Source organism: Bradyrhizobium sp. USDA 3240, from assembly GCF_054063295.1.
Genome location: NZ_JBSSGD010000002.1, coordinates 5,267,828 through 5,492,086 on the forward strand (window position 1 = coordinate 5,267,828; position 224,259 = coordinate 5,492,086).

At 64.7% G+C, this 224,259-nt stretch carries 214 protein-coding genes, 5 pseudogenes and 1 riboswitch (2 of these 220 only partly in view); of the genes and pseudogenes, 121 read left to right on the forward strand and 98 right to left on the reverse strand.

The window, feature by feature from the left end; translation table 11 throughout:
• Positions 1 to 85, forward strand: partial view of a hypothetical protein gene (locus tag ACVIGA_RS25490; protein ID WP_166202962.1) — the 3' end only. 353 nt of this gene lie to the left of the window's left edge; only the last 85 of its 438 coding nucleotides appear in the window; its start codon lies off the left edge, out of view; it ends in the stop codon at positions 83 to 85.
• Here ACVIGA_RS25490 and tnpC read toward each other — a convergent pair whose 3' ends face one another.
• The 4 genes from tnpC to ACVIGA_RS25510 all read right to left on the reverse strand — a co-directional run bounded on the left by tnpC (position 86) and on the right by ACVIGA_RS25510 (position 4,598).
• Entirely contained in the window at positions 86 to 1,669 is a 1,584-nt protein-coding gene (gene tnpC, locus ACVIGA_RS25495) for an IS66 family transposase (protein WP_456670885.1), read from the reverse strand.
• A gap of 99 nt (positions 1,670 to 1,768) precedes the next feature.
• Positions 1,769 to 2,119 carry an IS66 family insertion sequence element accessory protein TnpB gene (tnpB, locus tag ACVIGA_RS25500; protein WP_166202960.1) on the reverse strand — a complete coding sequence of 117 codons (351 nt, stop codon included), beginning with the start codon at positions 2,117 to 2,119 and terminating at the stop codon, positions 1,769 to 1,771.
• A complete protein-coding gene (gene tnpA, locus ACVIGA_RS25505) occupies positions 2,116 to 2,517 on the reverse strand; it encodes an IS66-like element accessory protein TnpA (protein ID WP_414643311.1) in 402 nt (133 codons plus the stop codon). The genes tnpB and tnpA overlap by 4 nt, the downstream gene beginning before the upstream one ends.
• A gap of 1,283 nt (positions 2,518 to 3,800) precedes the next feature.
• Positions 3,801 to 4,598, reverse strand: coding sequence for a hypothetical protein (locus ACVIGA_RS25510; protein ID WP_456668442.1), 798 nt, complete (start codon positions 4,596 to 4,598; stop codon positions 3,801 to 3,803).
• A 404-nt stretch (positions 4,599 to 5,002) separates the two neighbouring features.
• Between ACVIGA_RS25510 and ACVIGA_RS25515 the strand changes: the two genes are divergently transcribed.
• Positions 5,003 to 5,254 (forward strand): DUF3551 domain-containing protein, encoded by a 252-nt coding sequence (locus tag ACVIGA_RS25515; RefSeq protein WP_456668443.1) that lies wholly within the window; start codon positions 5,003 to 5,005, stop codon positions 5,252 to 5,254.
• A 291-nt stretch (positions 5,255 to 5,545) separates the two neighbouring features.
• Here the strand turns inward: ACVIGA_RS25515 and ACVIGA_RS25520 are convergent, their stop codons facing one another.
• A complete protein-coding gene (locus ACVIGA_RS25520; protein ID WP_456668444.1) occupies positions 5,546 to 6,565 on the reverse strand; it encodes an LLM class flavin-dependent oxidoreductase in 1,020 nt (339 codons plus the stop codon).
• Positions 6,566 to 6,811: 246 nt separating this feature from the next.
• Here ACVIGA_RS25520 and ACVIGA_RS25525 point away from each other — a divergent pair, with 246 nt between their 5' ends.
• The 4 genes from ACVIGA_RS25525 to ACVIGA_RS25540 all read left to right on the forward strand — a co-directional run bounded on the left by ACVIGA_RS25525 (position 6,812) and on the right by ACVIGA_RS25540 (position 10,380).
• On the forward strand, positions 6,812 to 7,978 hold the full coding sequence (locus ACVIGA_RS25525; protein WP_456668445.1) for an NADH:flavin oxidoreductase/NADH oxidase: 1,167 nt from the start codon (positions 6,812 to 6,814) through the stop codon (positions 7,976 to 7,978).
• A 39-nt stretch (positions 7,979 to 8,017) separates the two neighbouring features.
• Positions 8,018 to 8,947: a dihydrodipicolinate synthase family protein gene (locus ACVIGA_RS25530; protein WP_456668446.1), complete on the forward strand. Its 930-nt coding sequence runs from the start codon at positions 8,018 to 8,020 to the stop codon at positions 8,945 to 8,947.
• Positions 8,948 to 9,076: 129 nt separating this feature from the next.
• Positions 9,077 to 10,180: a hypothetical protein gene (locus ACVIGA_RS25535; RefSeq protein ID WP_456668447.1), complete on the forward strand. Its 1,104-nt coding sequence runs from the start codon at positions 9,077 to 9,079 to the stop codon at positions 10,178 to 10,180.
• A gap of 5 nt (positions 10,181 to 10,185) precedes the next feature.
• Positions 10,186 to 10,380, forward strand: coding sequence for a hypothetical protein (locus ACVIGA_RS25540; RefSeq protein ID WP_456668448.1), 195 nt, complete (start codon positions 10,186 to 10,188; stop codon positions 10,378 to 10,380).
• Between the two features lie 16 nt (positions 10,381 to 10,396).
• Here the strand turns inward: ACVIGA_RS25540 and ACVIGA_RS25545 are convergent, their stop codons facing one another.
• The 12 genes and pseudogenes from ACVIGA_RS25545 to ACVIGA_RS25600 all read right to left on the reverse strand — a co-directional run bounded on the left by ACVIGA_RS25545 (position 10,397) and on the right by ACVIGA_RS25600 (position 21,406).
• Positions 10,397 to 11,629: a DUF445 domain-containing protein gene (locus ACVIGA_RS25545; protein ID WP_456668449.1), complete on the reverse strand. Its 1,233-nt coding sequence runs from the start codon at positions 11,627 to 11,629 to the stop codon at positions 10,397 to 10,399.
• 30 nt (positions 11,630 to 11,659) lie between these two features.
• On the reverse strand, positions 11,660 to 12,499 hold the full coding sequence (locus ACVIGA_RS25550; RefSeq protein WP_456668450.1) for an EcsC family protein: 840 nt from the start codon (positions 12,497 to 12,499) through the stop codon (positions 11,660 to 11,662).
• Positions 12,496 to 14,613, reverse strand: a complete 2,118-nt coding sequence (locus tag ACVIGA_RS25555) for a heavy metal translocating P-type ATPase (RefSeq protein WP_456668451.1) — start codon at positions 14,611 to 14,613, stop codon at positions 12,496 to 12,498. The genes ACVIGA_RS25550 and ACVIGA_RS25555 overlap by 4 nt, the downstream gene beginning before the upstream one ends.
• Before the next feature lie 26 nt (positions 14,614 to 14,639).
• A complete protein-coding gene (locus ACVIGA_RS25560) occupies positions 14,640 to 15,197 on the reverse strand; it encodes an HMA2 domain-containing protein (RefSeq protein ID WP_456668452.1) in 558 nt (185 codons plus the stop codon).
• 140 nt (positions 15,198 to 15,337) lie between these two features.
• A complete protein-coding gene (locus ACVIGA_RS25565; protein ID WP_456668453.1) occupies positions 15,338 to 15,733 on the reverse strand; it encodes a DUF5132 domain-containing protein in 396 nt (131 codons plus the stop codon).
• Between the two features lie 229 nt (positions 15,734 to 15,962).
• Positions 15,963 to 17,132 carry a cytochrome P450 gene (locus ACVIGA_RS25570; protein WP_456668454.1) on the reverse strand — a complete coding sequence of 390 codons (1,170 nt, stop codon included), beginning with the start codon at positions 17,130 to 17,132 and terminating at the stop codon, positions 15,963 to 15,965.
• Positions 17,133 to 17,239: 107 nt separating this feature from the next.
• Positions 17,240 to 18,037: a helix-turn-helix transcriptional regulator gene (locus ACVIGA_RS25575; RefSeq protein ID WP_456668455.1), complete on the reverse strand. Its 798-nt coding sequence runs from the start codon at positions 18,035 to 18,037 to the stop codon at positions 17,240 to 17,242.
• Between the two features lie 261 nt (positions 18,038 to 18,298).
• On the reverse strand, positions 18,299 to 18,661 hold the full coding sequence (locus ACVIGA_RS25580) for a nuclear transport factor 2 family protein (protein WP_456668456.1): 363 nt from the start codon (positions 18,659 to 18,661) through the stop codon (positions 18,299 to 18,301).
• Between the two features lie 94 nt (positions 18,662 to 18,755).
• Entirely contained in the window at positions 18,756 to 19,076 is a 321-nt protein-coding gene (locus ACVIGA_RS25585; RefSeq protein WP_456668457.1) for a cupredoxin domain-containing protein, read from the reverse strand.
• Between the two features lie 11 nt (positions 19,077 to 19,087).
• Complete coding sequence (locus ACVIGA_RS25590) at positions 19,088 to 19,609, reverse strand: DUF4142 domain-containing protein (RefSeq protein WP_456668458.1); 522 nt, start codon at positions 19,607 to 19,609, stop codon at positions 19,088 to 19,090.
• 94 nt (positions 19,610 to 19,703) lie between these two features.
• Positions 19,704 to 20,394: pseudogene (locus tag ACVIGA_RS25595) on the reverse strand (RNA polymerase sigma factor).
• Positions 20,395 to 20,497: 103 nt separating this feature from the next.
• Positions 20,498 to 21,406, reverse strand: coding sequence for a LysR family transcriptional regulator (locus tag ACVIGA_RS25600; RefSeq protein ID WP_456668459.1), 909 nt, complete (start codon positions 21,404 to 21,406; stop codon positions 20,498 to 20,500).
• 106 nt (positions 21,407 to 21,512) lie between these two features.
• Between ACVIGA_RS25600 and ACVIGA_RS25605 the strand changes: the two genes are divergently transcribed.
• Both ACVIGA_RS25605 and ACVIGA_RS25610 read left to right on the forward strand, forming a co-directional pair.
• Complete coding sequence (locus ACVIGA_RS25605) at positions 21,513 to 22,577, forward strand: aromatic ring-hydroxylating dioxygenase subunit alpha (protein ID WP_456668460.1); 1,065 nt, start codon at positions 21,513 to 21,515, stop codon at positions 22,575 to 22,577.
• A 348-nt stretch (positions 22,578 to 22,925) separates the two neighbouring features.
• The gene (locus tag ACVIGA_RS25610) at positions 22,926 to 23,921 is read left to right on the forward strand and encodes an alpha/beta fold hydrolase (RefSeq protein ID WP_456670886.1); all 996 of its coding nucleotides are present in this window, start codon (positions 22,926 to 22,928) and stop codon (positions 23,919 to 23,921) included.
• Positions 23,922 to 23,999: 78 nt separating this feature from the next.
• Here ACVIGA_RS25610 and ACVIGA_RS25615 read toward each other — a convergent pair whose 3' ends face one another.
• The 3 genes from ACVIGA_RS25615 to ACVIGA_RS25625 all read right to left on the reverse strand — a co-directional run bounded on the left by ACVIGA_RS25615 (position 24,000) and on the right by ACVIGA_RS25625 (position 26,988).
• Complete coding sequence (locus tag ACVIGA_RS25615; protein ID WP_028339041.1) at positions 24,000 to 24,350, reverse strand: RidA family protein; 351 nt, start codon at positions 24,348 to 24,350, stop codon at positions 24,000 to 24,002.
• Between the two features lie 177 nt (positions 24,351 to 24,527).
• Positions 24,528 to 25,451 (reverse strand): alpha/beta hydrolase family esterase, encoded by a 924-nt coding sequence (locus ACVIGA_RS25620; RefSeq protein WP_456668461.1) that lies wholly within the window; start codon positions 25,449 to 25,451, stop codon positions 24,528 to 24,530.
• Between the two features lie 79 nt (positions 25,452 to 25,530).
• Entirely contained in the window at positions 25,531 to 26,988 is a 1,458-nt protein-coding gene (locus ACVIGA_RS25625) for a CDGSH iron-sulfur domain-containing protein (RefSeq protein WP_456668462.1), read from the reverse strand.
• A gap of 105 nt (positions 26,989 to 27,093) precedes the next feature.
• Between ACVIGA_RS25625 and ACVIGA_RS25630 the strand changes: the two genes are divergently transcribed.
• The 5 genes from ACVIGA_RS25630 (at position 27,094) to ACVIGA_RS25650 (ending at position 32,174) form a co-directional block, all read left to right on the forward strand.
• Positions 27,094 to 27,441, forward strand: coding sequence for a winged helix-turn-helix transcriptional regulator (locus ACVIGA_RS25630; RefSeq protein WP_456668463.1), 348 nt, complete (start codon positions 27,094 to 27,096; stop codon positions 27,439 to 27,441).
• A gap of 45 nt (positions 27,442 to 27,486) precedes the next feature.
• A complete protein-coding gene (locus ACVIGA_RS25635; RefSeq protein WP_456668464.1) occupies positions 27,487 to 28,248 on the forward strand; it encodes a hypothetical protein in 762 nt (253 codons plus the stop codon).
• Between the two features lie 1,295 nt (positions 28,249 to 29,543).
• Positions 29,544 to 30,335, forward strand: a complete 792-nt coding sequence (locus tag ACVIGA_RS25640; protein WP_456668465.1) for an alpha/beta fold hydrolase — start codon at positions 29,544 to 29,546, stop codon at positions 30,333 to 30,335.
• 48 nt (positions 30,336 to 30,383) lie between these two features.
• Positions 30,384 to 31,454, forward strand: coding sequence for an ATP-binding protein (locus tag ACVIGA_RS25645; protein WP_456670887.1), 1,071 nt, complete (start codon positions 30,384 to 30,386; stop codon positions 31,452 to 31,454).
• A gap of 360 nt (positions 31,455 to 31,814) precedes the next feature.
• Positions 31,815 to 32,174 (forward strand): hypothetical protein, encoded by a 360-nt coding sequence (locus ACVIGA_RS25650; protein ID WP_456668466.1) that lies wholly within the window; start codon positions 31,815 to 31,817, stop codon positions 32,172 to 32,174.
• Positions 32,175 to 32,285: 111 nt separating this feature from the next.
• On the opposite strand, the gene ACVIGA_RS25655 is transcribed toward ACVIGA_RS25650, so the two are convergent.
• Together ACVIGA_RS25655 and ACVIGA_RS25660 are read right to left on the reverse strand one after the other, a co-directional pair.
• Positions 32,286 to 33,944 carry an FAD-binding dehydrogenase gene (locus tag ACVIGA_RS25655; protein ID WP_456668467.1) on the reverse strand — a complete coding sequence of 553 codons (1,659 nt, stop codon included), beginning with the start codon at positions 33,942 to 33,944 and terminating at the stop codon, positions 32,286 to 32,288.
• Between the two features lie 56 nt (positions 33,945 to 34,000).
• Positions 34,001 to 34,168, reverse strand: a complete 168-nt coding sequence (locus tag ACVIGA_RS25660) for a hypothetical protein (RefSeq protein WP_223966064.1) — start codon at positions 34,166 to 34,168, stop codon at positions 34,001 to 34,003.
• A 52-nt stretch (positions 34,169 to 34,220) separates the two neighbouring features.
• On the opposite strand from ACVIGA_RS25660, the gene ACVIGA_RS25665 reads away from it, so the two are divergent.
• The 6 genes and pseudogenes from ACVIGA_RS25665 to ACVIGA_RS25690 all read left to right on the forward strand — a co-directional run bounded on the left by ACVIGA_RS25665 (position 34,221) and on the right by ACVIGA_RS25690 (position 39,640).
• Positions 34,221 to 34,697 (forward strand): hypothetical protein, encoded by a 477-nt coding sequence (locus ACVIGA_RS25665; protein WP_456668468.1) that lies wholly within the window; start codon positions 34,221 to 34,223, stop codon positions 34,695 to 34,697.
• 121 nt (positions 34,698 to 34,818) lie between these two features.
• Positions 34,819 to 35,007, forward strand: coding sequence for a hypothetical protein (locus ACVIGA_RS25670; RefSeq protein ID WP_092126258.1), 189 nt, complete (start codon positions 34,819 to 34,821; stop codon positions 35,005 to 35,007).
• 18 nt (positions 35,008 to 35,025) lie between these two features.
• A complete protein-coding gene (locus ACVIGA_RS25675; RefSeq protein WP_050406287.1) occupies positions 35,026 to 35,616 on the forward strand; it encodes an SCO family protein in 591 nt (196 codons plus the stop codon).
• A 90-nt stretch (positions 35,617 to 35,706) separates the two neighbouring features.
• On the forward strand, positions 35,707 to 36,756 hold the full coding sequence (locus ACVIGA_RS25680; protein WP_456668469.1) for a transporter substrate-binding domain-containing protein: 1,050 nt from the start codon (positions 35,707 to 35,709) through the stop codon (positions 36,754 to 36,756).
• Between the two features lie 183 nt (positions 36,757 to 36,939).
• A complete protein-coding gene (locus ACVIGA_RS25685; RefSeq protein ID WP_456668470.1) occupies positions 36,940 to 38,580 on the forward strand; it encodes a lysine--tRNA ligase in 1,641 nt (546 codons plus the stop codon).
• 274 nt (positions 38,581 to 38,854) lie between these two features.
• Positions 38,855 to 39,640: pseudogene (locus ACVIGA_RS25690) on the forward strand (class II aldolase/adducin family protein).
• A gap of 178 nt (positions 39,641 to 39,818) precedes the next feature.
• Here ACVIGA_RS25690 and ACVIGA_RS25695 read toward each other — a convergent pair.
• Positions 39,819 to 40,472: a S24 family peptidase gene (locus tag ACVIGA_RS25695; RefSeq protein ID WP_456668471.1), complete on the reverse strand. Its 654-nt coding sequence runs from the start codon at positions 40,470 to 40,472 to the stop codon at positions 39,819 to 39,821.
• A gap of 200 nt (positions 40,473 to 40,672) precedes the next feature.
• Between ACVIGA_RS25695 and ACVIGA_RS25700 the strand changes: the two genes are divergently transcribed.
• Together ACVIGA_RS25700 and ACVIGA_RS25705 are read left to right on the forward strand one after the other, a co-directional pair.
• Positions 40,673 to 41,017, forward strand: a complete 345-nt coding sequence (locus ACVIGA_RS25700) for a DUF952 domain-containing protein (RefSeq protein WP_163153508.1) — start codon at positions 40,673 to 40,675, stop codon at positions 41,015 to 41,017.
• Entirely contained in the window at positions 41,014 to 42,111 is a 1,098-nt protein-coding gene (locus ACVIGA_RS25705; protein ID WP_456668472.1) for a quinone-dependent dihydroorotate dehydrogenase, read from the forward strand. Before ACVIGA_RS25700 ends, ACVIGA_RS25705 begins: the two co-directional genes overlap by 4 nt.
• 227 nt (positions 42,112 to 42,338) lie before the next feature.
• Here ACVIGA_RS25705 and ACVIGA_RS25710 read toward each other — a convergent pair whose 3' ends face one another.
• From ACVIGA_RS25710 to ACVIGA_RS25730, 5 genes and pseudogenes are all read right to left on the reverse strand, one after another.
• Positions 42,339 to 43,661, reverse strand: coding sequence for an MATE family efflux transporter (locus ACVIGA_RS25710; protein WP_456668473.1), 1,323 nt, complete (start codon positions 43,659 to 43,661; stop codon positions 42,339 to 42,341).
• Between the two features lie 119 nt (positions 43,662 to 43,780).
• A pseudogene (locus ACVIGA_RS25715) lies at positions 43,781 to 44,514 on the reverse strand (MBL fold metallo-hydrolase).
• Between the two features lie 22 nt (positions 44,515 to 44,536).
• Entirely contained in the window at positions 44,537 to 44,848 is a 312-nt protein-coding gene (locus tag ACVIGA_RS25720; RefSeq protein WP_456668474.1) for a DUF6460 domain-containing protein, read from the reverse strand.
• Between the two features lie 96 nt (positions 44,849 to 44,944).
• A complete protein-coding gene (locus ACVIGA_RS25725) occupies positions 44,945 to 46,597 on the reverse strand; it encodes a cisplatin damage response ATP-dependent DNA ligase (RefSeq protein WP_456668475.1) in 1,653 nt (550 codons plus the stop codon).
• Positions 46,594 to 47,673 carry a ligase-associated DNA damage response exonuclease gene (locus ACVIGA_RS25730; RefSeq protein ID WP_456670888.1) on the reverse strand — a complete coding sequence of 360 codons (1,080 nt, stop codon included), beginning with the start codon at positions 47,671 to 47,673 and terminating at the stop codon, positions 46,594 to 46,596. The genes ACVIGA_RS25725 and ACVIGA_RS25730 overlap by 4 nt, the downstream gene beginning before the upstream one ends.
• A gap of 132 nt (positions 47,674 to 47,805) precedes the next feature.
• Here ACVIGA_RS25730 and ACVIGA_RS25735 point away from each other — a divergent pair, with 132 nt between their 5' ends.
• From ACVIGA_RS25735 to pdeM, 4 genes are all read left to right on the forward strand, one after another.
• A complete protein-coding gene (locus ACVIGA_RS25735; RefSeq protein ID WP_456668476.1) occupies positions 47,806 to 48,732 on the forward strand; it encodes a methyltransferase domain-containing protein in 927 nt (308 codons plus the stop codon).
• Between the two features lie 326 nt (positions 48,733 to 49,058).
• Positions 49,059 to 50,285 (forward strand): ABC transporter substrate-binding protein, encoded by a 1,227-nt coding sequence (locus tag ACVIGA_RS25740; protein WP_456668477.1) that lies wholly within the window; start codon positions 49,059 to 49,061, stop codon positions 50,283 to 50,285.
• 223 nt (positions 50,286 to 50,508) lie between these two features.
• The gene (locus tag ACVIGA_RS25745; RefSeq protein WP_456670889.1) at positions 50,509 to 53,124 is read left to right on the forward strand and encodes a ligase-associated DNA damage response DEXH box helicase; all 2,616 of its coding nucleotides are present in this window, start codon (positions 50,509 to 50,511) and stop codon (positions 53,122 to 53,124) included.
• Positions 53,125 to 53,178: 54 nt separating this feature from the next.
• The gene (pdeM, locus tag ACVIGA_RS25750; protein WP_456668478.1) at positions 53,179 to 53,850 is read left to right on the forward strand and encodes a ligase-associated DNA damage response endonuclease PdeM; all 672 of its coding nucleotides are present in this window, start codon (positions 53,179 to 53,181) and stop codon (positions 53,848 to 53,850) included.
• Between the two features lie 122 nt (positions 53,851 to 53,972).
• Here the strand turns inward: pdeM and ACVIGA_RS25755 are convergent, their stop codons facing one another.
• Complete coding sequence (locus ACVIGA_RS25755) at positions 53,973 to 54,836, reverse strand: LysR family transcriptional regulator (RefSeq protein ID WP_456668479.1); 864 nt, start codon at positions 54,834 to 54,836, stop codon at positions 53,973 to 53,975.
• A 96-nt stretch (positions 54,837 to 54,932) separates the two neighbouring features.
• Between ACVIGA_RS25755 and ACVIGA_RS25760 the strand changes: the two genes are divergently transcribed.
• Genes ACVIGA_RS25760 through ACVIGA_RS25770 form a run of 3 tightly spaced genes read left to right on the forward strand, consistent with a single transcriptional unit; the run spans position 54,933 to position 58,010 of the window.
• Positions 54,933 to 55,859 carry a DMT family transporter gene (locus tag ACVIGA_RS25760; protein ID WP_456668480.1) on the forward strand — a complete coding sequence of 309 codons (927 nt, stop codon included), beginning with the start codon at positions 54,933 to 54,935 and terminating at the stop codon, positions 55,857 to 55,859.
• Positions 55,856 to 56,620, forward strand: coding sequence for an MBL fold metallo-hydrolase (locus ACVIGA_RS25765; protein ID WP_456668481.1), 765 nt, complete (start codon positions 55,856 to 55,858; stop codon positions 56,618 to 56,620). The genes ACVIGA_RS25760 and ACVIGA_RS25765 overlap by 4 nt, the downstream gene beginning before the upstream one ends.
• Positions 56,621 to 56,678: 58 nt before the next feature.
• Positions 56,679 to 58,010, forward strand: coding sequence for an NRAMP family divalent metal transporter (locus ACVIGA_RS25770; protein ID WP_456668482.1), 1,332 nt, complete (start codon positions 56,679 to 56,681; stop codon positions 58,008 to 58,010).
• A 9-nt stretch (positions 58,011 to 58,019) separates the two neighbouring features.
• Here the strand turns inward: ACVIGA_RS25770 and ACVIGA_RS25775 are convergent, their stop codons facing one another.
• Complete coding sequence (locus ACVIGA_RS25775; protein WP_456668483.1) at positions 58,020 to 58,502, reverse strand: Lrp/AsnC family transcriptional regulator; 483 nt, start codon at positions 58,500 to 58,502, stop codon at positions 58,020 to 58,022.
• A 147-nt stretch (positions 58,503 to 58,649) separates the two neighbouring features.
• Here ACVIGA_RS25775 and ACVIGA_RS25780 point away from each other — a divergent pair, with 147 nt between their 5' ends.
• The gene (locus ACVIGA_RS25780) at positions 58,650 to 59,960 is read left to right on the forward strand and encodes an aspartate aminotransferase family protein (RefSeq protein WP_456668484.1); all 1,311 of its coding nucleotides are present in this window, start codon (positions 58,650 to 58,652) and stop codon (positions 59,958 to 59,960) included.
• On the opposite strand, the gene ACVIGA_RS25785 is transcribed toward ACVIGA_RS25780, so the two are convergent.
• From ACVIGA_RS25785 to ACVIGA_RS25805, 5 genes are all read right to left on the reverse strand, one after another.
• Positions 59,961 to 60,743 carry a TIGR02186 family protein gene (locus ACVIGA_RS25785; RefSeq protein WP_456668485.1) on the reverse strand — a complete coding sequence of 261 codons (783 nt, stop codon included), beginning with the start codon at positions 60,741 to 60,743 and terminating at the stop codon, positions 59,961 to 59,963.
• The gene (locus ACVIGA_RS25790; RefSeq protein ID WP_176528822.1) at positions 60,740 to 61,669 is read right to left on the reverse strand and encodes a sulfite exporter TauE/SafE family protein; all 930 of its coding nucleotides are present in this window, start codon (positions 61,667 to 61,669) and stop codon (positions 60,740 to 60,742) included. Before ACVIGA_RS25790 ends, ACVIGA_RS25785 begins: the two co-directional genes overlap by 4 nt.
• Positions 61,670 to 61,936: 267 nt before the next feature.
• Positions 61,937 to 62,788 (reverse strand): hypothetical protein, encoded by an 852-nt coding sequence (locus tag ACVIGA_RS25795; protein ID WP_456668486.1) that lies wholly within the window; start codon positions 62,786 to 62,788, stop codon positions 61,937 to 61,939.
• A 123-nt stretch (positions 62,789 to 62,911) separates the two neighbouring features.
• Positions 62,912 to 66,472, reverse strand: a complete 3,561-nt coding sequence (locus tag ACVIGA_RS25800; RefSeq protein ID WP_456668487.1) for a hypothetical protein — start codon at positions 66,470 to 66,472, stop codon at positions 62,912 to 62,914.
• Positions 66,473 to 66,750: 278 nt separating this feature from the next.
• Positions 66,751 to 67,338 (reverse strand): PadR family transcriptional regulator, encoded by a 588-nt coding sequence (locus tag ACVIGA_RS25805; protein ID WP_456668488.1) that lies wholly within the window; start codon positions 67,336 to 67,338, stop codon positions 66,751 to 66,753.
• Positions 67,339 to 67,501: 163 nt separating this feature from the next.
• Here ACVIGA_RS25805 and ACVIGA_RS25810 point away from each other — a divergent pair, with 163 nt between their 5' ends.
• The 4 genes from ACVIGA_RS25810 (at position 67,502) to ACVIGA_RS25825 (ending at position 73,393) form a co-directional block, all read left to right on the forward strand.
• Entirely contained in the window at positions 67,502 to 67,918 is a 417-nt protein-coding gene (locus tag ACVIGA_RS25810; protein WP_456668489.1) for a nuclear transport factor 2 family protein, read from the forward strand.
• Positions 67,919 to 68,026: 108 nt separating this feature from the next.
• Entirely contained in the window at positions 68,027 to 69,814 is a 1,788-nt protein-coding gene (locus ACVIGA_RS25815; RefSeq protein ID WP_456668490.1) for an acyl-CoA dehydrogenase C-terminal domain-containing protein, read from the forward strand.
• A 137-nt stretch (positions 69,815 to 69,951) separates the two neighbouring features.
• Positions 69,952 to 71,160 carry an acetyl-CoA C-acetyltransferase gene (locus ACVIGA_RS25820; RefSeq protein ID WP_456668491.1) on the forward strand — a complete coding sequence of 403 codons (1,209 nt, stop codon included), beginning with the start codon at positions 69,952 to 69,954 and terminating at the stop codon, positions 71,158 to 71,160.
• Between the two features lie 19 nt (positions 71,161 to 71,179).
• Entirely contained in the window at positions 71,180 to 73,393 is a 2,214-nt protein-coding gene (locus ACVIGA_RS25825) for an FAD-dependent oxidoreductase (protein WP_456668492.1), read from the forward strand.
• Between the two features lie 401 nt (positions 73,394 to 73,794).
• On the opposite strand, the gene ACVIGA_RS25830 is transcribed toward ACVIGA_RS25825, so the two are convergent.
• A complete protein-coding gene (locus ACVIGA_RS25830) occupies positions 73,795 to 74,046 on the reverse strand; it encodes a hypothetical protein (RefSeq protein WP_456668493.1) in 252 nt (83 codons plus the stop codon).
• A 558-nt stretch (positions 74,047 to 74,604) separates the two neighbouring features.
• Positions 74,605 to 75,222, reverse strand: coding sequence for a glutathione transferase GstA (gene gstA / locus ACVIGA_RS25835; protein ID WP_456668494.1), 618 nt, complete (start codon positions 75,220 to 75,222; stop codon positions 74,605 to 74,607).
• A 130-nt stretch (positions 75,223 to 75,352) separates the two neighbouring features.
• Here gstA and ACVIGA_RS25840 point away from each other — a divergent pair, with 130 nt between their 5' ends.
• From ACVIGA_RS25840 to ACVIGA_RS25850, 3 genes are all read left to right on the forward strand, one after another.
• A complete protein-coding gene (locus ACVIGA_RS25840; protein ID WP_223966111.1) occupies positions 75,353 to 75,877 on the forward strand; it encodes a MarR family winged helix-turn-helix transcriptional regulator in 525 nt (174 codons plus the stop codon).
• A gap of 93 nt (positions 75,878 to 75,970) precedes the next feature.
• The gene (locus ACVIGA_RS25845; RefSeq protein WP_375777324.1) at positions 75,971 to 77,341 is read left to right on the forward strand and encodes a glutamate--cysteine ligase; all 1,371 of its coding nucleotides are present in this window, start codon (positions 75,971 to 75,973) and stop codon (positions 77,339 to 77,341) included.
• Positions 77,342 to 77,484: 143 nt separating this feature from the next.
• Complete coding sequence (locus ACVIGA_RS25850; protein WP_456668495.1) at positions 77,485 to 78,039, forward strand: PAN domain-containing protein; 555 nt, start codon at positions 77,485 to 77,487, stop codon at positions 78,037 to 78,039.
• A 68-nt stretch (positions 78,040 to 78,107) separates the two neighbouring features.
• Here ACVIGA_RS25850 and ACVIGA_RS25855 read toward each other — a convergent pair whose 3' ends face one another.
• Together ACVIGA_RS25855 and ACVIGA_RS25860 are read right to left on the reverse strand one after the other, a co-directional pair.
• On the reverse strand, positions 78,108 to 79,475 hold the full coding sequence (locus ACVIGA_RS25855; protein ID WP_456668496.1) for a sensor histidine kinase: 1,368 nt from the start codon (positions 79,473 to 79,475) through the stop codon (positions 78,108 to 78,110).
• Positions 79,472 to 80,152, reverse strand: coding sequence for a response regulator transcription factor (locus ACVIGA_RS25860; RefSeq protein ID WP_456668497.1), 681 nt, complete (start codon positions 80,150 to 80,152; stop codon positions 79,472 to 79,474). Before ACVIGA_RS25860 ends, ACVIGA_RS25855 begins: the two co-directional genes overlap by 4 nt.
• A 431-nt stretch (positions 80,153 to 80,583) precedes the next feature.
• On the opposite strand from ACVIGA_RS25860, the gene ACVIGA_RS25865 reads away from it, so the two are divergent.
• Together ACVIGA_RS25865 and ACVIGA_RS25870 are read left to right on the forward strand one after the other, a co-directional pair.
• On the forward strand, positions 80,584 to 81,285 hold the full coding sequence (locus ACVIGA_RS25865) for a MipA/OmpV family protein (protein WP_456668498.1): 702 nt from the start codon (positions 80,584 to 80,586) through the stop codon (positions 81,283 to 81,285).
• A gap of 36 nt (positions 81,286 to 81,321) precedes the next feature.
• Complete coding sequence (locus ACVIGA_RS25870; protein WP_456668499.1) at positions 81,322 to 82,050, forward strand: hypothetical protein; 729 nt, start codon at positions 81,322 to 81,324, stop codon at positions 82,048 to 82,050.
• Positions 82,051 to 82,237: 187 nt separating this feature from the next.
• On the opposite strand, the gene ACVIGA_RS25875 is transcribed toward ACVIGA_RS25870, so the two are convergent.
• From ACVIGA_RS25875 to ACVIGA_RS25895, 5 genes and pseudogenes are all read right to left on the reverse strand, one after another.
• Positions 82,238 to 82,804 carry a nucleotidyltransferase family protein gene (locus ACVIGA_RS25875; RefSeq protein ID WP_456668500.1) on the reverse strand — a complete coding sequence of 189 codons (567 nt, stop codon included), beginning with the start codon at positions 82,802 to 82,804 and terminating at the stop codon, positions 82,238 to 82,240.
• Positions 82,805 to 82,940: 136 nt separating this feature from the next.
• Positions 82,941 to 83,286, reverse strand: a pseudogene (locus ACVIGA_RS25880) (MmcQ/YjbR family DNA-binding protein).
• A gap of 10 nt (positions 83,287 to 83,296) precedes the next feature.
• A complete protein-coding gene (lepB, locus tag ACVIGA_RS25885; protein ID WP_207834863.1) occupies positions 83,297 to 84,067 on the reverse strand; it encodes a signal peptidase I in 771 nt (256 codons plus the stop codon).
• Positions 84,067 to 85,491 (reverse strand): metalloprotease TldD, encoded by a 1,425-nt coding sequence (gene tldD / locus ACVIGA_RS25890; protein ID WP_456668501.1) that lies wholly within the window; start codon positions 85,489 to 85,491, stop codon positions 84,067 to 84,069. The genes lepB and tldD overlap by 1 nt, the downstream gene beginning before the upstream one ends.
• Positions 85,492 to 85,761: 270 nt before the next feature.
• Positions 85,762 to 86,220, reverse strand: coding sequence for a winged helix-turn-helix transcriptional regulator (locus tag ACVIGA_RS25895; RefSeq protein WP_456668502.1), 459 nt, complete (start codon positions 86,218 to 86,220; stop codon positions 85,762 to 85,764).
• A gap of 134 nt (positions 86,221 to 86,354) precedes the next feature.
• Between ACVIGA_RS25895 and ACVIGA_RS25900 the strand changes: the two genes are divergently transcribed.
• The 3 genes from ACVIGA_RS25900 to ACVIGA_RS25910 are packed head-to-tail and all read left to right on the forward strand — an operon-like array spanning position 86,355 to position 87,899.
• Entirely contained in the window at positions 86,355 to 86,747 is a 393-nt protein-coding gene (locus tag ACVIGA_RS25900) for a DoxX family protein (protein WP_456668503.1), read from the forward strand.
• 10 nt (positions 86,748 to 86,757) lie between these two features.
• Positions 86,758 to 87,261 (forward strand): DsrE family protein, encoded by a 504-nt coding sequence (locus ACVIGA_RS25905; protein ID WP_456668504.1) that lies wholly within the window; start codon positions 86,758 to 86,760, stop codon positions 87,259 to 87,261.
• Positions 87,262 to 87,293: 32 nt separating this feature from the next.
• Positions 87,294 to 87,899, forward strand: a complete 606-nt coding sequence (locus tag ACVIGA_RS25910) for a TlpA family protein disulfide reductase (RefSeq protein ID WP_456668505.1) — start codon at positions 87,294 to 87,296, stop codon at positions 87,897 to 87,899.
• A gap of 18 nt (positions 87,900 to 87,917) precedes the next feature.
• Here the strand turns inward: ACVIGA_RS25910 and ACVIGA_RS25915 are convergent, their stop codons facing one another.
• The gene (locus ACVIGA_RS25915; protein WP_456668506.1) at positions 87,918 to 88,445 is read right to left on the reverse strand and encodes an invasion associated locus B family protein; all 528 of its coding nucleotides are present in this window, start codon (positions 88,443 to 88,445) and stop codon (positions 87,918 to 87,920) included.
• Between the two features lie 487 nt (positions 88,446 to 88,932).
• On the opposite strand from ACVIGA_RS25915, the gene coxB reads away from it, so the two are divergent.
• From coxB to ACVIGA_RS25955, 8 genes are all read left to right on the forward strand, one after another.
• Entirely contained in the window at positions 88,933 to 89,772 is an 840-nt protein-coding gene (gene coxB, locus ACVIGA_RS25920) for a cytochrome c oxidase subunit II (RefSeq protein WP_097676655.1), read from the forward strand.
• 82 nt (positions 89,773 to 89,854) lie between these two features.
• A complete protein-coding gene (gene ctaD / locus ACVIGA_RS25925) occupies positions 89,855 to 91,471 on the forward strand; it encodes a cytochrome c oxidase subunit I (protein ID WP_223966133.1) in 1,617 nt (538 codons plus the stop codon).
• Positions 91,472 to 91,532: 61 nt separating this feature from the next.
• On the forward strand, positions 91,533 to 92,471 hold the full coding sequence (locus ACVIGA_RS25930) for a heme o synthase (protein ID WP_456668507.1): 939 nt from the start codon (positions 91,533 to 91,535) through the stop codon (positions 92,469 to 92,471).
• A 38-nt stretch (positions 92,472 to 92,509) separates the two neighbouring features.
• Complete coding sequence (locus ACVIGA_RS25935; protein ID WP_176528844.1) at positions 92,510 to 92,674, forward strand: CoxF protein; 165 nt, start codon at positions 92,510 to 92,512, stop codon at positions 92,672 to 92,674.
• A 5-nt stretch (positions 92,675 to 92,679) separates the two neighbouring features.
• Positions 92,680 to 93,318 carry a cytochrome c oxidase assembly protein gene (locus tag ACVIGA_RS25940; protein ID WP_456670890.1) on the forward strand — a complete coding sequence of 213 codons (639 nt, stop codon included), beginning with the start codon at positions 92,680 to 92,682 and terminating at the stop codon, positions 93,316 to 93,318.
• A gap of 54 nt (positions 93,319 to 93,372) precedes the next feature.
• The gene (locus tag ACVIGA_RS25945) at positions 93,373 to 94,269 is read left to right on the forward strand and encodes a cytochrome c oxidase subunit 3 (protein WP_212319921.1); all 897 of its coding nucleotides are present in this window, start codon (positions 93,373 to 93,375) and stop codon (positions 94,267 to 94,269) included.
• Positions 94,270 to 94,332: 63 nt separating this feature from the next.
• On the forward strand, positions 94,333 to 94,719 hold the full coding sequence (locus ACVIGA_RS25950) for a DUF983 domain-containing protein (RefSeq protein ID WP_092119130.1): 387 nt from the start codon (positions 94,333 to 94,335) through the stop codon (positions 94,717 to 94,719).
• On the forward strand, positions 94,716 to 95,537 hold the full coding sequence (locus ACVIGA_RS25955) for an SURF1 family protein (RefSeq protein WP_456668508.1): 822 nt from the start codon (positions 94,716 to 94,718) through the stop codon (positions 95,535 to 95,537). Before ACVIGA_RS25950 ends, ACVIGA_RS25955 begins: the two co-directional genes overlap by 4 nt.
• A 21-nt stretch (positions 95,538 to 95,558) precedes the next feature.
• Here ACVIGA_RS25955 and ACVIGA_RS25960 read toward each other — a convergent pair whose 3' ends face one another.
• From ACVIGA_RS25960 to ACVIGA_RS25970, 3 genes are read right to left on the reverse strand one after another with little or no spacing between them, the layout of a single operon-like run.
• On the reverse strand, positions 95,559 to 98,678 hold the full coding sequence (locus ACVIGA_RS25960) for an efflux RND transporter permease subunit (protein WP_456668509.1): 3,120 nt from the start codon (positions 98,676 to 98,678) through the stop codon (positions 95,559 to 95,561).
• Entirely contained in the window at positions 98,675 to 99,871 is a 1,197-nt protein-coding gene (locus tag ACVIGA_RS25965) for an efflux RND transporter periplasmic adaptor subunit (protein ID WP_456668510.1), read from the reverse strand. The genes ACVIGA_RS25960 and ACVIGA_RS25965 overlap by 4 nt, the downstream gene beginning before the upstream one ends.
• Positions 99,868 to 100,464, reverse strand: a complete 597-nt coding sequence (locus ACVIGA_RS25970) for a hypothetical protein (protein ID WP_456668511.1) — start codon at positions 100,462 to 100,464, stop codon at positions 99,868 to 99,870. Before ACVIGA_RS25970 ends, ACVIGA_RS25965 begins: the two co-directional genes overlap by 4 nt.
• A gap of 80 nt (positions 100,465 to 100,544) precedes the next feature.
• On the opposite strand from ACVIGA_RS25970, the gene ACVIGA_RS25975 reads away from it, so the two are divergent.
• Entirely contained in the window at positions 100,545 to 101,444 is a 900-nt protein-coding gene (locus ACVIGA_RS25975) for a LysR family transcriptional regulator (protein ID WP_456668512.1), read from the forward strand.
• Positions 101,445 to 101,524: 80 nt separating this feature from the next.
• Here ACVIGA_RS25975 and ACVIGA_RS25980 read toward each other — a convergent pair whose 3' ends face one another.
• Entirely contained in the window at positions 101,525 to 103,129 is a 1,605-nt protein-coding gene (locus tag ACVIGA_RS25980) for a DHA2 family efflux MFS transporter permease subunit (RefSeq protein WP_456668513.1), read from the reverse strand.
• A 15-nt stretch (positions 103,130 to 103,144) separates the two neighbouring features.
• Positions 103,145 to 104,407, reverse strand: a complete 1,263-nt coding sequence (locus tag ACVIGA_RS25985; protein ID WP_456668514.1) for an HlyD family efflux transporter periplasmic adaptor subunit — start codon at positions 104,405 to 104,407, stop codon at positions 103,145 to 103,147.
• Between the two features lie 204 nt (positions 104,408 to 104,611).
• On the opposite strand from ACVIGA_RS25985, the gene ACVIGA_RS25990 reads away from it, so the two are divergent.
• Together ACVIGA_RS25990 and ACVIGA_RS25995 are read left to right on the forward strand one after the other, a co-directional pair.
• On the forward strand, positions 104,612 to 105,337 hold the full coding sequence (locus tag ACVIGA_RS25990) for a TetR/AcrR family transcriptional regulator (protein ID WP_456668515.1): 726 nt from the start codon (positions 104,612 to 104,614) through the stop codon (positions 105,335 to 105,337).
• A gap of 161 nt (positions 105,338 to 105,498) precedes the next feature.
• Positions 105,499 to 106,359 carry an outer membrane protein gene (locus ACVIGA_RS25995; RefSeq protein ID WP_456668516.1) on the forward strand — a complete coding sequence of 287 codons (861 nt, stop codon included), beginning with the start codon at positions 105,499 to 105,501 and terminating at the stop codon, positions 106,357 to 106,359.
• A gap of 70 nt (positions 106,360 to 106,429) precedes the next feature.
• Here the strand turns inward: ACVIGA_RS25995 and ACVIGA_RS26000 are convergent, their stop codons facing one another.
• From ACVIGA_RS26000 to ACVIGA_RS26025, 6 genes are all read right to left on the reverse strand, one after another.
• Positions 106,430 to 107,146 (reverse strand): dihydrofolate reductase family protein, encoded by a 717-nt coding sequence (locus ACVIGA_RS26000; protein ID WP_456668517.1) that lies wholly within the window; start codon positions 107,144 to 107,146, stop codon positions 106,430 to 106,432.
• Between the two features lie 174 nt (positions 107,147 to 107,320).
• On the reverse strand, positions 107,321 to 108,499 hold the full coding sequence (gene chrA, locus ACVIGA_RS26005; RefSeq protein ID WP_456668518.1) for a chromate efflux transporter: 1,179 nt from the start codon (positions 108,497 to 108,499) through the stop codon (positions 107,321 to 107,323).
• 42 nt (positions 108,500 to 108,541) lie between these two features.
• Positions 108,542 to 109,138: a superoxide dismutase gene (locus ACVIGA_RS26010; protein ID WP_456670891.1), complete on the reverse strand. Its 597-nt coding sequence runs from the start codon at positions 109,136 to 109,138 to the stop codon at positions 108,542 to 108,544.
• 167 nt (positions 109,139 to 109,305) lie between these two features.
• A complete protein-coding gene (locus tag ACVIGA_RS26015; protein WP_456668519.1) occupies positions 109,306 to 109,650 on the reverse strand; it encodes a hypothetical protein in 345 nt (114 codons plus the stop codon).
• 102 nt (positions 109,651 to 109,752) lie between these two features.
• Positions 109,753 to 110,571: a chromate resistance protein ChrB domain-containing protein gene (locus ACVIGA_RS26020; RefSeq protein WP_456668520.1), complete on the reverse strand. Its 819-nt coding sequence runs from the start codon at positions 110,569 to 110,571 to the stop codon at positions 109,753 to 109,755.
• A gap of 236 nt (positions 110,572 to 110,807) precedes the next feature.
• Positions 110,808 to 111,164, reverse strand: a complete 357-nt coding sequence (locus tag ACVIGA_RS26025) for a hypothetical protein (protein WP_456668521.1) — start codon at positions 111,162 to 111,164, stop codon at positions 110,808 to 110,810.
• A gap of 180 nt (positions 111,165 to 111,344) precedes the next feature.
• Between ACVIGA_RS26025 and ACVIGA_RS26030 the strand changes: the two genes are divergently transcribed.
• The 3 genes from ACVIGA_RS26030 to ACVIGA_RS26040 all read left to right on the forward strand — a co-directional run bounded on the left by ACVIGA_RS26030 (position 111,345) and on the right by ACVIGA_RS26040 (position 113,932).
• On the forward strand, positions 111,345 to 111,623 hold the full coding sequence (locus tag ACVIGA_RS26030; protein WP_050406339.1) for a metal/formaldehyde-sensitive transcriptional repressor: 279 nt from the start codon (positions 111,345 to 111,347) through the stop codon (positions 111,621 to 111,623).
• Positions 111,624 to 111,628: 5 nt separating this feature from the next.
• A complete protein-coding gene (locus tag ACVIGA_RS26035; RefSeq protein ID WP_456668522.1) occupies positions 111,629 to 112,714 on the forward strand; it encodes a nickel/cobalt efflux transporter in 1,086 nt (361 codons plus the stop codon).
• 138 nt (positions 112,715 to 112,852) lie between these two features.
• The gene (locus ACVIGA_RS26040) at positions 112,853 to 113,932 is read left to right on the forward strand and encodes a Cj0069 family protein (RefSeq protein WP_456668523.1); all 1,080 of its coding nucleotides are present in this window, start codon (positions 112,853 to 112,855) and stop codon (positions 113,930 to 113,932) included.
• A 588-nt stretch (positions 113,933 to 114,520) separates the two neighbouring features.
• On the opposite strand, the gene maiA is transcribed toward ACVIGA_RS26040, so the two are convergent.
• The 3 genes from maiA to metF form a co-directional block, all read right to left on the reverse strand.
• On the reverse strand, positions 114,521 to 115,186 hold the full coding sequence (gene maiA, locus ACVIGA_RS26045) for a maleylacetoacetate isomerase (RefSeq protein WP_456668524.1): 666 nt from the start codon (positions 115,184 to 115,186) through the stop codon (positions 114,521 to 114,523).
• A 309-nt stretch (positions 115,187 to 115,495) separates the two neighbouring features.
• Positions 115,496 to 119,350, reverse strand: coding sequence for a methionine synthase (gene metH / locus ACVIGA_RS26050; RefSeq protein WP_456668525.1), 3,855 nt, complete (start codon positions 119,348 to 119,350; stop codon positions 115,496 to 115,498).
• A 14-nt stretch (positions 119,351 to 119,364) separates the two neighbouring features.
• Positions 119,365 to 120,279 (reverse strand): methylenetetrahydrofolate reductase [NAD(P)H], encoded by a 915-nt coding sequence (gene metF / locus ACVIGA_RS26055; protein WP_456668526.1) that lies wholly within the window; start codon positions 120,277 to 120,279, stop codon positions 119,365 to 119,367.
• 391 nt (positions 120,280 to 120,670) lie between these two features.
• Here metF and ACVIGA_RS26060 point away from each other — a divergent pair, with 391 nt between their 5' ends.
• Positions 120,671 to 121,690, forward strand: coding sequence for an LLM class flavin-dependent oxidoreductase (locus ACVIGA_RS26060; RefSeq protein WP_456668527.1), 1,020 nt, complete (start codon positions 120,671 to 120,673; stop codon positions 121,688 to 121,690).
• Between the two features lie 93 nt (positions 121,691 to 121,783).
• Here the strand turns inward: ACVIGA_RS26060 and ACVIGA_RS26065 are convergent, their stop codons facing one another.
• Together ACVIGA_RS26065 and ACVIGA_RS26070 are read right to left on the reverse strand one after the other, a co-directional pair.
• A complete protein-coding gene (locus ACVIGA_RS26065) occupies positions 121,784 to 122,644 on the reverse strand; it encodes a prephenate dehydratase (protein ID WP_456668528.1) in 861 nt (286 codons plus the stop codon).
• A gap of 33 nt (positions 122,645 to 122,677) precedes the next feature.
• The gene (locus tag ACVIGA_RS26070; protein ID WP_456668529.1) at positions 122,678 to 123,418 is read right to left on the reverse strand and encodes a 3-deoxy-manno-octulosonate cytidylyltransferase; all 741 of its coding nucleotides are present in this window, start codon (positions 123,416 to 123,418) and stop codon (positions 122,678 to 122,680) included.
• A gap of 198 nt (positions 123,419 to 123,616) precedes the next feature.
• On the opposite strand from ACVIGA_RS26070, the gene ACVIGA_RS26075 reads away from it, so the two are divergent.
• The 6 genes from ACVIGA_RS26075 to ACVIGA_RS26100 all read left to right on the forward strand — a co-directional run bounded on the left by ACVIGA_RS26075 (position 123,617) and on the right by ACVIGA_RS26100 (position 132,099).
• On the forward strand, positions 123,617 to 124,165 hold the full coding sequence (locus tag ACVIGA_RS26075) for a c-type cytochrome (RefSeq protein WP_456668530.1): 549 nt from the start codon (positions 123,617 to 123,619) through the stop codon (positions 124,163 to 124,165).
• 215 nt (positions 124,166 to 124,380) lie between these two features.
• Complete coding sequence (locus ACVIGA_RS26080; protein ID WP_456668531.1) at positions 124,381 to 126,285, forward strand: extracellular solute-binding protein; 1,905 nt, start codon at positions 124,381 to 124,383, stop codon at positions 126,283 to 126,285.
• Between the two features lie 16 nt (positions 126,286 to 126,301).
• Entirely contained in the window at positions 126,302 to 128,173 is a 1,872-nt protein-coding gene (locus ACVIGA_RS26085; protein ID WP_456668532.1) for an extracellular solute-binding protein, read from the forward strand.
• A 3-nt stretch (positions 128,174 to 128,176) separates the two neighbouring features.
• Positions 128,177 to 129,286, forward strand: a complete 1,110-nt coding sequence (locus ACVIGA_RS26090; RefSeq protein ID WP_456668533.1) for a microcin C ABC transporter permease YejB — start codon at positions 128,177 to 128,179, stop codon at positions 129,284 to 129,286.
• Entirely contained in the window at positions 129,286 to 130,470 is a 1,185-nt protein-coding gene (locus ACVIGA_RS26095; RefSeq protein ID WP_223966523.1) for an ABC transporter permease, read from the forward strand. Before ACVIGA_RS26090 ends, ACVIGA_RS26095 begins: the two co-directional genes overlap by 1 nt.
• A 3-nt stretch (positions 130,471 to 130,473) precedes the next feature.
• Complete coding sequence (locus ACVIGA_RS26100; RefSeq protein WP_456668534.1) at positions 130,474 to 132,099, forward strand: ABC transporter ATP-binding protein; 1,626 nt, start codon at positions 130,474 to 130,476, stop codon at positions 132,097 to 132,099.
• Between the two features lie 135 nt (positions 132,100 to 132,234).
• Here ACVIGA_RS26100 and ACVIGA_RS26105 read toward each other — a convergent pair whose 3' ends face one another.
• Complete coding sequence (locus ACVIGA_RS26105; protein WP_456668535.1) at positions 132,235 to 133,077, reverse strand: C40 family peptidase; 843 nt, start codon at positions 133,075 to 133,077, stop codon at positions 132,235 to 132,237.
• Positions 133,070 to 134,449, reverse strand: coding sequence for a leucyl aminopeptidase family protein (locus tag ACVIGA_RS26110; protein ID WP_456668536.1), 1,380 nt, complete (start codon positions 134,447 to 134,449; stop codon positions 133,070 to 133,072). The genes ACVIGA_RS26105 and ACVIGA_RS26110 overlap by 8 nt, the downstream gene beginning before the upstream one ends.
• A gap of 207 nt (positions 134,450 to 134,656) precedes the next feature.
• Here ACVIGA_RS26110 and ACVIGA_RS26115 point away from each other — a divergent pair, with 207 nt between their 5' ends.
• Complete coding sequence (locus ACVIGA_RS26115; RefSeq protein ID WP_456668537.1) at positions 134,657 to 135,454, forward strand: tetratricopeptide repeat protein; 798 nt, start codon at positions 134,657 to 134,659, stop codon at positions 135,452 to 135,454.
• 121 nt (positions 135,455 to 135,575) lie between these two features.
• Here ACVIGA_RS26115 and ACVIGA_RS26120 read toward each other — a convergent pair whose 3' ends face one another.
• The 9 genes from ACVIGA_RS26120 to ACVIGA_RS26160 form a co-directional block, all read right to left on the reverse strand.
• The gene (locus ACVIGA_RS26120) at positions 135,576 to 136,550 is read right to left on the reverse strand and encodes a type II secretion system F family protein (RefSeq protein ID WP_223966528.1); all 975 of its coding nucleotides are present in this window, start codon (positions 136,548 to 136,550) and stop codon (positions 135,576 to 135,578) included.
• Positions 136,551 to 136,559: 9 nt separating this feature from the next.
• On the reverse strand, positions 136,560 to 137,537 hold the full coding sequence (locus tag ACVIGA_RS26125) for a type II secretion system F family protein (RefSeq protein WP_223966529.1): 978 nt from the start codon (positions 137,535 to 137,537) through the stop codon (positions 136,560 to 136,562).
• A gap of 11 nt (positions 137,538 to 137,548) precedes the next feature.
• A complete protein-coding gene (locus tag ACVIGA_RS26130) occupies positions 137,549 to 139,012 on the reverse strand; it encodes a CpaF family protein (RefSeq protein ID WP_223966530.1) in 1,464 nt (487 codons plus the stop codon).
• 24 nt (positions 139,013 to 139,036) lie between these two features.
• Positions 139,037 to 140,305 carry an AAA family ATPase gene (locus ACVIGA_RS26135; RefSeq protein ID WP_456668538.1) on the reverse strand — a complete coding sequence of 423 codons (1,269 nt, stop codon included), beginning with the start codon at positions 140,303 to 140,305 and terminating at the stop codon, positions 139,037 to 139,039.
• A complete protein-coding gene (locus ACVIGA_RS26140; RefSeq protein WP_456668539.1) occupies positions 140,302 to 141,054 on the reverse strand; it encodes a CpaD family pilus assembly protein in 753 nt (250 codons plus the stop codon). Before ACVIGA_RS26140 ends, ACVIGA_RS26135 begins: the two co-directional genes overlap by 4 nt.
• An 8-nt stretch (positions 141,055 to 141,062) precedes the next feature.
• Entirely contained in the window at positions 141,063 to 142,547 is a 1,485-nt protein-coding gene (locus tag ACVIGA_RS26145) for a type II and III secretion system protein family protein (RefSeq protein WP_374707946.1), read from the reverse strand.
• 2 nt (positions 142,548 to 142,549) lie between these two features.
• The gene (cpaB, locus tag ACVIGA_RS26150; RefSeq protein WP_223966533.1) at positions 142,550 to 143,344 is read right to left on the reverse strand and encodes a Flp pilus assembly protein CpaB; all 795 of its coding nucleotides are present in this window, start codon (positions 143,342 to 143,344) and stop codon (positions 142,550 to 142,552) included.
• Positions 143,345 to 143,471: 127 nt separating this feature from the next.
• A complete protein-coding gene (locus ACVIGA_RS26155) occupies positions 143,472 to 143,996 on the reverse strand; it encodes an A24 family peptidase (protein WP_456668540.1) in 525 nt (174 codons plus the stop codon).
• A gap of 170 nt (positions 143,997 to 144,166) precedes the next feature.
• A complete protein-coding gene (locus ACVIGA_RS26160; protein WP_173643703.1) occupies positions 144,167 to 144,331 on the reverse strand; it encodes a Flp family type IVb pilin in 165 nt (54 codons plus the stop codon).
• A 279-nt stretch (positions 144,332 to 144,610) separates the two neighbouring features.
• Between ACVIGA_RS26160 and ACVIGA_RS26165 the strand changes: the two genes are divergently transcribed.
• The 5 genes from ACVIGA_RS26165 (at position 144,611) to ACVIGA_RS26185 (ending at position 148,938) form a co-directional block, all read left to right on the forward strand.
• Positions 144,611 to 145,441, forward strand: coding sequence for a sterol desaturase family protein (locus ACVIGA_RS26165; protein ID WP_223966535.1), 831 nt, complete (start codon positions 144,611 to 144,613; stop codon positions 145,439 to 145,441).
• Between the two features lie 24 nt (positions 145,442 to 145,465).
• Complete coding sequence (locus tag ACVIGA_RS26170) at positions 145,466 to 146,911, forward strand: hypothetical protein (protein ID WP_456668541.1); 1,446 nt, start codon at positions 145,466 to 145,468, stop codon at positions 146,909 to 146,911.
• Between the two features lie 213 nt (positions 146,912 to 147,124).
• Entirely contained in the window at positions 147,125 to 147,577 is a 453-nt protein-coding gene (locus ACVIGA_RS26175) for a pilus assembly protein N-terminal domain-containing protein (RefSeq protein ID WP_223966538.1), read from the forward strand.
• Between the two features lie 171 nt (positions 147,578 to 147,748).
• The gene (locus tag ACVIGA_RS26180) at positions 147,749 to 148,300 is read left to right on the forward strand and encodes a TadE/TadG family type IV pilus assembly protein (RefSeq protein ID WP_223966540.1); all 552 of its coding nucleotides are present in this window, start codon (positions 147,749 to 147,751) and stop codon (positions 148,298 to 148,300) included.
• An 8-nt stretch (positions 148,301 to 148,308) separates the two neighbouring features.
• Positions 148,309 to 148,938: a TadE/TadG family type IV pilus assembly protein gene (locus ACVIGA_RS26185; RefSeq protein WP_456668542.1), complete on the forward strand. Its 630-nt coding sequence runs from the start codon at positions 148,309 to 148,311 to the stop codon at positions 148,936 to 148,938.
• Positions 148,939 to 149,074: 136 nt separating this feature from the next.
• Here the strand turns inward: ACVIGA_RS26185 and ACVIGA_RS26190 are convergent, their stop codons facing one another.
• The 3 genes from ACVIGA_RS26190 to ACVIGA_RS26200 all read right to left on the reverse strand — a co-directional run bounded on the left by ACVIGA_RS26190 (position 149,075) and on the right by ACVIGA_RS26200 (position 151,303).
• The gene (locus ACVIGA_RS26190; protein ID WP_016842648.1) at positions 149,075 to 149,287 is read right to left on the reverse strand and encodes a cold-shock protein; all 213 of its coding nucleotides are present in this window, start codon (positions 149,285 to 149,287) and stop codon (positions 149,075 to 149,077) included.
• 267 nt (positions 149,288 to 149,554) lie between these two features.
• Positions 149,555 to 149,848: a translation initiation factor IF-1 gene (infA, locus tag ACVIGA_RS26195; protein ID WP_016842649.1), complete on the reverse strand. Its 294-nt coding sequence runs from the start codon at positions 149,846 to 149,848 to the stop codon at positions 149,555 to 149,557.
• Positions 149,849 to 149,872: 24 nt separating this feature from the next.
• Positions 149,873 to 151,303: a DEAD/DEAH box helicase gene (locus ACVIGA_RS26200; RefSeq protein ID WP_375777270.1), complete on the reverse strand. Its 1,431-nt coding sequence runs from the start codon at positions 151,301 to 151,303 to the stop codon at positions 149,873 to 149,875.
• A gap of 532 nt (positions 151,304 to 151,835) precedes the next feature.
• On the opposite strand from ACVIGA_RS26200, the gene urtA reads away from it, so the two are divergent.
• From urtA to ACVIGA_RS26285, 17 genes are all read left to right on the forward strand, one after another.
• Positions 151,836 to 153,164, forward strand: a complete 1,329-nt coding sequence (gene urtA / locus ACVIGA_RS26205) for an urea ABC transporter substrate-binding protein (protein WP_223966545.1) — start codon at positions 151,836 to 151,838, stop codon at positions 153,162 to 153,164.
• Between the two features lie 117 nt (positions 153,165 to 153,281).
• Positions 153,282 to 154,877 (forward strand): urea ABC transporter permease subunit UrtB, encoded by a 1,596-nt coding sequence (gene urtB, locus ACVIGA_RS26210; protein WP_456670892.1) that lies wholly within the window; start codon positions 153,282 to 153,284, stop codon positions 154,875 to 154,877.
• Positions 154,874 to 156,043, forward strand: coding sequence for an urea ABC transporter permease subunit UrtC (gene urtC / locus ACVIGA_RS26215; protein WP_223966547.1), 1,170 nt, complete (start codon positions 154,874 to 154,876; stop codon positions 156,041 to 156,043). Before urtB ends, urtC begins: the two co-directional genes overlap by 4 nt.
• A 4-nt stretch (positions 156,044 to 156,047) precedes the next feature.
• The gene (gene urtD, locus ACVIGA_RS26220; protein WP_050405363.1) at positions 156,048 to 156,809 is read left to right on the forward strand and encodes an urea ABC transporter ATP-binding protein UrtD; all 762 of its coding nucleotides are present in this window, start codon (positions 156,048 to 156,050) and stop codon (positions 156,807 to 156,809) included.
• Positions 156,810 to 156,812: 3 nt separating this feature from the next.
• The gene (urtE, locus tag ACVIGA_RS26225) at positions 156,813 to 157,508 is read left to right on the forward strand and encodes an urea ABC transporter ATP-binding subunit UrtE (protein ID WP_092119000.1); all 696 of its coding nucleotides are present in this window, start codon (positions 156,813 to 156,815) and stop codon (positions 157,506 to 157,508) included.
• A 51-nt stretch (positions 157,509 to 157,559) separates the two neighbouring features.
• Complete coding sequence (locus ACVIGA_RS26230) at positions 157,560 to 158,396, forward strand: urease accessory protein UreD (RefSeq protein WP_456668543.1); 837 nt, start codon at positions 157,560 to 157,562, stop codon at positions 158,394 to 158,396.
• A gap of 46 nt (positions 158,397 to 158,442) precedes the next feature.
• Entirely contained in the window at positions 158,443 to 158,745 is a 303-nt protein-coding gene (locus ACVIGA_RS26235) for an urease subunit gamma (protein WP_050387204.1), read from the forward strand.
• A gap of 108 nt (positions 158,746 to 158,853) precedes the next feature.
• Entirely contained in the window at positions 158,854 to 159,159 is a 306-nt protein-coding gene (locus ACVIGA_RS26240; RefSeq protein WP_038387566.1) for an urease subunit beta, read from the forward strand.
• A gap of 5 nt (positions 159,160 to 159,164) precedes the next feature.
• A complete protein-coding gene (locus tag ACVIGA_RS26245) occupies positions 159,165 to 159,719 on the forward strand; it encodes an HD domain-containing protein (protein WP_223966555.1) in 555 nt (184 codons plus the stop codon).
• A 1-nt stretch (position 159,720) separates the two neighbouring features.
• Positions 159,721 to 161,436: an urease subunit alpha gene (gene ureC / locus ACVIGA_RS26250; protein ID WP_375777265.1), complete on the forward strand. Its 1,716-nt coding sequence runs from the start codon at positions 159,721 to 159,723 to the stop codon at positions 161,434 to 161,436.
• A 111-nt stretch (positions 161,437 to 161,547) separates the two neighbouring features.
• A complete protein-coding gene (locus ACVIGA_RS26255) occupies positions 161,548 to 161,847 on the forward strand; it encodes a putative quinol monooxygenase (RefSeq protein WP_024581875.1) in 300 nt (99 codons plus the stop codon).
• A gap of 113 nt (positions 161,848 to 161,960) precedes the next feature.
• Positions 161,961 to 162,260 carry a putative quinol monooxygenase gene (locus ACVIGA_RS26260; protein WP_097673792.1) on the forward strand — a complete coding sequence of 100 codons (300 nt, stop codon included), beginning with the start codon at positions 161,961 to 161,963 and terminating at the stop codon, positions 162,258 to 162,260.
• Positions 162,261 to 162,268: 8 nt separating this feature from the next.
• Positions 162,269 to 162,895, forward strand: a complete 627-nt coding sequence (locus tag ACVIGA_RS26265; protein ID WP_456668544.1) for an urease accessory protein UreE — start codon at positions 162,269 to 162,271, stop codon at positions 162,893 to 162,895.
• A complete protein-coding gene (locus ACVIGA_RS26270; RefSeq protein WP_456670893.1) occupies positions 162,876 to 163,613 on the forward strand; it encodes an urease accessory protein UreF in 738 nt (245 codons plus the stop codon). Before ACVIGA_RS26265 ends, ACVIGA_RS26270 begins: the two co-directional genes overlap by 20 nt.
• 156 nt (positions 163,614 to 163,769) lie before the next feature.
• The gene (gene ureG / locus ACVIGA_RS26275) at positions 163,770 to 164,420 is read left to right on the forward strand and encodes an urease accessory protein UreG (protein ID WP_456668545.1); all 651 of its coding nucleotides are present in this window, start codon (positions 163,770 to 163,772) and stop codon (positions 164,418 to 164,420) included.
• A 408-nt stretch (positions 164,421 to 164,828) separates the two neighbouring features.
• Positions 164,829 to 166,490 carry a CHASE domain-containing protein gene (locus tag ACVIGA_RS26280; RefSeq protein WP_223966563.1) on the forward strand — a complete coding sequence of 554 codons (1,662 nt, stop codon included), beginning with the start codon at positions 164,829 to 164,831 and terminating at the stop codon, positions 166,488 to 166,490.
• Positions 166,491 to 166,680: 190 nt separating this feature from the next.
• Positions 166,681 to 167,709, forward strand: a complete 1,029-nt coding sequence (locus tag ACVIGA_RS26285; RefSeq protein WP_456668546.1) for a cytochrome-c peroxidase — start codon at positions 166,681 to 166,683, stop codon at positions 167,707 to 167,709.
• A 30-nt stretch (positions 167,710 to 167,739) separates the two neighbouring features.
• Here the strand turns inward: ACVIGA_RS26285 and ACVIGA_RS26290 are convergent, their stop codons facing one another.
• Positions 167,740 to 167,868: a hypothetical protein gene (locus ACVIGA_RS26290; RefSeq protein ID WP_263009967.1), complete on the reverse strand. Its 129-nt coding sequence runs from the start codon at positions 167,866 to 167,868 to the stop codon at positions 167,740 to 167,742.
• Between the two features lie 352 nt (positions 167,869 to 168,220).
• Here ACVIGA_RS26290 and ACVIGA_RS26295 point away from each other — a divergent pair, with 352 nt between their 5' ends.
• On the forward strand, positions 168,221 to 169,204 hold the full coding sequence (locus ACVIGA_RS26295; RefSeq protein ID WP_456668547.1) for a hypothetical protein: 984 nt from the start codon (positions 168,221 to 168,223) through the stop codon (positions 169,202 to 169,204).
• 19 nt (positions 169,205 to 169,223) lie between these two features.
• Here ACVIGA_RS26295 and ACVIGA_RS26300 read toward each other — a convergent pair whose 3' ends face one another.
• The gene (locus ACVIGA_RS26300) at positions 169,224 to 169,589 is read right to left on the reverse strand and encodes a methylamine utilization protein (RefSeq protein WP_456668548.1); all 366 of its coding nucleotides are present in this window, start codon (positions 169,587 to 169,589) and stop codon (positions 169,224 to 169,226) included.
• A 214-nt stretch (positions 169,590 to 169,803) separates the two neighbouring features.
• On the opposite strand from ACVIGA_RS26300, the gene ACVIGA_RS26305 reads away from it, so the two are divergent.
• A complete protein-coding gene (locus ACVIGA_RS26305) occupies positions 169,804 to 172,713 on the forward strand; it encodes an EAL domain-containing protein (protein ID WP_456668549.1) in 2,910 nt (969 codons plus the stop codon).
• Positions 172,714 to 172,774: 61 nt separating this feature from the next.
• Here the strand turns inward: ACVIGA_RS26305 and ACVIGA_RS26310 are convergent, their stop codons facing one another.
• The 3 genes from ACVIGA_RS26310 to ACVIGA_RS26320 form a co-directional block, all read right to left on the reverse strand.
• The gene (locus ACVIGA_RS26310) at positions 172,775 to 173,221 is read right to left on the reverse strand and encodes a YdeI/OmpD-associated family protein (protein ID WP_456668550.1); all 447 of its coding nucleotides are present in this window, start codon (positions 173,219 to 173,221) and stop codon (positions 172,775 to 172,777) included.
• A gap of 80 nt (positions 173,222 to 173,301) precedes the next feature.
• The gene (locus ACVIGA_RS26315; RefSeq protein WP_016847265.1) at positions 173,302 to 173,850 is read right to left on the reverse strand and encodes a sigma-70 family RNA polymerase sigma factor; all 549 of its coding nucleotides are present in this window, start codon (positions 173,848 to 173,850) and stop codon (positions 173,302 to 173,304) included.
• The gene (locus ACVIGA_RS26320; RefSeq protein ID WP_021076337.1) at positions 173,850 to 174,053 is read right to left on the reverse strand and encodes a NepR family anti-sigma factor; all 204 of its coding nucleotides are present in this window, start codon (positions 174,051 to 174,053) and stop codon (positions 173,850 to 173,852) included. The genes ACVIGA_RS26315 and ACVIGA_RS26320 overlap by 1 nt, the downstream gene beginning before the upstream one ends.
• Positions 174,054 to 174,318: 265 nt before the next feature.
• Between ACVIGA_RS26320 and ACVIGA_RS26325 the strand changes: the two genes are divergently transcribed.
• The gene (locus ACVIGA_RS26325) at positions 174,319 to 175,131 is read left to right on the forward strand and encodes a response regulator (RefSeq protein WP_050405410.1); all 813 of its coding nucleotides are present in this window, start codon (positions 174,319 to 174,321) and stop codon (positions 175,129 to 175,131) included.
• Positions 175,132 to 175,232: 101 nt separating this feature from the next.
• Here the strand turns inward: ACVIGA_RS26325 and ACVIGA_RS26330 are convergent, their stop codons facing one another.
• Complete coding sequence (locus ACVIGA_RS26330) at positions 175,233 to 176,444, reverse strand: cytochrome P450 (RefSeq protein WP_456668551.1); 1,212 nt, start codon at positions 176,442 to 176,444, stop codon at positions 175,233 to 175,235.
• A gap of 113 nt (positions 176,445 to 176,557) precedes the next feature.
• On the opposite strand from ACVIGA_RS26330, the gene ACVIGA_RS26335 reads away from it, so the two are divergent.
• The 3 genes from ACVIGA_RS26335 (at position 176,558) to ACVIGA_RS26345 (ending at position 178,450) form a co-directional block, all read left to right on the forward strand.
• Entirely contained in the window at positions 176,558 to 177,283 is a 726-nt protein-coding gene (locus ACVIGA_RS26335) for a TetR/AcrR family transcriptional regulator (protein ID WP_456668552.1), read from the forward strand.
• Positions 177,284 to 177,367: 84 nt separating this feature from the next.
• On the forward strand, positions 177,368 to 178,249 hold the full coding sequence (locus ACVIGA_RS26340; protein ID WP_456668553.1) for a DMT family transporter: 882 nt from the start codon (positions 177,368 to 177,370) through the stop codon (positions 178,247 to 178,249).
• 60 nt (positions 178,250 to 178,309) lie between these two features.
• The gene (locus tag ACVIGA_RS26345) at positions 178,310 to 178,450 is read left to right on the forward strand and encodes a hypothetical protein (RefSeq protein WP_223966584.1); all 141 of its coding nucleotides are present in this window, start codon (positions 178,310 to 178,312) and stop codon (positions 178,448 to 178,450) included.
• A gap of 26 nt (positions 178,451 to 178,476) precedes the next feature.
• Here ACVIGA_RS26345 and ACVIGA_RS26350 read toward each other — a convergent pair whose 3' ends face one another.
• On the reverse strand, positions 178,477 to 178,719 hold the full coding sequence (locus ACVIGA_RS26350) for a hypothetical protein (RefSeq protein WP_456668554.1): 243 nt from the start codon (positions 178,717 to 178,719) through the stop codon (positions 178,477 to 178,479).
• A gap of 178 nt (positions 178,720 to 178,897) precedes the next feature.
• Between ACVIGA_RS26350 and ACVIGA_RS26355 the strand changes: the two genes are divergently transcribed.
• Both ACVIGA_RS26355 and ACVIGA_RS26360 read left to right on the forward strand, forming a co-directional pair.
• Positions 178,898 to 179,074 (forward strand): hypothetical protein, encoded by a 177-nt coding sequence (locus ACVIGA_RS26355; protein ID WP_456668555.1) that lies wholly within the window; start codon positions 178,898 to 178,900, stop codon positions 179,072 to 179,074.
• A gap of 37 nt (positions 179,075 to 179,111) precedes the next feature.
• A complete protein-coding gene (locus ACVIGA_RS26360; RefSeq protein WP_456668556.1) occupies positions 179,112 to 179,234 on the forward strand; it encodes a hypothetical protein in 123 nt (40 codons plus the stop codon).
• A gap of 57 nt (positions 179,235 to 179,291) precedes the next feature.
• On the opposite strand, the gene ACVIGA_RS26365 is transcribed toward ACVIGA_RS26360, so the two are convergent.
• Positions 179,292 to 180,074: an energy transducer TonB family protein gene (locus ACVIGA_RS26365; protein ID WP_456668557.1), complete on the reverse strand. Its 783-nt coding sequence runs from the start codon at positions 180,072 to 180,074 to the stop codon at positions 179,292 to 179,294.
• A 147-nt stretch (positions 180,075 to 180,221) separates the two neighbouring features.
• Positions 180,222 to 180,282: riboswitch (Fluoride riboswitch) on the forward strand.
• 240 nt (positions 180,283 to 180,522) lie between these two features.
• On the opposite strand from ACVIGA_RS26365, the gene crcB reads away from it, so the two are divergent.
• The 6 genes from crcB to ACVIGA_RS26395 all read left to right on the forward strand — a co-directional run bounded on the left by crcB (position 180,523) and on the right by ACVIGA_RS26395 (position 184,421).
• The gene (gene crcB, locus ACVIGA_RS26370) at positions 180,523 to 180,909 is read left to right on the forward strand and encodes a fluoride efflux transporter CrcB (RefSeq protein ID WP_456668558.1); all 387 of its coding nucleotides are present in this window, start codon (positions 180,523 to 180,525) and stop codon (positions 180,907 to 180,909) included.
• A gap of 169 nt (positions 180,910 to 181,078) precedes the next feature.
• Positions 181,079 to 181,303: a hypothetical protein gene (locus ACVIGA_RS26375; protein WP_375777256.1), complete on the forward strand. Its 225-nt coding sequence runs from the start codon at positions 181,079 to 181,081 to the stop codon at positions 181,301 to 181,303.
• A gap of 134 nt (positions 181,304 to 181,437) precedes the next feature.
• Positions 181,438 to 182,118, forward strand: a complete 681-nt coding sequence (locus ACVIGA_RS26380; protein WP_456668559.1) for a transglutaminase-like domain-containing protein — start codon at positions 181,438 to 181,440, stop codon at positions 182,116 to 182,118.
• Positions 182,119 to 182,195: 77 nt separating this feature from the next.
• Entirely contained in the window at positions 182,196 to 183,122 is a 927-nt protein-coding gene (locus tag ACVIGA_RS26385) for a DMT family transporter (protein ID WP_456668560.1), read from the forward strand.
• An 80-nt stretch (positions 183,123 to 183,202) separates the two neighbouring features.
• On the forward strand, positions 183,203 to 183,382 hold the full coding sequence (locus ACVIGA_RS26390) for a hypothetical protein (protein ID WP_456668561.1): 180 nt from the start codon (positions 183,203 to 183,205) through the stop codon (positions 183,380 to 183,382).
• Between the two features lie 646 nt (positions 183,383 to 184,028).
• Positions 184,029 to 184,421: a hypothetical protein gene (locus tag ACVIGA_RS26395; protein WP_456668562.1), complete on the forward strand. Its 393-nt coding sequence runs from the start codon at positions 184,029 to 184,031 to the stop codon at positions 184,419 to 184,421.
• 159 nt (positions 184,422 to 184,580) lie between these two features.
• Here ACVIGA_RS26395 and ACVIGA_RS26400 read toward each other — a convergent pair whose 3' ends face one another.
• The 3 genes from ACVIGA_RS26400 to ACVIGA_RS26410 form a co-directional block, all read right to left on the reverse strand.
• The gene (locus ACVIGA_RS26400) at positions 184,581 to 185,030 is read right to left on the reverse strand and encodes a hypothetical protein (protein WP_456668563.1); all 450 of its coding nucleotides are present in this window, start codon (positions 185,028 to 185,030) and stop codon (positions 184,581 to 184,583) included.
• 118 nt (positions 185,031 to 185,148) lie between these two features.
• On the reverse strand, positions 185,149 to 185,520 hold the full coding sequence (locus tag ACVIGA_RS26405) for a DUF883 family protein (RefSeq protein WP_456668564.1): 372 nt from the start codon (positions 185,518 to 185,520) through the stop codon (positions 185,149 to 185,151).
• Positions 185,521 to 185,655: 135 nt separating this feature from the next.
• The gene (locus ACVIGA_RS26410) at positions 185,656 to 186,768 is read right to left on the reverse strand and encodes an AI-2E family transporter (RefSeq protein ID WP_456668565.1); all 1,113 of its coding nucleotides are present in this window, start codon (positions 186,766 to 186,768) and stop codon (positions 185,656 to 185,658) included.
• 210 nt (positions 186,769 to 186,978) lie between these two features.
• Here ACVIGA_RS26410 and ACVIGA_RS26415 point away from each other — a divergent pair, with 210 nt between their 5' ends.
• The 3 genes from ACVIGA_RS26415 (at position 186,979) to ACVIGA_RS26425 (ending at position 188,721) form a co-directional block, all read left to right on the forward strand.
• On the forward strand, positions 186,979 to 187,797 hold the full coding sequence (locus ACVIGA_RS26415) for a L,D-transpeptidase (protein ID WP_456668566.1): 819 nt from the start codon (positions 186,979 to 186,981) through the stop codon (positions 187,795 to 187,797).
• Positions 187,798 to 187,822: 25 nt separating this feature from the next.
• Positions 187,823 to 188,452 (forward strand): DUF2865 domain-containing protein, encoded by a 630-nt coding sequence (locus ACVIGA_RS26420; RefSeq protein WP_456668567.1) that lies wholly within the window; start codon positions 187,823 to 187,825, stop codon positions 188,450 to 188,452.
• A gap of 113 nt (positions 188,453 to 188,565) precedes the next feature.
• Positions 188,566 to 188,721, forward strand: a complete 156-nt coding sequence (locus ACVIGA_RS26425) for a Thivi_2564 family membrane protein (RefSeq protein WP_061880958.1) — start codon at positions 188,566 to 188,568, stop codon at positions 188,719 to 188,721.
• 530 nt (positions 188,722 to 189,251) lie between these two features.
• On the opposite strand, the gene ACVIGA_RS26430 is transcribed toward ACVIGA_RS26425, so the two are convergent.
• A complete protein-coding gene (locus tag ACVIGA_RS26430) occupies positions 189,252 to 191,414 on the reverse strand; it encodes a malate synthase G (RefSeq protein WP_456668568.1) in 2,163 nt (720 codons plus the stop codon).
• A gap of 157 nt (positions 191,415 to 191,571) precedes the next feature.
• Positions 191,572 to 192,819 (reverse strand): MFS transporter, encoded by a 1,248-nt coding sequence (locus tag ACVIGA_RS26435; protein ID WP_456668569.1) that lies wholly within the window; start codon positions 192,817 to 192,819, stop codon positions 191,572 to 191,574.
• 80 nt (positions 192,820 to 192,899) lie between these two features.
• Between ACVIGA_RS26435 and ACVIGA_RS26440 the strand changes: the two genes are divergently transcribed.
• Positions 192,900 to 193,901 carry an AraC family transcriptional regulator gene (locus ACVIGA_RS26440; RefSeq protein ID WP_456668570.1) on the forward strand — a complete coding sequence of 334 codons (1,002 nt, stop codon included), beginning with the start codon at positions 192,900 to 192,902 and terminating at the stop codon, positions 193,899 to 193,901.
• A gap of 129 nt (positions 193,902 to 194,030) precedes the next feature.
• Here ACVIGA_RS26440 and cysC read toward each other — a convergent pair whose 3' ends face one another.
• Positions 194,031 to 195,950 carry an adenylyl-sulfate kinase gene (gene cysC, locus ACVIGA_RS26445; RefSeq protein ID WP_375777243.1) on the reverse strand — a complete coding sequence of 640 codons (1,920 nt, stop codon included), beginning with the start codon at positions 195,948 to 195,950 and terminating at the stop codon, positions 194,031 to 194,033.
• Positions 195,951 to 195,974: 24 nt separating this feature from the next.
• Positions 195,975 to 196,769 (reverse strand): sulfate adenylyltransferase subunit CysD, encoded by a 795-nt coding sequence (cysD, locus tag ACVIGA_RS26450; protein WP_223966613.1) that lies wholly within the window; start codon positions 196,767 to 196,769, stop codon positions 195,975 to 195,977.
• A gap of 247 nt (positions 196,770 to 197,016) precedes the next feature.
• Between cysD and cysG the strand changes: the two genes are divergently transcribed.
• The 12 genes from cysG to ACVIGA_RS26510 all read left to right on the forward strand — a co-directional run bounded on the left by cysG (position 197,017) and on the right by ACVIGA_RS26510 (position 208,529).
• Positions 197,017 to 198,468, forward strand: a complete 1,452-nt coding sequence (cysG, locus tag ACVIGA_RS26455; RefSeq protein WP_456668571.1) for a siroheme synthase CysG — start codon at positions 197,017 to 197,019, stop codon at positions 198,466 to 198,468.
• Positions 198,465 to 198,782 carry a DUF2849 domain-containing protein gene (locus ACVIGA_RS26460; RefSeq protein ID WP_375777241.1) on the forward strand — a complete coding sequence of 106 codons (318 nt, stop codon included), beginning with the start codon at positions 198,465 to 198,467 and terminating at the stop codon, positions 198,780 to 198,782. The genes cysG and ACVIGA_RS26460 overlap by 4 nt, the downstream gene beginning before the upstream one ends.
• 27 nt (positions 198,783 to 198,809) lie before the next feature.
• On the forward strand, positions 198,810 to 200,465 hold the full coding sequence (locus tag ACVIGA_RS26465) for a nitrite/sulfite reductase (RefSeq protein ID WP_375777240.1): 1,656 nt from the start codon (positions 198,810 to 198,812) through the stop codon (positions 200,463 to 200,465).
• Positions 200,452 to 200,967, forward strand: a complete 516-nt coding sequence (locus ACVIGA_RS26470; protein ID WP_229172086.1) for a DUF934 domain-containing protein — start codon at positions 200,452 to 200,454, stop codon at positions 200,965 to 200,967. Before ACVIGA_RS26465 ends, ACVIGA_RS26470 begins: the two co-directional genes overlap by 14 nt.
• The gene (locus tag ACVIGA_RS26475) at positions 200,964 to 201,692 is read left to right on the forward strand and encodes a phosphoadenylyl-sulfate reductase (protein WP_456668572.1); all 729 of its coding nucleotides are present in this window, start codon (positions 200,964 to 200,966) and stop codon (positions 201,690 to 201,692) included. Before ACVIGA_RS26470 ends, ACVIGA_RS26475 begins: the two co-directional genes overlap by 4 nt.
• A 195-nt stretch (positions 201,693 to 201,887) precedes the next feature.
• Positions 201,888 to 202,877 (forward strand): sulfate ABC transporter substrate-binding protein, encoded by a 990-nt coding sequence (locus tag ACVIGA_RS26480; RefSeq protein ID WP_456668573.1) that lies wholly within the window; start codon positions 201,888 to 201,890, stop codon positions 202,875 to 202,877.
• A gap of 62 nt (positions 202,878 to 202,939) precedes the next feature.
• A complete protein-coding gene (cysT, locus tag ACVIGA_RS26485) occupies positions 202,940 to 203,746 on the forward strand; it encodes a sulfate ABC transporter permease subunit CysT (RefSeq protein WP_456670894.1) in 807 nt (268 codons plus the stop codon).
• Between the two features lie 8 nt (positions 203,747 to 203,754).
• Positions 203,755 to 204,717 (forward strand): sulfate ABC transporter permease subunit CysW, encoded by a 963-nt coding sequence (gene cysW, locus ACVIGA_RS26490; protein ID WP_456668574.1) that lies wholly within the window; start codon positions 203,755 to 203,757, stop codon positions 204,715 to 204,717.
• Complete coding sequence (locus ACVIGA_RS26495) at positions 204,707 to 205,756, forward strand: sulfate/molybdate ABC transporter ATP-binding protein (RefSeq protein ID WP_456668575.1); 1,050 nt, start codon at positions 204,707 to 204,709, stop codon at positions 205,754 to 205,756. Before cysW ends, ACVIGA_RS26495 begins: the two co-directional genes overlap by 11 nt.
• Positions 205,757 to 205,954: 198 nt before the next feature.
• Positions 205,955 to 206,452 carry a CAP domain-containing protein gene (locus tag ACVIGA_RS26500; RefSeq protein ID WP_076860877.1) on the forward strand — a complete coding sequence of 166 codons (498 nt, stop codon included), beginning with the start codon at positions 205,955 to 205,957 and terminating at the stop codon, positions 206,450 to 206,452.
• A 106-nt stretch (positions 206,453 to 206,558) separates the two neighbouring features.
• Positions 206,559 to 207,728, forward strand: coding sequence for a DUF3734 domain-containing protein (locus ACVIGA_RS26505; protein WP_456668576.1), 1,170 nt, complete (start codon positions 206,559 to 206,561; stop codon positions 207,726 to 207,728).
• A gap of 12 nt (positions 207,729 to 207,740) precedes the next feature.
• Positions 207,741 to 208,529 (forward strand): 3-hydroxybutyrate dehydrogenase, encoded by a 789-nt coding sequence (locus ACVIGA_RS26510; protein WP_092118875.1) that lies wholly within the window; start codon positions 207,741 to 207,743, stop codon positions 208,527 to 208,529.
• 115 nt (positions 208,530 to 208,644) lie between these two features.
• Here ACVIGA_RS26510 and ACVIGA_RS26515 read toward each other — a convergent pair whose 3' ends face one another.
• Together ACVIGA_RS26515 and ACVIGA_RS26520 are read right to left on the reverse strand one after the other, a co-directional pair.
• Complete coding sequence (locus ACVIGA_RS26515; RefSeq protein WP_456668577.1) at positions 208,645 to 210,036, reverse strand: oligosaccharide flippase family protein; 1,392 nt, start codon at positions 210,034 to 210,036, stop codon at positions 208,645 to 208,647.
• Between the two features lie 157 nt (positions 210,037 to 210,193).
• The gene (locus ACVIGA_RS26520) at positions 210,194 to 211,030 is read right to left on the reverse strand and encodes a protein-disulfide reductase DsbD domain-containing protein (RefSeq protein WP_456668578.1); all 837 of its coding nucleotides are present in this window, start codon (positions 211,028 to 211,030) and stop codon (positions 210,194 to 210,196) included.
• Between the two features lie 136 nt (positions 211,031 to 211,166).
• Between ACVIGA_RS26520 and ACVIGA_RS26525 the strand changes: the two genes are divergently transcribed.
• Complete coding sequence (locus ACVIGA_RS26525; protein ID WP_375781266.1) at positions 211,167 to 211,826, forward strand: YqgE/AlgH family protein; 660 nt, start codon at positions 211,167 to 211,169, stop codon at positions 211,824 to 211,826.
• 207 nt (positions 211,827 to 212,033) lie between these two features.
• On the opposite strand, the gene ACVIGA_RS26530 is transcribed toward ACVIGA_RS26525, so the two are convergent.
• Positions 212,034 to 212,921: a TauD/TfdA dioxygenase family protein gene (locus ACVIGA_RS26530; protein WP_456668579.1), complete on the reverse strand. Its 888-nt coding sequence runs from the start codon at positions 212,919 to 212,921 to the stop codon at positions 212,034 to 212,036.
• A 107-nt stretch (positions 212,922 to 213,028) separates the two neighbouring features.
• On the reverse strand, positions 213,029 to 213,808 hold the full coding sequence (locus ACVIGA_RS26535) for an SDR family NAD(P)-dependent oxidoreductase (RefSeq protein WP_223966639.1): 780 nt from the start codon (positions 213,806 to 213,808) through the stop codon (positions 213,029 to 213,031).
• A 189-nt stretch (positions 213,809 to 213,997) separates the two neighbouring features.
• On the opposite strand from ACVIGA_RS26535, the gene ACVIGA_RS26540 reads away from it, so the two are divergent.
• A complete protein-coding gene (locus tag ACVIGA_RS26540) occupies positions 213,998 to 214,732 on the forward strand; it encodes an SDR family NAD(P)-dependent oxidoreductase (protein ID WP_456668580.1) in 735 nt (244 codons plus the stop codon).
• A gap of 60 nt (positions 214,733 to 214,792) precedes the next feature.
• Positions 214,793 to 215,173, forward strand: a complete 381-nt coding sequence (locus tag ACVIGA_RS26545; RefSeq protein WP_456668581.1) for a CsbD family protein — start codon at positions 214,793 to 214,795, stop codon at positions 215,171 to 215,173.
• A gap of 183 nt (positions 215,174 to 215,356) precedes the next feature.
• Here ACVIGA_RS26545 and ACVIGA_RS26550 read toward each other — a convergent pair whose 3' ends face one another.
• The 3 genes from ACVIGA_RS26550 to ACVIGA_RS26560 all read right to left on the reverse strand — a co-directional run bounded on the left by ACVIGA_RS26550 (position 215,357) and on the right by ACVIGA_RS26560 (position 219,196).
• A complete protein-coding gene (locus ACVIGA_RS26550; protein WP_456670895.1) occupies positions 215,357 to 217,099 on the reverse strand; it encodes an SGNH/GDSL hydrolase family protein in 1,743 nt (580 codons plus the stop codon).
• Between the two features lie 167 nt (positions 217,100 to 217,266).
• Entirely contained in the window at positions 217,267 to 218,646 is a 1,380-nt protein-coding gene (locus ACVIGA_RS26555) for a lytic murein transglycosylase (RefSeq protein ID WP_456668582.1), read from the reverse strand.
• A 133-nt stretch (positions 218,647 to 218,779) separates the two neighbouring features.
• A complete protein-coding gene (locus tag ACVIGA_RS26560; protein ID WP_456668583.1) occupies positions 218,780 to 219,196 on the reverse strand; it encodes a MerR family transcriptional regulator in 417 nt (138 codons plus the stop codon).
• Positions 219,197 to 219,287: 91 nt separating this feature from the next.
• Here ACVIGA_RS26560 and ACVIGA_RS26565 point away from each other — a divergent pair.
• Positions 219,288 to 220,588, forward strand: a pseudogene (locus ACVIGA_RS26565) (NADH:flavin oxidoreductase/NADH oxidase family protein).
• A gap of 150 nt (positions 220,589 to 220,738) precedes the next feature.
• On the forward strand, positions 220,739 to 221,614 hold the full coding sequence (galU, locus tag ACVIGA_RS26570; RefSeq protein ID WP_223966652.1) for a UTP--glucose-1-phosphate uridylyltransferase GalU: 876 nt from the start codon (positions 220,739 to 220,741) through the stop codon (positions 221,612 to 221,614).
• Positions 221,615 to 221,947: 333 nt separating this feature from the next.
• Here the strand turns inward: galU and ACVIGA_RS26575 are convergent, their stop codons facing one another.
• Complete coding sequence (locus tag ACVIGA_RS26575) at positions 221,948 to 222,904, reverse strand: LysR substrate-binding domain-containing protein (protein WP_223966654.1); 957 nt, start codon at positions 222,902 to 222,904, stop codon at positions 221,948 to 221,950.
• Between the two features lie 118 nt (positions 222,905 to 223,022).
• On the opposite strand from ACVIGA_RS26575, the gene katG reads away from it, so the two are divergent.
• On the forward strand, positions 223,023 to 224,259 hold the 5' portion of the coding sequence (gene katG / locus ACVIGA_RS26580; protein WP_456668584.1) for a catalase/peroxidase HPI. It continues 929 nt past the right edge of the window; 1,237 of the gene's 2,166 nt are visible here — the first part of the coding sequence; it begins with the start codon at positions 223,023 to 223,025; its stop codon lies beyond the right edge, outside the window.

Sequence of the window (224,259 nt, forward strand, 5' to 3'; positions counted from 1 at the left end):
GGTAACGCTGCGCGTGATCCGCGAAGAGATCTACGACGACGCCAGCGATGCGCAGGAAGTTCCCGACGCCGTGCCGTCGAACTGATCAAGCGGCGAGCTTTGGCTCCGAACCATCGCGCTCGGCTTTCCAATTCCACGGCAGCAGCGTGTTCAGCTGATTGATCTTGGTACGTCCGGAGACGATGCGCTCGAGAACATCAGTAAAATAGTGCCGTGGGTCGATGTCGTGAAGCTTTGCGGAGTTGATGAGTGATGCGAGAGTGGCCCAGGTTTCGGCGCCGCCCTCACTGCCTGCGAACAGATAGTTTTTCTTTCCCAGCCCGATCGGCTTGATGCTGCGTTCGACCGTATTGCTGTCGATCTCGATGCGCCCATCATCGATGAATCGCGTCAGGCCGTCCCAATGGTTGAGGGTGTAGCGGATCGCCTTGCCAAGGCCGGATTTCTTCGAGACTTCCAGCAGTCGCGCCTCGAGCCAGGGCTTGAAGTCCTCGATCAGCGGTCTGGTGTCGGATTGTCGCACCGCAGCTCGCTGCGTCGCCGGCAAACCGCGAATGCGATCCTCAATGGCGTAGAACATCGCGATCCGCTGCAGCGCTTCCGCGGCAATCGGCGATTTCGTCGCGATGTGGACGTCCCAGAACTTCCGCCGCGCATGCGCGAAGCAGAACGCCAGTTGTACCAGACGGCCGCCGTTTTTAATCAGCCCCTTGTACCCGGCGTAGCCGTCGACCTGCAGGATGCCGTCGTAGTCTTCAAACAGCTGCCTGGCGCGGATTGCCTTGCGATCCTCGGCGAACACGTAGACTACTGCCGGCGGCGCCGGGCCGCCCCACGGGCGGTCGTCGGTGGCGATCGCCCAGAACTGGCAGACTTTGGTTCTGCCACGGCCGGGATCGAGAACTGGCAGCGGCGTCTCGTCGGCAAACAGCCGCGGGTAGGACATCACTGCGCGGCGCAACAGCGCGTGAAGCGGCTTCAGCCACCAGGCGACGCGGCCCATCCACGAGGCCAGCGTTTGCCGGTCGAGCGTGATGCCTTGGGCGGCAAACATCTGTTCCTGGCGATACAGCGGCAGCTGGTAGCCGTATTTCATCACCGCGACGTGGGCCAGCAAGGCTTCCGTCACCATTCCACCGTCGATCGCCTGGGCCGGCGCGGGTGCCTGCAGAACACCCTGGCGGCATCCCCGGCAGCCGTACCGTGGACGCATGATGCGCTTGACCCGGTACTGCATCGGAATGACGTCGAAGGCTTCCTTGACGGTCTCCCCGATCTTGTGCAGCTGCTCGCCGCAGCAAGGGCAGATGTGGCTCTCGATATCGATCACGACATCGATGCGCGGCAAATGCTCCGGAAGCTTCCCCCGGTTGCGTCGCGCCGGTCGCTTTCCACGGCCCTCCGCTCCGTCAGGCAGCCTGCCTCCGGTCACGTCGTCGTTGGCGGCGGCACGAACCGCCTGTGCCCTGATGGTGAAGAGAGACAGCTGTCCGATATCCAGTGTCTCGGAGCGCGGACCGAAGATCGTGCGCTTGTACTGGGACAGGATCATCAGGAGCTTGTCGTTCTCCTGGATCGCAGCGTCGCGTTGGGCGATCGCTGCATCACGCTCGGTCGCCAGCGTGCTGCATTCCTCCGACAACGCCGCAAGCCGTGACGATAGCGTCATCACGGCTTGTCGGAGCAATGCTGGATCGGAAGGCAAATCACTCATGCAGAGCGATTCTACAACAACTCCGCATGAGTGACGAACGACTCTTGATAATGATCAACCAGCTCGCATCGGCTGATCCACAACTCGCATCGGCACACGCTTCCAGTCCGAGCCATCGAGCAGCACCGAGAGCTGAGCATGAGATAGCGACATGACGCCTTCCTTGATCGGCGGCCAGGTGAACTGCCCCTCGATTCTTTTGTAGTAAAGGACAAGGCCGCTTCCATCCCAAGTCAGGATCTTCACGCGATCTCGGCGCTTGGAGCGGAAGACATAAAGTCCGCCGTCGAACGGATCGGCTCCAAAGGCCTCGCTCACCAGCATCGCCAGCGAGTCCATGCCGCGGCGGAAATCGACCGGCTGCGTCGCAATCCAGATCGACAACCCAGCTCGAAGCCCGATCATCGACCAACCGTCCCGACCGCCGCCAGCACCTCGCACAGTGCCTCCCGGTCGACTGTCCCCCTGACACGGATGCGAATCGCGCCGACCTCGATCTCGATCGCCGCCTGCTCCTCACTCGGGCGCCCACAGCCGGTGATCGCGATCGGCACAAAGCCAGGTGGCATGCCTCTGTCCCCGCGCTCCGCGACCTGCGCCCGCGTAGCCTGGCGACGCCAGAGAAACAACAGGCTTGGACTGATGTCGTGTCGCCGCGCCACTGCGGACACGCTTGCACCCGGCGCAAAACTCTCCGCAACAATCGCCGCCTTCGCATCGGTCGACCAGCGCCGACGTCGGCCCGTCCCGGTGATGATCTCGACACGCTGCAGCGTGTCGGCGCCGTGTTCGAGGATAGGCATATGCCTATCCTTATCGCTATCCTTACGACTATCCTTTGACATTGTGACCTCGCGACAAACCATTCCGCGAGATCTTCCTAGCCGACCAGATCAACCCTCAGCGCGTGGTCTCCGCATGACGCTCACGGACATGCTCAGGCGCATCGCTCACTTTGGGATGAGCGGCGTTGCGGGCGCGGACGCACCTACAAACAGGGGCTTTGTGTTCTTTACGGGATAGAAGCTCGATTGGCGTTGGTGTTTACGAAATCTTACGTCGACGCTGTCGACCCATCATTGCAATCCACGTGGAAGTAGTTCCGGATATGGCCGCGGCCTCTTTGATGCACACCCTCCATCCCGGCCGAAGCGTTTCGGCAGCATGACCGGTTCGAGCACCTTCCAATTTGCTCTCCCCAATCCAACCGGTGACCCCAAATCGCGCGGAGCCGAAATCCTCCTTTTTCCGGGAATCAGCACTAATGCTCGCGATCGTCGTGTTCGGCGGCAGAGCCTCGCAGCTCTTCGAACGCCTAGCCTCCGCAGGCAGAAAAGCAGCGTCTCTCCCTCTAGCGAGAGCACCTCAGCCGCAGCAGAGGAGCAAATCTTTTTCTAGATTCTCTCCCTCCCTCGAGTCTATGCGTATCACGCGGCACATGTTCTCAATCATCGATCGAGCCCAACTGTCGCACGCTATCCAGCACAGGTGGTTCATAGTAGTGGTCCGCGGTCCGAGGCTGTCTGACGTCTAGGCGAGACTGATTTAGAACGAGCCCTGAAAACAAATGCTCGCTTTTGGCGGGACGCCTAGCACGTCGTCTTTTGGTAATCGGTAAGCATTTGAGATTTATCAGCGTTTTTTTGGGCTTGTTGGCAAGCTTTGGTCGCTCGGACCGAAACTATGACTGCATCGAAAAAAAATCCCTGAGTGAGAGTGAGGCCGGTCCGCGAGGTGGAAGGCGATGAGGAATTTACCACCCCCCACCGCGTCAGCCGGAGCCATGTGTCGTCGCGCCTCCCCAATGGCTTTTTGTTATTTAGCTCCACGATTTTTACCCGAGTCTGGGAAGCCGGTCGCCGACAGTCGAACCCAGACTTTTGACCACCTCAGCGCGCTTTACTGACAGGGACTTCAACACATCAATCCAAGCCACGATCCGAGGGAAATCTGACTACGAGAATTGTTGGCAAAAGGATGAGGGAGAGGCCTCAGACTTTGACGTTCAGGGCTTACACCCGGTTGTTGTGATCGCCCGTCAACGGAATCTGGTAGCGAGGCTCGACGAATCGATTGTCGTCGATCGTTAGCTCGTCGCATTTTTAGCTTTCCCCAATGCTGACACCGGTAACACGCATAAGGGCAGACCCTCTAGGTGAGCTGCTCCAGCAATTTTCGCGCAAAGCTTCTTTCTTGTATCTGTGTTCTTCGTGGGGCTCACCATTTTCACCGCTTTGGACCCTATCAGACCAGCTGCGGGTAATTCGCAGGAGGGCGGTCGGTGGGCCGTAGGTCCGCGTTTGATCCATGTCGTCCATTCAGTGGACGTGATGCGAATCAGGTTCGTGAGATTCTTCCTACTCCGTTGTGGTCGCTCGATGATGTGAATGAAGCCTAGCCGGCGGGCTTCATGCATGGCAGTTTGGACGGTCGTCCGACATACTCCCGCGATGGCCGCGATCTTGTCGTAAGGCAGATCACAGACGCCGTGATGTTTGACCTCGCCGGCAACGATCGCGAGCACGGCGCGTTGCCCTTCAGTGAACATCGCTCTCATTGCAGGCGGCATGGATGACGAACTGCCCAGCGTGCGCCGCCGATCTCGCGAGGCTTGACGATCCGGTGAACGGGGCCGTTGCCGCGTCCTAAAGCGTGACGATAAGCGCGCGTGAAGTTTGACGATGGGCGATTGCGCGATGAGTCCGCGCTCCGGTTTCCGATTCTGAATGGCCTCAGCGAGAAACTGAGCCTCATCATCGCTGATTGCCCCCATGGGCCAGTGGCGACGCCAGATGGCATCTAACAGAGTGTTGAGCTCTTCAGGCGAGGTTGCGGAATTGACGGATTTATAGAGCGCCGCCGCCGCGGTCGAAAGGTCGTTCATCGCTCGACCCCGGAAGCCGCCCGGCTGACGGCCGACCAAGCGTCGCGGCGCTTGCCAAAGAGCCCCAGAGGCCGGTCTAACGTATCGTAGGCGGCATACCGCTTTGGAGAGATGCGAAGGTAATGACCTAATCTCTTCCGCCCCTCATAGATAGAGTGATAAAGCGGTTCGAAATTTGCGTTTTGCTTTTCCGCACTAACCCTTTGACGCGACTTGGTCCGATTTGTCCCGGTTTTGTAATTAACCTTTTGTTTTTGCGTGAGAAGAGTTAGCTTCCCAAGCTGCATACGAGGGTTCGATTCCCTTCGCCCGCTCCAGCCCCAAGGCCAAACCCAAGGCTAAATTGCACGGGACAGTGTTGTCGGCGAGACAATGTATTTTGCTGCCATAGCGGGAGACTTGACGTGAGGTTGCTTGGAGCGCTGCTGCTCGCGCTGGGCGTGCTTTGCATGACGAAGCCGGCATCGGCACAAATGTATGATCCCCGCTATCCGGTCTGCTTGCATGTTTACGGTGAACTGGTCGGCGACCGGATGGATTGCATCTTCACGTCGATGAAGGAGTGCCAGGCGAGCGCCGTGGGGGCTCCGGCAACCTGCCTGGTCAATCCCTTTTATGCGCCAGGACCGGCGCGCCCTGGCGGGCCTGAGCGATGACCGTTTCCGCTCGCATCTGCCCGCGTTCATTTGAGACGACGCGCGCTTTGCGATTGTTTTGATCGGGTGCGCATTTATCGTTCGCGCGTCGCGGCACGAGCCTCGCGCGATGATCCCGGGATATTACGGCGGTCTGTTCACGCAACGTGCGCGCCTAACGAACTGTACTCGACCTGTTCTTCTCACAACACGCATTTATGTTTCCGTAGTTCTCCGCGTTTGAGAACGGAGTTCCGCCGGAACGTGACAGCGGCCGGCAGTGGTCGAGGCTGCATCATCCTTCGGTGGTGATCAGCGCCATCCCATAGCGGGTGCGACGTGAGCCAAGATGCTCTCGATCACATGCGCGTTGTAGGCGACGCCGAGTTGATTGGGGACCGTCAGCAGCAGGGTGTCGGCCTCCGCGATCGCCTCGTCTGTCTTGAGCTGCTCGATCAGCTTGTCCGGCTCGGCGGCGTAGCCGCGGCCGAAGATCGCGCGCGTCCGCTCGTCGATGAAGCCGATCTGGTCTTCCTCCTGCCCATTGCCGAAATAGGCGCGGTCGCGATCGTCGACCAGCGCGAAGATGCTGCGGCTGACCGAGACCCGCGGCTCGCGGGTGTGGCCGGCCTCCTTCCATGCGGCGCGGTAGGCCCGGATCTGCGCGGCCTGTTGGATATGGAAGGCTTCGCCGGTCTCGTCGCTCTTCAGCGTCGAGCTCTGCAGGCTCATCCCGAGCTTCGCCGCCCAGACCGCGGTGGCGTTCGAACCGGCGCCCCACCAGATGCGCTCGCGCAGGCCTTCCGAGAGCGGTTCGAGCCGCAGCATGCCGGGCGGATTGGGAAACATCGGCCGCGGATTCGGCTGCGCAAAACCTTGTCCGCGCAGCATATCGAGGAAGATCTCGGCATGACGGCGGCCCATGTCGGCGTCGGTCTCGCCTTCGCCCGGCTGATAGCCGAAATAGCGCCAGCCATCGATCACCTGTTCGGGCGAGCCGCGGCTGATGCCGAGTTGCAAACGTCCCCTCGCGATCAGGTCGGCCGCGCCGGCGTCCTCGATCATGTAGAGCGGATTTTCGTAGCGCATGTCGATCACGGCGGTGCCGATTTCGATCCGGCTGGTCTTCGCGCCGACCGCTGCCAGCAGCGGGAAGGGCGAGGCCAACTGGCGGGCGAAGTGGTGGACGCGAAAATACGCGCCATCCGCGCCGAGCTCTTCGGCGGCGACCGCGAGGTCGATCGATTGCAGCAGCACATCCGCGGCCGAGCGGGCCTGGGATTGCGGGGAGGGCGTCCAGTGCCCGAACGAGAGGAATCCGATTTTTTTCATGCCGGCAATGTAGGCATATCAGGTACGAATTGCGAATGGTGGCGTGACCCGCCGATGACGGAAAATGTTTACCAACCGGGGAAAATATCTGCGGCACGCGTTGCGGGTTTTGCGGATCGCGCCGCCGTGGACGCGCTGCATGCGCGCTGGTCTTGCCGCCCGCGCTACAGTGCGGCTTGCGATCAGCTCGCGCGCCGCCTAGTTTTCCGCCGCCGTTCTCCCGCCACCACGTTTCCGCAGGACCCGATGTCGCAGCCGTTTCTGTTTCAGCCGATCACGCTTCGCGGCGTGACCTCCCGAAACCGCATCCTGATTTCGCCGATGTGCCAGTATTCGGCGACCGACGGCCTCGCCAATGACTGGCATCTTGTTCATCTTGGTAAATTCGCCCAGGGCGGCGCCGGGCTCGTGATGGTCGAGGCCGCGGCGGTCACCGCGGAGGGCCGCATTACCCATGGCGATGTCGGCATCTGGAACGACGAGCAGATCGCGCCGCTCGAGCGCATCGCCGCGTTCCTGAAGGACAACGGCGCGGTGCCCTCGATCCAGCTCGCGCATGCCGGCCGCAAGGCCAGCATGCAGCGCCCCTGGTACGGCAATGCCGCACTCGACGAAGCCGACCGCGCCCGTGGCGATCTGCCGTGGCGGACCGTTGCGCCGAGCGCGGTCCCGATGGAGCAAGGCTGGCTGATGCCGCACGCGCTCGATGTGGCCGAGCTCGCCACGTTGCGCGAGCAATGGCGCCGCGCCACCCTGCGTGCGGTGGAGGCCGGCTTCGAATTCGTCGAGGTGCATTGCGCGCATGGCTATCTCCTGCACGAATTCCTCTCGCCACTGTCGAACCGCCGCAGCGACGCCTATGGCGCCGACCGCGCCGGACGGATGCGCTATCCGCTCGAGATCATCGAGACCGTGCGCGCCGCTTGGCCCGCCGAGCGGCCGCTGGCGGTGCGCATCTCCTCGGTCGACGGTGTCGATGGCGGCCTGACGCTTGAAGATCAGATCGCATTCGCGCGCGAAGCCAAGGCGCGCGGCGCCGATCTGATCGACTGCTCGTCGGGCGGCCTGCTCGGCTCGGCAACCGCGGCGCGGATTCCGCGCGGCTATGGCTTCCAGGTGCCGTATGCGGAGGAAATCCGGCGCGCCGCCGAGGTCGCCACCATCGCGGTCGGCCTGATCCTGCATCCGCAGCAGGCGGAAGATATCCTCGCGGGCGGCCAGGCCGATCTGGTCGCGATCGGCCGCGAGGCGCTGTTCGATCCGAACTGGCCGCTGCATGCCGAGCTTGCGCTTGGCGGTGGAGGCGGCGAGGTGTTCGCGTCCTGGCCGAAGCAGTATGGTTGGTGGCTGGAGCGGCGCGAGCCGGGCCTGCGCAGGCTGGAAGGTCCGCCGCTGCCGTTCCGCAAGGTGTGACAAGATCAAGCTGCGACAGATCATCAGGGAGGATTTGACATGACGATTTCGGCACAGCGTCCCTATCGCGGCGTGTTCCCGGTGGCGCCGACCATCTTCGATGCCGGCGGCAACCTCGACCTCGACGGACAGCGGCGCTGCATCGACTTCATGATCGATGCCGGCTCGCACGGCATCTGCATCCTCGCCAACTTCTCCGAGCAGTTCGTGCTGACCGATGCCGAGCGCGAGACCGTGATGCATGCGGTGCTCGAGCACGTCGCAGGCCGCATTCCCGTGATCGTCACCACCACGCATTTCTCCTCGGCGGTGTGCGCCGCGCGCAGCCGCGAGGCGGAAGCCGCGGGTGCTGCGATGGTGATGATCATGCCGCCCTATCACGGCGCGACCTTCCGCGTCGGTGAGCCGGGCATCTACGAGTTCTATCGGGTGGTGTCGGATGCCATCAACATCCCGATCATGATCCAGGACGCGCCGGTCGCGGGCACGCCGCTCTCGGTGGACTTCCTGGCGCGGATGGCGAAGGAGCTCGCCAATGTCAGGTATTTCAAGATCGAGGTGCCGATGGCCGCGAACAAGCTGCGCGGCCTGATCGAGAAGGGCGGCAGCGTGATCGAGGGACCGTGGGACGGCGAGGAGGCGATCACGCTGATGGCCGATCTCGATGCCGGCGCCACCGGTGCGATGACCGGCGGCGGCTATCCCGACGGCATCCGTCAGATCATGGATCCGTTCTTCGCCGGCCGCCGCGACGAGGCCGTGCAGGCCTATGCGCGCTGGCTGCCGCTGATCAACTATGAGAACCGCCAATGCGGGCTGCAGGCCTGCAAGGTGCTGATGCGCGAGGGCGGCGTCATCAAGTCGGACACGGTGCGGCACCCGTTGCAACCGCTGCATCCGGCGACGCGCGCAGGCCTGATCGAGATCGCGCGCTCGCTCGATCCGGTCGTGCTGCGCTGGGGGCGCTGAGCGCGCCACCCGGCCGTTATGTTCACATAACCGTCAACAAGGCCATCTACCGTTCCGTCGGTTAAGGGAAGCGGGGACGTGCGCCCCGCGTGCACTCTGGATTGGTCGGAGCGGTCGGGCGGCAGCGGGATGATCGAAACCTTCCGGGTTGGTCGTTTTGCGATGCGCTACGGCCATTTCGTTCCGCGGCTCTACAACTATTGCCGGTCGCTCGGCTTTGAGCGGCAGCAGATGCTGCCGTCACGCGCCTTCTGCTCCGACGAGAGCCAGGGCTATCCGGTCATGCTGCTGGCCCAGCACTTCGGAACCTTTCCGTTCGACCATGGGCGGGTCGGCGGCAAGGTCGCGATCAACCGCCACGGACCCTTTGCCCATCACGGCGAGGACCTGGTGCTGATCCAGGCCAGCCATGTCGGCTACAATCCCGATGATGGCCGCTTCGGCGTCTATCAGCGCCACCGCACCGACGACTGCAGGTTTGGGGATTGCTGCGGCAAGCTCTGCGGCGTGCTGCGCTGGTATGAGGACGAGTACGCGCATGCCTGTAAGCAAGTGCAATGCGGCCGGTTCAATGGCGAGCCGGTGTTCCGGATCGACAATCACTATCTCGACGACAGCCGCAGCGAAGGGGTCTTTCTGCGGCTCGACCGCATGGTCGAGACGCCGGGTCAGCCGCTGAGCGTGCTGAGCACGTCAAAGGTTTTTCGCGCAAGTGCAGCGATTCGCGAACGGCTCGGTGAAGCCTGCTTTGGCGAGACAATCGCGCCGATCGGCACGGCGCTGTCACCCGATCTGTTTCACTTCCGCCGTGCGCTCGCCGAAGGTCCCGAGGGCCATGACATTCTCGAGGCGGCGCTCGCGCCTGTCATGCCGGCGCTGGTGACCTCGCGGCATCCTGCATTGGATGCCGCCCGCTTCGTCACCCAGGCCGAGTTCGATCGCACCTACCGGAGCATTCTGCGTGAGCCGGCGTTTCAGACCAAGAACGTGCTGTTCGTCTCCGGTCTGAATATCGACGTATCGCCGCGCGAGGGATTTTCGTTTCCGTTCACCAAATTCGTTCCCTGGGCGGCCTATGCCCGCCTGCGCGACGGCCGCTCGTTCCTGCTCGAGCAGGAGGAGTTCGCCGAGACGCTGCGCCGGATGCCGGGTGAGAACCCGGATTGCCTGTCGTTCGACAACACGATCGAGCAGATGACCACGGCGCCGGAAATCCGCATTCCGATCGGCTGATGCCTATGACGACGCTTCCCGCCCTGCGTGTGCACACTGCTCCCGAACCGCGTCTCCAGCGCCTGGAATTCGCGGATCGCGCGCGCGGCTTGACCCGCCGCCATTTCATGCTCGGCTGCCTCAGCCTGGCTGCAGGCCAGATGGTGCGCCTGCTCGACAGGCTGCAGCAATTGCCGCTGCTGCGCATTCGTTTTCCTTGACCTGCATCGGACCGCGCTACAGCCAGCGCGAGACGGAGAAGATCAGCAGGCCGACCAGCCCTCCGACGACAGTTCCGTTGATCCGGATGAATTGCAGATCGCGCCCGACCTGCAACTCGATCCGCATGATCAGCGTTTCGGTGTCCCAGTTCTCGACCACCTTGCGGATGAAGGCCGCGATCTCCTGGCGTCGCGATGCAACCGCCCGCAACGCGGCCACGCGAAGCCAGCGGTTGATGCGATCGCGCATCTCGGCATCGTCACGGACCCGTGCGGCAACCGAGATCAGGGCGGTTTCGATGGCGTCAGCGATCGCGGCCGAGGTCGCAGCCGAGTTCAGCCGCGCCTCGATGGCCTGCCACATTGCGTCGATCTGCCGGATCACCGCGGGATTGTCGAGCATCTGCTGCTTCAGCTCCTCGCCTTTGGCGAGGTAGTCGGGATCGGTGGCGAGCCGGTCGATCAGACGCTCGATCTCGGCCTTGAGTTCGATCCGCCAGGGATGGTCCGGCTCGCGCATCTCGTCGAGCGTCTGGCCGATGCCGGAGATGACGCGGTCGGCCACCATGCCGTCGACCCATTTCGGCACGAACCGATAGGAGCGCTGCGAGACCTTCTTGCGGATGGTTTCCTTGTTGTTGGCGAGCGCCACGCTTGCCGATGTGATCATGCGCTCGACGAGGGCCTGCGCGTCACCATGCGCCCACAACAGCGCCAGCACGCGGGAGGCGAGCGGAGCCACCGGAACCGCTGCGATCCCCTGCCGGGTGCGTCGGGTCAGAAAGGCATTGAGGTCGGCGCTCGGCGTGGCCTGCAGGGCCTGATGGGCTGCCGAGACCGTGCGTTGCGCGGCGCTGCGGGCGTGCGACGGCCGCTCGATCCATTGCGCCGCCCAACCGGCGATATCGACGTCGCGGATGCGGTCGCCGATCACGCGCGGCGACAGGAAGTTGTTGGCGATGAAGCGGCCCAGCGCCACCGCGATGCGCTGCTTGCTCTGCGGAACGATCGCGGTGTGCGGAATCGGGATGCCGAGCGGATGCCGAAACAGCGCGACGACCGCGAACCAGTCGGCGCAGGCGCCGATCATGCCGGCTTCGGCGAAGGCGCGCGGATAGGCCAGCCACGGCCAGTGCGGTTGCGCCATCGAGGTCGCCAGAAAAACCAGCAGCATGAGCACCAGCAGGCCCGTGGCGAGGGCCCGCATGCGACGAAGGTCGCGCAGCCTGGTGTCCTCAGGGGGAAGCACGGCGCCGATGTCCAATTGCTGCCAAACGCCTCATGCCGTCGCAACGCCGCGCCGCGGCGCGAGCCTCGCCGCGATCGCCGCATAATGTTGGCGAACGTCGGCGCTGCCATGGAGCCGCTCCAGCCGGCGCACGGTGAAGTGCCCCTTCGCGATCTTCTGGAAATGGTCCATGAAGATGACGTTGACGGTGGCGCCGAACGCTGCGCCGATGATCGGTACCGCGCCGGCTGCGGCCTTGTCCGAGACCACCAGCCCGAACCGGGAGACGATTTCGCTGACCAGATTGGAGATCACGGGGGCGGATGCATCCACCGCGCCGCGCTCCAGGATATAGGCGGCCGCGTCGCTGGTGTATTTGCTGATCAGCGCGCGGGCGGCGTAGTAGCCGATGTCTACATTCTCGTCGGTTCGCTTGGTGCCGTAGGCGAAGACTTCGAGACAGGCGAGCCGTGCCTCGATCTTTGAGAGATCCTCGCCCTGGTGCCGCGCGATCTCGGCAATCGCGCGCAGCATCAATGTCGTCGTCAAGGGAAGCTCGACCGCGAGCGCACCGAAGCCGAACAGGCCGCTGACGCCTCCGGTCACCCCGGCGAGAAACGACGAGAAGGTCACCGCCGGTGAAGGCGGCGGCTTCTCGTCGAGCGTGTCGACGGCAACTTCCAGCCCCTTCATGACCGCCGTGCGCACCAGCCCGCTGAGCTGGCGGCTGGCGGCCTTCGGCAGCAGGTTGAGGACGCGATTGACCGGGACGCCGGCATAGTCGGCGATCCTTGCCGCGAGGTTGGAGCTCTCCAGCGTCTTGACGGCGGCTTGTAGCGCGGCGTGATCGCCGGGAGGAAGTGCAAGGAGTTGGGTGAGATCCTGGCTCATTGATAGCGGAGGATTGGCCGTATGCCGTTGAAGCTCGCAAGGATCGCCGAGCCGTTGCTGATCAGCGCGGTCACCTCGGGCGTGATCAGGCCGCCCGGCAGGGCAAGGCCAAGCGCCAGCGTGTTGAGCGCGGCGACGATGGCGTAGTTCTGCTTGATGAGGCTGACGGCGCCTTGCGAGATCTCGACCGCCTTGACGAGCTTCCAGAGCGAATCTTCCATCAGGATGACATCGGCGGATTCGTGCGTGACCTCGGCGCCGTGCTTCATCGCGATGCCGACGTCGGCGAAGCTGAGCGCGGGAGAATCGTTGATGCCGTCGCCGACCATCGCGACCCTGCGCCCCTGCCGTTGCAGCTGCTGGATGACATCGGCCTTGTCGGCCGGCAGCATGTCCGCGAAGTGCTCGGTGAGTCCGAGATTCTCGCAGACGGCGCGCGCCACCACCGCATTGTCGCCGGTCAGCATGATGCTGTTCTTGACGCCCAGCGCATGCAGCCGCTGGATCACCGAACGGCTCTCCTCGCGGATCTCGTCGGAGTAAGGCACGAGGCCCGCGAGCTTGCCGTCCACGGCGATATAGAGGCTCGAGTAGCCGCGCTCGTCGAGCGCTGCGCGATCGAGCGCCGAGGCGTCGACGGCGATCTGGCTCTGGCGCATGAAGCGCTGGTTGCCGACATGGACGTAATAGCCGTTGACCTGGCCCTCGACGCCGAGGCCGAGGCGGTAGGTGGTCTCGTTGCAGGGCGGGATGTTCACCGCGAGCTGCCGGGCCCGCGTCCGCAACGCTTCCGCGACCGGATGTTGCAGCTTGGTCTCGGCAGCGGCGGCGAGCCCGAGCAGGTGGTTCGGCGTGATCGAGTTCTGGTAGGAGATCACGTCGATGACGGCGGGTGTGCCGTGGGTCAGCGTGCCGGTCTTGTCGAACACCATGGTGTCGATCCCGGCGAGCTTCTCCATGTGGCCGCCGCTTTTGATGATCATGCCGGTGCGGGCGGCCAGCGTCATCGAGGACAGCACCGAGGTGGGTGCAGCAACGCGGATGCCGGTGCCGTAGTCGACGATGACCAGCGAGAGGAAGCGATTGAAATCGCCCGAGACCATGGCGGTGCCGGTGGCGAGCGCCAAGGTCGGGGCCACGAGCCGGTCGGCGAAGCGCTCGGCATGGTTCTGCATGCGGGTGTCGCCGATCGGCGCGGATTCGATCAGTCGCACGATCTGGCCGGCCGTGGTCGCGGCTCCGACGCGCAGGGCACGCAACGTGATCTGGCCCTCGCGGATCACCGTGGCGGCGAAGGCGGCTTCGCCCTTGCCGCGATGCACCGGCAGGCCCTCGCCGGTGATCGTCTTCTGGTCGATGGTGGCGGAGCCGTCGATGATCTCGCCGTCGACCGGGATCATCTCGCCGGGATACACCACGACGATGTCGCCGTTCTGCAGCTCGGCAGCGAGGATCGACACCACCTCGCCGTCGCGCAGCAACCAGGCCGTCTTCGACTGGAATTCGAGCAGCTCATCGATCGCCCGCCGCGAGCCCGCAGCGGTGAGGTCACGGATCCAGTCGCCGAGCTTGATCAGCCAGGTGACGATGCAGCCGGCCAGCGGGTTGCCCTGCAGCACCGAGGCTGTGATCGCGAGCGTATCGAGCACGTCGATGTTGAGCCGGCTCTCGTTCGCCCAGACCTTCCAGGCGCGCTTGGCGATTGGGATCGCATTCCACAGCATCAGCGGTATGTTGACCGCCGCGATCACGGGATTGGCGCTGAAGGCCATGAACAGCGACAGCGTCGGCAGCGCCAGCGGTGAGCGCTTGGAGACCTCCGGCACGCCGGCGCGTGGCGTGCCTGTGTCCTGCGCGGCGCCGGCGCAGAGCGCCTTGACGTCGGCCAGGCTCATGCTCTTGAAGCCGTTCAGCAGGGCGAGCAGTCTTGGCTCGTGGGCCGGATCGTATTCCAGCACGAGGCTGGCGCAGTCGTAGTTGATCCGCGCGGTCCTGATGCCGTCCTGTGCCCGCAGCCACCCGAGGCAGATCTCGCCCAGCTTGCGGTTTTGCCCGAGCGCGGGGATGCTCAGACGAATGCGCCCCGGCATGGAGTGGCAGAAACTGAAATCCATGAATTTGCGCTCTCGCCCCTGACGGGTCAGGCCGTCGCGCCTGCCGGCTCCGCCTGCTCCGCGGCAGCCATGTTGGCCTGGATCATGTGGTTGAGGGCAAAGATCGCCAGCGTGACCCAAACCGGCGTCGCCGCATTGGCGCCGACCTCGAAGATGGTGAAGCCGGCGATGCCCGCGGCGAGCAGGATCTTCAGATCGACCACGTTTCCGGTGGCGACCTTGATCCCGCTGTCGAGATCCTTGAAGAAATCGACGACGACCCTCGCCGTATGCGAATGCTCGGCGAGGTACTCGGCTTCCTGCTCGATCTTTGTCGCCAGCGCGTCGATTTCATTGGCCGGCGGCTTGTAGTGGCCGCCGGTGTGATGCTCCAGCCGGCCGTGAAATTCGTCGTGCCGGTCGGTGTCGTAGTGCAGCACGATGCTGCCGGTCGCCGGGTTGACGATGACGTCCTCGATGCCGGGAATGACGCTGAAGGTCTGCTTGATCTGTTCGAGAAGCTCGGGATTTTCCTTGGCCGACGGCACCTTCATGCGAATCCGGCCCGGAACCTGATGCGCGATCTGCAGCTTCATCTTGGTCATCGCATTCCTCTCACAGCGTTCCAGCGCCGGCGCGGGGACGCGAATGATACCGTCGTCGAACACGATTGTGCGCCGTGGCGGCGTCGCAAGGTCGGTCGTCGCCGCGCTTCACCGCCTTGCAGCTACCGGTCGGACCCGGTTCAGGCCGCCGACGAAGCCCGGCCCTCAGCCGTCGCCTTGCCTTCCTGCGCCTGGTTTTCGGCCTTCACTTCCGCAACGATGTCGTTCACCTGCTCGTGGGCTTCGGCAAACATCTCGCGCGACTTCTGTGCGAACTTGTAGGTGCCGCGAACGGTGGACTTGAATAGCGGATTGAGGGCGCCGGCGAGCTTCGGCAGGTATTTCGGCGCCGCGACTGCGGCAACGCCAAGCGCAAGTCCCGGGAGCAAGGCAGCTTCGAACACGGCAGCACCGACAGCCACCGCCGCGACGACCGCGACCGTCTTGTTGATGCCGCCGCCTTCCTCGGAATCCTGTTCGGGGGCGTCATGGTGGAAGGCGGTATCGTGACTGCTACCGTTGGTGTTCGGGTTCATCTGAAATCCCTTGTGACCGCTCAACTGACTGCAGTTTCATCAATAACGGCGGATTGAAATGGATTCGTGACAGTTTGATTACAGGCGTCCGACCGGTTGCGGCGGCACGGTGTCGCAACGCAACAGGCGCGTATTTGGCGATCGGGGTAGCGCCCGAATGGGGTGGCAGGCCTCAGCGGGCCCTTTTCATGTCTCGATGTGTCTGTGCAAGGGCAGACGGCGACGCGTTCTACCGGTCCCAGGTCACCGGCAAATCCAGCAGGCCGCGGAACGCCCAGCCGCCGATCCGGGGCGGTTTGTCCGCGATCAGGCGCAGATTCGTCAGCCTCTCGAAGATCGCTGGCAGCGCGACGTCGGCGACCATGGCGCGCGAGGCCCAGGCGCCGGCGCAGAAATGCGGACCGGCGCCGAACGCGATGCTCTTGCTGGCGTCGCGGCGCACGTCGAATGCATCAGGCTTGGCGAAATGCCTTTCGTCGCGATTGGCCGAGCCGAACATCAGGAACACGCGCTCGTTGGTCTCGAATGCAACGTCCCTGATCGTCCAGGGCTTTGCGATCCGCCGCGGCGACATCCCGATCGGCGAGATCCAGCGCGCATACTCCTCGAACACCTGCAGCCACGGGATCGCGCCGCTCACAGCCAGCGCAAGCTGGTCCGGGTGGGTCAGGAGCGCCCACACTGTGCCGGCGATCGCGTCGCGCGGTTCGTTCTGGCCGCCCGAGATCGCCAGTTTGATGTTGGCGCGCACGCTCTCCATCGGCATGTCGGTCTGCAGCAGCACGCCGAGCAGGCTGAGGTCGGGCGTCTTGCGCAGCCTGGGGACCATGTTGTCGATCGCGGCATCGATGCCCGAGGTAGCCGCATGGCAGCGCGCCTCGATCGCGGGATCGCCGGTGTAGTTGGCGATGCCGTCGATCATGCCCTGCGACCAGGCGTTCATGTCCTGGAAGCGCATGTTGGTGAGACCGGTGATCGATTTCAGGCATTCGGCCGAGAAAGGCAGCGCGAAGGCCTGCACGAAATCGACCATGCCGTCCGGCGTCAACTCGTCGAGGATGCGGCTCGCGTGTCCGGCGAACAGTGCGGTCCAGTGCGATCGCACCGTCTTCGGCGAGACCGCCGGGAAGATCGCCTTGCGCTCGTTCATGTGCGCATCGCCGTCCTTGCGCATCATGTTGTGGCCCATCAGCTTGTTCATCAGCCCCTCGGGCTGGTGCGATGAGAACACGTCGATCTGCTTCTCGGAGACGAAGATGTCGTCGCGGTTGCACAGCAACGTGCTGCCGAGCTGCGGCACGAAGGCGATCGGCGCCTCCTTGCGCATGCGCGCCAGCGTCGGATAGGGATCCTGCCAGAAGGCGGGGACATCGATGTCGAAATGGGGAGCGGTGCTCACGACGTGATCTCAGGTTGGCTTCAGGTTTCGAACCAAGCATAGGCCGGCAGGCGCGACCGGTCTGTCCCCACCGTTGGGGACAGCGGGAGATGGCCGCTTAAGGTTCCTCAGTTCAGCCGGCGTGCCGATGCCATCAGGCGCAGGGCGATCGCGAACAGCTCGTTCTGCGAGGAGATGCCGAGCTTGTCATAGGCGCGCTTGCGATAGGTGAGGGCGGAGTGCAGCCCGATGCCGAGCTCGGCGGCGATCGCTTCCGAGCTGAGGCCCGAGAGGATGCCCAGGCACACCTCTTTCTCGCGGCCGGTCAGTCTGGCGAGCGGCTCGACGGTTGCAAACAGGGTCTTCAGCCGCGCGATCGGATCGGCATCCGCTGCCGGGTCGCGCTGGAAGTGCCGCGCCACCGCTGCGGTCAACGCGGGCGCGACCGCGGCGAGGCGCGCGATCTGCTCGCGGCTGAAGCGGCCTTGTGAGGTGATCTGGTAGAAATTGACATAGAAGCAGGTGTCGCCGGTCCAGATCGCAGAGGCGAACTTGTCGACGATGTCGGAATCGTCGAAGAAAATCTTGCGGTAGCCGTCGCTGTACATCCGCCGGGCAAAGTTCGGCAGCATGATCGGCACGGCCTGCGCCTGCCCCTCGAACACCGCATCGCGGTTCGGGTCGGCCTGATGGAAATGCTCGGAATAGGCGATCCCGAGGTCGCGCCCGGTCGGGATGTTGCCGACGTCGAGCAGGCACGCAGCGGACCGCGGGCCCGTGAACGAAAACACCATGCAGTGACCGACACCGGCGACGCGGCGCAGCGCGCCGATCAGGGCTTGCGGAAAGCCGTCGCGGCCGATCGCCAGCAGCGCCGGCGTGATGTCGCTGACGACCGAAGTCTTGAAGGCGAAATCTGCCTTCATTGGCGTCCTCCCTGTGTTTCGGGAAGACTAGCAGCGAGGTGGCCGGCGTGGAAGCGTCGCGGTTCTGGCTATTGGGGTATCCAGCAGCGCGGCTCTATCCTTTCGTCATTCCGGGGCGACGCGCAGCGTCGAGCCCGGAATCCATCCCACCATAGAGTTCGTAGCCCGATGGATTCCGGGCTCTCGCTGCGCGAGCCCCGGAATGACGTGGTTAGAGGTACGTTCCGCGCCGCGAAGGACGCGCGACGGGGAACTGCCGCCTCAGGCGCCCGGCACCTGGTCGAGGAAGCCGGTGATGCTCCTGATCCGGCCGTCCTTCAACGTGGCGAAATCAGTGCCCTTGATCGGGCTGTCGACGCCGTCGGGCCCGAGGCCCCAGGAGAAGCGGACATGGTCGCCGAAGCCGTTCGGTTCGCCGATCAGCTTGAAGGTGAAATCCGGAAACTTCTGCTGCACGCCCGCGATCAGCGCGTCGACGCCGTCATGGCCGTCGCCGCTCATCATCGGATCGACATAGCGCGCATCGGCGGTCCAGTTCTCGCTCAGCATCTCGCGCCGCCGGCTCGGCATCCGCTCGTTCCAGAGCTCGATATAACGGCGGGCGATGGTGGTGTGGTCGGTCATGGTGCTCTCCTTCTGATGTGCCGGACGGTGCGGCTGTCCGGACTATCGAGGGTTCGCGTGCGCCGATCGATTACCTCGCAGGTCATCGTGCGAGCTATGGCGCGATGGTCAGCACCGCCTTCATGTTGGGGTGGAAGCGGCAGTAATAGTCGACGGTACCGGCTTTGGTCAGAACCGACCTGACCGTCTTCTTCGGTGCAATCGTCACGTCGAAGTCGCCGTTCTTCGCCGTGGCGGTGTGCGCCAATACGTCCTTGTTGACCCATTCGATGGTGTCGCCGACCTTGGCCGATACCTCGGCCGGCGAGATCACCATATTCTCCATCACGATCTGGATGGTGGCTGCATGCGCCGGGACAGCCATCGCGCCGAGCGCGAATAAAGCGAGCGTTGCGAGATAGCGTCCGGGCGACATCGCGCGTCTCCCTACTTCATGCCCGCCGCAACATGTTCGGCATGCTGCTCGTGGCCCTGGAAGATCTTCAGGCCGGTCTGCAGCAGGCTCTTCAGCTCGGGATTGCTGGCCGACGGGATCAACTGCGTCTCCAGCGCGGTGTTGACGGTCTTGTGGTAGGCGACCTCGTTGTCGATATAGGCCTTGTCGTAGGCGGTGCTCTTCAGCTTGCCGAGTTCGGCGAGCTTGTCGGCCGCCTGCTTCGACAGCGCCTTGCTGGTGTCGTTGTCCTCCGGCGTCACCTTCAGCTTCTTGACGAGGTCGAGCGCCTGCTTGTTCACCGCCTCATGGTCGCGCGCCATGTCCTTGGCGAACGCCTTGACGTCCTTGTTGGATGCTTTGCTCTCCGCCTGCTTGGCTGCATTGATGTCGATCACGCCCGCCGTATAGGCGATGTGCGCGATCTGTGGATCGGTCAGCTTTGCGCCCTGGGCCAGCGCAGCGCCGGTGAGAACGCCGAGCGCGGCGACCGCGATGCTCAATCGAACGAACATGGTTTGACACTCCTGTTGAGCCGGGCGTAGCGCACGGCACGTCGTTGCTTGCACAGGAGTTGGATGGTGCTGATAGCCAGAGGTTCCCAAAAATCTATGCTGTGACGCCGAGCCGTTTCAGGACCGCCTCGGTCAATCGCTCGCAGCGCCGGCCTGCGAACGGAAACGCCTCCATCACGATGGGGCCGATCTTCCGCTCGACATTGTCGCGCAGCATGGTCCGGGCGCGGTGCAGGCGGGTCTTCACGGTCTCCGGCTTGAGGCCGAGGATATCAGCGGTCTCCTCGACATTCATGCCCTCGATCACACGGGTGATGAACACGAGGCGGAACGCCTCGGGCAGCTCGTCGATTGCGTGCTCGACGACATGCTGGATTTCGCGCTGGGCCATGGATTTTTCCGGATCGTCCGCTGACGACAGCGGGAACGGGATGATTTGGGCTTCAACGGCGCCTTTCGGCAGCTCGGACCATTCCACGCTTGCGCGCTTGCTGCGCAGGCGGCCGAGCGCCTCGTTCATCGCGATCCGCGACAGCCAGGTCGAGAGGCTGGAGTCGCCCCGGAACTGGTCCAGATGGGTGAAGGCGCGCACATAGGCGTCCCTGAACCACATCCTCGGCCTCGTTGTCGTTGCGGAGGATGCCGCGCGCCAGCCGGAACAGCCGGCGATTGTTCGCCTGCATGATGGCGCGGATCGCAGCCTCGTCGCGGGCGAGCGCGCGCTGCACGAGCTCGGCATCGCCTGAGCGGATCGGTGGCAGGGATGTTACATGGGCCTGGCGCATGGCGGGCTCGCCCTCACTGTTGGCGGTATATTACCATTGGATGCCGGCGGGCCGGACAGGTTCCCGAGAAAATGGCGATCAGCCAAAAAGACCCGGCCGGCGGCTACGGCCTGATATAGGCCTCGGGATCACCGCGCGCGTGCGCTTCCATCGCATCGAGGAAGCAGCGCACCTTGGCCGGGACAAATTGCCGCGCCGGCAGCAGCGCATGCACGTTGAGCGGCTCGCAGGCATGGTCCGGCAGCAGCCGCTTCAACTCGCCGGCCGCGACCGCGGCGCGGGTGTAGCTCGCGGTGACCCGCAGCACGCCATGGCCGGCGAGTGCTGCCTGCAGCCGGACATGGGCGTTCGAGCTGGTGAGGCGCGCGCGATCCACTGCGAGATGCTCGACGGCACCGCCGGGCGCGGTGATCGCCCATGGCGGATCGCCGGGGCCGGTCAACAGCGGCAGCTTTCTCAATTCGTCCAGCGTGCGCGGCTCGCCGAACTTCTCCAGCAGTGCCGGTGCCGCGAACAGGCCGCGCTCGAGGGTGAAGACGCGGCGGATCACGATGCCGGCCGACGGCAGCGGCGCCTCCAGCATCGCGAACACGATGTCGTAATTTTCGGCGATCGGGTTGACGATGTCGTGCTCGACGTCGATCCGGATCGCGAGCTCCGGATAGCGGCCCATCACGGCGCAGGCGACCGGCCCGGCGTGGTGTGCGCCGAATTCGTAGGGCGCCTTGATGCGCAGGGTGCCCGCGACCGCGCTGGACATCGCCAGCGCCTCGCTGTGGGTGTCGTGCAGCGCGGCGAACAGCGGGCGCACCTTGCGATAGATGGTCTCGCCGGAATCGGTCAGCCGCAGGTGTCGCGTAGTCCGCTCGATCAGCCGCAGCCCGAGATTGGCCTCGAGACGCTGCACCGCAGCACTGAGGCTCGATTTGGGATGTCCGAGCACGCGCGCGGCCGCGGTGAAGCCGCCATGCTCGACAACCTCGCAAAACAGCTCCCAGTCGCGCCATTCCATGGCCGATTGTCCATCCAGCGGTACAGTGTGTCCAGCCAAATCGGATTATCCCGATGACCGGGATAACCTAACCTGATTGCAAGCAACATTGCATTGGGAGGCTGACATGGCCGATGACGGAATTTTCCTGCGCAACGCCTGGTATGTGGCGGCGATGAATCACGAGCTGATCGACGGCAAGAAGCTGGCGCGCACCATTCTGGAGCGGCCGATCGTGATCTATCGCGGCGCCAGCGGGAAGGTGGTCGCGCTCGACGACCGCTGCTGCCATCGCGCCGCGCCGCTCTCGATGGGGCGCGTCGAGGGTGACGACATCAGGTGCATGTATCACGGCATGAAGTTCGCGGCCGACGGCAAGTGCATCCAGATTCCCGGCCAGGACGCGATCCCCGCCAAGCTCGGCGTGCGCAGCTATCCGGTGGTCGAGCGCTACAACATGATCTTCATCTGGACCGGCGATGCCGAGAAGGCCGATCCGAAGCTGATCCTCGACTATCCTCCGCTCGAGGATCCCAAATGGCGCGGCCTGCCGGGCTACATGCACTACAAGGCCAATTGGCTCTTGATCGTCGATAACCTCAGCGACTTCGCGCATCTCGCCTTCGTGCACACCAACACGCTCGGCGGCTCCGAGGAATACGCCTACAAGACCAAGCCGGTCGCGATCGAGAAGCTGGACGACGGCTTCCGCGTCGAGCGCTGGCACATGGGCGCCGATGCGCCGCCCTACCACAAGAAAGTGATTTCCAACCGCGACGACCAGGTCGATCGTCGCAATATCGGCCGCATGATCGTGCCGGGCATCTTTACGCTCGACACCACGTTTGCGCCGGCGGGGCAGGGCGCGGAGAAGGGCGTTCAGGTTCCGGGCACGCGGTCATATCGCAACGCGCAGTTCATGACGCCGGAGACGCGTTCCTCGACGCATTTCTTCTGGAATTATCTGCACGATTTCGACACCGACAATCCGAACATTGCGCTGTCGCTGCGGCATTCGCTCGAGGAGGCCTTCAACGAGGACAAGGATTTCATCGAAGCGCAGCAGAAGGTGCTCGACGTCGATCCGGATTATCAGCTGCTGGCGATCGGCGCCGATGCGCCGCTGACCTATTTCCGCTGGCTGTTCGCGCGCAAGCTCGATGCGGAGAAAGGCGCGGCGCGCGCCGCATAGTCGGTGGCGCGATGGTGTCACCGCCTGGGCGCAAGCACGCCGGGATCGCGAGATCGTGACGTCCTGGCGTGGCTGCCGTCCAAGCGGGTTTGGCGTAAAGTGATCAGCGTGAATTTCGTCGGTTCTTGATCCGGGTCAAGGTTTTTGCCCGCACCAGCCAGACTATCTCGGTGGCGATCAAATCGGTGAACGAGCTTGCCCGACAAGACGGATCCATCGGATCGAAGTGCGAGCACCTGGGCGCAGGACGCTTGGCTATGGCCGTTCGAAGCCGCGCGATTGGCACTGGATCTCTACTCGCAGTGGTACCCCAACCGTGCGTCCGAGCCTACAGATTCGTCGGGCGAAGTGGGAGCGCTGCCCTGGACGACGGCCAATTCGGAGGCGCTGCAACTGCCGTCGATGCGTCTGCTGGACTTCTCGAGAGCTGGCGAAGGCCAGCCGCTGCTGGTCTGCGCACCCTATGCGCTGCACCGCGCGAAGATAGCGGATCTTGCGCCCGGCCACAGCCTGATGGAGGCGTTACAGGGCGCGGGTATTGCACGTCTCTATCTCACGGATTGGCTCTCGGCGGCACCGGAGATGCGATATTTCTCGATCGACACCTATCTGTCCGATCTCAACGTGGCCGTCGACACGATTGGGCCGCCCGTCGACCTTGCCGGTCTCTGTCAGGGCGGCTGGCTGTCGCTGCTCTATGCCGCGCGCTTTCCCGGCAAGGTGCGGCGGCTGGTGCTGGCGGGTAGCCCGGTCGACGTCTCTGTGCCGTCGGAGCTTTCCAGGATGGTCGCATCGCTTCCGCAGCAAGGCTTTGAGGCACTGGTCCGTCAGGGGAATGGGGTCGTCAGCGGCAAGCACATGCTGCAGGCCTGGAGCATCCCCTTCACCATGCGTGACGCGGAAGCGGCGCTGCAGCGGCGGCTCGACGACAAGTCGGAGGATGCACGGGCGCTGCTCGATTGCTTCACGCGCTGGAACAGCGAGACGCTTGATTTGCCGGGCACCTACTACCTCGAAGTGACCGACTGGATCTTTCGCCAGAACCGGATCGCGGCCGGAGACTTTGTCGCGCTTGGCAGCAAGGTTGATCTTGCTACGGTGAAGCTGCCCGTCTTCCTGCTCGCTGCGGAGAACGACATCGTTGTTCCGGCCGATCAGGCATTTGCGACATTGCGGCTCCTAGGTACGCCGCCCGCGTGGCTGCAATGCGACACCGAGCCGTGCAGTCACCTCGGGCTGTTCATGGGTTGCAGGACTCTGGCCGGTCCGTGGCGCCGGATTGCCCGCTGGCTTCAGTCCGATCTCGGTGAGGCTGCGGGCGAGCGATCGCGGATCAGCGCGTGAGTGCAAAATGAAAATGCCCCGAACTGCGGTTACGCAATCCGGGGCATTGGTCCTTTGTCGCGATGATCTGCGTCGTGCTTACTTCGCCGCGACAACCATGATCTCGACATTGTACTGCGGCGCCGCGAGCTTGGCCTCGACGGTGGCGCGGGCCGGGGTGTTACCCTCCGAGACCCAACCGTCCCACACCGCGTTCATCTCCGGGAAGGTCTTCATGTCGGTGATGTAGATGGTCGCGCTGAGCAGCTTCGACTTGTCGGTGCCGGCCTTGGCGAGATGGCCGTCGATGATCGACAGGATGTCCTTGGTCTGGTCGGTGACGCTGCCGCCCGCGGCCTTGCCGGCGACGACGCCGGCGAGATAGACGGTGTTGCCGTGCACGACGGCCTGGCTCATGCGCGGGCCGGTTTCGAAACGCTGAATGCTCATTTGGGTCTCCACTTGAATGGCGGGCATCTCTATAGCGTTTTCAAGCGAAGTGGCTACCGGTTCGCGTGAAGAAAACGCGTCAAGACAAGAGATCGAGAGGTTTGGTTCTGATTTGATCAGAACCAACCCTCTAGCCTGTCGCGGCGACCACCGCCACTGCACAATTTGCAGCACCGCTCACGGAAATCGCGCGAAGAACGCCCAAATCGTGTCGGCGCCGTCGATGTCGCCGTTCTGGGGCCCGAGCAGCGACGCCGCCAGTTTCGTAAAATGCGCGTCCGGGAAGTGGCCGGGCATGCGGTGACCGCCGCCATTCACGCGGTAAAGCACCACGTCACGTCCCTGCGGGCAGGTCGAGTCGATCCGCGTGACGGTCGATTGATCGGACGGGTTGCGGTCGGGCAGATCGGTGGTTGCGGCGTCTTTGGCCTCGCAGCCGTCGATGCGTCGCCAGAATTCCAGGGTGCGCTCGGTCGACCAGAACCCGTCGGCTGCAAAATAGCTGCTGCCGCGGCCGCCTTGATAGGGGATCAGCGGGTCGACGGTGCCGTTCATCAGGAGCATCGGTACCGGACGCGCGGGCCGGCAAGCCCCGGCTGACTCATCGGTCAGGTTCATGACGACGCTGGCCGCCGCGGCGAACAGGTCGGCGCGTTCGCAGGTCAGCGTCATGGCCATCGCGCCGCCGTTGGAGATGCCGGTGACATAGATGCGTTTCGGATCGGCGGTGCCGTCGTCCACCAGCTTTGCGATCAACTGGGTGATGAAGGCGACGTCGTCGGTGCCTTCCGGCGGCGGATTGCCGGCGCGGCGTGTGTCCGGCCGGGAGTCGGCCCAGGCGCGGTTCAACCCGTCGGGATAGACCGCTGCAAAGCCGTCGCGCCTGGCGATCAACGGCCACGACGTCCGCGTGATCATGTCGGCACTGCTTTGGGTCTTGCCGTGCAGCACGATGACGAGCGACGCCGGCTTGGCGGCCGGAGGCTGCAGCGTGAAGGTTCGCGTCGTGCCGTTGACGACGAGCGAATCCGCAGCCGCCGGCCCACTGCTCAACGCAAGTGCGCCGGCCAGTACCAGCAAGCCGATTGGATATTGTCGCATCGCCAAAGAAACCCGCTCTATTGCGGCGATTGCAGCACGCCGGCGAGGCGGGTTCAACCAGTCTGTCCGGAGCGTGGCTTCACGATCCGGTCGGTGCGGCCCGCGCATCGGCCCAGCGGGCGAACAGCGCCACCTGTTCGGCCGGCCAGGCGCCGTCGCACGGCATGGTGCCGGCCTCGAGACGGGCCAGGATCTGCCGGCAGTGTTGGGCGACGTCCGCCTCCTTCCAGAGATCGAAGGCGAACAGCATCGAGTTGCGATCCATCGGCCGGAACAGCGGCCGGATGTGCGGCTCGAACTGCACGACATCGCCGGGACCGGGCAGCGCGACGCTGACCTCGTTCTCAGCCTGTGCGTCGCCTGCGCTCGCCGGCGGCCGCGCGGCGGGCGTTGCGTTGCAGACCCACCACCAGCGCGGCACCGGCATGTTCGGCGGCGGTTTGGCGTCGGCGCCGGAATTCTCGACCGCGATCCGCGAGCCCCATTCGATATAGGCGACGAACGCGGCGCGGAATTCCGGATCGGACGGCAGCCCGGCATCGTCGGCGCTCTGCACCATGTAGGTGGCCCACAGCGCGCGCTGCTCCGGCCTGATCTCCTTGCCGATGTGCTGCGACACCATCCGCCGATAACCGCCATAGCGTTCGGTGTAAAAGCGAGGTCCGCCGAACACCTCGCTGAGCCACGCCGCCACCCGTTCGGGATGGTCCGGCGACATCTCGGCGAACAGCGGGGAGAGCAACGGATCTTCCGGCACGTAGCGGCTGTAGAAGATGCGCGTCATGTCGAGCAGCGCGGGGTAGCCGCCGGCCCATTCGAACAGCGTCGGCTCGCGCATCGGATCCGGAACCGGATCGTGAAATGCGACGTTCCAATGCATGCCGCTGCAGAACGGCTTGTTCAGCGATGAGCCGCAGCGGCACAGGCTGACATGCTCCTGTGATGCACCCGCGTTCTGCGCGATCGGCGCGCCGTCCTCGTCGACCAGTTCGACCTGGCCGGTGATGCGATAGGGGCCGTCCTTCGACACTTCGATCTGCGGCGGCCGGTCGACGTCGGACAGGCTGGCGTCCCGCGCGGGGCCAATGCCGATGCCGAGCGCGCCCGAGGGGCACCGGCGCACCGCATTGATGAGGTCGTCGAGGCGCGCGCCGCTCGGCGCAACGAAAGGCTCCTCGCCGAGACGGAACACCGCGTTGAGCCGGTCGGTGCAGAAGCCGGAATGCGCGCAAGTGCCGCGATTGTCGAACACGTAGGCCTGCTGCCCGGCATAGGCGTCGAGCTTGTCGGGCACCCGCCGCGGATCCCTGGCATCGGTGAAGCCGCGCGCGATGTGGCTGTCGTCGCAGAACGGTTTTGCCTGCGATTGTCCGCAGCGGCAGAGCCGCACCGGCGCCTCGGCGGTAACAGGCACGCCGAGGTGATCGACAATTGGAATGCCGGGTTCGGGTTCGTAGGGCCCGTTGCGTCTGACGATGATGCGCTTGCGCGGATGTTGCTGGTCGCTCGGACCTTGGGCGGAACTGTCCTCTGTCATGCCTTGCAATGATCCCTGAACTCGCCCAACCCGTGCAAAGCGTGCTTAAATGCATCGACGGCGGCTCTCAACGAACCAGATGGAAAGTGCCGCAGGAGAGTTGCGATGATCCGCAAGACCAAGCGCAAATACGGTTGCCCGGTCGAGTTCTCGATCGATCAGCTCAGCGGCAAATGGAAGACCGTGATCCTGAGCCGGCTGAAGCTCCGGCCGATGCGCTACGGCGAATTGCGCCACGACATCCCGCAGCTCAGCGACAAGGTGTTGACCGAGCGCCTGCGCGATCTCTGCAATTCAGGCTTCGTCAGGCAGGAGCGCGGCGGCGGCTCCTCACGCTATTGCCTGACCAAGCGCGGCGAGATGCTGAAGCCGATGCTGCAAGCGCTCTACGATTGGGGCGAGGCGAACGCCGACACGTTCGGCGTCCGATTCCTCAGTGCGGAGGTGAACTAAGGCGCGCGGCCCGCCGCTGCGTGTTCCTTTTTGCAAGGGATGCACATGAGACGGCTTCTCTTATCGATTGCTACATTGCTGGGGCTGTCCGGCGCGGTATTCGGGCAGACATCCCTCGTCTCGGAGATCGCGCCCGCTGGAAAGCTGCGGGTTGGCATGATTGCCATTGCCGTACTCGGAGGCGTGGCCGAACCCGTCGCGGATTTTGTCGAACAGAAGTTGGGTGCTGCCGTTGAACCAGTGATGTACCCGAACCCGGAAGCCTATCTACAAAGCTTCGGCAAGGCTGAATGGGACATCGCCATAGGGCCACGCGTCCTTGCCCCGACCGACAAGGCGGATTCAACGGCGAACCTTTGGGCCATAAGTCTCGTCTACGTCGCCGCGCCGGGAACAGAATTTCCCGATATCGCCTCCGTGGACAAGGCAGGTGTAAGGATTGGCACCATCCGTGGCGCTCCCTCCGACCGCGTGTTGATGCGGGAGATCAAAGCCGCTGAGATCGTCCGTATCCCTCTGAGCCCGACCATCGCGGCTGACGCAGCCGACTTACTGCGCTCCGGCAAAGCGGACGTCTTTGGCGCAGACTCCGGCGTCGGGTATCCTGCCGTCGAGGCCCTGACCGGCGCCAGGATCGTGCCGGGCGCCTTTGGGACGGTTCTCGTGGCGGCCGCATTGCCGAAAGGCCGCTCTCCCGCGGCGCAGGCTCTGCTCGCGACACTTGTCGAAGAAGCAAGACAGACCGGCGTGGTGCAGAAAGCGATCGACGCGAGGGGCCTCAAAGGAGTGGACGTCGTCTCGAAATAGCCGGACACGACGAAAACCCAGGTCAAGCTCGCTATTGGCCCGTCCGAGACATGCCAGCTGCACCGAGAGATGTCCACATTTGGGGGTATCCCGGAAGGCATGTGCTCATGCTGAGTTCTTCTCAGTGTGACCCGACGCGGACGTTGGGCACCGTGGTTTTGCTTTCCCAAACCGTTCATCAGTATTAAATTTCACGAAAACCGTTCCGCCAACGGCGGTCGAAGGAAACTATCGCTGGATTGTCGGTTGAAGTTCCGGGAACAACGGAGGCTTCGGAAATGCACAAAGCAGCATTGGCGTTAGTGACCGCTGCCACCATCGGTGTCTCTGCCTTGGTGGCCCCATCACCGGCCCAGGCGTGGCGTGGTGGTGGCTGGGGTGCTGGACTGGCGGCCGGACTAATCGGAGCGGCGGTGGTTGGTGGCATAGTCTCCAGCGCCTACGCCTATGGCCCAGGTTACGGCTACTACGGCGGACCGGGTTATGGCTATTATGGGGGTTACGCCCCTGCGTATTACGGCGGCTATGCACCGGCATACTACAACTACGGCTACGCTCCCGCATACTACGGCGGATACCGCTCTTACTATGCTCGTCCCGCGTATCGGCGCGTTATTCGCCCCGCATACGCCTACGGCCCTAGGTACTACTATCGCGGGTATGGCTATCGCTGGTGATCGCCAGCCGCGCCGTCGAGGTCCCGGCAACGAGCGGTCGCGAGGCCGCCGCGTGACATGTTTCGTACCTGCAAGTGCTCGAATGTTCATTGCGAGCGGCGAGACGCTTGAGTGGCGATATGGCCCTCCGAAGAAATCTCAAAGCGACTACGTTCCAAAGAAAGATGAAAATATTCAGCTGGCTTTCCTGGGCCCAACATCCGAGACTGGAGCATCACCGCTCGGCCCCTAAGCTTTTAATCGGTGACTAGTGTGAGAACGCCGGTTGCGCTCCCGCCCCACTCAAACAGGGAGCAGCGCATGAAGCGGCAGCGGCGCGGTTTCAAGCAGACACTTGTCCTTGAAGAGCGCCTAGCCCGTGAGACTGGGCAACTGCGGAGCCGGGCTCAGGGAATGCCGCTCAGCCGTGAGCGCGAGCGGCTCATCCGCAAAGCCGCCGCGTCCCATATGTCGGACTGGCTACGGGCTGCCGAACTGCGCGAGCCGAAATAATGCCCGATCTAGAGCCGTGGTATCGCGTCTACTTCATCGGAAGTGACGGCTACATCGTCAGGCGCTGTGACGTTGAGTGCAGAGATGATGCCGAGGCTTGCGCTGAGGTGTTAAGCGGATGAAACGATGGCCGGCATAGTAGATCGTAATCACGTCAATGTCCGTGGAGCGGGCGAGCGGACGATGATGTTCGCCCATGGCTTCGGCTGCGACCAGAACATGTGGCGGTTCGTGGAACCTGCTTTCGAGGGAGAGTTTAAAACCATTCTGTTTGACCACGTCGGTGCTGGCAAGTCCGACCTTAGGGCCTACGACAGCACCAAATATTCGACATTGGCCGGCTACGCCGATGACGTGGTCGAGATCGGTCGCGAACTTGGCTTGAAGGATACCATTTTTGTCGGCCATTCAGTCAGTTGCATGATTGGCGCGTTGGCGGCACAAAAAGCGCCCGGTATGTTTGGAAAGCTGGTCATGGTCGGGCCGTCCGCTCGGTACATCGATGACGGCGACTATGTCGGCGGCTTCAGCGCAAAGCAGATCGAAGAGCTATTGCAGTTTCTTGAATCCAATCACATGGGCTGGTCTGCGCAGATGGCGCCGGCAATCATGGGTAATCCAGACCGTCCCGAGCTCGGCGAGGAATTGACCAACAGTTTTTGCCGAACCGATCCCGAAATCGCCAAGGCATTTGCCCGGGTCACATTTACCTCCGACAACCGGGACGACCTGGCCAGGATTGACGTTCCGACGCTGATCCTCCAGTGCAGCGAAGACATCATTGCCTCCAAGGAAGTCGGAGAGTTTGTTCACCGCGGCATACCCAAAAGCAAAATGATAATTTTGGATGCAACCGGCCATTGTCCCAATCTGAGTGCGCCTGACGAAGTAATCGCTGCCATGCGAACATTCGTCTGAGGCCGTCCCGTGCACGACCCCGGCAGCCGGATCGACGACTTCCAGGACATGTTCGAAAACTCGCCCTGCGGCTACATTACGCTGCGGGCGAACGGTCGTGTAGCGCACGTGAACAAGACGCTGCTGGCGTGGACCGGCTACGCCGCAGACGACATGGTCGGCAAGCGGTTCACCGATTTCGTCACCATGGCGGGACGCATCTACTACGAAACCCACATCGCGCCGCTTTTGCGATTGCAGGGCTCTTTCAATGAGTTCGCCATCGAAATGACATCGGAAGCCGGCGAACCGATGCAGATGATCGGCAACGCACTGGAAGGCAGAGACGAGAACGGCAAGCCGCTATTTACCCGGCTGGCGCTGCTAAAGGCTACCGATCGACGCCGCTACGAACAGCAGCTTCTGGCGGCCCGCGAAGCTGCGGCGACGAGTTTGGCAAGTGAACGCGAGACGTCGGAATTGCGCGAGCAGTTCATTGCTGTACTTGGCCATGATCTTCGCAACCCTCTCGCCTCCATCAGCGCGGGAGCACGCATCCTTGGGCGAGGCGCGAAGACAGACAAGGAGCATCAGGTCGTCGCGATGTTGGAGACGACTGTTACTCGCATGGCGGGACTCATTGACAACGTCCTCGATTTTGCTCGCGGACGGTTGGGTGGAGGAATTGCGCTGGACCGTAACGCCCGAAAGCCGCTTGAGCCCGTGCTGCACCAGGTCATCGATGAACTGCGCTTGTCCTCACCCGGGCGCCAGATCGAAGTGGAATATGCGCTAGACAGTCCCGTAGATTGCGACAGGACGAGGATCGGGCAGCTTGTTTCCAATCTCGTCGGTAATGCCCTTAGTCATGGATCTTCCAATCAGCCCGTGCGCGTTCGGGCGGAGACGGAAGACGGGTTGTTTAAATTGTCTGTTTCGAATAGCGGTGAGCCTATACCCGAAGCTGCAATCGAAAAGCTGTTCGAACCCTTCTTCCGAGGCGAAGTGCGCGCCAGCCGGCAGGGCTTAAGGCTCGGATTGCATATTGCCTCGCAGATCGCAAAAGCTCACGACGGTGTGCTGACCGTGACCTCGACGGCTGAGGAAACCAAGTTCACTTTCGTGATGCCGCTTCGATAGACATTGATCCAGACTTTCGCCGTTAGCTTATCGCGACCTATTGCGTTGCGGTGCGAACCCGGTCGCTATGAGAGCAAAGCGGACGTGTCACATGCCGGGCTTATGGGCGCACGGCCTAGCGCAAGATGAGATCAAGCCGTGGCGGGACATTGCGCAATTTCGGAATATTAGAAGTTTACCTCTGAGTTGCCCGACGTGTCAACTCTCCTGGTCGCTCGCCGGACACCGCCGGCTACTGTGCATGGGGTTGTTTTCGATATTTTGGCAACGCCCTGCGACGAATGGATTTCCGGCCGGAACCTTAAGCAAGCAAAGGTCGTTGTCGCGGGATGTTGGGGGCAATCAACACAAGGAATGCTCATGCGCATCCGCATCCCTACGGCGTCCGTCATCGTTGCGGCGCTCTCGCTTGGAACACCAGCTTGGGCGCAAGTGCAGGGAACGCAACCGAACACGTCGTCGCAGGCCCAGTCTGAACAACCTGCCACGATCAAGACCATACAGGTCGTGGACGTCAAGGAACTGAAACCCGAAGTCCGGTCGAGGGTCGAGGCTGTCATAGCAAAGGCAAGCGAAGAAGACCTGAAAAACCTGCGGGGTTCCATCGACGCGTCCACGGAAGCGACATCCGCGTTGAAGGCAAAGGGACTGAGCTCGGCACAGGTTGTCGCGGTCAATCTCAGTAACGGCATTCTCACGCTCTTCACCAAGGTGGCGTGAGCGCCAACATCGCTCAAGAAATTCGGATTCACTGATGAGAGCCCGCCGGTTCAAACCCGGCGGGCTATTTCATTTTCCTTTCGCCGTCTCTTTCGTGATGAGGGGCGTGCCCTAACCCACTGCCTTCGCCGCCGCGCGCCCGGCGTTGCGGCCCGAGAACAGGCAGCCGCCGAGGAACGTGCCCTCCAGCGAGCGATAGCCGTGCACGCCGCCGCCACCGAAGCCGGCGGCTTCGCCGGCCGCATAGAGTCCGCGGATGATCTGGTGGTCGTTGCCGAACACGCGCGAATCGAGGTCGGTCTCGAAGCCGCCGAGCGTCTTGCGGGTGAGGATGTTGAGCTTCACCGCGATCAGCGGGCCGTGTTCGGGATCGAGGATGCGGTGCGGCTTGGCGGTGCGGATCAGCCTGTCGCCGATATAGCGCCGCGCATTGTGCAGGTTCATCACCTGCGCATCCTTGACATAGGAGTTGGTGATCTCGCGGTCGCGCGCCTCGATCTGTGTCTTGATGGCCTCAAGCCTCAAGAGTTCGTTGCCGGCGAGCTTGTTCATGGCGCCGACGAGTTCAGTGAGATTGTCGCGCACGATGAAGTCGGCGCCGTGCTGCTTGAAGGCCTCGACCGGCGCCGGCGCGCCCTTGTTGGTGGCGCGCTTGATGGTCATGCGCCAGCTTTTTCCGGTGAGGTCGGGGTTCTGCTCCGAGCCCGACAGTGCGAACTCCTTCTTGATGATGCTCTGGGTCAGGATGAACCACGAATAATCGTAGCCGGTGCCCATGATGTAATGCAGCTGCCCGAGCGTGTCGGAGCCCGGGAACAGCGGCGCCGGCAGCCGCTTGCCTGTCGCGTCGAACCACATTGAGGACGGTCCCGGCAGAATCCGGATGCCATGACGTGGCCAGATCGGGTTCCAGTTCTGGATGCCCTCGACATAGTGCCACATGCGGTCGCGGTTGATCAGCCGGCCGCCTGCTTGCTCGGTGATGCCGATCATGCGGCCGTCGACATGTTCGGGCACGCCGGAGATCATGAACTTCGGCGGCTCGCCGAGCCGTTTCGGCCAGTTCTGCCGCACCAGGTCATGATTGCCGCCGATGCCGCCGGAGGCGACGATCACCGCCTGTGCGCGCAGCGAAAAATCACCGACGACATTGCGCGAGGAGCTCTTGCCGCGTTCGACGTCTGACGGTTCCAGGATCGCGCCACTCACGCCATCGACCGTGCCGTTGCCGATGCTGAGTGCATCGACGCGATGGCGGAACTTGAACACCAGCTGTCCGTTCCTGGCGGCCTCGCGCGCGCGGCGCTCGAACGGCTCGACGATGCCGGGGCCGGTGCCCCAGGTGACATGGAAGCGCGGCACCGAATTGCCGTGGCCCATGGCGTCGTACCCGCCGCGCTCGGCCCAGCCGACCACCGGGAAGATGCGATGGCCCATCGCGCGCAGCCAGTCACGCTTCTCGCCGGCTGCGAAGGCAACGTAGGCTTCGGCCCATTTGCGCGGCCAGTGATCCTCCTCGCGATCGAAACCCGCGGTGCCCATCCAGTCCTGCAGCGCGAGGTCGGCGGAATCCTTGATGCCGAGTCGGCGCTGTTCCGGCGAATCGACCAGGAATAATCCGCCGAACGACCAGAAGGCCTGGCCGCCGATGCTCTGTTCCCCTTCCTGGTCGAGCACGATGACGCGCTTGCCGGCGTCGGCGATCTCGGTTGCGGCGACCAGACCGGCAAGTCCGGCGCCGATCACGATCACATCTGCATCGTCAGCCATTTTGATTTCCCCCGTCCCGCCGGGATTCAAGACCGCGTCGTTGTGCGCGGTCAACGTCAAATGGACCTTGCCTGTGGCGGCGAGGCATCAAACAGTTGCGGCAAGTTGTTCCAGTTTGGGACCTTTTCCACACGCCACTGCAGCGCCCGCGCAACACCCAATTTGAATTTGTTTTGACCGGCTTCGCTCGTCTGGACAAAAATCGGCGGCGGCAACACGCTCACGATTGTCTTGCATCACAGACCAACAGATTCGGTTTCGACTGGGGCTGGCCAAATGAAGTTGATGACGGGGTTGCTCGCTGCGGTTCTCCTGCTGGCGGGAATGGGGGCGTCTCAGGCAGTGGTCAGGATCGCCGACGATCGCGGCGGCAAGATCGGCATCTATGTCGACAAATATCAGGACCTGCGCACATCCGGTGAGACCGTGATCATCGACGGGCTATGCGCCTCGGCCTGCACCATCGTGCTCGGCAAGGTCCCGCATGACCGGATCTGTGTGACCTCACACGCCAGCCTCGGCTTCCATGCCGCTTGGGATTACGGCGACAACGGCCGCCCGGTCCCCAATCCCGAAGCCACTCATATGCTGTACCTGATGTACCCGCCGGCGGTGCGCAAATGGATCATGGACCGCGGTGGCCTGACCCGGCACATGATCTTCCTGCGCGGCAAGCAACTGCAGGCGCTGTACAAGCCGTGCTACCTGAACGCCCAGGCTTCGGCGCCCAAACCCGCCGAGCCCGCGCGCTGAGCTGCTGACATCGGCGAGCGGCATGACGAGGTTAGCGCCCGGACATCGCCTCGCTATCATTTGACGGCCCGCGACGGCCATTGCGCTTGCTGCCTGCCGGAACCCGGCTTATCTCAACCGCATGGTTCAGCCGATCTCCACCCGATCCGAGCTCGTGACGGCTCCGCAGGGCCGGGTGGCGTCTGCAATCCTGTGGGGCGCTGCCGGAATCGGTGGATTGGCCTTGCTCGCCGCTGCCGCGCTCTGGTTCCACTACGGGACCGCGGTGTTTTTCGAAATGATCACGGCCGGCATCGCCGCCTGCTTCTGACAAGGACGTCCTCGCATCATGCCCCGGACCACGCGCCCATTGGTGATCTTCGCTGCCTTCGCGGGCAGCCTGGCGGTCGGCCTGTTCCTTATGTTGTGGGCGGTCGGTGGCCTGCGCACCGTCGCCGCGCCGGCCGCGATCGGCGGGCCGTTCCAGCTTACCGACCAGGCCGGCCAGACCGTCACCGACAAGAACCTCCAGGGCAAGCCGACGCTGATCTTCTTCGGCTTCACCCATTGCCCGGACATCTGCCCGACCTCGCTGTTCGAGATATCCGAGGTCCTGAAGGCGATGGGCAAGGACGCCGACCGCGTGAACGCCTATTTCGTCTCGGTCGACCCGGAACGCGACACCGCCACGGCGATGAAGGATTACCTGTCGAGCTTCGATCCGCACCTCAAGGGCCTGACCGGCGATCCCGCCGCCATCGCCAAGGTGCTGTCGAGCTACCGGGTCTACGCCAAGAAGGTGCCGCTGAAGGATGGCGACTACACGATGGATCACACCGCGCTGATCTATTTGATGGACCGCGACGGCCATTTCGTTGCGCCGTTCAATCTGAAACGGACGCCTGAAGAGGCGGCGACCGATCTCAAACGGTATCTCTGACCCTTTTTCCGGTTCAGAATTAACCCATTCGGCGCTCGATTCGGGCGCCGAATGGTCTATAAGCCGTTCAATTCCCTGATATTGCCGGTTATGCCAAATCCGTCTGCCCAGCCTTTTGCCGTCCGCTCGCGCCAGCTTCGCCTGGCCGCGGGAATGATGGCGGCCGTCGTGCTGGTGATCGCGGGATCAGCGGTCGCACAGACGCCCCCGGTACCGGCGCCGCAGGCACCGGCGGCCAAGCCGGCTCCTGCGCCAGCCCAGCCCGCCAGGCCTGTCCCCGCACAAGCGGCACCAGCGACGCCCCTGGTAGCAACACCCCCGGCTGCTGCCGCCCCGTCGGCTCCGAACCAGCCTCCGAAGGCCGCCGAGGCCGCGCCGCAGGCGGTGCCGGGCTTCTGGGACCCGCGGCGACGGCCGGATCGGCCGGACCTGTCGCGCCTCACCGTGATCCGCTTCCTGACCGAGACCGACTATCCGCCGTTCAACTTCACCGGGCCCGACGGCAATCCGGCCGGCTTCAATGTCGACCTGGCGCGTGCGCTCTGCGACGAGATCAAGGTTACTTGCACCATCCAGATGCGCCGCTTCGAGACCCTGATCGATGCGCTGGCGACCAACCGGGGCGATGCCATCATCGCGTCGATGGCGGTGACGCCGCAGCTGCGCGCCAAGGTCGATTTCACCGATCCCTATTATCGCGCGCCGGCGCGCTTCGCGTCGCGCCGCGACAACGTGATGCCGGAGATCCGCCCGGAATATCTCGAGGGCAAGAAGGTCGGCGTGATCGGCGGCACCTCGCACGAGGCCTATCTCAAGGCGATGTTCACCGACGCCGAGATCCATTCCTATCCGGATAGCGACGCGCTGCGCGCGGGGCTGCGCCGTGGCGAGGTCGACTTCATCTTTGGCGATGCGATCTCGCTCGCGTTCTGGATCAACGGCACCGATTCGGCTGAATGCTGTGCCTTCTCCGGCGGCCCCTTTGTCGAAAGCCGCTATTTCGGCGAGGGTGTCGGCATCGCCGTGCGCAAGGGCAACGATCTGCTCCGGCAGGCGCTGAACTGGGCGCTGTTCCGGATCTGGGAAAAAGGCCGCTTCACCGATCTGTGGCTGCGCTATTTCTCGATCAGCCCGTTCTGAGGCTGTCATTCCGGGGCGATGCGTAGCATCGAACCGCAGGTGCGCAATTGCGCACCGGGGAATCTCGAGATTCCGGGTCTGGTGCTAAGGCACCATCCCGGAATGACAGCAAGCCTCCCGTCGTTTTGCATTTTGCCGCGAAAGCGTTAGTTTTCGCGGCCATTTTGGAGAAAGCCTGAAGAAATGTCCGTGATTGATCTTGCTGCCAGCCCGAGCGACCTGCGGGCGCTCGCCGAACAATCCAACGCCTGGCCGTTCGAGCAGGCGAAAGCGATTGTGGCGCGGCTGAAGAAAAATCCAAAGGACGAGGTGCTGTTCGAGACCGGCTACGGCCCCTCGGGCCTGCCGCATATCGGCACGTTCGGCGAAGTCGCGCGCACCACCATGGTGCGCCACGCCTTCCGCGTGCTCACCGAGGACAAGATCAAGACGCGCCTGCTCGCCTTCTCCGACGACATGGATGGCTTGCGCAAGGTGCCGGACAACGTGCCGAACAAGGAGATGCTGGCGCAGTATCTCGGCAAGCCGCTGACCAAGGTGCCCGATCCGTTCGGCACCCATCCGAGCTTCGGCCAGCACAACAATGCGCGGCTGCGCGCCTTCCTCGATCAGTTCGGCTTCGACTACGAATTCGCGAGCTCGACCGAGTATTACACCTCCGGCCGGTTCGATGCCGCGCTGCTGCGCATGCTGGAGCGGATCGAGAAGGTGATGGCGATCATGCTGCCGTCGCTGCGCGAGGAGCGGGCGGCGAGCTACTCGCCGTTCCTGCCGATCTGTCCGCGCACCGGTCTCGTGCTCTACGTCCCGGTGACGGCGCACGACGCCAAGGCCGGCACGATCTCCTATGAAGATCCCGAGACCAAGGAGAGCGTCACCGTTCCCGTCACCGGCGGCCGCTGCAAGCTGCAATGGAAGCCGGATTGGGCGATGCGCTGGTACGCGCTCGGCGTCGACTATGAAATGGCCGGCAAGGACCTGATCGATTCGGTGAAGCTGTCCGCCAAGATCTGCGCGGCGCTCGGCGGCACGCCGCCCGAAGGCTTCAACTACGAGCTGTTCCTCGACGAGAAGGGCCAGAAGATCTCGAAGTCGAAGGGCAACGGGCTCACGATCGACGAATGGCTGCGCTACGCCTCGCCGGAATCGCTGTCGCTGTTCATGTATCGCGAGCCCAAGGCGGCGAAGCGGCTCTATTTCGACGTCATCCCGCGCAATGTCGACGACTACCAGCAGTTCCTCGACGGCTTCACGCGGCAGGAGCCACGGCAGCAGCTGCAGAACCCGGTCTGGCACGTCCATTCCGGCAAGCCGCCGCAGGCCGACATGCCCGTCACCTTCCAGCTCTTGCTGACGCTGGTGTCGTCGTCGAATGCAGAGAATGCCGAGACATTATGGGGTTTCATCGGTCGCTATCGTCCGGGCGTGACGCCCGAGAGCCATCCGAAGCTCGATGCGATGGTCGGCTATGCCATCAACTACTATCGCGACTTCGTGGCGCCGACGAAACAATTCCGCGAGCCCACCGACGGCGAACGGGCCGCGTTGCAGGATCTACGCGATGCGCTTGCCAACATGCCGGCGGATGCGACCGCCGAAGACATCCAGAACGTGGTCTACGAGATCGGCCGCCGCGAGCCGTTCCTCGACATGGTCAAGAAGGGCAAGGATGGCCGTCCCGGCGTCTCGCTCGACTGGTTCAACATGCTCTACCAGGTGCTGCTCGGCCAGGAGAAGGGCCCGCGCTTCGGTTCCTTCGTCGCGGTCTACGGCGTGCAGAACGCGGTCAACATGATCGACGGCGCGCTGGCGCGGTCGTCGTAGGCTTGTTCCTTCTCCCCCTGTGGGAGAAGGTGGCGCGGATGAAATCCGCGCCGGATGAGGGGTCTCTCTCCGCGGAGACAGACCCCTCACCCGTCCGCGATGCTTCGCATCGCGTCCACCCTCTCCCACAGGGGGAGAGGGACAAAAGGCCGCAAAATGCGGATGGCTGATCCCCGGCAATGTCAGCCGAGGCGCGGCCGGATTGCGCTACACTCCGTCCCATAAAATCAGCACGGCCTCCGTCGAGCGGCCGGCAAAAAATGGGAGCATGCGCATGCAGTTCAGGGTTTCGCCGACATCGCTGCAGGATAGTACGAGCGCCGAGGAATGGCAGGCGCGGGTCGATCTCGCGGCCGCGCATCGGCTCGCCTACATCCATGGCTTTTCGGAAGGCATCTTCAACCATCTCACCTTCGTGGTGCCCGGCCGCACCGATCGCTACTACCAGATCCCGTTCGGCATGCACTGGTCGGAGGTCACCGCGTCGTCCTTCATGGAAGTCGGCATCGACGATGCCGAGGTGAAGCGCGGCGAGGGCGAGGTCGAGCGATCCTGCTTTTGCATCCATGCGCCGATCCACAAGGCGCTGCCGCAGGCCAAGGCGGTGTTCCACACCCATATGCCGTAGGCGAGCGCGCTGACGCGGCTCGAGGATCCGCGCATCAAGGAGATCGGTCAGACCGAGGTCGGGCTGTCGGAAGCGATCGCCTATGACGATCTCTACACCGGCCCTGCGCTGGATCCCGAGGAGGGCGCGCGGCTCGCCAAGGTGATCGGCAACAAGACCATCCTGTTCATGGCCAACCATGGCATCTCGACCGTCGGCGAGACCGTCGCCGATGCCTATGACCGGCTCTATTACATCGAGCGCGCCGCGCAGGTGCAGATCTACGCGATGTGGACCCAGCAGCCGCTCAAGCAATTGCCGCAGCATGTGGTGGAGAAGACCAAGCGCGATTTCCGCGACGACCATCTCTACAACGGCCCAAGCCCGTCGCAGCGGCATTTCGATGCGCTGAAGCGGATGCTGGACCGCAAGGAGCCGGATTACGCGACGTAGGCGGAGGCCCGCGCCGCAAATTTCACCGTCGTCCCGGCGAAGGCCGGGACCCATTACCACAGGGTCATGTTGTCGAAGCGAGCTGTAGCCCCAGCTCGCTACAATTCAAACGGCGGTGGTTATGGATCCCGGCCTTCGCCGGGACGACACCGGTTTTGTGGCGACTGAATCGCCGCAGCTACTGGCTCGCCCATACCACGCGCGCGATCCACGTGACTTCCTCGGCATCGAGCATGCGGTCGGGATGTTCCGGATTGAGCGATGCGAGTTCCAGCACCTTGCCTGTGCGTCGCTTCAGCTCCTTCACCATCACCTCGCCGCCGGTCGTGCGTACGACGACGCGGTCGCCGCGGCGGATCGCGGTCGCGGGTGACACCACGATGATGTCACCTTCGCGATAGGCCGGCTTCATCGAGTCGCCCTCGATCTCCAGCGCGTAGGCGTGCTCGTCTGATGTCGCCGGCAGCGCCACTTCATCCCAGCCCTTGCCGGCGGGAAAGCCAGAGTCGTCGAAATAGCCGCCGGCGCCGGCCTGCGCGAAGCCGATCAACGGCACCGACTGGCCGCCGCGCGCACCATCGCCGAGCAACTGCACGAAGGTCTCCATGCTGGCATTGCTCGCGGCCAGCGCCTTGGAGAGCGATTCGGTCGACGGCCAGCGCTCGCGCCCGTCGCCAGTCACGCGCTTGGACTTGTTGAAGGTGGTCGGGTCGAGACCGGATTGCTTGGCAAGGCCTGATGGCGACAGGCCGGCGCGTTCGGCGAGCCGGTCGAGCGCGGCCCAGACCTGCGCGTGGGTCAGCGGTCGGGCGGCTTTGGGCTGTTTGGCCATCGAGGATACCCTGGATGGTAGGAATTATTACCTGAAACCGGGCGTTTCCGCAAATCTGCCGTCGGATGTGCCCTGGCACCGCTTGAGTTGCGACGCCGCCGCCGATACGGTCCCTCGCTCGCCGAATGGCGTGCGGGGCATTTCCCCTCAAATCCGGATAAAACCCCAAGAGACTCAAGGACAAAAGGGAAGGCCGGGCCGTGCCCATGATCTACAAAATCACTCCCGCTTCGGCCTGGCGCGAGGCCGAGCGGCAGGGCGTCTACCGGGGCAGTGCGGACGACAATCGCGACGGCTTCATCCATTTTTCGACCGCCGCCCAGGTGGCCGAGACCGCGCGCAAGCACTACCACGGGCAAACCGGCCTGTTCTTGGTCGCGGTCGATGCCGATGCGCTCGGCGACGCCTTGCGCTGGGAACGCTCGCGCAATGACGAATTGTTCCCGCATCTCTATGGCGAACTCGACCTCGGCGCGGTCACCGAAATCCTCAGCCTGCGCGCGCGCTCCGACGGCGGCCACGACGTTCCGGAGCTCAAGCCGTGATCCGCGCCTTCGACGCCTTCTCGCTGCCGCTGCTGCGCTGGTTCGATCCGGAAGATGCCCATCGCATGGCGATCCAGGGTTTGAAGCTGCTGCCGCCGATCCGGCAGCGACCGGATGATCCCAAGCTCGCGGTGCGCGCTTTCGGGCTGAACTTTCCGAATCCGATCGGCATGGCGGCGGGTTTCGACAAGAGCGCGGAGGTGCCCGACGCGTTGCTGCGGCTTGGTTTCGGCTTTGTCGAGATAGGCTCGGTGACGCCGAAGCCGCAAGCCGGCAACCCGCGGCCGCGGCTGTTTCGCCTCGAGCGCGACGAGGCCGTCATCAACCGCATGGGCTTCAACAATGACGGCGAGGAAGCCGTGCTGCGCCGGCTCGCCGCGCGCGCCAGCGGCGGCGGCATCATCGGGGTCAATGTCGGGGCCAACAAGGATTCGACCGACCGCGTCGTCGATTATGTGAAGCTGATCGAGACGTTCGCCTCGGTCGCGAGCTATTTCACCGTCAACGTCTCCTCGCCGAATACGCCGGGCCTGCGCAATCTGCAGCAATCAGCGGCGCTCGACGATCTGCTGGCGCGGGTGATCGACACCCGCGAGCGCGTCCGCAAGAACGCCGGCGACTCGCCGGTGCTGCTGAAGATCGCGCCGGATCTCAGCCTCGCCGAGCTCGACGATGTCGTGCACATCGCCCGCTCGCGGCGCGTCGACGGCATGATCGTCGCCAACACCACGCTGGCGCGGCCCACGACCTTGCGCGAGGAGAACCGCGCCAGGGAGCAGGGCGGCCTGTCGGGCCGTCCGCTGTTCCGGCTGTCGACGCGGATGGTCGCCGAGACCTATGTCCGCGTTGAAGGCGCATTTCCGTTGATCGGGGTCGGCGGCATCGATAGCGGCGGCGCCGCGCTGACCAAGATCCGCGCCGGTGCCAGCCTGATCCAGCTCTATTCCTCGCTGGTCTACAAGGGCATCGGCCTGGTCGACGACATCAAGCGCGATCTGTCCTCGACCCTGCTGCGCACCGGCCGCGACTCGCTGTCGGAAATCGTCGGGGCCGATGCCGCGACGATTACGGCAGAGGATTGGCCGGTGCGGTAGTGTTCTTACCTCGCCCCGCTTGCGGGGAGAGGCGTAGGCCGCCTTCGGCGGCCGTTTAGAACGCCGAAGCAGAGCTTCGGCTGCGTCGCATCGCAGATGCGATCCGGGTGAGGGGAGCTTCCGCGTATCGGCTCTTACCATTGCGCGGGAGACAGCCCCTCACCCCAACCCTCTCCCCGCAAGAGCGGGGCGAGGGAGCAGAGCATCGCTCCATCCGGGCTACGCAGCTACGATTTGAACGTCTTCCTCAGCAGCGCCGGATAGCGCAGGCCTTGCAGGCCGCCGCGCGCGACGTAGAAGCCGAGCAGCGCGATCCACAGCCCGGTGTTGCCGAATCCGCTGAGCGCCCACCAGGCGGCGAGGAAGATCGCGAGTGAGGCCAGCATCAAATTGCGCATCTCGCGCGCCCAGGTCGCGCCGACATAGATGCCGTCGAAGCCGAACGCGAACACGCCGGGCAGAGGTGCCAGGATCACGAACACCAGGAACTCGCGCGCTGAGCTGCGCACGTCCTCGCTGGTCGTCATCAAATTGATCAGCGCCGGCCCGAACAGCGCGAACAGCACCGAGACGACCAGCGCAAAGCCGACACCCCACAGCAGCACCAGCCGGGTCGAATCGGCAAAGCCGCGCGCGTCGCGGGCGCCGAAGGCGCGACCGCAGAGCTGTTGCGCGGCGTTGGCGAGGCCATCGAGGAAGAACGCGCTCACCAGCAGGAAATTGTTCAGCACCGAATTCGCCGCCAGTGTGACGTCGCCCTCGTGCGCGCCTTTGGCGGTGAAGAACAGGAACACGACGATCAGCGCCGCGGTGCGGACCATGATGTCGCGGTTGACGGCCAGCATGCGCATCAGCTCGGCGCGGTCGAACAGCGTCGCCGCGGGAACCACAAAGCCGCCTTGCGAGATCCGCCACGCCACGACGATACCGGCAATGAAACCGGCGGTCTCGGCGAGCACGGCGGCGATCGCGGCACCTGCGATGCCGGCGCCATAGACCTGCACCAGCAGCACGGTTGCGGCCATGTTGATCAAATTGATCACGATCTGCAGGATAAGCGCCAGATTGGCGCGCGCCTGGCCGACCAGCCAGCCCAGGATGACATAATTGGCGAGCGCCAGCGGCGCCGACCAGATCCGGATCATGAAATAGCTCTTGGCGGCGCGCGTGACGCCTTCGCTGCCGCCCATCAGCTGGAACGTGATTGCGGCCAGCGGCACCTGCAGCGCGATCAGTGCAATGCCGATCAGGCCGGCGACGATGAAGCCGCGCACCAGGATTGCGGCATATTCCTGCGGCTCGCCCGCGCCCTGCGCCTGCGCGGTGAAGGCCAGCGTGCTCATGCGCAGGAAGGCGAACAGCCAGAACAGGCAGTCGAAGATCACCGAGGCCATCGCCACCCCGCCGAGCAGCGCGGCATCGTCGAGGCGGCCGATCGCGGTGGTCGAGACGATGCCGATCAGCGGCGTGGTCAGGTTGGCGACCATCGCGGGACCGGCGATGGCGAACACCTGGCGGGTCGTGATCTTCGGGTGAATGGGTGCGTGCATGGCTACAGTTGCAAGGAATATGCGCTTCTATCGCGACATCCGTCGCGCGACCATGCCGGAATTGTACTCAGAGCAATGCGGTGGCGGAGGGGCGGAGTAACTTGCAGGCAATTGCGTGGTCAGAACACCACGACCATGCCGTCGCTCGCCGCCGTGTAGGGCAGGTCGTCGACGCGGCCGAGCATGTCGTCGCTCATATGGGTCAGCACCACGCGCCTGGCGTTGATGGCCGGCAAATGCGGCTCCAGCGTCTTCAGGCTGAGATGGTTCCTGACCATTCTGTCGTAGGTATAGGCCTCGGCAATGAAGAGGTCGGCGTTTTGCGCGGCCGGGATCAACGCATCGGTCCACTCGGTGTCGGCGCTGTAGGTGACGACGCGGCCTTCGGCCTCGACGCGATAGGCCAGAAACGGCCCGCCCGATTCGCCATGCACGACAGGATAGGGCGTCACGGTCACCTCGCCGAAGCTGCGCCGCTCCTGCGGTGCGAGCGTGATGACGGCAGATCGAAGCGCTGTTTGGTCTTGGAGGAATGCTCGAACATCACCTCCATCACCGCAGGCAATTTCGTTTCGATGCTTTCGGGCCCGGCGATCACGAGCGGCCGGGTGCGACGGGAGAATTGCGCGTCGAGCAGGAAGAACGGCAGGCCGGCGAAATGATCGCCATGGAAATGTGTGATCAGGATCAGGTCGATCGCGTTGCGGTCGATCTCGAGCCGCTTCAGCGCCGGCAGCGAGGACGCGCCGCAGTCGATCAGGAAATTGACGCACGCGCCGCTGACATGGAAGCAGGTGTTGAAGCGGCCTCCGGAGCCGAACGCATCGCCGCAGCCGACAAATTGCAATTGCATCGGCTGCGGGCTTTCCCTGGGATCAGCGGCCGCGCGGCGCGCCGAACAGCCGCGACAACAGCCAGATCGGGACCACGATCACGGCGCCGAGCAGGAAGTAGCGCCACGCCCAGTTGATCGCATCGAAGCCGAAATCCCAGAGGCTCTGGAACAGCCGGCGGACGCTGTAGAGGATGTTCCATGGGTCGAGGCCGATCGCGGCGAGCACCACGCCGACCAGGATCGAGAGCAGGATCAGCCGGAACGCCACCGAGAGCGGCGATCCGCCGAGAAAGCGGTACAGGCCGTCACTCTGGCTCTCGCCGGCCGGCAAGTCCCGGATGTTGTCTGGCATTGCTGTCTCCCGCGGAATCGCCCGCATTATAGGTCACGGCGCAGCACATGGGAAACCCGTGAGCCGCGATCAATGGCTGCGATGTGGCTTGCGGGTTTAACTTCCTGTCATGGAGATTAACATCCGTTCAAGTGTCTCCAGCCGGTCGGCCTCGCGCGGCGGCTTGTCCCAGCGCAGGCGGCTGATCCGGGGAAAGCGCATCGCGACGCCGGATTTGTGACGCGGCGAGCGCTGCAAGCCCTCGAAGGCGACTTCCAGCACCAGCCCCTGATCCGGCTCGTGCACGACATGTCGGACGGGACCGAACTTCTCGGTGGTGTTGCGGCGGACGAAGCGATCGATCTGCAAGAGCTCCTCGTCGGTGAAGCCGAAATAGGCTTTGCCGACCGGCACCAGCTCGTCGCCGGCCTCGCCGCGGGTCCAGACCCCGAACGTGTAGTCGGAGTAATAGGACGAGCGCTTGCCGTGACCGCGCTGGGCATACATCAGCACCGCGTCGATGATGTGCGGATCGCGCTTCCACTTCCACCATGGGCCCTTCGGCCGTCCGGGCAGATAGGGCGCGTCGCGCCGCTTCAGCATCACGCCTTCGACCGCGTCGGCATCGTCGCCGGCGCCCGCGCTCTTCGGATCGGCGCGCGCCGCGGCCAGCTCTTGCCAGCTTGCGAACGGGACCGTCGGCGACAGATCGATGCGCGGATCGTTCAGCTTGGCGACGAAGGCTTCGAGATGCGCGCGGCGTTCGGTGAAGGGCTGCTCGCGCAGATCGTTCTCGCCGTCGCCGAGCAGATCGTAGGCGCGCAGATGGATCGGGAATTCCTTGATCAGCTTCGGCGAAACGACTTTGCGATTCAGCCGCTGCTGCAACACGTTGAAGGTCTGCACGCGGCCGTCGCGGAGCACCAGCAATTCGCCATCGATCGCGCCGGGAAGATGCAGCGACGGCACGAGGTCGGGGAAGCTGCCGGTGATGTCCTCGCCGGTGCGCGAATAGAGCCGCGCCTGGATGTGGCCGCGCGTGTCGTGGCCGGCCACAGCCTGCACGCGGATGCCGTCCCACTTCCATTCCGCGCTGAAATCGGCAGCGTCGAGATTGGCGAAATCGCCATCCTCGATCGCATGCGCCAGCATTACCGGGCGGAACGGCGTCGGGTCGCTATTGACCGGCTTGTCGCCGCGCCCTTCGAGCCAGGCGAACAATTCGAGATAGGGCGGCGACAGGCCCGGCCACATCAGCTCGATCTCGTGCGGGTCCTTGTCGCCGAGCGCCGCCGCTGCGGTCTTCGCCAGCCGCGCCGAGATCCCGATCCGCATCGCGCCGGTGACGAGCTTCAGCAGCGCCCAGCGCCCGGTCTCGTCGAGCTCGTCCAGCCAGCGCGCCAGCTGCGCCGGCAGTTCGGCCTTGCCGAGCGTGCGCAGCGTGGTGACGACGTCGGTGAGGGTGGGAGGCGGCGGGTTGTTGTGGCCCGGCAGCTCCGCCTTCGGCCACATCAGCGCGACGGTCTCAGAGAGGTCGCCGACGTAATCATAGGCGTAGCCGAACAGCACCGGGTCGGTGCGTTCGGTGATCAGGTCTCGGATCAAGCCCGGCTTGGCGTGCTTGAACGACAGCGCGCCGGTCAGCGCCGCCAGCGCGTAGCCGCGGTCGGGGTCCTCGGTCTCGCGGAAATAGCCAACCAGCTGCTTGATCTTGTTGTTACGGCCGGGCTCATAGGCGAGGCGGTCGAGCAGCTCGGCAAAGCGATTCATGGCTTCTTGGTCTCGCCGGCGGGCTGGCCTTCGCCGGTGGGCTCCGCCTCGCCAGTGACCGCCGTCGTCTCGCTTTCGTCCTCGTCGCCATAGCCGACCAGATCGAGCGGCCGTGCGGCAAGACCCTTGCTCTTGCACCAATGCACCAGCGCGTCTTCCTGGCCATGGGTGACCCAGATCTCGCCGGCACCGGTGGCTGCGATCGTCGCCGTCAGCCCGTCCCAGTCGGCATGATCCGAGATCACCAGCGGCAGCTCGATGCCGCCCTGCCGCGCCCGGGCGCGCACGCGCATCCAGCCCGACGCAAACGCCGTGACCGGATCGGGGAAGCGCCGCGTCCAGACGTCGGAGGTCGCGCTCGGCGGCGCCAGCGTGATGGTGCCGGCGAGTTCGGCCTTCTTCATGCCGCGCGCGGGCCTGAGCTCGCCGAGCGGAATGCCGCGTTCCTGATAATAATAGGTGATCTTCTCCATCGCGCCGTGCAGATAGATCGGCGCGTCGTAGCCGGCCTCGCGCAGCAGCGCGATCACGCGCTGCGCCTTGCCGAGCGAATAAGCGCCGACCAGATGCGCGCGCTCCGGAAACAGTTTTGCGGAGGCCAGCAGTTTCTTCACCTCATCGGCGGCATCGCCATGGCGAAACACCGGCAGACCGAAGGTTGCCTCGGTGATGAAGACATCGCAGGGCACCAGCTCGAACGGCGCGCAGGTCGGGTCGCGCGCGTCCTTGTAGTCGCCGGAGGCGACGATGCGGGTGTCCTTGCAGGTGACCGATATCTGGGCGGAGCCCAACACGTGCCCGGCAGGATGAAACGTCACCGTGACGTCGCCGAGCTTGATCTCCTCGCCGTAAGCGACCGCCTGCACTGAGCCGGCGAAATTCTCGCCGTAGCGCAGCCTCATCATGTCGAGCGTTTCCTGGGTCGCAAGCACCGCGCCGTGGCCCGGCCTGGCATGGTCGGAATGGCCGTGCGTGATCAGTGCCCGCTCGACCGGCCTGACAGGATCGATGTGGAAGCCACCAGGCTTGCAGCAAAGCCCGGCCGGGACGGGCATCAGGATGTCTTGCGGGAGCATTGTCACAATATAGGTGCTCCCTCGGCGATGTTTAGCCGTCGCGAGTGGGCTTGACCGGCGCTTCCATCTCCGGAAAAAGTCCATGCTTTGATGGATGGCCGGACCTGGCCAAGATTGGTTCCCTAAGAGAAAATGGCCCCCCGCCTGTTTCTGTCCTCCGGCGACCTCGTTGCCGACCGCCGCTACGAGTTCGCGCGCGACCTGCAATTGAAGGGCGATCTGCCGGCTGCCGCCGGGCTGCTCGAACAGGCGATCGAGCTGGTGCCGAAATTCCCGTCGGCCTGGTACACGCTGGGCAAGATCCGCCTCGAGCTCGGCCTGCGTGAAGCCGCGATCGCAGCCTTCCGCGCCGCGCGCGACGCCGATCCGGAGGACCGCCATGGCGCCGGCCTGCATTTGATGCAGCTCGGCGTCGAGGCCGTCAGCGCGATGCCGCCGGGCTATGTGCAGACGTTGTTCGATCAATATGCGCCGCGCTTCGAGGCCGCGCTGGTCGGCGATCTCGGCTATCGCGGCCCGGCGCTGCTGTTCAAGGCGGTGCTGTCGGTGCGCGCGTCGGCGAGGAAGCCGGCGTTCTTCAAGCGCGCGATCGATCTCGGCTGCGGCACCGGCCTCGCGGCGGCTGCGTTCGCTGATCACGTCGATCGATTCATCGGTATCGACCTGTCGCCGCGCATGATCGACAAGTCGCGCGCGACCGGGCTCTATGCTGAGCTCAAGGTCGGCGATATGCTGAAGGGCATTTCAGGCAAGCCGGACGCCAGCGCCGAATTGATCCTCGCGGCCGATGCGATGGTCTATGTCGCCGATCTCGCACCCCTGCTCGTCGAAGCCGCGCGCGTGCTGGTGGCGGGCGGCGTGCTCGCTTTCACCACGGAGACCCATGACGGCGAGGGCGTCATCCTCGGCGAAGGGCTGCGCTACGCCCACAGTGCGCCGTACGTGCGGGCCTCCGTCGCTGCCGCCGGGCTGACGCTGGCTCTGCTCGACGATCTCTCGGCGCGCAATGAAGACAACATCCCGGCGCCCGGGCTTGTCGCCGTCGCGACCAAGGCGTGATGCTCTTACCCTCCCCTGGAGGGGGAGGGTCGGTTCGCATGAAGCGTAGCGAAATACGAAGCGGGGTGGGGTGATCTCTCAACACGGGCAGCGTTGTTCGCGGAAGGACCGTCACCCCACCCCGCCTCACATCTCGCTACGCTCAATGTGAGTCGACCCTCCCCCTCCAGGGGAGGGTGAAGCCGCGATCCCATACATCGCTCTCTCAACTTGAGTCTACACGCTACGCATTTGCCGTGACGCGGCATTGCGCCGCAAAGCGGTGACTTCGCGCTTGCCCGGCGCAGGGCGGAATGCGAGAGCTTTTCGCCTCAGGGAGAGAAGCAATGAAAAAACATACGCGGCGCGAGTTCGGCGCCACCGCATTGTCCGTGATCGCAGCGTCCGTGCTGTCTGCGCCGTCCGTCCGGGCCGCCGACAAGAAGTACGATCCGGGTTCGAGCGACACCGAGATCAAGCTCGGCCAGACCGTGCCGCATTCCGGCCCGGGCTCGCTCTATGGCGTGCTGGGTCGGGTCGGCGAAGCCTATTTCCAGATGCTGAACGACAAGGGCGGCATCAACGGCCGCAAGGTGAAATTCCTCACCATGGACGACGCCTACAGCGCGCCGAAATGCGTCGAGGCGACGCGCCGTCTGGTCGAGCAGGAGGAGGTGCTGGCGCTCTATGGCTCGCTCGGCACTGCGCCGCAGACCGCCGTGCACAAATATCTCAATTCCAAGGGGGTGCCGCAGCTGTTGCTCAACACCGGCGCCTCGAAATGGAACGATCCGAAGAACAATAAGTGGACCATGGCGGGCCTGCCGCTCTATCCGACCGAAGCCCGCATCCTTGCAAAACACGTCGTCAGCGTGAAGCCGAACGCCAAGATCGGCATCCTCTATCAGAACGACGATTTCGGCCGCGACTTCCTCGGCCCCTTCAAGAAGGTGCTGGCCGATGCAGGCGGCAAGGCACAGGTGATCATGGAGCAGACCTACGATCTCACCGATCCGACGGTCGATTCCCAGCTCATCAATCTCTCGAAGTCGGGCGCCGACGTGTTCTACAACATCAGCACCGGCAAGGCGACGTCGCAGTCGATCCGCAAGGTGGCCGAGCTCGGCTGGAAGCCGCTGCAGCTGTTGTCGGCAGGCTCGACCGGTCGTTCGATCCTGAGCGCTGCGGGCCTCGAGAACGCCAAGGACATCGTCGCGATCCGCTACAACAAGGAAGTCGGCGTGCCACGCTATGAGAAGGATGCCGATGTGGTCGCGTTCGAGGAGTTGCGCAAAAAGTACCTGCCGAACATCGACCCTGATAACACCATCGCCTTTGCCGGCTACGGCCAGGCGGCGACGATGGGCGAAATCCTGCGCCGCTGCGGCGACGACCTGACCCGCGCCAACGTGCTGAAGCACGCCACCACGCTGGCCGGTTTCCACTCGCCCTATTTCCTCGACGGCATCAATTACAGCTATACGCCCGACGACTACACGCCCATGAAGACGCTCTACGTCTCGATCTTCAACGGCAAGGACTGGGATCTCTTCGGCGAGCCGATGACGGAGTAGGGGGGCGCTGCGGCCGCCTTCTGCGGATCTCTATCCCCGTCATTGCGAGCGAAGCGAAGCAGTCCATCTGTCCCCGCGGGGAAAGATGGATTGCTTCGTCGCTGTGCTCCTCGCAATGGCGGCGGAGAGAGGGTCCACAGGCGCGGGGCGCGGCTGCTCTGTGCCACCTGCTGCCATTCTTGCGCCCCTCGACGAAGCCCGCTGAACCACCTACCTCTTGGGCGTGTCGACGCTCGATCTCTTTTCCGTACCGCCGTCGGAAACGGCCGATCTCTTGCCGCGCCGCTTTCGCGACTGGTTCGCCTCACGCGGCTGGTCGCCGCGCGAGCATCAGCTCGCGCTGCTGGCGAAGGCGCGCGAGGAGCGTTCCGCGCTGCTGATCGCGCCGACCGGCGCCGGCAAGACGCTGGCAGGGTTCCTGCCGACGCTGGTGGAGTTGGCGGGCGAACCGGGTGGCAGCAAACCGCTCCGGCTAGCGAGTGAGGCGGCTGTCGCAGCCGATCCGAGGCCAAAAGTCGTCTCCACCGGCCGCGGCGTTCGCCGCTCAAGCGGGCTGCATACGCTCTACATCTCGCCGCTGAAAGCGCTCGCGGTCGACATCGCGCGCAATCTGGAGACGCCGGTGGCCGAAATGGGGCTGCCGATCAGGATCGAGACCCGCACCGGCGACACGCCGGTGTCACGGCGGCAGCGGCAGCGGCGCTATCCGCCGGATATTCTGCTCACCACGCCGGAGCAACTGGCGCTGCTGTTGGCGTCCGACGACGCGCCGTTTCTGTTCTCCTCGCTGAAGCGCATCGTGCTCGACGAGCTGCATGCGCTGGTCACCTCCAAGCGTGGTGATCTGCTGTCGCTCGGGCTTGCGCGGCTCTGGACCATTGCACCGCAGGCGCGCGCCATCGGTCTTTCGGCTACGGTGGCCGAGCCGGAACAACTGGCGCGTTTCCTGGTGCCGCAGCCGGGCGTTGAGAGCGTATCCGCCGACGTCGTGATCGCCGGCGGCGCCGCGCCGCCGGTGGTCGAGATGCTCGACACGCGGGAGCGGCTGCCATGGTCCGGCCACAGCGCGCGCCACGCACTGCCCGAGGTCTATGAGCTGATCAAGCGCAACAAGACCACGCTGGTGTTCGTGAACACCCGCAGCCAGGCCGAGATGCTGTTCCAGGATCTCTGGCGCATGAACGACGACGGGCTCGCAATCGCGCTGCATCACGGCTCGCTCGATGTCGCGCAGCGCCGCAAGGTCGAGGACGCGATGGCCGCCGGCCGGCTGCGCGGTGTGGTCTGCACCTCCTCGCTCGACCTCGGCGTCGACTGGGGCGATGTCGACCTCGTCATCAATATCGGCGCCCCAAAAGGCTCATCGCGGCTGATGCAGCGGATCGGCCGCGCCAACCACCGTTTCGACGAGGCCTCGCGCGCCGTGCTGGTGCCGGCCAACCGGTTCGAGGTGCTGGAATGCGCCGTCGCGATCGACGCCATCGCGGAGAATGCGCAGGACACGCCGCCCTTGCGCACGGGCGCGCTCGACGTGCTGGCCCAGCACGTGCTCGGCTGCGCCTGCGGCAAGCCGTTCCTGTCCGATGAACTCTACGATGAGGTCAGGACCGCCGCGCCCTATGCGTCGCTGACGCGAACCGATTTCGATGACGTCGTCGATTTCGTCGCGACCGGCGGCTACGCGCTGAAAACCTATGAGCGCTTCGCGCGCATCAAGCAGGACAAGCAGGGCCGCTGGCGCGTCACCAATCCCAAGGTGCGGCAGAGCTACCGTCTCAATGTCGGCACCATCGTCGAGGAGACCATGCTGAAGGTGCGGCTGGTGCGCTCGCGCGCCGGCGGGAGCGGATCGACCGGCGCGATCGCCCGTGGCGGCCGGATGCTCGGCGAGATCGAGGAGGTCTTCATCGAGGGTCTCGTGCCGGCCGACACTTTTGTCTTTGGCGGCGAGGTGGTGCGCTACGAGGCCTTGGTTGAAGACCAGGTCTATGTCTCCCGCGCCAATGACAAAGATGCAAAAGTGCCGTCCTATATGGGCGGCAAGTTCCCGCTGTCGACCTATCTCGCCGAACGCGTCCGGAAACTGCTCGACAACAGCAGGGCCTGGAATGGATTGCCGGACCAGGTGCACGACTGGCTGTCGCTGCAGCGAAAGTTCTCGCGGGTGCCTGCGGTGCGCGAGCTGCTGGTGGAAACCTTTCCGCGCGGCGGCAGCCATTATCTGGTCTGCTATCCCTTCGAGGGCCGGCTCGCGCACCAGACGCTCGGCATGCTGCTGACGCGCCGGCTGGAGCGCGGCCGCGCCCGCCCGCTCGGCTTCGTCGCCAATGAATATGCGCTCGCGGTCTGGGGCGTCGGCGATCTCTCCTTCATGATCCGGAACGGCAAGCTCGATCTCAACGCGCTGTTCGATCCCGACATGCTGGGCGACGATCTCGAGGCATGGCTCGCGGAATCTGCGCTGATGAAGCGCACGTTCCGCAACTGCGCCATCATCTCGGGGCTGATCGCGCGCCGCTTCACCGACGAGGAGAAGTCCCGCCGCCAGGTGCTGTTCTCGACCGATTTGATCTACGACGTGCTGCGCAAGCATCAGGCCGACCACGTGTTGCTGCGCGCCGCGCGCGGCGATGCCGCCACGGGATTGCTCGATCTTCGCCGCCTCAGCGACATGCTTTCGCGCATCCACGGCCGAATCACCCACAAGGACCTCGACCACGTTTCTCCGCTTGCCGTGCCCGCACTGCTGGAAATCGGCCGCGAGTCAGTTTATGGCGAAGCATCCGACGAGCTTCTGGCCGAGGCGGCCGAGGAACTCGTGCGGGAGGCGACGACATAACTCTGGGGACAGGACGTGACGGCAGGCGCGCTAGCTTTGCGAGACGGTGACGAGATGCGCGTTTCGATGGTCACGGTGGCGGATGTCGGCTTCGTGGCGGATTGCTCCGGCGCGCTGTTCTGGGAAGAGCGGAGCCTGCTCGTCGTATCCGACCTGCATCTGGAAAAAGGCTCGAGCTTTGCTGCCCGCGGCGTGCTGCTGCCGCCTTACGACACGGTGGCGACGTTGAGCCGGCTTGCCGCGGTGATCGCGCGGCACGATCCGCGGCAGGTGATCGCGCTCGGCGACAGCTTTCACGACCGCGATGCGCATGCGCGCCTGTCGGAGCCGGATCGCGAGGCGCTCGCGGCACTGCAAGTGCGCCGCAACTGGATCTGGATCTCGGGCAATCATGATCCTGCGCTGCCGCCCAGTCTCGGCGGCGTGGTCGCGACCGAGGTTGCGATCGGCCCGATCGTGTTCCGCCATGAGCCGACCGGTGCTGCCGGCGAGATCGCCGGCCACCTTCACCCCAAGGCGCGGGTGCCGACCCGCGGCCGCTCGATCGAGCGGCGTTGTTTCGCGTCCGACGGCGAACGCGCGGTGATGCCGGCTTTCGGTGCCTACACCGGGGGGCTCAGCATCCGCAACGCCGCGTTCGCGCGGATCTTCGGATCACCGGGTTTTGTGGCCCACGTGCTCGGCGACAACCGCGTCCATGCGTTTGCGGCGACGCGGTGTTATTGAGCCTTTTCCGTCATTCCGGGGCTCGCGAAGCGAGAGCCCGGAATCCATTAGGCCGCATCATCCGTGGATGAATGGATTCCGGGCTCGTGCTTCGCACGCCCCGGAATGACGGATGGATAATCTCACGCCGCCTTCGCCTGCACGCTCTCGCAATACTCCGCGAGCCGATCCGCCAGCCGTAGCGTTGCGGGGCTGGCTTCGGGGGCGGCGATGAGGGCGACTTCGGTGCGCTCGATCGGCGCAAAGCCGTCCTTTGCCGTCAGCACGCGATGCTCGGCCTGGATCGACATTTCGGACAGGATGCTTAAGCCCAGGCCTGCGGCGACCGCGGCCTGGATGCCGGCGAGGCTCGAGGAGGTGTAGGCCATGTGCCAGTTGCGCCCCGCGCGCTCCAGCGCATGGACGGCATGGGCGCGATAGAGGCAGCCCGAGCCGAAGCCGATCAGCGGCACCGAGCCGGTCGCCGTGTCGCGCGGATGGCTCTTGCTGGTGACCCAGTGCACCCGTTCCGGCCACACCGCGATGCCGCCCTTCTCGCTGGCGGCGCGCTTGATCAGCGCGAGGTCGAGATCGCCGCGCTCGAGGTCGCGGTAGAGGAACAGGCTCTGGCCCGAGCGCACGTCGAGCCGCAAATTCGGGTGGCTGCGCGCGAAGGTCGCGAGCAATCTCGTCAGCCGGTAGGCGGCAAAATCCTCGGTGATGCCGATCCGGATCGCGCCTTCGCTGCCGGGGCGCGAGAGCACGTCGCGGGCCTCTTCCGCGAGTGACAGCAGACGCCGCGCATAGGTCAGCAGCCGCTCGCCGGCCTCCGTCGGGGTGACGTCCTTGCCGCTGCGGATCAACAGCGGCTGGCCGACATCCTCCTCCAAGCGCTTGATCTGCTGGCTCACCGTCGATTGCGTGCGGTGGACGCGCTCTCCGGCGCGGGTGAAGCCGCCGGCATCGACCACCGAGACGAAACTGCGCAGGAGCTCCAGGTCGAGCATCGCAGCCTCCATTTATAAATCCACTGGAGGCCAGTCTATCATTTAATTTCCTAATATCAAGGTGCGGGCCTAGATCAGGGGCAGAGGAGAACCCCCATGTCTGTTGCCCCCGCTGTCGCGATGCCCCGCACCCGCTTCAACACGTTGCCATTGTTGATCACCTTGTTCTGCCTGCTCTGGAGCTACGCCTTCGTCGCCGGCAAGATCGGCGTCACCGATTGCCCGCCGCTGATCCTGCTCGCCGCGCGTTTCTCGCTCGCCGGAGTCCTGATCCTCGGCATCTCCATGCTGCGCCGGGATCAATGGGACCTCACCTGGCGCGACGCGGCGGTGTTCGCCGTGATCGGCGTCGCCAACAACGCCCTCTACCTCGGCCTCGGCTATACCGGCCTGAAGACGGTCTCGGCCGGCCTCGGCGCGCTGATCGTCTCGGCCAACCCGGTCTTCACCGCCATGCTGGCGGCGATGTTCCTCGGCGAGAGCATGACCCTGCGCAAGGTGATTGGTCTCCTGCTCGGCATCGCCGGCGTCGCCTTCATCGTCTGGCATCGCCTCAAGATCGGCACCGACAGCCCGCACGGCATCCTCTTCACATTGGCCTCGCTCGCCTCGATCGTCGCCGGCACCATGTTGTTCAAGCTGCTGGCGCCGAAGGGAAGCCTGTGGATCGGCAACGGCATCCAGAATATCGCCGGCGGCCTTGCGGTGATGCCGTTCGCCTTCACACTCTCCAGCGTCGGCGACATCGTACCCAGCATGCGGCTCGCCGGCGCCTTCGCCTTCCTCGTGCTCGGCGGTTCGATCCTGGCCTATCTGCTCTGGTTTCATCTCCTGAAAGTGTGTGGCGCGACCGCCGCAAGCGCCTATCACTTCCTGATGCCGCCGCTCGGCATGCTGTTCGCCTATCTCGTGCTCGGCGAGCATGTCGAATTTCGCGATCTGCTCGGGATCGTTCCGGTCGCGCTCGGCATTTACCTGGTGACCCGCCCCGCCGCGGCTTCGCCCAAGAGGAGTGTCACGTGAGCATCACCATCACCCTGATCGGAGGCCCGACCGCCCTGATCGAGATCGACGGGTTCCGCCTGCTCACCGATCCGACCTTCGATGCACCCGGCGACTATCAATTGCCGCACGTGAAACTGGAGAAGCTGACGGGACCCGCGCTCAGCGCGGGTGACGTCGGCGAGATCGACGCGGTGCTGCTGAGCCATGACCAGCATTCCGACAATCTCGACCATTCCGGCCGGGATTTCCTTAAAAGTTCGAAGCGCGTGCTGACGACGGAGGCCGGCGCCAAACGGCTCGGCGGCAATGCCGAGGGTTTTGCGCCCTGGGCCTCGACCACACTGACGAAAGGCGGCCGGACGCTCACCGTCACCGCGACGCCGGCGCGGCACGGGCCCGCGGGCATCGAGCCGTTGTCCGGCGATGTCATCGGCTTCGTCCTGGAGCCTGCCAAGCCCGGCCGTCCGGTCTATGTCAGCGGCGACACCACCTGGTTCGACGGCGTCGCCGAGGTCGCGCGGCGCTTTGCCTGCGGCGTGGTGCTGCCGTTCGCGGGCGCAGCGCAGACCCGCGGCCCGTTCCATCTCACCATGGACACTAACGATACGATCGAGACCGCGCGCGCCTTTGCGGACGCGGTCATCGTGCCCGTCCATACCGACGGCTGGGCGCATTTCCGGCAGGACGCGAACGACCTGCGCGCGAGTTTCGACACGCTCGGCTTCGGCCGCCGTCTGCGCATCCTCGAACCCGGCATCGCCACGGTCATCGAGGGTTAGGTTTCATCCCAGGAACCTTGGCGGTATCCGGTCCGTTGTCAGGCGGCTGGAACCGGACATGACGCCGCAAGAGACGATCTCGCGACACGACAAGGACGGAGATGGGTCGGCGGGGAAGCCGCGGCGCGAGCCGTTCAGCTTCAACCGCGTCGTGAAGTCGCTCGGCCCCGGCCTGATCACCGGCGCCTCCGATGACGATCCCTCGGGCATCGGCACCTACAGCCAGGCTGGCGCGCAACTCGGCTACGGCATCGGCTGGACCATGCTGCTGACCTTCCCGCTGATGACCGCGATCCAGGAGATCTCCGCGCGGGTCGGGCGTGTCACCGGGCACGGCATCGCGGGCAACGTCTGCAAGCATTATCCGGGCTGGCTGCTGATCATCGTGGTGACGCTGCTGTTCATCGCCAACACCGTCAACATCGCCGCTGACCTCTCGGCCATGGCGGACGCGACCAAGCTCCTGATCGGCGGTCCGGCCATCCTCTATGTCGTGCTGTTCGGCGTGACCTCGGTCGCCGCCCAGATCTTCATGAACTATCGGCGCTACGTCGCCGTCCTGAAATGGCTGACGCTTAGCCTGTTCGCCTATGTCGCGGCGCTCGCCTTTGCCAAGGTGTCATGGATGCAGGCGCTGGCCGGCGTGCTCGTTCCGCGCCTGACCTGGAGCTCCGATTATTTCACCACCATCGTGGCGATCTTCGGCACAACCATCTCGCCCTATCTGTTCTTCTGGCAGGCCTCGCAGGAGGCGGAGGAGCAGCGGGTCGACGTCACCAAGCATCCGTTGATCGAGAAAGCTTACGGCGTACGGCAGGAATTTTCCCGCATTCGTGCCGACACCATCACCGGCATGGCGTTCTCCAACCTGATCGCCCTGTCGATCATCGTCACTGCCGCCGCATCCCTGCATGCCGCCGGCAAGACCGATATCCAGACCTCGGCGCAGGCCGCCGAAGCGTTGCGCCCGATTGCCGGGCCGTTTGCCGAGGTGATCTTCGCGCTCGGCATCGTCGGCACCGGCCTCTTGGCGATCCCGGTGCTCGCGGGCGCGACCGCCTATGCGGTCGGCGAGGGCCGGCGATGGCCGGTCGGACTGGCGCGCAAGCCGAAGGAGGCGATCGCGTTCTATTCGGTGCTGGCGCTGTCGGGCGGCATCGGCATCGCGCTCAACTTCACGCCGATCGATCCGATCTCGGCGCTGTACTGGAGCGCGGTCGTCAACGGCGTGCTTGCCGTGCCCGTGATGGTGCTGCTGATGGTCATGGCCCGCCACAAGGAGGTGATGGGCCGCTTCGTGATCGGCGGGTGGCTCTACTGGCTCGGCTGGCTCTCGACCGGCGCGATGGCGCTCAGCGTGATCGCGATGGCAGTCGGGGTGCTTGTTTGATCCTTGCGATCAGAACAGCGAGCTATCGATCCTTGTCGTCGACTTGACCTTCCGCAGGATGATGGTCGTGCGGTAGCTCGCGATATCGGTGTCCGGATGCATGAGGCGGTCGAGGATGAACGATTGATAGCTTGCGAGATCTGAGGATACGACCCGCAGCGAATAATCCCAATCGCCGGCGATCATGCAGCACTCGACGACCTCCGGAAGGCCTGTGACCTTCTTCTCGAAGCGCGCGAAGGATTCCCTGTTCTGTTGCTTGAGGCGGACCTCGACGATCACGTCGAACCCAAGGCCAACTCGCGCAGCGTCCACTAGCGCCACATAGGAGTTGATGACGCCGGTCTCTTCCAAGGTCCGGACGCGCCTCATACAGGGGGCAGACGAGAGGCCGATCCGTTCGGCCAGCTCGAGATTGGTGATGCGTCCCTCGGCTTGCAGCACGTCGAGGATTTTCCGGTCGATCTCGTCGATCACGATCGTGATTCCCACTTATTTCGCATTTTCTGCCTTGTGCGCAATTAATTGCAGAATGGGTGGCGAAATGCATCTCAAATCGCAATGTCCCTGCTACGCAACACGCATAAGATGCCCTGCGAGGGCCTCTCATCGGGGCGACTGAGCAGCAAGGGAACGGGCATGACCGGAAATGACGACAAATCCTTTTGGGATCGCGCGCGGCGTCACCTCATCCGCTATGGCGGGACGTTCGCGCCTGTGATCATCGAGCGCGCCTCCGGTTCCTTCGTCTATGACGCCGACGGCCGCGCCATCCTGGATTTCACGTCCGGGCAGATGAGCGCCGTGCTTGGTCATGGTCACCCGGAGATCGTCAAGACCATCAGCGAGCACGCCGAACGGCTCGACCATCTGTTCAGCGGCATGCTGACGCGTCCGGTCGTGGCGCTCGCCGAAGCGCTCGCGGAGCTTTTGCCGCTGGGGCTCGATCGCGTCTTGCTGCTGAGCACGGGGGCTGAGTCGAACGAGGCGGCCATCAAGATGGCCAAGCTCGCCACCGGCGGCTTCGAGACCGTCGCGTTCGCGCAGTCCTGGCATGGCATGACATCGGGTGCCGCCGGGGCGACCTATTCGGCCGGCCGCAAGGGCTATGGTCCGGCGCCGGTCGGCTCGCTCGCGATCCCGACGCCGAACCCCTATCGGCCCCGCTTCGGCCATGCGGCCGATTGGCGGGCCGAGCTGGCCTACGCCTTCGATCTCGTCGATCGCCAATCGACCGGCGCGCTCGCCTGCATGATCGCCGAGCCGATCCTGAGCTCCGGCGGGCTGATCGACCTGCCGGAAGGCTACCTCGCCGCTCTGAAGGAGCTGTGCCGCGCGCGCGGCATGCTGCTGATCGTCGATGAGGCGCAGACCGGCCTTGGCCGAACCGGCGCCATGTTCGCCTTCGAGCGCGATCGTGTCGTGCCTGACATCCTGACCCTGTCGAAGACGCTCGGCGCAGGCCTCCCATTGGCCGCGGTCATCACCTCGGCCGAGATCGAGGAGCGCTGTCACGAACGGGGCTTCCTGTTCTACACGACGCATGTGTCGGACCCGATGCCGGCCGCGGTCGGGCTGAAGGTCATCGAGATCATCCTCCGCGACCGGCTGGTCGAGCGCGCCGGGATCGCGGGGGCGCGGCTGAGGGATGGGCTCCTCGCCCTGCAGAACCGGTTCGAATGCATCGGTGACGTCCGCGGCAGGGGGCTGATGCAGGGCATCGAGATCGTGCGCGACCGCTTCAGCAAGGAGCCCGACGAAGCGCTCGGCACGCGTGTGTCGCAGCGCTGCCTGGAGCTCGGACTGAGCACCAACATCGTGCAGTTGCCGGGCATGGGCAGCGTCTTCCGCATCGCGCCGCCGCTGACGATCAGCGACGACGAGATCGATCTCGGCCTCTCGATCCTGAGCGACGCGTTCGAGAGCACGTCGCAGCAGAGGCGTGACTGATCAATCCTTGCGGAACACGATCGAGGCCATCCAGCCGGTCATCAGCGCCATGAAGGCGGTGACGAGGCCGTAGACCAGGCCGTTCTGCCGCGCGGTGGTGGCGACGAACTGCTCGAAGCCGACCTTGACGATCTCGAAGGCGGTCTCGGTCTTGGTCACCAGCGCGCCGTCGGAAAACAGCTTGATCTCGACATTGTAGGTGCCGATCGGCACCTCCGCCGGCAGCGGAATGCCGGTGCGGAACAAGGTCGGGGTCAGGAACGTCACCGCCGAGGTCGCCTCGCGGTACAGCCCGTGTTCGGAGCGCAGCCGGACGAAGGCGCTGCGGAACGGATCGTTCGGCACCACGTCGGCAAAGTCGGGCCCGACCCGCTGCATCAGCAGCACGTTGTTGAGCCCGAGCTGCTGCCGCCGCTGCACCTCCGGTGAGGCGATCTGCTCGAACGGACGATTGGAGAACAGGGCGAGATAGCCCGGCACCTGCAGGAACTGCCGCGAGTCGGTGTTGATCCAGATCCCGAATTTGCGCTCCTTGCGCCGCGTCACCATGTCGGCGCGCGGGCCCGACACCGTGACGACGAGGTCGTAATTGCCGCGGGTTGCCGGCGTCTTGTCGTCCTTCTCGACCGAGCCGAACAGCACGAGCTCGCCGCCGGAATAGTTCGGCGTCACCGTGACGCGGTGGTTGGAGACCGACACGATCAGCCGCTCGGCACGCGCCGGTACCGCCGCCATGCTGGCGGCGACGAGGCCGATGATCGCAAGCGCCGCGTGCGGCCTCATGGCGGGGCTCCGCCGGTTTCGCGGATACTGAACAGGTCCTGGGGCCGGATCACCAGCTCGACGGCAAAGCGGATTCCGACCGCGAGCACGAGCAGGCCGAGCAAGAGGCGGAGATGCTCGCCGCGGATCTTCTGGCCGGCGCGGGCGCCGAACTGTGCGCCGGTGACGCCACCGATCATCAGGATCAGCGCCAGCACGGCGTCGACCAGATGGTTGGTCACCGCGTGCAGCATGGTCGCGAACACCATGGTGACGAGGGTGAGCACCATCGAGGTGCCGATCACGGTCGAGGTCGGCACCCGCAGCACATAGATCATCAGCGGCACCAGGATGAAGCCGCCGCCGATGCCCATCACCGCACCGATGAAGCCGATCACGAGCCCGACCACGACGACCGGGATGACCGAGAGGTAGATCTTGGAGCGCTTGAAGCGCAGCTTCAGCGGCAGGCCGTGGATCCAGCCATGGCTGCCGGGCTTGCGCAGCGTGACCGGGCCGCCGCGCCGGGAACGCAGCATCGCGCGCAGGCCTTCCCAGAACATCAGCCCGCCGACCGTGGTCAGCAGGATGACGTAGGACAGCGCGATCATCAGGTCGAGCTGGCCGAGCGAGCGCAGGAAGGTGAAGGTCCACACGCCAAGCGCAGTGCCGATCGTGCCGCCGACCAGCAGCACCGCCGCCAGCAGCGGGTCGATCGCGCGCCGGCGCCAATAAGAGATCGCGCCGGAGAATGAGGAGGCCGCGATGTGGCTGGCAACCGAGGCCACCGCGACCGCGGGCGCGATGCCGACGAAGATCAAGAGCGGCGTCATCAGGAAGCCGCCGCCGATCCCGAACATGCCGGAGACGAAGCCGACCGCCGCGCCCATCGCCAGGATGAGGAAGACATTGACCGGAATGTCGGCGATCGGGAGGTAGAGCTGCACGCGCGTCGCTTCTTGTCGGTTCGCCACATGCTGGGGCGCAAGGCCGCATCACGGCGTGATGTCGTTCTGGTCGGGCATTCTCCGGCTGAACGAATCCGGTCGGCGCGCAAGAAGCAGGCGAACGCGGGTCGATTGCCGCGTTCTTGCATAACCGAAATCGGCGAGGGGAGGGACTAAAGATTCCGCCTCGGGTGGCATTTTTCGCCGCACGTGGCAGCTTGGCTGCGGACGTGGTTGATAATTCAGATTAATGACGCCCGTGCTGGCTCAGGGCCGATCGACCGGCTTGGTGATCAGGTTCAGCGCGAGCGCTTCCTTCGGGCTCAGCCAGCGGATATCCGAGGTCTGCGACATCGCTTCCACGATCCCGGAGGCGACGCCCATCTTGGTCATGTAGCCCAGCACCATACCCTGGATGCGTTGCGCCTCCGCGAGGGGATCGCTGACCGGTGTGCTGGTCGTGAAGCGATGCACGCCGAGCCGCGAGCCCGCGATGCCATAGCGGGTCTGGCCGCCGGCATAGACCAGCACACAGGCACTGGCGCAGGCAGAAGGGCGGAGCTTGCCCGAGGCGTCCGCGGTAGCGACGGCGGTGACGAGCCCATGTGAGCGGATGACCTCGCCCATGATCGCCGCCTGGTTCAGCGCACCGCCCTGCGACGACAGCAGCACGGCATCACCAGGTGCGAGACGCGCCTCGCTCAGCCGGTCGCGGAACCAGCTCGCGCTGGCCGAGCCGATCTTGCCGCTGATCGCAAGCGCACGCCGGCCGCGGCCCGACCCGTCGATGTCGACATCAGGAATCACAGCCGAATTCATGCTCGCCGCGATATAGGTCTCGCGCCAGAAGTCCCAGGCGCCCGGCTTCGACAGGTCGCGATAGGCCTGAATGGCGACGCTCGACAGCAGCAGCACGAAGATGATGACCGACCAAAGCGAGAACCGGAAGGTGCGGGGCGGCGATGCCGCATTTCCTTGCGGGGGCGGACGCGGAGAGGAAGGCGGAGGCTTGGGAGGCGCGGCAAACGGCGACGGCCTCTCGCGCGGCGGCGCGACGCGGGGTCCGGTCGGCGACGAACGATGGCCCGTTCCATCATCCTGACGATCGTCGACAGACAAGCCTGCCCTCCGGAACGCGTGCGCCATTGGCGCTGGGATATGCGCCTGTCTACACGGCGGAAGGGCGGAGGGCTAGGACGGCGGCGCCGTCAAGGCGCCGCAGCAGCTTTCAAATAAGTGAGATCAGTGTGCGGCCAGCGCCGCAGTTCGCTTCGACGGTGGCTTGACGGACTTCGCCGCCGCGGGCTGCACGGGCGCGCCGTCCCAGCCGCCGGCAGGGGCCGGCACGTTGACCGCATCGCTCGGCTGCGGCTCGGGAGTGAAGGTCTGGATCGCAAGCTTCGCGGCCGCGAGCGACTGCGGGTCGAGCCGCTTGGCGATATCGTCGCGCTTGTGGCCGGCGTCGGCGTCGCCCTGCGCGGCCGCGAGGCTGAACCACTTGAACGACTCGGCGAGGTTCTGTTCGACCCCGATGCCGCGGGCATAGAGGATGCCGAGGTTGACCTGGCTGTCGGCGACACCGCGATCGCCGGCCTTGCGGAACCACTGCGCGGCGCTCTTGTAGTCGGCGCCCTTGCCGCCGCCATCGGCGTCGAGCACCGCGAGGTTATGCATTGCCTTGGCGTTGCCGCGCTCCGCAGCCTGCACGTAGTAGCGCCGTGCGACATCGAAGTCGCGCTTCACGCTGAGGCCCTTCTCGTAGAAGGTGCCGAGCCGGAACATCGCGGGCACCACGCCGGCCTGCGCCGCGCGGCCATACCATTTGGCGGCTTCGTCGACATTGGCGGGCACGCCCTTGCCTTCGGCAAAGCGGACGCCGACCTCATAGGCCGCGGCCGCATCGCCCTTGATCGCAGCCGCGCGCAGCGCGGGACCGCCGATCGCGTCGGGCAGCTTCTCACCCGCCGGAATCTGGATCATGGCGAGCTTGCCGCCGAGCGGCGGCGCGGTTGGGATCGTGCCGGTGATATCGCTGGCGGCGGCGAGCGGTGCCGCAGCCGGCTCAGGCGCCGCGGCGGGCGCGGGAGCCTGCGGGATCGTTACCTGCGCGCTGTCGAGCGTGTTCGGCGCCGCCGTGTTGTTGGACTGGCGGCCGAGCGGGGTCGGCGAGGTCATCGACGGCCCGGGCACTGACGGCCCGGGTGCACTGGACGGCGCAGGGGAAACGGAGTTCTCGGCGGGCGGCTGCACGGGCAGCGCTGCCGGTTGGCTGTGCTCGATCGCCGGCGCCTGCGGCGCGGAGCTGGTGTCGAGCAGGTTCATCGCCATCTTGGCGGTCGAGAGCAGGATCACGACCACGCTCGCGCCGACCAGCAGCGAGCGGATCTTGGAGGTGATGGTCGAAGGCTGGGCTTCGGCAGCGCCAGTCGCCGCCGCACCAGTCGCGGGCGCGCCGGCCTTGCCGGCGGCGGCCTTCGCGGCCTTGTCGGCCTTCTCCTTGGCCTTTGCGGCAGCCTTGCTCGCTGCCCGCGCGGCCTTGTCGTTGACGGGTTGCGCAGCGGCGGCCTGCGCGGCACGGCGCGCGGCGGCGATGAAGCTCGAGGTCGAGACCGGCTCCTTCTTGCCGGCGGGAAGATCAGAGATCGCACGCTCGGAATCGGCGATCCGCTCCGACGGCGACGACGCGCGGCCCGAGGGGCGGGTACCCGGCTCGAGCGGATGATCCGGCGGCAGTTCCGGTGCGATCGCAGCGCGCGCCGAGGCGGCATGCGGCTCGAGGATCTCGCTGATCGCGCGCGGCGGCAGCGGCGGAGGCACGGTCTCGACCGGCTGCGCGGCATGGAATTCGCGCGGCGCCGACATGAAGTGCTCCTGCGCGAGCGCAGGATTGGGCAATTCGGGCCGGTACGAATCAGGCCTGTATGCTTCAGACTTGTATGATTCAGGCTGCGCGGTCGGCTGCGGCATCGCCGCGCGCGGCATCTCCATCCGCGGCGCTTCCATCCGCGGTTCGGCATAAGCAGGGGCGGGCGGAGCCGGCGGCGCGGTGCGCACGGTGCGCAGATCGTTCTCGATCATCGCCAGCCGATCGACGACATGGCCGAGCGTGTTGTGAACGGTCTCCAGCGAATCCTGGGTGCGGCGATCGGTCTCCGACTGGCTGAAGCGGATGTCGGACAGCTCGCGCTTCACCAGGTCGACGATGCCGCTGTCCATCATCGGCTGCGGCGCGGCGGTGTTGCGGGTGGCGTCGGCGAGCGAGGCGAGATGGGCGTGCTGCGCCTCGAGGTGCCGCATGATGTCATGCAGCCCTTCCTCGACCCGGCCGAGATTGCCGGAGCGCTGGTCGGCGGACTCCAGGCGCTCGAGCAGATACGAGACGCGCTGCTCGAGATGGGTGAACGCCGACGAGCTGTCGTTACCGACCTGCATGCGGTCGATCCGCTCCGACAGCGAGCGCAGCGCGCCTTCGATGGCGTCGGTATTGTCGTAGCCGGCGACCGGCCGCTCGCGGGTCTCCAGCGTCGAGGCCAATGCGGCGATGCGCTGCTCGATTCCGGCGAAGGCATCGACGTGGGACTCGGCGCGCGACATCTGCGACAGTTGGTCGACTTTCGCGGCGAGCGCATGCACGTCCCCGGAGAGCTGCAGCAGCGCGTCATTGGAGGCGACATTGGAGACGATGGCGCGGAGCGCCGCGATTGCGCTCTCGAGCTGATGCACCGTCGACGGATCGTCGTTGGCGCGCAGGATCATGTCGAGCTTGCCGCCGAGATTGCGGATCGCCTCGTCATAGCCGGTGAGCTGCTCGGCGGGCGTCAGTGTGCGCAGCGCCTCGCGGATTTCCGACAGCGCGCGTTCGATGCCGGTGATGACTTGGCCCTGGCCGTTGCTGCTGTCCTGGCGGATCTCGTCGATCCGGTGATGCAGCGAGCGGATCTCGTTCTCGATCGATTCGATCGCGCGGCGCGGCATCGCCTCGGTGATCGCCTGGCGGATTTCGGCAAGCTCGCCGCGGAACGCGGCAATCGATTGCTCGATATGGTCGGGCCGCTGCAGCGCCTCGATCTGGCTCGTGATCTTGAGCAAATGCCGCTCGAGCGAGGAGAAGTCGGGCCCGGCGGGCGCAGCCGGCGGCGGCGCATAGGCGGCCATCGGCGGCGCCGATTGCTGCATCGGGGGCGCACTGCGCGGCGGCATCTGCCGTGCTGCTGATGCGTCGAGCTCGTTCTGGCGCGCGGCGATCTCCGCGATCGCGGAATCGAACGACGCCGGGCTCAGCGGCGGCGAGGGTCGATAGACCTGGGCTGCGGCGCGCTCGACCGCTTCCGCCTGGCGCAGCCTCTCTTCCAGTTGCCGGTCCTGCATCTGCGGCTCCCGCTGCATCTGCGCTTCACGCATCGGCTGGGGTTGCGGCTCGCGCGCCGGCTGCGGTCGCGAAATCTGCGACAGCCGCGCATCGAGGCGCGAAATCGCGTCGTTCAGCTGCCGTGCGACGGCGGGCTGGCCGCGCGGTACTTCGGCGCGCACGGCTTCGGCGCGCGACATGGGTTTTGCGATCTGTTCGATCTGGCGGGTGATCGCGTCGAGCCGCTGATGGATGTCGGCGACCTCGCGGCTTTCCCGGCTCGGCATCGGCTGCCGTTGCTCGGGCGCCGTGCGCCAATCCGGCGGGCTCGGCTCGCCGACGGTGGAATTCAGCCAGTCGTTCAGCGACATGCCGGCGCGGCGCGCAGCCGCCTCGGCCCTGTCGCGGACGGAGGGATCGATGCCGTCAACACTCCACGATACGCGCGAATTCATGATTCCGTCCGGTCCCGACTCCGGCGCTACACCCTGCGCCCGCAGCCTCCCCGCGCATTCCCGTTAAGAGACAATCGAATTCTGCGCTGGTCGTCTGCTTCAGCTGCTGACTTTTTCCCGTCACGGTAAATAACGGGTTAAGGAATGCGGCCGGCGGGCCTTAAAGTTAGGGATTCCGGGAACCTGTTGCGCCGGATCAGGACACGCCTATCGCTTTCCGGCAGAGCGGATTCCGCGTCACATGTCGGTACGCGCACAGCATGACCTGAGATTTGTTTCTAGCCGTTGCCTTCGCGCTTGCCATCGTCGAGCGGCAGCACATTGCTGCGGCCGGACATCGCCGACAGCGCGTCGAGCGCTTCCTCGCACCACTCCACCACCATGCGCTCATGGCGCATGCCGAGGCGCAGGCTGAGCATCTTGCCGACATCGGCGGGCGGCGCGGCGCCGTCGGGAAATCGCTTGTTGAGCAGGCGCTCGTAACGCTCATAGCGGTCGCGGTGATGCTCCAGCCGCGCCATCAGGTCGGTGCGCAGCGGCTCGATGTCGACGCAGTCGAGTGCGTACAGCCGGACCAGCAGGTCGTCCTTGATGGAGGGCGGAACGCTCGACCGCGCCGCCCAGTGTTTCAGCGCCGCGCGGCCCTCGGCCGTCAGGGTGTAGACCAGCTTGTTGGGCTTGCCGGACTGCACCACCTCGCGGCCCTGGACATGGCCCTTGTCGCGCAGGCGAGAGAGCTCGCGGTAGATCTGCTGATGGTCGGCCTTCCAGAAGAAGCCGATCGAGGCGTCGAACGTCTTGGCGAGCTCATAGCCCGTCATCGGACGTTCCGTGAGGCATGCGAGGATTGCGTCACCGAGTGCCAACGCCCACCTCCATCTCAGTTCCCAAGAAGGCCGTTCTGAAGTTCGCTTGACTTTATGCGTCACTGTGCATATGCGTCAATATGCATATGGTGATCGGCGTGCCGCCTTGTCGCGCGCGGCCGATGTTCAGGCCTCTCAACCCCCTGCCGCAGGAGACGTCCGAATGAGCAAGCCGGGCCTCGACAAGTGGTACGCCTACATGAAGTCCCACGACACCGCCGCTCTGTGGGATCTGCTGCATCCCGACGCGGTGTTCGAAAGCCCGGTCGTGCACACGCCGCAGCGCGGCCGCGACATCACCTTCAAATATCTGAACAGCGCCGCCAAGGTGCTCGGCGGCCTGACCTTCAAATATCTCGGCGAGTGGCGCAACGACACCGGCGCGGTGCTCGAGTTCGAGAACGAGATCGACGGCATCAAGCTGAACGGCGTCGACATCATCACGTTCGACGGTGACGGCCGAATCACGCATTTCAAGGTGATGGTGCGCCCGCTCAAGGCGATCAACCTGCTGCATCGGATGATGGGCGAGGAGTTGATGAAGCAGAGCGGCGCAACGTCGCAATCACAGTCTCGCTAGGACCTGCCGCGGACCTCCGGAACCGGATAAGGTTCGCTCCAACAAACCCAAGGACGAACTGCGCAGCATCGGTCGCGCGTGCGACCGCGAGCCAGCCGGGAGATCAGCATGCCGACCTACAAAGCCCCCGTCGAAGACGTCAGCTTCCTGTTGAACGACGTTTTCCAGATCGATCGTTATGGCAATCTTCCCGGCTTCACCGATGCGTCGGCCGATGTGCGCGAGGCGATCCTCGGCGAAGCCGCCAAGCTCAGCGAGGAAGTGTTGCAGCCGCTCAATCGCACAGGCGATCTCGAAGGCTGCAAGCGCAATGACGACGGCAGCGTCACCACCCCGAAGGGCTTCAAGGACGCCTTCAGGCAGGTCGCCGAAGGCGGCTGGCTCGGCTTGTCGGCGCCGGCCGAATTCGGCGGCCAGGGTCTGCCGGTGACGCTCTCCCAGGCGGTCAACGAATTCCAGATCTCCGCCAACATGGCGTTCTCGATGTATGGCGGCCTGACCATGGGCGCGACCGCGGCGCTGCTGGTGCACGGCACCCTCGAGCAGAAAAAGACCTATGTGCCGAAGATGATCGCCGGCGAGTGGACCGGCACCATGAACCTGACCGAGCCGCAGTGCGGCACCGATCTCGGCCTGCTGCGCACCAAGGCGGTGCGCCAGGCCGACGGCAGCTTCAAGATCACGGGCACCAAGATCTTCATCTCCGCCGGCGAGCATGACCTCACTGAGAACATCATCCATCTGGTGCTGGCGCGCATCGAAGGCGCACCGGCCGGCATCAAGGGCGTTTCGCTCTTTGTTGTGCCCAAGGTGCTGGTCAATGCCGACGGCTCGCTCGGCCAGCGCAACGGCGTCACCTGCGGCTCGATCGAGCACAAGATGGGCATCCACGGCAATTCCACCTGTGTGATGAACTACGACAACGCCACCGGCTGGCTGATCGGCGAAGAGAACAAGGGCATGCAGGGCATGTTCGTGATGATGAACGAAGCCCGCCTCGGCGTCGCGGTGCAGGGCCTCGCGCAGTCCGAGGTCGCCTATCAGAACGCGGTCGCCTATGCGCGCGAGCGCCTGCAGGGCCGTTCGCTGACCGGCGTCAAGGCGGCTGACAAACCGGCCGATCCGATCATCGTGCATCCCGACGTCCGCCGCACGCTGCTCACCATCCGCGCCTTCAACGAGGCGGCACGCGCCATGGTGGTGTGGACCGCGCTGAAGAGCGACGTCGCGCACCGCTCCCAGGACCCGAAGGATCGTCAGGCTGCTGATGACCACATGGGCCTGATGACGCCGGTGCTGAAGGGCGTTCTGACCGACACGGGATTTGCCAACACGGTCTCCGCGCAGCAGATGTTCGGCGGCCACGGCTATATCGCCGAGCACGGCATGGAACAGTTCGTGCGCGATGCCCGCATCGCGATGATCTATGAGGGCGCCAACGGCATCCAGGCGCTCGACCTGGTCGGCCGCAAGCTGCCGCGCGACGGGGGCCGTGCCGCGATGGCGTTCTTCGGCGAGGTCACGGCCTTCGCCAAGGAGCATGGCGGCGACGAGGCGATGAAGCCGTTCATCACCCCGCTCTCCACCGCGCTCGGCCATCTGCAGCAGGCCACCGGCTGGCTGATGCAGAACGCGCTGACCAAGCCCGACAATGCCGGCGCTGCCGCGACCGACTTCATGAAATTGTTCGGCCTAGTCGCGCTCGGCTACATGTGGGCGAAGATGGCCAAGGTGGCGCAGGACAAGGCTGCCGCCGGCGCCACGCCCTACCTCAACACCAAGCTCGTGACCGGCCGCTTCTTCATGGAGAGGCTGCTGCCGGAGACCGCCGTGCATCTGGCCCGGATCCAGAGCGGCAGCGCCACCACGATGGAATTGGCCGCGGAAGCGTTCTGAAGCGTTTTCCAGCGAAGTGGATACCGGTTCGCGTGAAGAAAACGCGTCAAACAAGAAAGCCTTGAAAATTGCCGCCGCACCCGTGCGGCGGCGCATCCTTCCGTATATATTATGATCCTCATATCAAGGAGGGCGTCATGCCTGAGGCATACATCTACGATCACGTTCGTACCCCGCGCGGCCGCGGCAAGGCCGATGGCGCACTCCACGAGGTCACAGCGCTGGCGCTCGCCACGGTGCCGCTGAAGTCGCTCAAGGAGCGCAACAATCTGCCCGAAAACTCCGTCGACGACGTCGTGCTCGGCGTGGTCGACCCGGTCGGCGAGGCCGGCTCCGACATCGCCCGTTTCGCCGCGCTGAAGGCCGGCCTCGGCGAGAAGGTGCCGGGCGTGCAGATCAGCCGCTTCTGCGCCTCCGGCCTCGATGCCGTGAATTTCGCCGCGGCCCAGATCATGAGCGGCCAACATGAGCTCGTGATCGGCGGCGGCGCGGAATCGATGAGCCGCGTCGGCATCGGCGCCTCCGGCGGCGCCTGGCCGATGGATCCCTCGATGGCGGTGCCGGCCTATTTCATGCCGCAGGGCATCTCGGCCGACCTGATCGCGACCAAATACGGTTTTTCGCGCGATGACGTCGATGCCTATGCCGTGCAGAGCCAGCAGCGCGCGGCTAAGTCGTGGGATGAGGGCCGCTTCAACAAGTCGGTGGTGCCGGTCAAGGACATCAACGGCCTGACCATCCTCGCCAAGGACGAGCACATGCGCCCGACGACGACGATGCAGTCGCTGGCGCAGCTGCAGCCGTCCTTCGCGGCGATAGCGGCGATGGCCGGCTTCGACGCGGTGGCGATCCAGTCGCATCCTGAGGTCGAGAAGGTCAACTATGTGCACCACGCCGGCAATTCCTCCGGCATCGTCGACGGCGCCGGCGCGGTGCTGCTCGGCAGCAAGGAAGCGGGCGCGAAGCACGGCCTGAAGCCGCGGGCGAAAATCCGCGCGTTCGCCAATATCGGCTCGGAGCCCGCGATGATGCTGACCGGCCCGGTCGACGTCACCGAGAAGCTGTTCGAGCGCTCCGGCATGAAGAAGTCGGACATCGACCTGTTCGAGCTCAACGAGGCCTTCGCCTCGGTGGTGCTGCGCTACATCCAGGCCTTCGACATCGACAATGCCAAGATCAACGTCAATGGCGGTGCGATCGCGCTCGGCCATCCGTTAGGGGCGACAGGCGCGATGATCCTCGGCACCGTGCTCGACGAGCTCGAGCGCACCAACAAGCAAACGGCACTGGTGACGCTGTGCATCGGCGGCGGCATGGGCACCGCCACCATCATCGAGCGCGTGTAAGGCGAGGGGAGCGAACAACATGGCTTACAAGAATTTCAAGTTCGACGTTGACGCCGACGGCATTGCGCTGGTCACCTGGGATATCCCCGATCGTTCGATGAACGTGTTCGACGAGGTCTCGACGCAGGAGATCGGCGAGATCATCAAGCAGACGACCAGCGATGCCGCGATCAAGGGCGTCGTGATCACCTCGGCCAAGGAGGCGTTCTGCGCCGGCGCCGACCTCTCGATGCTCGAGGGCATGAACCGCTCTTACGCGCAGCTCTTCAAAGAGAAGGGCGAGGAAGCCGCGAACCAGATGCTGTTCGAGCAGAGCCGCCAGATGTCGCAATCGTTCCGCGCGATCGAGACCTCGGGCAAGCCGTGGGTCGCCGCGATCAACGGCCTCGCGCTCGGCGGCGGCTTCGAGATCACGCTGGCCTGCCACTACCGCGTCGCCGCCGAGAACCCCAAGACCCGGCTCGGTTTGCCCGAGATTAAGGTCGGCCTGTTCCCCGGCGCCGGCGGCACCCAGCGCGTGCCGCGTCTGGTGTCGCCGCAGGACGCGATGCAATTGCTGCTCAAGGGCGAGGCGGTCAATCTGACCCGCGCCAAGGCGCTCAACCTGATCCACGCCGTGGTGTCCGCGGCTGACCTGATCAAGGCCGCGAAGGACTGGATCAAGGGTGGCGGCAAGGCCGTCGCGCCGTGGGACGAGAAGGGCTTCAAGCTGCCCGGCGGCCCCGTCTTCTCCAAGATGGGTATGCAGATGTTCCCGGCCGGCAACGCGATCTATCGCCGCGAGACCTACGACAATTATCCGGCCGCGCGCGCCATCATGAGCTGCGTCTATGAAGGGCTGCAGCTGCCGATCGACGCCGCGCTGCGGGTCGAGTCGCGCTACTTCACGCAGATCCTGCGCTCGAAGGAAGCGGCGGCGATGATCCGCTCGCTGTTCCTGTCGATGCAGGAATTGAACAAGGGCGCGCGCCGCCCGGCGGGCGTGCCGCCGACCAAGGTGAAGAAGCTCGCCGTGATCGGCGCCGGCTTCATGGGCGCCAGCGTCGGCTATGTCTCGGCGCAGGCCGGCATCGACGTCGTGCTGGTCGATCGCGACCAGGACAGCGCCGACAAGGGCAAGGGCCACGCCAAGACCGTGGTCGACGGCCTCATCGCGAAGGGCCGGATGAAGCAGGAGGCGGGCGATGCCATCCTGGCGCGCATCTCGGCCACTGCGGATTACAATGTGATCAGGGATTGCGACCTCGTCATCGAGGCGGTGTTCGAGGACCGGAAGGTCAAGGCCGACACCTATGCCAAGGCGCAGCCGCTGCTGAAGTCGGGCGCGATCTTCGCCTCCAACACCTCGACCTTGCCGATCAACTCGCTGGCCAAGGAATTCAAGGACCAGGGCAAGTTCATCGGCATCCATTTCTTCTCGCCGGTCGAGAAGATGATGCTGGTCGAGATCATCCTGGGCAAGAACACCGGCGACGTCGCGCTGGCGACCGCGCTCGATTATGTGCGCGCGATCGGCAAGACGCCCATTGTGGTGAACGATTCCCGCGGCTTCTTCGCCAATCGCTGCGTGATGCGCTACATCTCCGAGGGCAATGAGATGCTGCTCGAAGGCGTGCCGCCGGCAATGATCGAGAACACCGCCAAGATGGCCGGCATGCCGGTCGGGCCGCTGTCGCTGCAGGACGAGGTCGCGCTCGATCTCGGCCTGAAGATCACCAAGGCGACCGAGGCCGATCTCGGCCCCAACGCGATCGACCAGGCGCAGAAGAAGCTGATGGTCGAGATGGTCGAGAAGCAAGGCCGCTTCGGCCGCAAGAACGGCAAGGGCTTCTACGATTATCCCGAGAAGGGCAAGGGTCAGAAGAGCCTGTGGCCGGGACTGGCCAATCTGCAGCCCAAGCAGCTCGATCCCGATACGCTCAGCGTCGAGGAATTGAAGCAACGCTTCCTGGTGGTGCAGGCGGTGGAAGCCGCGCGTACCGTCGAGGATCACGTCATCACCGACGTGCGCGAGGCGGATGTCGGCTCGATCCTTGGCTTCGGCTTCGCGCCGTTCACCGGCGGTGCGCTGTCCTACATCGACTTCATGGGCACCAAGAAGTTCGTCGCGCTCTGCCACGCCTTCGAGAAGAAGTACGGCTCGCGCTTCACGCCGCCGAAGCTGCTCGAGGAGATGGCGGCCAAGGGCGAGACCTTCTACGGCCGCTTCCCGCCGAAGAAGCAGGCGGCTTAGTCCGCGGAGTAGGCTCCGGCCGCGTCATTGCGAGGAGCGAAGCGACGAAGCAATCCATACCTCAGCAGGCGGAGGACTGGATTGCTTCGCTCCGCTCGCAATGACGAAACCAAAATGGGCCGGTCATCGATCCGACTTGAGCCTGTTGCGTGATGGTCACGGCGGTCAAAGTCCCGCCACGCTTGCTCCCCACTGGCACCACGCTGCTGGCATCACTCTTGCTCGTCGATCGCCAGGATGATCGAAGACGACGATCAGGGTTGGGGTGTCCTGCAATGCGTTCTGTGCTCAAGGAAGGTGCCGCCGAGGTCACGGGCAAGCATTCCTTTTCGCTCCCACCGCTGCGACGAGGGAATCCGCTGCGCTTGCGGGGCAAGGGCCCTTCCTGGATCGGCCTGCTGCTACTCGTTCTGGCCGTAGACCTTGTGCTCGCGGCGGCCGCGTGGAATGCCGTCGACCTCTTCCGCCATTGAGGCGTGCTTATCCGGCGAGAGCACGGCGCCGGCGAGATAGGCGATCTGGTTGAACGCGAGGCAGGCGACGACGATCGGGGCGCCGGTGGCAAATGCATAGCCGTCGGACTGGAGCACGATTGCCGCCAGCACCGCGATCAGCGGCGACACCAGCATCAAGGTCCAAACCCGAAAATACAAACTGATTGCCAGCCCGACGAACGTGCTGGTCAACAAAAGCGTAAAGGCGACCGTCACATTTTTAGACCAGTTGGAGCGGAGGGCGCGCCGCAGGTCATAGTCGGTCAGTTGGATCGCTCGAACAAGGACAGCAACGCCCTCAGTCAGAAGTACACCGACTTAATCTTAACCTGTAGAATGCGGATTAAATTGATTTGTTCCAGCGCGTGCCGAAAGTTTGTGCCGCTCATTTCTCCCTGAAGGCCCGATGCACCTGGTCGGCCAGCGCAAGACCGCCGAGGAACTTAATCTGACCTGATCGATATCTTGCGGCGCAATATGAGTCTCCACGATCAGATTGTCCTTCGAGGGAATAGTTGCCGCACCCGGCCGTCGCGTTCGCGACATGGCGAAGGCGCCGCTACGCGGAAGACGCCAAACTGCTGAAAATTGTAGGTGAGGGACCGGCCGGAAATCGACTTGCCGCACGGCGATGCCACGACCTCGTCGATCGCGCGCAGAAAAAAGGGCCGGATCTTGATCCGGCCCTTCCACGTCTCATGAAACTGGCGCGAAAGCTCAGGCTGCCTTGAGCAGGCCTTCCTTCTTCAGCGCTTCCTGCACTTTCGGGCGCGCCGCGACGCGGGCCTTGTAGGCCGTGACATTCGGCAGGCCGGAGAAGTCGAAGCCAAGGCGGTCCTGCGCCCACATCATCATGGTGAAGAGGTAGCCGTCGGCGACCGTGAACTGGCTGCCCATCAGATAGTCGCGCCGGGCGAGCTGGCTCTCGACATATTTGAACTTGCTCATGGCGCGGTCCTTGAAGAAGGCCTTGGCGTCGTCGGCCAGCACGGGCGAGAACATCGGACCGAGATTCTTGTGCAGCTCGGTCGTGATGTAGTTCAGCCATTCGAGCAGCTTGTAGCGCTCATTGGAGTCCCGCGCCGGTGCCAGCTTCCGGTCGGCGACCCTGTCGGCGATCATCTGGATGATGATCGGCCCTTCGGTGACCATCTCGCCGGTATCCAGTGCCAGCGCGGGCACCTGGCCCTTGGGATTCACTTGCAGGAAATCGTCGCCGTTTTCGAGCTTCTTGGCGCGCAGATCGACCTTGACCAGGTCATAGGGCAGGCCGGCCTCGAGCAGGGCGATGTGGGGGGAGAGGGAGCAGGCACCGGGGGAGTAATAAAGCTTCATGGGGGTATTCCTTCCCTTGTTCTTGGCGTCCGGAGAGGGATTGCCTACATGCACCTGCATGAAATAGTCAAGATTGATGCAGATGCATTCAGTGCGGTACAGTGGGTTCCGGGACCTTATGGGCTAGACGATGAAACGCAAGCTATCGAGCGAGGCGACGGCCGCCTGGATCCGCCTGATGCGGGTGCCGAGCCGGGTGCTGGACTGCGTCGAGCAGGATTTGAAGAAGGCCGGCTTCCCGCCGCTTGCCTGGTATGACGCCTTGCTCGAGCTGTCGCGCGCGCCGTCCGGCGAGCTGCGCCCGGTCGAGCTCGAGCGGCAGATGCTGATCCCGCAATATTCGACGTCGCGGCTGATCGACAAGCTGGTCGACGAGGGGCTTGCCGCCCGCCGCGAATGCAAGATCGACAAGCGCGGCCAGTTCGTCGAGATCACCGAAGCCGGTCGCGAGCTCCAGAAGAAGATGTGGAGCGCCTATTCCTCGGCGATCGACAAGCATGTCGGCTCGAAATTGTCCGATGCCGACGCGGCCAGGCTGTGCGGTCTGCTCGACCGTCTCGGCTGCTCCTGCGGCGACGCCAAGAGCGACGCCAAGGTCGATGCGAAGAGCGATACCAAGGCCGCGCCGCCGCGAGACGGCGTGCCTGCCCGATGATAGTCCTGATCCCATCATCCGCGGCCGTTGTGGCCCGCGGATGTCCCTGCCACCGCGCGCCTTCGATCGAAGCGCCCTTGAGTTGGATTTAGTATGGCGCGTGACCAGATCGACATGACGCCGCTGCAATCGCGCGACGAACTCGTGGCGTGGATTGAAGCCGGCGTGAAGCCCGAGTCCGAATTCCGGATCGGCACCGAGCACGAGAAGACCCCGTTCACGCTCGAGGGCCGTCAGCCCGTGCCTTATGAAGGCGCGAAGGGCATCGGTGCGCTGCTCGAGGGCATGAAGCTCCTGCTCGGCTGGGAGCCGATCATGGAGCGCGGCAACATCATCGGGCTTTATGACGTCACCGGCGGTGGCGCGATTTCGCTCGAGCCGGGCGGCCAGTTCGAATTGTCGGGTGCACCGGTCGAGACCGTGCATCAGACCCAGTCGGAGCTGATGGCGCATCTGGCACAGGTGCGAGAGATCGCAACTCCGCTCGGTATCGGCTTCCTCGGCCTCGGCATGACGCCGTCCTGGTCGCGCGAGCAGATCCCCGTGATGCCCAAGGGGCGCTACAAGATCATGAGAAACTACATGCCGAAGGTCGGCAAATACGGCCTCGACATGATGTTCCGGACCTGCACGGTGCAGACCAATCTCGACTTCTCCTCCGAAGCCGACATGGTGAAGAAGCTGCGGGTGTCGCTGGCATTGCAGCCGATCGCGACCGCGCTGTTCGCCAATTCGCCTTTCACCGAAGGCAAGCCCAACGGCTTCCTGTCGTTCCGCTCCGAGATCTGGCGCGACACCGACAATGCGCGAAGCGGCATGATCCCGTTCGCGTTCGAAGACGGCATGGGCTACGAGCGCTATGTCGATTACGCGCTCGACGTGCCGATGTATTTCGTCAAGCGCGGCGATGAATATATCGACGTCTCCGGCTCGTCCTTCCGCGATTTCTTCGCCGGCAAGAACAAGATCCTCCCCGGCGAACGCCCAACCTTGTCGGACTGGGCCAATCATCTGTCGACGATCTTTCCCGAGGTGCGGCTGAAGCGTTACCTGGAAATGCGCGGCGCCGACGGCGTGCCGTGGGGCCGGCTGCCGGCGCTGCCGGCGTTCTGGGTCGGGCTGCTCTACGACAATGACAGCCTCGATGCCGCCTGGGACATCGTCAGGCACTGGACTGCACCGGAGCGGCAGGCGCTGCGCGATGACGTGCCGCGCTTCGGCTTCAAGTCGCGGATCAAGGACCGCTATCTGTTCGAGATCGCCAAGGAGTGCCTGATCCTGTCGCACGCCGGATTGCGGCGGCGTGGCCGGATCGACCATCTCGGACGCGACGAGAGCCGCTTCCTCGAACCGCTCGAGCGCATCATCGAGGCCGGCCGCTCGCCGGCGGAGGAGATGCTGGAGAAGTTCAACGGCCCGTGGAAGGGCTCGGTGGAACCGGCCTATCAGGAGTATGCCTTCTAATCCCCACTCGGCCTGAATTCGGGCCCGGAACGCGCGCGGACGGCGGCGGTGTCGCACCCGCCGTTCATCAGCCGTACAGGTTCATGGCGTTCAAATGACGCCCCGCGGAGTGCGCGGGGCTGTGCGAATTTGAAAGCAATGTCATGGGGATAGGTCGCCTCTTTAGGGCGTGGATGGTGATGTTCGCGGTTTTGGCGGCCGCTTTCGTCGCACGCCCGGCATTGGCGCAGACCAATTTCGACCGTCCCGGCGGCGACTACCTGAACGCGCCGGTCTCGTCAGGCGATCCCGCCGATTGCGCGCTCACCTGCGAGCGCGACCGCCGCTGCCGCGCCTGGAGCTTCAACTATCCGACCGACGCCAACAATGGCGCGGTGTGCTGGCTGAAGAACAGCGTGCCGGCGCGGGTGCAGGACGTCTGCTGCGTCTCCGGGGTGCGTGGCGCGGGCGTGGTCGAACCGCGCAACGGCGCCATCGAAACCTCGATCGACCGCCTCGGTGGCGACTACAAGAATTTCGAACTGAAGAGCAGCGACGGCGACGAGGCCTGCCAGGCCGCCTGCACCGCCGACAACAAGTGCCGTGCCTGGACCTACGCCCGGCCCGGCTATGCCGGCCGCGACGCGCATTGCTTCCTGAAGAAGGAGATCAAGCCGCCGCGCCGCAAGGCGGGGTTCACGTCAGGCGTGGTGCGCTAGCGCCAAGGGCGGTTGACCGGCCTCTGGATACGATGATCGCCCATCCGATCCTCATCGACCGGGCTCCCTCAGCCTACCCCGGCCGCGCGCTGAATTGGCATGGCCGACACGGCCTCCGGAAAGCGAAGGCAAGCGGTCGTTCCCTGTCCACGGTTCGACGCAATGACGAGCTCACCGCCATGCGAGGCCATGATCTCCTGCACGATCGACAGGCCGAGGCCGGCGCTGTTCCTGGTCGTGTCGCCGGTCTGGAATGGCTCGATCAGCTTGCACTCCGAGCCCGGAGAGAGCCCGGCGCCGTCGTCGCTGATCGATACGCGGCCGCGGCCTAGGCTGGCCCTGATGCATCGGGCGCCCCGGGCGTGAATCAGCGCGTTGCCGACCAGGTTGGCCAGCGCGCTCCTGATGGCAGCTTCGACGCCCTGCACCATGGTGGCCGGTTCGTCGCCGTGCTCCAGCGAGAGTTCGATCCCGGCGTCCAAGGCCGACGGGCTGAAATCTGCCAGCACGTCGCGCGTCACGGTCGCAAGGTCGATCGGCCGCTTTTCGAGCGTCCCGTTTTGCAGCCGCGCTAGGGCCAGCATGGCCGAAACGAGCGATGTCAGCCGGCGGACATCGTGAATCAGCTCCACCCGCAAGGCGGGATCGGCCACGTCCTCGACCCTGGCGCGCAGCAACGTCAGAGGGGTGCGGAGCTGATGGGCGGCATTGCCCAAGAACCGGCGCTGCGTCCGGATGTAGGCGTGGATTTCATCGAACGCGCGGTTCAGCGCCGTAGCCAGCGGTTTCAATTCTGCGGGGACCCGATCGAGCGAAATCGATCCCTGCGGCGCGGCCGGATCGATCGCGAGCGCAAGCTTCGTCACCCGTTCGATGCTGCGCGCAACGAAGCGCACGGCGAGGAACACGCCGATCGCCACGATCAATACGTACCCCGCCGCGTAGAGGGAAATCTCGAACAGATTTTTCAGGATGAACCACATCGCGATCTGGTCCAGACGGACGTGGGCGTTTCCGATCATCATCACGAGTTCGGGGACGCGGCCGCTGTGCATGACGACCATGCAGAACGAGCTCTTCTGGTCGAGCGACTTGAGCATGGACAGACCGCTCGGTCCGACAAAGGGCAGTGAAACCGGCAGCGGCGGCCTGCGTTCGCGCCCGAATTCGCTTGTCACATCGCCGTAAGCCACGACGTACCATAGGTCCGGGCTTTGGGATTTCAGCTCTTCCAATCGGGCGGTGGGGCGGACTGTGAGCCTGTCGCCGGGGTTGATGTCGGTGGCGCGTCCAAGAACGTAGGCGGCCGCAAAGCAGGCGCTGCGTTCGGGCTCCTGCGCGATGAACAGCCAGAAGACGAGGCCGAGCGCGGCGAAGAAGATCACGGCGGCGGCCGTCCCGAGCGAGAGCGTCAATGTCCGTGCGATCGACGTCATCGGATATTTGCCATCCTCAGAATGTAGCCGATGCCCCGCATGCTGCGGATCTCGACATTGCTGCCAAGTTCGGACAGCCTCTTGCGAAGCCGGGACACTTGCGACTCGAGGGTGTTGGATTCGATCTCGTCGTCGAATCCGTAGATGGCCTCGATCAGTGCCTCGCGGGCGATGACGCGGTCGCGTCGCATCAAGAGCGCCTCGAGGATCAAGGCCTCGCGGCGCCGGAGCAGGACCGTGTGGCCGGCGACGGTCGCCTCGTTGGTGCCGATCTTCAGTTCGACGTTGCCGAACGAAAGCAGTGACGGCACGAAGACGCGGGGCCGCCGCAGCACGGCCCGCGCTCTCGCGACGAACTCCTGCGGCTCGAAGGGCTTGCCCAGATAGTCGTCGGCGCCGCCGTTCAGCCCGTCGATCACGTCTTCCTTGGCGTCCTTGGCGGTCAGCATGATGATGGCCGGCCTCTCCGGCAGTCGGCTCAGCGTCGTGACGATGCTGAGCGCATCGCCATCGGGCAGCATTCGGTCGACGATCGCCAGATCGTAATTGAAACTGCTGAGCGCATGCCTCGCATCCGTAACGGACTCGACGATGTCGATAACGCCGCCGAGCTGCCCGAGCAGCCGGTCGAGATAGGCGGCGATTTGCGGTTCGTCTTCGATCACGAGAAAGCGCACGGACCTTGCCTCGCATGTTCGCTCGATGATCTTGCAGGCGATTGTGTCGGCATCGCGCCAGCGATGGTTCAGCGCTCGCAGCACTTGTCGGCAGGCGGCTTTGACAAGGCAAGCGACGAATCTTTTCGCGCTTCGCGGGCGCCCGCCGCGCGGCAATCTTCGGGCAATGTTCACAGGCCACCTAGCCGCGACCATACGACAACGCTTCCCACAAGGCCCAGGTCAGAGGTTTTGAACATTCCGCCATGCGAGAGTTCTTCCGTTCTTGCGCGGCGAAGACCGCGCGTCGTGCAATCGTTGCTGCTGTTCCTGCCACATTCGGCGTTGTCGCGGCCTTTCCCGGTCAGGCTGCCGCGCAAACCGCGTTCACGTTGCCGGCTCCGCCTTTTTCAGTCCCTTTCCTGCCGTCCGTCTCGGGCAACTGGACTGTGATGATTGGCGTGAGCGGGGCGTCCAGACCGGATTTCGAGGGTACAAACCACACCAAGTTCACCCCGGTCCCGATTTTCGCGATCCGTCGCCTCGGCACCGTCGACCAGTTTCGCAGCCCGCGCGACAACGCGAGCATCGCGATCGTCGACTTCGGTGATTTTCGGGCCGGCCCCGTCGGCAAGTTCGTGACGTCGCGAAAGGCGAGCAGGTACCCCGAGCTCAGCGGTCTTGCCGACGTCAACGCGGCCTTCGAGCTCGGCGGATTCGTCGAATACTTTCCGGTCGACTGGTTTCGTGTGCGCAACGAGACGCGCCAGGGCCTTGGCGGGCACCACGGCATCGTTTCCGACTTCTCGGCGGACTTCATCGTGCCGGTGTTTGGCGGCCTTACCGTTTCCGCCGGACCGCGCTTCACCTTGGAGACCGCGAAGGCGGTCTCGCCCTATTTCAGCATCGATACCGTGCATGCGATGGCGACCGGGCTGCCGGTGTTTGACGCCAAAGGCGGAGCGCATTCGGCCGGTGTCGGCGCGCAGCTGTCGTATCGGATCAATCCGAAGTGGGAAGTTCAGTCCTATGTCGAATATGATCGACTGCTCGGCGACGCCGCGAAGAGCCCGATCGTGACGGTCCGCGGCTCGGCAAATCAGACCACGTTCGGCGTCGGCGCCTCCTATTCATTCGACGTCAAGGTTCAATGAGAGCCCATGCGCCGCAGCGGTCGATGTGCGAGCTTCGTGGCGGTCGTTCTTGTCGCCGCACATGTGGCCGGGTGCGCAACGTTTGCGACCAGCGAAAGCAAGTTGCAGGCGGTCAAGACCGTCGGCATCATTTCGGCGGTCGGCGATCGAGTGACCGTCTCCAAGGGAGGGCTCACGGGTCTCGACAATGGCAGCAAGAGCTTCCCTATCGAGCCGTGGGGGCTTGATGATCTGATCGTCCAGCAGGCGACGGCGGCGCTGGGCGGCCGCTTTCAGGTGCAGCCGGTCACCTACAGCCGTTCCGCCTTTGCCACCATCAAGGATTCCGTGTTCACGCCCGCCAACCTTGTTCGCGGCGATCCGTTCAAGCAGCTGGTCCGGACCGAGGTGTCTCCGCAAGGGCTCGATGCGTATATCGTCATCACCAAGGGGCAGGCGGCCTACGGTGGCGGCCATCGAAAGGTCGAAGGCGTCGGCTTCATCACCTACCAGACGGTGACGGAGTCCTACAGCCAGATCTATGCGCTCTACGAAATCAGGGTGATCGACGGCAAGACGTTTGACGTCATCGACAAGAAAGCGGCCCAGCCGCTGGGCAATGCGGGGAATGTCTCGCTCGCCGGTCCGAGTCGACCGGTCGACGGGAATTTTCCGATCAGCTCGGGCGACGGCAACGATGAGGGCCTGCACCGGGCGATCGTCAACCTGATTACGCGCAGCCTGCCGACGACGTTGGGCGACATGCATCTCGCGGCTGTCCGCTGACCAATCAACAGACTGGGAGAACTGCTTTGGAGACGTCGATGTTTGACCGGTACTGGTTCCTGCTGGCCGTCTTGCTTGGCGTTGTCGTGATATTCCTGGCGAGCCTGAGCTTGATCATCGGCCCCTAGATCAGGCACGCAGCATCGCAAGGCCGGGTTCACGTCAGGCGTGGTGCAGGGACGACGGGTTACTCCGCCGCCAGTACCGTAATCTCGGGCCACAGCGCCTTCCACCGCGCCGCCTTGTTCGCATAGTTCACGACGGAAAAATTCGTGGTCCGGTTCGGCCGCACGATCATGCCGGCGACATCGTCGAAGCCGTTCGGCGCATAGACGTCGTAGCCATTGGCACTGCGGCGGATGCCGATCTGCGTGGTCGCGGTGATGAAGCGATCGATGCCGTCGCTCGAGCGCGACAGCGCGGGGTAGGGCAGGCCGTGCTTGCCGGGGTACCAGAGATGGACGCGGGCCTGGTTTCGCGCCTCGATCGCAACCCCGAGATTGCCGAGCCGCGCCTTGAGGTCGCGGATCACGGCGTCCTCGGCCTCCCATGAGGTATCCGGATCGAAATAGAAGATGTCGTAGTCGCTGATGCCGCGATCGATCGGCCGGCCAGTCAGCACATTCCACACGGTCTGCACCAGGCAGCCGGACACCAGCCACGCATCGGGCAGGGCAACGCGGTGCAACTCGTCCGTTATTGCTTGATTGGCCGGGTTGCGAAGTGCGGCTGTGAGGAATTGGTCCCGGGTCATGCTTTTCTCCGTCATTGCGAGGAGCCAACGGGTCGCGCGAACGCGCGCCCGATGACAGGCTCCGCGACGAAGCAATCCATCGATCCGTTATGCGTGACATGGATTGCTTCGCTGCGCTCGCAATGACGGATGAGAATTATCCCATCGTCCCGTCGTAATCCCTGACCGCTTTCTTCGATGCCAGCGTGCGCCAGTGCCGGCGCAGCAGCGGCTCGACGGTCGTGCGCTTGGCCTTCGACAGGCGGATCAGCACGGTCGGATAGTCGCGGTAGTGATCGGTGAAGTAGAACACCTTCGGCTGGCTCTCGACCAGCATGTCGCGCTCATCCGGCGGCACGCCGGGCATCACCAGGCTGTCGCCGTCTTCCTTGAGCCGCACCAGCATCTTCTTGCGCACCTTCAGCGCCCGCCGTGCCGTAGGAAGAGCCGTCCTCGACCTCCGGCCACGCCAGCACAAGGGTCCTGACGTCGTCGAAGGTCACGTTGGCGAACTCACTGCACCGAGGTGAAGAATCGCGCGAGGCGGAAGCCGGAGAGCCAGGTCCAGACCGGCTGGCTGCGGATGCCCATGTCCCAGGAGCCGACCACCGCATCGGCGCGGCCGATCAGATTGTCGATCGGCAACAGGCCGACGCCGCCGTCGCGCACCGGCACGCGGCTGTCGGCGGAATTGTCCCTGTTGTCGCCGAGCACGAACAGATTGCCCGGCGGCACCGTCACCTCGGCCGTGTTGTCGAGCCTTCCGTTGTCGCGGATCTTGAAGATCGCGTGGCTGACGCCGTTCGGCAGCGTCTCGATATAGCGGTAGGCATCCTCGCCGCCGCCGCGATCGTCTTCGGCAAAGCCGGTGCCGTCGGGCTTCAGTGCCGCCGGATGATCGTTGATGAAGAGCTGGCCTTGCCGCATCTGGATGCGATCGCCGGGCAGCCCGACCACGCGCTTGACCCAGGCCTGCGAGCGGTCGCCCGGCCAGCGGAACACGACGACGTCGCCGCGCTTCGGCGTCTCGCCGAACACCCGGCCGGTCTCCGGCAGCGTGATCTGGATCGGCAGCGACGCCGCGCCGTAGCCATAGGGGAATTTCGAGGCGACCAGCGCGTCGCCGATCAGCAGCGTCGGTTCCATCGAGCCCGACGGCACGTAGAACGGCTCGGCGATCGCGCCCTTGGCGAGGAACACGACGGCCACGATCGCCGCCAGTTGCACGGCCTGCCCGCGCCAACTGGTCGGCTTGGCCGCCACGACTTCGTTTCCGCTGCTCACTAGCCCGTTCCTCCGACCGTAATCCGTTCCATCCGCAGCGTCGGCTGGCCGACGCCGACCGGCACACCCTGGCCGTTCTTGCCGCAGGTGCCGATTCCCGTATCGAGCGCAAGATCGTTGCCGATCATGGTGATCCTGTGGAGATCGGTCGGTCCATTGCCGATCAGCATGGCGCCCTTCAGCGGCGCGCCGAGCTTGCCGTTTTCGATCTTGTAGGCCTCGGTGCACTGGAACACGTACTTGCCCGAGGTGATGTCGACCTGGCCGCCGCCGAAATTGGCGGCATACATGCCGTTCTTCACCGATGCGAGAATCTCGGCCGGGTCGCGCTCGCCCGACAGCATGTAGGTGTTGGTCATGCGCGGCATCGGCACATGGGCATAGCTCTGCCGGCGGCCGTTACCAGTCGGCTTCATGCCCATCAGGCGGGCATTCTGGCGGTCCTGCATGTAGCCAACCAAAACGCCGTCCTCGATCAACACGGTGCGGTTGGTCGGGGTGCCTTCGTCGTCGATCGACAGCGAGCCGCGGCGCGACGCCATGGTGCCGTCGTCGACCACGGTGACGCCCTTGGCCGCGACCTGCTGGCCCATCAGGCCGGCGAAGGCGGAGGTCTGCTTGCGGTTGAAATCGCCCTCGAGCCCGTGGCCGACGGCTTCATGCAGCATCACGCCGGGCCAGCCTGCGCCGAGCACGACATCCATCTCGCCGGCGGGCGCCGGCACCGATTCGAGATTCACCAGCGCCTCGCGCAGCGCGCCGTCGGCGGCATCGCGCCAGGCCTTGGTCTCGATGAAGCGGGCATAGCCCTCGCGGCCGCCATAGCCCTTGCTGCCGCTCTCCTGCCGGTCGCCCTGGCCGGCGACCACGGAGATGTTGACGCGCACCAGCGGGCGGATGTCGCGATAGCTTTCGCCATCGGGCCGCAGAATTTCCACCACCTGCCAGGTCGCGGTGAGGCTGGCCGAGACCTGCCGCACCCGCGGGTCCTTGTCCCTGACATAGGCGTCGATCTCGCCAAGCAGTTTTACTTTTGCCTCGAATGCCGGACCGTCCAGCGGGTTCTCGTCGCCATAGAGCCTGACATTGGTGTGGGCCGGCGCCGCGGCGAACGTCCCGGCGTAGCCGCCGCGCACCGCCGCCACCGCATCCGCCGCGCGGATCAGCGCCGGGATCGAGACGTCGGAGGAATGCGCATAGCCGACGGCGTCGTCCTTGACGGCACGCAGGCCGAAGCCCTGCGAGGTGTCATAGGTCGCCTGCTTCAGCCTTCCATTGTCGAACACCAGCGCCTCGGTCTGCCCGAACTCCAGGAACAGCTCGCCGTCGTCGGCGCCTTCAAGTCCGCGGGATACCTCGCGGCGAACGGCATCGCGGTCGAGATTGGCGCGGTCGAGCAGGGAGGTGGTGGCGGGATTGGTCATGGTCACTCCGACGCAATGCGATTCCTGACGATTCCTTGTCATCCTTGCCTGAAGCGCAACTGATTGCCAGTGCGGAACCCGCATCAGGAATTTCGGGCGATTGAAGCAGAGACGAGCGGAAAACTCACCTTACAACCCGGAAACCTGTGCCGGTCCCGGTTCAGGCCTGGACGGCGATTGCTCAAGATAGTGTTTGGGGTGGCAAACCGGGAGTGCCTGCGGCCATGCGGCCAATCACGGCCGTCCCCCGGGATCCTCACCTTGTCGTCATCACCCCGCGCGCCGATCCGCCTTCCGCGGCGGGGTTTCCGGCACGCCGCCATCGCCCGACGGCTCAGACTTCGGTTGTGCGGCGCCCTGCGCCGAGGTCGGAAAACCATGCTCCTGCGCCCACCGGTACAGCTCGTCGAACACCGGTTTGAGCGCCTTGGCCGACGGCGTCATCTCGTACTCAACCCGCGGCGGCACTTCGGGATAGACCGTGCGCTTGACTAGGCCGTTGGCCTCGAGATCGCGCAGCTGGGTTGTCAGCATGTGCTGGGTCACGCCGGGGATGGCCTGCCGCAATTCGCCGAACCGGCGCTTGCGCTCGACCAGTTGCCAGAGGATGTCGCCCTTCCATTTTCCGGCCAGCACCGACAGCGCCCGGTGAAATTGCGCCGACAGGTCGCCGTTGCACGGCTCGGACGCCGCCGGAGGCTCGGCTGGCTCAATAGTCAGTTTTTTCATACTACCTCACAAAAAGCATCCTACTTGTTCTTTTCATCTTACTCCCGAATTTAGTGCATCGAAAGCCGCGGTCCGGTCTCCGAATGGGCGGGTGGCCGCGGGTCCGGTCGATTTGGACAATTGGGGAGTCATCGATGTCAGTTGCCATTGCCGCCGCGCCGTCGCGCTGGAAATCCGTCACCCTCTGGGTCGTCAGGGGACTGCTCGCTCTGGCCTTTGCCGCCGCCGGTGCCGCCAAGCTCTATGGCGTGCCGATGCTGGTCGCGGAATTCGAGCATATCGGGCTCGGCCAGTGGTTCCGCTATTTCACCGGATCGCTCGAGCTGCTCGGCGCGGTCCTGATCCTGGTGCCCCCGGTCGCGGCCTTCGGCGGCCTGCTGCTGAGCTGCATCATGATCGGCGCCACCATCACGCATCTGTTCCTGATCGGCGGCTCGCCGGTGCCAGCCCTCGTGCTGCTGACCTTGAGCGCGATCGTCGCCTACGCCAAGCGCAGCCAGTTCGGCTTGCTCGCGAGCTTGCCGTGAGCTGGCCGCGATGCGCGTCTCTCGCCGCATCCTGACGCTGGCCGCGGGGCTTGTGCTGGCCTTCGCGGTGCCGTTCGCCGTGACATTGCTGCTCACTGGTTCGGTCGCGGCGGTCTCCAAACCGGAGGCGAAGAAGGCGGAGCCGCGCGTGCATCATGTGGTGCTGCCGATCAACAGCGACGATCCGACCACGATGCGGGCGCTGATCTCGACCGCGCTCAACCTCCCGAAATATTATCGGGAGCGCAACGAGCCGTTCGAGATCGAGGTCGTCGCCTACAATGCCGGCGTCCACATGCTGCGCACCGATACCTCGCCGGTGAAGGATTTGTTGCGGGTGGTGCGGGGGCTCACGCCGGACATCCGCTTCGTGGTCTGCGAGGCCACCAAGCTCGGCATGGAGCGCGCCGAGGGACATCCGCTGGTCCTGCTCGACAATGTCGACCTGGTGCCGAACGGGCCTGGACGCATCATCGAATTGCAGGAAGCCGGCTGGTCCTACATCCGGTCGTGAACGATGCGGATAGTGCAAGAGGAGAGCCCGACATGACTTCTATTCGCGTGCCCACCCGCCGCGCCGTCGTCGCCGGCATGATCGGCGCCGGCGCCGCGCTCGCGATGCCGGCGACAGCGGCGCGCGCAGCGTCGGGACCGCCGCCATTCGGCACCATCCGCCATCAGTTCACGCTAGTTCAAGGCGCACGCCCGGTGCCACCGGTCGCAATCCCGGCGCTCGCCGGCGGCACGCTCGATCTCACCGCGTTCAAGGGCAAACTGGTGCTGGTGAATTTCTGGGCCACATGGTGCGCGGCGTGCCGGACCGAGCTGCCGATGCTGGATCGCCTCGCCGCCAGCGGCCGTAGCGATCTTGTGGTCGTTGCCATCAGCACCGATCGCAACCGCGCGCAGGTCGCGCCCTACGTCAAGCAGTTCAAGCTGCGCCGTCTTGCGATCGGCTTCGATCCCGGCGGTCTCGTCTCGCGCGTCGACGCCGCCGAGGTCGACACGCCGTTCGCGCTCTACGGCATGCCGATCTCGTTCCTGATCGGGATCACCGGACAGGTCGAGGGCTACATGACGGGTGAAGCCGACTGGCTGTCCGCCGAGGCGAGTAGGTTGTTCGATTACTATGCGGGTGGTGCTACGCAGTAGTGGCGCGTTGCAGCCGGCCTAGGGCAATTTGTCATAGCCCTCCGCGAGCCCATTCAGACTCAGCGGGAACCCGATGCCCTCTTCCGGGGTCTCGAAGATGATGAACGTCGCGGTCTTGGCGTTCTTGAGCTGGCCGAGCAGCTTGTCGTCCATCACGACCTCGGCGACGCAGCCGTTGGGCAGGCAGCGGACAAAACCGGCACGGCCGACGTCCTGGTTGTCGAGCTTCAGGCCGAGGCCGGAGGGCAGCAGCACGCCGAGCGGGGCGACCACGCGCATCAGGCGGCTCTTCTGGTCGGCGGTCTTCAGCACGATGACGGTCAGGCCGGCATTGGAGCGGTCTTCGGCTACCACGCTCTGGATCAGCGCGCATTGCTCGGCCTGGGCGCCCGGCGGGGTGTCGCAGCGGATCTGCCAGTCGCCATGGACCGAGCGCACCGCGCCTTGCGCGTTCGCCGGCTGGGCCAAGCAGAGAGAAAAGGCCAGAATCAGCAGGCTGCCGAGCCAGCCGGCCTTTCGTCCTGCCTGAATTTTCGAAGCGCCCATCCGGGGTCGATCCTTTGATTGTCCGGTCGGTCCGGCCGTCGAGGCCGCCGGGTAGCACGCATCAGTCGACTGATACCGCAATAGGGCGCCTTGAAGGCGATCTTGAAGCCATTCCCGCGCCGGATTGGGGCAGCCCGCAGCGAATCAGGTTCCTGCGGACCAGCCCGTCTGTGCCTACATCCGGTAATCCCCCTGTCAACAGTGCGCGGGGTTGTTTCGGCGACTTTCGCTTGATTTTGCGGGAAAAATCGCAAGCGGCAGCTTCATCGCACGCGCATGGCTTTCGGCCGTACTACTGCATTGCGAGCGCCTGCGAATTATGGTTTGAGAGGCTGGATTTCGACGCGTTCTAGCGATCTGGCTCCCGTACCCACCTGGACTCAGAGATGGGTATGTCCGGAAGGCCATTTGTCAGGGCGGATCGTGCTGTATCTCCGGTCACGTGCCGGGGGTGCGTTGGGGAATAATGCAAGGGAGCGCGAACGGCATGAAGATGTCGATTGGCCGGTTGGGCAGGCAGTTGCTGGGGTTGGCGGTGGCGGGTGTGGCGTCAGTCGCCGCGGGATCGGCCTTCGCCGAAATGGGGCAGCCGGCGCCGTGGGAACACACGCTGCAGGAAGCCGCGACCCCGGTGATGGAAAACATCATCTGGTTTCACAATTTCCTGCTGGTGCTGATCACCGTCATCACCCTGTTCGTGCTGGCGCTGCTCGTCATCGTGGTGGTGAAGTTCAACGCCAAGGCTAACCCGGTCCCCTCCAAGACCACCCACAACACCCTGATCGAAGTGGCCTGGACGCTGATCCCGGTCCTGATCCTGGTCGGCATTGCGGTGCCGTCGTTCCGCCTCCTGTTCCTGGAGCTCGACGTGCCGAAGCCGGACCTCACCGTGAAGGTCACCGGCAAGCAGTGGTATTGGTCCTACGCCTACCCGGATAACGGCAAGTTCGAGTTCGACTCGCTGCTCGACAAGGACAAGCAGCCCCGGCTGCTCGGCGTCGACAACGAGATGGTGGTCCCGGTCAACAAGGTGGTGCGGATCCAGACCACCGGCGCCGACGTGATCCACTCCTTCGCGGTGCCGGCTTTCGGCGTGAAGATCGACTCGGTCCCCGGCCGCCTCAACGAGAGCTGGTTCAAGGCCACCAAGACCGGCGTGTTCTACGGCCAGTGCTCGGAACTGTGCGGCAAGGACCATGCCTTCATGCCGATCGCGGTGCGGGTCGTTAGCGACCAGGAATTCGCGACCTGGGTTGAAGGGGCCAAGAAGAAGTTTGCGACCAACCCGGCGAATTCCTACGCCTCGGCTGGTCAGGCGGCGCAGTAAGCCTGACGGCTGACGGCGCGGACGGAATTAAGGGCGACGGGACCGCAAGGTCCGAGAGGGACTGCAAGGCAGGATTTTGAACATGGCGACAGGCGCAGCGACACACGACGATCACGCCCATGATGATCACGCCCACCATCCGACCGGATGGCGGCGCTATCTCTACTCCACGAACCACAAGGATATCGGTACGATGTACCTGATCTTTGCGGTGATCGCGGGCATCATCGGCGCTGCGATGTCGATCGCGATCCGTGCCGAGTTGATGTACCCGGGCGTCCAGATATTCCACGAAACCCACACTTATAACGTGTTCGTGACCTCGCACGGTCTGATCATGATCTTCTTCATGGTCATGCCGGCGATGATCGGCGGGTTCGGCAACTGGATGGTGCCGCTGATGATCGGCGCGCCGGACATGGCGTTCCCGCGCATGAACAACATCTCGTTCTGGCTGCTGCCGGCCTCGTTCGCGCTGCTGCTGCTGTCCACCTTCGTCGAGGGTGAGCCGGGCGCCAACGGCGTCGGCGCGGGCTGGACCATGTACGCGCCGCTGTCGACCTCGGGCCATCCGGGACCGGCAGTCGATTTCGCGATCCTGTCGCTGCATCTCGCCGGTGCGTCGTCGATCCTCGGCGCCATCAATTTCATCACCACGATCTTCAACATGCGCGCGCCGGGCATGACCCTGCACAAGATGCCGCTGTTCGTGTGGTCGATCCTGGTGACCGTGTTCCTGCTGCTGTTGTCGCTGCCGGTGCTCGCCGGTGCGATCACCATGCTGCTGACCGACCGCAATTTCGGCACCGCCTTCTTTGCGGCTGACGGCGGCGGCGATCCCGTGCTGTTCCAGCATCTGTTCTGGTTCTTCGGCCACCCCGAAGTGTACATCCTGATCCTGCCTGCCTTCGGCATGGTCAGCCAGATCGTCTCCACCTTCTCGCGCAAGCCCGTGTTCGGCTATCTCGGCATGGCCTACGCCATGGTCGCGATCGGCGGCATCGGCTTCGTAGTGTGGGCGCACCACATGTACACCGTCGGCATGTCGTCGGCGACGCAGGCCTATTTCGTCGCCGCCACCATGGTGATCGCGGTGCCGACCGGCGTGAAGATATTCTCCTGGATCGCTACGATGTGGGGCGGCTCGATCGAGTTCAAGGCGCCGATGATCTGGGCGATCGGGTTCATCTTCCTGTTCACCGTCGGCGGCGTCACCGGCGTGGTGCTGGCCAATGCCGGCGTCGACCGCGTGCTGCAGGACACCTACTACGTGGTGGCGCACTTCCACTACGTGCTGTCGCTCGGCGCCGTGTTCGGCATCTTCGCCGGCTGGTACTACTGGTTCCCGAAGATGTTCGGCTACATGTACTCGGAGCGGATCGCCAAGGCGCACTTCTGGTTCACCTTCATCGGCGTCAACCTGGTGTTCTTCCCGCAGCACTTCCTCGGCCTGTCGGGCATGCCGCGCCGCTACGTCGACTATCCGGATGCGTTCGCCGGCTGGAACCTGATCTCCTCGTGGGGCTCCTACATTTCCGGCGTCGGCGTCTTGATCTTCATCTACGGCGTGATCGATGCCTTCGTCCGCAAGGAGCAGGCTGCGAACAATCCGTGGGGTGCGGGTGCGACCACGCTGGAGTGGACGCTGACCTCGCCGCCGCCGTTCCACCAGTTCGAAGTGCTGCCCCGCGTGCAGTAAGTCCAAGACAACGCGGCGCACCCTGGGTGCGCCGCGCCTTTTGAGAGAGTGAGACCTGATCTTGTCGGTTGTCGATCACAACGCCATCGAGCTGCCCCGGATTTCCGAGGCCGAAGTGGGCGACTACATCGCGCTGTTGAAGCCGCGCGTGATGTCGCTGGTGATCTTCACCGCGCTGGTCGGGCTGATGATCGCGCCGGTGCATGTCCATCCGGTGCTGGCGTTCACCTCGATCCTCTGCATCGCGGTCGGCGCCGGCGCCTCCGGCGCGCTCAACATGGCCTATGAGAGCGACGTCGACGCCCTGATGTCGCGCACCGCCAACCGGCCGATCCCGCGCGGCAAGATCACCCCGGCCGAGGCGGCCGCCTTCGGTCTGACGCTGGCCTTCTTCTCGGTGATGACGCTCGGCATCCTGGTCAATTGGGTGGCTGGCGGGCTGCTTGCCTTCACCATCTTCTTCTATGCCGTGATCTACACGATGTTGCTGAAGCGCTGGACCGCGCAGAACATCGTGATCGGCGGCGCTGCCGGCGCGCTGCCGCCGGTGGTGGCGTGGGCGGCCGCGACCGGCTCGCTTTCGGTCGAGCCGATCCTGCTGTTCCTGATCATCTTCTTCTGGACCCCGCCGCACTTCTGGGCGCTGGCGCTGTTCCGCAGCGACGACTATGCGCGCGCCGGCATTCCGATGCTGCCGGTGGTTGCCGGTCCTGACGCGACCCGGCTGCAGATCCTGCTCTACACCATCGTGCTGGTCGCGATCGCGCTGGCGCCGTGGCCGCTCGGCTATTTCGACGCGATCTACGGCATCACTTCGCTGGTTCTCGGCGCCGGCATGCTGTGGCTCGCCATCGAGGTCTATCGCCGCCGTGAAGGCACAGCCGCCAACCGCGCTACGCGCCGGCTGTTCGCCTTCTCGATCCTCTATCTGTTCGCGCTGTTTGCCGTCCTCCTTGCCGAGGTCGTGGTCCGCGCGATCCTGCCTGTCTTCATCGGATAGGAACGCCGGGGGGCAAGATGGGGGCGCATGGGATAGCAATGGACGAGAAACGCGAACCAGAAGGAATCGTCCTCACCGAGGCGCAGCTCAAGAGCCGCCGCCAGCGCTCGATCGCCATTGCGCTCGCGCTCGGCGTCATGGTCGTGCTGTTCTTCGCCGTCACTCTCGTCAAGGGGCCGGCCGTGCTGGTGCGGCCGCTGTGAGTGAGATGGCCAACCAGGGTGCACCGCAGGCTCCGCAAGCCAAGGGCGCGAAAGTCACGCGCCGCGTGCTGACGCGCGACGCCATTGTCGCCTCGATCTGCGGCTTCGTCGTGGTGTTGATGGTCGGCGCGTCCTACGCGGCCGTGCCGTTCTACAACTGGTTCTGCCGCACCACCGGCTTCAACGGCACCACCCAGGTCGCGACCTCGGTGCCTTCGGATGCGCCGCTCGCGCGGACCATCGCTGTCAGCTTCGATTCCAACGTCGCGCCGGGCCTGCCCTGGAAGTTCGAGGCCGAGCAGACCACGATCGACGTCAAGATCGGCCAGGTGGTCACGGTCTATTACACGGTGACCAACCAGTCGGCGCGCACCACGACCGGACAAGCCGCCTACAACGTCGCGCCGCTCACGGTCGGCGCCTATTTCCAGAAGATCAACTGCTTCTGCTTCACCGAACAGACCATGGCGCCGGGCGAGAAGCGCGAGATGGCCGTGGTGTTCTACGTCGATCCGGCGCTGGCCAGGGACAGCGAGAACGACACGCTGAAGACTATTACTTTGTCCTACACCTTCTTCCCCGTGCGCGATGCCGCGCCGAAGCCCGTGGCTGCGGGCGAGGCGGAGCAGCGCAAGGGCGGCTAGTTCTGGAATTCGAGATTAAGACGTGCCTTGCGGCACGCGAATGGAGAGACGGCAATGGCTGAGGCGCAAGTCAAGCATCACGACTATCATCTCGTCGACCCGAGCCCGTGGCCGGTGGTCGGCTCGGTCTCGGCCTTCATCATGGCGCTCGGTGCGATCGGCTGGATGCACCACATGTTCTCCGCCGCGCCGATCGTGTTCGGCGTCGGCACCATCGGCGTGCTATACACCATGGCGAGCTGGTGGGGCGACGTGATCAAGGAAGCCCAGTACAAGGGCGACCACACCCGCGTGGTGCAGATCAGCCACCGCTACGGCATGATCCTGTTCATCGCCTCCGAAGTGATGTTCTTCGTCGCCTGGTTCTGGGCGTTCTTCAATTCGGCGCTGTTTCCTGCCGATGCGGTGCACGCCACCCGCGATGCGGTGTTCGGCTGTGGTGCCGGCACGGCGATGGGCGCCTGCTCGGTCCCCGGCACCTGGCCGCCGCATGGCATCGAGACCTTCGATCCCTGGCATCTGCCGCTGCTCAACACGCTGCTGCTCCTGACCTCGGGCACGACCGTCACCTGGGCGCACCATGCGCTGCTGGAGAACGACCGCCAGGGCCTCAAGCAGGGCCTGATCCTCACCGTGATCCTCGGCGCCCTTTTCACCTGTGTGCAGGCCTATGAGTACGCCCATGCGACGTTCTCGTTCGGCGGCAACGTCTACGGCTCGACCTTCTTCATGGCGACCGGGTTCCACGGCTTCCACGTGCTGGTCGGGACCATCTTCCTGCTGGTCTGCCTGATCCGCGCCTATGCCGGCCACTTCACGCCGAAGCAGCATCTCGGCTTCGAGTTCGCCGCCTGGTACTGGCACTTCGTCGACGTGGTCTGGCTGTTCCTGTTCATCTGCATCTACGTCTGGGGCCACGGCGCCGAGTCGATGGCGCACGGCGCACACTAACGTCACTGACGTGCTAAGAGGGGGCGGCCTGATGGCCGCCCCCTTTGCTTTTGAAGAGAACCGATGACGGATACTCCGCCCACTGTGACCGAAAGCGCGCTGCGCGGCATCGCTTGCCGCTGCCCGCGCTGCGGCAAGGGCAAGCTCTATTCCGGCTTCCTGACACTGGCGCCGCGCTGCCAGGCCTGCGGCCTCGACTTCGCCTTCATCGATGCCGGCGACGGACCGGCGATCTTCGTCATCATGCTGGCCGGCGCCATCGTGGTCGCCGCGGCGCTGATCGTCGAAGTGAAGTACCAACCGCCGTTCTGGGTTCACGCGGCGCTGTGGCTGCCGTTGATCGTGGTCACCACGATCCTGCCGCTGCGTTCAATGAAGGCGCTTCTGATCGCGCTGCAATTCCACCACAAGGCCGCCGAAGGCCAATTGATCGAGCGCGACCCGCAATGAACGATACGACGAACAAAACGTTTTCCAGCGAAGTGGGCACCGGTTCGCGCGAAGGAAGCGCATCAAAAGGCTCTCAGCGGCCGAGCGCGGCCGGCTTCGGCGTTTTCACGCTGATCCTGATCGCGGTGTTCATCGCCCTCGGCGTCTGGCAATTGCAGCGCAGGGTCGAAAAGCATGCGTTGATCGCCGCACTCGACGAGCGGCTGGCCGCCCCGACCGAGGCGCTGCCGCCGCCATCGGCGTGGCCCACGGTGACCTCGGCCAAAGATGAATTCCGCCGCGTCACCCTGACCGCGACCTACGCGAAACAGCCGGATGCGATGGTCTTCAGCTCCGGCTCCGCGGTGCGCGACGATGTCGCAGGGCCCGGCACCTGGGCGTTCCTGCCGGCCAAGCTCGCCAGCGGCGAGACCGTCGTGATCAACACCGGCTTTGTGCAGAACACGATGCAGGACCGTGCCTTCGAGGATCGCGTCACCGGCCGCCTCGTCACCGGCGCGCCGGTCGAGCTGACCGGCTACATCCGCTTTCCCGAGCCGCCGGGCCGGCTGACGCCGAAGGAAGATCCGGCGAAGCGGCTGTGGTTCGTGCGCGATCATCGCGCGATGGCGCAGGTGCTCGGCTGGGGACAGGTCGCGCCGTTCTATATCGACCTCGAGGCGCCGGTGCCCGACAGCGGAACGCCGAAGCCCGGACCGCTCAAGGTGCGGCTCAAGGACGACCACATGCAGTACGCCATCACCTGGTTCTCGCTGGCCGCCGCGGTCACGATCGCCTTCGGCCTGTGGTGGCGCGGCCAGCGGCGCAGGGCAGGCTGAGGCGAGCTCACGGAGCAGAGTTCATAACGCCGCCTCGGGTTTGTGTGGTGCGGTCTTCCGCGCATTAGGGCGCAGCTTGGCGAACCAGCGGGTCAAGCCGTCGAGATAGATGTACACGACCGGCGTCGTGAACAGCGTCATCAGCTGCGAGACGATCAGCCCGCCGACGATGGCAAAGCCGAGCGGCTGACGCAGCTCCGATCCGGTGCCGGTGCCGATCATCAGCGGGACGCCGCCGAGCATCGCGCACATCGTCGTCATCAGGATCGGGCGGAAGCGCGCCTTGCAGGCCATGTAGACCGATTGCTCGGCAGGGAGATGCTGGTGTCGTTCTGCCTCCAGCGCGAAATCGATCAGCATGATGCCGTTCTTCTGCACGATGCCGATCAGCAGGATGATGCCGACCAGCCCGATCACGTCGAGCCCGAAGCCGAACGCCCATAGCGCAAGCAGTGCACCGAGACCGGCGGACGGCAGGGTCGAGAGGATTGTGATCGGATGGATCGTGCTTTCATAGAGCATGCCGAGGATCAGATAGACCGCGACCACCGCGGCGAAGATCAGGATCGGCGTCGACGCGAGCGCGGCCTGGAACGCCTGCGCGTTGCCCCGGAAGCTGGTGACCACGGTCGATGGCACGTGCAGGTCGGCGGTCGCCTTCTGGACTGCCGCGACCGCGGTCCCCACTGCCGTGCCCGGCGCCAGGTTGAAGCTCAGCGTCACCGACGGAAACTGGCTCTGGTGGTTCAAGGAGAGCGGTGCGGTGCCGTAATCGATGCTCGCGATCTGGCTCAGGGGCACCATCGTGCCTGCGGACGAGCGGACGTAGATTCGATTCAGCGCATAGGGGCCGAGCTGGAACGACGGATCGACCTCCAGGATCACGTAATAGGTGTTGAGTGTCGTGAACAGCTGGGCGACGTGACGCTGGCCGAATGAATCATAGAGCGTGTTGTCCACCGCGGCCGGATCGATGCCGAGGCGGGAGGCCGCATCGCGGTCGATCTGCAGCTTGAGTTGACGCGCAGCGTTCGCCTGGTCGGTGGCGACGTCGGCCAGTTCCGGCAGCGTCTTCAGCTTCTGATACAGCTTGCCGGCCCACAGATTGAGCTCGTCCTGGTTCACGTCGGTGAGCGTGAACTGATACTGCGTCTTGGACAGCCGGCTGGCGAGATTGATGTCCTGCGTCGCCTGCATGAACACCGACATCCCCTTGATCTTCTGCAACTCGGCGTCGAGCTGCCGGATCACCTGGTCGGCGGATGCATTGCGCTCGTTGCGCGGCTTCAACAGCACGAACAGGCGGCCGTTGTTCTCGGTCACGGTCGGGCCGCCCGGTCCGATATACCCGGTCGCATTGGCAACCGAGGGATTCTTCGCGATGATATCGATGACACTGCGTTGCAGCGTCGCCATCTGCGCCGGCGAGATGTCCGCCGAGGCCTCCGTGATGCCGGTGATCATGCCGGTGTCCTGCTGCGGGAAGAAGCCCTTGGGGATGGCCACGAACAGCAGGCCGGTCACCACGACACTTGCCAGCATGATCGACATGGTCGTGGCCTTGAAGTGCAGTGCTTTGGCGAGCACGGCCTCGTAGGCGGCCTGGATCGCAACGAAGCCGCGTTCCAGCGCGCGCGACACCACTCCGGCATTGGCGCCCTGGTGCGGCGACAGCAGATAGGCGCACATCATCGGCGTCAGGGTTACAGAGACGATCACCGACACCACGATGGCGACGCACACCGTGACGGCGAATTCCTGGAACATGCGGCCGATCACCCCGCCCATCAGCAGCAGCGGAATGAACACCGCGATCAGCGAGACCGAGATCGAGACGATGGTGAAACCGATCTCGCCGGCGCCCTTCAGCGCGGCCTGCATCGGGGAGAGACCTGCCTCGATATGCCGCGAGATGTTCTCGATCATCACGATGGCATCGTCGACGACGAAGCCGACCGCGATCGACAGGCCCATCAGCGACAGATTGTCGAGGCTGTAGTTGAGCAGATACATCACGCCGAAGGTGCCGATCAGCGACATCGGGACCGAGACCGCGGGGATGATGGTTGCCCATAGATTGCGCAGGAACAGGAAGATCACGCCGACCACCAGCGCAATGGTCAGCACCAAAGTGAGCTGAACGTCGGCGACGCTGGCGCGGATGGTCTGGGTGCGGTCGGAGGCGATCTGGACCTTGATGTCGGACGGCAGGCTCGCCACCAGCTGCGGCAGCAGCTTCTTGATGCCGTCCACCGTGCTGATCACGTTCGCGCCGGGCTGGCGCTGGATCGCGAGGATGATGGCGGGCTTGTCGTTGTACCAGCCATGCAGCGTGATGTCCTCGGCCGCCACTACGGCATGCCCGATATCACGCAGGCGGACCGGCGCGCCGTTGCGATAGGCGATGATCAGATCGTCATACTTGCTCGCGGCCAGCACCTGGTCGTTGGTGGCGAGCGTATAGGCCTGCTGGCTGCCGTAAAGCACGCCCTTGGGCTGGTTCACGGTGATGTTGCCGAGCGTGGTGCGCAATTGCTCGAGATCGAGCCCCGCGGCGGCGAGCTTGGCCGGATTGACCTGCACCCGGATCGAGGGCTTTTGCATGCCGCCGATGGTGACGAGCGAAACGCCCGGCACCTGCGACAATTTCTGCGCCAGGATGCTGTCGGCATAATCGTCGACCTTGGTCAGCGGCTCGGTGTCCGACATCAGCGCGATCAGCAGCACCGGCACGTCGGCCGGATTGACCTTGTGGAAGGTCGGCGGCGACGGCATCGTCTTGGGCAATTGTCCCGATGCCGCATCGATCGCGGTCTGCACGTCCTGCGCGGCTGCATCGACGCTGCGGTTCAGTGCGAATTGCAGCGTGATCTGGGTGTTGCCCAGTCCGCTGCTCGAGCTTATGCCGGTGAGGCCTGCGATCTGGCCGAATTGCCGCTCCAGCGGTGTTGCGACCGAGGAAGCCATGGTCTGCGGATCGGCGCCGGGCAATTGCGCGGTGACCTGGATGGTTGGGGTGTCCACCGTCGGCAGCGCCGAGACCGGCAGCCGCACGAAGGCGATCATGCCGACCAGCACGATGGCGATGGCCAGAAAGGCGGTGGCGACGGGCTTGCGGATAAAACCTGCGGAGATGTTCATGGCAGCATGCCTGCGCTTGCGGTGGTGGCGTCCTGGACCTGGTCTTTCTTGTCATCGGGCACGATCTCGACCGTCGTTCCCGGATTGAGCCGGTACTGACCCGCGGTGACGACGGTCTCGTTTGCGGCGAGGCCCTGCTCGATCAGGACCTGCCCGTCGCGCGATTGGCTGGTCGTGACATTGCGGACGCTGACGACGTTGTTCGCGCCGACCACATAGGCGAAGCCGCCGTCCGGCCCCTGGCGCACCGCCGTCAGCGGCACGGTGAGCGCGTCGTGACGAATCGCGATCGTCAGATGGACGTTGACGAACGTGCCGGGCCACAGCGTGTTGCCGGCATTGGGAAACGACGCCTTGAGCTGCACCGTGCCGCTCGTGCTGTCGACCTGGTTGTTGATCAGCATCAGGCCGCCGTGGTCGAGCTTGCGCTTGTTCTGTGCATCGTAGACGTCGACCGAGGCGTCTCCGGACGCCAGCGCCTGCCGCACGCCTGGGATCTCGCCGGACGGCAGCGTGAAGATCACCGCGATCGGCTGCAGCTGGGTGAGGACCACGAGCCCGTTGGTGTCGGTCGGGTGCACGATGTTGCCGGGATCGATGCGGCGGATGCCGGTGACGCCGTCGAACGGCGCGGTGATCGTGGCGAAGCTCAGCTGGGTCTGCGCGGCTTCCAGCGCTGCCTTGTCGAGCGCGACGGTGCCTTCGCCCTGCGTGACCTGCGAATCCTGAGTGTCGAGCAATTGCTGGGTCGCAAAGCCGCGATTGGCGAGCGGCTGTGTTCGCGCCAGATTGGTCCTGGCGTTCTTCAGGCTCGCCTCGTCGCGCGCCAGCGCGGCCTCGGCCTGGTCGACCTGGGCCTCGTAGACCCGCGGGTCGATCTTGGCGAGCACATCGCCGCGCTTCACCTGCTTACCCTCGACGAAATCGACGCTGTCGAGCGTACCCTGCACCTGGGTGCGGATGGTCGCGGTGTTGATCGGCGTCACTGTGCCGAGGCCCTCGAGCACGATCGGCACGTCGTGCTGCAGGACCTTCGCCGCCGTCACCGGAACGGCTGATGTGGTGGTCGTCGATTGGGCCACCGGTGGATGGTCCGTTGTACCGTCCGGCCGATGCACGACGTAAGCGCCGGCGCCGATTGCGGCGGCGGCCACCAGGCCCGCGCAAGCGATTTTGAAGGTCTTCGATCTCATCGGTCACCAGCTCCATCGGTGGTCCGGCGGCCGATCGTTGCGACCAGCTCCAGGACAAAGGTTTCAGTTGCGCTCGCGGCAGCCGTTTGCGCCCTGCGGCCGCCGGTCAAATCGAGGTGGATGATGCGCGCGTCGAGATCGGCGGCGCGCAACGCGCCGATCAGGCTTTCTTGCGGCGCATCGTCGTTGCGGTGAACGACGAGCCGGATCGCGGTCACCGTCGGCGCGATATGAAACGGCAGGGCATCGGAGGCGACGTCGATCGCGACAATGCCGCCGCAGGGCAGCTCGCCCTGCAGCGCCAGTTCGAGCATGCGCCGCGCGACTGATCCTTCGCCGAGCAGGATCAGCTGCCGCGGGATCATGCCGACGCGGTCGAGCGCGGCAGCGACGCCGCTCAGGATGCCGGCATAGCTGGTTTCGCGAAGCTCGATCGGCAGCCACGTCGCCAGCGGCGTGAGCCGGCGCCAGCGCGCGAAGGTTTCCGGCATGGCGATGGACGCGGCATGGGGGGCGGCCAGGACGCCGACCAGCACGCCCGTGGTGGCGCGACGGGGCCGGGCTGCGATTGTGCTGTGCGGGCTTTCGGACATGCCCGGAAGCTGGGCCTTGAACCGATATTATTCAAATGAATTGTCTTTATCCATCAATTCACATCATGCATGATGACGGCATGCGGATGCGCAATCTCGATCTCAATCTGCTGTTGGTGTTCGACGCCGTCATGCGCGAGCGCAGCGTGGTGCGCGCGGCCGGCGCGCTTGCCATCAGCCAGCCCGCCGTGAGCCACGCGCTGAATCGGCTGCGTCATGCGCTGAAAGACCAGCTGTTCGTCCGCACGCCGTCGGGCATGCTGCCGACGCCGCGGGCGGAAGCGTTGGCGCTGCCGGTCCGCAAGGCGCTCAATGAGCTGCAACTCGCGGTCGAGGGGGATCGCTTCGATCCGGCGCAGGCGGAGCGGCGCTTCACCATTGCCGTCAACAACTATGCCGCGGTGGTCGCGGCCGGCTCGATCATCGCAGCGGTGCGCGCGCAGGCGCCGAAAGTGCGGCTGACGCTGGTGCCGAGCGGGACGCTCAATCTCGCCGACCGGCTCGATCGCGCCGAGCTCGATCTTGCGATCTCCGCCCGCGCGCTGGAGGGCGAGCGGTTTGCCGCCTGCCGGCTGATCGAGGACCGCTTCGTCGCTGTGCTGCGGGCCGGTCACCCGGCGTTGCGCAAGAAGCTGACCGGCGAGACGCTGGTCGAGCTGCCGCACCTTGCGATCACCTCCAGCGGCGAAGATCTGGATTTCATCGATGCCTGGCTGCGGGCCCGCAAGGCCAAGCGCACCATTGCGTCAGATGTGCCGTATCTGTCCGCCGGCGCGGTCCTGGTGCAATCGAACATGGTGGCGATCCTTGGACGCAAGCTCGCGCTCGAATTCCGCCGCGCCTATCCGATCGAGATGCGGGAGCTGCCGTTCGATGCATCGAAACTGCAGAGCGTCATGAGCTGGCATCGCCGCTTCGACGATCTGCCGGCGCACCGCTGGCTGCGGGACACGATCATTGCCGCTACGCGCGGGATCTGATCTGAGTCGAGCCCTTCCCGAATCGATACGCCCGCGCCGATCTGCGGCGCGGGCGTATCGCAGTTGACCTCAGCATCTCGTCAGTGGCCGACGCGGGCGGGGCCACCGAGCTTGACCTTGCGCAAGGTCAGCGCCAGCGGAATCGCGGACAGGGAGATCAGCATCAGGACCCAGAACGCGTCCATGTAGGACAGGAACGAGGCCTGGGTCTGCACCTGCTGCCCGATCCACTGGATCGCCTGCTGGTGCGCCTGCGCCAGCGAGTTGCCTTGGGCCACGAAGAAGTCGGTGACCTGGTGCAGCGTGTCCTGGTATTGCGGGCTCGACGGCGTCACCTGCTCGACCAGCCGGCTCTGATGGAATTGCTGGCGATGCGTCAGCACGTTGGAGACGATCGAGACGCCGATCGAGCCGCCGGTGTTGCGCGCCGCGTTGATCAGCGCGGAGGCCTGGTCGGTCTTGTCGGGCGGAATGCCGTCATAGGACGCCGCCATGATCGGCACGAAGATCAAGGGCAGGCCGACGCCGATCAGCATGCGCGAGCGCGCCATGAACCAGAAGCCGAGATCGGCATAGACGTTGGTCATGCTGTACATCGAGGCGGCGATCACCAGCGCGCCGGCGACGATCAAGTATTTCGGCTGCACCTTGGCGGCGAGCCGGCCGACCGCGAACATCATCACCATGGTGACCACGCCGCCGGGCGAGAGCACGAGGCCGGCCCAGGTCGCGGTGTAGCCGAAATCCTGCTGCACCAGCTGCGGCAGGAACTGGGTGGTCGCGAGCAGGATGGCGCCGGTCGCCAGCATCACCAGGAAGCAGGCGCCGAACTGCCGCGTCGCGACCATTCTGAGGTCGATCATCGGATTGCGGCGGGTCATCTCCCACGGGATCATCAGCACGAACGCCGTGGCGCTGATCGCCGCAAAGGTGATGATGAAGGGCGAGGAGAACCAGTCGTCCTCGAGACCGCGGTCGAGCGTTACCTCGAGCGCACCGAGGAAGGTCGCAACCAGTGCGAAGCCGATGAAATCGAAGGTGTTGTCCTGCGGCTGCGCGGCGTTCTGCGCTCCTTTGGCCTTCGCGGGCTCCTGCAGCACCGCTGCGATCAGCGCGATCGCGAACACGCCGACCGGGGCGTTGATCAGGAAGCACCAGTGCCAGGACAGATTGTCGGATAGCCAGCCGCCGAGCGTCGGCCCGACCACCGGCGCCACCACTACGGCGATGCCGAACACCGCGAACGCCTGGCCGCGCTTGGCCGGCGGGAACGCGTCGGCGAGGATCGACTGCGCCACCGGCACCATGCCGCCGCCGCCGAGTCCCTGCAGGATGCGGAACAGCAGCAGCGCGTTCAGATTGGGCGCGAAGCCGCACAGCACTGAGCTCACCGTGAAAATGCCGAGGCAGATCAGGAAGAAGGTCTTGCGCCCGAGCATGCGCGCGAGAAAGCCGGAGACGGTCAGGATGATGGCGTTGGATACGAGATAGGTCGTGACCACCCAGGACGCTTCGTCCTCGCTCACGCCCATGCCGCCCGCGATATAGGGCAGCGCGACGTTGGCGATGGTGGTGTCGAGCACCTCCATGAAGCTCGCGAGCGCAACCACGATGGCGATCAGCCAGGGATTAACGGCAACGCTCGGAACAGGGAGGCTTTTGGCATCAATTGCTGCTGCATTCATGACAGCCTCCCCGGATCAGAGCTTTCCAAGACGCTCGAGCAGCGACGGCGCGGGATTGATCCGCACCGTCGGGACGACAGACATGCCCGGGCCGAGCGCGACGTCGGTCGGCGGGTTGTCCATCACGATCTTTACCGGCACGCGCTGCACGATCTTGACGTAGTTGCCGGTGGCGTTCTGCGCCGGCAGCAGCGAGAACGCGGTACCGGATCCGGGCTGCACGCTTTCGACATGGCCCTTGATGGTGCGGCCGGGATAGGCGTCGATCTTCAGCGTCACCTTCTCGCCCGGCCGCATCTGGTCGAGCTGGATCTCCTTGAAGTTCGCGGTGACCCAGGTCTGGTCGGGCACGAACATCGTCAGATTGGTGCCGGCCTGCGCGAACTGGCCGACGGCCGCGGAGAGGCTGACGACGCGGCCGGGCTGCGCGGCAGTGACCGTCGTATAGGAGAGATTGAGTTGCGCCTGGTCGCGCTGCGCCTCGGCCTGGGCCAGGTTGGCGACCGCGCTCTTGCGCTGCGCCTTCAGCGATTCCACCTGGCGCTGCCCGAGGTTCAGCGTCGCCTGCGCGCTCAGGAGAGACGCCTGCTGCTGATGCAGTTGCGAGGTGTACTGCTCGGAATTCTGCACCGTGCCGTAGCCGGTCTGCTCCAGATGCTGGTAGCGGGTCGCCTGCTGCTGGGCGAAAGTCAACGCCGCCTGCGCCTGGTCCACCTGGGCCTGGTTGGCTGCGATCTGCGCCTGCTGCACGTCGAGCTGCGCATCGACATTCTGGATGCTGGCCTGGGCGGCCGCGACCTGCGCCTCGGCCTGCGCCAGCGCGACGCGATAGTCGCGGTCGTCGATGCGCGCGATCACGTCGCCGGCGGCGACGTGCTGGTTGTCGGTGACCGGGACCGCAGTGATGTAGCCGGAGACCTTCGGCGCGAGCGCGAACTGCCGCGCCGCGATGAAGGCGTCGTCGGTGGATTCGAAATGCCCGGTGTAGTCCATGTACATGTAGCCGCCGCCGAGCGTGGCGGCGAGCAGCACAGCACCGATCGCGGAGACCACCGGACGGCGGCGCAGGAAGCCGCGCTTCTGTGGCGTGACCTCCGGCGGGACGATTTCCGGCGCGGCGGGCTCTCTGTTTGCGGGGCGCTCCTGCGCCGGAGCCCGCGCGGTGACCTCCGGCCGCTCGGCTGTGACGTTGGGCTCGCGGGAAGCCGGCGCCGAGGGCGAACCCTCGATGCGCTCGCGCCCTTCCCGGTCGCGCTCCAAAACAGTGTCTTCGAACATGATGGCTGCTCCTGCTGTCGGGCGAGGTCTGCAAGGCCTTCGCAAAAGGGAACGATACCGTTCCGTTCTGTGCGACAAATAGTCTCGCGGCAGTGCAGCGTCAATAGAAACGGAACTGTACCGTTCTATTTACAAATAGATGTGATAGGGCTATATTGCCTGATGTTGCCGGCAGGACCGGCCCCTGGAACCCGGGGAAGGCTGATGACCACCAGTACCCTGAAGACGCCGCGGGCGGCCAAGGCCAGGGCGACGACCAGGCCGGTCGAGGTGCGCGCCGGCCGGCCGCCGAAAGAATTGGCCGGCGAGGTCGATGCCCGCATCCTCGATGCCGCGCGCAAGGTGTTCCTCGAGCGCGGCTTTGAAGGCGCCAGCATCGACGAGATTTCCGAGGCCGCGCGCTCCGGCAAGCGCACGATTTATGCGCGCTTCCGCGACAAGCGCGCGCTGTTCACCGAGGTGGTGACGCGGGACATCCTGTCACGCATCGCGGAGTTCAAGGCGGACGCGCCGCTCGGCGCGACGGTGGAGGAGCGTCTCACCAGCGTCGCCTCGACCCTGTTGCACTGGGGCCTCGACGCCGACCGGATCGGCTTGATGCGGCTTGCGATCGCGGAGGCGCATCGTTTCCCGGATCTCGCCGCCACCGTCAACCGCAGGGCGCGCGCGCTCGCCACCGAGCTCGGCGTTCACCTGCTGCGCGAGCTGACGCAATCCGACGAGCTCGGCAAGCTGCCCGCCTTCGCGCCGGAGCACCTGCCGACCACCGCGCGCCTGTTCCTCGACATCATCGCGGTACCGATGCTGCTGCGGGCTCTCTACGAAGTCGACCTGAAGGCGCTCGATCCCGAGCTCGATGAGCATGTTGCGCGCGGCGTCGCGTTCTTCGTCGCGGGGTGCAGAAGCGGTTACCGCTTCGGCGCCGACTGATTCCGGGCGGTCCACTCAACAGGTTGTGAGCGCTGTTCGTTGCAACTTAGGCACAGATCGCGGAAAAGAACAAAATTCGAATGAGACATGCTGTCGCATTCCTTCCTCCCATGGCAGAGACGTCCGTCGCTGGCTTGCGGCCAGTGCAAGGGGAATGGGAAGTGCGTCGTTTTGCAATCGTTGGGACTTGCCTGCTTTTGATTACGGAATTTGCGAACGCGGCGTCAGCCGCTGACCTACCGGAGCGCAGCTGGACCAAGGCTCCGCCATTGGTAGCTCCAGCGTTCAACTGGTCCGGATTCTACGCCGGCGTGAATGTGGGCGGTGGCTGGTATGATGGTGGGAATATCACGACCAGCAGCAACATCACGTCGCTTGTCGCCCCCGACAACATCGTCCGTATTCCCGTTTCGGACAGCAGCCAGTCGGGCGTCACGGCTGGTGGATTGCTCGGATACAATTATCAGTTGGACAGGATCGTCCTCGGGGTGGAAGCTGATTTCAACTCCGCCGACCTGAAGTCTTCCCGGGGTGGAAGCACCGCTGCCGCTTTCGATGTCGGTCGTTTTGGTGGTCGAGGCGGGGGCGGCGGGCGATTTACCACCGTGACTGGAAACTACAATTTTCAAACCACCAGCAAGATCGATTGGTTCGGCACCGTGCGGGGCCGCATCGGTTTTGTGCCGGCCGAGCGCCTGCTGATCTACGGGACAGGCGGTCTGGCCTACGGCGAGGTGAAGACCCATATCGCCAATTCGGAAGTTTTTTCGAATGACGTTTCGCGGCTCTGGCTTGGCGACAACTCCGACGTCCGCGTCGGCTGGACCGCCGGCGGTGGCCTCGAATATGCCTTCACCAACAACTGGACGCTGCGCGGCGAATATCTCTATGTCGATCTCGGTAGCAGCGGCACGACGGCAACGTTCCAGGGCACGGATCCGCTACAGAGCCAGATCCGTTACAATGCCAGCCGCGAGAGCAGGTTCAGCGTTGCCCGCGCCGCGTTGAGCTACAAGTTCTGACACTGGCTTGAGCAAACGCCGCGTTCCCTCTCCCGCACGCGGGAGAGGGAACGCGGCTATGCGGCCTCTCTCAGCCCGGCGCGCGCTCGACGGCGTGGCGCAGCCAGACCATGCCGCCTTCCAGCGTCTCGCAATGGGTGAGCCGGAGCGACTGCCCGGCGCCGGGGCGGTCGCCGTCCGGGCCGTGATAGTCGACGATGCTCTGCGATCCCGCGACGCCGTCGACCGCCGGATGGATCAACGTGCTGAACTCGTCGATCAGTCCCTGCTTGAGGAACGCGCCATTGATCCCGCCGCCGCCTTCGAGCAGCAGCGTCCTGGCGCCGAACCGTGATGCGAGCTGCGCCATCGCGCCCGCAAGATCGTCGCCCTTGGGGCCTGCAAAGATGTAGGAAGCGCCGTCCTCGCGCAGCTCGGCGAGATGGCTGTCCGAGACCTGTTCGCCGAGCACCGCGACAGCGTGATCGCCGCCGACATTGTCCTTGCCGAAATGCACGCGGCCCGACGGATCGATGCCGACAGCGAGCTTGCGGCCGTCGCGGTTGCCGAGATGCGGCTCGCGCTGCACCTTCGGCGCATTGGCGAATTGCCGCTCCGTCCCCTTGGCCATCTCGTTCATGGTGACGCGGCCGATGATCCATCCATCGGCATTGAAGCCGTCATGGATCCTCTCATAGTGGGAGCGCAGCGCGTCAGCCGGGATACCGGCGGCGGGCTTGGTGAAGCGGCTGGGATGAAGCCGGCCGTCGATCGACGTGCCCATGTGGCAGATGATGTGGGGTCGCATGAGATCAACTCTTCGGTGGGTATGACAGCGGGGCGGATGGGGCAGGTCCTCATCTAGCGAGCCGCGGGCAGGTTCTCAACGCCGATAACGCAGCGGTATTTCAACTTCGCTTGTCGGCCTCGTCAAATCAGCCGCGCCGCTTGAACCAGAGCATTGCCAGGATGCCATTGGCGGCTAATGAACCATCACCCAGGTCGGCTGCAGCCATGGATACGCGATCAAGCCGACGACCGCGGTCGCCGCGATCAACAGCGGATTGCTCACTTTCCAGCGGAACAGGATGGCCAGCGAGATCACGCCGATCAGTGCTGTCAGCCAGTCGCCGATGGCGATCTTGCCGAGCAGGATGCAGGCGCCGAGGATGGTGCCGATCGCCGCTGCATAGGCGCCCTTCACAAAGCCCTGTACGTTGGGGTTTCCGCGATGCCGTGCCAGCAGTGGCGCAACGATCAGCACCAGCAGGAACGACGGCAGGAAAATGCCGATCGTGGAGACGACCGAGCCCCAGAATCCCGCCACGAGGTAGCCGACGAAGGTCGCGGTGATCACCACCGGTCCCGGACTGATCATGCCGATCGCGACCGCGATCAGGAATTGTCGCTCGTCGAGCCAGCCATATTGCTGCACGAGCCCCTGCTCGAGGAACGGCACGATGACGAGGCCGCTGCCGAATGTCAGCGAGCCGGCCTTGAGGAAGAACAGCAACAGTTTCGAGAGCGTGGACCCGCTTGCAACCGGCGCCAACGGGCCGGCGGCCGCCGGCACGATGGCAATTCCCGGCAGGATCGCAGGCGAGCGTTTGAACGGCTTGCCGTAATATAGAATGCCCACGATGCCCGCGCCGATGAACAGCAGGGCGACCTCGGCCTGGAGGATGACCGTGACGGCGAGGCAAACCGCCGCGATCGCCCATTGCAGCCAGTCTTCCATGCCGAGCTTGGCCAGCCGGTAACAGGAGTGAAGGATGAGCGCGATCACGGCGGGACTGACGCCGTAGAAGATCGCGGTGACCGGTTGGAGATCGCCAAGGTAGACGTACAGCGCTCCGAGCGAAGCCACGATGACGAAGTTGGGAAGGATGAAGCACCATCCACCGACCCAGGCGCCCCAGAAGCCGCCGCGAAGCCAGGACACATAGATGCCGACCTGGATCGCCAGCGGTCCCGGAAGCGATTGGCAGATGGCAATCGATTCCTTCATCTCAGCCTTGGTCAGCCATTTCTTGCCGTCGACCAGTTCGCGCTCCATCTGCCCGACGAGCGCGACCGGGCCGCCGAAGCCGAGAAAGCCGAGGCGCAGGAAGTAGCGCGCCAGTTCCGCCAATCGGCCGCGCTGCGGGGGCGTCGGTGTCATTCCTGAAAAATCTCCCTGGAAAGAAATTTCGCGTGTCGCTCCTCACGCTTCTTTCGAATATTGCTCATACAATCTTGCCGCGTTGTCCCAGCGGATGGCTTCCATGTAGATGTCGACATAGCGGGCCGCCGCGGCTCCGAAGTCCATGTGATAGGCATGCTCGTACATATCGAGCACCAGCACCGGGCGGCCGCCGGCCAGCGTCGTCGTATGGTCGGCAGCCCACTGGTTGACCAACCGCCTGTCGCGGGGCGAGTAGGCGAGAATCACCCAACCCGAACCGCCGCCTTCCGCCTTGCCCATGGCGGCGAATTCGGTCCGCCAGCGCTCCATGCTGCCGAAGTCGCGCGCGATCGCTTCGGCGAGCGCGCCGCTCGGCTTGCCCGCGCCGCCGAGCCCGTCGAAATAGACTTCATGCAGGATCATCGAGTTCGCTGCGATCAGCTCCTCGCGCTTTAGGCCGTTGATCACAAAGTTCGGCGCCTTGGCGAAGTCGAGCTCGGCAAGCTGCGTCCCGATGGCGTTGAGCCGCTTCACGGCGCCGACGTAATTGTTCTCGTAGTGGCTGACGAGTATCTTCTCCGAGATGCCGCTGATCGATTTTGGATCGAACGGCATCGGCTTTGCCTGATAGGACATGGCTTTGGCTCCTGTCTGCGGGTTGGCTTCGGCTGCGGCCTGGTTGACGCCAAGCACGGTTGCGGATGCTGCGGCGACGCCAGCCGCTGCGATAAAGTCTCGGCGTCCGGTGTTGATGGTCATCGGCTTCTCCCAATGTTGAACGGTTCTTGCTTCAGATCGCGGCGCTATTGCTTCGTGAGCCCGACGATGGTCGGGAATCCCGAGATGGTCTGCACCGAGATCTCGACGGGATCGCCGAAGCGGACGGCATTGAAGATCAGGTCGTCCTGCACCCTGAACGGCTTCGTTCTGCCCGCCGACAGGCGAATCAGCAGCGTGTCGCCGCGCTCATCGACACGATCGACGACACCGCGCAGGGTCTGCGCCGCCGGCGTTTGGACCGCAGCTGCATCCGCGTAGCCGGCAGCCGGAAGTTTCGCGACAAGCTCGTCCTGCGTCAGGGCGCGCGCGGGCACGGCGATGCCCGCGATCGTGAGTGCTACAATCAGGGAGAGATTTCGCTTCTGCATGGTGGTTCTCCTGGCCGTGTTGTGCTGCCCCAGGTTTCTTCAGATGCGCTGCTGTCAGCTCAGATCACGCTCGCCAGCCGCACGAGGACGAAGATCGCAATGTCATGGCTTCACCTTGCTGGTCGGCCAGTTGTGCGTCTCCCGGGTCGCGTCGCGGCACCAGCGATAGAAGGCGTCGTAGAGCAGCACGCCGGCGCTCAATTGTTCGAGGTCGTCGTCGAACATGCGCGACAGGCCGAGCGAGGCGGCGAGCAGCCCCGGCGCCTCCGGCGACAGATCGAGCCGCGCGGTATCCGCGGCCCGCACCATTGTCGCGAGCCGCTCCAGTGCGGGCGTCGACAGGCCGAACTCCTTGACCATCACGTCGAAGGTGCAGAGCTCGCCGCGATGGCTCCAGAACACATTCTCGATATCGAACGGCGTGGCGTCGAAGCGTTCGGCGACGGCCTCGACTTCCGCTGATGCGACGAACAGGAATACGGCCGCGGGATCGACAAAGCGGCGGATCAGCCACGGGCAGGCGATGCGATCGATCTTCGGCCGCGAGCGCGTCACCCAGACGGTGCGGCCGCGCCCGTCGCGTTTCGGAATCTTGTCGACAGGAACGGTCGGAAGCTCCGCGGCCTTCCACGCGAGGTGCCCGCCCTCGAGAACTTCGGCAGCAATGTTGCCGCATCGGAGCCAGGCGGCGGTGCCTTCGCTGAGCTTCTGTCCCTTCTGGCAGACCACGACCACGGACTGGCGGGTGAGGCCGGAAGCCCAGTCCTGGACATCGAGATGGGAGTGCCTGATGGCGCCCGGGATCAGGCGCGGATCGGCGGCGAAATCCTCGTCGATACGGACGTCGACGAGCGTCGGCGCTTTGGCGGTGCCGATGAGACGAGACAGTTTTTCGGATGAGATCGATGTGTATGACGACATGGTGCGTCCTTGGTGAACAGGACGCGATTCTTGGGCATGTCGCCTCGCGGGGAGATCGCACATCCCCGTGCGCTGGAATTAAGACCTTGTGCTGATCGATGTCAACCGGAGTGCGCCGTGGTCACGCGCGAAACGTCCAGGTCACTGTCACGAACAGTTCACCTGCGCGGCTCGGAACAATGTTTCGACCGCGGCGCAAGACTTGATGCAAGACTCACTGTCGGGATCGCTGCGATCTAGAAGCCGCAATCCCTAAATTGTTTTGCGCCGAGGTGGAATCGCGAGCCTTGCTCGACGAAGTCCACGTCCAGGCACTGGTTGCCGCGGCGGAACGCGCCGATGCCGTTGCAGCGGAGATATTCGAGGTTGATCCGCCAGCGCTTTTCACGGGGCGAAAAGGTCGCGAAGTCGTGTTGGGCGGTGGCGGGTCCTCGGCAAATCCCTGCGATGTATTGCCGGACTTCGGACGGCAGATCGTCGATGTGGTCGGCATTCCAGGGGCCGTCATTGTGTCCGATGCTGCTCTTGGACACGGCCGGCAGCGCGCTCGACAGCAGGATCGGGATAGCCAACATCAGGATGTGGACCTTCACGCGGTGCCTCCTGCCAGTTGTCTCGTTGGCCTTGTTGCTGGATTGACCGAATTCAATGCCGTGCGCGCCGCAATTTAAAGCGCGAGTAACGCCACCAGTGTGAGCGCGCCCGCGCCCGCGCACCCCAGCCGAGGGCCGAAACGGGTTGACCGATATAGGGTACCCCCCTATATTATCAGAATGTCGCACACGATCAAGCACAAGTCCAAGCTCGTCGGCCGGGTCCGCCGCATCAAGGGTCAGCTGGAGGCCGTCGAGCGGGCGCTGGAATCCGAGCTCGGCTGTGCCGACGTGCTGATGCTGGTGGCCTCGGTTCGCGGCGCCATCAACGGCCTCACGGCGGAATTGCTCGAGGATCACATCCGCCATCACGTGGTGGACCCTGCCCGGGAAAAGGATCCCGAGAGAGCGCAGGGCGCTGCCGACCTGATCGACGTCGTTCGCACCTATTTGAAGTGAAGCACATGACCGATCTGTCCCAGCTGCTCCAGCAGAGCAGCGCGCATGCATGGCTGTTCATCCCCAGTGCGATCCTGCTCGGCGCGCTGCATGGTCTCGAGCCCGGCCACTCCAAGACGATGATGGCGGCCTTCATCGTCGCGATCCGCGGCACCGTGGTGCAGGCGGTGCTGCTCGGCCTGTCGGCGACGATCTCGCACACGGCCATCGTCTGGATCGTCGCGCTGGCGGGGCTGCATTTCGGCCAGCAATGGTCCGGCGAACGCGGCGAAGCCTGGCTGCAACTGGCCTCGGCCGCGATCATCATTTCGATCGCAGCCTGGATGGCCTGGCGCACCTGGCGCGAGCAGACTTCCGAACACGACCATCGCCATGACCATGACCATGATCACCATCATCACGACGAAACACGGCAATTGAGCCTGGCCGGGCAATCGCTGTCGCTCGAAGTCTTCGAGGACGGTGTGCCGCCGCGCTGGCGGTTGCGCGGTGAGGCCGGGGCGCTTCCGGCGGCCGGCGAGGTCGAAGTCATGACGATCCGCCCCGACGGCAGCGAGCAGCAGTTCCGCTTCGCCGCGCGGGACGGCTATCTGGAGAGCATCGATGAAATTCCGGAGCCGCATGCGTTCAAGGCCCGCGTGTCGGTGCGGGCGGACATTGCCGAAGTCCTGTTCGAGGAGCATGACCATGCGCATATGGACCTCGGTGACGCCGACGATGCACATGCGCGCGCGCACGCTGCCGACATCCGCAAGCGCTTTGCCGGGCGGACTGTCACGACGTGGCAGATCATTCTGTTCGGCCTGACCGGCGGCCTCATTCCGTGTCCGGCGGCGATCACCGTGCTGCTGCTCTGCCTCCAGCTCAAGCAGTTCAGCCTCGGCTTCGTGCTGGTGCTCTGCTTCGGCATCGGGCTTGCGATCACCATGGTCTCCGCTGGTGTTGTGGCCGCGCTCAGTCTCCGTCATGTCGAGCGTCATTGGGGTGGCTTCAGCCGCTTCGCCCAACGCGCTCCCTACGTGTCGGCTGCGCTGATCGTGCTGGTCGGCCTCTACACGGGCTGGCTGGGGTTGCACGGGATCACGGCCTGATCCCGGATCATGATATGATCCCACTTCCATCTTGAAACCTGCGCGAAGTGGTCTAGAGTTCCTGCCAAGGGGACAAGCCAGACTCCCCGTGAGACCTCGGTCCAAGCTCTGCGCGACACTCACGTCGTGGAGCTTGTTATGGACACCGATCAGCACACATCCCATCGTTCTAAAATCGCCATCCTGTGGCGTGGCGACGCCGCGGCGCGGCAGGAGACAACGGCGCAGAACAGCCGTTTCGTTCGCGTCTTCGAAGCGCTCGTTGCTTCCGGCATCGAGGCTTTCCCCGTGGTCTATGACGAGACCTTTGCCGATCTCGTCCGCGACCAGCTGCTGACCATGGACGGCGTTCTGGTCTGGGTCGATCCGATCCATCAGGGCAAGACCCGCGCGGCGCTCGATCCGCTGCTGCGCGAGGTCGCGACGAAACGTCCGTGGGTCAGTGCGCATCCCGACATCATCCTCAAGATGGGTGTCAAGGACGTGCTCTTCCGGACGCGTCATCTGGGCTGGGGCGCCGACACGCATCGATACGCCACCGCGGACGCTTTCCGCGCCGAATTCCCATCGCGCCTTCGTACGGCCGGGCCGCGCGTGCTCAAGCAGAACCGTGGCAATGGCGGGCAGGGCGTCTGGAAGGTCGAAGCCTTGCCGAATGTGGAGGCGACCGTCCGCGTGCTCCACGCGCTGCGCGGCAGCCAGCCCGAGGAGATGCCGCTGGACGCTTTCATGGCGCGCTGCGAGCCGTATTTCGGCTGGGGCGGCTGCATCATCGATCAGGCATTCCAGCCTCGGCTGCCCGAGGGCATGATCCGTTGCTATGTGAGCGGATCGAAGGTCGCGGGCTTCGGACACCAACTGATCAAGGCCCTGATCCCGCCGCCGCCGGAAGGTCCGGATTCACCGCAAGCTCAACCCGGACCGCGCATCATGCACGGTCCTGATGCTCCGCAATTCCAGACGCTGCGGCGGCTGATGGAGGACGAATGGATTCCAGGGTTGATGGCGACGCTGGCGATCGATGAAGCGTCGCTGCCGGTGATCTGGGATGCGGATTTCCTCTATGGTCCGCGCGATGCCGATGGCGCCGACAGCTATGTGCTCTGCGAGATCAATGCGAGCTCGTGCTTTGCGATTCCCGACGAGGCGCCGGCGACGATCGCACGGACGGTCAGCGATCGCGTTGGTCGGAACATGGAGAGCGATGCTGGACGATAGCGCAGTGCCGCTGATGGGCGAGGTCTCATTATCCAGGCCCTACGCCACGTCGGGTGAGCACGCCTCTCAGGCTCCCTCTCCCCTTGTGGGAGAGGGTGGGGAGAGGGGTGGCCCCGGGCGAGATGATCGACGAGCGCATCACTCCCGCAACTTGTTCGCTTGTCGTCGTAACGATACGGAGAGAGCACGTCGTGTGGCACCCCTCTCCCTAACCCTCCCCACAAGGGGGGAGGGAGCCCCTCCGCCGATGCCTCCCTCACGCGCGTGTGCCACTGAGCTGCTCGACGGAGCAAGCCCCCGCGGCGTGGGTCCCGGCCTTCGCCGGGACGACGCCTGGAGGGCGATGCGGCATCGCGACTCAAGCACTGGCGCCTCTGGAATACTGGATCACCCGCATGCGTGGGTGATGACACCACGTTGTTTGACGTCTTGAACTGCGATCCATCCTCATCGTCGTCCTGGCGAAAGCCAGGACCCATTACCCCAAATGCGTATTGTTGTGTGACGCTCGAACGACGAGTCCCGCTCACAGCATCCGCTGCGGCGTATGGGTCCTGGCTTTCGCCAGGACGACGATGCGGAGATTCCCTACGTTGCCTTCGCCCGCATCGCCTCGGGCGTATCCGGCTGCGCGGAGGGATGCGCTTTCGCAAACGCCGGCAGCGCCATCGCGGTGTCGTGGATGCGCTTCACGGTCGGCCAGGGCGACAGGCTGATCTGCTGGTTGATCGCCGCCGTGACATGGCCGACCAGGCAGATGTCGGCAAGCGTCGGCGCATCGCCATGACAGAACTGGCCGGTTGCCTTGTGGCCGGCGAGGTGGCCCTCGAGCGCCGCCAGCGTCTCGATCGTCCAGTGCCGCCGCCACGCGTTCTGCTGGCTGTCGCGCAGGTCGAGCTCGCGATCGAGATAGCGGCGCACCCGCGGCGTCAGCAGCGGATGGCCCTCGCAGGCGACGATCAGCGCCAGCCCGCGCACCCGGGCGCGGCCGAGCGCATCTGGTGGCAGCAGCGGTGGGCTCGGGTAGGTCTCGTCGAGATAGTCGATGATCGCGAGCGACTGGAACAGCACCGTGCCATCGTCGGTCACCAGCGCCGGCAGCGCCATCTGCGGATTGATCTTGCGGTAGGCGTCGGCGCGATGCGCGTCCCCATCGATGTCGACGAACACGACCTCCGCCGGCGCGCCCTTCAGATTGAGCGCAATCCGCACCCGGAAGCTCGCCAGCGATCGCCAGAAGGAGAAGAATTGCATGGGGAAATTCTCACTGCGCCAGACGATTGCGGCCGCTGCCCGGATCAAGCGCAAGCGAAGTCCGGGACCGGTCATCGTTCTGTCGCAGTCTATCCCGGATTGCGCTTCGCTGCATCCGGGCTACGGGTGCTTCACCTTCCCCTGGAGGGGGAGGGTCGTAGCGCATCGCTTGGAACGATGCGATCCGGGGTGAGGTGACGGTCCCTCCGCTGGAGCGGTGCCCGAGTGGAGGGATCACCCCACCCCGGCGCGCATTCCGCTTCGCTCCATGTGCACCGACCCTCCCCCTCCAGGGGGAGGGTGAAAGGTCTACCCCGCACCCACCTTCTTCTTCCGCCAGGCCAAGTGCACCGCGCAGGTGCAGCCCTGCGGATGCGAAGCCAGTTCCTCGTCATTGGCGGGTGTCGCGGCGGGCGCGATTGCCTGGCCCTTCGCGCCGTCCTGCGAGGGGATGTAGTTCAAGACCGGCGCGAGCCAGCGCTCGATCTCGGCGACCGTCATGGCCTTGCGTGCGGCATAGTCCTCGACCTGGTCGCGCTCGATCTTGCCGACGCCGAAATAGAAGCTTTCGGGATGCGAGAAATACAGGCCGGAGACCGACGAGCCCGGCCACATCGCAAAGCTCTCGGTCAGCTTCACGCCGGACGTGTTCTCGGCATCGAGCAGCGCGAACAGCGTGCGCTTTTCGGTGTGATCGGGCTGCGCCGGATAGCCGGGCGCGGGACGGATGCCGTCGTATTTCTCGAGGATCAATTCGTCCGCCGCGAACGTCTCGTCGGGCGCATAACCCCAGAACTCCTTGCGCACACGCTGGTGCATGCGCTCGGCAAAGGCTTCCGCGAGGCGATCGGCCAGCGCCTTGCACAGGATCGAGGAGTAATCGTCATTGGCGTTCTTGAAGCGGTCGGCGACCGCGTCCTCGCCGATGCCGGCAGTCACGACGAAGCCGCCGATATAGTCCGGCACGCCGGTTTCGACCGGCGCGACGAAATCGGACAGCGCGGCGTTGAAGCGGCCCTCGCGCTTCTCCAGCTGCTGGCGCAGCGTGTGGAAGGTCGCGATCTTTTGCTTCCGCGTCTCGTCGGCATAGACCTCGATGTCGTCGCCGACGGCGTTCGCCGGCCAGAAGCCGATGGTGGCCCGCGCAGTGAACCACTTCTCCTGGATGATCGTGTCGAGCATCTTGCGCGCGTCGGCATAGAGCGAGCGCGCGACCTCGCCGACCTTGGGGTCGTCGAGGATCGCCGGGTAGCGGCCGGTCAATTCCCAGGTCTGGAAGAACGGCGTCCAGTCGATGTAGTCGGCCAGCTCGGCGAGATCGTAGGCGTCAAAACTCTTCAGCCCGAAGAAGGCCGGCTTCTTCGGCGGCGCTGCCGCAAAGTCGATCGCGACCTTGTTGGCGCGGGCGACGTTCAGCTTCAGCCGCTTTTTGTCGGCCTGGGCGCGGAAATGCGCCGTCGAGATTTTTGCGTATTCGGCGCGCACCTCGGCGGCATAGGCCTGCTTCTTCTCGGCCGACAGCAGCGAGGAGGCGACGCCTACGGCGCGGCTCGCGTCATTGACATGCACGACCGGGCCGCCCGGATAGTTCGGGTCGATCTTGACGGCGGTATGCACGCGGCTCGTGGTGGCGCCGCCGATCAGCAGCGGCACGTTCATGCCCAGCCGTTCCAGCTCGCCGGCGAGGAAGCTCATCTCGTCGAGCGAGGGCGTGATCAGGCCGGACAGGCCGATAATGTCGGCGCCCTCGGCCTTCGCGGTCTCGATGATCTTGTTGGCGGGCACCATGACGCCGAGGTCGATGACCTCGAAATTGTTGCACTGGAGCACGATGCCGACGATGTTCTTGCCGATGTCGTGGACGTCGCCCTTCACCGTCGCGAGCACGATCTTGCCCGCGGCGTTGCGGCCGCCGGTGATGCCGTTGGCGAGGTTGCGGGCCTTCTCCTCCTCCATGTACGGCATCAGATAGGCGACCGCCTGCTTCATCACGCGCGCCGATTTCACGACCTGCGGCAGGAACATCTTGCCGTCGCCGAACAGGTCGCCGACCACGTTCATGCCGGCCATCAGCGGCCCCTCGATGACGTCGAGCGGACGGGTGGCGTTCTGGCGCGCGGCCTCGGTGTCGGCCTCGATGAACTCGGTGATGCCGTGCACCAGCGCATGCGACAGCCGCTTCTCGACCGGCCATTCGCGCCAGGCGAGATCCTGCTCCTTGGTCTGCTTCTCCTTGCCGCGGAATTTCTCGGCCAGCGCCAAGAGCCGCTCGGACGCGCCGGGGTCGCGGTTGAGGATCACGTCCTCGCAGGTCTGGCGCAACTCGGGATCGATGTCATCATAGACGATCATCTGCCCGGCATTGACGATGCCCATGTCCATGCCGGCATGGATGGCGTGATACAGGAACACCGAGTGCATCGCCTCGCGCACCGGCTCGTTGCCGCGGAACGAGAACGAGAGGTTGGAGACGCCGCCAGAGATGTGCGCGCCGGGCAGGTTCTGCCGGATCCAGCGCGTCGCCTCGATGAAGTCGACGCCGTAATTGTTGTGCTCCTCGAGGCCGGTCGCGATCGCAAAGATATTCGGATCGAAGATGATGTCCTCGGGCGGGAAGTCGAGCTTGCGAACCAGCAGGTCGTAGGCGCGCTTGCAGATATCGGTCTTGCGCGCGAACGTGTCGGCCTGGCCGGTCTCGTCGAACGCCATCACCACCACGGCGGCGCCGTGACGCTTGGCGACCGTCGCCTCGTGCAGGAATTTCTCCTCGCCTTCTTTCATCGAGATCGAGTTCACGATCGGCTTGCCCTGGATGCATTTCAGGCCGGCCTCGATGACGTGGAATTTCGAGGAGTCGACCATCACGGGCACCCGCGCGATGTCGGGCTCGGCGGCGACGAGGTTGAGGAACGTCACCATCGCCGCTTCGGAATCGAGGAGACCCTCGTCCATGTTGACGTCGATGACCTGGGCGCCGTTCTCGACCTGGTCGCGCGCGACCTGAAGTGCTGCGGTGTAGTCGCCCGCGGTGATCAGCTTGCGGAAGCGCGCCGAGCCGGTGACGTTGGTGCGCTCGCCGACGTTCACGAACGGGATTGCATCGGTCAGCGTGAACGGCTCGAGGCCGGAAAGCTTGAGCCGCGGTTCGATCTCGGGCACGACGCGCGGCTTGTGCGGGGCGACGGCCCTGGCGATCGCCGCGATATGGTCGGGCGTGGTGCCGCAGCAGCCGCCGACGATGTTGACGAGGCCGGCAGCGGCGAATTCGCCGATCAGCCGCGCCATGTAGTCCGGCGTCTCGTCATACTGGCCGAACTCGTTGGGCAGGCCGGCATTCGGATAGGCGCAGACCAGCGTGTCGGCGACGCGGCCGATATCGGCAATGTGTGCGCGCAGATCCTCGGCGCCGAGCGCGCAGTTGAAGCCGATCGTGATCGGCTTGGCGTGCCGCACCGAATGCCAGAACGCCTCCGGCAACTGCCCGGAGAGCAGCCGGCCGGACTTGTCGGTGATGGTGCCGGAAATCATCACGGGCACGTCGACGCCGCGCTCCTCGATGAGCTCGGCGATCGCGTACAGCGCAGCTTTTGCGTTCAGGGTGTCGAAGATGGTCTCGACCAGCAGCAGGTCGGCGCCGCCGTCGAGCAGGCCCTTGGCCTGCTCGCCATAGGCCTTGCGCAGATCGTCGAAGGTCACCGCGCGATAGCCGGGATTGGAGACGTCGGGCGAGATCGAGGCGGTGCGGTTGGTCGGGCCGAGCGCGCCGGCAACGAAGCGCTGCTTGCCGTCCTCGGCGCTGACCCGTTCGGCGGCCGTGCGCGCCAGCCGCGCACCCTGCAGGTTGAGCTCATAGGCGAGATCCGACATGTCGTAGTCGGCCTGCGCGATCGAGGTCGAGGAGAAGGTGTTGGTCGCGACGATGTCGGCACCGGCACGCAAATAGGCGGCGTGGATGTCCGTGATCGCCTCAGCCTGGGTCAGGATCAGGAGATCGTTGTTGCCCTTGATGTCGCGGTGGAAGTCCGCAAAGCGCGCCCCACGGAAGGCGGCTTCGTCGAACTGCAGGCCCTGGATCATCGTGCCCATGGCGCCGTCGAGGACCAGGATGCGCTCGCGGGCAGCCGCGAGCAAAGCGTTACGCTTGGGAGAAACGGGAACGGACATCGATTGCTTTCTGGTCAGGCAGCTTTTTGGGCACCGGTCGGCCGGATGCCGAGCAGGTGGCTGATCGCGAACACGAGGTCCGCGCGGTTCATGGTGTAGAAGTGGAAGGTGTCGACGCCGTGCTTGAACAGCTTCTGCACCTGGCCGGCGGCGACGGTGGCCGCCACCAGCTTGCGGGTCTCGGCATCGTTGTCGAGACCCTCGAACTTCTCGGCGAGCCAGTCCGGCACGCTGGTGCCGGCGCGCGTCACGAAGTTGCGGGCCTGCCTGAAATTGTGCATCGGCATGATGCCGGGCACGATCGGAATCTCGATGCCGCGCGCCCGCACCCTGTCGACGTAGCGATGATAGAGGTCGTTGTCGAAGAACACCTGGGTGATCGCGCGCGTCGCGCCGGCATCGACCTTGGCCTTCAGCGTGTCGATGTCGGCGTCGAAATCGGTGGCTTCCGGATGCTTCTCCGGATAGGCGGACACCGAGATCTCGATGTCGGCGTGGCGCTTCTTGATGGCGGCGACGAGCTCGGCGGAGCTTTGGTAGCCATCGGGATGGGTGAAGTAGGGCGTGCCGATGCCGCCGGGCGGATCGCCGCGCAGCGCCACGATGTGGCGAACGCCGACCTCATGATAGCGATCGACGATCTCGTCGATCTCGCTGCGCGAGGCGCTGACGCAGGTCAGATGCGCGGCCGGCAGCAGATCGGTCTCGCGCAGGATGCGACTGATGGTGGAATGGGTGCGCTCGCGCGTCGAGCCGCCGGCGCCGTAGGTCACCGAGACGAAGTTCGGCGTCAGCGGCGCCAGACGATTGATGGTCTCCCAGAGATTGCGCTCCATCTCCTCGGTCTTCGGCGGGAAGAACTCGAAGGAGATTTTCGGCGTTTTCGGCGCGCGCTGCCCGTTCGGCAGGGAGGAAATGGTCTCGGTCATGATACGCAAGGGCTCCGCAACTGGAGGGCAGACGTCCGGCCTGGATATGGAGGCCCCAAGATAGGCGAAACCGGTGGGCCGAAACAGCCCATCGGATATGGGAAATTGCCCATTGGAGCCGAAGATGCGGCAAAAATGAGCGATCGAGGACGGGTGGTGGGCTGCGTCTTCAATCGGCGAATAGTAGGGTTACTGCATTGAACTATATTGATAAAAATTCGAATCCGCAACCGATTGGATGTTCGAATCGGCCGTGGGCAGGGCGACGTGTCAACGAATCTTCGTATTTCGTCCCAAGAGCCGCAATGACCAGCGCCGATTTTCCGGTGCGGGACTGCTCTGCGCGGCGGGCGTCTTTGTCGCCTCGTGGCGCCCTATTAGGTTGTTGGTCATGATGCCGCTCTCCGTCCTCGACCTGTCTGTCGTCACCACTGGCACCCGGCCCGCCGCTGCGCTCCGCAACAGCATCGACCTGGCGCGCCATGTCGATGGTCTCGGCTACGTCAGATATTGGCTCGCCGAGCACCATAACCTCGCCTCGGTCGCGAGCCCGGCGCCCGATCTGATGATCGGGCAGATTGCGGCGGTGACGGAGCATATCCGGGTCGGCTCGGGCGATGTGATGTTGCCGAATCATGCGCCGCTTGTGATCGCCGAGCGCTTCAAGATGCTGGAGGCGCTGTTTCCCGGCCGCATCGATCTTGGTCTCGGCCGTGCGCCCGGCACAGACGGCGCCACCGCTTACGCGCTGCGCAGCCGGCTCGATCGCCGCGAGGGCGACGATTTCCTCGAGCGGCTGCATGAGTTGACGCTTTGGGAGACGCGCGATTTCCCTGCCGGCCATCCCTACAACAATGTGGTGGCGATGCCGGACGATTCGCCGCTGCCGCCGATCTGGTTGCTCGGCTCGAGCGATTATTCCGCCGAGCTCGCCGCGGAGGTCGGGATGGGCTTTGCGTTCGCGCATCATTTTGCCACTCACGACGCAATCGCGGCGATGACGAATTATCGCGCGCATTTCAAGCCGTCGGGCTGGCGCGCGACGCCGCAGTCGATCCTGGCGGTCGCGGTCGTCACGGCTGAGACCGACGCGGAAGCCGAGCGGCTTGCGATGTCGATGGACCTCAACCGGCTGCGCCGCGATCGCGGCCAGTATCTGCCGCTGCCGAGCGTCGAGGAGGCAGAGGCCTTTCCCTACACCGACGCCGAGCGCGCCTCGATCGCGCGCAACCGCGCGCGACTGTTCGTCGGCAGCCCCGCAACCGTGATGACCAAGCTGGAGCCGCTGATCACGGCGAGCCAGGCGGACGAGTTGATGGTGATCACCGCAGTCTACGATCACGCGGCGCGGAAGAAGTCGTACAGCCTGCTTGCCGAGGCGTTCGGCTTGCAGAAGGGGATTGCCACTTGATGCTGTCGTTCCGGGGCACGCGAAGCGTGAACCCGGAACCTCGAGATTCCGGGTTCGATGCTCCGCATCGCCCCGGAATGACGTTTTTCAACCTCAGGCCTGCGTTTCGCTAAACGTCGCGCGGAACGGATGGCCGGGATAGACGCCGACGATGCGGAATTCGCGCGAGAAGAACTTCAGCTCTTCCAGCGCGAAGGCTAATCCGCGGTCGTCAGGATGACCGTCGACATCGGCATAGAATTGCGTGGCGAAGAAATTGCCGTCGACCATGTAGCTTTCGAGCTTGGTCATGTTGACGCCGTTGGTGGCGAAGCCGCCAAGTGCCTTGTAGAGCGCGGCGGGCAGATTGCGCACCCGGAAAACAAAACTGGTGACCAGCGGCCCCGAGCCTTGCTCGGCCCATTTGGCCTCGCGCGCCAGCACCACGAAGCGGGTGGTGTTGTGGGCCTCGTCCTCGATGTCCTCGGCGAGAATATCGAGGCCATAGATATCGGCGGCGAGGCGCGAGGCGATCGCCGCCACGCTCTTGTCGCCGCGCTCGGAGATGTCGCGGGCGCTGCCGGCGGTGTCGCCGGCGACGATCGATCGGATGCCGAGCTTGCGGATGATGCGCCGGCACTGGCCGAGCGCGTGGACGTGGCTCTCCACGCTCTTGATATCGGCGAGCTTGGTGCCCTTAACCGCCATCAACTGGTGGCGGATCGGCAAGAACCATTCGCCGACGATGAACAGGCCCGAGGCCGGCAGGAGATGATGGATGTCGGCGACGCGGCCGGCGACCGAATTCTCGATCGGGATCATGCCGAGATCAGCCTCGCCGGAGGAAATCGCGGCCAGCGCGTCCTCGAAGGTCGGGCAGGGCATCGGCTCGGCGTCGGGATAGGCCTCGACGATCGCGATGTGGGAATTGGCGCCAGGCTCGCCCTGGAATGCGATTTTCAGTTTCTTGGTCATGGGTTCTTTCCTGGCGGGCCTTTTAGCACCCACTCAGTCTTTGGAAAGTATTCTGCGGGCGGTTTCGAGGTCGGCCGGGGTGTCGACGCCGCGGGGCACGGTGTCGACGATGGTGATGTCGATCCGCATCCCCGCCTCCAGCGCCCGCAGCTGCTCGAGCTTCTCCTGCTGCTCCAGCGGCGAGGGCGGCAGCCGGACGAACCGCTCCAAGGCGGCACGCCGGTAGGCATAGAGGCCGATATGATGGTAGCGCGGCCCATCGCCATGGGGCGCGGTAGCGCGGGTGAAATAGAGCGCGCGCAGCCGGTTGGCGCCGATCGGCGAGCCGACCGCCTTGACGACGCTGGGGGCCCGGTCCTCCTCCTCGCTATGGATGCGCGAGGCCAGGGTGGAGATGTCGACGGTGGGGTCGGCGAGCGGCGGCATCACGCTCTGGATCGTCTCGGGCGTGATGGTCGGGAAATCGCCCTGCAAATTGACCACGATCTCGGCAGCGCCACCCGGGTCGAGGATCGTCATCGCTTCATGGATCCGGTCCGAGCCGGACGGATGGTCTGGGCGGGTCATCACCACCTCGCCGCCGGCAGCCTTCACCGCAGCTGCGATCTCGGGCGTGTCGGTTGCGACCGCGACCCGGCCGATCCCGGCCGCCTCAGCCCGCCGCAGCACATGGACGATCATAGGCCGGCCCGCGATATCGAGCAGCGGTTTGCCAGGCAGGCGCGTGGCGGCCATGCGGGCTGGAATCAGCACCAAGGTACGGAGTTGGGTCATTCGTGTCGGGGCCGTCCGGCCTGCGGAAATTGGCGGGGAGCAGGTTGAATTCGGCGCGTTTATACGGGTTGCCAGAGCGCGGGCAAACCGATATCTCAACCCTGCTTGGGGCGGTGCGATAAGGCCGATTCCCAGGTCTTTCCCCGCGGCCGTATTCTCGGCCTGAAGTCGACATTCAAGGCCCGGAGCCTGACCGAAATGGACTCCTTCGAACTCAACAAAATCCTCGGTGCGGTTCTCGGCACCTGCATCGTCGTTCTGGTGATGAGCTTTGCCGCCGGATCGGTCTTTTCGGCCAAGATGCCGGAGAAGCCGGGTTTTGAGATCGCGGTGAAGGAAGAGTCCCATGGCGGTGGCGGCGAGGCCGCAGCGGCTGCCTCCGAGCCGATCGAGAAGCTGCTGCAGACCGCTTCCGCCGAGAAGGGCGCAGCCGCCGCCAAGAAGTGTCAGGCCTGCCATACCTTCGAGAAGGGCGGCCCGAACCGCGTCGGTCCGAACCTGTTCGGTATCGTCGGCGAGAAGAAGGGCGAGGGCCGTGGCTTCAATTTCTCGGCCGCGATGAAGGGCAAGGGCGGCGACTGGTCGTTCGACGACCTCAACAAGTTCCTGACCAACCCGAAGGGCTTCGTCCCCGGCACCGCGATGGGCTTCGCCGGCGTACCGAAGGACAGCGAGCGCGCCGACATCATCGCCTATCTGAATTCGAACTCGGAGCATCCGGCTCCGCTCCCAACCGCTTCGAAGTAACGAATTGCTTCGCGCAACCATGTGGATGAAACGGCCAGGCAATGCCTGGCCGTTTTCGCATGGGGAATCCGTTGTCGCGGGGTTGTTATCGGGACGTTTCGCCGCACCGATATTGTTCCCGGGCCAATATCATGAGGAAAAAGCAACGTAATTTGTCGAACCGTTGCCTTATATTGGGTCCCATGTAACCGGGGCCGCAAGCAGGAACACCGAATTTGGCGATCACCCGACGACACCTCCTTCAAGGCAGCGCACTGGCGGCACTCGCTCCGGCGCTCGGACTGAACTCTGGCCTGTCGGCGATCACGCCGGCGTTCGCCGACGACGCACCCAACGGGCTGAAATGGCGTCACGGCCTCTCCACCTACGGCGAAATCAAGTACCCGGCCGACTTCAAGCGCTACGATTACGTCAAGCCGGACGCGCCGAAGGGTGGCGTGGTGCGGCTGTTCCAGCCCGGCACCTATGACAGCTTCAACCTGGTCGTTGCGGGATTGAAGGGCACGGTCGCCGCGGCGGTCGCCCGCATCTACGACTCGCTGATGGAAGCCTCGCTCGACGAGCCCGATACCTATTACGGCGAGCTCGCCGAGGGCGCAGCCTTTCCCGACGATTTCTCCTACGTGATCTATCGCCTGCGTCCCGGGTCGCGCTGGCACGACGGCAAGCCGGTCACGCCTGAAGACGTCATCTTCTCCTTCGAGGCACTGAAGGCGAACAGCCCGATGTTCAGTGCCTACTACCGGCATATCGCGAAGGCCGAGAAGATCGGCGATCGCGACGTCAAGTTCACCTTCGACAGCCCGGGCAACCGCGAGCTGCCGATGATCACCGGTCAGCTCGTCATCCTGCCCAAGCATTGGTGGGAGGGCACCGACGCGCAGGGCAAGAAGCGCGACATCACCGCGAGCACGCTGGAGCCGCCGCTTGGGTCTGGCCCCTACAAGATCAAGGAATTCGTCGCCGGACGATCGGTCGTGCTCGAGCGCGTCAAGGATTACTGGGGCAAGGACATTCCGATCGCAATCGGACAGAACAATTTCGACGAGCTGCGCTACGAATATTTCCGCGACGACACCGTCGCGCGCGAGGCGCTGAAGGCCGACGGGTTCGATTGGTACAACGAGCGCAGCGCCAAGGAATGGGCGTCGGCCTACGACGTTCCCCCGGTGCGCGAGAACCGGCTGCTCAAGGAGCTCTTCACCGTCCGCAACCAAGGCCGGATGCAGGGCTGGGTGTTCAACCTGCGGCGTCCGAAATTCGCGGACCCCAGGCTGCGCCGCGCCTTCAACTACGCGTTCGATTTCGAAGAGATGAACCGTGTCCTCTCGACCGGCGAGTACCATCGCGATTCCAGCTATTTCGACGGCATCCCCGATCTGATGGCGACCGGCCTGCCGGAAGGCAAGGAGCTCGAGCTCCTGGAGACGGTGCGCGACAAGGTGCCGCCGGAAGTCTTCACCACGCCCTACACGAACCCGGTCGGCGGCACGCCGGAAAATGTCCGCGCCAATCTGCGCGAGGCGACGCGGCTGCTGAAGGAAGCCGGCTTCGAGATCCGCGATCGCAAGCTGGTCGATTCCTCGGGCCAGCCGTTTACGGTCGAGATCCTCGGCAACAGCGGCGATTCCGGCATGGAGCGGATCACGCTGTTCTACAAGCCGAGCCTGGAGCGCCTCGGCATCACCGTCAATCTGCGCGCCGTCGACACCGTGCAGTACCAGAACCGGGTACGCGATTTCGATTTCGAGATGGTCACCCAGGTGTGGGGACAGTCGATCTCGCCCGGCAACGAGCAGCGCGACAATTTCGGTTCGCAGGCTGCCGACCGACCGGGCTCGAACAATCTTCCCGGCATCAAGAATCCGGCCGTCGATGCCATCATCGAGCGCATCATCTTCGCCAACAGCCGCGCCGATCAGATCGCCGCCGCCAAGGCGCTGGACAGGGTCTTGCTCTGGAACTTCTATTGCGTTCCACACTTCAATTACGACAAGCAGCGCTATGTCTATTGGGATCGCTTCAGCCATCCCGATCCGCTGCCGAAATACGCGGTTTCAGGATTCCCAAATCTTTGGTGGTACGACGCCGACAAGGCAGCCAAGCTCAAGCGTTCATAAGCTCAAGGATCCGCGCATGGCGCTATTCTCCCGTCGGCACGCACTCGGCCTCGGCATCGGTGCGTTGAGTGCTGCAAGCTTGCGTGCTGCACCGGCGGCGGCCGACAACGGAACCGAAATGCACGGCATGTCGGTGTTCGGCGACCTGAAATATCCCGCGGATTTCCAGATCTTCGACTACGTCAATCCGAAAGCGCCGAAGGGCGGCGCCTTCTCGGTGATTCCGTGGGTGCGGGCCTACAACCAGTCCTACTACACCTTCAACTCGCTGAACGCTTATGTCCTGAAGGGCGAAGGTGCGCAGGGCATGGACATGACGTTCGCGGCGCTGATGTCGCGCGCCAATGACGAGCCCGACGCGATGTACGGCTTTGCCGCGAAGTCCGTGCAGATATCGCCCGACAAGCTGACCTATCGCTTCACCTTGCGCTCCGAAGCGCGCTTCCATGACGGCTCGAAGCTGACCGCGCAGGATGTTGCCTTCTCGCTTAATACGCTGAAGGAAAAGGGGCACCCGCTGATCCAGGTGCAGCTCCGCGACTTCGTCAAGGCCGAGGCGCCCGATGACGCGACCGTGGTGGTGACCTTCGCAGCGGGGCGCGCGCGCGACGTGCCGCTCTATGTCGCGAGCCTGCCGATTTTCTCGAAGGCCTACTACGCGACGCGCGCGTTCGAGGAATCGACGCTCGATGCGCCGCTCGGCTCGGGGCCGTACAAGGTCGGCCGGTTCGAGGTCAATCGCTACGTCGAATACGACCGCGTCAAGGACTGGTGGGGCGCCGATCTTCCGGTCAATCGCGGCAGCTACAATTTCGACACCGTGCGCTACGAATTCTATCGCGACCGCGACGTGGCGTTCGAGGGCTTCACCTCGAAGAGCTATCTGTTCCGCGAGGAGTTCACCGCGCGGGTCTGGGCGACGCGCTACGATTTCCCCGCGGTCAAGGACGGCCGGGTCAAGCGCGAGACGCTGCCCGACGACACGCCGTCCGGTGCGCAGGGCTGGTTCATCAACATGCGCCGCGACAAGTTCAGGGATCCACGCGTGCGCGAGGCGCTGATCTGCGCCTTCGACTTCGAGTGGACCAACAAGACCATCATGTACGATGCCTATGCGCGCACCGTCTCGCCGTTCCAGAACTCGGACATGGTGGCGGAGGGGCCGCCTCCGCCGGAGGAGCTTGCGTTGCTCGAGCCGTTCCGCGGCCAGGTACCCGACGAGGTGTTCGGCTTGCCGTTCGTGCCGCCGATGTCGGACGGCTCCGGTCAGGATCGCGCGCTGCTGCGCAAGGCGGTGCAGCTGCTCAACGAGGCCGGCTGTGTCATCAAGGACGGCAAGCGCATGCTGCCGAACGGCACGCCCATTACCATCGAATTCCTCAACGACGAGCCGTCGCTGCAACCGCACCATGGGCCGTACATCAAGAATCTCGGCACGCTCGGCATCGACGCGACATTCCGCCTGGTCGATGCAGTGCAGTATCGCGCCCGGGTCGAGGACTTCGATTTCGACATGACCATGGAGCGCTTCAGCGCCTCGGCGACGCCGGGCGACAGCATGCGTCCGTTCTTTTCCTCGCAGGCGGCGAAGACCAAGGGCTCCTACAATCTCGCTGGCATCGCCAATCCTGCGATCGATGCGTTGATCGAGAAGATCATCGGCGCGAACAACCGCCATGAGCTGACGGTCGCTTGCCGCGCCTTCGACCGCGTGTTTCGCGCCGGTCGCTACTGGGTGCCGCAATGGTACCGCAACACGCATCCGATCGCCTATTGGGATCAGTTCGGGCATACCGAGAAGCTGGCAAAATATACCCAGGGCGTCGGTGCGCCGGAGAATTGGTGGTACGATGCCGCCAAGGCCGCGAAGCTCGAGCAGGCGAAGTAGCTGATGAGCGCCTATATCGCCCGACGTATCTTCCTGATGCTGCCGACGCTGCTCGGCATCCTGTTCGTCTCCTTCGTAGTCGTGCAGTTTGCTCCCGGCGGTCCGGTCGAGCGCGTCATCGCGCAGATCAATGGCGCCGACACCGGCGGCACCTCGCGCGTCTCGGGTGGCGGCGGCGATTTCGGCGCGCAGCGCGGCCAGGGCGCGGGGGCGGCCGGCGCCGCCAATTCGAAATATCGCGGCGCGCAGGGGCTCGATCCCGATTTCATCAGGAAGCTCGAGGTGCAGTTCGGCTTCGACAAGCCGGCGCCGGAGCGGTTCGCGCTGATGGTCTGGAATTTCGCGCGCTTCGATTTCGGCCAGAGCTATTTCCGCAGTGTCAGCGTGCTCCAGTTGATCAAGGAGAAGCTGCCGGTCTCGATGTCGCTCGGCATCTGGATGACGCTGCTGACCTATCTGATCTCGATCCCGCTCGGCATCCGCAAGGCGGTGAAGGACGGCTCGCGGTTCGACACCTGGACCTCGGCCGTGATCATCATCGGCTTTGCGATTCCGGGCTTCCTGTTCGCGATCCTGTTGATCGTGCTGTTTGCCGGCGGCTCGTTCCTCAATATCTTCCCGCTGCGCGGCCTCACTTCGGACGGCTGGTCTCAATTTCCCTGGTACTGGAAGATCATCGACTATTTCTGGCACCTGACGCTGCCGCTGGTGTCGATGGCGCTCGGCGCCTTCGCGACGATGACCTTGCTCACCAAGAATTCGTTCCTCGACGAGATCCGCAAGCAATATGTGATGACCGCCCGCGCCAAGGGTTGCAGCGAGAACCAGGTGCTGTACGGCCACATCTTCCGCAACGCCATGCTGATCGTGATTGCGGGCTTCCCGGGCGCGTTCATCCACGCCTTCTTCTCGGGCTCGCTGCTGATCGAGACCATCTTCTCGCTCGACGGGCTCGGCCTGCTCGGCTTCGAGAGCGTCCTGAACCGCGACTATCCGGTGGTGTTCGGAACGCTGTTCATCTTCTCGCTGGTCGGACTGGTGGTCAATCTGATCTCCGATCTCGCCTATATGTGGATCGATCCGCGGATCGACTTCGAGGCGCGGGAGGTCTGATGACGCTGCTCGCGCCCCAGCCGGTCGAGACCTCGACGCAATCGCCGCTCGGCGAGGCCGTGCCCGTCACACGCCACGGCTTCTCGCCGTCCCCGCTGAACAGGCGGCGCTGGCAGAACTTCAAGGCGAACCGTCGCGGCTACTGGTCGTTCTGGATCTTCCTCATCCTGTTCGTGGCGTCGTTGTTCGCCAATTTCATTGCCAACGACAAGCCGCTGGTCGTCAAATATGACGGCCACCTCTACTGGCCGGTGGTGTTCACCTATGCCGAGACCACCTTCGGCGGCGACTTCGAGACCGCGGCCGACTATCGCGATCCCTATCTGCAGAAGCAGATCGCCGCCAAGGGCGGCAGCATGATCTGGCCGCCGATCCGCTATTCCTACGACAGCCGCAATCTCGACCCGCCGACTGCGGTGCCGTCGAAGCCGACCTGGCTCCTGACCGAAAAACAGTGCGCGGATGTGGTGAAGCGGAAGGGGCTGACCGGCTGCCGCGACCTCGAATACAACTGGCTCGGCACCGACGATCAGGGCCGTGACGTCGTCGCGCGGCTGATCTACGGCTTCCGCATCTCGGTCCTGTTCGGCCTGACGCTGACCATCCTGTCCTCGATCATCGGCATCGCCGCGGGCGGCGTGCAGGGTTATTTCGGTGGCTGGATCGATCTCGGCTTCCAGCGATTCATCGAGATCTGGACCGCGATCCCTTCGCTCTATCTGCTGCTGATCATCTCGGCGGTGCTGCCGCCAGGCTTCTTCATCCTGCTCGGCATCCTCTTGCTGTTCTCATGGGTCTCGCTGGTCGGCCTGGTCCGCGCCGAGTTCCTGCGCGGCCGCAACTTCGAATACATCCAGGCGGCGCGTGCGCTCGGCGTCTCCAACCGCGTGATCATGTTCCGCCATCTGCTGCCGAATGCGATGGTCGCGACCATGACGTTCCTGCCCTTCATCGTCTCGTCCTCGGTGATGACGCTGACGGCGCTGGATTTCCTCGGCTTCGGCCTGCCGCCCGGCTCGCCTTCGCTCGGTGAATTGCTGTCGCAGGGCAAGGCCAATGTGCAGGCGCCATGGCTCGGCCTCACCGGCTTCTTCTCGGTCGCGATCATGCTGTCGCTCCTGATCTTCATCGGCGAAGCCGCGCGCGACGCCTTCGATCCGCGCAAGACGTTCTCGAAGGGCTGACGCATGGACGCGACCAACCAGCCTCTGCTCGACGTCAGCGACCTCTCGGTTGCCTTCGGCCGCTCGCTTGCGGTCGATCGCGTTTCTTTCTCGATCAAGCGCGGCGAATGCACGGCGCTGGTCGGCGAGTCCGGCTCGGGAAAATCGGTCAGCGCGCTGTCGGTGTTGAGGCTGCTGCCCTATCCGGCGGCGTCGCATCCTTCCGGAGCGATCCGTTTCAAGGGCCGCGATCTCTTGGGGTCGTCGGAAAGCGAGATGCGCGGGATTCGTGGCAACGACATCTCGATCATCTTCCAGGAGCCGATGACCTCGCTCAATCCGCTCCACACTATCGAATCCCAGATCGTCGAGATCCTGTCGCTGCACAGCGGCATCAGCGGTGCGGCGGCGCGGGCGCGGACGCTGGAGTTGCTCGGCCAGGTCGGCATCCCCGAGCCGGAGACGCGGCTCAAGAGCTATCCGCATCAATTGTCCGGCGGCCAGCGCCAGCGCGTGATGATCGCAATGGCGCTTGCCAACGAACCCGATCTCTTGATCGCGGACGAACCGACCACCGCGCTCGACGTCACCGTGCAGGCGCAGATCCTGGCCTTGCTGGCCGAGATCCGCGCCCGGCTTGGCATGAGCCTGTTGTTCATCACCCACGATCTCGGCATCGTCCGCCGTATCGCCGACACCGTCTGTGTCATGAACAACGGCAAGATCGTCGAGCAGGGCCCGGTCGAGCAGGTTTTCACCGCGCCGAAGCACGCCTATACAAAGGCGCTGCTGGCGGCCGAGCCGAAGCCAGATCCGGCGCCGCCGCAGCCGGGCGCGCCGGTCGTGATGTCGGCGGACAATCTCAAGGTCTGGTTTCCGATCAAGCGCGGACTGATGCGCTCGACCGTCGGCCACATCAAGGCGGTCGACGGCGTCAGCCTTGCGGTGCGCAAGGGCGAGACGCTCGGCGTCGTCGGCGAATCCGGCTCCGGCAAGACCACGCTCGGGCTGGCGCTGCTCCGGCTGATTTCGTCCGATGGCCCGATCGTGTTCCTCGGCAAGGATATCCAGGGGCTGCGTTTCAAGCAGATGCTGCCGTTCCGCCGCGACATGCAGATCGTATTCCAGGATCCGTTCGGCTCGCTCAGCCCGCGCATGTCGGTCGCCGACATCATCGCCGAGGGGCTCGAGGTGCACCAGAAACAGCTGTCGCGCGAGGAGCGCGAGGCGCGGGTGATCAAGGCGCTGAAAGATGTCGGGCTCGATCCCGAGTGGCGCTTCCGCTATCCGCATGAGTTCTCCGGTGGCCAACGCCAGCGCATCTCGATTGCGCGTGCGGTCGTGCTGGAGCCGAACTTCGTCGTGCTGGACGAGCCCACCAGTGCGCTCGACATGCTGCTGCAGGCCCAGATGGTCGATCTGTTGCGCGACCTGCAGCGCAAGCGCGATCTCACCTACATGTTCATCTCGCACGATCTGCGCGTGGTGGCCTCGCTCGCGAGCCATCTGATCGTGATGAAATCCGGCAAGGTCGAGGAAGAGGGGCCGGCCTCCGAGCTGTTCAAGAATCCGAAGAGCGACTACACCCGCGCGCTGTTCGCCGCCGCGTTCCGCATCGAAGCCGCCGGCGACGGGACGGTGGGGACGTAAGCATCCCTCTCGCTCCACGTCGTCCTGAGGTGCGAGCGGAGCGAGCCTCGAAGGATGCGTGGCCCGAGTGGGGCCGTCGATCCTTCGAGACGCGCTTCGCGCTCCTCAGGATGACGGAACACGCCGTCGCGCCAATCAAAGTCGCTTGATCGCGGCGACCTCGCTGCCGGCGGCCTTGATCCGCGCGATGGCGGCGTATGTGTTTTCCACCACCGTTGCCATGTGATGCGCATTGGCGTGCACGATCGTCGTCGCATCGCGCACGATGGCGACATGGCCCTTCCAGAAGATCAGGTCGCCGCGCTGCAGATGCTTCGATTCCGCCGTTGTCAATTCGCGGCCGAGCCCGTCCTGCTGCATGTCGCTGTCGCGCGGGCAGCCGGTGCCGGCGGCGGTCAGCGCGATCTGCACCAAGCCCGAGCAATCGATGCCGAGGCTCGATTTGCCGCCCCAGAGATAGGGCGTGCCGACGAACTGCTCGGCGATGGCGACGAAATCCAGCGCCATCGTGTCGAGAGCGGCGAGATGCTGGCGCGGCAGATGCCAGCCCTCACGGGTCACCGCGAAGGGACCGTCCTCGCGGGCGACTGCGAGCCTGGTCCCCATTGCCAGCGCCTCGACCGGCGGCAGCTTGATCGACGGACCCGGGAACGCCAGCGTGCGCAGCGCCGTCACCTTGTGCGTCGGCGCGGCGCCGGGCGCCGTCAGCGCGGCCTCGGCGATCCAGCCGACATAGCCGTCATCGGCGAGCTGGCCCCAGGCCCAGCCTTCGCCGTTGCGGTCGTACACCGTGACGCGTTCGCCCCTGAGTGCCTGCGTCATCTGTTCGGCATCGGCCGTCGGCGCCCGCCGCAGCGGCGCGATGGCATCGCCGATCTCAAAGGTCTCGCCGTCGACGAAGCGCGCGGCGTTGACCTTGCCTTCGAGATATTTCGCGGCGAGGTCGGCGCGGGCCGGCGTCAGTCTGGCATCATGCATAGCGCTGGCTCAGCAGTTTGTAGATCGCGCGTGCGGCCTGGCACTCGCCGCCCTCGGGGCGGCCGGGCTTCGCCGACGGCGTCCAGCCATAGATGTCGACATGCAGCCAGCTCCTGGCGTGCTCGACGAAGCGCTGCAGGAACAGCGCGCAGGTGATCGAGCCCGCGAAACCGCCCGACGGCGCGTTGGTGATGTCGGCGGTCTTGGAGTCGAGCCAGGCATCGTAGGCCGGCCACAGCGGCATCCGCCACAACGGGTCGTTCTCGCTCCGCGCGTGAGCCGCAACGTCGCCGGCGAGCGCCTCGTCATTGGTGTAGAACGGCGGCAAATCCGGGCCGAGCGCCACGCGTGCCGCGCCGGTCAGCGTGCCGAGATCGACCAGCAGGTCCGGGGTCTCCTCGTCGGCCAGCGCCAGCGCATCGGCGAGCACCAGCCGCCCCTCGGCGTCGGTGTTGCCGATCTCGACGGTGATGCCTTTGCGCGACCTGAAGATGTCGAGCGGGCGGAACGCGTTGCCGGCAACCGCGTTCTCGACCGCCGGGATCAGCACGCGCAGCCGCACTTTCAGCTTCGCGTCCATCACCATCTGCGCCAGCGCCAGCACGTTGGCGGCGCCACCCATGTCCTTCTTCATGATCAGCATGCCGCTCGACGGCTTGAGATCGAGCCCGCCGGTGTCGAAGCAGACGCCTTTTCCGACCAGCGTCACCTTTGGATGGGCTGGATCGCCCCAGCTCAGGTCGATCAGCCGCGGCGCGCGCGTCGAGGCCATGCCGACGGCGTGGATCAGCGGGAAGTTCTGCGCGAGCTCGTCGCCGTCGATGCAATTGAAGGCGGCGCCGAACCGCGTTGCGAGGTCGTGCGCCACTTCGGCGAGCTCGGCCGGTCCCATGTCGTTGGACGGCGTGTTGATGAGGTCGCGCGCGAGCGCGGCGGCATCCGCCATCCGGGCGATCTCGGTAGCGTCGACGCCATCAGGCGGCACCAGGCGGACCTCGGGGGTCTTGTTCTTGCGATAGCGGCCGAAGCGGTAGCAGCCGAGCGCGAAGGCGAGCGTGGCAAGCCGCGTGTCATGCGGCGCATTGGCAAAGCGGTAGACGCCCGGCGGCAGCAGGCCGGGCAGGGCGCCGGCACGGAACGGATCGCGCGCCTTGTGGTCGGCGTCCTCGAGGCCGAACAGCATCTGCGCGATGCCGCCGTCAGCCGCCGGCAAGGCGAGGGCCTTGCCCGGCTTGGCCGCAAAGTCATTGGCCTCCGCGAACTGGCGCGCCGCTGCCGGCAGCTCGCTGCGGATCGCATCCCATGTCGCCTTGGTGACGAAGGTGATCGGCGTGACGGCGGTCGTGGGAGCGGTCTCGAACACGGATGGCATGCGGCTCTCGGCTGTTCTGGCGTGGTTGCTGGTGACTAACACGGCTTTCGCGGTGGACGGTAGCGCGCCCGCGTTGGCGCGACCTGCGGCGCTTGGAACGGGCGCGCCGGTCGCCGGTGCCGCCAGTTAACCAGACGTTAGGGTTAACAGTCTATTGCTGGCACGCTCGGCTCGATCCATTTGCCCGATTTCGTGAGTCACAGTGTCATGCGTCGACAGTCCATTTTGACCCGGCATCTTACGTCCGCAGCCCTCGTGGCGGTCCTCGCCGCTGGGCTTGGCGGTTGCCAGACCATGTCCGACGTCACCGGATCGATCGCGTCCCGGTCCGATCCTGTGCCCGACGATCCGCGCCGCAATCTCGAGGTCTATGGCGAGCGCTACCGCAAGAATCCCAAGGATGTCGACGCCGCGATTGCTTACGGCCAGGCGTTGCGCATGACCGGACAGCGTTCGCAGGCCTGCGCCGTGCTGGAGCAGGCCACGCTCGCCACCCCCGGCAGCAAGCTGCTGCTCGCCGCCTATGGCCGCGCGCTCGCCGACAACGGCAATTCACAGGCCGCATTCGACGTGCTGAGCCGCGCGCACAGTCCGGACAATCCGGACTGGCGGATCCTGTCGGTGCAGGGCACCACGCTCGACAAGTTGAACCGGCACGAGGAAGCGCGGCGCTACTACGCCAGCGCCCTTCGACTGGCTCCGGACGAGCCGTCGGTGCTGTCCAATCTCGGCCTGTCCTACATGCTGACCAAGGAATTGCCGAAGGCAGAAGAGACGCTGCGTCAGGCCTATGCCAGCGCCCGCGCCGACACCCGGATCCGGCAAAATCTCGCGCTCGTCGTCGGCCTGCAGGGTCGCTTCGCGGAGGCCGAGACCATCGTCAAGGCCGACCTGCCGGCCGATGAGGCGGCGGCCAATGTCACCTATCTCCGCGACATGCTGAACCGCAAGGACGGCCCGCGGATTTCCTCGCGCGCGGCGCCGGTTGTCGCCAGGGACGACTGACGCTCCTTTATGGCGTCCGACGGCGAAGCTTCCCGGCTTCGCAATCCATATCTGCCTCAACGCGCACAAAAAGAAACGCCCGGCGTTTGCCGGGCGTTCTTGCAATGCGCGGCGGCGCGGCTCAATGCATCGTAGCGATCTTGATGTAGGACGGCCCGAGGATCACGATGAACAGGCAGGGCAGGAAGAACAGGATCATCGGCACGGTCAGCTTGGGCGGCAGCGCTGCCGCCTTCTTCTCGGCCTCGTTCATGCGCATGTCGCGATTTTCCTGCGCCATCACGCGCAGGCTCTGGCCGAGTGGCGTGCCGTAGCGTTCGGATTGCTGCAAGGCCATGCACACCGATTTCACGCCTTCGAGCCCGGTGCGACGCGCCAGGTTCTCGTAGGCGGACTTGCGGTCCTGCAAATAGGACAGTTCCGCGGTGGTCAGCGCGAACTCCTCCGACAGTGCGATCGACTGTCCGGCGATCTCGTTGGCCACCTTCCGGAACGCGACCTCGACCGACATGCCGGACTCGATGCAGATCAGCAGCAGGTCGAGCGAATCAGGGAAGGCGCGCTTGATCTGGAGCTGGCGCTTGGAGATCGCGTTCTTCAGGAACAGCATCGGCGCCTGGAGGCCGGCATAGGCCGCGACGACGCAGATGCCGATCTTGATCGTGAGCGACCAGTTCGCGCCCGCGATGAAGAACGTATAGACGATGGCGCCGAGCAGCAGCACGATCGGCGTCACCGCGCGGGCGAACAGGAAGGTGACGTAGGGAGCGTGGCCGCGATAGCCCGCCATCACGAGCTTCTCGAGCGCCGCTTCCTGGGCGAGCCATTTCGTGAGGTTGAGATCGTCCACCACCCGGGAGACCACCTGCTTCGGGGTCTGCCGCAGTGCCACCTTCTCCGTCTTGGCGAGGCGCTCACGCTCACGCTGCCGGAGACGCTCGCGCTCGCTGGCGACGGCCTTCATGCGCTTGTTGAGGTCGCCGCTGGCGAGCAGCGGCATCACCAGCGTGTAGACCGTGGCGCTTGCCGCGATAAAGGCAAGCAGCATGGTCATGAACCTGACGTCGTGGAGCTTGGAGACCAGAATATCAATCATGCTGCACCGTCAGAAATCGAAGTTGATCATCTTCTTCATCACCAGCACGCCCATCGACATCCAGACGGCGCAGGCAACCAGCATGAGCTGGCCCATCGAGTTCGTCCACAGCAGGGCGATGTAGTCCGGTGTCGTGAGGAATACGAGGATCATCACGATCGGCGGCAGCGAGCCGATGATGGCGGCGGAAGCTTTCGCTTCCATCGACATCGCCTGGATCTTCTCGGCCATCTTCTTGCGGTCGCGCAGCACCCGCGACAGGTTGCCGAGCGCTTCCGACAGATTGCCGCCGGACTTCTGCTGGATCGCGATCACGATGCCGAAGAAGTTCGCTTCCGGCAACGGCATGCGTTCGTAGAGCCGGGCGCAGGCCTCGCCGAGCGGCATGCCGATCGCCTGGGTCTCGATGATCGCAAGGAACTCGCTGCGCAGCGGCTCGGATGCGTCGTTGACGACCGCCTTGAGCGATTCGAACAGCGGCAGGCCGGCCTTGATGCCGCGCACGATGACGTCGACGGCGTCGGGCAGCGCCTTCAGAAAGGCCTTCTCCCGCCGCTTCTTCAGGAAACCGAGCAGCCAGCGCGGCAGGCCGAGACCCATGGCAAAGCCGATGCCGGCCGCGCCCAGCAGGCCTCCGCCGACGAAAAATGCCGCGCCGAACCCGAACAGGCCGAGGGCGCCGGAGATCATCCAGAATTTCTGCTCGGACCACTCCAGTCCGGCCTGCGAGATGCGCACGCCGAGCGGGACTTTCTTGTCCTTCTGCCGACGCGCCTCGAGCTCCTTCAGCGATCCTTCGACCTGCTCGCGGCGGGAGCGCTGCGTGCGGTCGGTACTTCGCGTTGTCGAAGGCTCGCTGCGCGCCACCGATGCGCGGCGCGACTCGGCCTTCTTTTCCCCCGAGAGGTAGGGATAGAGGAAGACCCAGGCGATGCCGCCCACGGTGGTGGCGGCGAGGAAGGCAAGGGCAAGCGTTTGCGTCTGCATCCTGCGTTCCCCTAGACCGGCGCCGGCGAGTCGGAGGCATCCAGCGCCGCCGCAAGCCGCTTCTCTTCATTGTAATAGCGCGCACGCTCCCAGAAGCGCGGCCGGCCGATGCCGGTCGAGCGGTGCTTGCCGATGATCTTGCCGTTGGCATCTTCCCCGACCACGTCGTAGAGGAAGATATCCTGCGTGATGATGGTGTCGCCTTCCATGCCCATCACCTCGGTGATGTGGGTGATGCGGCGCGAGCCGTCGCGCAGGCGCGCGGCCTGCACGATGATGTCGACCGAGGCGCAGATCATCTCGCGAATGGTGCGCGAGGGAAGCGAGAAACCACCCATGGTGATCATGGATTCGCAGCGCGACAGCGCTTCGCGGGGATTGTTGGCGTGCAGCGTGCCCATCGAGCCGTCGTGGCCGGTGTTCATCGCCTGCAACAGGTCGAACGCCTCGGGTCCGCGGACTTCGCCGACGATGATGCGCTCGGGGCGCATACGCAGGCAGTTGCGGACCAGTTCGCGCATCGTGACCTGGCCCTCGCCTTCGATGTTCGGCGGCCGGGTTTCCAGGCGCACCACATGCGGCTGCTGCAGCTGAAGTTCGGCGGCGTCTTCGCAGGTGATGATGCGTTCGTCGTGCTCGATATAGTTGGTCAGGCAGTTCAGCAGCGTGGTCTTGCCCGAGCCGGTACCACCCGAGATGATCACGTTGCAGCGGACACGGCCGATGATCTGCAGGATGGTCGCGCCGTCCGGCGTGATCGCGCCGAACTTGACGAGCTGCTCCAGCGTCAGCTTGTCCTTCTTGAACTTGCGGATGGTGAGTGCGGGCCCGTCGATCGCCAGCGGCGGCACGATGGCGTTGACGCGCGAGCCGTCGGCGAGGCGGGCGTCGCAGATCGGCGAGGATTCGTCGACGCGCCGGCCGACCTGGCTGACGATGCGCTGGCAGATGTTGAGCAGCTGCTGGTTGTCGCGAAAGCGGATACCGGTGCGTTGGATCTTGCCGGCGACTTCGATGAACACTGTGCCGGCGCCGTTGACCATGATGTCGGCGATGTCGTCGCGCGACAAGAGCGGCTCCAGCGGCCCGTAGCCGAGCACGTCGTTGCAGATGTCGTCGAGCAATTCTTCCTGCTCGGCGATCGACATCACGATGTTCTTGATCGCGATGATCTCGTTGACGATGTCGCGGATTTCCTCGCGCGCCGACTCGCTGTCCAGCTTGGCGAGCTGGGCAAGGTCGATCGCCTCGATCAGGGCGCCGAAGATCGTCGCCTTGACCTGGTAGTAATTGTCCGAGCGGCGGGCTTCGACGGCGGGAGCAGGCGGTGGCTTGGCCGGGGCCAGCGGTGGTGACGATATCGTCGGGGCGGCCGACTCGCGCGCGATCGGCGACGAGCCGGCAGGCTCCGGCGTCTGAAAAGCGGGCTTGGGTGCCCGTATATCCCCATCGTTTCCGCTACGCTTACCAAACACGACGTCTTGACTCCACGCGGACCACTATTTGGACCGCAGCTTTTCGAGCAGGGGCGACAGGAAGGACCCCCTCGGCTTCTTGGTCTCGCCGCGGCCTGTCAGCCGCTGCGCCATCTGCAGAAACATCTCGACTGCGCGGTGATTGGCGGAGATCTCCGCGATCATCTGGCCGTTGTTGGCGGCCGAACCGAAGATCTGCGGATCGAACGGGATGGCGGCGATCGGCGGGCTTTCGATCGCCTTGGCGAACTCGCCCGCCGCGATCTCCGGACGCTTCGGCACGCCGACCTGGTTCAGGCAGTACAACGGCGCGCGGTCGTTCGGCCGCGACGCCTTCAGCAGGTCGAACATGTTCTTGGCGTTGCGCAGATTGGCGAGGTCGGGCGCCGCCACGATCAGGATGTCATCGGCCGCGATCAGCGCGCGCTTGGTCCAGCCGGACCATTGGTGCGGCACGTCGAGCACGATGCAGGGCATCGTGGTGCGCAGCGTATCGAAGATCGCATCGAAGGCTTCGGCGCCGAAATCGTACACCTTGTCGAGCGTGGCCGGCGCTGCCAGCAAGCTCAGATGGTCGGTGCATTTCGACAGCAGGCGGTCGACGAAGGCGGTATCGACGCGGTCCGGCGAGAACACGGCATCCGCGATGCCTTGCGCCGGATCCTGGTTGTAGTTGAGGCCGGCGGTGCCGAATGCAAGGTCGAGATCGGCGACCACGGAATCAAGTGCCAGATCGCGGGCGATCGCCCAGGCGACGTTGTGGGCGATCGTCGAGGCGCCCACGCCGCCCTTCGCGCCGACGACGGCGACGACGCGGCCGACCGCCTTGGCTTCCGGCGCCGAGAACAGGTTGCAGACCGCGCGCACCACGTCGATCGCATGTGCCGGCGCAATCACGTAGTCGCTGACGCCGCGGCGCACCAGCTCACGATACAGCGTGACGTCGTTGACCCGGCCGATTACGACCACCCGGGTGCCGGCGTCGCACACCGAGGCGAGCTGGTCGAGCCCGGCCAGAATGTCGCTGCGGCCCTCGGTCTCGAGGATGATGACATTGGGCGTCGGCGCCGAGCGATAGGCCTCGACGGCAGCCGCCATGCCGCCCATCTGGATCTTGAGGTGGGCCTTGGCCAGCCGGCGATCCTCGCCCGCCGACTGTACGGCGGCAGCGGTCTCGACCGTCTCGCAGAACGCCTGGACCGAAACCCGTGGCGCCGGAGCAATATGGTCGTCCACGGCCTGCGGCGGGGCGTCCGTCTGCTCTTCGGAGTTTTGCTGCGCGTAGGTGATCATTTTCCTGTGTCGCTTAGCTTGGCCCTGTCGGACTCGGGATACGCCGTGGCGGTGGTGGTGCCCTTGCGATACTTGTCGAAGGCGATATTGCGGCGCGACGTGTAGGCGGGGGTCTCCGCGCGCGGCTGCACGAGGTCAGTCGGGTCTTCGACCATGGCTGCGAGGTTGCGCTGATTGGCGCAGCCGAAATTGTAGTATTGCTTGTTCTGGATGTAGGAGCCGTTGTGCATCGACGGGCCGAGATCCTCCGGCCACAGGCCGCACGGCCCTGCCTCCGCTTTCATCTTCGGATAGTTCACGCGGATCGCCGGCATCAGGCGCGGATTCTCGGGATGGTATTTGCGCACGAGGATCCCGCGCGGCGGCACGCCGGCCGCGGCGAAGGTCGCCTGGATCTCGCGCAGCGATTCCTGGGCTGGCCGGGCGTTCGGCGTGTCGGCGGGAACGTCGATGGTGACGGCGCCGGTGCCTTCACGCATCCAGTCCTGCGCCATTCCCATCACCTCGGCGCGCTGCTCCGCGGTCAGGCCGCCGCGGCTGCGGCCGACGAAGACCACGATCGAGCGATCGGCCTCGGTCACGGCGATCGGGTGACGCTGGCGATAGTCGGCCGGCGAGTCCACCATCGCGAAGCTGGTGTCGGCGGCGTGCTGGCAGGCGCCGAGCGTCATGGCAAGAATGACGAGCGCTCCGGCGACACCGGCGGTGCGTTTGGAATCGGCGGATGTTCTGGGTGTGGTCTGTGTCATCGTCCGCCTCAGTCGGTAATGAAGCCGTAGGTGCCGCGGTAATTCCGCGCCGGTTCGGTGCGGCCAGGCACGCCGTAGACGCGGTTGATGCTGCCGAGCAGGTCGGCCTGCGGGTCGGACGCGTTGGCGAAGCCGTCATCCGGACGCGACAGGTCCTTCTGCGCCACGGCGCGAACGACATAGGGCGTCACCAGAACCATCAGTTCGGTCTGGTTGTTGACGAAGTCGCGGCTGCGGAACAGCGTGCCGAGTATGGGCAGCGACGCCAGCCCGGGAAGGCCGTTGATCGCCTGCTTGGTCTGGTCCTGGATCAGGCCGGCCATGGCCATCGAGCCGCCCGAGGGAATTTCCAGCGTGGTCTCGGCGCGGCGGGTCTTGATCGAAGGGATCGTCGTTCCACCCGCGCCGCCGGTCAGCGCGTTCTCGGTCGAGACTTCCGACACTTCCGTCATCACGCGCAGGCTGATGCGCCCTTCGGTCAGCACCACCGGCGTGAAGTTGAGCGAAATGCCGAATTTCTTGAAGCTGACGGTCTGAACGCAATTCCCGATCGCGCCGGTCGACGAGGTCTGACAGGTCACGCCGGTCGGAATTGGAAACTCGCCGCCCGAGATGAAGGTCGCCGATTCGCCGGATATCGCGGTCAGGTTCGGTTCGGCGAGCGTCCGCACGACACCGGCGCTTTCCATGGCGCGGATCGTTGCCGACACCGACGATCCGAACGATGTGGTGAGATTGTTGCCGGACACCAGCGGTGAGCTGTTCGCGGTGAACGGGTTGCTGTTGGCGAATTTGACCACGGTCGTGCCGTAGTTGAGGTTTGCCGTGAGGTCGATGCCGAGCTGCTTGATCAGGCTGCGCGAGACTTCGGCAACCGTGACCTTCAACATCACCTGGTCGCGGCCGCGGACCGCGATGGAGTTCACGACCTTGTCGGGGCCGCCGACCAGCCGCGCGGCGATCTCGCCGGCCTGCTGTGCGTCGACCGGGCTCGCTGCGCTTCCCGTCAGCACCACGCCGTCGGCAACCCCCTCGATCTGGATATCGGAATTCGGCAGCGCTGCACGCAGCGCGGCGCGCACGCCATTGAGATCGCGCTTGACGGCGATGTCATAGGCCGCGATCTGCTGCCCGGCGGCGTCGAAGAACACGATGTTGGTCTGGCCGACCGTCGCGCCGATGATGTAGGCGCGTTGCGCCGAGCGGACCACGGCGTTGGCGATCTTGGGATCGGCGACCAGCACGTCCTTGATGTCCCTGGGCAGATCGATCACGATCGATTTGCCGACGCCGAGCGAGAGGAAACGGGCATTCATCTGGCCGCCATCGGCCGATGCGGCAGGGGCAGGCGCGGCGCGATAGTCGCTCGCCACCACGGGTGTCAGCGCCGGGTTGAGCGTGAGCGCCGCGACGGCCGAGAACGACAATGCGCGGACCATGAAGGCCCGCATCGTCCGTTGAGTTGCCCCGCCCTTCATCACGTGTGTCCTCATGGTCACTTCTGCATCGTCGCCTGGTTGGCAACGCCAAAGCGGATGACGTTGATCGTGTCACCGCGCCTCTGCCGGTTGTCGTCGATCTTGGTTTCGGGCGCGTTGTTGTCGGCGATGCTGCGCAGCGCCAGCGACAGGACGCCGCTCTGGCGCGCGCGCGCCAGAGTCTCGGTCTGTTCGGGCTTCAGCTCCAGCGTCACCGTCTTGCCGATCAGTGCGTTGGTGCCGTCCTTTTCCTTCGGTGCCTGGTCGATCGCGAGCACGCGGACGTTGGTCAGGATCACTTCGGAGTTGACGATGTCGGCGCCGTTGCGGTCCGGATTCTTGTCCCGCTTCGACAGCAGGACGTCGACCCGGTCATTCGGCAGGATGAAGCCGCCGGCGCCGGTCTCGGGTGAGATTTCGGTCGATACCGCCCGCATGCCGACCGGCAGGATCGCGGCCATGAAGCCGCTGCCGTCGGCCTTGACGAGCTTCTGCTCGCGAATCGGCTCGCCCTGGATGAACGGGGCGCGCGCGATCGAGCCGGTCACGTCCTTGATTGCTTCGGCGTTGCTGTCCCTGCGCATGAAGCTGGCGCTGGCGGTTGCCGCCGGCCAGGTCTGCCATTGCAGATCTTCGGGCTTCACAGCTTGGCCGAGGCCGATGTCGGTTTTCGCGACCAGGATGTCGACGGTGGGCAGCTGGGCGACCGGCGGAGGCGGTGCCGGCTTGTCGTCGCTTCCGCTCGCCAAATAGAGCGCCGCAAGGCCGGCGCAGCCTGCGATTGCGAGGACCAGAATGCGGGCCTTATCCATTACGCTTCACTTTCCACATGACGCCGCGACGCTGCCGCCGCCGTGATGGGAGTTGACCAGCTATTCGTCAAAGCATGGTTAATGAGGCGTATCTAAATCGCCTTAACGAGCGGTTACTGCCGCTTTCTCAGCGCATGGCGAAGTGCGCGAGATCGATCGTCTTGATCCAGTCCGTCTCGGGATAGATCAGCAGGGCGCCGAGGGCGAGTGCGATGCCGTAGGGAATTCCGGTCTGCTTGTCGTGCAGGCGGCTGAGCCAGACCTGGTTCGCGAGCGGATAGGGCAGCGGCCACTGCCGGAGCTGCAGCAGCAGCACGGTCAGCGCGCCGCCGAACAGCGACGCGAAGACCAGATAGGGCAGCAGATGCTCGAACCCGAACCACAGGCCGGCTGCTGCGGCGACCTTGGCGTCTCCGCCACCGACCCAGCCCATCGCGAACATGCCGAATGCCACCGCCAGAACCAGCGCGCCCGCGCCGGCATGGCTGAGGATCTCGTGCACGCCCATCCCGGTCAGCGGCGCCAGGACGAAGAAGCCGGCCGCCAGCGCCAGGGAGATCCGGTTCGGGATCGTCATGGTCAAGAGATCGCTCGCCGCAGCAAAGGCCATCAGGGCCGGAAACAGCATCAAGCGTGCGATGTCGAGGATCATGGATTCATGCCGTCAAGCTGGAGCTGCGGTCGAGACCCGACGCTAGCGGCCAATGGTGAACAATCGGAAAAGGCCGTCGTGGCCGCCATCGAGGCGCCGCCGGCCGGTCCGCCAAATAGCAAAGGTCCCGGGGGTGCCGGGACCTTTGATGCGAGTTCCTGGGAACCGGCTTACTTCAGCGAGCTGGCGACGGTGTTGAAGGTGCCCGACAGCTTGGTGCCGACGCCGTTGACCGCAGCGATGATCGCGATCGCGATACCGGTGGCGATCAGGCCGTATTCGATGGCGGTCGCGCCCGATTCATCCTTCACGAAGCGCGAGACGAGGTTCTTCATAAATAAACTCCTGTGTACACGTGGCTGGTCAAACTAGGTTTGGTCTCGCCGGCGTTCTCAGCACCGTGACCATTCCGGCACCCTACGGTTCGACAATTTCGGCGCAGTTAATTTGATCGTATAAACACAGCGGGAACTCGCAGTTGTTGCGCACAGTAAATTTGGAATTAAGCGGCCCGCTAAGATTGCAGATTGTTGCCGGGGCCCGCTAACGGCACCTGTTCACGGCTCCTTAAGCGCACGGCTATACCCATGGGGCTTCCGTCAAATGAGGCCGTCATGCCCAGCCTTCCCTTTGAAGTCATCGAGATGATCGGCCAGACGATGATGAAGGTGGTGCCGATCACCATCGCGCTGGCGCTGTTCTTCACGGTGCTCACTCATTTCTGGGCCTGCAATCCCGGCAAGCCGTGGTGGCAGAAGCGTGAGCTGGTCACCGACATCTGCTACTGGTTCTTCGTGCCGGTGTTCGCGCGCGTGCTGCGGATCGGGCTCCTGGTGGTGGGCGCAGCGGTGGTGTTCAACGTCCACGACGCCGACGATCTGATCGCGTTCTACGAGAACGGACATGGCCCTCTGGCGCAGCTTCCGCTCTGGCTGCAGGCCATCATCTTCCTCGTTGCCTCCGATTTCATGCTGTACTGGCTGCACCGGATGTTCCATGGCGGCGCCTTCTGGAAGTACCACGCCATTCATCACTCCTCCGAGGATCTTGAATGGATCTCGGCGGCACGCTTCCATCCGGTCAATCTTCTGATCGGGACGATCACTGTCGATGTGATTCTGCTGATGGCGGGCATCTCGCCGAACATCATGCTGTGGGTCGGGCCGCTCACCACATTCCACTCGGCATTCGTGCACGCCAACCTGAACTGGACGCTCGGCCCGTTCAAATACGTGATCGCGACGCCGGTGTTTCACCGCTGGCATCACACCGGGCTCGAAGTCGGCGGCGACACCAATTTCGCGGGCACGTTTCCGCTCTGGGACATTCTGTTCGGAACGTTCCGAATGCCCGAAGGCAAGCTTCCGGAAGATTACGGGGTCGATGCCGAGCAGGGCGTGCCGTCCGAGATCGGCGGACAGTTGGCCTATCCTTTCCGGCAATGACGCCGCCAGCCGGCCGGTGCCATCATGAGCGCTGAGACCGCGACCTTCCCGCGCGCGAAAGCCTCCGCGTTCGCCGAGCTTCCGGCCTGGTTCTGGATGGCGTGCGGCGTCTATGCGCTGCTGTTGTTCGTCGGCGACAGGCTGCTCGCCGATTCCGATACCTACTGGCAGATTGCCGTCGGCCGCTGGATCCTCGACCATCGCACGCTGCCGTCGGTCGACATCTATTCGTTCACCAAGGCCGGTGAGCCATGGGTGTCGTCGTCCTGGCTGGCGCAGGTTCTGTTCGCGAAGGCCTATGACCTCGCCGGGTGGACCGGTCCGGTGGCGCTGGCCGCCGCCTGCGCCGCTGCCAGCTTCGCGCTGCTCACCGCCATCCTCAGCCGCGCGCTGCCGACGGTCTACGCCAGCCTGATCGCCCTTGCGGCGCTCGTTCTGACCTGCGGGCATCTGCTGGCCCGTCCGCATGTGCTGGTGATGCCCATCATGATCGTCTGGGCGAACGGCCTGATGACCGCCAGCGAACGCCGCGAGGCGCCTTCGCTCTGGCTGCTGCCGCTGATCGCGCTGTGGGCCAATCTGCACGGCGGCTTTCTATTTGGCTTGGTCCTGGTCGGCGCATTTGCGTTCGATGCGATGTGGAATGCCCTGCCGGCCCGGAGGTTGGCGCTGGCGCTGCGCTGGGGGGCGTTCGGCATCGGCGCGCTGGCTGCGTGCTGCGTCACCCCCTATGGCTGGGGCTCGATCCTCGCCTCGCTCAGGATTCTCGGCCTCGGTGAATTGCTGCATCTCATCACGGAATGGAGGCCGGCGACGTTCAGCGAGATCGACGCGTTTGGGCTATCGATCCTCGGCCTGCTCGGCGCTGCGCTCTATTACCGGGCGAGGTTGCCGCTGCCGCGAATCATCCTGGTGCTGGGCTTGCTGCACATGGCGCTGTCCCACGTCAGAAATCTCGAGCTGTTCGCCCTGCTGCTGCCGTTGGCCGTGCTGACGCCGGCCGCCACCCAGTTCGGGCTGCGTGCCGCCGGCGCCGTCCGCCCGAGAGTGGCTCCAGCCGCAATCCTGATCGTCGGGCTTTGCGCGTGGACCTCGGTCGTTGCAGCACGCCAGGCCATATCGCCGCCGCCGATCTATTCGCCGGCTGCCGCCGTCGACGCGATGAAGGCGCACAACGTCAAGCGCGTGCTCAACGATCTGCAGTTCGGCGGCTACCTGATCTGGCGTCAGATGCCGGTATTCATCGACGGGCGTGCCGAACTCTACGGTGAGACGTTCGGCATGAGCTTCGCCCGCGCGGTTCAGCTCAAGGACGTCAACGGCTTTCTCGATCTGCTCAAGACCCGTGACATCGATGCGGTGATGCTCGATCCGACCACGCCGGCTTCCAAATTGCTGGATCACATCGGAGGATGGCAGCGCCTCTACGCCGATGACCGCGTGGTCGTCCACGTCCGCGCGGCCAGTTGAGGCCGCTGCAGGCCAATCCGCTCGGGAAGTCGTGACATCCGCGCAATTCGGCGGTCGATCTTTGCTCTTCCTAAATGAATTGCCGTCAGATTTGCCAGCGTCGGGCGCCGGTCCGCAGCGTATCGCCTTTGCCGGCCTGTTAACGCCCCGGGGTAGAGTATGTCGTTTCAGTCCCAGCGTATTCGCGCCGTCACGCGCATTGGATTCATCTCGATGGCCGCAGCCTTGCTGCTGGGGCCCGCACTCGCAACGGCAGCGCCGGATCCCGACCGGATCGCGGTCAATGTCGATCAGGCCAAGCTCGTCAAGCTGCCCGGCGGCATTGCCACGATCGTGGTCGGCAATCCCCTGATCGCCGACGTCACCCTGCAGAATGGCGGGGTTGTCGTGGTGACCGGCAAGGGTTATGGCGCGACCAATTTCATCGCACTCGACCGCTCCGGCCAGGTGCTGGTGGATCGCCAGATCCAGGTCGAAGGTCCGTCCGACCAACTCGTCACGGTCTATCGTGGCATCGATCGCGAGACCTATAGCTGCATGCCGGTTTGTCAGCGCCGCATCACGCTCGGCGACGGCGACGCCTATTTTAAGACGACCATGGAACAGGCCGGTACGCTCAACAATCAGGCCTCCGGCTCGGGCGGCGGCGCGAAGCCGCAGAACTGACGTGCGTCCGCTCCGGCGCTTCACACGCCGGGGCCTTGGCCGATCGCAGGCGGTTCGCCCGACATGCCTAATAAAGGCTTACCGGATCGGGTCGTTCTGTCTCGATCCGACGAAATACTTCAACAATGACTCTTGGGTAATTGTTGCCACCATGTTGATCCGGGGTCGTTGATGCCGCTGCCCGCTCATTCTTTTGCACGCCTCCTCCGTCGCTTTCGCCGCAACCGAAGTGGTGTGACCGCGGTCGAATTTGCGCTGGTCGCGCCGCTGTTTTTCGCGCTGCTGTTTGCGATCATCGAAGTGGCAATGATCTTCTTTGCCAGCCAGGTGCTCGAGACGGCGACGCAGGATTCGTCCCGCTTCGTCATGACCGGCCAGGCTCAGGGCGCGAATTATACCCAGGCGCAGTTCAAGACCTTCGTCTGTGGCGAGGTCAGCAGCGCGTTGTTCGATTGCACCAACGGCATCTACGTCGACGTGCGCAGTTATCCCGCGACGAGTTTCTCGACCGTCAACCTCACGCCCATCACCGATCCCACCCAGGTGAAATGGTGTCCCGGCAAGGACGGCGACGTCGTGGTGGTCCGCCTGTTCTATCAGTGGCCGCTGTTTGTCACCAAGGCTTTCACCTCCACTTTCCTCAGCAACGGCAAGCGGCTCCTGGTCGCGACCGCGACGTTCAAGAACGAGCCCTCCGGGACCGCCGGGACCACATGCTCATGAGCAAAGTCATGAAAACCCTGCCCGCGGCCTTGCTGCGCTATGTCGTTGCTCTCGGGCGTGACCGCCGGGGCCTCGCCGCCGTCGAGTTTGCGTTCATCATGCCGCTGATGCTGGTGATGTTCTTCGGCACCGTCGAATTTTCATCCGGTGTCGCGGTCGACCGCAAGGTTACGCTGATGGCGCGCGCCGCGTCGGATCTGACCTCGCAGGCGACCCAGGTGGTGGACGCCGACCTGCAGAACTTCTTCAGTGCCAGCGTCGGCATCATGACGCCCTACGATCCGACACCGACCAAGGTCACGTTGTCGGAAATCTACGTCGATAACTCCAACATCGCGCACATACAGTGGAGCAAGGCGGGGGTGATGAGCGCGGGTGCCACGCAGGCGACGCTGACGGCCTCGACGCGCAGCCAAGGTGACATCGTGACAAGCGTCGTTCCGTCGGCGCTGCTGGTTGCAGGCACCTATCTGATCTTCAGCGAAGTGAGCTACAAATACGTTCCGACGATCGGCTATGTGATGGCCAAGACCGGCATCACTCTCGCCGACGTTGCCTTTACGCGGCCGCGGCAGTCGGTTTGCGTGTTCTACGCCCCGACCTCCGCCACCATGCCGACGACCTGCTCGACTTACTAGAGCGTTTTCGCGCGAGATGGACACCCAGGCCGCGCTGGCAGAGACGCGATCCAAACAAAAAGGGCCGCACCCGAAGGTGCGGCCCTTGATGCTTTGACGGCAATTTCCTGGAGCTTCGCGCTCCCGGGAAATCGGCTTATCCGGCGGCGCGCAGATTGTCGGCCGAGGATTTGCCGGAACGGCGGTCAGCAACGATCTCGTAGGAGATCTTCTGGCCTTCACGCAGAGTGCCAAGGCCGGCGCGCTCGACTGCACTGATGTGCACGAACACGTCGTTCCCGCCTTCATCCGGCTGGATGAAGCCGTAGCCCTTGGTCGCGTTAAACCACTTCACGGTTCCCATGCTCACGTGGGTAGTCCCTTCTCAGATATACAAGTTCAAGACCCGCTGGTCGGCGGGGTGGTGAGATCGAATTTTTGGAAGGGTCGTCAGCGTCTGAACCGGCTGTACCGGTATTGGCTAATGTCGTCCGGCCGAAAATCGATGGGTAGGATATTATTCGATAGAAGGGCTCAAAACAATCCTGACGTGCGCGATTTTTTGGCCGGCGCAGCCGCCGGCCATTGGTGCGCAGGACATCAGGACGTCATGCGCGCAACAGTTGCAATGTCGAGCCTAGCGGCGGCGGAACTGGCCGCCGCGCTGTGCTCCGCCCCGCGGCGGACCGCCGGGTGCGCCACTCGGACGTTCGTCCTTGTGCCGGAAAATCAGGCGGCCCTTTTCGAGATCGTAGGGTGACATTTCGATCGTAACGCGATCGCCGGCCAGCGTCTTGATGCGGTTTTTCTTCATCTTGCCGGCCGTGTAGGCGACGATCTCGTGTCCGGCATCGAGTTGCACCCGGTAACGAGCGTCGGGGAGGATTTCGGTCACCAGTCCTTCGAACTGGATCAGCTCTTCCTTAGCCATATGTTTCTCCAGATCGAGCGACGGCTAGTGCTTCGGTCGGTTGTTGCGGTTGGGTTGCGGATTCGGCCGGCTCTCGCGATGCAAGAAGGCGACGCCCTGAATGCCTTCGCTGTTGCCGGCCTGCGACGGACGCGGCGACTCGCCCCGGCTCGTCTGCGGCGCGCCATTATTACCACCCCGACGGCGGCGGCGGCGAGGGCCTTTTGCACTTGGAGCGGCTTCATTCCCACGGACATTATGCGCGCGCGGCGCAGAGCGGCCGCCCCGGTGGGGGTGGGTCGCCGATGCGGGCGCGGCGGCCTCGCGGCTGCCAGGGGAGCCGCCTTGTGTGCGGCGGTCTTCCCGCGGCACGGTAATTCGGATCAGCCGTTCGATATCGCGCAGATAGCCCATCTCCTCGGCGCCGGCGACTAGCGAGATCGCGATGCCGTCGGCGCCGGCACGCGCGGTGCGGCCGATGCGGTGGACGTAGGTTTCCGGGATGTTGGGCAGATCGAAGTTCACGACGTGGCTGACGCCGTCGACGTCGATGCCGCGGGCGGCGATATCGGTCGCCACCAGCGTACGGATCTCGCCGGAGCGAAATGCCGCCAGCGTGCGCTCGCGGTGGTTCTGCGACTTGTTGCCGTGGATCGCATTGGCCTCGATGCCGGCCTTGGCAAGGCTCTTCACCACCTTGTCGGCGCCGTGCTTGGTGCGGGTAAACACCAGGGCACGATTGACCGCTTCCTGCTTCAGAAGCTGGGCGAGAACGGCCGGCTTGGCCGCGAAATCGACCTGGATCGCGCGCTGGGCGATGCGATCCACCGTCGAGGCCACCGGCGTCACCGCCACGCGAGCCGGGTCGCGCAGCATCGCCTCGGCGAGCTCGGCGATGTCCTTGGGCATGGTGGCCGAGAAGAACAGCGTCTGCCGCCGGATCGGCAGCTTGGCGACGATTTTCCTGATGTCGTTGATGAAGCCCATGTCGAGCATGCGGTCGGCTTCATCGAGCACCAGGAATTCGACCTGGTTGAGTTTCAGTCCGTTGCTCTGCACGAGATCGAGCAGGCGGCCGGGGGTGGCGACCAGCACCTCGACGCCCTGCATCAGGGAGCGGACCTGGCGGCCCATCGGCACGCCGCCGATGGCGAGCGTCGAGGACAGCCGGATGTGGCGGCCATAGGTGTTGAAGCTGTCGAGGATCTGCCCGGACAGTTCGCGGGTCGGCGAGAGCACCAGCACGCGGCAGCTCTTGGGCTGCGGGCGGATCCGGTTCTCGAGCAGCCGATGCAGGATCGGCAGCGCGAACGACGCGGTCTTGCCGGTTCCGGTCTGGGCGATGCCGACGACGTCGCGGCCGGCAAGTGCGAGCGGGATGGTCTGGGCTTGGATGGGGGTCGGCGTGAGATAATTTTCTTCTCGAAGCGCGCGGGCGATGGGATCGGCGAGGCCGAAATCCTGAAAGGAGGTCAAAAGGTGGTTCTTTCCATAAAAGCCGTCATCGTCCCGGCCAGTATCGGCCGGAATCGCATGGAGGCATTCGGGGACACCCGCGTGTCTGGGGCGTCAAGCTGGGTTAGCTGAAAGGCGAGCCAGAAGCCGCTTGGGGCAGCTTGAACACGCAGCTCGCGAAGGCACCGCGATGTCGCGGGCATGGCCAGCATATGGACCAGGAACTGGGCGGTTTCAAGATGATATCGTCGGGATTGGTCCGCCGAATGCGCCGAACCATCGCGCAAACTGTCACAAATCGGTGCCGGAAATTTAGCCAAGACGGCGATTTTGCCTACAAAATAACCTGATTGCTCTTTCGGCAGTCAAGTTGACGGCTCAATGATTGGGCATTCGCTCTCCGTATTTGCCCGGAACTCGCGAAATTATCCAGTTGGTTCATCGGCTTACGGTGCCCGCGCACGGTGGCACAGTTCTTGCGATTCCCTTAACCGCAGGCGGCCAAGCGGCCGTTCGCAAGCGTTCCACGCCTGCGTCAGGGAGACGACATTTCATGCTTACTCAGCTTACTCACAAAATAACGACGATGACCCGCCGCCGCGCGCTCGCGGCGACCGCCGGCCTGGTTTTGGGTCTGGCTGCGTCCTCGCCGTTCGCGCCCGCCCAAGCGGCCGACGACACCATCAAGATTGGCATCCTTCACTCGCTGTCGGGCACCATGGCCATCAGCGAAACCACGCTGAAGGACACGATCCTTTTCCTGATCGACGAGCAGAACAAGAAGGGCGGCGTCCTCGGCAAGAAGCTCGAGGCCGTCGTGGTCGACCCCGCATCGAACTGGCCGCTGTTCGCCGAAAAGGCCCGCGAGCTGATCACCAAGGACAAGGTTGCGGTCGTGTTCGGCTGCTGGACCTCGGTGTCGCGCAAGTCTGTACTGCCGGTGTTCAAGGAGCTCAACAACATCCTGTTCTACCCCGTGCAGTATGAAGGCGAGGAGTCCGAGCGCAACGTGTTCTACACGGGCGCGGCGCCGAACCAGCAGGCAATCCCCGCCGTCGACTATCTGATGAAGGACGAGAAGGTGAAGCGTTGGGTGCTGGCCGGCACCGACTACGTCTATCCGCGCACCACCAACAAGATCCTGGAAGCCTATCTGAAGTCGAAGGGCGTCGCCCAGGACGACATCATGATCAACTACACGCCGTTCGGTCACTCCGACTGGCAGACGATCGTGGCCGACATCAAGAAGTTCGGCTCGGCCGGCAAGAAGACCGCGGTGGTCTCGACCATCAACGGCGACGCCAACGTTCCGTTCTACAAGGAGCTCGGCAACCAGGGCATCAAGGCGACCGACATCCCGGTGGTCGCGTTCTCGGTCGGCGAAGAAGAGCTCGCCGGCATCGACACCAAGCCGCTGCTCGGCCATCTCGCCGCCTGGAACTACTTCGAGTCGATCAAGACCCCGGCGAACGAGAAGTTCATCAAGGAGTGGCAGGCCTACACCAAGAATCCGAAGCGCGTGACCAACGATCCGATGGAAGCGCACTACATCGGCTTCAACATGTGGGTGAAGGCGGTCGAGAAAGTGAAGTCGACGGATCCGGACAAGGTGATCGACGCGCTCCCCGGCACCGAGGCGCCGAACCTGACCGGCGGCACCTCGAAGATGCTGCCGAACCACCACATCACCAAGCCGGTGTTCATCGGCGAGATCAAGGGCAACGGCCAGTTCGACGTGGTCTGGAAGACCCCGGGCCTGGTGGCCGGCGACGCCTGGTCGAAGGAGCTCGAGGGCTCCAAGGACCTGATCGGCGATTGGGTCGGCAAGAAGTGCGGCAACTACAACACCAAGACCAACAAGTGCGGCGGCCAGGGCTCTTAATAGGGCGCACCTGACCTCACCAACGACACAACACAACCTTCCAACACCGGAGAAGGCGGCATTGCTCGCCGCCTTCTCCTCCACTCCTGCCGGGGTACTGACGTGTTTGCTATTTGTATTGATCGCTTTCGTGCGCTTTGTCTCTCGATCCTGCTGCTGAGCTGCCTTGCTGTGCCGGCGCTGGCCGGACCGTTCGAGGATTCGGTCGCCAAATTCGCCAATGACGAGTTCTCCGACACGGAGGCTGCGATCGGCGAGGTTGCGGCATCGAGCAATGCGCTGGCTTCGCCCATCATCGCAGCGTTGCAGGACGGCCGGCTGTCGGCCGATCCCGACAGCAAGAAGGTCTTCATCACGCAGGCCGACGGCAAGATCGTCGACGCCGCGACCGGCGCGGCCGTCGACAAGCTGCCCGACAGCGCCGCGGCCGTTCGCCTCAACAACCGCCTGCGCCGCACCGTGGATGCCGCGCTCGGCGGCCTGACGCTGCTGTCGCCGGATCCGGCCAAGCGGCTCGCGGCTGCGCAATCGGTGTTCAAGAGCCACGAGGAGAACCTGCTGCCGACGGTCGAGGGCGCGCTCGCCAAGGAGAGCGTCAAGTCGATCAAGCAGGCTTTCGCCGAGGCGCGCGCTGCCGTCATCCTGTTCAAGCCGGATGCGTCCGACAGCGACAAGCTCGACGCCGTCGCCGTGGTCAAGGCCCGCGGCGACCAGGAGGCGCTGGCGCTGCTCACCGGGCTTGGCGACCAGCCGCCGCTGGTCGCCAAGGCGGCGGCTACCGCGGTCGCCTCGATCCAGAGCAGTCTCGCGATGTGGTCGATGGTGCAGAATGCCTGGTACGGCCTGTCGCTCGGCTCGGTGCTGCTGCTCGCCGCGATCGGGCTTGCCATCACCTTCGGTGTGATGGGCGTCATCAACATGGCGCATGGCGAGATGGTGATGCTTGGTGCCTACACCACCTTCGTGGTGCAGGAGGTGATCCGCACCCGCTATCCCGCACTGTTCGACTATTCGCTGCTGATCGCGGTGCCGCTCGCCTTCCTGGTCGCGGGCCTGATCGGCGTCGTGATCGAGCGCACGATCATCCGCTTCCTCTACGGCCGTCCGCTGGAGACGCTGCTCGCGACCTGGGGCCTGTCGCTGGTGCTGCAGCAGGCGGTGCGCACCGCGTTCGGACCGACCAACCGTGAGGTCGGCAACCCGTCCTGGATGAGCGGCGCCTTCGAGCTTGGCCAGATCACCATCACCTATAACCGGCTCTGGATCCTCTGCTTCACGCTCGCGGTGTTCGCCATCCTGCTCGCGATGCTGCGTTACACCGCGCTCGGGCTCGAGATGCGCGCCGTGACGCAGAACCGCCGCATGGCGGCCTCGATGGGGATCGCAACCTCGCGCGTCGACGCGCTGACCTTCGGCCTCGGCTCGGGGATCGCCGGCATTGCCGGCGTGGCGCTGTCGCAGATCGACAATGTCAGCCCGAATCTCGGCCAGAGCTACATCATCGATAGCTTCATGGTCGTGGTGTTCGGCGGCGTCGGCAATCTCTGGGGCACGCTGGTCGGCGCCTTCACGCTCGGCATCGCCAACAAATTCCTGGAGCCGGTGGCAGGTGCGGTGCTCGGCAAGATCGCTATCCTGGTGCTGATCATCCTGTTCATCCAGAAGCGGCCGCGCGGCCTGTTCGCGCTCAAGGGCCGGGCGGTGGAAGCATGACGCCGCACATCCTGACCCGCTCGCTCGACCGCGCCGCGACCGCGTTCGTCCTGCTTGTCGCCGCGGTCGGCGTGCTGATCCCGCTGTCGAACCTGCTGCTGCCGCAGGGCTCGATGTTCCAGGTGCCGACCTATCTGGTGGCGCTGTGGGGCAAATATGTCTGCTACGCCATCCTCGCGCTCTCGATCGATCTGATCTGGGGCTATTGCGGCATCCTCTCGCTCGGCCACGGCGCGTTCTTCGCGCTCGGCGGCTACGCGATGGGCATGTATCTGATGCGGCAGATCGGCAGCCGCGGCGTCTACGGCAATTCGATTCTGCCGGACTTCATGGTGTTCCTGAACTGGGACAAGCTGCCCTGGTACTGGTATGGCTTCGACAAGTTCTGGGTCGCCGCGTTGATGGTGCTGCTGGTGCCGGGCCTGCTCGCCTTCTGCTTCGGCTGGCTCGCCTTCCGCTCGCGCGTCACCGGCGTCTATCTGTCGATCATCACCCAGGCGATGACCTATGCACTGCTGCTGGCGTTCTTCCGTAACGACTTCGGCTTCGGCGGCAACAACGGCCTGACCGACTTCAAGGACATCCTCGGCTTCAACGTGCAGGCCGAAGGCACCCGTGCCGCGCTGTTCCTGCTGAGCTGCCTGGCATTGATCATCGCTTTCGTGATCTGCCGCGCGATCGTGACCTCGAAGCTCGGCAAGGTCCTGATCGCGGTGCGCGATGCCGAAAGCCGCACCCGCTTCCTCGGCTATCGCGTCGAATCGTACAAGCTGTTCGTGTTCACGCTGTCGGCCTGCATGGCCGGCGTCGCCGGCGCGCTCTATGTGCCGCAGGTAGGTATCATCAATCCGAGCGAGTTCGCGCCCGGCAATTCGATCGAGGCGGTGATCTGGGTCGCGGTCGGCGGCCGCGGCACGCTGATCGGCGCCGCGCTCGGCGCCGTCGTCGTCAACTACGCCAAGACGTTCTTCACCTCGGGGCCGCTGGCGCCGTACTGGCTGTTCATGCTGGGCGCGCTGTTCATCCTGGTCACGCTGCTGCTGCCCAGGGGCATCGTCGGTACCTTCAACAGCTGGTGGGAGCCGATCAGGGCAAGGCGCAGCTCGCCCGATGCGGAGAGTGCCGCGCGCGAAGACGGCGTCGGCGCACCGAACCTGGCGGAGTAGGCAGATGAACGTCATGGATACCCGCGCCACTTCGGCCATGCTCTATCTCGACGGCGTGCACGTCTCGTTCGACGGCTTCCACGCCATCAACAATCTGTCGCTGACGCTGGCGCCCGGCGAGATGCGCGCCATCATCGGCCCGAACGGCGCCGGCAAGACCACGATGATGGACATCATCACCGGCAAGACCAAGCCGGACGAGGGCACCGTGCTGTTCGACGGCACCGTCGACCTGACCCGGCTCGACGAGACCCGCATCGCCGAGCTCGGCATCGGCCGCAAGTTCCAGAAGCCGACGGTGTTCGAGAGCCAGACCGTGCAGGACAATCTGCTGCTCGCGCTCAATGTCGATCATTCCGTGCGCGGCACGCTGTTCTGGCGCGGCAGCAAGGCGGAGTCCGAGCGCATCGACAAGGTGCTCGAGACCATCCGCCTGACCGATGCGCGCAACCGCCTCGCCGGCAGCCTGTCGCATGGCCAGAAGCAGTGGCTCGAGATCGGCATGCTGCTGGCGCAGGACCCCAAGGTGCTGCTAGTCGACGAGCCGGTCGCAGGGATGACCGATGTCGAGACCCATCTGACCGCGGAGCTGCTGAAAGAGATCAACAAGAACCACACCATCATGGTGGTCGAGCACGACATGACCTTCGTGCGCGAGCTCGGCGTCAAGGTGACCTGCCTGCACGAGGGCACGGTGCTCGCCGAAGGTTCGATCGACCAGGTGTCGTCGAACGAGCGGGTGGTCGAAGTGTATCTGGGGCGCTAGGCGATGCTGAAGATCGACAACATCAATCTCTATTACGGCGCGGCGCAGGCGCTGCGCGGGGTGTCGCTGACCGCCGAGCCCGGCAAGGTCACCTGCGTGCTCGGCCGCAACGGCGTCGGCAAGACCTCGCTGCTGCGCGCGATGGTCGGCCAGTATCCGATTGCCTCCGGTGCGATCAATTTCGACGGCAAGGACATCACCGCGTTAAAGCCCTATGAGCGCGCGCGGCGCGGCATCGGGTTCGTGCCGCAGGGCCGCGAGATCTTCCCGCTGCTCACGGTCGAGGAAAACCTCAAGACCGGCTTCGGTCCCTTGAAGCGCGAGGACCGCAACATCCCCGACGACGTGTTCTCGCTCTTCCCGGTGCTGCAGACCATGCTGGGCCGCCGCGGCGGCGACCTTTCCGGCGGCCAGCAGCAGCAGCTCGCGATCGGCCGCGCACTGGTGATGCGCCCCAAGCTGTTGTTGCTCGACGAGCCGACCGAGGGCATCCAGCCCTCGATCATCAAGGACATCGGCCGCGCGATTTCCTATCTACGCAACCTCGGCAACATCGCAATCGTGCTGGTCGAACAATATCTCGACTTTGCCTGCGAACTCGGCGACAGTTTTGCCGTGATGGACCGGGGCGCGGTGAAATATGCCTGCGATCGCGCAAGCCTCGATCCCGCCGAGATCAGCCGCCAGATGGCGCTGTGAAGATGGTGTGACGCCGCCTTTCGCGGCGTGGGTCAAGGGAGCGTCGGGGGAATGCGGACCGGGATCGCAGGCGCGGCAGCGGCGACGTTTGCGGCAAACCGCGCCCAGGGCGCGGTCAGGTTCGGCGTGCATCGCAAGGATGGCGCCACCCGCCGCGGCGACCTGCATGAGTCAGGCTCGCTGCGCGTCCGTTTCCCGTCGCCGGAAGACGACGGCCTGTCGGCCATGTTCGTCAACACCGCCGGCGGCATTGCCGGCGGCGACCGCTTCGAGGTTGCGATCGCAGCCGGCGAGGGCGCTCGGTTGACCCTGACCACTGCGGCCGCCGAAAAAGTCTATCGCGCTCCAGCGGCAGCCGCGCGGCTCGACATCGCGCTGAAGGTCGCGGATGGCGCGCATCTCTCCTGGCTGCCGCAGGAGACGATCCTGTTCGACCGCGCCCGCATTCATCGCCGCTTCGACATTGAGCTTGCCGAGGGCGCGTCGCTTTTGCTCTGCGAGATCGTGGTGTTCGGCCGCGCCGCCATGGGCGAGACCATGCGCCATGGCGAGTTCGTCGACCGCTGGCGGATGCGGCGCGGCGGCCGGCTGGTGTTTGCCGAGACCATCCGCCTCGACGGCGAGATCGGTGAGAAGCTGGCAAGGCCCGCGATTGCGGCGGGCGGCTGCGCGATCGGCACCGCGCTGATCGTGCCGGGTGACGAGGCGCTGATCGAGCGCATCCGCGCGGCGTCGGACAGCTTCGGCGCCGAGGTCGGCATCTCGGCCTGGAATGGCTTTGCAATGGCGCGCTTCTGTGCCCAAGATGCCGCCCGGTTGCGCGCCGACATGATGGCGGTGCTCGGCCGCGCCTCCGCCGTGCCGCTGCCAAGACTCTGGCTTAACTAAAGGCCTGTGGCTCAACTAGTCCTTTCAAGATCATCAGAGTGCTCGCATGAATTTGTCTCCCCGCGAAAAGGACAAGCTCCTGGTTTCGATGGCGGCCATGGTGGCGCGCCGACGGCTCGAGCGCGGCGTCAAGCTGAACCATCCCGAGGCGATCGCGCTGATCACCGACTTCATCGTCGAGGGCGCGCGCGACGGCCGCACCGTCGCCGAGTTGATGCAGGCCGGCGCCAAGGTCCTGACCCGCGCGCAGGTGATGGATGGCATCCCGGAGATGATCCACGACATCCAGGTCGAGGCGACTTTTCCCGACGGCACCAAGCTCGTCACCGTGCACGAACCCATCCGATAGCCACGAACGTCATTCCGGGGCGGCCGAAGGCCGAACCCGGAATCCAGAGGTTGATTTGGGAGATTCCGGGTTCACGCTTCGCGTGCCTCGGAATGACAGGAGAGACGAATGATCCCCGGCGAACTCTTCATCAAGGACGGCGAGATCGAGCTCAATGCCGGCCGCAAGACCGTGACGCTGTCGGTCGCCAACACCGGCGACCGTCCGATCCAGGTCGGCTCGCACTACCACTTCTTCGAGACCAACCCGGCGCTGAAATTTGACCGCAAGAAGGCCCGCGGCATGCGCCTCGACATCGCCGCCGGCACCGCCGTCCGCTTCGAGCCCGGCCAGACCCGGGATGTCCACCTCGTCGCACTGGCCGGCAAGCGCGTGATCTACGGCTTCCGAGCCGAGGTGAAGGGGAAGTTGTAGGCCCGATGCTGCCCGCGCTCCGCATGGTCTCCGAAGCCGCCGAGCTTGCTGCGCGCCGTCACAACGGCATGGCGCGCAAGGGGCGGGGGAATGAGCCGTACATCAATCATCTGGCCGAGGTTGCGAACCTGCTGGCGCAGGTGAACGATGGCGCCGATGCCGAGCTCGTCGCGGCCGGCTGGCTGCACGACACCATCGAGGACACCGAAACCACGCGCGAGGAGCTCGCGGAGAAATTCAGCGAACGCGTTGCCGCGCTGGTGGTCGAATGCACCGACGACATGAGCCTGCCAAAGGCCGTGCGCCGGCAAAAGCAGATCGAGGACGCTCCGCACAAGTCGCCCGGCGCAAAGCTGATCAAGACCGCCGACAAGGTCAGCAATATCGGCGCGCGGATCGTGCCGCATCCAAACAACGACGAACGCGACGATCTCGCCGACTATGCGGCCTGGGCCGACAAGGTCGTTGCCGGTTGCCGGGGGATCAATCCGCGGCTCGACCGCATTTTCGACGACACCATTGCGCGCGCCAGGGCCGCGCTGGCTGAAACTGGGGGCTGACATGTCCGTGAAGATCAAACGTTCCGTCTATGCCGACATGTTCGGGCCGACCACCGGCGACAAGGTGCGGCTGGCCGACACCGATCTGATCATTGAGGTCGAGAAGGACCTCACGACCTATGGCGAGGAGGTGAAGTTCGGCGGCGGCAAGGTGATCCGCGACGGCATGGGGCAGTCGCAGGTGACGAACGCGCAGGGCGCGGCCGATACCGTCATCACCAACGCGCTGATCGTCGATCACTGGGGTATCGTGAAGGCCGACGTCGCGATCAAGGAAGGCATGATCGCCGCGATCGGCAAGGCCGGCAATCCCGACATCCAGCCCAACGTCACCATCATCATCGGGCCGGGCACCGACGTGATCGCGGGCGAGGGCAAGATCCTCACTGCGGGCGGATTCGACAGCCACATCCACTTCATCTGCCCGCAGCAGATCGAGCACGCGTTGATGTCTGGCGTCACCTCGATGCTCGGGGGCGGCACCGGTCCGTCGCACGGCACCTTCGCCACCACCTGCACGCCCGGCCCGTGGCACATGGGGCGGATGATCCAGTCGTTCGACGCCTTTCCGGTGAACCTCGGTATTTCCGGCAAGGGCAACGCCTCGCGCCCGGCGGCGCTGGTCGAAATGATCAAGGGCGGCGCCTGCGCGCTGAAGCTGCACGAGGACTGGGGCACCACGCCGTCAGCGATCGACACCTGTCTCTCCGTGGCCGACGATTACGACGTCCAGGTGATGCTGCACTCGGACACGCTGAACGAATCCGGCTTCGTCGAGGACACGATCAAGGCGTTCAAGGGCCGCACCATCCATGCCTTCCACACCGAGGGCGCCGGTGGCGGCCACGCACCCGACATTATCAAGATCGCCGGCCTGAAGAACGTGCTGCCGTCCTCGACCAATCCGACCCGGCCATTCACGCGCAACACCATCGACGAGCATTTGGACATGCTGATGGTGTGCCATCACCTCGATCCGTCGATCGCCGAAGACCTAGCGTTTGCCGAAAGCCGGATCCGCAAGGAGACCATCGCGGCCGAGGACATCCTGCACGATCTCGGCGCGCTCTCGATGATGTCGTCGGACTCGCAGGCGATGGGCCGGCTTGGCGAGGTGATCATCCGCACCTGGCAGACCGCCGACAAGATGAAGAAGCAGCGCGGCGCGCTGCCGCAGGACAAGGGCAACGACAACGACAATTTCCGCGTCAGGCGCTACATCGCCAAATACACCATCAACCCCGCGATCGCGCATGGCGTGTCGAAGCTGATCGGCTCGGTCGAGAAGGGCAAGATGGCCGACCTCGTGCTGTGGTCCCCGGCGTTCTTCGGCGTCAAGCCGGACTGCATCATCAAGGGCGGCTCGATCGTGGCGGCGCCGATGGGCGATCCCAACGCCTCGATCCCGACGCCGCAGCCGGTGCATTACCGGCCGATGTTCGCTGCTTTCGGCAAAGCGCTCACTGCGTCCTCGGTGGTGTTCACCTCGAAGGCTGCGGTTACCGGCGGCCTCGCCCGCAAGCTCGGGATCAGCAAGAAGCTCTACGCGGTGCAGAACACCCGCGGAAAGATCTCCAAGAAGAGCATGATCCACAACGATGCGACGCCCAAGATCGAGGTCGATCCGGAGACCTATGAGGTACGCGCAGACGGCGAGCTCCTGACCTGCGCGCCGGCCGAGGTGCTGCCCATGGCACAGCGCTATTTTATGTTCTAAAACCGCTCCCGGTAACTAGAGCGTTTTCGAGCGAAGTGGATTTCCGGTTCGCGGAAAGAAAACGCGTCAAAACAAGACTCAAGCCAAAAGAGAAAACCGGGAGGAATTTCCGTGATTTACGTCGTTGCTACGCTGACCATCAAGCCCGAGACCCGCGCCGAGTTCATCGCCGCGGCGACGGCCTGCATCAAGGAAACCCGCAAGGAGCCCGGCAACATCGCCTACGATTTGCACGAGAGCGTCACCGACCACAGCAAGATGGTGTTCGTCGAGCAGTGGGAAAACGCCGAGGCGCTGGTGCCGCATCGCACCGCCGAGCACATGAAGACGTTCGGCCGGGTCGCCGTGAAGTGCATGGCCGCGCCGCCGAAGATCGAGGTGATCACGCCCGAGAAGGTCGACGTTCGCTAAAGCATGATCCGGAAAAGTGTGAAGCGGTTTTCCGGAAAGATCATGCTCAAACAAAAAGGAGGCTTCGAGCGCGACCCTCGCGCTTGAAGCAAGAACAAGAACGGGAGAAAGACATGATCTACGTCATCGCCACCACGCCGATGAAGCCGGAGAACAAGGACGACTTCATCAGGGGACACAAGGCGTGCATCGCCGAGACCCACAAGGAGAAGGGCTGCCTCTCCTACGAGGGCCATGTCAGCGTCAACGATCCCAATCTGTATGTGGTGGTCGAGCGCTGGGAAACCCGCGACGACCTGACCGCGCACAGCAAGGCGCCGCACATGAAGGTGTGGCGCGAATATTCCGCCGAGATGAAGACGGGCCCGACGGTGATCGAGATCATCAGCGACGCCAAGGTTCAGAAGATCTGAGGCAATCGATGATCCGCGCAACCAAAGTCCTGGGACAGCATCGCTGGACGGAAGCGGGGGCCGACACCGTCGTGCTCGATTTCGACGACCGGCACCGGCGGCGGATGGCGATGACAGGGACGCGCGGGCTCGAATTCCTGCTCGATCTCGAAAACGCCGTCGCGCTGCGTGGCGGCGATGCACTGGTGCTGGAGGACGGCCGCCTCGTCGAGGTGGTCGCTGCTCCGGAGCCGCTCGCGGAAATCCGCGGCAGCGATCCGCATCATCTGATCCGGGTCGCCTGGCATCTCGGCAACCGCCATCTGCCGACGCAGATCATGCCGAAGGGCCTGCGCATTCGGCGCGATCACGTGATCGAGGCGATGGTTAAAGGGTTAGGGGCCCGTGTCATCGAGATCGAAGCGCCGTTCGATCCCGAGGGCGGCGCCTATGCCGAGCATGCGCATGCCGACGCACCCGCGCATGGTCACACCGGGCACGATCATTCCCATGGCGACGCGCACGATCATGGTCACCACCACGGTGATGGACATCACCACGGTCACGCGCATGACCACGACCATCATCATCATGATGAGCATTGCGACCATGCTCATCATCACCACGACCACTCCCATGCTCATGACCGCAAATGAGCCTGATCCCGCTGCGGTGCGCGGCGGGATGGCGGAGGACGAGGCGGCTGCGCTGTACCGGCTGATGACGTGGCTGTCGCCGTCTTTCCCGGTGGGCGCGTTCGCCTATTCCAGCGGCATCGAATGGGCGGTCGAGGCCGGCGACATCACCGATGCCGCCTCGCTCGGCGGTTGGCTCGCGGCGATGCTCACCGACGGCAGCGGCTTTTGCGACGCCGTGTTCCTTGCACAAAGCCATCGCGCGGCGTCGGAGCCCGGCCATGCCGGGCTGAAGGAGATCGCCGAGCTCGCGGCTGCCTTCGTGCCGTCGCGCGAGCGGCAGCTCGAGACCACGACGCAGGGGCGCGCCTTCATCGAGATCGCCCGCGCAGCCTGGAATTCGTCCGGCCTCGACGCGATGATTGCGGCCTGCGACGGGCCGATCGTCTACCCGGTCGCGGTCGGCGTCGTCAGCGCCGCGCACGGCATCCGGCTTTCGCCGTCGCTGCATGCTTTCCTGCATGCCGTGCTCTCGAACTGGATTTCCGCAGGCAGCCGGCTGATCCCGCTCGGGCAGACCGACAGCCAGCGCGTGCTGGCCGATCTCGAGCCGGTCGTTGCCGCAACCGCGGCGCGGGCCAACGCGGCTTCGCTCGACGATCTCGGCAGCGCGACTTTTCGGGCCGACCTCGCAAGCCTGCGCCATGAGACGCAGTATACGAGGCTGTTCCGGTCATGATGTGCAGCTTTCCCCACACGTCGTCCCGGCGAAGGCCGGGACCCATAACCACCGATGCTTGTCGTTACACGGTGCTGGGGCCGCTACTTGCGTCAACAATCGCTGCTTGTGGTAATGGGTCCCGGCCTTCGCCGGGACGACGATGGATGGATTGATATGCCCACTTCTCATGGCCCGTTGCGGGTCGGCGTCGGCGGTCCGGTCGGCTCCGGCAAGACTGCGCTGATGGATCTGCTCTGCAAGTCGATGCGCGAGCGTTACGACATCGCGGCGATCACCAACGACATCTACACCAAATGGGACGCCGAGTTTCTGGTGCGCTCCGGCTCGCTGACGGCGGACCGCATCGCCGGCGTCGAGACCGGCGGCTGTCCGCACACCGCGATCCGCGAGGACGCCTCGATGAACCTCGCCGCGGTCGCCGACATGCGGGCGAAATTCCCCGATCTCGATCTGGTCCTGATCGAGTCCGGCGGCGACAATCTGGCGGCGACCTTCTCGCCGGAATTGGCCGATCTCACGATCTACGTCATCGACGTCGCCGCCGGCGACAAGATCCCGTCCAAGGGTGGCCCCGGCATCACGCGATCCGACCTTCTGGTGATCAACAAGATCGACCTCGCGCCCCATGTCGGTGCGTCGCTTGAGAAGATGGACACCGACGCCAGGCGGATGCGCGGCGAGCGGCCCTTCGTGATGACCAACCTGAAGAAGAGCGACGGCCTCGACCGCATCATTAGCTTCATCGAGACCAAGGGTGGCCTTCGGTCGCAGGGCCCGGGCAAGACGGGTACGAAGGCGGGCTAGTCGTTAATCATTGTGGCGAACCGCCAGTCGTCCATCCCGTCATCTTGAGGTGCGAGCGGAGCGAGCCTCGAAGGATGCACGGCCACCGGCGGGGCCGTTCACCCTTCGAGACGGGCTTCGCGCTCCTCAGGGTGACGGACGACGAGAGGGGTGCGTACTCCGCCGCAAAAAAGCTGCGCAATCGCCGGAACAATTGCCAACTTTGACGATTAGCAACCTTTGGCGCCGCCAAAGACCGCCGGGTGGCGTCGTCGTTAATGTTGCCGACCGGCTCCTGTTGCGTACCGATGATCGCTATTCCATATTCCTTTGCGGCCGGCGTTCATCGCACCCTGATTTGTCGCCGCCCCCGCAGAAGCCAGATGCCTACCGTCCCCTTTCGCCACCCCCTGATTGCCGAGTAAGCGTGTGGTTCGACTGGGCTTCATCGTTGCATTGATTGCGCTGATCGGAGTTCTGCTCTCCGGTCTTGCCGCCTATCGGGTGCACGATCAGGAGCTTGCAATCGACGGTATCGCGCTGGCGCGGGCGATCGACGTCCATGCCAGCCTGGTGCAGGACCGCCTGACCGAGCGCGAACTGCTGGCGCGGGTGGCCTCGGGGCTGTTCCGGACGCCGTCGATGGTGAAGGCCAATATGCTGCAGCCGCTGCGCTCGGCGATCTACGCCTTCAAGACCGATTTCGTCGTTGCCGCATGGATCGCGCGGCTCAAGCCGAACGAGCTGACGGCAGCCGAGGCGGAGCTGAAGGCCGCCGGCTTCACCAATCCCTCGATCCGCGATTTCGACGACCAGGCGCTCGACATCAAGGCGCTCGACAAGCCGATCAACGTGCTGATGGACGTCGAGCCGCGCAATCCGGAGACCCTGAGCATCCCGGGCCGCGCCTTCGACCGTCACTCGGTGGTCGGCCCGATGCTGGCCAAGGCGATGGAGAGTGCCAAGCCGGTGGCCTCGGACCCGGTGCCGCTGCTGCGGCAGAACGGCCCGGTCGGCGTCGTGCTTGCCGCGCCGGTGTTCCAGGAGGGTGGATCCGAGCCGGCCGGCTTCATCACCTTTTCGTACGAGCTGTCGTCGCTGATGCTGACCAACGACGATTCCTCGCTGTTCGCGGTGGCGTTGAAGGATCCGCGCGATTCCAATGACGAGTTCACCGCCAACGAGCAGGGCATCGTCACCTCGCGCGCGGTGCGCCAGGACGGTCCGCTGCCGTCGATGGTCCGCACGGTGACGTTCGGCGGCCGGGACTGGTCGCTCGACTATTACGCCAAGAGCAACGCCACGGTGCGTGCGCAGCAGACCGCGACCATCGTCGCGGCGATCGGCCTCGCGCTGACCGGCATCGTCTGCGGCCTGTTCGGTTATGTCGCCTACAACAATTTACGCCTGAGCCGCGAGATCGAGGTCCGGATCGGCTTCGAGCGCCGGCTCACTGCGGTGATCGACGAGCTCAACCATCGGGTCAAGAACATCCTCGCGGTGATCCAGTCGATCGTGACCCGCACGCTGCGCCACGGCGCCGACATGGATGTCGCGCGCGAACTGTTGATCGGGCGCATCCACGCGATGTCGAATGTCGTCACGCTGCTCAGCGAGAGCCAGTGGCAGGGCGTCAAGCTGAAGGGCCTGTTCGAATCGCGCGCGATTCCGCATGCCGACCGGATCGCGGTGAACGGTCCCGACATCACCGTCAGCGCCCGCGCCGCGCAGTCGCTGTCACTGCTGTTCTTCGAGCTCGCCTCGCACTCCGATGAAGGGCTGTCGCTGGTCGGCAAGCATCCGCACATCGTCGCGAACTGGGAGGTCGCCGGCGAGGATGCGGACGCGGTGTTCCATTTCCGCTGGGAGGAGTTCAACACCAGCCAGGCGACGCGGCGGGCCGACAGTGATTTCGGCCTGATCCTGCTCGACCGCGTCGCGCCGGAGGCGCTCGGCGGCACCGCGAAGCGCTACTTCACCGACGTCTCCTATGTCTACGAGCTCACCGCCCCGATGGACACCGTGGTCGACATGAGTGAGCGCGACCGCACCGAGCAGCTCTCCGCGCCGGTCCGTCCGGCGAAGAAGTAGAGCGCGCGCCGCAGCCGCCTCAGGTTGAGTGGTTATGTTATTGCTCGGATTGATCGAAATCAGGCGCGCCGGACGACGCTCACGTCATCTGTGACCAAATCCGGCATCCGTAATAGCCCGCAACCGAGCGTTAAAACTTCGTTGAACATGCTTGGGCATATACCGAGCAGGATACCGTCTGAGGACCCCGATGAGACTTTGGGTCAGCCTGACCTTGCTTGCGGCAGTTTTGCCTGTCGGGCTGTCGCTTGCCTTGACCCCGGCGACGGCACCGCGCGACCCTGCGACAATCCGTGCCAGCTATCGCCGGCCGGACGTCGTTCCCTTCCCGAGCGACAATCCCTATTCGGAGGCGAAATCTGCGCTGGGGCAAATGCTGTTCTTCGATCCGCTGCTGTCGCGGTCCAAGACCCACTCCTGCGCCAGCTGCCACAAGCCGAGCCTGTCATGGGCCGACGGCCTTCCGCGCGCCATCGGTGAGGATCCGAAAGGCTTGCCGATCCGCTCGCCGACGCTGATCGACGTGGCGTTCTTCGAGCCGCTGGGATGGGACGGCAAGTTTAGGGATCTCGAATCCGTTGCGTTCGGGCCCATTCTGAGCCCGATGAACCTGAACATGACCGAGCCGGAACTGATCGCACGCCTCGCGGCGATATCAGGCTATGTCGATGCATTCACCCACGCGTTCGGCGACGGCGCGATCACGCGACCGAGGATCGAGCAGTCGCTGGCGACGTTCGAGCGCTCCATCGTTGCAGGCGAGGCCCCGTTCGACCAATGGATCAAGGGCGACGATAGCGCAATCGGCGCATCAGCCCAGCGCGGCTTTGCGCTTTTCAACGGCAAGGGACGCTGTTCGTCCTGCCATAGCGGCCCATCCTTCTCCGACGGGTCCTTCCAGGATATCGGCACCGCCAAGGGCCACGACATCGGGCGCGGACGTTACTTTCCGACCTCGGCGAAGCTGAAATATGCGTTCAAGACCCCGACATTGCGTGATGTCGCGCGCCGTGCGCCCTACATGCACGACGGATCGGTCGCAACGCTGGAAGATGTCATCGAACTCTACAACAAGGGCGGGCTCGAGCGGCCGAGCCGGTCGCCCGACATCAAGCCGTTGTCTCTGACGGCAGGCGAGAAGAAGGACCTGATCGCCTTCCTGCAGACCCTGACCGCCACGGCCCCGCCGGTGGCGGGGATCCCCAAACTGCCGCGCTGAGCGCAGCAGAGGGTTCAGAACGGGGGTTCGTCAGGCGAGGTGCGGCAGTGCGGCCCCAAGCAGGCCGAGCCCGACGATCAGGAACCCGCCGGCGCAGGTCTCGAGGGCCGCCGTGCGCGACGGGAACGATTTTGTCACATAGGCGAGGGCTGACCCCACCCCGATACTCACGACACTCAACGCTCCGAACATTTTAACCGGCCTCCCGATCCGATTTGTCCGGATTTCACTACGACAGTTGAATTGAGCCCCCGTGCCGGAATTAGCTAAAATTCGATGGAACCGGCCGCAAAACATGTTCTGAGGGACGGGCTGGGGCCTGCCTGCCGCAATTAACCACAATGCAACCAGCGGATGTCAGGGGCAGGCGCAAAGCTTAAAATTTGATATAAGTTAAACAAGTCCTTAAGCGTAAGTGTGTGTGTAGGCGGTTGGTTCAATGTTTAATGGGCGGGAGCGAGATGCCGCGTCGGCTGTGCGCTCCTTTTTCGCCACGTGCCTTGCAGCGGTTTTGTTTTGCGTCACGGCCGCGCGCAGTGCCGAGGCACATGTCAAATGGTTTTGTGCTTACGATGTCGCCGGTCAGCCGCGCGGACTCGAGAATGTCCTTTGCCTCGATTTTGAACTGCTGCTCGGCGTCGCCGTCTTCTGGCTGTTTGCCGGCTGCCTGATCGAGCCGACGTCGCTCGGCGATGCGACCATTCGCGTGCTGGACCGCATTACCGAGGGACTGCGGCTGCACACCGAACTGATGATGCGCGCGGTCTGCGCGTTCTTCTTCATCTCGATCTGGGCCGTCGGCGGCATCCTGCTGACGCCGGAGTTGAAGACGTCGTCACCGCTCGTGGGCGCGTTGCAACTCGCCATCGCCGCCGGCATGCTGTCGCGGCGCACGCTGCCGCTGTCGGCCGCGGGGATGGCGATCCTGTTCGGCATCGGCATTCGCGACTACGGCGTCTTCCATCTTGCCGACTACCCGATTTTTCTAGGCGTTGCCGCCTATTTTGCGCTGATCGGGCTGAACAAGGACCTGTTCGGAATCCGGCCGATCGACGTGATGCGGTACGCCGCGGCGGTGACGCTGATGTGGGCCTCGATCGAAAAATGGGCCTATCCGGAATGGAGCTTCCCGCTCCTGATCGAGCATGCCGGAATGACCCTCGGCTTCGACAATGAATTCTACATGCGCGCCGCGGGCATGGTGGAGTTCACGCTCGCCTTCGCCTTGATCTGGACGCCGTTGATCCGGCGCTGTGCCGCCGCCGTGCTGACAGGGATGTTCATCAGCGCGTGCTTCGAATTCGGCAAGATCGACACCATCGGACACTCGGCGATCATCGCCGTGCTGTTTGCGATTGTCGCCGACAACAAGGTGTTGGCGCGCGATCGTCGCGCGCCGTGGCTCGCCCCGGTCGCGCTCTGCGCCGCGCTGTCGCTGACGCTGTTCGTCTACTATTTCGGTCACGCCGCGATCTTCAAGACCTCGGTCCTGTAGATCCGTTGCCTCAAGGGGGCTATTTGGCGACGTGGACGGCGAGCTTCATCTTCGGATGAATGCCGCACAGCACGGTGTAGTCGCCGGGCACGGAAAAGGTGACGTCGAACTTGCTGCCTGGCTGCTGGTCGCCCGAGTCGAAACTGAACGTCTCGGTGCTCAAATAAGCGTGATGAAGCAGTTCGCCGTCATCGTTAATGAACCGTAAAACCTCGCCGCGCTTGATCGAGATCTCCGCGGGCTTGAATTCGCGATCCTTCTGCGAAATGACGTAAGGCGCCGCACCCAGAGCGGCGCCGGCTAGCGCTCCCGTGACAATCGCGGCCGCTATAGGCACGCGGCCGGACCGGCCGAGGCGCAGGATGCGCAACAAGCCTGATTGCATAAGACCCCCGCTTGGAATTCCAAAACCGGCTACTTGAGCGTGCAAATGATGCGTCCTGGATTACCTGTAAGGGTGATTATCGCCAGCTGATCTTAACGATTTCAGCATGAGTTGCAGTCACTACTAAAGCAATTTTGAGCAGACAGTCATTTTTCCGCTAGCGCTGCGCGTTTCTGCGTAGCTTGAACATCGAGCACTACGGCGAAACGCGGGTATGGATAGCCTATTAGGCAACCTCAAGGTAAAGAGCGGTGCAGCCTTTCGGTTCGCGACCGGCGGCCTGTCGCGTGTTGCCCTGACCACGGGTTCGATCCGCACCCAGATTCTGATTTTTTGCCTCGCGATGAGCGCCGTTGCCGTCGCGCTCGGCGGATACTCTATCCTTGGTATCCGACATGCCGGCGATCTGGTGGCCAAGACGTTCGACGAATCCCTGATGTCGATCAATTACGCCCGCGCGGCCGGTGCGGACTTCGCCTCGATGCGGGTCGCGTCGTCGCAGCGCCTGCTGACCACGGATCCGGAAATTCGTGCCAGCCTCGACAGCCAGATTGAAAAGCTCGGCAAGACGCTGGCGGAAGACCTGACGATCGCTGCCGACCGGTCGCAGTCCTCGCGGGCCGCGCAAGCCGCGGCGAAGGTTCAGGAAGCCGCCGACGCCTGGATGGCGCTGCATCGTCGTGCGATCGGATCGTCGGTCGAGGGAAATTCGGCGGCTGATCCACTTGCATCGGGGACGACGGTCGGCGATGTCGATCGCTACTCCAAGATCGTCAGCCAGCAGGTCGAGCTGCTGGTCAACTATACGGCCGGCGATGGCTTTCTGTTCCGGCAAAAGGCGCTCTCGACGATCAAGCGGGATCTGCAGCTCAATGTCGCCGGGCTGACCGTCGCGCTGTTCCTGTCGGCGCTGTTCTCGTGGGTGTTGGCGCGCCGGATCATCGGGCCCGTCGCCATTGCATCGCGGGCCGCGCGGAGCATCGCCGGCGGCGACCTCGACGCGACCGTCCCCAAGGGCGGCACCGACGAACTCGGCACGCTGCTGACCGCCATGGAAACCATGCGCGACAACATCAGGCGGATGGTCGATCAGGAGGTGTCGCAACGTCGCTCCGCGCAGGCGCGGCTTTCCGATGCGCTCGAAACGTCGCACGAAGGCGTCGTGCTGCTCGATGCGGATGGCCAGATCGCGCTGGCCAATTCGCGCGCCAGCGAATTCATCCGTCTCTCGCCGCAGCTTCTGCAGTCGGATCGGCTCGATGCCCCCAGCCTGGCGCCGGCCGACGGTGACTTCGATGGCTTCGCGAGCGAGGCGCAGCTTTCCGACGGGCGCTGGCTGCGTGTCAGCCGCAGCGAGACGCAGGAAGGCGGCGTCGTTCTCGTCTACAGCGACATCTCCGCGTTGAAGCAGCAGAAGGCGGAGCTGCATGAAACCAATCTGCGGCTCGACGCGGCGCTCACGCACATGTCGCAAGGGCTGTGCCTGTACAACAGCGAGGCGCGGCTGCAGGTCGCCAACCGCAGGTTCTGCGAGATCTTCGATATTTCGCCGGAGCTCGTCGTTCCCGGAATGACCATGGAGGACGTGCTCGGCCTCAGCGTTGCCGCCGGCAATCACGGTGACCAGACCGTCGAAGACCTGCTGGCGGAACGCGAGCGATCGATGGCCCAGCACGAGGGCAACTATCTGCAGCATCTCAGCGATGGACGGATCATTGCCATCGCGCAACGGCCGACATCCGACGGCGGCTGGCTTGTCACCTGCGAGGATGTCACCGAACAGCAGCGGGCCGAGTCGCAGATCGCGTTCATGGCCCGGCACGATGCTTTGACCAGGCTGCCGAACCGGACGCTGCTGGCGGAACGGATCGAGCTGGCGGTCGCTCAGGTCGGACGCGGATCCGGCTTCGCCGTGTTCTGCCTCGATCTCGATAATTTCAAGCAGGTCAACGATACGCTCGGGCATCCGGTCGGCGACGAACTGCTGTGTGCGGTCGCCGACCGCCTCAACGCCTGCGTCCGCGAGGTCGACACCGTCGCGCGCCTGGGCGGCGACGAGTTCGCGGTCATTCAGTGTGGCGTCCAGGGCGGCGAGGAGGCCGAGCGCCTCGCTCGCCGCATCGTGGAATGCGTCGGCGCTCCGTACGAGCTGAACGGGCATCGCGTCGTGGTCGGATGCAGCGTCGGCATCTCGATGTCGCCGGTCGACGGCAGCACCGGAGAGAAGCTCCTGAAGAACGCCGACGTCGCTCTGTACCGCGCCAAGATGGAAGGCCGGGGCACCTGGCGCTTCTTCGAGCCCGCGATGGACGCCAGCCTGCAGCGGCGCCGGGCGATCGAGCTCGATCTCCGCGAAGCGATGGCCAAGGACGAGTTCTCGCTGTACTACCAGCCGCTTTACGATCTCCATCTCGACCGCATCTGCGGCTTCGAGGCGTTGCTGCGCTGGCATCACCCGAAGCGGGGAATGGTGCCGCCGGACCAGTTCATCCCGATCGCGGAAGAGATCGGCCTGATCGGCCCGTTGGGAGAATGGGTACTCAATCGCGCCTGCGAGCAGGCCGTCACCTGGCCTACCGAGATGAAGCTCGCGGTCAACGTCTCGGCGGTCCAGTTTCGCGATCCCGACTTCATCGACGTCGCCGTCAACGCGCTTACGGCGTCAAAATTGTCGCCGCGCCGGCTGGAGCTCGAAATTACCGAATCCGTCTTCCTCGCGAACAGTAGCGAGACGCTTGCAACGCTGCACAAGCTGAAGGCGCTGGGACTGCGCATCGCGCTGGACGATTTCGGCACCGGCTATTCGTCGCTGAGCTATCTGCGCAGTTTTCCGTTCGACAAGCTCAAGATCGACAAATCCTTCGTGCGCGACTTGACCGCGACGCATGGATCGAAATCGATCGTGCGCGCCGTCATCAGCCTTGGGAGAAGCCTTGGCATGACCACGATCGCGGAAGGCATCGAGACCGTCGAGCAGCTGGACCACATGCGGGCCGAAGGCTGCAACGAGGCCCAGGGCTTCCTGTTCAGTCATCCGGTCCCGGTCACCGAGATCGCGGGCAAGATCCTCGAATTGAGAAACGGCTTCAAGCCCGCTGCCGTCCAGCAGGCGATGGCCGGCTGATGGTGCGGCCGTCGCGCAACGCGACGGAGATAGCGCCGAAGCCGGCGCCGGAAAAATCGCGCTAGTCTGACGATGGTCGATCGAGACGGGCGACGGTCTGCTCGATCCGGCGTGCGCGCGTCTCGGGCTTCCTGGCCTCGTTGATCGCCTCGACGTATTCTCGCTGGTGCGTGTAGCTGAGCTGATCCCAACGGGCTCGCGCAGCCGGGGTGAGCGCTTTGTCGAGGTCGGGCGGGATGTCGACAATTCGCTTTTCGGCATCGCGCTCGAGCGTGACCTGTAATGTCTCGCCGCCCTTGAGGCCCGCCGCCTCGCGGTTGCTCTTTCGCAAGGGAATGCAGACCTGCCCGCCCATCGACGCGATGGTGCTTCGATAGGTGTAGCCGTTCAGCGTGACGAGAACCGGAGCGCGAACCTTGCCGAAAACAACCTTCGGATCGAACGTCACCGGTATGAAGCAGGCGCTGCCCTCCAGGACGATGGTGGCTTCAAACGTCTTCCTGGTCATGCTGCGCGATACAGTGATGGAAGATCGCCGAATGAAAAAGGCGGCCCAGCGGGCCGCCCTTCCACTCTAGCTTCGCTTGGCTATCCGCCATTGCCGCCGATCACGGCGCGCACGGTGTTGTCGGGGCCGAAATCCTCGGCGCTGTCGACATAGAGCAGCGCGGAGAGCTTCGAGCGCGCGCGGTTGACGCGGCTCTTGATGGTGCCGACCGCGCAGCCGCAGATCGCCGCGGCATCCTCGTAGGAGAAGCCGGAGGCACCAACCAGAATCAACGCTTCGCGCTGGTCCTGCGGCAGCTTCTCGAGCGCCGCGCGGAATTCCTCGAACTCCAGATGCGCGGCCTGCGACGGCTGGCTCTTCAGCGTCTTGGCATAATTGCCCTCGGCATCCTCCACCTCGCGCCGCCGCTTCCGGTAGTCGGAGCGAAACAGGTTGCGCAGGATGGTGAACAACCACGCGGGCAGGTTCGAGCCGGGCTGGAACGAGTCGATATTGGCGATCGCGCGCAGCAGGGTCTCCTGCACCAGATCGTCGGCGCGGTCGCCATTGCCGGACAGCGAGATCGCGAACGCGCGCAGGCTCGGGACCGACGCCAGGATGTCGTCGCGAAGTTCATTGGTGAGAGGCATTAGTCCCCTCCATTGTTCTTGTCAGGATCGCCCCCGGCCACGGCCGCCGCGGCAGCCTCGGGTCCGTCGAGTTTGCGGATCAGCTCCGCAAAGCGGTCGGGCACCCCCTGCCGCACCACGTCGTCGTACATGGCGCGAAGCTGGTGGCCGATTCTCGATTGAATCTCGGCGTTGAGACCGCCCTGCTTCTTTACTTCCTTCATGATCTGATCCACGCTTCCCCGGGAGTTAAGTCTCTGATTTTCAAGTCGATCCTCGAAAAAAGAGGCTGGCCGCGTTGCCTCGTCGGTCAGGAGCTAATGCAAAGTTGCGCAGAAAGTTCCGGAAGGTTGGAACTATTTCGTGGAACTTTTTCGGCGCTCACGCGTAGTCGGGCATGCAGGGGAACCGGGGTCGCCCCATATTGGTACGCCGCCCCAGAGTACGGGTTTCAGGCCGGTTGGCCTCACGAACAAGGATGGAGTGGGAATGTCCCGATCACAGATCGTTGCCGAACACCTTCCGCTGTTGCGCCGTTATGCGCGCGCGCTGACCGGAAACCAGGCGTCCGGGGACGCCTATGTCGGGGCCATGCTCGAGGCCCTGTTGCAGGACGGTTCATTGCTGGACCAGACCCACGGTCCGCGCGCCGGGCTGTTTCGGCTGTTCACCCAGATCTGGAATTCGGTGTCGGTGAACAACAACGACAATGAAGACGTGGCGACGCTCTCGCTGCCGCCGGAGCGCCGGCTCTCCAACATCACTCCGCTGCCTCGGCAGGCCTTCCTGCTGCTGTCGCTGGAAGGCTTCTCGGAGGAGGAGGTCGGCTACATTCTCGGCACCGACGTTGCCGAGACGCGCAAGCTGACCGATGCCGCCGGCCGCGAGATGGCCGCCGAGATCGCCACCGATGTCCTGATCATCGAGGACGAGACTTTCATCGCCATGGACCTCGAGAGCCTGGTGAAGAATCTCGGCCACAACGTCATCGGGGTTGCGCGCACGCATTCCGATGCGGTGGCGCTCGCCAAGAACAAGAAGCCCGGCCTGATCCTCGCCGACATCCAGCTCGCCGACGGTTCGTCCGGTCTCGACGCGGTCAACGAGCTGCTGCGCACCTTCGAGGTGCCGGTGGTGTTCATCACGGCCTATCCCGAGCGCTTCCTGACCGGCGAGCGGCCGGAGCCGGCGTTCCTGATCTCGAAGCCGTTCCAGCCGGCGATGGTGTCGGCGGTGGCGAGCCAGGCGCTGTTCTTCCAGCGCAACTCGCGCAACCGCACGCCGCGCGCGGCGTCGGCATGAGCTGAGTTTACGCAAGAGGGCAAAATGCAAGCCGGCGTACCGAAAGGTACGCCGGTTTTTTCTTGAGGAGGGTTTTCCGAGCGTGGTGCGCGATGTCGAAGCTACTTGCTGACGACGCGGACCGGCATCGTGCTGAGCGCCCGCAGGCCGGAGCTGTCGCGGAAGGCAACCGGCCCCGCAATGTCGAACTGCTTCACGCGGCTGGCGAGCGCTGCGATCACGGCCTCCGCCTCCAGCCGCGCCACCATCTGCCCGACACAGCCGTGGATGCCGACACCGAAGCCCATGTGTCCGGACAGCCGCCGTCTGACGTCGAACTGGTCGGGATGCTCCCAGCGCGTCGCGTCGCGGTTGGCGGAGGCGAGCAGCAGCAGCACCTTCTCGTGCTTGCCGATCGCAACGCCTGCGATTTCGGTGTCGTGCGGCGTGGTGCGGAACACGAACGGCGCCGGTGAATCGAAGCGCAGCGTCTCGTCGAACGCCGCGCGCGACAGCGACGGGTCGGCTGCGAGCAATGCCCATTGCTCCGGATGGCGCGCGAGCGTGTACAGCGCCATGCCGATCGCGCTGATCGTGGTGTCGAGCCCGGCCGAGAGCAGCGAACGCACCAGCAGCGGCGCTTCCTCGGCGCTGATCTCCCCGGTGTCGGCCGCCTCGTAGACCTGCGCGCCAAAGCTGCCCGGCCGCAGCGCCTCGCGCTGACAGCGCGCCGCCACCCAGGGCAGCACCCGCGGCGCCTCTTTCATCAGGTCGCGAAAATAGTCGTTCTCGGGCCCGAAGCCGGCGAACACCATTGCGCCATAGGTCAGAAAGTTCTCGCGGCCCTCCTGGTCGATGCCGAGCGCGTCGGGAAACACGCTGACCGGAAACACCTCGGCGATGTCCTTGATCGCATCGAACGATCCGCGTTCGACCAGCCCGTCGATCAGCCGCGTCGCCGTCGCCTTGAAATCATCCGCGAGCCGCCGCATCGCGCCCGGCGAGAGGATCCGCGCCAGCACCGCGCGGGTCCGGGTGTGCAGCGGCGGATCGGCTTCCAGCACGATGCTCGGCGGCCGCCACGGCTTGTCCTTGAAGTGGTTGGCAAGTCCGGCGCCGCCGGCATTGCTGAAATTGACATGGTCTCCGAAGATCGCCTTGACCTCGGCGAAGCGCGGCACCGCCCAGATGTCGTATTTGGTCAGGCGAACGACCGGCGCCGCGGCGCGCAGTTCCGCATAGGCACCGTAGGGATCGGCCCGGGTCGCCCTGCTGAACGGATCGAAATCGCTGCGGACGATTTCGCCGGCGAGGGGGCTCGCAAGGGCGCTCATCGCATCCTCCCGTCTTGTGATCAATTAATTGACCATAGTCAATTAACTCGGATATGGCAAGGGGGAGCCTCGTTTCGATTCCATCGGAGCGGAAAGGGCTCTAGGAGACGGCAATGTCGATCGAGGAGCGATCCAGCAAGGGGGCGCGGCGCTTTCAGCGCAGGGCGCGTCAGGAGGCCGACAAGGAGGCGCTGAAGGCGTTGATCCTCGAGACCGCGCGCAAGGAGTTCGCCGCCGGTACGCTCGAGACCGTCTCGATCCAGAAGATCGCCGACGCGATCGGCTATTCGAAGGGCACCGTCCTCAAATATTATCCGACCAAGCTGCTGCTGCTGCTCGCGGTGAAGCAGCAGAATCTCGAAGCGGTTGCCGAGCAGCTCGAACGGGTCCGCGCGCAGACCGCCGACAGCGATTTGCGGCTGCGGCGGGTGATGGCAACCTATCTCGACTACTGGGCCGACAATCCCGATCACTTCCGTTCGCTGTTCTCGATGTCCGGCACGGTCGAGGACCGCCGCTTTCCCGACGGCGTCTATTTCGGCGAGACCGAGATCGCGCGCCGCAGCTACGAGCTGTTCGTGGTGTCGGTGCGGGAATATCTCGTCGCGCAAGGCGCCGAGCCGGCGTCCGGCCTGCCGCCGCGGCTCGCGACCGCGCTGCTTGCGGCCGTTCACGGCGTGGTCGCGCTGACGCTCGGCACGCCGACCATGAAACTGCCCGACATGCGCGGCACCGGCCGTCTCCTGATCGCAAGCCTGATCGATGCCTGGACCAGCAAGCTTGCCGCCGCGCGGAAAAGCGAGGGCTGGCCGCGCGTCTCGATCGGCACCTTTGCCTGAGGAGGCGGTATCCGAAGGTCCACGCTGATGCGGCATGCGCGCTGCGATGTGGAATCGCCTAGCTCCGCCTGCTAAGCGCGCCCGATGGATACGACGCAACGCGACCGAACGATCGGCTCTCTCTGCCTGGTGGTGACGGCTTTCGGCTGGGCCCTGAACTGGCCGCTGATGAAGCTGTTGCTGCAGCAATGGCCGCCGCTGTTCGCCCGCGGGCTCGCCGGCACCTGCGCGGCGGTGATTCTGGGCACGCTGGCGCTGGCCCGCGGCCAGTCGCTCGCCGTGCCGCGCGAGGCGGTCCCGCGGCTGCTGTTCGCCTCCTTCACCAATGTCTTCGCCTGGATGGGCTTTGGCACCATCGCGATGAAATTCGTCACGGTCGGCGAGGGCGCGCTGCTCGCCTACACCATGCCGATCTGGGCGATGCTGTTCGCCTGGCCGGTGCTGCACAGCCGCCCGACGCTGCGCGACCTCGCGGCGCTGGTGCTCGGCGTCGCCGGTGTCGCGCTCCTGCTCGGCGGCAACGGTTTTGCGTTCAGCGCCGACAAGCTTACCGGCATTGCGCTGGCGCTCGCCTGCGCCATCCTGTTCGCGCTCGGCAACGTGCTGAATCGCAAGCCGCTGCCGATGCCGCCGCTCGCGGTGGTCGCCTGGCAGGTCGGCATCGGCTGTCTCGTGATGCTGCTGCTCGGCGTTCTGTTCGAGCAGCCGAACTATGCCGCGATCACGCCGTTCGGCCTCGGCTGCTTTGCCTATATGACGCTGATGCCGATGGGCATCTGCTATCTCACCTGGTTCGAGACGCTGCGCCGCCTGCCGCCGACGTCGGCGTCGACCGGCATGCTGCTGGTGCCGGTCATCGGCGTGATTTCGGCCGCGGTCATCCTCGGCGAGCCCTTGGGCCTGCGTGAGATCGGCGCGATGGCGCTGACGCTCGGCGGAGTGACGCTGGCGCTGCAGCGGGCATGAGTTGCCGGTCGAGGGAACCGACGTTCACGCGACGCGTTCTCCTGAAAAGGGAGCTTGGCCATGCGCAAGGCGATCGCGCGGCTTGATGCGGAGCAGAAGGCGCAGCTGCTTTATCTCGCAGATCTCGGTACGGCGATGTTCACCTCGGCACTCGTGGTCTGCACGCTGAAAGCGATTGTCGACCTCTTCGTCGCCGGCTGAACCGCCGCAGCAGCGCCAACGCGCCGTCACTCCTCCTGCGGCGCGTCCCCTTGGGTGTGGCCATCCGGCCCCCGGTTGAACACCCCGTACTCGCTCGACTTCACCCCGGCCCCTCCACTGATGCCGTTGCCCGCTAGGCCGAGCCTGAGCAGCTCGCGCACCGCCGCGGCACGGGTGGGCATGCGGTGCTTGAAGCGGAAATCGTCGAGGGCCGATAATTCTTCGGGAGAGAGCATGACTTGAAGACGTTCAGCGCGAAGCTCATTCATCGCAAATCGCCCAGAATTAGTTAGTTGAGTAATTTGCTAAACGAGCCAAGTCGCGGTGGGTTCCACAGCTTGAGACAAAAATGTCGATTGAGTAAGTTAATCAAATAAAATCAATGGCTTACGAGAAAAAATAAGGAACGATCCGGCTGCCTCCCCGTTGTCTGGCGGGAGTGATGCCATGACCAGCCACGTCAAGCTGCCCCGCAAGTTGTCCGAGGAACCGGAAGCCCCGGAACCGCGGCGTCCGAGCCACGCACAGGTCATCGATCAACTGGACCGCTGGGCCAATAGTCCCGGTCTGCAACCGCCAAGGGTGAGTGATGCAGAAGACGATTCAGAAGCGGAAGCGATCTGAACCCCATACGTTCGAGCAGCGCCTAGACGAGCACCGATTGCGGCTCGAGCGCCAGCTCGCGGAGTTGCCGCGCGGCGTCAAGCGCGAACAGATTGCCGCGCGCATCGAGCAGCTGCGCACCGCCGTCGAGCTGAACGCGATGCTGGCGATGAATGAGTGAGAACGGCCCCGGCGCGGCGGGATGGACCAGTGGCTCCCGCCGCGTCGGACAGGCCGCTCAGCAACCGCGACAGACGGAATTCAGCTTTGCCTTTAGGCCAGGGTCGTCCCACGGCATGACAGCATTGAAAGTGATCGGCAGAACCAATTGGAAGTCCTGGCCCTTCGTGTCGACAGGGGGCGGTGGGTAGGGCTCAGCCCGTCTAACGATCGCCAATGCTTCGGCATCGAGCGCCTGGACGCGGCCATTCTCCACAAGCCAGCTCGTCACCAGCTTGCCGCTGCGATCAAGCGAGATGCCGACTTTGACGGTGTAGGCATCGTCCGGTATCCGAATTGATTGGCGCTTGGTGTCCGACATCCGTGCCAATCGGCGTTTGGCGTCCTCAACAGCGCCAGTCAAGCGAGCGTAGACCTGCCTTTTCCAGCTTTCGGGGAAGTCGCCCTCTACGAAGGAAGGGCCCATAGCTCCAAAATGGAATGGGACGGTCAGGACGGCCGAATCGTCCGGCACCTCCGGAGGCAGCGCGGCATAGGGCTGGGCGCGTTCAACGACAGCCAATGCCTCTGCATCGATGGCCGGGATACCGCTGGCCTCGATGAGCCAGCTCGCCATGAGATGACCTGCGCGATCGATCCTGAAGGCAACTTTGGCGGTGCCCTCCTGGCCGGGCGTCAATGCTGCTGGGTAGCGCCGAGCCTGGGTGAGACGAACACTGACGTCCCGCTTCCATGCCTCGACCGAACCGAGTTGCCGCGTCTCAGCGCCGTATTCCTCTGCGATTGTGGGAAGTGTGGCAATGACGAGCAAGGCAATGCAAACAGCGACGTGTCGTAACATCCAGGTGCTGATCCAACTTCACAATCTACCAAGGCACTCTATTCGCGCTTCGGTTGATTGCAAGGCGCGCAGCTCGCTATGCGGTGGAGATCCGTCAATGTCTGCCTGCGAAATCGGCTTGCCCGTATCCGCCACGCACCGTAGCCTCTCGTTGATGGGGATGGAGTCCCCCGATAACCGCCGCAAGGCTGATGACTCCTACCGGGCGCGACAGCGTCGGTAGGAGCATGCGCCACCGCCGACCCGCTGCGTGCTCCGCGAACGAGAAGGGGCAGAGCATGATGGGTCTTCCTGGTTCACTCTCAATCGCATTGTCGCTGGTCGGGTCGATCTGGCTCGTCGGTGTCGTCGCCATGTTGGTCGGCGCTCCGGGCGAGCTGGTCGCCGCGACCTTCGTGATTGGGCTTGTGACAGGCGTCGCCGAGTGGCGAGGCCGGAAGGCAGAGTCTTGAACGTTCAATTGTTGGCGGCGGTCGCGATCGGCGGTTCGCTGGGATCGGTCGCGCGCTATCTGGTGGCGATCGGCGCGGGGCGCCTGGTCGGCACCGAATTTCCCTGGGGCACGCTGGTGATCAATATCGTGGGCTCGTTCCTGATCGGCGTCTTCGCGGAGTCCTTCGCACTGAGCTGGAACGTCAGCCAGGCGGTGCGGGTGTTTCTTACCGTCGGCATCTGCGGCGGCTTCACCACCTTCTCGACCTTTTCGCTCGATGTGATCGTGCTGATGCAGCGGGGCGAGCTATGGCCGGCCGCAGCCTACATCGCGGCGTCCGTCGCGCTCTCGATCCTCGCGCTGTTCGGCGGCCTGCTGCTGGTGCGGGCGTTCGCGGCTTAGCCGAAGGCGGTGGGCGGCCGTGGGGGTTCGTCGTCCGGACTGCACGGGCGCCGTTCCAAAAAGTGAAGGGCTGGAGGTATCGCCTGCCGCCGGAATCCTTGGCGCGCCCGGGGTCAGCCGGTAGAATGGAACCCGGATCGAGGTCAGGGTCCAAGGGAGAGATTGGGGAATGAAGCATGTCGACGTCGCGGTGATTGCTGCCACGCTGTGGCTGCTGGCGTCGATGGTGCTGGACATCCTGACGCCGAAGTCGATCACTGCGCTGATGATCGCCGCCGCGCTCGCGCCGCCGTTCCTGATCGGGTTCGGCATCCATTTCGCACGCGAATATTTCAAGTCGAAGCGGCGCAGCTACCAGCCGCCGCCGCGGTTGGACGAACACTTCGAGAACTAGAGCGTTTTCAAGCGAAGTGGGCACCGGTTCGCGTCAAGAAAACGCGTCAAAGCTGGAAATCTAGCGGAGCAGGGCTGCGAGAAGCGCCGCGCCTGCCGCATTGAACTGCGCACATGGCTTGCTAAGGTTGCGCCATGACCGAGCATCTCCCCGATACGATCAGCCGCCTCTACACCGTAGCAGGCGAATATGTCGACAGCGACCATCCAGCCGTCGAGGCGTTCGCCCGCGCCGCCGTCCCGGCCGACGCCGGCGCGCGCGACATCGCGAGCCGGCTCTACACCGCGGTGCGCGACGGCATCCGCTACAATCCGTATGTCAGCATGCGCTCGCCGGAGAGCTACCGGGCCTCCAGCGTGCTCGCCGCCGGCAATGGCTACTGCGTCGGCAAGGCGGCGCTCTATGCCGCGGCCTGCCGGGTCCACGGCATCCCGGCCCGGGTCGGCTTTGCCGATGTCCGCAACCACCTCACCACCGAGAAGCTGCGCCAGAGCATGGGCTCGGACCTGTTCACCTGGCACGGCTTCACCGAAGTGTTCGTCGACGGCGCCTGGCGCAAGGCGACCCCGACCTTCAACGACACGCTTTGCGCCAAGCTCGGCGTCAAGCCGCTTGATTTCGACGGTCATTCGGATGCGCTGCTGCATCCGTTCGACGGCGCGGGGCGCGCCTACATGCAGTATGTCAACGACCACGGCACCTATCACGACGTCCCCGCCAAATTCCTGATGCGCGAGATGGCGCGCGAATACGCCAACATGCAGGGCGAGGACATGTCCGGCCGCGACATGGAGCGCGAGGCGGCGGAACAGTAGCGGGCGGCGTGCTGCGGCAAGCGGCGCGCTGGCGGAAGCGTTTCGGGTGAACGTGCGCCGGCTGAGGGGGCGGTGTCATGGATGCGGAGCTGCCGAAAGGTCAGGTCGGCCGCCCGGCCACGGGCTGGGAGGACGCGGTCGCGCTGACCGGCTTCATCCTGGTCGCGGTCGGGCAGGCCTCCAACCAGGTGCTGGCGCGTGGCCTTGCCGGCTCGGTGCCGCCGTTCTCGCTGGCCTTCTTCCGCTGGAGCATCATCGCCATTGGGCTTGCGCCGTTCGCGATCGCGGCGATCAGGGACGGCAAGATCCCGCTGGCGCAGAATTTCTGGCCGATCCTCGCCGCGGGCTTCCTCGGCATGTTCCTGTGCGGCGGCCCGGTCTACATCGCGGGCATCACCACCACCGCGATCCATATCGCGCTGATCTTCGCGCTGTCGCCGATCATGGTGCTGTTGATCTCGGCCGCGCTCGGCATCGAGCATATCGGTCCGCTGCAATGGCTGGGCACGGCGCTGGCGCTCGCCGGTGCGCTGTTGATCGTCTCGGGCGGGCATCTGGAAAACCTGACGCAATCGAGCGCGGCCTGGGGCGATCTCCTGGTGGTGTGCGCGATGCTCGGCTGGTCCGGCTATACGCTGGTGCAATCGCGCGTCGCGCCGCGCGCCTCGCTGCTGGCGCGGGTCAGCCTGTTTTCGGCGGCCGGCGCACTGTGCTCGCTGCCGCCTGCACTCCAGGAAATGTGGACGACGCCGGCTGCGGTGTTCAACGCCCGGGCGTTCGAGGCCTATGTGTTCGCCGGTCTCGTGCCGGGCCTGGCCGCCTATGCCGGCTTCGCCTGGCTCGGCGCACGGTTCGGCTCGGTGCGGACCTCGCTCGTGCTCTATGTCGCGCCGATCGCGAGCGCGCTGCTGTCCTGGATCATCCTCGGCGAGCCGCCGAAGCTGATCCACCTGGTTGGCGGCTTGCTGATCCTCGGCGGCGTCTGGGCGAGCCTACGTAAGTAGATCCAGCTCCTTTCGGTGGAACCTTTTCCGGCCTCGTGCGTTGAATCCAGCGTTGATTCAAGAACTTAGTTGGAGGTCGTATGAATCTTACTCCCCAGCAGCGCAAGGTTCGTAGCGAGCAGCGCCAGCAGGACGCGTCGCAGGCGATGAAGGAGCACCTCGCCCACGAGAAGGCGTTCTACAATAACTTCCACCGCCTCAAGGCCGAGCGGCAGGCGCGTGAAGCCGCGGAGTCGCGGAAGCAATCCGCTGCAAAATAAGCGCCGAGAGCCACATCCATCGTTCGGATTGCACGGGCCTGACGGACCGAAAAGGAGCCGAAGCGAGGCGGCGAGCGCAGGCGCGTTCGCTCGAATGACGCGATGAAATCTCCAGGCTTATGGAGGACGTCAGATGTATTTTTCCGATAAGAAAACGGTCACTTGCAAATGCGGCGAGCCCTTGAGCGAATTGATGCTCGTCGACGACCAGACGACCGGAATCAAGTTTCATGTTGGTCGTTGCGCGTCATGCCGCGAAGTGACGGTCGTTCGGTCCCAGGACATGCCGTCAAACGACAATGCCTAAGCAGACGGTCCTCTCGCTGGCGGGAGGGCCAATCCCTTTGTGCATGACTTCCAATGCGAGAGATGAGTGACAGGTTGGCTGACGCATCGTTCGCGGCACGGCCGAAAAAAGAGCAGGGCGCGACCGGCATCACCACGGTCGCGCCCTACGTCGCCGGTCAATGGGGCAGGGGGAATAACCGGCTCTTCCAATGACTCGCAGACCCCGGACTCGTTCCGCGCGAATCAGAATTATTTCGTACACGGTTAAGTGATGACTGGACGCGAGAACCCCACGGGTTTCGCTCGCGTTGTGTCCGTGATCGCCAACGGGAATTTCCATGGGGCGAGGGACATCACCATGTCAAAGATTCAAAAGGGAATTTTCGCTGCGTTGGCGGCGGGACTGACGCTTAGCGCGGTCCAGCTGGCGTCCGGCCACGATCTCATCGGCGGACAGCAGGTCACCACCCAATTGGCGCCGGAGAGCGCGGTCAATCGCGCCGCCAAGACCGACCGTGCCGCGGTTCCGATGACCGGCCTGCCGAGCCGTACGGTCGCGCTGAAGGTTGATCGGCTTCCCGATACGTCGGTCCTGGTCCGCGTTCCCGTGGCACGGGAAGAGGCCCGCAATCACCCCGCAGCGCCCGCCCGAGCGCGGCCCGGCGATACCCGCAAGGTGGCCTGCGAGCCCGTGGTCAGCGTCCTGACCGAAGTGGCCAAGCTGCTGCAGCCCGGCCGCTGCGTGACCTGAGAACCTCTTGCACGATGTCGTCGCCCGGCTTGACCGGCGATCCAGTATTCCAGAGATGGTCATTGCTGAGCCGATGGGCCGCGGCGTACTGAATCGCCCGGTCAAGCCGGGCGATGACGACGGTTGGGCGGTGTCGGCTTCGCGTCCCGATGGAGAACGCTATTCCTCTTCCTCCGCCTCGCTGCCGCCGGCGGCGCTGCGGCTTGCCATCAGGCCGAGCGCGAGGCCGCCGACCGCCAGGATCGGGATCAGCCGCTTCACGCCGATGGCGCGCACGATCTGCAGGCCGGTGGCGATCAACGCGGGGTCGGCGAACATTGTCGCCGCGGCAGACTTCGCGGCCTTCGCCGCCTTCTCGGCGCGCCTCTGCATCTCGCGCTTGCGTGCCGTGTAGACGCCGATGGCGATCAGCGTGACGACCAGGAACACCGCGGCGCCAGACAGGCACGCCTCCACCGGACCATAGTGCTGCAACACATAGACGAAGGCGGCCGCGCACAGGAAGGCGATGGTGACGAACAACGCGATCGCGGCGGCGGCCGCAAGCGAGGTCAGCCGCAGCGCGCTGCCGGTGGATTGCTTGACGTCATCGATCAGCCGCTGAAGCATTGACCAGCCTTGTCCTGTAAAGCCCTGCCTTGAGCCTTGCCTTGAAAAGCGCGTCGACAAACGAGGCGGCGGCGCGCCAGCGCTGCCATCGCGTCCAGAGCGGCGGCTTGCGCATCACCTAGCGCCGCCAGGTGACGCCGATCAAAAAGCCGAGGCCGAGCGCCAGGCCGACGGTCGCCAGCGGCCGCTGCGTGATCACCTCTTCCAGCGATTCCTCGATCGAGGATGCCGCATCCTGCGCCGCGCCCATCATCGCGCTGCCGCGCTCCGACATGTCGTCGAGCGTCGATTCCGCGCTGGCGCGCACATCCTTGTAGCGGCGGCGGGCCTGCTTGCCTGTGTTGTTGGCAAACGAATTGAGCGCGTCGGTGATCTGTTCGGTGAGGGCTGCGATATCGTTCTTCACGGCAATGACATCCTTTTCGAGGCGTTCGTAGGTCGCTTTGTCGGTCATGTTCTTGATCCCAAATGCGCTGTCCGTGCTCGACATCGAAAGCTCCCGGAGAACGTGTGCGTCTGGAGAAAAACGCTTCGCACCGCGCAAGGTTCCAGATGCGAAACCGGGCTTTCTTGTTCGACGCGTTTTCTTCACGCAAGCCGTGCCCACTTCGCTTGAAACGCTTTGTTAATCCTCAGGGAGCTGCGGCGAATTGTCCGGCATCAAATGCTCTTTCACGATCAACGCCACGATCAGCAGCGGCGACGACAGGAAGGCGCCCATTGGGCCCCACAGCCAGGTCCAGAATGCGAGTGCGAGAAAGACCGCGAGCGCATTCAGCGACAGCCTGCGGCCGACGATCGTCGGCGTCACGAAATGTCCCTCCATGAAGATCACGACGGCAAAGCACGCCGGCGCGATCAGCCCCGCGCCGATGGTCGGCAACGAGACGATACCGACGGCGACCAGCACCACGAACATCGCGACCGGACCGATGATCGGAATGAAATTCAGTGTCGCGGCGAGTGCGCCGAGCCCCGCCGCGTTCGGCGTGCCGGTCGCCGCGCAGATTGCACCGGTGACGATGCCGACGCCGGCATTGATCATGGTGACCGTCAGCAGATAATTGCCGAGATGGGTCTCGAGCTCGTTGAGGATCCGCAGCGCGCGCAGCCGCCCCGCGCGGTCGCTGAAGGTCATCACCAGCCCGCGGCGCATATCCTTCCAGCCCGCGATGAACAGGATCAGGGTGGCGATGAACAGCAGGAATTCGGCGAAGGTCGGCGACACGAATTCCAGCGCCGGCTGCACCCATTCGAATTTCGGCAGCTGGAGGTTGGCGAGCGTGTCGGAGCCGCCGACCATGCTCTGCAGCTCCTGCCACAGCGCGAGCGGCCGGTCGAATACATGCAGCTTCTGCCTCAGGATCGCGCCGAGCTCGGGCAGCCGCGAGCTCCAATCCATGACCGGCGAGGCGATCAGTCCGACCATGAAGCTGACGGCGGCGCCGACCGCGATCACGATCAGCACCGCGCCGAGTGCGCGCGGGATCCGGTAGCGCTCGAGCAGGCTCGCCGCCGGCGACAGCATGGTGCCGACGATGAAGGCCATGGTGATCGGAAGGAAGATGGGGCGCGCCAGATAGAGCACCGCCACCACGGCAATCACCAGCAGCGCCACCAGCGCGAAGGCGACGACTTCCGCGCGGCTGACCATCGGTGGCATTTCGGCTTTGCTGTCGGGGAGCGGCGTGCCTTCGGGCGCGTTGCCAAGCATACGTTCACCCGGAAAGGCGCGCACCAGACTCCTCCCGAATGGGGACAAATGAATTTCGCGTCAAATTGCGCACGACAACGGCGTTGTCCCGGCAAAGGTTCCATCGCGCGCTCGTGAGATGTGGCGGGTTGACAATCGCGGCTTCGCGACGATTCGCTGCGGAACTGTCTGATAGTCACGCGCGTTGGTTGCTCATCGCATCACCATGATGCGCATCCCGTTCAGGGGCAGCACATGACACAGCAGTTTCTTTCCAGCCGCCGGCTTGCGTCGCGCGCCGCGCGCACCTTTGCCTTCGCCAGCGTTCTGCTCGCGACGCCATTGATTGTCGCCACTTCGGCGAGCGCCCAAGTCCGCTCGTCTGCGCTCGGCTATTCATCCACCCAGCCGGGTGCTTTCCCCTCCGACGAGGTGATGAACGATGCTTCGGCCGGGGCCGCCGAGGACGGCGCGCTACCGGAGCGGCTGCGCCGCACCACCGTCGCGCTCAACACGCCGGAGGCGCCCGGCACCGTCATCATCGATACCGGCAACACCGCGCTCTATTACGTGCTCGGCGGCGGCCGGGCCATCCGCTACGGCGTCGGCGTCGGCCGCGAGGGCTTCACCTGGGCCGGCACGCAGACCATCAGCCGCAAGGCCGAATGGCCGGACTGGCATCCACCGGCCGAGATGATCAAACGCCAGCCCTATCTGCCGCGCTTCATGGCCGGCGGCCCGGGTAACCCGCTCGGCGCCCGCGCGATGTATCTCGGCTCCAGCGAGTATCGCATCCATGGCACCAACGATCCGTCGACGATCGGCAAGTTCGTGTCGTCGGGCTGCATTCGCCTGACCAACGAAGACGTTGCCGATCTGTTCAGCCGGGTCGATGTCGGGACCAAGGTGGTGGTGCTGCCGAAGAACGCGCCGCACCTCGCCGCACGCGAACTCGGCCCGACCACGACGCAGATCTCGGCCCGGCCGGCGCCGCTGCAGCCGCGCCCCGCGGTGATGACGCTGCCCTCCGGCCGTCAGGCGATGAACATCCCGGCGACTTCCTCGTTGTACTGAGGCGTGCTGCAGCGAGGGGTCGGCGATGGTGAAGCGATATTCCAGGCGGTTGGCGTTCGGGACAGCGGCATTGCTCGGCCTGTCCCTCGCGCCGGCTGCGCAAGCGCAGGATTTCTTTTCGCAGCTGTTCGGCGGCTTCATGCAGGGCCGCCCGCCGGTGATCCGGATGCCGTTCGATGACGGCCCGGCGCCCTTGCCGCGGGCCGAACGCCGCGCGCGCTATGAGGGCGGCCAGGCCTATTGCGTGCGCACCTGCGACGGCCGCTATTTCCCGCTGGCGGCGACCGGCAACCAGAGCAAGGCGGAGAGCTGCAACAGCTTCTGCCCGGCGAGTGCGACCGAAGTGGTCTATGGCGGCAACATCGACAACGCCGCGACCGAAGACGGCAAGCCGTATTCCGAGCTGCCGAACGCCTTCCGCTATCGCGACGAGATCGTCTCGGGCTGCACCTGCAACGGCAAGGACCCTGTCGGGCTCGCCGCGGTGAAGATCGAGGACGATCCGACGTTGCGCAAGGGCGACATCGTCGCCGGCAAGGATGGCCTGATGTCGGTCGGCCGGGCGGACCGGCGCGGCGCATCGCTCAACTTCACGCCGGCGCCGGATCGCATCCGTGCCAAGTATCAGCGCGCGCCGGTGCTGGCGCGCGAATAGCGCCGCTCACGCAAGGCAGGCCATTTTCGGTTCCGTTCCCTGGAACCGGCTTTGCTTTCGCACGTTAGCACCGGGCGAACAGCACATTCACCGATGCCATCAGGGGGCCCCGCATGCTCGTCGGCGTACTCGTTACCTTCCTTGTCGTCATTTTGGTTCTTTATCTCATCAACATGCTGCCGCTCGACGGCCGCGCCAAGCAGATCGCGCGCGTCGTCGTCATCATCATCGGCATCGTCTCGCTGCTGAAATATTTGGCGGTGTTCTAGCTTCGTCATTGCGAGCGAAGCAATGGATTGCTTCGTCGCTTCGCTCCTCGCAATGACATGGATGCAGCAGTGCATCGTCAATAAAAAGCCCCGGCTCATGGCCGGGGCCTTTGCTTGTCGTCCACCCCGTCATCGCCCGGCCTGTGCGCAATTGCGTACGGGCCGGGCGATCCAGTCCGCCGCGGCTCCTCGGTTCAAGCACCGACGTCTCTGGAATACCGGATCATCCGCATGCGCGGGTGAGGACACTGAGCAAGCTGAGCGATCATGTCGTCATCCTGAGGAGCCCGCCAACGGCGGGCGTCTCGAAGGATGGCCACAGGTCCATCTGCGCGATTTCTGGATAATGGAAATATGGAGCTGATTTGCCCGACGAGTCAAGTTGCCGTATCGGCCGGCGGCCGCCGGCTACTTTGCATGGGGTTGTTTTCGATATTTTGGCAGTGCGCCCCTGCGACGGCAGGCTCGCGGCGCCGACAAAAAAGCCCCGGCTCATCGCCGGGGCTTTTGCTCGTAGTCTGGAACGCGGATCAACCCGTGGCCTTGGCCTCGCGGCGGCGCGCGGTGAGGATGTATTCGGTGTATCCGTTCGGCTGGGTGCGTCCTTCGAACACGAGGTCGCAGGCCGCCTTGAAGGCGACGCCGTCGAACGCCGGCGCCATTGGCTTGTAGAGGGCATCGCCGGCGTTCTGCTTGTCGACGACGACGGCCATGCGCTTCAGCGATTCCATCACCTGATCCCTGGTGATGACGCCCTGATGCAGCCAGTTCGCCAGATGCTGGCTCGAGATGCGCAGCGTGGCGCGGTCTTCCATCAGGCCGACATCGTGGATGTCGGGCACCTTGGAGCAGCCGACGCCCTGGTCGATCCAGCGCACGACGTAGCCGAGGATGCCCTGGCAGTTGTTGTCGATCTCCTGCTTTACATCGTCCGGCGCCCAGTTCGACTGCGACACCGGAATGGTGAGGATGTCGGAGAGCTTTGCGCGCGGCCCGCCCTTGGTGAGCTCCTGCTGGCGGGCGCTCACGTTGACCTGATGGTAGTGCAGGGCGTGTAGCGTGGCCGCGGTCGGCGACGGCACCCAGGCGGTGGTGGCGCCGGCCTGCGGATGGCCGATCTTCTGCGTCAGCATGTCGGCCATCTTGTCGGGCGCCGCCCACATGCCCTTGCCGATCTGGGCATGGCCGGGCAGGCCGTCGATCAGGCCGTTGTCGACGTTCCAGTCCTCATAGGCCTTGATCCAGGGCTGCGCCTTCATGTCGTTCTTGCGGATCATCGGACCCGCTTCCATCGAGGTGTGGATCTCGTCGCCGGTGCGGTCGAGGAAGCCGGTGTTGATGAACATGATGCGCTTGGAGGCGCGCTGGATGCAGGCCTTGAGGTTGACCGTGGTGCGGCGCTCCTCGTCCATGATGCCGACCTTCAGCGTGTTCTCCGGCAGCGAGAGCATCTTCTCGACCTCGGCGAACAGGTCGCAGGTCAGCGTCACCTCGTCGGGGCCGTGCATCTTCGGCTTGACGATGTAGGCCGAGCCGGTGCGGCTGTTCTTGACCTTGGAATTGCCCTTGAGGTCGTGGATCGCGAGCAGGCCGGCGACCGCGGCGTCGAGCAGGCCTTCGGGAATCTCCTCGCCCTTGGCGTCGAGCACGGCGTCGGTGAACATGTGGTGGCCGACATTGCGCATCAGCAGCAGGCTGCGGCCATGCAGCTTCAGCTCGCTGCCGTCGGGCTTCTTGTAGACACGGTCGGCATTGAGCGAACGCGTCAGCGTCTTGCCGCCCTTGTCGAAGTCGGCCGACAGCGTGCCGTTCATCAGGCCGAGCGTGTTGCGATAGACCAGCACCTTGTCCTCGGCGTCGACCGCGGCAACCGAGTCTTCCATGTCGAGAATGGTCGAGACCGCCGATTCCAGGATCATGTCGGCGACGCCGGCCGGATCGTCCTTGCCGATGACGTTGCTGCGGTCGATCTTGACCTCGACATGCATGCCGTTGTTGACGAGCAGGATCGCGGTGGGCTGGGCGGGCTCGCCCAGATATCCGGCGAACTGGGCGGCATTCTTCAGCGCGGTCGAATTGCCGCTCTTCAGCTTGACCGAGAGCTGGCCTGCGATCACGGCGTAGGAGGTCACGTCGGTATGGCTTCCGGTCGCGAGCGGCACGGCGGCGTCGAGGAACGCCTTCGCCTTCGCGATCACCTTGTCGCCGCGGGCCTTGTTGTAGCCCTTGCCGCTCTCGCTCGGATCATGCGGGATCGCGTCGGTGCCGTAGAAGGCGTCGTACAGCGAACCCCAGCGCGCGTTGGCGGCGTTCAGCGCGTAGCGGGCGTTGGTCAGCGGCACCACGAGCTGCGGGCCGCAGATCTTGCCGATTTCCTCGTCGACATTCGCAGTCTCGACCTTGTGGGTCGCGGGCTCGGGCAGCAGATAGCCGATGTCCTTGAGGAATGCGGTGTAGGCGTTGATGTCGAACGCCTTGCCCTTGTTGGCGCGATGCCAGTCGTCGATCTTGGTCTGCAGCGCGTCGCGGACCGCGAGCAACTCGCGGTTCTTCGGGCCGAGCTTCTGGATGATGGCGGCGAGTCCTGCCCAGAACGCGTCAGGCGCGATCCCGGTTTTCGGCGTCGCCTCTTTGGCGATGAAATCGAACAGGACAGGGGCGATCTTCAATCCATGGGCATCGACACGAGTCATGATGGGCTTTCTCAAAGAAATGGGGCGTTTAGGGGCTGCTTTCGAAAGAAATCAGCAAAAAACGCGCCAAAGGGCGGCGTTCACGGCTCTTTTAGCCCTAAAGCCACGGTTCTGAGAAGGCCCCCTTTCCTCGGCGCTGCGTCGGCCGAGGGCGCGGTCAGGGCGCCCTGGTCCGCACCTTGGTGGCGATCAGCAATGCGGCGAGCAACAAGGGAATTGCGCCGGCCACGAACACGGCCGCAGCCCCCATCAAATCGAGCACCAGCCCGCCGCCCGCCGCGCCCATGGTGATGCCGAGGAAGATCGAGGCCACCGTCAGCCCAGTGCCGCTTTCGGTCTCATCGGGCACCATGCGGGTGATCCACGTCGTCGTCGCCACCGGTACGCCGCTGAAGGCAAATCCCCACAATGCGACCAGCATCAGCGCCGGAATGACGTCCTTGCCGTAGACCGCGAGCAGCAGACCGAGCACGCTGATCGCCAGCGGCATCGCGATCAGCGTGAGCTTGAGATTGCGCTCGGCCATCAGCCCGCTCACGAAGGAGCCGACATAATTGGCAACGCCGAAGGCAAGCAACGTCGCCGCGACGCCGGCGGCGCCGAGCCCGGTCACGCTTTCGAGGAAGGGGCGGATATAGCCGAAATAGCCGAAGTGTCCGGTGAACACCAACGTTGCCGCGAAGATGCCGGCGCCGATTCCCGGCCGTGTCAGGATGTCGATCAGGGTGTCGAGCCCGGCTTCTCCCTTCGGGGCCAAGCGCGGCAAAGCCAGCGCCTGGATGACAAACACCGCTGCGCCCAATGCCGTCGCGAGCAGGAACACGATGCGCCAGCTCGCCACCTCGCCGAGATAGCTGCCGAGCGGAACGGCAATGATCATCGCGGCGGGAATGCCGCTCATCACGATCGACAAGGCCCGTGCAACCAGCGACGGCGGCACCAGCCTGATCGTCGTCGCCGCCGCCATCGCCCAAAAGCCGCCAATGGCGAGGCCAAGCACGATCCGCGCCGCGAGGAGGAACGTGATGCTCGGCGCCAGCGCCACCAGCAGATTGGAGATGACGAGCAGAATCGAGAAACTGAGCAGCACCGGCTTTCGGTTGAAGCTGCGCGTCAGTCGCGGCGTGAACAACGCTCCGACCAGGCCGGCCAGCGAGGTCGCGGTCACCGCCTGACCGGCGAGGCCCGGACTGACACCGAGGTCCCTCGCCATCGGCGTCAACAGGCCGGACGGCAGGAACTCCGCGGTCAGAAGTGCGGTCACGCCCAGCATCATGGCGACGACGGCGCCCCAGGAGGGCCTTTCCGATGAGGCCGGCTGGTCACCAGCCTTGAGAGCGACGTCGCCCGGCATCAGCGCAACGACATCGGCGTGCGCCAGAGCGGGGTCCACTTCTTGATCCATTGACCGAAACTTCCATCTTATGTTGCAGCGCCGCAGACATAGGCTGGAGGTTCTGGACAATCTATGCCATAAACACTCCAATGTTTGATCGTTCGTCCAGATCGCCCGCCGCCGACACGACCGACACCGCCGTCGATCTGGTGAGCGAATTGTTGCTCGGGATGCGGCTCGAGGGCGTTCACTACCGTCGGGTCGAGACGCGGGCGCCGTTCGGGTTTCGCTTCGAGACGCCGTACGGACGCGCGCAATTCCACTTCGTTGCGCATGGCACGGCGCTGCTGCGCTACGCCGACGCGACGCTGCTTCCCCTCGGATGCGGTGACGCGATTTTCCTGCCGCGCGGCGGCGCGCATGATCTCGTCTCAACCCCGGACGAGCCGAGCTGCGACGTCGATCGTTTCGAGACCGAGACGCTGTGCGGCAATGTCGATGTGACATCGGCCTGCCCTGAAGGATGCCCGCAGGACGATCAGGTCCTGGTCTTCAGCGCTTGCATGAATTTCGATCTCGGCGGCATGCGCCCGCTGATCGCGCTGATGCCGGAGGTGATGCGGGCCGACACCTTGCTTGTGCGCCAGCCGGAAATCGAACCGATGCTGAAGGCGATGGAGCGCGAGACCTGCACGCCGCGGGCCGGTTCCGTCGGCGTGATGGCGCGGCTCGCCGATGTTCTCGCCGCGTCGATCGTGCGTGGCTGGGTCGAATGCGGCGGCGACAATTCCATGGGCTGGTTCGAGGCGTTGCGCGATCCGCGTCTCGGCCGCGCGCTCGGCGCGCTGCATCGCGCTCCCGGCCGCAACTGGACGGTTGCTGAACTGGCGGCGGAGGCGGGGTGCTCGCGCTCGCTGTTTGCCGAGCGCTTCCAGTCGATGACCGGGCAATCGCCGCTGCGCTATCTAGCCGAGCTGCGCATGCGGCTCGCGACACAGTGTATCGAGCATGAACGCCAGCCGATCGATGTGATCGCGCAACGGCTGGGCTACGCGTCGCAGGCGGCGTTCAGCCGTGCCTTCAAGCGTATCACCGGGCAATCGCCGGGGATGGTGCGGCACGGAGCTGGAAGCCAACGCGCGGCGGAATAGGCATCCACACCGCCGTCATTCCCCGCTTCAAGCGGGGCATCCAGTACGCCGCGGCCTCACGGCTCAAGCATTGACGTCTCTGGAATACTGGGTCGTCCGGTCGAGCCGGACGACGACAGGTGAGCGAGGTCAGATATTCGCCGCGAGGTCGGTCAGCTCGTCGAACAGGATGCCGGTGGTGGCCAGCATCCGCTCGATCTCGTCGGTGGCATCGCTGACCGAGCGGTTCGAGGTGTCGATGGTCAGTTCGTTGCCGGTCGGCGGCTGGTAGTCGTTGGTGATGCCGGTAAAGGACGGCAATCCGCCGGAGCGCGCCTTGGCGTAATGGCCCTTGGGGTCGCGGGTCTCGCAGACCTCGGCAGGCGTGGCGACATAGATTTCGCGGAACGCGCTGTCGGCGATGCGGCGAGCCGCCGCGCGGTCGGCGGTCGACGGCGACACCGCGGCGACAATGGCGATATGGCCGTTGCGCGCCAGATGGGTCGCGACCTCGGCGAGGCGGCGGATGTTTTCAGCGCGATCCTGCGGCGAGAAGCCGAGGTCGCTGTTCAGCCCGGCGCGGAAGGTGTCGCCATCGAGCAGGATCGGCGAGCCGCCATTGCCGAACAGGCGCCGCTCCAGCGCCCGCGCCAGCGTCGACTTGCCCGAGCCGGGCAGGCCGGTCAGCCAGATCACCGCGCCATTGTGATGGTAGCGCGCCGAGCGCTCGTCCGGCCGCAGCGCGGATTCCACCGGCACGATGTCGATCGGCACCGCGGGCCGGCCGGCGTCGACCGACAGCACGAGGCCGCCGCCGGCGATGCGTCCGTTGACCTCGATCACGAGACGGCCGGTGCGCGGATTGTCGGTGTAGGGATCGGTCGCAACCGGCTGCGCCAGCGAAATGTCGATCTCTCCGACATGGTTGCGCGCGATCGCGGTGTTCTCTTCGTTGGACAGCGCGCCGGGATCGATCGCCTTTTCGATCGCGACCACGGTGGCGCGGCTCTCCCTGGTGCCGAGCCGGATCAGGATCTGCTCGCCCTTGGTCAGCGGCTTGTCGTGCAGCCAGAAGATCCGGGCGCGGATGCGGCGGGTGTCGCGCGGGCTCTGCCCGCTATGTCCAATGACGTCGCCGCGCTCGAGGAACAGCTCGCGGTCGAGCGTGATGCCGACCGAGCGCCCGGCGCCCTGCGGGCCGTGCACCGGCGTCACCGGCCAGCTCTCGACCGTCTTGATCTTCGCGATCTTGCCCGTGGGCATGATGACGATCTCGTCGCCGGCCTTCAGGCTGCCGGACTCGATACGGCCCGCAACGATGCGGCGGTCGTCGAACTTGTAGATCGCCTGCACCGGCAGCCGCAGCGGCAGCTCCGCCAGCGGCGGTGCCGGCTCGAGCGCATCGAGCGCCTCGACCACGGTCGGACCCTTGTACCATCCGATCCGCGGCGTGTGTTCGGCGACGCCGTCGCCGTCGCGCGCGGAGATCGGGACCACGGCGGTCGGCGTCACGCCGAGGCCGATCAGATGCGCGGAAATCTCGTCGCTGATCTCCTTGAAACGCTCGGCACTGAAATCCACCCGGTCCATCTTGTTGACGACGACCGCGACCTGCTTCACGCCGAGCAGATGCAGGAGATAGCCGTGCCGCCGCGTCTGCGAGCGGACGCCTTCGAGCGCGTCGATGATCAACACCGCGCCGTCGGCCTGCGAGGCGCCGGTGATCATGTTGCGCAGAAACTCTGCGTGGCCGGGCGCGTCGATCAGCACGACGTCGCGCGAGCGGGTGCGGAAGCGGATCTGGGTGGTGTCGATGGTGATGCCCTGGTCGCGCTCGGTCTGCAGCGCGTCGAGCAGGAACGACCATTCGAACGGCATGCCGCGCCGTGCGCTGACCGCCTTCAGCATCTCCAACTTGCCGTCCGGCAGGCTGCCGGTCTCATGCAGCAGGCGGCCCACCAAAGTGGACTTGCCGTGGTCGACATGGCCGACGATGACGATGCGCACCTGGGGACGTGTGGTGCCGTTGGGGGTCGCCGAGATCGAGGCGGTGGGAAGAATCATGTTCATCAGAGCACTCACGCCAAACTGGGATCAGAGATAGCCGGCGACACGCAGTCGCTCGAACGCATCCTCGGTTTCGTGATCGAGTGCGCGGCCGGCGCGCTCCGGGACCTTGGTGTTCTCGAGCTCATCCAGGATTTCATCGATGCTGGATGCGGTCGAAGCCACCGGATTGGTGATGTCCTGATCCCCCAGCGAGCGATAGCGCTTGCCGTCCTTGGCGAGATAGAGCGGGATGATCGGAATGCCTTCGCGCTTGGTGTAAGCCCAGATGTCGGCTTCGGTCCAATGCAGGATCGGATGGATGCGCAGATGCGCGCCTTGCGGCGGCGAGGCATTGAAGTGGTCCCAGAATTCCGGCGGCTGGTCGCGCACGTCCCATTCGCCTTCGAGGCCGCGCGGCGAGAACACGCGCTCCTTGGCGCGCGTTGCCTCTTCGTCGCGGCGGATGCCGGCGATCAGTCCGTCAAAGCCGTATTTGTTGAGCGCCCATTTGAGCCCCTCCGTCTTGCGGGCGGCCGAACGCGCAGCCGGCGGTAGAGTGGGGTCGACGGCGTCGATCGGCGGGCAGGGCTCGACGCGCAGGTCGAGATCCCATTCCTTGCCGAAGCGATCGCGGAACGCATACATCTCCGGAAACTTCTTGCCGGTGTCGACATGCAGCGCCGGGAACGGGACGCGACCGAAGAACGCCTTGCGCGCCAGCCAGATCATCACGTTGGAGTCTTTGCCGAGCGACCACAGCAGCGCGAGCTTCTTCAGCCGGGCGAACGCCTCGCGCAGAATGTAGATGCTCTGGGCCTCCAACTCATCGAGATGATCCATGGTCGGGGGGGCCTGATTGGCGGGAATCCCCGGCACGGAAGATGCATTGCTGAGTGCTGCGGACCGTGTTCCGGCAGCGGCGGATTCGTTGTCGAGAAGATGCATCTCTTGGCCTTGGCCTGTGGAGTTGAAAATTCTAAAGTTGCGCTGCAATAGAGAAGAAATAATTTTCTCTTTGCTGGCCTTGATCGAGAGATAAATAGAAAATAATTTCAGTCAACCCCCAAGTTGGGGAAGCGAGTGTCTGATGCGATATCTGCCCGTGTTTCTGGATCTGCAAAGCGGCAAGGTGCTGCTCGTTGGAGCGGGCGAGCTCGTGCGCGCCAAGTTGCGGCTGCTCGCAGCTGCCGGCGCCGCGGTTCGCTGGTACGCGACCGACGGCAATCATGAGCTCGCCGGTATCGCGGCGGAGGACGCCGCGCGCATCGAGCGCGCCGATGGCGATCCGCTCGCCGCCGATCTCTCCGATGTCATCGCCGTGCTCTGCGCCGGCGCAGGTGACGTTGGTGTTGCGATGTCGGTGCGCGCCAAGGCGATTGGCCTGCCGGTCAACGTGATGGACGACCTCGTGCACTCCACCTTCATCATGCCTGCGATCGTCGATCGCGGCGATGTCGTGGTCGCGGTCGGAACCGGCGGCACGTCGCCGGTCGTGGCGCGTCGCATCCGCGAGAAGATCGAGGCGGTGCTGCCGGCGCGGATCGGCGATCTCGCCGGCTTCATCGGCCGCTTCCGCAAACCGATGCATGCGCGGATTGAAGAGTTTCCGCTGCGCCGCCGCTTCTGGGAGCGCATCGTCGACGGTCCGATCGGCGCACTGGTGCTGGCCGGCCGCAAGGACGAAGCCGAGCAGGCGCTGAATGCGATCGGCGATCCTGCCGCATTCGCCGGCGCCGATACCGAAGGCAAGGCCGTTGGTCATGTGATGCTGGTCGGCGCCGGTCCCGGCGATCCGGATCTGCTCACCGTGAAGGCGCTGCGCGCGCTGCAGGACGCCGACGTCGTGTTCTATGACGAATTGGTGTCACCAGAAATTCTCGATCGCATCCGGCGCGATGCCGCGCGGATTCCGGTCGGCCGCCGCATCGGCAAGCCCGGCATCGGCCAGGACGCGATCAACCGCCTGATGATCGAGGCCGCGCAATCGGGCCAACGCGCGGTGCGGCTGAAGGGCGGCGATCCCTTCGTGTTCGGTCGCGGCGGCGAGGAAATCGAGGCGCTGCGCGACGCCGGCATCGCCTACTCCATTATTCCCGGCATCTCCGCCGGTCTTGGCGCTGCCGCGCAGTTCGAGGTGCCGCTGACCTTCAGGCACGAGGCGTTGCGCATCACCTTCCTGACCGCGCACAAGGCGCGCGATGCCGAAGTCGTCGACTGGTCGGTGCTGACCGATACCAAGATGACCGTCGTCGTCTACATGGGCATGACCGCGGCGCCCTCGATCCGCGAAGGCCTGCTCGCCGCGGGCCGCTCGCCGGAGACGCCGGTCGGCGTGTTCGCGCGCGTGACGCGGCCGGACGCGAAGGCGGCGGTCGGCACCCTGGCGCGGCTGCCCGAGCTGGTCAAACAGGTCGATGGCGGTCCCGCTGTCCTCATCATCGGCGACGTGGTCGCGCATTCCGCGCCGTGGAGCCGATCCAACGTCACCCAACTGTTCTCCAACCAGATGTTCTCCGAACTGCTGAAAGCTGCCGAATGACCTCTCCGCTCGAACAGAAGAAAATCAGGATCACAGGCCCCTCGATGGTGACCGCCAACCGGACCTGGGACGGTGCCGTGGTGTACCGAACCGCCAAGCAAGGCTGGTCCACCGAACTCTCCGACTCTGCGATCGTGACCACGTCTGACGAGGCCCGCGCGCTGCTGGCTGAAGCCGCCGCCGACGACGTCGGCGCGGTCGGCCCCTATATCGCGCCGGTCGAACTCAAGGACGGCGGCAAGGTCAAGCCGGGCAATCTCCGCGAACATATCCGCGCCAAGGGCGTCACCATCGATCTCCAGGTCCCCGCGTAAGGCACGCCGGCGTAAGGCTTATCGAACATGTATGCTTATGACGAACTCGACCGCACGCTGATCAACGAGCGTGTTTCGGAATTCCGCGATCAGGTGAAGCGCCGCCTCTCTGGCGAGCTCACCGAGGACGAATTCAAGATCCTGCGCCTGCAGAACGGTGTGTATTTGCAGCTGCACGCCTACATGTTCCGCGTCGCGATCCCGTACGGCACGCTGTCGTCGAAGCAGCTGCGCCGGTTCGCCCATGTCGCGCGCCGCTACGACCGCGGCTATGGCCACTTCACCACGCGGCAGAACATCCAGTTTAACTGGATCAAGCTCGCCGAGCTGCCGGACGCGCTGGCCGATCTCGCCGAGGTCGGCATCCATGCGATGCAGACCTCCGGCAACAACATGCGCAACGTCACCTCGGATCAGTGGGCCGGCGTCGCGCCCGGCGAGATCGAGGATCCCAGGATCTGGTCGGAGCTGATCCGCCAGCACACGACGCTGCATCCGGAATTCTCGTTCCTGCCGCGCAAGTTCAAGATCGCGATCACCGCCGCCGAGCACGATCGCGCCGCGATCAAGATCCACGACATCGGCCTGCGCCTGCACAAGAATGCCGACGGCGAGACCGGTTTCGAGGTGCTGGTCGGCGGCGGCCTCGGCCGCACCCCGTTCATCGCCAAGACCATCAAGCCGTTCGTCTCCGGCCGCGATATCCTCAGCTACATCGAGGCGATCCTGCGCGTCTACAACCAGTACGGCCGCCGCGACAACATCTACAAGGCGCGCATCAAGATCCTGGTGCACGAGCTCGGCATCGAGAAGTTCGCCAAGGAAGTCGACGAGGAGTGGAAGGCGATGGGCGATGTCGGGCTGACGCTCGATCACACCGCCATCGAGGAGGTCCGTTCGCGCTTCTCCTATCCGGCCTACGAAAAGCTGCCGCACATGCCGGACGAGCTGAAGCAGGCCGCACATGACAAGCTGTTCGAGCGCTGGCGCAAGAACTCGGTGTCGGCGCACAAGGTGCAGGGCTATTCGATCGTGACGCTGTCGCTGAAGCCGGTCGGTGGCCCGCCCGGTGATGCCAGCGCCGAGCAGATGGACGCGGTCGCCGACCTCGCCGATAAATATTCGTTCGGCGAGATCCGCGTCGGCCACGAGCAGAACCTGGCGCTGCCGCACGTCGCCAAGCGCGACCTGCCGGCGCTGTTCAAGGCGCTCGACCGGCTCGGCCTTGCGACGCCGAACGTCAACTTGGTGACCGACATCATCGCCTGCCCGGGTCTGGATTACTGCTCGCTGGCCAATGCGCGCTCGATCCCGATCGCGCAGGAGCTGACGCGGCGTTTCGCCAACCACGACACCGCCGACCTGATCGGCCGGCTCCACATCAACATCTCCGGCTGCATCAATGCCTGCGGCCATCACCATGTCGGCCACATCGGAATTCTCGGCGTCGAGAAGAACGGTGAGGAATTCTACCAGATCACGATCGGCGGCCGCGCCGACGAGAACGCGCAGTTGGGCACCTTGATCGGCCCGGCCGTTCCCTATGCGGAAGTCGCCGACGTGATCGAAGACATTGTCGAAGCCTATCTGGCGCTGCGCGACCGTCCCGAGGAATTGTTCGTCGATACGGTGAAGCGTCTGGGCGTCGAGCCTATCAGGGAGCGCGTCTATGCCACTCGTTAAGCAGGGAAGACTGACCACCGATCTGTTCGTGCATGTCGCCGACGGCGCCGAGCTGCCGGGCGACGGCGCGGTGCTGGTGACGGCCGAGCGCTTTCTCGCCGATCCGGAGGCGCTGCTGCGCCGCCCCGGCAAGCTCGGGGTGATCTGGCCGAACAACCGCAACCTCGACGAACTGGTGCCGCATCTCGATCGGCTGGCCTCGGTCGCGCTGGTGTTTCCGACCTTCCGCGACGGCCGCGCCTACAGCCAGGCCCGCCTGCTGCGTGAGCGCTACGGCTATGACGGCGAGCTGCGCGCCACCGGGCAGATCCTGCGTGATCAGTTCGTGTTCATGACGCGCGCCGGCTTCGACGCTTTCGAGGTCAAGAAGGACGCCGACGCCGACGCGTTTGCCCAGACCATGAAGCGCTATTCGGTGTTCTATCAGCCGACTGGCGACGGTCGCGTCACCGCGCTGAACCGCCGCATGCAGCTGCGTCACTCGGAGAGCGCCGGCCAGTGAGCACGCTTGCACCAGAGCTTGCAGCGGCATCAGTCGCATTGCCTCACGCCGACGCGCTCGATCGCGCGCTGCGCAAGGCGTCGCCCGCCGAGGTGATCGCGGCCGCATTGCAGACGGTCGGCCGCGAGAGGCTGGCGCTGGTGTCGTCGTTCGGGACCGAGTCCGCCGCGCTGCTCAAGGTGATGGCGGATGTCGATCCGGCGATCCCGGTGGTGTTCCTCGACACCGGCTGGCTGTTCGAGGAGACGCTGGCCTATCGCGACACGTTGATCGAAACCCTCGGCCTCACCGATGTGCGCTCGATCAAGCCTGACGAGCAGGCGCTGTCGCGGCAGGATCCGGACCGCGAATTGTGGTTCAGCGATCCCGACGCCTGCTGCCGCATCCGCAAGGTGGAACCGCTGGCGCGTGCGCTGAAGCCGTTCGCCGGCTGGATCAACGGCCGCAAGCGCTTCCAGGGCGGCGCCCGTACCGATATCCCTGTCGTCGAGGACGACGGCGTCAGGTTGAAATTCAACCCGTTCGCCAATGTCTCGCGCGAGGAGATCGAGGCGATCTACGCGCTCGGCAGACTGCCGCCGCATCCACTTGTCGCATCGGGATATCAATCGGTCGGGTGTATGCCTTGCTCGAGCCGGGCTGCAGCCGGCGAGGATGCACGCGACGGCCGCTGGCGTGGCCGGGCGAAGACGGAATGCGGCATCCACACAATGAAGTTGTCGTAGAGCGCCGCGCTGAATCGCATCGATAGTTCATGCGATCCGGTGACGTGACAAAGCCTTCGCAGCGCGGCGGCTTCGTAGCACAAGCGCGCTGTGCTGCTGAAAACAAAGAAAACCGGTTTCGTTGACTTCAAGCCACTTCACCGTGAGTTATGTCTTGCGTGTTCCCTGACATTCTCAGGTTGAATGGAGACAGAAATGATCCGTCGTATGCTGCCGCTGGTCGCGGGATTGTTGTGGGCGAGCTCGGCCTTCGCAGCCGACTATTCGCTGCTCAACGTGTCCTACGATCCGACGCGCGAGCTCTATGTCGATTTCAACAAGGCGTTCGCCGCGGCCTATCAGAAGGAAACCGGCAAGAGCGTCGAGATCAAGCAGTCGCATGGCGGCTCGGGCTCGCAGGCGCGCTCGGTGATCGACGGATTGCAGGCCGACATCGTCACGCTGGCGCTGGCCTACGACATCGACGCGATCGCCGGCAAGGGCCTGCTCGCAGCGGACTGGCAGAAGCGGCTGCCGCTCAACGCCTCGCCCTATACCTCGACCATCGTGTTCCTGGTGCGCAAGGGCAATCCCAAGGGCATCAAGGACTGGGACGATCTGATCAAGCCCGGCGTCGCCGTGATCACGCCGAACCCGAAGACCTCGGGTGGTGCGCGCTGGAACTATCTCGCCGCCTGGGGCTACGCGCAGAAGAAGTTCGGATCAGTCGACAAGGCGAAGAAGTTCGTCGCCGACCTCTATCAGAACGTGCCGGTGCTCGACACCGGCGCGCGCGGCTCGACCGTGACCTTCGTCGAGCGCGGTGTCGGCGACGTGCTGCTCGCGTGGGAGAACGAAGCCTTCCTGGCGCTGCGCGAATTCGGTCCGGACAAGTTCGAGATCGTGGCCCCGGCGCAGTCGATCCTGGCCGAGCCGCCGGTCGCCGTCGTCGATACGGTTGCCGACAAGAAGGGCACCCGCGCCGTCGCCGAAGCCTATCTGAAGTACTGGTACACCAAGGAAGGCCAGGAGATCGCCGCGCGCAACTCCTACCGGCCGCGCGATCCAGAGATCGCCAAGGAGTACGAAAAATCCTTCGCCAAGGTTGAACTTTTCACCATCGACGACGTTTTTGGTGGTTGGACCAAGGCGCAGAAGGAGCACTTCGCCGAGGGCGGCATCTTCGATCAGATCTACAAGAACTGATCGACGTGTAGTCCGGTCGAACAGGGGGATATGTGAGCACAGCGGTTGCAAGGCGCAGTACCCTGCCGGGGTTCGGTCTCACCATGGGACTGACCCTGACATGGCTCTCCGTTATCATCCTGATTCCGCTGGCTGCGCTGTTCCTCAAGACGTTCGAGCTCAGCCTCGATCAGTTCTGGGCCATCGTCACCAGCCGTCGCACGCTGAACGCCCTGAAGATTTCGTTCGGGCTTTCGTTTGCGGCCGCCTGCGTCAATCTGGTGATGGGCACCATCATCGTCTGGGCGCTGGTGCGCTACCGCTTTCCGGGCCGGCGGCTGTTCGACGCCATCGTCGATATTCCGTTTGCCTTGCCTACCGCGGTCGCAGGCGTCGCGCTGACGCAGCTGTTCGCGCAGAAGGGCTGGCTCGGTGCGCCGCTCGCCGAACTCGGTATCAAGGTCGCGTTCACGCCGATCGGCATCTTCATCGCGATGGTCTTCATCGGCATTCCCTTCGTGGTGCGCACGGTGCAGCCGGTGCTGATCGATCTCGATCCCGAGATCGAGGAGGCGGCGGCGAGCTTGGGTGCCAATCGCTGGCACACGGTGTTTCGCGTCATCCTGCCGAGTTTGATTCCGGCGCTGCTCACCGGTTTTGCGCTGGCCTTTGCCCGCGCCATCGGTGAATACGGCTCGGTGATCTTCATCGCCGGCAATCTGCCCAACGTCTCCGAGATCGCGCCGCTCCTGATCGTGATCCGGCTGTCCGAATTCCGCTACGCCGATGCCACCGCGATCGCGGTGGTGATGCTGGTTGCCTCGTTCCTGATCATCTTCCTGATCAACCGGCTGCAGCGCTGGGCGCAAGCCCGCATTCCCGTGCATTGAGGTTCGAGATGTCGATGCAGACGGGATTGGCGACCTCGACCACGCAACTGCGGACCTACGCGCCTGCGACCGATGTCAGCGTTGCGGCGCCGGCGCCGCGGCTTGAGATCGCGCGCGCCGAGCCGGTCGCTGCGCGGCGCAACCCGCGCACCGAGCCGGGCCCGATCCGCCTCATCATCATCGCGCTGGCGATCGCCTTCCTTAGCATCTTCGTCGTGCTGCCGCTGGTCGTCGTGTTTGCGTCGGCCTTCTCGAAAGGCATCGTCGCCTATGTCGCGGCCCTGGCGGAGCCCGAGGCGCTCGCGGCGATCAAGCTGACGCTGCTGGTTGCCGCGATCTCGGTCACGCTCAACCTCGTGTTCGGCGTGGTCGCGGCCTGGGCGATCTCGAAATTCGAGTTTACCGGCAAGACCTTCCTGATCACGCTGATCGACCTGCCGTTCTCGGTCTCGCCCGTGATCTCGGGCCTGGTCTTCGTGCTGCTGTTCGGCGCGCAGGGCTATTTCGGAACATGGCTGCAGGCGCACAACGTCCACATCCTGTTTGCCGTGCCCGGCATCGCGCTGGCGACGATCTTCGTCACCTTCCCCTTCGTGGCGCGCGCGCTGATCCCGCTGATGCAGGAGCAGGGCACCCAGGAAGAGGAGGCGGCGATCTCGCTCGGCGCCTCCGGCCTGCAGACCTTCTTCCGCGTCACGCTGCCCAACATCAAATGGGGCCTGCTCTACGGCGTCCTGCTCTGCAACGCGCGTGCGATGGGCGAGTTCGGTGCGGTGTCCGTCGTCTCCGGCCATATCCGCGGCGAGACCAACACGATGCCGCTGCTGGTCGAGATTCTCTACAACGAATATCAGTTCGTCGCCTCGTTCGCGATCGCATCGCTGCTGGCGATGCTGGCGCTGATCACGCTGGTGGCGAAAACCGTTCTCGAGCGGCGGCTCGACGAGGCAGAGGTGCCCGATGGCGATTGAAGTCACGAATATCGTAAAGAAGTTCGGCAGCTTTGCCGCGCTCGACAATGTCGATCTCAAGGTCGCCGACGGCGAGCTCTTGGCGCTGCTCGGCCCGTCCGGCTCCGGTAAGACGACTCTGCTGCGGATCATCGCGGGGCTCGACTGGCCCGACTCGGGCGAGGTCGCGATCGACGGCGAGAACGCGCTGTCGCGCGGCGCCAGCGAGCGTCAGGTCGGCTTCGTGTTCCAGCACTATGCGCTGTTCCGCCACATGACGGTGTTCGAGAACGTCGCGTTCGGCCTGCGCGTGCAGCCGCGTGCGATCCGCAAGGACGAGGCGACGATCCGCGCTCGCGTCAAGAACCTGCTCGATCTGGTGCAGCTCGATTGGCTCGCCAACCGCTATCCGAGCCAATTGTCGGGCGGCCAGCGTCAGCGTATCGCGCTGGCGCGTGCGCTTGCGATCGAGCCGCGGATCCTGCTGCTCGACGAGCCGTTCGGCGCGCTCGATGCCAAGGTGCGCAAGGAGCTCCGGCAGTGGCTGCGCTCGCTGCACAACGAGATCCACGTCACCTCGATCTTCGTCACCCACGACCAGGAGGAGGCGCTCGAGGTCGCCAACCGCGTCGTAGTGATGGACAAGGGCAGGATCGAGCAGATCGGCTCGCCGGGCGAGGTCTATGACAATCCGGCGACCGCCTTCGTGCACGGCTTCATCGGCGAATCCATCGTGCTGCCGGTCGACGTGGCCGGCGACGCGGTCCGGCTCGACGGCCGTCCCCTGAACATTCCAGCGCTGGGCGCCGCTTCCGGCGCGGCCAAGCTGTTCGTCCGCCGTCACGACATGGCGGTCGGCCCGGCGGGAACCGGGGCGCTGGAAGGCGCCATCCGGCATGTCCGCTCGTTCGGTCCGATCCAGCGCGCCGAGGTGGCCCTCGCGGGGAGCGAGGGCAGGACCGTGATCGAGATAGACGCCCCCCGCGACCGCGAGCTGCAGGCCGGCGAAATCGTCTCGCTGCAGCCCCGCCGCTACCGGATCTTTGCCGCCCAGGAGTAGGGGCTACTAGGCCACAATCTCACCTGTCATTCCGGGGCGGTCCGCAGGACCGAGCCCGGAATCTCGAGATTCCGGGTTCGATGCTACCGCATCGCCCCGGAATGACGGTGTTTTGTATGGCCAAAAGTTAGCCCCCGTTCACCATTCAGCCACGGTTGGTATGCAACAACGGCGGGCCAACCTTGGGGGTTTTCAGTAGTGAAACGGACGACGGTCGCCCTGTTCGGGCTTCTGGTGCTTGCCGGCTGCGGCACAGACACCAAAATCCCGGAAGAACCGGCCATGTATCTCAACATGGCGCAGCCCGGTGCCGTGCTGGACAGCCAGGCGGCCGCTATCATGTTTTCGCAGTACCGCCAGAACAATGGTCTCGGCACCGTGGTGGTCGACCCGGACCTGACCAGGCTCGCCGAGCAGCAGTCGCAGGCGATGGCCGCCCGCAACAAGATGGACCATGACGTGAAGGCCCCGCTCGGCAAGCGGCTCGAGGCCGGCGGCTACCCGGCAACCGTCGCGGTCGAGAACATCTCGGCCGGCTATCACACGCTGGCGGAGGCATTTTCGGGCTGGCGCGATTCACCGCCGCACAAGGCCAATATGCTCAAGAGCGGTGTCACAAAAATGGGCATCGCAGCCGTCTATGCTCCGAATACCAAATACAAGGTGTTCTGGACGCTCATTTTGGCGGCAACCTGATCGCGATAAATTCCGCGTGATCTCCCCTCCATATCTCGTTGATTGACGCGGCTGCGAACAGCCGCCACGGTGCGCCCTCAAGTCATTTCGAACCGAACGGTTACGAATGGATACTTCGGATTCCGCGCCCGGCTCGACGCCGGCGCAAGCGCAGCGTGTGCTGGTTCTTCAGGGCGGCGGTGCGCTCGGCTCCTATCAGGCCGGCGCCTTCCAGGCGCTCTGTCATGCAGGCTTCGAGCCGGAATGGATCGCCGGCATCTCGATCGGTGCCATCAATGCTGCGATCATCGCCGGCAACGAGCCGGACAAGCGCGTGCCGCGGCTGAAGGAATTCTGGGAGATGGTGTCGGCGCCGGTGCCGTGGAATCCGGTCTCCAAGCATGAGCGCGCCCGTTCGCTGTTCAACGAGACCAGCGCCGCCATCATCGCGACCTTCGGCGTGCCCGGCTTCTTCACGCCGCGGATTCCGCCGGCGCCGCTGTGGCCGCCCGGCACTTCGCAATCGCTGAGCTATTACGACACCGCGCCGCTGAAGAAGACGCTGGAGCGGCTCGTTGATTTTGATCGCATCAACGATCTGAAGACGCGGCTGTCGGTCGGCGCGGTCGGCGTCACCTCGGGCAACTTCCGCTATTTCGACAATTACGAGTTCAAGAAGCTCGGCAAGAAGATCGGCCCCGAGCACATCATGGCTTCGGGCGCGCTGCCGCCGGGCTTTCCCGCCGTCGTGATCGAGGGCGAGCATTACTGGGACGGCGGCATCGCCTCCAACACCCCGCTCGACTTCGTGCTCGATGAGGAGACCAGCCGCGATCTCCTGATCTTCCAGGTCGACCTGTTCAGCGCGCGCGGGCCGTTGCCGGAGACGCTGCTGGAGGCCGCCGAGCGCGAAAAGGACATCCGCTTTTCCAGCCGGACGCGGATGAACACCGACAAGAACAAGCAGATCCACAATGCCCGCATGGCCGTGCGCGACCTGATCGGCAAGCTGCCCGACTACCTGAAGAACGATCCGTCGGTCGAACTGTTGCGCAAGGCGTCCAAGGAGAACACCGTCACGGTGGTTCACCTGATCTACAAGAGCAAGAACTACGAGAGCTCTTCGAAGGACTACGACTTCTCCCATGTTGCGATGGTCGAGCACTGGGGCGCGGGCGTCCGCGACGTGCATTTGTCGATGCGTCACAAAGAATGGCTAGAACGGCCGCAGTCCGGGGAAACCATGGTGACTTACGACCTCACGGGGGATGAACCCACACCCCCTGCAAGCAAATAGGAGCGAAGAACAATGGGTACGTTGACAGGCAAGACCGCCGTTGTGACCGGCTCGACCAGCGGCATCGGATTGGCTTATGCGCGCGCCTTCGCCGGCGCCGGCGCCAATATCGTGCTCAACGGCATGGGTGTGCCGGCCGACATCGAGAAGGAGCGTTCCGGCATCGAGACCGACTTCAAGGTCAAGGCGGCTTATTCGCCGGCCGACATGACCAAGCCGGCCGAGATCGCCGACATGATCGCGCTCGGTGAGAAGACCTTCGGCTCGGTCGACATCCTCGTCAACAATGCCGGCATCCAGTTCGTGTCGCCGATCGAGGAGTTCCCGCCGGAGAAGTGGGAAGCGATCATCGCGATCAATCTGTCGTCGGCGTTCTACGGCATCCGCGCCGCGGTGCCAGGCATGAAGAAGCGCGGCTGGGGCCGCATCATCAACACGGCTTCGGCGCACTCGCTGGTCGCCTCGCCGTTCAAGTCGGCCTATGTCTCGGCCAAGCACGGCATCGCCGGCCTCACCAAGACCGCGGCGCTCGAGCTCGCGCAATTCAAGATCACCTGCAACTGCATCAGCCCGGGTTATGTCTGGACGCCGCTGGTCGAGCACCAGATTCCGGAGACCATGAAGGCGCGCAACATGACCAAGGAGCAGGTCATCAAGGACGTGTTGCTCGCCGCCCAGCCGACCAAGGAGTTCGTCACCTCCGAGCAGGTCGCAGCACTCGCGCTGTTCCTGTGCGGCGACGACGCCGCGCAGATCACCGGCGCCAACCTCTCTATCGACGGCGGCTGGACTGCGGAGTAGTTTTCCGGCGGGATTTGTCATCCCAAGAAAAAGCCGGCCCTGATTGGATCAGGGCCGGCCTTTGTTTTCGATTGATGATCGCCGCCGGCGGTCAGGTATCCGGCCCGGCTCAATGCTATGTCGCCACCCGTCGCTTGCCGAACGCCAGCACGTGCAGCCCAAGCCGCGAGCGCACCACGACGAACAGCAGGATGGTCTCGAAGATCAGCGAGAGCGAGGTCGAGGCGGCCGCGCCCATGCCGCCATAGCGCGGCACCAGCGTCATGCAGAGCCCGACATTCATGAAGAACGACACCGCATAGGCGGTGGCGCAGATGCTCTGGTGGCCGAGCATGTTCAACAGCCGCTCCACCGGCCCGATCGCCGAGCGCACCACGAGCCCGATCGCGGCGACGAACATGATGCTGTAGCCGTCGACGAATTTCGGGCCGAACAGCCACAGCAGCGGCTTGCCGAAGGCGAGCAGGGCGATGGTCGCGAGCAGCGACGGCCAGAACGTCCAGCTGATCGCGTGCGCGACATAGGCCGACAGCCGCTCCTTGTCGCCGAGCGCGTTGTACTCGGCGAAGCGATGCGCCGTCGTTGCCGACATCGCGTAGTGGACGAACGACACCAGCGCCAGCGTCTTCACCACCGCGAAATAGATGCCGACCTCCTCGGAGGAGCGGAATTGCTGCAGCATCAGCACGTCGGTGTAGCCGAGCAAGAGATAGAAGCTCTCGACCAGCATGATCGGCAGCGAGATCGCAAACCAGCCCCTGACGTCGTAGGTCTTCGCGCCCGGCCCGAGATGGGCTTTGAGGCGGCGGTTCAGCACGATCATCTGGCCGATCGCCGCAATGTACACCGCTGCGGCACTCGCGATCATCGCGGCCGTCGCGCCGAGATTGAGGCCGAGCGCCAGCGCGCCGGCGGTCAGCGCGATGATCAGTCCCTGCCGCACGATGAATTGCGGCATCAGGCCGAGCTGCATCCAGTCATGCGCGCGCGAGATGCCGTCCTGGGTGTTGGCGACCACGAAGGGCGGCAATGTCAGGCAGCCGATATAGAGCGGCACCACCGCATTGGGGTCGATCCAGGGCGAGGCGAAGTGGATCACGCCGGCGAGCAGCAGCGCGACTGTGCTGGAGGCGGCAAGCACCACCCAGCGGCCGCCGGAGAGGAAGCCGCGCAGCGCGGCGAGGTCGCCGCGCGCGCGATATTCCGGAATGATCTTCTGCGAGGACGGCGCGATGCCGAAATCCATCGTGCTGCCGAGCAGCAGCACCCAGGTCCAGACATAGACATAGATGCCGTAGTCCGAGCCGCTCATCCAGCGCGCCAGCAGGATCTGCGCGAGATAGGCGATGGCGGCGCTGATGACGCGGATGACGAAGATCATGCCGGCGAGGCGCTTGGTGACCGACGCCTCCTTGGTCCCGCCGAGCAGGCGCGCGGTGAGGCCGCGGAGGCGTGCGGCCGGACCCGATGGCGCAGGAGTTGCGGGTTGTGCTTCCATCACAGCCAAGGCGGAAAATTCCTAAAGCGCCGCAAGGCGGCAATGGCCCCCGATCTATCAACGAAACGTTAAGATTGGGTCAGCGTCATTCCGGGGCATGCGAAGCATGAGCCCGGAATCTCGAGGTTCCGGGTTCGATGCATCGCCCCGGAACGACACTGCGCCGTCAGTTCAAATTGATATTGAATTCGTAGCTTTTGTCGCCGCCGACCAGCGTCAGCTTCAGCGCCGCGCCGTCCGCCTTGGCGCCCGGTGGCAAGCCGTCGAGCTCGAAAGAAAAGCGCTTCACGCCCGGCGGCGCGTGCTCGACGAGCTTGGGCACGGGCAGCGCCCAGTCGGGCGTCGGCCCCTCGACGAACAGGCTGAGGTCCCGGCTTTCGGGTGCGGTGACATCGACCAGCACGTTGTTGCCGTCGCGCTTGACGTCGCGGATCGTGAACGGGGTGGGGTCGCCGATATTGGCGGGCTTCGGCACGGCGTTGAGCGCTTCCGACAGCGCGGCGTCCTCGGTCGAGGCGACGCTGGCGAACGCAAGCTCGGCCTTCGCCTCCACCGGCACGCAAAGCTTTTCGCACACCGCGTAGTTGATGTCGGCGCGCAGCACCAGCGGCTTGTCGGGATTCTTCGCGACGATGCGCAGCGGCAGCACCACCTGGTGCTTGTAGCCGAGCGAGGTACCTCCGGCGCCGTCGTCGAACTGGCGCGGCGCCGGCCACATCACCGTGACCGCATCGACATTGTCCGATTTGGAGAAATCGAACCGCGGCGGCACACCGGAATCGCCTGGCGTGCGCCAGTAGGTTTTCCAGCCGTCCTGCAACTGGAAGGCGATGCCGCCGAGCAGCACCGCGCCGCTGCGCGATCCCGCCAGCAGCCTGACCGCCGAATGCGTGTCCTGCTGCCACGGCGAGGCGTCGTCGGCGCGAACCTCCGTTGCCACGGATGCGACGGAAAACATGGCGGCGACGGCAAATGCGGCACGCATGGGAACTGTGACGATCATGAGACGTCTTTACCTGCAACTTTCGTTGCAAACCATTGAATTGCTTGTGATGCATCGCCGCACTGCGGCCGAAGGTTGATTGACAGAACCGCGACCCAATATCAGGATGCCAAATCAGCAGGAAAGGCCTTTGCGGATGCGCCCTGAAGGCAAAACAGGCAAGACTCGCAAGACCGCCGCCGGCAGAAGCCCGGCCGTCGGTCCCCATGCCACCGAAGATGGCTATCTCGATGGCCAGATGCTGATTGCGATGCCTGTGATGAACGACCCGCGCTTCGAACGCTCCGTGATCTACATGTGCGCGCATTCCTCCGAGGGCGCGATGGGCATCATCGTCAACCGCCCGGCCGGCAGCATCGATTTCCCGGGGCTGCTGGTGCAACTCGACATCATCGAGAAGTCGGACCAGATCCAGCTGCCCGAAAATGCCGAGATGATGAAGGTGATGAAGGGCGGCCCGGTCGATACCGGCCGCGGCTTCGTTCTGCACTCCAGCGACTTCTACATTCAGGATGCGACGCTGAACATCGACGACGGCATCTCGCTCACCGCGACCGTCGACATCCTCAAGGCGATCGCCAAGGGCTCAGGCCCCAAGCACGCGATCCTCGCGCTGGGTTATGCCGGCTGGGCGCCGGGCCAGCTCGAGAACGAGATCCAGCACAATGGCTGGCTGCATTGCGACGCCGATCCGGAACTGATCTTCGGCACCGATGTGGACGAGAAATACGCGCGCGCCCTGCGCAAGATCGGCATCGAGGCCGGCATGCTGTCGAACGACGCCGGGCACGCGTAGGTCCGCTTAAGCAGCGACGGTCTCAATACATTCACGGTGTCGTCCCGGCGAAGGCCGGGACCCATAACCACAGGACGCAGTGTGGCGCCGCGCTGGGGCCGCAGCGTCGCGCGACGACGGTGCCCTGTGGTTATGGGTCCCGGGTCGGGCTTCGCTTGCCCGGGACGACTGCTGTGGGGTTGGCCACGACAGCTATTGTTGTGCCCGCTACTCCGCCGCCTCCTGCGCCACCGTCGGCTGGGTGCCGGCCACCGTGGCGCGGCGCATGTCGCGGGGCTGCGACTGGTCGTAGCGGCGCACGCGGTGCACGGTCTGGCGGTTGTCCCACATCACGAGGTCATGCACCGTCCATTTGTGCACATAGACGAATTCCGGCTGCGTGGTGTGCTCGGTCAGGTCGCGCAGCAGCAGCCGCGCCTCCGGCATGCTCATGCCCCTGATGGCGCCGGCATGCGACGACAGATACAGCGACTTGCGGCCGTGCACCGGATGGGTGCGCACCAGCCGCTGCAGCACCGGCTTGAACATCTCCTTCTCCTCGGCGGTGTAGTCGAGGAAGCCGAGTGAGCCGCGCGAATACATCAGCGAGTGCTCGCAGATCATGTCGTCGATCTCGGCCTTGGTCTCGTCGTCGAGCGCGTCATAGGCAGCGCGCATGTCGGCGAACTCGGTGTTGCCGCCCTTCGGGTTGACGACGCGCGCCGACAGCAGCGAGAATTTCGCCGGGATCGGCCGGAACGAACTGTCGGAGTGCCACAGGCAGTTGCCGAGATTGAACAGATGGGTGCGATGATCCTTCGGCAGCGGCTTGCCGTCCTTGCCGAGATTGGAGACATCGTTGAGCCCGGAGGAGAGGCGGTAGTCTTCCTTCTTGGTCACCGTGCCGCCGCGCGCGTTCTCGCGCTCGCCGAAGTTCAGCGCGAATGCCATCTGCTGCTCGTCTGAGATGTCCTGGCCGTGGAAGACGAGCACGGCGTATTTGTCCATGCCGGCCTCGATGTCGATCGCTTCCTGCTTCGTCAGCGGCTTGCGCAGATCGACGCCGGAGACCTCGCCGACGAAATGCTTGTGAAGCTGCCGGATCAGGACCGTCATTGGCGTATCTCCCCGTATCTCGCGGGCGGTTGTCCCGCTTCGTTTGGCGAGAAAGCTACTCCCGACGCGCGCGCTGTCAACGCTTCGCGGCTACGGCGATGCGCGGGTCAGGCATTCCGCGCCATCAACCCGCCGTCGACAGGAATCACTGCACCGGTCAGGAACGATGCGGCGGGCAGGCACAGGCTGAGCGTCATGTGCGCGACCTCTTCCGGATCGCCGTAACGCGCAAGCGCGGTGCGGCGCTTGGCGTAGATCGTCTTGTGCTCCTCGGAGATGCGGTCGGTGATGGCGGTGCGGATCGGGCCCGGGCAGATGCAGTTCACGGTGATCCCTTCGCGCCCCAGTTCCACCGCGAGCGAGCGGGTCAGGCTGGTGACGCCGCCCTTTGCCGCGGAGTAGGGGCTGTGCATCCCGGTCGCGCCGAGTGCTTCGGTCGAGGCGATGTTGACGATGCGCGGCGATCGCGACTTGCGCAGGTAGGGCAGTGCGGCGCGGATGATGCGCGGATGCGCCGTCAGCATCACCGCGATGCCCTTGGCCCAGGCGTCCTCGTAACCGGGATCGTCGATCGCCACGCGCACCGAGATGCCGGCATTGTTGACGATGATGTCGAGCCCGCCGAAATGCGCGGCGACATCGTTGACGACCCTGGTGATGGCATCGCGATCGCTGACGTCGAGCGTCCAGGCCTTTGCCGAGCCACCGCTTGCCGCGATCTCCTTCGCTACCGCTTGCGTGCCTTCTTCGGTCAGGTCAGTGACAGCGACATTGGCGCCTTCATCGGCGAACACGCGCGCGGTGGCGCGGCCCATGCCGCTGGCGGCGCCGGTGACGAGAACGGTGAGGCCCTTCACCGAGCGGCTGAGCTGTTTGAATTCGGACACGACGGACCTCCCGTTGATTTTTTTGTGGTGCGAGGCGCCAACGCTGGCACCGATCCGCAAAGACGTCAAACCACCGACCCGATATCGGCACGCGCGCAGCGCGTTAACGCAAGTTCTGCGCGGGCTTTTGCGTTGGCTTTTCGAAAGGGATCATGCTCAATCAAGAAAACAACACGGGAGAGGAACGCGATGAACGAGCTCGATTTCGGCGGCAAGCAGGTACTGGTGGTCGGCGGCTCCAGCGGCATCGGCAACGGCATCGCGCAGGCGTTCCGCGCCAAGGGCGCGCACGTTGCCGTGTACGGCACCCGCGCGCAGGCGAGCGACTATTCCGCGGAGGAAGGCTCGCATCTCGAAGGCCTTGCCTATGCGCAGCTCGATGTCAGCAATGCGCAGGCGATCGAAAGCCTGACGCCGTCGTTCGATCGGCTCGACGTGCTGGTACTGGCGCAGGGCGCGGTGATTTACCGCCGCGGGGAATTCCAGATGGAAGGGTTCCGCAAGGTGATGGAAGTCAATCTGATGAGCCTGATGGCCTGCGCCACCAAATTCCACGCGATGCTGAGTGCCGCCAAGGGCTCGCTGATCATCGTGAGCTCGACCGCGGCTTACCATTCCACCATGGGTAATCCGGCTTACAACGCCTCGAAGACCGGCGCGGTCGGTCTGACCCGCACGCTCGGCGAGGCCTGGGCGGAGAACGGCATCCGCGTCAACGGCATCGCGCCAGGCCTCGTCGACACCAAGATGACCAAGGCGACGACGGCGAATCCGAAGCGGCTCGAAGGCGCGCTCGAGCGCATTCCGCTGAAGCGCCTCGGCACGCCCGCCGACATGGCCGGCGCCGCGCTGTTCCTGGCCTCGCCGCTCGCCTCCTATGTCGTCGGCCAGACCATCATTGTCGATGGCGGACTCATTCTTTAACTCCAGGAACTTGTGCGAGGTTCGGCGGTTGGCTTCCAGACATTTCAGGGAGTCGTTGTGATGGACAAGGATCGGATTATCGGTACGGCGAAGGAGTTCGCAGGCAAGGCCGAAGGCGCAGTCGGCGATGTGGCTGGTGATGCGCGCACCCAGGCGTCAGGCCGCGCGCGTGAAGCCACAGGCGCAGTGCAGGATCTCTACGGCCAGGCCAAGGATGCCGCGCGTGACGCCGCCGACACCGCGGTCAACTATGCCAAGGATACTTTCAAGGATGCTTATGAGAATCGCGGCGAGACCGTTCGCAGCGGACAGAAGGCGATGGCGCAAACGGTGCGGGACAATCCGCTCGGATCGCTCTTGATCGCGGGCGGCATCGGCTTTGCGCTGGCGCTCTTGATGACGCGCCAGCCGCGCCGTCCGCCGCTGCGCTGGCGCTATTAATTACGGTCGACATCATCTCGCTCACCGTCATTGCGAGGAGCGAAGCGACGAAGCAATCCATCCGTCCGCGTGTGCGGATCGATGGATTGCTTCGCGGAGCCTGTCATAGGGCGCACGTTCGCGCGACCCGTTGGCTCGCAATGACGTGGATCTAGCTTCAATTCGATGAGAAGGCGCGCGCGCCTACTGCCAGGGATTCCCCGGCACTGCGGCACGCTGTCCGACATTGCGCGGCGGCCGCGGCGGCGGTGCGACCAGCGGGCGCTGCTGCTGCGGCGCGCCGAATCCGAAGATGTCACGCAGCCAGGGCTGCGTCTGTGGCTGCTGTTGCGGCTGGGCCTGGGCCGGACGGAACACACGCTTTGGCGGCTTCGGCGCGGTGATGATCGAGCCGTCGGGCGCGATCGCCGTGGTCGAGGGCGGCGGATTCGCAGGCCCGCTTGCCGGTGCGGCCGGCGTGGTCGCGGCGACCGGCACGTCGCCCTTGGCCTGCTCGCGCCCCATCTCGCGGCGCGGCCAGGCGAAATCATCGGCGCGGCCGGCCGGTGGCGCCAGGGCCTCGCCCTTCACCAGCGTGCGTGCGGCGAGCGCGTCGACCGCGGCGGGCCGCGATCCGGGGCCGCCGAGCAACTGATCGGTCCCGACCGTGGAGGCGACCAGCGGCAGCACGGGGCCTGCCAGCGGCCGCGGCGGGGGCTTGCCGGGCTCGGTGCTGGTCTCGGGCGTTGCCGGTTCGCTCGGCAGCGCGATCGGGCCGGTGCGCACCGCGAGCAAGCGGGTCACCTCGCGCTCGACATAGTGTGCGAGCTTGCGCGCGCCGGCCTTGGTGAAGAACACGCCGTCGTCGGAACGCAGCTTGCGCGGCTGGCCTTCGAAGTCCGGGCCCTTCGGCATGAAGCGGCCGGCCTCGTCGACAAAGCCGTCCCAGACGTCGACATAGGTGATGCCGGCCTTGCCGGCACCGTCGCGATAGAGCGCGTCGAGGAACAGCATGTCCGACGTGCCCTTCTGGCCGCGGATCGCGGGCAGGCCGACCCACAGCACCGGCACGCCCTTGCTCTTCAGCACGTTGATCAGCTCCTCGATCTTCTTGCCGTAGAGCTCGACCCAGCGGTCGTCGCGGAAGTCATAAAGGCCGTTGGGCGAGCGCGCGGTCTTTTCCGGCGCGGCCTGCGAGTCGGTGTCGGCGTCGTCGGCCGGCAACTCGGCATCGGCCGGCTTGCTGTCGGTCTTGGCATCAGCCTTGCCGTCAGTCTTGCCATCGGTCTTGGCGGCGGGATCGGGCTTGTCGCCCGGCTTTGCGTCCGGCTTGCCGCGCGCGTCCTTCTTCTCGTCCTTCTTGTCGACCTTCTTCTCCGCGACCGGTTCGCGGATCGAGGTGCGGTCGTTGAGGCCGAGCATCACGACGATGGCGTCGGGGTTCTCGGTGGCGAGAATGCCCTTGGCGGCCGCAGCCCAATCCGCCGGGTCGCCCTTGGGCTGATAGCGGATCAGGCCGGAGACCGTCTTGTGCTTGCGGATCACGCCCATGTCGGGCTGGTCGGAATAGGCGTCTTCCAGGCCGTAGGCGAGCCAGTCGGCCATGGCGTCGCCGATCACCAGCACGTTGCGCTCGGCCGCGGCTTCGCGCTTGGCCGGCGGCGGAGCGCGCGAGAAATCCTCGCGTGGCCGCTGCGGCTGTGATGATTGCGGCTGCTGCTGGAATGGCGCGAAGAAATCGCCCCCGAACCAGCCGCCACCGCCGCCGCCATGCTGCGGCGGAGCGCGGCGCTGCGGTTGCGGCGGTCCGCCACCGAAGCCGGGGAAGCCGAAGAACTGCGCCGAGGCGGGCTCGGCAATGCCGATCAACAGCGCAAGCGCCACCGTCAGCGCGACCAGCGGACCGGCTTCGGTGAATAGGCGCAGGAAGGATTTCGGCTTCGCCATCGAGTTCGTCGCAATGATCAGGAAGTACGTGAGCATATTAGCGGAATCGGGCCGCAAGCGGGCAGCTTTTCCACCATAAATCGGGTGCCCCCGGCCGCCGTCAAGGCAGGCGGCAAATATCGGATTTCACGGTTACTTTCGGGCGGGATCCGCCGAAACTCGCCCCGCTACCGCCCGCGCAGCCGCTCCAGCACCTCTGATGTGGCAAAGCCGTCGGCCGGTGCGCCGATCGAGACCTGGAAGCCGCGCAGCGCCTCGCGGGTCTGGCCGCCGAACTGGCCATCGGGCGTGCCCTTGTAGAAGCCGCGCTGGGCGAGCAGCTGCTGCAGTTCCAGCCGTTCGGCGCGGGACAGCACTCGTTCCTGGCGCGGCCAGGGCTGCACGAAGGGCTGGCCGCCGCGCAGGCGATCGGCGAAATGGCCGATGGCGAGCGCATAGGCCTCGGCCGGGTTGTATTTCATGATCACCCGGAAATTCTGCAGCATCAGGAAGCCCGGACCCTCGGCGCCCGCCGGCGCCAGCAGATAGGCCTTGTCGGACGGCCGCGGGAACGGCTGGCCGCCCGGCCGCTTGACGCCGAGCTGCTCCCACTGCGACAGCGGCATCGCCTTGGCGCGATCGGCCAGCATGTAGTTCAGGCCTTGCGGCAGCACCACCTCGTAGCCCCAGCTCGCGCCGGTCTGCCAGCCGTCCTTCTTCAGATTGTTGGCGGTGGAGGCGATCAGGTCGCTCGGATCGTCGACGACGTCGCGGCGGCCGTCGCCATCGCCGTCGACGGCGTAGCGCTTGAACGCGGTCGGCATGAACTGGGTCGGGCCGAAGGCGCCGGCCCAGGAGCCGCGCATCTGTTCGGGCTTGAGATCGCCACGGTTGAGAATTTCCAGCGCCGACAGGAACTCGTCCTTGAAATAGGCCTGGCGCCGGCCGATGCAGGCGAGCGTCGCGGTCGACTGCACCACGCTGCGGTCGCCCATCTGGGTCGAGTAGTTCGACTCGATGCCCCAGATCGCTGCGATGATGTAGCGATCGACGCCATAGGCCTTCTCGGTCGCGTCGAACTGCGACTTGTATTTCGCAAGGGTCTCGCGGCCCTTGGCGAGCCTGGCGTCGCTCACAAGGATATCGAGATAGTCCCAGATCGCCTTGGTGAATTCCGGCTGCGAATCCAGGAGATCCATGATGCGCAGGTCGGGCGTGAGGCCCGCGGTGAAGCGCTCGAAGTTCTGCTGGGTGATGTTGCGCCGTGCCGCATCCGGCCACATCCCCGCGACGCAGTTCGGGAAGTCGGATGCGGCCTGGCGGATCGCGGCGGCTGTCATCAAGGGATGGCCGGAGGCGCCGTCTTCCCCGCTCCAGGGCGGCGCCGCACCATCCTGTCCGGTTGCCGCCTGCGGCGGTGTCGCGGCGTTCGGGGAGAAGATACTGTCGATCAGGTTGGTCAGGCCGTTGCCGGCCGATTGCGCTTGCGTCGCACCCGGCAGCAGCAGGGCCAGCGCGATCAGGCTCGCGCTGCAAAGCCTGGTCCTTGGTGTTCCGGTCGCGCGCATGTGTCGTGTGCCTGTCAAAATCGTGCCGCCTCAGAAGGCCCCGTCACGGTTTCCAATAGCTTAACAAAGGGCAGCATTTGGGGCGTGACGAAATCGCGCGACAGTTTGGGCCGGGACAAATTGTCCGGTGTCGTCAATCGGCTTTCGAGTCCCTGAGACCAGCCAAGACGGCTTCGGCGTTCTCAAAGCAGTCACCGCCCGGCGGCGTGGCTTCGATCCGGGCGATCACGGCCTCCAGCCCGGCCTGGGTTTCAGCCAGTCGATGCCGCAAGGCGGCAACCTCGACCACCTTGGTCTTGAGCGCGGCCACCAGCGTGTCGCGGCTCCAGTCTCCCTTGCCGTGTGGCGGCAGCAGATTCCGGATCTCGTCGAGCGAAAATCCGGCCTGCTGGGCCATCACGATGATTTCGAGGACCTGCCTGGTTCCGTGCGAATACTGCCGATAGCCATTCAGGCCGCGATCGATCGATCCGATCAGGCCCTCTCGCTCATAGAAGCGGATGCGCGACGGCGCGAGGCCGGACTCTCGAGCCAGTTCCCCGATCTTCACGGCGGTGCTTCTTGTTGCGGCTTGACCTTAAAGTTTACTTTAAGGTTAAGGTACGCGCAGATCAACAAGGAACTCGATAAGGAACCTGTTCATGTCGCCGTTCGAATCGCTCACGTTGCCCAACGGGACCAGCGTTCCCAACCGCATCGCCAAGGCGGCGATGGAGGAGAACATGGCTGACGCCGGGCATCTCCCGTCGGCCGAACTGCTGCGCCTCTATCAGGCCTGGGCCGACGGCGGCGCCGGCCTCATCATAACAGGCAATGTCATGATCGATCGCCGCGCCATGACCGGCCCGGGCGTCGTCGTGCTGGAGGACGGCACGCCGCTTGAAGCGTTCCGAAACTGGGCGCGGATCGGCCGGGCCAGGGGCGCGCAGATCTGGCTGCAGCTCAGCCATCCGGGCCGGCAGATGATGAAGAACATGGGCCAGCAGACTTGGGCGCCATCGGCGGTGGCGCTTGATCTCGGCAAGCATTCGAGCCTGTTTGCGATGCCCAAAGCGATGACCGAGCATGACATCGACGAGGTGATCGCGCGCTTCGTCGCGGCCGCGAAGCTCGCAGAGCAGGCCGGCTTCTCCGGCGTGCAGATCCATGCCGCGCATGGCTATCTGATCAGCCAGTTCCTGTCGCCCTTGAGCAACCGGCGCACCGACCGCTGGGGCGGCTCGCTGCAAAACCGAGCACGACTGTTGATCGAAACCGTCAAGGCCGTCCGCGCCGCGGTGTCGCCGGGCTTCTCGATCGCGGTCAAACTGAACTCGGCCGATTTCCAGCGCGGCGGCTTCGATGCAGCCGATGCGAAGACCGTCGTCGAGATGCTGAACGAACTGCCGGTGGATCTGGTGGAACTGTCGGCGGCAGCTACGAGGCGCCAGCGATGCAAGGCGATGCGCGCGACGGCCGCACGCTGGCGCGCGAGGCCTATTTCCTGGACTTCGCGCGCGAGATCGCAGAAGTCGCCAGGATGCCGGTCATGGTCACCGGCGGCATTCGCCGCATCGGCATCGTGCAACAGGTGCTCGACAGCGGCGTCGCCATTGCGGGTATCGCAACCGCGATTGCGATCAGGCCGGACTTGGTAAATGCGTGGCGCCGCGGCGAGGATCTGCGGCCAGAAGTCGCGCCGATCCGCTGGAAGAGCAAGCCGATGGCGTCGCTTGCCGCCATGGCGGTTGTGAAATTCCAGCTGCGGCGGTTGAGCCGGGGCCGCACGGCCAATCCGAACGTTTCGCCGTTGAAGGCGTTGGTTCTCGCCCAGTTGCGCACCGCGTCGCTCACCCGCAAATATCGCCGCTGGATCGTGTCATCTGCCAACGCGACGGCTGTGTCTCTCGGCACGTCAGCGCCGTCACGCGCCAACGTGCGGGCGGTCGGGATGCCTCGGTAGGCGGCCATTCAGTTCGGAAATACTCGGATGGACAAGGCGGATTGGTGCGCATCACACATCCGCCTTTGTTCTCGGCTGCAAAACGGGTACCAAGGAGCGATTAGATTCCGCGCCGCCGTCCCACCCGATTTCAAGGCCTCCGATAATCCCATGAAGATCCGCAAAGCCGTATTTCCCGTCGCCGGTCTCGGCACCCGCGTGCTGCCTGCCACCAAGGCAATGCCGAAGGAGATGCTGACGATCGTCGACAAGCCGCTGATCCAGTACGTGGTCGATGAGGCCCGCGAGGCCGGCATCGAGCACTTCGTGTTCGTCACCGGCCGCAACAAGGGCGTCATCGAGGATCACTTCGACCGCATGTTCGAGCTCGACACCACGCTCGCGCAACGCGGCAAGAAGACCGAGCAGGACATTCTGGCGCAGAACCAGCCGGAAGCCGGCGCGATGAGCTTCACCCGGCAGCAATCGCCGCTCGGGCTCGGCCACGCGGTGTGGTGTGCGCGCGACATCGTCGGCAACGAGCCGTTCGCGGTGGTGCTGCCGGACGAGCTGGTGCTGAACACGCCGGGCTGCCTGAAGCAGATGATCGATGCCGCCAACAAGCTCGGCGAGAAGTCGAACGTGATCGCGGTCGAGGCGGTGCCCGACGAGCTGACCCATCAATACGGCATCTGCGGCGTCGGAAAACGCACCGGCAACATCTTCGAGGTCGACGGCATGGTCGAGAAGCCGCCGCAGGGCACCGCGCCGTCCAACCTGTCGATCACCGGCCGCTACATCCTGCAGCCGGAGATATTCAACATCCTGGCCACGCAGGAGCGCGGCGCCGGCGGCGAGATCCAGCTCACCGACGCCATGATCGGCCTCGCGAGGACGCAGAAGTTCTACGGCGTCGAGTTCGAGGGCGAGCGCCACGATTGCGGCTCCAAGCCCGGCTTCCTCCGCGCCAACATCGCCTTCGGCCTCAAGCGCCCCGAACTGCGCGACGGCCTGATCGCCGAGATGAAGAAATATCTGGAGAAGTAAGGGCGCTGCCTCATCTCGTCATTCCGGGGCGCGCGAAGCGAGAGCCCGGAATCCATTCCACCACCTGTTCTGTAGCTTGATGGATTCCGGGCTCGCGCCAATAGGCGCGCCCCGGAATGACGGAGAGGGACGCGACAAACAAGATGTCGTCCCGGCGAAGGCCGGGACCCATAACCACCGAAGTTCATTGTTGCGCGATGTCGGAACGACGAGTCCCGATCACGACGTCTGCCGCGGCGTATGGGTCCCGGCCTGCGCCGGGACGACGGTTGTGGTTGCGGCGGGACGCGTGCGCTAAACGCGGAATGCAGTCCTTCTTCGCCACCGAACCAATCACGCCACCTTGCGCCGCCCCGCGCGCTTCGTGTCCTTCGCCCCATCCGCCTTCGGCGCACGCAACTCCCGAGCAGCGAGCGAGACCACTTCGGCGATCTGCTGTAGCTGCGCGGCGAGTGGGCTGGTCTTGCGCCAGACCATGCCGATGGTGCGCGAGGGCTGCGGGTTCTTGAAGCGCGAGACCGTGACGGGCGCCGAGCGCGTCTCCACCGTCACCGCCATCTCGGGGATTAAGGTGACGCCGATGCCGGCGCCGACCATCTGCACCAATGTCGACAGCGAGCTCGCATCCAGCACCTCGCGTGGCGGCGAGGACGATTGCATGTTGCAGAACGACAGCGCCTGGTCGCGGAAGCAATGGCCTTCCTCGAGCAGCAACAGCCGCATCTCGCGCAGCATCTCGGCGCTCGGCACCGGCGTCTTGGCATCCTCACCCGGCCGCACCAGCAGGAAATTCTCGGAGAACAGCGCGACCTCGGTCAGCGACGGTTCATGCACCGGCAGCGCCACGATCGCGGTGTCGAGCCGGCCCTCGGCAACTGCCTTGATCAGCTTCGGCGTCAGCGTCTCGCGGACATGGATGTCGAGCTCGGGATGCAGCCGCGCCAGCGTCTCGATCACCCGCGGCAGCAGATATGGCGCAATGGTCGGGATCATGCCGACGCGCAGGCGGCCGGCAAGCTTGTCGCGCGAGGCGCGTGCAAAGTCGCCGAGCTCGTCGACCGAGCGCAGGATGTCGCGCACGCGATGCAGCAGATCTTCGCCGAAGGTCGTCAGGGTGACCTGTCGGGCATTGCGTTCGATCAGCACGCCGCCGACCGCCCGTTCCAGCTCGCGGATCTGCATCGACAGCGCCGGCTGCGACACCGCGCAGGCATCCGCGGCGCGCCCGAAATGCCCGTGCTGGGCCAGCGCATCGAAATACCTCAGTTGCCGGAGTGTGACATTTATCATCAGATTATCTTATCGGCGCGATCACTAAAGTCAATTTCACCTGATGGATTGGGGCGCGTAGAATCGTTCTTGGAAGAGCTCCAGCGCATTCCAGAATCCATCACCTCGGAGAAGAAACATGGACGCAAAAACCGACGACGGCGCGGGCAAATGCCCATTCACGGGCGGGCCCCGCGGGCACGCGAATCGCGACTGGTGGCCGGAGACGCTCGACGTTCAGGTGCTGCATCACAATTCCAACCTGTCCGATCCGATGGGCAAGGGCTTCGACTACGCCAAGGAATTCAAGTCGCTCGATCTCAACGCCGTGATCAAGGACCTCACGGCCCTGATGACGACGTCGCAGGAATGGTGGCCGGCCGACTTCGGCCACTACGGCGGTCTGATGATCCGCATGGCCTGGCACTCGGCGGGTACCTATCGCATCACCGACGGCCGCGGCGGCGCCGGTGCCGGTCAGCAGCGTTTCGCCCCGCTCAACAGCTGGCCCGATAACGCCAACCTCGACAAGGCGCGCCGGCTGCTGTGGCCGATCAAGCAGAAATACGGCCGCAAGATCTCCTGGGCCGACCTGATGGTCCTCGCCGGCAACGTCGCGCTGGAATCGATGGGCTTCAAGACGTTCGGCTTCGCCGGTGGCCGCGCCGACGTGTGGGAGCCGGAAGAACTGTACTGGGGTCCGGAAGGCACCTGGCTCGGCGACGAGCGCTACAGCGGCGAGCGTCAGCTCTCCGAACCGCTCGGCGCGGTTCAGATGGGCCTGATCTACGTCAACCCGGAAGGCCCGAACGGCAATCCGGACCCAGTTGCTGCTGCCAAGGACATCCGCGAGACGTTCTTCCGCATGGCGATGAACGACGAGGAGACGGTTGCGCTGATCGCCGGTGGTCACACCTTCGGCAAGACCCACGGTGCGGGCGACCCGTCGCTGATCGGGCCGGAGCCGGAAGGCGGCGCGATCGAGGAACAGGGCTTGGGGTGGAAGAGCAAGCACGGTACCGGCGTCGGCGCTGACGCGATCACCGGCGGTCCCGAGGTCACCTGGACCCAGACCCCGACCAAGTGGAGCAACCACTTCTTCGAGAACCTGTTCAAGTACGAATGGGAGCTGACGAAGAGCCCCGCAGGTGCGAAGCAGTGGAAGGCGAAAGGCGCGGCGGCAGATATTCCGGACGCGTTCGATCCGTCGAAGAAGCATGTGCCGACCATGTTGACCACCGACCTGTCGCTGCGTTTCGATCCGGCCTACGAGAAGATCTCGCGCCGGTTCTATGAGCATCCGGATCAGTTCGCGGACGCCTTCGCCCGCGCCTGGTTCAAGCTCACGCACCGCGACATGGGTCCGATCGTGCGCT

Coding starts and splice junctions, on each gene's coding strand:
- tnpC (WP_456670885.1), bottom strand. CDS start 1,669: ATGACGCTATCGTCACGGCTTGCGGCGTTGTCGGAGGAATGCAGCACG.
- tnpB (WP_166202960.1), bottom strand. CDS start 2,119: ATGATCGGGCTTCGAGCTGGGTTGTCGATCTGGATTGCGACGCAGCCG.
- tnpA (WP_414643311.1), bottom strand. CDS start 2,517: ATGCCTATCCTCGAACACGGCGCCGACACGCTGCAGCGTGTCGAGATC.
- ACVIGA_RS25510 (WP_456668442.1), bottom strand. CDS start 4,598: ATGAACGACCTTTCGACCGCGGCGGCGGCGCTCTATAAATCCGTCAAT.
- ACVIGA_RS25520 (WP_456668444.1), bottom strand. CDS start 6,565: ATGAAAAAAATCGGATTCCTCTCGTTCGGGCACTGGACGCCCTCCCCG.
- ACVIGA_RS25525 (WP_456668445.1), top strand. CDS start 6,812: ATGTCGCAGCCGTTTCTGTTTCAGCCGATCACGCTTCGCGGCGTGACC.
- ACVIGA_RS25530 (WP_456668446.1), top strand. CDS start 8,018: ATGACGATTTCGGCACAGCGTCCCTATCGCGGCGTGTTCCCGGTGGCG.
- ACVIGA_RS25535 (WP_456668447.1), top strand. CDS start 9,077: ATGATCGAAACCTTCCGGGTTGGTCGTTTTGCGATGCGCTACGGCCAT.
- ACVIGA_RS25540 (WP_456668448.1), top strand. CDS start 10,186: ATGACGACGCTTCCCGCCCTGCGTGTGCACACTGCTCCCGAACCGCGT.
- ACVIGA_RS25550 (WP_456668450.1), bottom strand. CDS start 12,499: ATGAGCCAGGATCTCACCCAACTCCTTGCACTTCCTCCCGGCGATCAC.
- ACVIGA_RS25555 (WP_456668451.1), bottom strand. CDS start 14,613: ATGGATTTCAGTTTCTGCCACTCCATGCCGGGGCGCATTCGTCTGAGC.
- ACVIGA_RS25560 (WP_456668452.1), bottom strand. CDS start 15,197: ATGACCAAGATGAAGCTGCAGATCGCGCATCAGGTTCCGGGCCGGATT.
- ACVIGA_RS25565 (WP_456668453.1), bottom strand. CDS start 15,733: ATGAACCCGAACACCAACGGTAGCAGTCACGATACCGCCTTCCACCAT.
- ACVIGA_RS25575 (WP_456668455.1), bottom strand. CDS start 18,037: ATGAAGGCAGATTTCGCCTTCAAGACTTCGGTCGTCAGCGACATCACG.
- ACVIGA_RS25580 (WP_456668456.1), bottom strand. CDS start 18,661: ATGACCGACCACACCACCATCGCCCGCCGTTATATCGAGCTCTGGAAC.
- ACVIGA_RS25585 (WP_456668457.1), bottom strand. CDS start 19,076: ATGTCGCCCGGACGCTATCTCGCAACGCTCGCTTTATTCGCGCTCGGC.
- ACVIGA_RS25590 (WP_456668458.1), bottom strand. CDS start 19,609: ATGTTCGTTCGATTGAGCATCGCGGTCGCCGCGCTCGGCGTTCTCACC.
- ACVIGA_RS25600 (WP_456668459.1), bottom strand. CDS start 21,406: ATGGAATGGCGCGACTGGGAGCTGTTTTGCGAGGTTGTCGAGCATGGC.
- ACVIGA_RS25605 (WP_456668460.1), top strand. CDS start 21,513: ATGGCCGATGACGGAATTTTCCTGCGCAACGCCTGGTATGTGGCGGCG.
- ACVIGA_RS25615 (WP_028339041.1), bottom strand. CDS start 24,350: ATGAGCATTCAGCGTTTCGAAACCGGCCCGCGCATGAGCCAGGCCGTC.
- ACVIGA_RS25620 (WP_456668461.1), bottom strand. CDS start 25,451: ATGCGACAATATCCAATCGGCTTGCTGGTACTGGCCGGCGCACTTGCG.
- ACVIGA_RS25625 (WP_456668462.1), bottom strand. CDS start 26,988: ATGACAGAGGACAGTTCCGCCCAAGGTCCGAGCGACCAGCAACATCCG.
- ACVIGA_RS25630 (WP_456668463.1), top strand. CDS start 27,094: ATGATCCGCAAGACCAAGCGCAAATACGGTTGCCCGGTCGAGTTCTCG.
- ACVIGA_RS25635 (WP_456668464.1), top strand. CDS start 27,487: ATGAGACGGCTTCTCTTATCGATTGCTACATTGCTGGGGCTGTCCGGC.
- ACVIGA_RS25640 (WP_456668465.1), top strand. CDS start 29,544: ATGGCCGGCATAGTAGATCGTAATCACGTCAATGTCCGTGGAGCGGGC.
- ACVIGA_RS25645 (WP_456670887.1), top strand. CDS start 30,384: ATGTTCGAAAACTCGCCCTGCGGCTACATTACGCTGCGGGCGAACGGT.
- ACVIGA_RS25650 (WP_456668466.1), top strand. CDS start 31,815: ATGCGCATCCGCATCCCTACGGCGTCCGTCATCGTTGCGGCGCTCTCG.
- ACVIGA_RS25655 (WP_456668467.1), bottom strand. CDS start 33,944: ATGGCTGACGATGCAGATGTGATCGTGATCGGCGCCGGACTTGCCGGT.
- ACVIGA_RS25665 (WP_456668468.1), top strand. CDS start 34,221: ATGAAGTTGATGACGGGGTTGCTCGCTGCGGTTCTCCTGCTGGCGGGA.
- ACVIGA_RS25670 (WP_092126258.1), top strand. CDS start 34,819: ATGGTTCAGCCGATCTCCACCCGATCCGAGCTCGTGACGGCTCCGCAG.
- ACVIGA_RS25675 (WP_050406287.1), top strand. CDS start 35,026: ATGCCCCGGACCACGCGCCCATTGGTGATCTTCGCTGCCTTCGCGGGC.
- ACVIGA_RS25680 (WP_456668469.1), top strand. CDS start 35,707: ATGCCAAATCCGTCTGCCCAGCCTTTTGCCGTCCGCTCGCGCCAGCTT.
- ACVIGA_RS25685 (WP_456668470.1), top strand. CDS start 36,940: ATGTCCGTGATTGATCTTGCTGCCAGCCCGAGCGACCTGCGGGCGCTC.
- ACVIGA_RS25695 (WP_456668471.1), bottom strand. CDS start 40,472: ATGGCCAAACAGCCCAAAGCCGCCCGACCGCTGACCCACGCGCAGGTC.
- ACVIGA_RS25710 (WP_456668473.1), bottom strand. CDS start 43,661: ATGCACGCACCCATTCACCCGAAGATCACGACCCGCCAGGTGTTCGCC.
- ACVIGA_RS25720 (WP_456668474.1), bottom strand. CDS start 44,848: ATGCCAGACAACATCCGGGACTTGCCGGCCGGCGAGAGCCAGAGTGAC.
- ACVIGA_RS25725 (WP_456668475.1), bottom strand. CDS start 46,597: ATGAATCGCTTTGCCGAGCTGCTCGACCGCCTCGCCTATGAGCCCGGC.
- ACVIGA_RS25730 (WP_456670888.1), bottom strand. CDS start 47,673: ATGCTCCCGCAAGACATCCTGATGCCCGTCCCGGCCGGGCTTTGCTGC.
- ACVIGA_RS25735 (WP_456668476.1), top strand. CDS start 47,806: ATGGCCCCCCGCCTGTTTCTGTCCTCCGGCGACCTCGTTGCCGACCGC.
- ACVIGA_RS25740 (WP_456668477.1), top strand. CDS start 49,059: ATGAAAAAACATACGCGGCGCGAGTTCGGCGCCACCGCATTGTCCGTG.
- pdeM (WP_456668478.1), top strand. CDS start 53,179: ATGCGCGTTTCGATGGTCACGGTGGCGGATGTCGGCTTCGTGGCGGAT.
- ACVIGA_RS25755 (WP_456668479.1), bottom strand. CDS start 54,836: ATGCTCGACCTGGAGCTCCTGCGCAGTTTCGTCTCGGTGGTCGATGCC.
- ACVIGA_RS25760 (WP_456668480.1), top strand. CDS start 54,933: ATGTCTGTTGCCCCCGCTGTCGCGATGCCCCGCACCCGCTTCAACACG.
- ACVIGA_RS25770 (WP_456668482.1), top strand. CDS start 56,679: ATGACGCCGCAAGAGACGATCTCGCGACACGACAAGGACGGAGATGGG.
- ACVIGA_RS25780 (WP_456668484.1), top strand. CDS start 58,650: ATGACCGGAAATGACGACAAATCCTTTTGGGATCGCGCGCGGCGTCAC.
- ACVIGA_RS25785 (WP_456668485.1), bottom strand. CDS start 60,743: ATGAGGCCGCACGCGGCGCTTGCGATCATCGGCCTCGTCGCCGCCAGC.
- ACVIGA_RS25800 (WP_456668487.1), bottom strand. CDS start 66,472: ATGAATTCGCGCGTATCGTGGAGTGTTGACGGCATCGATCCCTCCGTC.
- ACVIGA_RS25810 (WP_456668489.1), top strand. CDS start 67,502: ATGAGCAAGCCGGGCCTCGACAAGTGGTACGCCTACATGAAGTCCCAC.
- ACVIGA_RS25815 (WP_456668490.1), top strand. CDS start 68,027: ATGCCGACCTACAAAGCCCCCGTCGAAGACGTCAGCTTCCTGTTGAAC.
- ACVIGA_RS25820 (WP_456668491.1), top strand. CDS start 69,952: ATGCCTGAGGCATACATCTACGATCACGTTCGTACCCCGCGCGGCCGC.
- ACVIGA_RS25825 (WP_456668492.1), top strand. CDS start 71,180: ATGGCTTACAAGAATTTCAAGTTCGACGTTGACGCCGACGGCATTGCG.
- gstA (WP_456668494.1), bottom strand. CDS start 75,222: ATGAAGCTTTATTACTCCCCCGGTGCCTGCTCCCTCTCCCCCCACATC.
- ACVIGA_RS25840 (WP_223966111.1), top strand. CDS start 75,353: ATGAAACGCAAGCTATCGAGCGAGGCGACGGCCGCCTGGATCCGCCTG.
- ACVIGA_RS25845 (WP_375777324.1), top strand. CDS start 75,971: ATGGCGCGTGACCAGATCGACATGACGCCGCTGCAATCGCGCGACGAA.
- ACVIGA_RS25850 (WP_456668495.1), top strand. CDS start 77,485: ATGGGGATAGGTCGCCTCTTTAGGGCGTGGATGGTGATGTTCGCGGTT.
- ACVIGA_RS25855 (WP_456668496.1), bottom strand. CDS start 79,475: ATGACGTCGATCGCACGGACATTGACGCTCTCGCTCGGGACGGCCGCC.
- ACVIGA_RS25865 (WP_456668498.1), top strand. CDS start 80,584: ATGATTGGCGTGAGCGGGGCGTCCAGACCGGATTTCGAGGGTACAAAC.
- ACVIGA_RS25875 (WP_456668500.1), bottom strand. CDS start 82,804: ATGACCCGGGACCAATTCCTCACAGCCGCACTTCGCAACCCGGCCAAT.
- tldD (WP_456668501.1), bottom strand. CDS start 85,491: ATGACCAATCCCGCCACCACCTCCCTGCTCGACCGCGCCAATCTCGAC.
- ACVIGA_RS25895 (WP_456668502.1), bottom strand. CDS start 86,220: ATGAAAAAACTGACTATTGAGCCAGCCGAGCCTCCGGCGGCGTCCGAG.
- ACVIGA_RS25900 (WP_456668503.1), top strand. CDS start 86,355: ATGTCAGTTGCCATTGCCGCCGCGCCGTCGCGCTGGAAATCCGTCACC.
- ACVIGA_RS25905 (WP_456668504.1), top strand. CDS start 86,758: ATGCGCGTCTCTCGCCGCATCCTGACGCTGGCCGCGGGGCTTGTGCTG.
- ACVIGA_RS25910 (WP_456668505.1), top strand. CDS start 87,294: ATGACTTCTATTCGCGTGCCCACCCGCCGCGCCGTCGTCGCCGGCATG.
- ACVIGA_RS25915 (WP_456668506.1), bottom strand. CDS start 88,445: ATGGGCGCTTCGAAAATTCAGGCAGGACGAAAGGCCGGCTGGCTCGGC.
- coxB (WP_097676655.1), top strand. CDS start 88,933: ATGAAGATGTCGATTGGCCGGTTGGGCAGGCAGTTGCTGGGGTTGGCG.
- ctaD (WP_223966133.1), top strand. CDS start 89,855: ATGGCGACAGGCGCAGCGACACACGACGATCACGCCCATGATGATCAC.
- ACVIGA_RS25935 (WP_176528844.1), top strand. CDS start 92,510: ATGGACGAGAAACGCGAACCAGAAGGAATCGTCCTCACCGAGGCGCAG.
- ACVIGA_RS25940 (WP_456670890.1), top strand. CDS start 92,680: ATGGCCAACCAGGGTGCACCGCAGGCTCCGCAAGCCAAGGGCGCGAAA.
- ACVIGA_RS25945 (WP_212319921.1), top strand. CDS start 93,373: ATGGCTGAGGCGCAAGTCAAGCATCACGACTATCATCTCGTCGACCCG.
- ACVIGA_RS25950 (WP_092119130.1), top strand. CDS start 94,333: ATGACGGATACTCCGCCCACTGTGACCGAAAGCGCGCTGCGCGGCATC.
- ACVIGA_RS25955 (WP_456668508.1), top strand. CDS start 94,716: ATGAACGATACGACGAACAAAACGTTTTCCAGCGAAGTGGGCACCGGT.
- ACVIGA_RS25960 (WP_456668509.1), bottom strand. CDS start 98,678: ATGAACATCTCCGCAGGTTTTATCCGCAAGCCCGTCGCCACCGCCTTT.
- ACVIGA_RS25965 (WP_456668510.1), bottom strand. CDS start 99,871: ATGAGATCGAAGACCTTCAAAATCGCTTGCGCGGGCCTGGTGGCCGCC.
- ACVIGA_RS25970 (WP_456668511.1), bottom strand. CDS start 100,464: ATGTCCGAAAGCCCGCACAGCACAATCGCAGCCCGGCCCCGTCGCGCC.
- ACVIGA_RS25975 (WP_456668512.1), top strand. CDS start 100,545: ATGCGGATGCGCAATCTCGATCTCAATCTGCTGTTGGTGTTCGACGCC.
- ACVIGA_RS25980 (WP_456668513.1), bottom strand. CDS start 103,129: ATGAATGCAGCAGCAATTGATGCCAAAAGCCTCCCTGTTCCGAGCGTT.
- ACVIGA_RS25985 (WP_456668514.1), bottom strand. CDS start 104,407: ATGTTCGAAGACACTGTTTTGGAGCGCGACCGGGAAGGGCGCGAGCGC.
- ACVIGA_RS25990 (WP_456668515.1), top strand. CDS start 104,612: ATGACCACCAGTACCCTGAAGACGCCGCGGGCGGCCAAGGCCAGGGCG.
- ACVIGA_RS26000 (WP_456668517.1), bottom strand. CDS start 107,146: ATGCGACCCCACATCATCTGCCACATGGGCACGTCGATCGACGGCCGG.
- chrA (WP_456668518.1), bottom strand. CDS start 108,499: ATGACACCGACGCCCCCGCAGCGCGGCCGATTGGCGGAACTGGCGCGC.
- ACVIGA_RS26010 (WP_456670891.1), bottom strand. CDS start 109,138: ATGTCCTATCAGGCAAAGCCGATGCCGTTCGATCCAAAATCGATCAGC.
- ACVIGA_RS26015 (WP_456668519.1), bottom strand. CDS start 109,650: ATGCAGAAGCGAAATCTCTCCCTGATTGTAGCACTCACGATCGCGGGC.
- ACVIGA_RS26020 (WP_456668520.1), bottom strand. CDS start 110,571: ATGTCGTCATACACATCGATCTCATCCGAAAAACTGTCTCGTCTCATC.
- ACVIGA_RS26030 (WP_050406339.1), top strand. CDS start 111,345: ATGTCGCACACGATCAAGCACAAGTCCAAGCTCGTCGGCCGGGTCCGC.
- ACVIGA_RS26035 (WP_456668522.1), top strand. CDS start 111,629: ATGACCGATCTGTCCCAGCTGCTCCAGCAGAGCAGCGCGCATGCATGG.
- ACVIGA_RS26040 (WP_456668523.1), top strand. CDS start 112,853: ATGGACACCGATCAGCACACATCCCATCGTTCTAAAATCGCCATCCTG.
- maiA (WP_456668524.1), bottom strand. CDS start 115,186: ATGCAATTCTTCTCCTTCTGGCGATCGCTGGCGAGCTTCCGGGTGCGG.
- metH (WP_456668525.1), bottom strand. CDS start 119,350: ATGTCCGTTCCCGTTTCTCCCAAGCGTAACGCTTTGCTCGCGGCTGCC.
- metF (WP_456668526.1), bottom strand. CDS start 120,279: ATGACCGAGACCATTTCCTCCCTGCCGAACGGGCAGCGCGCGCCGAAA.
- ACVIGA_RS26060 (WP_456668527.1), top strand. CDS start 120,671: ATGATGCCGCTCTCCGTCCTCGACCTGTCTGTCGTCACCACTGGCACC.
- ACVIGA_RS26065 (WP_456668528.1), bottom strand. CDS start 122,644: ATGACCAAGAAACTGAAAATCGCATTCCAGGGCGAGCCTGGCGCCAAT.
- ACVIGA_RS26070 (WP_456668529.1), bottom strand. CDS start 123,418: ATGACCCAACTCCGTACCTTGGTGCTGATTCCAGCCCGCATGGCCGCC.
- ACVIGA_RS26075 (WP_456668530.1), top strand. CDS start 123,617: ATGGACTCCTTCGAACTCAACAAAATCCTCGGTGCGGTTCTCGGCACC.
- ACVIGA_RS26085 (WP_456668532.1), top strand. CDS start 126,302: ATGGCGCTATTCTCCCGTCGGCACGCACTCGGCCTCGGCATCGGTGCG.
- ACVIGA_RS26090 (WP_456668533.1), top strand. CDS start 128,177: ATGAGCGCCTATATCGCCCGACGTATCTTCCTGATGCTGCCGACGCTG.
- ACVIGA_RS26095 (WP_223966523.1), top strand. CDS start 129,286: ATGACGCTGCTCGCGCCCCAGCCGGTCGAGACCTCGACGCAATCGCCG.
- ACVIGA_RS26100 (WP_456668534.1), top strand. CDS start 130,474: ATGGACGCGACCAACCAGCCTCTGCTCGACGTCAGCGACCTCTCGGTT.
- ACVIGA_RS26105 (WP_456668535.1), bottom strand. CDS start 133,077: ATGCATGATGCCAGACTGACGCCGGCCCGCGCCGACCTCGCCGCGAAA.
- ACVIGA_RS26110 (WP_456668536.1), bottom strand. CDS start 134,449: ATGCCATCCGTGTTCGAGACCGCTCCCACGACCGCCGTCACGCCGATC.
- ACVIGA_RS26115 (WP_456668537.1), top strand. CDS start 134,657: ATGCGTCGACAGTCCATTTTGACCCGGCATCTTACGTCCGCAGCCCTC.
- ACVIGA_RS26120 (WP_223966528.1), bottom strand. CDS start 136,550: ATGATTGATATTCTGGTCTCCAAGCTCCACGACGTCAGGTTCATGACC.
- ACVIGA_RS26125 (WP_223966529.1), bottom strand. CDS start 137,537: ATGCAGACGCAAACGCTTGCCCTTGCCTTCCTCGCCGCCACCACCGTG.
- ACVIGA_RS26135 (WP_456668538.1), bottom strand. CDS start 140,305: ATGATCACCTACGCGCAGCAAAACTCCGAAGAGCAGACGGACGCCCCG.
- ACVIGA_RS26140 (WP_456668539.1), bottom strand. CDS start 141,054: ATGACACAGACCACACCCAGAACATCCGCCGATTCCAAACGCACCGCC.
- ACVIGA_RS26145 (WP_374707946.1), bottom strand. CDS start 142,547: ATGAGGACACACGTGATGAAGGGCGGGGCAACTCAACGGACGATGCGG.
- cpaB (WP_223966533.1), bottom strand. CDS start 143,344: ATGGATAAGGCCCGCATTCTGGTCCTCGCAATCGCAGGCTGCGCCGGC.
- ACVIGA_RS26155 (WP_456668540.1), bottom strand. CDS start 143,996: ATGATCCTCGACATCGCACGCTTGATGCTGTTTCCGGCCCTGATGGCC.
- ACVIGA_RS26160 (WP_173643703.1), bottom strand. CDS start 144,331: ATGAAGAACCTCGTCTCGCGCTTCGTGAAGGATGAATCGGGCGCGACC.
- ACVIGA_RS26165 (WP_223966535.1), top strand. CDS start 144,611: ATGCCCAGCCTTCCCTTTGAAGTCATCGAGATGATCGGCCAGACGATG.
- ACVIGA_RS26170 (WP_456668541.1), top strand. CDS start 145,466: ATGAGCGCTGAGACCGCGACCTTCCCGCGCGCGAAAGCCTCCGCGTTC.
- ACVIGA_RS26175 (WP_223966538.1), top strand. CDS start 147,125: ATGGCCGCAGCCTTGCTGCTGGGGCCCGCACTCGCAACGGCAGCGCCG.
- ACVIGA_RS26180 (WP_223966540.1), top strand. CDS start 147,749: ATGCCGCTGCCCGCTCATTCTTTTGCACGCCTCCTCCGTCGCTTTCGC.
- ACVIGA_RS26185 (WP_456668542.1), top strand. CDS start 148,309: ATGAAAACCCTGCCCGCGGCCTTGCTGCGCTATGTCGTTGCTCTCGGG.
- infA (WP_016842649.1), bottom strand. CDS start 149,848: ATGGCTAAGGAAGAGCTGATCCAGTTCGAAGGACTGGTGACCGAAATC.
- urtA (WP_223966545.1), top strand. CDS start 151,836: ATGCTTACTCAGCTTACTCACAAAATAACGACGATGACCCGCCGCCGC.
- urtC (WP_223966547.1), top strand. CDS start 154,874: ATGACGCCGCACATCCTGACCCGCTCGCTCGACCGCGCCGCGACCGCG.
- urtD (WP_050405363.1), top strand. CDS start 156,048: ATGAACGTCATGGATACCCGCGCCACTTCGGCCATGCTCTATCTCGAC.
- urtE (WP_092119000.1), top strand. CDS start 156,813: ATGCTGAAGATCGACAACATCAATCTCTATTACGGCGCGGCGCAGGCG.
- ACVIGA_RS26230 (WP_456668543.1), top strand. CDS start 157,560: ATGCGGACCGGGATCGCAGGCGCGGCAGCGGCGACGTTTGCGGCAAAC.
- ACVIGA_RS26235 (WP_050387204.1), top strand. CDS start 158,443: ATGAATTTGTCTCCCCGCGAAAAGGACAAGCTCCTGGTTTCGATGGCG.
- ACVIGA_RS26240 (WP_038387566.1), top strand. CDS start 158,854: ATGATCCCCGGCGAACTCTTCATCAAGGACGGCGAGATCGAGCTCAAT.
- ACVIGA_RS26245 (WP_223966555.1), top strand. CDS start 159,165: ATGCTGCCCGCGCTCCGCATGGTCTCCGAAGCCGCCGAGCTTGCTGCG.
- ureC (WP_375777265.1), top strand. CDS start 159,721: ATGTCCGTGAAGATCAAACGTTCCGTCTATGCCGACATGTTCGGGCCG.
- ACVIGA_RS26260 (WP_097673792.1), top strand. CDS start 161,961: ATGATCTACGTCATCGCCACCACGCCGATGAAGCCGGAGAACAAGGAC.
- ACVIGA_RS26265 (WP_456668544.1), top strand. CDS start 162,269: ATGATCCGCGCAACCAAAGTCCTGGGACAGCATCGCTGGACGGAAGCG.
- ACVIGA_RS26270 (WP_456670893.1), top strand. CDS start 162,876: ATGCTCATGACCGCAAATGAGCCTGATCCCGCTGCGGTGCGCGGCGGG.
- ureG (WP_456668545.1), top strand. CDS start 163,770: ATGCCCACTTCTCATGGCCCGTTGCGGGTCGGCGTCGGCGGTCCGGTC.
- ACVIGA_RS26285 (WP_456668546.1), top strand. CDS start 166,681: ATGAGACTTTGGGTCAGCCTGACCTTGCTTGCGGCAGTTTTGCCTGTC.
- ACVIGA_RS26300 (WP_456668548.1), bottom strand. CDS start 169,589: ATGCAATCAGGCTTGTTGCGCATCCTGCGCCTCGGCCGGTCCGGCCGC.
- ACVIGA_RS26305 (WP_456668549.1), top strand. CDS start 169,804: ATGGATAGCCTATTAGGCAACCTCAAGGTAAAGAGCGGTGCAGCCTTT.
- ACVIGA_RS26310 (WP_456668550.1), bottom strand. CDS start 173,221: ATGACCAGGAAGACGTTTGAAGCCACCATCGTCCTGGAGGGCAGCGCC.
- ACVIGA_RS26315 (WP_016847265.1), bottom strand. CDS start 173,850: ATGCCTCTCACCAATGAACTTCGCGACGACATCCTGGCGTCGGTCCCG.
- ACVIGA_RS26320 (WP_021076337.1), bottom strand. CDS start 174,053: ATGAAGGAAGTAAAGAAGCAGGGCGGTCTCAACGCCGAGATTCAATCG.
- ACVIGA_RS26325 (WP_050405410.1), top strand. CDS start 174,319: ATGTCCCGATCACAGATCGTTGCCGAACACCTTCCGCTGTTGCGCCGT.
- ACVIGA_RS26330 (WP_456668551.1), bottom strand. CDS start 176,444: ATGAGCGCCCTTGCGAGCCCCCTCGCCGGCGAAATCGTCCGCAGCGAT.
- ACVIGA_RS26335 (WP_456668552.1), top strand. CDS start 176,558: ATGTCGATCGAGGAGCGATCCAGCAAGGGGGCGCGGCGCTTTCAGCGC.
- ACVIGA_RS26340 (WP_456668553.1), top strand. CDS start 177,368: ATGGATACGACGCAACGCGACCGAACGATCGGCTCTCTCTGCCTGGTG.
- ACVIGA_RS26345 (WP_223966584.1), top strand. CDS start 178,310: ATGCGCAAGGCGATCGCGCGGCTTGATGCGGAGCAGAAGGCGCAGCTG.
- ACVIGA_RS26350 (WP_456668554.1), bottom strand. CDS start 178,719: ATGAATGAGCTTCGCGCTGAACGTCTTCAAGTCATGCTCTCTCCCGAA.
- ACVIGA_RS26355 (WP_456668555.1), top strand. CDS start 178,898: ATGACCAGCCACGTCAAGCTGCCCCGCAAGTTGTCCGAGGAACCGGAA.
- ACVIGA_RS26365 (WP_456668557.1), bottom strand. CDS start 180,074: ATGTTACGACACGTCGCTGTTTGCATTGCCTTGCTCGTCATTGCCACA.
- ACVIGA_RS26375 (WP_375777256.1), top strand. CDS start 181,079: ATGAAGCATGTCGACGTCGCGGTGATTGCTGCCACGCTGTGGCTGCTG.
- ACVIGA_RS26380 (WP_456668559.1), top strand. CDS start 181,438: ATGACCGAGCATCTCCCCGATACGATCAGCCGCCTCTACACCGTAGCA.
- ACVIGA_RS26385 (WP_456668560.1), top strand. CDS start 182,196: ATGGATGCGGAGCTGCCGAAAGGTCAGGTCGGCCGCCCGGCCACGGGC.
- ACVIGA_RS26390 (WP_456668561.1), top strand. CDS start 183,203: ATGAATCTTACTCCCCAGCAGCGCAAGGTTCGTAGCGAGCAGCGCCAG.
- ACVIGA_RS26395 (WP_456668562.1), top strand. CDS start 184,029: ATGTCAAAGATTCAAAAGGGAATTTTCGCTGCGTTGGCGGCGGGACTG.
- ACVIGA_RS26400 (WP_456668563.1), bottom strand. CDS start 185,030: ATGCTTCAGCGGCTGATCGATGACGTCAAGCAATCCACCGGCAGCGCG.
- ACVIGA_RS26405 (WP_456668564.1), bottom strand. CDS start 185,520: ATGTCGAGCACGGACAGCGCATTTGGGATCAAGAACATGACCGACAAA.
- ACVIGA_RS26415 (WP_456668566.1), top strand. CDS start 186,979: ATGACACAGCAGTTTCTTTCCAGCCGCCGGCTTGCGTCGCGCGCCGCG.
- ACVIGA_RS26420 (WP_456668567.1), top strand. CDS start 187,823: ATGGTGAAGCGATATTCCAGGCGGTTGGCGTTCGGGACAGCGGCATTG.
- ACVIGA_RS26425 (WP_061880958.1), top strand. CDS start 188,566: ATGCTCGTCGGCGTACTCGTTACCTTCCTTGTCGTCATTTTGGTTCTT.
- ACVIGA_RS26430 (WP_456668568.1), bottom strand. CDS start 191,414: ATGACTCGTGTCGATGCCCATGGATTGAAGATCGCCCCTGTCCTGTTC.
- ACVIGA_RS26435 (WP_456668569.1), bottom strand. CDS start 192,819: ATGGATCAAGAAGTGGACCCCGCTCTGGCGCACGCCGATGTCGTTGCG.
- ACVIGA_RS26440 (WP_456668570.1), top strand. CDS start 192,900: ATGTTTGATCGTTCGTCCAGATCGCCCGCCGCCGACACGACCGACACC.
- cysC (WP_375777243.1), bottom strand. CDS start 195,950: ATGAACATGATTCTTCCCACCGCCTCGATCTCGGCGACCCCCAACGGC.
- cysD (WP_223966613.1), bottom strand. CDS start 196,769: ATGGATCATCTCGATGAGTTGGAGGCCCAGAGCATCTACATTCTGCGC.
- cysG (WP_456668571.1), top strand. CDS start 197,017: ATGCGATATCTGCCCGTGTTTCTGGATCTGCAAAGCGGCAAGGTGCTG.
- ACVIGA_RS26460 (WP_375777241.1), top strand. CDS start 198,465: ATGACCTCTCCGCTCGAACAGAAGAAAATCAGGATCACAGGCCCCTCG.
- ACVIGA_RS26465 (WP_375777240.1), top strand. CDS start 198,810: ATGTATGCTTATGACGAACTCGACCGCACGCTGATCAACGAGCGTGTT.
- ACVIGA_RS26470 (WP_229172086.1), top strand. CDS start 200,452: ATGCCACTCGTTAAGCAGGGAAGACTGACCACCGATCTGTTCGTGCAT.
- ACVIGA_RS26480 (WP_456668573.1), top strand. CDS start 201,888: ATGATCCGTCGTATGCTGCCGCTGGTCGCGGGATTGTTGTGGGCGAGC.
- cysW (WP_456668574.1), top strand. CDS start 203,755: ATGTCGATGCAGACGGGATTGGCGACCTCGACCACGCAACTGCGGACC.
- ACVIGA_RS26495 (WP_456668575.1), top strand. CDS start 204,707: ATGGCGATTGAAGTCACGAATATCGTAAAGAAGTTCGGCAGCTTTGCC.
- ACVIGA_RS26505 (WP_456668576.1), top strand. CDS start 206,559: ATGGATACTTCGGATTCCGCGCCCGGCTCGACGCCGGCGCAAGCGCAG.
- ACVIGA_RS26510 (WP_092118875.1), top strand. CDS start 207,741: ATGGGTACGTTGACAGGCAAGACCGCCGTTGTGACCGGCTCGACCAGC.
- ACVIGA_RS26520 (WP_456668578.1), bottom strand. CDS start 211,030: ATGATCGTCACAGTTCCCATGCGTGCCGCATTTGCCGTCGCCGCCATG.
- ACVIGA_RS26525 (WP_375781266.1), top strand. CDS start 211,167: ATGCGCCCTGAAGGCAAAACAGGCAAGACTCGCAAGACCGCCGCCGGC.
- ACVIGA_RS26530 (WP_456668579.1), bottom strand. CDS start 212,921: ATGACGGTCCTGATCCGGCAGCTTCACAAGCATTTCGTCGGCGAGGTC.
- ACVIGA_RS26540 (WP_456668580.1), top strand. CDS start 213,998: ATGAACGAGCTCGATTTCGGCGGCAAGCAGGTACTGGTGGTCGGCGGC.
- ACVIGA_RS26545 (WP_456668581.1), top strand. CDS start 214,793: ATGGACAAGGATCGGATTATCGGTACGGCGAAGGAGTTCGCAGGCAAG.
- ACVIGA_RS26550 (WP_456670895.1), bottom strand. CDS start 217,099: ATGGCGAAGCCGAAATCCTTCCTGCGCCTATTCACCGAAGCCGGTCCG.
- ACVIGA_RS26555 (WP_456668582.1), bottom strand. CDS start 218,646: ATGCGCGCGACCGGAACACCAAGGACCAGGCTTTGCAGCGCGAGCCTG.
- galU (WP_223966652.1), top strand. CDS start 220,739: ATGAAGATCCGCAAAGCCGTATTTCCCGTCGCCGGTCTCGGCACCCGC.
- ACVIGA_RS26575 (WP_223966654.1), bottom strand. CDS start 222,904: ATGATAAATGTCACACTCCGGCAACTGAGGTATTTCGATGCGCTGGCC.